The sequence below is a fragment of the Leifsonia sp. KNZ13-11D genome, from assembly GCF_056754895.1.
Window position 1 is genome coordinate 894068 of the sequence record NZ_JBPGWU010000001.1, and the last position, 222992, is coordinate 1117059.

The 222992-nt window shown below is 70.3% G+C and carries 229 protein-coding genes, 2 tRNA genes and 1 riboswitch (2 of these 232 running past the window's edge); of the genes, 155 read left to right on the forward strand and 76 right to left on the reverse strand.

Translation table 11 applies throughout. The annotated features are described in order from the left end of the window. On the forward strand, positions 1 to 507 hold the 3' portion of the coding sequence (locus ACR9Y5_RS04510; RefSeq protein WP_481296851.1) for an ExeM/NucH family extracellular endonuclease. Its footprint begins 4278 nt before the window's first position; 507 of the gene's 4785 nt are visible here — the last part of the coding sequence; the start codon falls outside the window, past its left edge; the stop codon is at positions 505 to 507. An 82-nt stretch (positions 508 to 589) separates the two neighbouring features. On the opposite strand, the gene ACR9Y5_RS04515 is transcribed toward ACR9Y5_RS04510, so the two are convergent. From ACR9Y5_RS04515 to ACR9Y5_RS04530, 4 genes are read right to left on the reverse strand one after another with little or no spacing between them, the layout of a single operon-like run. Then, positions 590 to 913, reverse strand: coding sequence for a CHY zinc finger protein (locus ACR9Y5_RS04515; RefSeq protein ID WP_481296852.1), 324 nt, complete (start codon positions 911 to 913; stop codon positions 590 to 592). After that, entirely contained in the window at positions 910 to 1521 is a 612-nt protein-coding gene (locus ACR9Y5_RS04520; protein ID WP_481296853.1) for a CbiQ family ECF transporter T component, read from the reverse strand. Before ACR9Y5_RS04520 ends, ACR9Y5_RS04515 begins: the two co-directional genes overlap by 4 nt. Next, complete coding sequence (locus ACR9Y5_RS04525) at positions 1515 to 2225, reverse strand: energy-coupling factor ABC transporter ATP-binding protein (protein WP_481296854.1); 711 nt, start codon at positions 2223 to 2225, stop codon at positions 1515 to 1517. The genes ACR9Y5_RS04520 and ACR9Y5_RS04525 overlap by 7 nt, the downstream gene beginning before the upstream one ends. Further along, positions 2222 to 2905, reverse strand: a complete 684-nt coding sequence (locus ACR9Y5_RS04530; RefSeq protein WP_481296855.1) for a biotin transporter BioY — start codon at positions 2903 to 2905, stop codon at positions 2222 to 2224. Before ACR9Y5_RS04530 ends, ACR9Y5_RS04525 begins: the two co-directional genes overlap by 4 nt. A gap of 152 nt (positions 2906 to 3057) precedes the next feature. Here ACR9Y5_RS04530 and ACR9Y5_RS04535 point away from each other — a divergent pair, with 152 nt between their 5' ends. Beyond that, positions 3058 to 3567: a TetR/AcrR family transcriptional regulator C-terminal domain-containing protein gene (locus tag ACR9Y5_RS04535; RefSeq protein WP_481299518.1), complete on the forward strand. Its 510-nt coding sequence runs from the start codon at positions 3058 to 3060 to the stop codon at positions 3565 to 3567. On the opposite strand, the gene ACR9Y5_RS04540 is transcribed toward ACR9Y5_RS04535, so the two are convergent. After that, complete coding sequence (locus tag ACR9Y5_RS04540) at positions 3548 to 3928, reverse strand: DUF3566 domain-containing protein (protein ID WP_481296856.1); 381 nt, start codon at positions 3926 to 3928, stop codon at positions 3548 to 3550. The two genes, ACR9Y5_RS04535 and ACR9Y5_RS04540, sit on opposite strands and share 20 nt — an antisense overlap. Before the next feature lie 249 nt (positions 3929 to 4177). Between ACR9Y5_RS04540 and ACR9Y5_RS04545 the strand changes: the two genes are divergently transcribed. Further along, positions 4178 to 4834, forward strand: a complete 657-nt coding sequence (locus ACR9Y5_RS04545) for a hypothetical protein (RefSeq protein WP_481296857.1) — start codon at positions 4178 to 4180, stop codon at positions 4832 to 4834. 168 nt (positions 4835 to 5002) lie between these two features. Here ACR9Y5_RS04545 and ACR9Y5_RS04550 read toward each other — a convergent pair whose 3' ends face one another. Beyond that, on the reverse strand, positions 5003 to 5632 hold the full coding sequence (locus ACR9Y5_RS04550) for a ScbR family autoregulator-binding transcription factor (protein WP_481296858.1): 630 nt from the start codon (positions 5630 to 5632) through the stop codon (positions 5003 to 5005). A gap of 331 nt (positions 5633 to 5963) precedes the next feature. On the opposite strand from ACR9Y5_RS04550, the gene poxB reads away from it, so the two are divergent. Then, positions 5964 to 7697: a ubiquinone-dependent pyruvate dehydrogenase gene (gene poxB / locus ACR9Y5_RS04555; protein WP_481296859.1), complete on the forward strand. Its 1734-nt coding sequence runs from the start codon at positions 5964 to 5966 to the stop codon at positions 7695 to 7697. A gap of 151 nt (positions 7698 to 7848) precedes the next feature. On the opposite strand, the gene ACR9Y5_RS04560 is transcribed toward poxB, so the two are convergent. The 3 genes from ACR9Y5_RS04560 to ACR9Y5_RS04570 form a co-directional block, all read right to left on the reverse strand. Continuing rightward, complete coding sequence (locus tag ACR9Y5_RS04560) at positions 7849 to 9606, reverse strand: LCP family protein (RefSeq protein ID WP_481296860.1); 1758 nt, start codon at positions 9604 to 9606, stop codon at positions 7849 to 7851. Between the two features lie 130 nt (positions 9607 to 9736). Beyond that, positions 9737 to 10243 (reverse strand): MarR family winged helix-turn-helix transcriptional regulator, encoded by a 507-nt coding sequence (locus ACR9Y5_RS04565; RefSeq protein WP_481296861.1) that lies wholly within the window; start codon positions 10241 to 10243, stop codon positions 9737 to 9739. A gap of 49 nt (positions 10244 to 10292) precedes the next feature. Beyond that, positions 10293 to 10838, reverse strand: coding sequence for a hypothetical protein (locus ACR9Y5_RS04570; protein ID WP_481296862.1), 546 nt, complete (start codon positions 10836 to 10838; stop codon positions 10293 to 10295). A 76-nt stretch (positions 10839 to 10914) separates the two neighbouring features. On the opposite strand from ACR9Y5_RS04570, the gene ACR9Y5_RS04575 reads away from it, so the two are divergent. Next, a complete protein-coding gene (locus ACR9Y5_RS04575) occupies positions 10915 to 11502 on the forward strand; it encodes an NADPH-dependent FMN reductase (RefSeq protein WP_481296863.1) in 588 nt (195 codons plus the stop codon). Positions 11503 to 11533: 31 nt separating this feature from the next. Here ACR9Y5_RS04575 and ACR9Y5_RS04580 read toward each other — a convergent pair whose 3' ends face one another. The 3 genes from ACR9Y5_RS04580 to ACR9Y5_RS04590 form a co-directional block, all read right to left on the reverse strand. After that, positions 11534 to 12310 (reverse strand): DNA-formamidopyrimidine glycosylase family protein, encoded by a 777-nt coding sequence (locus ACR9Y5_RS04580; RefSeq protein ID WP_481296864.1) that lies wholly within the window; start codon positions 12308 to 12310, stop codon positions 11534 to 11536. A gap of 138 nt (positions 12311 to 12448) precedes the next feature. Beyond that, on the reverse strand, positions 12449 to 17227 hold the full coding sequence (locus ACR9Y5_RS04585) for an Lhr family ATP-dependent helicase (protein ID WP_481296865.1): 4779 nt from the start codon (positions 17225 to 17227) through the stop codon (positions 12449 to 12451). Positions 17228 to 17290: 63 nt separating this feature from the next. Continuing rightward, positions 17291 to 17941 carry an alpha/beta hydrolase gene (locus ACR9Y5_RS04590; protein ID WP_481296866.1) on the reverse strand — a complete coding sequence of 217 codons (651 nt, stop codon included), beginning with the start codon at positions 17939 to 17941 and terminating at the stop codon, positions 17291 to 17293. A gap of 115 nt (positions 17942 to 18056) precedes the next feature. Here ACR9Y5_RS04590 and ACR9Y5_RS04595 point away from each other — a divergent pair, with 115 nt between their 5' ends. Continuing rightward, entirely contained in the window at positions 18057 to 18638 is a 582-nt protein-coding gene (locus ACR9Y5_RS04595; RefSeq protein ID WP_481296867.1) for an NUDIX hydrolase family protein, read from the forward strand. Positions 18639 to 18804: 166 nt separating this feature from the next. Here ACR9Y5_RS04595 and ACR9Y5_RS04600 read toward each other — a convergent pair whose 3' ends face one another. After that, the gene (locus tag ACR9Y5_RS04600; protein WP_481296868.1) at positions 18805 to 20433 is read right to left on the reverse strand and encodes a DEAD/DEAH box helicase; all 1629 of its coding nucleotides are present in this window, start codon (positions 20431 to 20433) and stop codon (positions 18805 to 18807) included. A 262-nt stretch (positions 20434 to 20695) separates the two neighbouring features. Between ACR9Y5_RS04600 and ACR9Y5_RS04605 the strand changes: the two genes are divergently transcribed. Beyond that, a complete protein-coding gene (locus ACR9Y5_RS04605) occupies positions 20696 to 22927 on the forward strand; it encodes a HelD family protein (RefSeq protein ID WP_481296869.1) in 2232 nt (743 codons plus the stop codon). 91 nt (positions 22928 to 23018) lie between these two features. Here ACR9Y5_RS04605 and ACR9Y5_RS04610 read toward each other — a convergent pair whose 3' ends face one another. Genes ACR9Y5_RS04610 through ACR9Y5_RS04620 form a run of 3 tightly spaced genes read right to left on the reverse strand, consistent with a single transcriptional unit; the run spans position 23019 to position 25624 of the window. Next, on the reverse strand, positions 23019 to 23699 hold the full coding sequence (locus ACR9Y5_RS04610; RefSeq protein WP_481296870.1) for a DUF1684 domain-containing protein: 681 nt from the start codon (positions 23697 to 23699) through the stop codon (positions 23019 to 23021). Then, a complete protein-coding gene (locus tag ACR9Y5_RS04615; protein WP_481296871.1) occupies positions 23696 to 24292 on the reverse strand; it encodes a hypothetical protein in 597 nt (198 codons plus the stop codon). Before ACR9Y5_RS04615 ends, ACR9Y5_RS04610 begins: the two co-directional genes overlap by 4 nt. Before the next feature lie 51 nt (positions 24293 to 24343). Further along, positions 24344 to 25624, reverse strand: coding sequence for an RNA polymerase sigma factor (locus ACR9Y5_RS04620; protein ID WP_481296872.1), 1281 nt, complete (start codon positions 25622 to 25624; stop codon positions 24344 to 24346). Positions 25625 to 25771: 147 nt separating this feature from the next. Between ACR9Y5_RS04620 and ACR9Y5_RS04625 the strand changes: the two genes are divergently transcribed. From ACR9Y5_RS04625 to ACR9Y5_RS04650, 6 genes are all read left to right on the forward strand, one after another. Further along, positions 25772 to 26287 (forward strand): EVE domain-containing protein, encoded by a 516-nt coding sequence (locus ACR9Y5_RS04625; RefSeq protein WP_481296873.1) that lies wholly within the window; start codon positions 25772 to 25774, stop codon positions 26285 to 26287. After that, positions 26284 to 26889, forward strand: coding sequence for a 2-phosphosulfolactate phosphatase (locus ACR9Y5_RS04630; protein ID WP_481296874.1), 606 nt, complete (start codon positions 26284 to 26286; stop codon positions 26887 to 26889). The genes ACR9Y5_RS04625 and ACR9Y5_RS04630 overlap by 4 nt, the downstream gene beginning before the upstream one ends. A 40-nt stretch (positions 26890 to 26929) precedes the next feature. Continuing rightward, on the forward strand, positions 26930 to 27232 hold the full coding sequence (locus ACR9Y5_RS04635) for a DUF427 domain-containing protein (RefSeq protein WP_481296875.1): 303 nt from the start codon (positions 26930 to 26932) through the stop codon (positions 27230 to 27232). A 15-nt stretch (positions 27233 to 27247) separates the two neighbouring features. Next, complete coding sequence (locus ACR9Y5_RS04640) at positions 27248 to 28417, forward strand: PQQ-dependent sugar dehydrogenase (protein ID WP_481296876.1); 1170 nt, start codon at positions 27248 to 27250, stop codon at positions 28415 to 28417. A 189-nt stretch (positions 28418 to 28606) separates the two neighbouring features. Then, positions 28607 to 29041: a hypothetical protein gene (locus tag ACR9Y5_RS04645; protein WP_481299519.1), complete on the forward strand. Its 435-nt coding sequence runs from the start codon at positions 28607 to 28609 to the stop codon at positions 29039 to 29041. A 48-nt stretch (positions 29042 to 29089) separates the two neighbouring features. After that, positions 29090 to 29587 (forward strand): SprT-like domain-containing protein, encoded by a 498-nt coding sequence (locus tag ACR9Y5_RS04650; RefSeq protein WP_481296877.1) that lies wholly within the window; start codon positions 29090 to 29092, stop codon positions 29585 to 29587. Positions 29588 to 29611: 24 nt separating this feature from the next. Here ACR9Y5_RS04650 and ACR9Y5_RS04655 read toward each other — a convergent pair whose 3' ends face one another. Beyond that, positions 29612 to 30220 (reverse strand): GNAT family N-acetyltransferase, encoded by a 609-nt coding sequence (locus tag ACR9Y5_RS04655; RefSeq protein ID WP_481296878.1) that lies wholly within the window; start codon positions 30218 to 30220, stop codon positions 29612 to 29614. Positions 30221 to 30343: 123 nt separating this feature from the next. On the opposite strand from ACR9Y5_RS04655, the gene ACR9Y5_RS04660 reads away from it, so the two are divergent. Genes ACR9Y5_RS04660 through ACR9Y5_RS04675 form a run of 4 tightly spaced genes read left to right on the forward strand, consistent with a single transcriptional unit; the run spans position 30344 to position 33240 of the window. Beyond that, positions 30344 to 30958: a CGNR zinc finger domain-containing protein gene (locus ACR9Y5_RS04660; RefSeq protein WP_481296879.1), complete on the forward strand. Its 615-nt coding sequence runs from the start codon at positions 30344 to 30346 to the stop codon at positions 30956 to 30958. A 4-nt stretch (positions 30959 to 30962) separates the two neighbouring features. After that, positions 30963 to 31724 carry a LamB/YcsF family protein gene (locus ACR9Y5_RS04665; RefSeq protein WP_481296880.1) on the forward strand — a complete coding sequence of 254 codons (762 nt, stop codon included), beginning with the start codon at positions 30963 to 30965 and terminating at the stop codon, positions 31722 to 31724. Further along, a complete protein-coding gene (locus ACR9Y5_RS04670; protein WP_481296881.1) occupies positions 31721 to 32344 on the forward strand; it encodes a 5-oxoprolinase subunit B family protein in 624 nt (207 codons plus the stop codon). The genes ACR9Y5_RS04665 and ACR9Y5_RS04670 overlap by 4 nt, the downstream gene beginning before the upstream one ends. Further along, the gene (locus ACR9Y5_RS04675) at positions 32341 to 33240 is read left to right on the forward strand and encodes a 5-oxoprolinase subunit C family protein (RefSeq protein WP_481296882.1); all 900 of its coding nucleotides are present in this window, start codon (positions 32341 to 32343) and stop codon (positions 33238 to 33240) included. Before ACR9Y5_RS04670 ends, ACR9Y5_RS04675 begins: the two co-directional genes overlap by 4 nt. Positions 33241 to 33269: 29 nt before the next feature. Here the strand turns inward: ACR9Y5_RS04675 and ACR9Y5_RS04680 are convergent, their stop codons facing one another. Continuing rightward, on the reverse strand, positions 33270 to 34151 hold the full coding sequence (locus tag ACR9Y5_RS04680) for a spermidine synthase (RefSeq protein WP_481296883.1): 882 nt from the start codon (positions 34149 to 34151) through the stop codon (positions 33270 to 33272). Positions 34152 to 34290: 139 nt separating this feature from the next. On the opposite strand from ACR9Y5_RS04680, the gene ACR9Y5_RS04685 reads away from it, so the two are divergent. The 56 genes from ACR9Y5_RS04685 to truA all read left to right on the forward strand — a co-directional run bounded on the left by ACR9Y5_RS04685 (position 34291) and on the right by truA (position 83788). Next, complete coding sequence (locus ACR9Y5_RS04685) at positions 34291 to 34809, forward strand: hypothetical protein (protein WP_481296884.1); 519 nt, start codon at positions 34291 to 34293, stop codon at positions 34807 to 34809. 27 nt (positions 34810 to 34836) lie between these two features. Beyond that, positions 34837 to 35991 (forward strand): sensor histidine kinase, encoded by a 1155-nt coding sequence (locus ACR9Y5_RS04690; RefSeq protein WP_481296885.1) that lies wholly within the window; start codon positions 34837 to 34839, stop codon positions 35989 to 35991. Next, positions 35988 to 36668, forward strand: a complete 681-nt coding sequence (locus ACR9Y5_RS04695) for a response regulator transcription factor (protein WP_481296886.1) — start codon at positions 35988 to 35990, stop codon at positions 36666 to 36668. Before ACR9Y5_RS04690 ends, ACR9Y5_RS04695 begins: the two co-directional genes overlap by 4 nt. A gap of 138 nt (positions 36669 to 36806) precedes the next feature. After that, positions 36807 to 37889, forward strand: coding sequence for an SDR family oxidoreductase (locus ACR9Y5_RS04700; RefSeq protein ID WP_481296887.1), 1083 nt, complete (start codon positions 36807 to 36809; stop codon positions 37887 to 37889). A gap of 299 nt (positions 37890 to 38188) precedes the next feature. Next, positions 38189 to 41686 (forward strand): DNA-directed RNA polymerase subunit beta, encoded by a 3498-nt coding sequence (gene rpoB, locus ACR9Y5_RS04705; protein ID WP_310131019.1) that lies wholly within the window; start codon positions 38189 to 38191, stop codon positions 41684 to 41686. A gap of 50 nt (positions 41687 to 41736) precedes the next feature. After that, complete coding sequence (rpoC, locus tag ACR9Y5_RS04710; protein ID WP_310134997.1) at positions 41737 to 45612, forward strand: DNA-directed RNA polymerase subunit beta'; 3876 nt, start codon at positions 41737 to 41739, stop codon at positions 45610 to 45612. A gap of 237 nt (positions 45613 to 45849) precedes the next feature. Further along, positions 45850 to 46074, forward strand: coding sequence for a hypothetical protein (locus tag ACR9Y5_RS04715; protein ID WP_481296888.1), 225 nt, complete (start codon positions 45850 to 45852; stop codon positions 46072 to 46074). Between the two features lie 184 nt (positions 46075 to 46258). After that, positions 46259 to 47926: a GspE/PulE family protein gene (locus ACR9Y5_RS04720; RefSeq protein ID WP_481296889.1), complete on the forward strand. Its 1668-nt coding sequence runs from the start codon at positions 46259 to 46261 to the stop codon at positions 47924 to 47926. Between the two features lie 8 nt (positions 47927 to 47934). Next, positions 47935 to 49542 (forward strand): type IV pilus twitching motility protein PilT, encoded by a 1608-nt coding sequence (locus ACR9Y5_RS04725; protein ID WP_481296890.1) that lies wholly within the window; start codon positions 47935 to 47937, stop codon positions 49540 to 49542. Continuing rightward, the gene (locus ACR9Y5_RS04730; protein ID WP_481296891.1) at positions 49542 to 50765 is read left to right on the forward strand and encodes a type II secretion system F family protein; all 1224 of its coding nucleotides are present in this window, start codon (positions 49542 to 49544) and stop codon (positions 50763 to 50765) included. Before ACR9Y5_RS04725 ends, ACR9Y5_RS04730 begins: the two co-directional genes overlap by 1 nt. Positions 50766 to 50985: 220 nt before the next feature. Continuing rightward, a complete protein-coding gene (locus ACR9Y5_RS04735; RefSeq protein ID WP_481296892.1) occupies positions 50986 to 51390 on the forward strand; it encodes a type IV pilin protein in 405 nt (134 codons plus the stop codon). A 93-nt stretch (positions 51391 to 51483) separates the two neighbouring features. Beyond that, positions 51484 to 51912 carry a type IV pilus modification PilV family protein gene (locus tag ACR9Y5_RS04740; RefSeq protein ID WP_481296893.1) on the forward strand — a complete coding sequence of 143 codons (429 nt, stop codon included), beginning with the start codon at positions 51484 to 51486 and terminating at the stop codon, positions 51910 to 51912. A 2-nt stretch (positions 51913 to 51914) separates the two neighbouring features. Next, positions 51915 to 52481 (forward strand): PilW family protein, encoded by a 567-nt coding sequence (locus ACR9Y5_RS04745; protein WP_481296894.1) that lies wholly within the window; start codon positions 51915 to 51917, stop codon positions 52479 to 52481. After that, complete coding sequence (locus ACR9Y5_RS04750; protein ID WP_481296895.1) at positions 52472 to 53950, forward strand: hypothetical protein; 1479 nt, start codon at positions 52472 to 52474, stop codon at positions 53948 to 53950. Before ACR9Y5_RS04745 ends, ACR9Y5_RS04750 begins: the two co-directional genes overlap by 10 nt. Position 53951: 1 nt before the next feature. Then, positions 53952 to 54773: a prepilin peptidase gene (locus ACR9Y5_RS04755; RefSeq protein WP_481296896.1), complete on the forward strand. Its 822-nt coding sequence runs from the start codon at positions 53952 to 53954 to the stop codon at positions 54771 to 54773. Positions 54774 to 54803: 30 nt separating this feature from the next. Further along, complete coding sequence (pilM, locus tag ACR9Y5_RS04760; protein ID WP_481296897.1) at positions 54804 to 55853, forward strand: type IV pilus assembly protein PilM; 1050 nt, start codon at positions 54804 to 54806, stop codon at positions 55851 to 55853. Positions 55854 to 56047: 194 nt separating this feature from the next. Then, a complete protein-coding gene (locus ACR9Y5_RS04765; protein ID WP_481296898.1) occupies positions 56048 to 56665 on the forward strand; it encodes a hypothetical protein in 618 nt (205 codons plus the stop codon). A 2-nt stretch (positions 56666 to 56667) separates the two neighbouring features. After that, a complete protein-coding gene (locus ACR9Y5_RS04770; protein ID WP_481296899.1) occupies positions 56668 to 57417 on the forward strand; it encodes a hypothetical protein in 750 nt (249 codons plus the stop codon). 87 nt (positions 57418 to 57504) lie between these two features. Beyond that, complete coding sequence (locus ACR9Y5_RS04775) at positions 57505 to 58644, forward strand: hypothetical protein (RefSeq protein WP_481296900.1); 1140 nt, start codon at positions 57505 to 57507, stop codon at positions 58642 to 58644. Between the two features lie 14 nt (positions 58645 to 58658). Then, the gene (locus ACR9Y5_RS04780; RefSeq protein ID WP_481296901.1) at positions 58659 to 59153 is read left to right on the forward strand and encodes a DUF6121 family protein; all 495 of its coding nucleotides are present in this window, start codon (positions 58659 to 58661) and stop codon (positions 59151 to 59153) included. Between the two features lie 457 nt (positions 59154 to 59610). After that, positions 59611 to 59985, forward strand: coding sequence for a 30S ribosomal protein S12 (gene rpsL, locus ACR9Y5_RS04785; protein WP_011186743.1), 375 nt, complete (start codon positions 59611 to 59613; stop codon positions 59983 to 59985). Beyond that, positions 59985 to 60455 (forward strand): 30S ribosomal protein S7, encoded by a 471-nt coding sequence (gene rpsG / locus ACR9Y5_RS04790; RefSeq protein WP_089908555.1) that lies wholly within the window; start codon positions 59985 to 59987, stop codon positions 60453 to 60455. The genes rpsL and rpsG overlap by 1 nt, the downstream gene beginning before the upstream one ends. An 84-nt stretch (positions 60456 to 60539) precedes the next feature. Further along, positions 60540 to 62654, forward strand: coding sequence for an elongation factor G (gene fusA / locus ACR9Y5_RS04795; RefSeq protein ID WP_481296902.1), 2115 nt, complete (start codon positions 60540 to 60542; stop codon positions 62652 to 62654). 115 nt (positions 62655 to 62769) lie between these two features. Beyond that, entirely contained in the window at positions 62770 to 63963 is a 1194-nt protein-coding gene (gene tuf / locus ACR9Y5_RS04800; protein WP_310130967.1) for an elongation factor Tu, read from the forward strand. 471 nt (positions 63964 to 64434) lie between these two features. Next, entirely contained in the window at positions 64435 to 65433 is a 999-nt protein-coding gene (locus ACR9Y5_RS04805; protein ID WP_481296903.1) for a hypothetical protein, read from the forward strand. 412 nt (positions 65434 to 65845) lie between these two features. Continuing rightward, a complete protein-coding gene (rpsJ, locus tag ACR9Y5_RS04810; RefSeq protein WP_018191969.1) occupies positions 65846 to 66154 on the forward strand; it encodes a 30S ribosomal protein S10 in 309 nt (102 codons plus the stop codon). Between the two features lie 14 nt (positions 66155 to 66168). Beyond that, entirely contained in the window at positions 66169 to 66843 is a 675-nt protein-coding gene (gene rplC / locus ACR9Y5_RS04815; protein ID WP_310130963.1) for a 50S ribosomal protein L3, read from the forward strand. A gap of 4 nt (positions 66844 to 66847) precedes the next feature. Next, positions 66848 to 67510, forward strand: coding sequence for a 50S ribosomal protein L4 (gene rplD / locus ACR9Y5_RS04820; RefSeq protein ID WP_481296904.1), 663 nt, complete (start codon positions 66848 to 66850; stop codon positions 67508 to 67510). Next, complete coding sequence (gene rplW / locus ACR9Y5_RS04825) at positions 67510 to 67806, forward strand: 50S ribosomal protein L23 (RefSeq protein WP_481296905.1); 297 nt, start codon at positions 67510 to 67512, stop codon at positions 67804 to 67806. The genes rplD and rplW overlap by 1 nt, the downstream gene beginning before the upstream one ends. Before the next feature lie 24 nt (positions 67807 to 67830). Further along, positions 67831 to 68670, forward strand: coding sequence for a 50S ribosomal protein L2 (rplB, locus tag ACR9Y5_RS04830; RefSeq protein WP_481296906.1), 840 nt, complete (start codon positions 67831 to 67833; stop codon positions 68668 to 68670). A gap of 12 nt (positions 68671 to 68682) precedes the next feature. Further along, positions 68683 to 68964 carry a 30S ribosomal protein S19 gene (gene rpsS, locus ACR9Y5_RS04835; RefSeq protein ID WP_018191964.1) on the forward strand — a complete coding sequence of 94 codons (282 nt, stop codon included), beginning with the start codon at positions 68683 to 68685 and terminating at the stop codon, positions 68962 to 68964. A gap of 25 nt (positions 68965 to 68989) precedes the next feature. Then, positions 68990 to 69400: a 50S ribosomal protein L22 gene (gene rplV / locus ACR9Y5_RS04840; protein WP_310130956.1), complete on the forward strand. Its 411-nt coding sequence runs from the start codon at positions 68990 to 68992 to the stop codon at positions 69398 to 69400. Then, a complete protein-coding gene (gene rpsC / locus ACR9Y5_RS04845) occupies positions 69400 to 70167 on the forward strand; it encodes a 30S ribosomal protein S3 (RefSeq protein ID WP_310130955.1) in 768 nt (255 codons plus the stop codon). The genes rplV and rpsC overlap by 1 nt, the downstream gene beginning before the upstream one ends. Positions 70168 to 70169: 2 nt before the next feature. Next, positions 70170 to 70589, forward strand: a complete 420-nt coding sequence (rplP, locus tag ACR9Y5_RS04850; RefSeq protein WP_018191961.1) for a 50S ribosomal protein L16 — start codon at positions 70170 to 70172, stop codon at positions 70587 to 70589. Continuing rightward, positions 70589 to 70918, forward strand: coding sequence for a 50S ribosomal protein L29 (gene rpmC / locus ACR9Y5_RS04855; RefSeq protein WP_089908569.1), 330 nt, complete (start codon positions 70589 to 70591; stop codon positions 70916 to 70918). Before rplP ends, rpmC begins: the two co-directional genes overlap by 1 nt. After that, positions 70918 to 71223, forward strand: a complete 306-nt coding sequence (gene rpsQ / locus ACR9Y5_RS04860) for a 30S ribosomal protein S17 (RefSeq protein ID WP_310130954.1) — start codon at positions 70918 to 70920, stop codon at positions 71221 to 71223. The genes rpmC and rpsQ overlap by 1 nt, the downstream gene beginning before the upstream one ends. Beyond that, positions 71220 to 71588 carry a 50S ribosomal protein L14 gene (gene rplN, locus ACR9Y5_RS04865; RefSeq protein ID WP_018191958.1) on the forward strand — a complete coding sequence of 123 codons (369 nt, stop codon included), beginning with the start codon at positions 71220 to 71222 and terminating at the stop codon, positions 71586 to 71588. Before rpsQ ends, rplN begins: the two co-directional genes overlap by 4 nt. A gap of 3 nt (positions 71589 to 71591) precedes the next feature. Then, entirely contained in the window at positions 71592 to 71951 is a 360-nt protein-coding gene (rplX, locus tag ACR9Y5_RS04870; protein WP_090035914.1) for a 50S ribosomal protein L24, read from the forward strand. Further along, on the forward strand, positions 71951 to 72538 hold the full coding sequence (gene rplE, locus ACR9Y5_RS04875; RefSeq protein ID WP_481296907.1) for a 50S ribosomal protein L5: 588 nt from the start codon (positions 71951 to 71953) through the stop codon (positions 72536 to 72538). The genes rplX and rplE overlap by 1 nt, the downstream gene beginning before the upstream one ends. A 100-nt stretch (positions 72539 to 72638) precedes the next feature. Continuing rightward, the gene (gene rpsH / locus ACR9Y5_RS04880; RefSeq protein ID WP_310130950.1) at positions 72639 to 73037 is read left to right on the forward strand and encodes a 30S ribosomal protein S8; all 399 of its coding nucleotides are present in this window, start codon (positions 72639 to 72641) and stop codon (positions 73035 to 73037) included. Between the two features lie 6 nt (positions 73038 to 73043). Further along, a complete protein-coding gene (rplF, locus tag ACR9Y5_RS04885; protein WP_410782601.1) occupies positions 73044 to 73580 on the forward strand; it encodes a 50S ribosomal protein L6 in 537 nt (178 codons plus the stop codon). 2 nt (positions 73581 to 73582) lie between these two features. Then, positions 73583 to 73954 (forward strand): 50S ribosomal protein L18, encoded by a 372-nt coding sequence (rplR, locus tag ACR9Y5_RS04890; RefSeq protein ID WP_481296908.1) that lies wholly within the window; start codon positions 73583 to 73585, stop codon positions 73952 to 73954. After that, the gene (gene rpsE, locus ACR9Y5_RS04895) at positions 73951 to 74664 is read left to right on the forward strand and encodes a 30S ribosomal protein S5 (RefSeq protein WP_310130943.1); all 714 of its coding nucleotides are present in this window, start codon (positions 73951 to 73953) and stop codon (positions 74662 to 74664) included. Before rplR ends, rpsE begins: the two co-directional genes overlap by 4 nt. Next, a complete protein-coding gene (gene rpmD, locus ACR9Y5_RS04900; RefSeq protein WP_018191951.1) occupies positions 74664 to 74849 on the forward strand; it encodes a 50S ribosomal protein L30 in 186 nt (61 codons plus the stop codon). The genes rpsE and rpmD overlap by 1 nt, the downstream gene beginning before the upstream one ends. After that, positions 74849 to 75535: a 50S ribosomal protein L15 gene (gene rplO / locus ACR9Y5_RS04905; protein ID WP_481296909.1), complete on the forward strand. Its 687-nt coding sequence runs from the start codon at positions 74849 to 74851 to the stop codon at positions 75533 to 75535. The genes rpmD and rplO overlap by 1 nt, the downstream gene beginning before the upstream one ends. A 76-nt stretch (positions 75536 to 75611) precedes the next feature. After that, entirely contained in the window at positions 75612 to 76934 is a 1323-nt protein-coding gene (secY, locus tag ACR9Y5_RS04910; protein WP_481296910.1) for a preprotein translocase subunit SecY, read from the forward strand. Then, the gene (locus tag ACR9Y5_RS04915) at positions 76931 to 77545 is read left to right on the forward strand and encodes an adenylate kinase (RefSeq protein ID WP_481296911.1); all 615 of its coding nucleotides are present in this window, start codon (positions 76931 to 76933) and stop codon (positions 77543 to 77545) included. The genes secY and ACR9Y5_RS04915 overlap by 4 nt, the downstream gene beginning before the upstream one ends. 2 nt (positions 77546 to 77547) lie before the next feature. Further along, positions 77548 to 78378 carry a type I methionyl aminopeptidase gene (gene map, locus ACR9Y5_RS04920; protein WP_481296912.1) on the forward strand — a complete coding sequence of 277 codons (831 nt, stop codon included), beginning with the start codon at positions 77548 to 77550 and terminating at the stop codon, positions 78376 to 78378. 179 nt (positions 78379 to 78557) lie between these two features. After that, positions 78558 to 78779 carry a translation initiation factor IF-1 gene (infA, locus tag ACR9Y5_RS04925; RefSeq protein WP_011186713.1) on the forward strand — a complete coding sequence of 74 codons (222 nt, stop codon included), beginning with the start codon at positions 78558 to 78560 and terminating at the stop codon, positions 78777 to 78779. 82 nt (positions 78780 to 78861) lie between these two features. Further along, on the forward strand, positions 78862 to 78975 hold the full coding sequence (rpmJ, locus tag ACR9Y5_RS04930; RefSeq protein ID WP_011186712.1) for a 50S ribosomal protein L36: 114 nt from the start codon (positions 78862 to 78864) through the stop codon (positions 78973 to 78975). Positions 78976 to 79124: 149 nt separating this feature from the next. Beyond that, positions 79125 to 79499: a 30S ribosomal protein S13 gene (gene rpsM / locus ACR9Y5_RS04935; RefSeq protein ID WP_018191945.1), complete on the forward strand. Its 375-nt coding sequence runs from the start codon at positions 79125 to 79127 to the stop codon at positions 79497 to 79499. A 38-nt stretch (positions 79500 to 79537) separates the two neighbouring features. Next, entirely contained in the window at positions 79538 to 79936 is a 399-nt protein-coding gene (gene rpsK, locus ACR9Y5_RS04940) for a 30S ribosomal protein S11 (RefSeq protein WP_018191944.1), read from the forward strand. A 121-nt stretch (positions 79937 to 80057) separates the two neighbouring features. Next, a complete protein-coding gene (locus ACR9Y5_RS04945) occupies positions 80058 to 81056 on the forward strand; it encodes a DNA-directed RNA polymerase subunit alpha (RefSeq protein WP_018191943.1) in 999 nt (332 codons plus the stop codon). A 54-nt stretch (positions 81057 to 81110) separates the two neighbouring features. After that, the gene (gene rplQ, locus ACR9Y5_RS04950; protein WP_481296913.1) at positions 81111 to 81713 is read left to right on the forward strand and encodes a 50S ribosomal protein L17; all 603 of its coding nucleotides are present in this window, start codon (positions 81111 to 81113) and stop codon (positions 81711 to 81713) included. Positions 81714 to 81876: 163 nt separating this feature from the next. Continuing rightward, entirely contained in the window at positions 81877 to 82902 is a 1026-nt protein-coding gene (locus ACR9Y5_RS04955; RefSeq protein WP_481296914.1) for an N-acetyltransferase family protein, read from the forward strand. After that, positions 82892 to 83788 (forward strand): tRNA pseudouridine(38-40) synthase TruA, encoded by an 897-nt coding sequence (gene truA / locus ACR9Y5_RS04960; protein WP_481296915.1) that lies wholly within the window; start codon positions 82892 to 82894, stop codon positions 83786 to 83788. The genes ACR9Y5_RS04955 and truA overlap by 11 nt, the downstream gene beginning before the upstream one ends. Positions 83789 to 83812: 24 nt before the next feature. On the opposite strand, the gene ACR9Y5_RS04965 is transcribed toward truA, so the two are convergent. Further along, positions 83813 to 84652: a helix-turn-helix transcriptional regulator gene (locus ACR9Y5_RS04965; protein WP_481296916.1), complete on the reverse strand. Its 840-nt coding sequence runs from the start codon at positions 84650 to 84652 to the stop codon at positions 83813 to 83815. 105 nt (positions 84653 to 84757) lie between these two features. Between ACR9Y5_RS04965 and ACR9Y5_RS04970 the strand changes: the two genes are divergently transcribed. The 4 genes from ACR9Y5_RS04970 (at position 84758) to glmM (ending at position 88251) form a co-directional block, all read left to right on the forward strand. Beyond that, entirely contained in the window at positions 84758 to 85696 is a 939-nt protein-coding gene (locus ACR9Y5_RS04970; RefSeq protein ID WP_481296917.1) for an SDR family oxidoreductase, read from the forward strand. Positions 85697 to 85866: 170 nt separating this feature from the next. Next, positions 85867 to 86313, forward strand: coding sequence for a 50S ribosomal protein L13 (rplM, locus tag ACR9Y5_RS04975; RefSeq protein WP_481296918.1), 447 nt, complete (start codon positions 85867 to 85869; stop codon positions 86311 to 86313). Between the two features lie 51 nt (positions 86314 to 86364). Continuing rightward, positions 86365 to 86862 (forward strand): 30S ribosomal protein S9, encoded by a 498-nt coding sequence (rpsI, locus tag ACR9Y5_RS04980; RefSeq protein ID WP_481296919.1) that lies wholly within the window; start codon positions 86365 to 86367, stop codon positions 86860 to 86862. Between the two features lie 27 nt (positions 86863 to 86889). Continuing rightward, positions 86890 to 88251 (forward strand): phosphoglucosamine mutase, encoded by a 1362-nt coding sequence (gene glmM, locus ACR9Y5_RS04985; protein ID WP_481296920.1) that lies wholly within the window; start codon positions 86890 to 86892, stop codon positions 88249 to 88251. Between the two features lie 36 nt (positions 88252 to 88287). Here glmM and ACR9Y5_RS04990 read toward each other — a convergent pair whose 3' ends face one another. Together ACR9Y5_RS04990 and coaA are read right to left on the reverse strand one after the other, a co-directional pair. Continuing rightward, the gene (locus ACR9Y5_RS04990; protein WP_481296921.1) at positions 88288 to 88596 is read right to left on the reverse strand and encodes a helix-turn-helix domain-containing protein; all 309 of its coding nucleotides are present in this window, start codon (positions 88594 to 88596) and stop codon (positions 88288 to 88290) included. A 78-nt stretch (positions 88597 to 88674) separates the two neighbouring features. Continuing rightward, positions 88675 to 89613 carry a type I pantothenate kinase gene (gene coaA / locus ACR9Y5_RS04995; RefSeq protein WP_481296922.1) on the reverse strand — a complete coding sequence of 313 codons (939 nt, stop codon included), beginning with the start codon at positions 89611 to 89613 and terminating at the stop codon, positions 88675 to 88677. Between the two features lie 66 nt (positions 89614 to 89679). On the opposite strand from coaA, the gene glmS reads away from it, so the two are divergent. From glmS to ACR9Y5_RS05035, 8 genes are all read left to right on the forward strand, one after another. Beyond that, positions 89680 to 91530 (forward strand): glutamine--fructose-6-phosphate transaminase (isomerizing), encoded by a 1851-nt coding sequence (glmS, locus tag ACR9Y5_RS05000; RefSeq protein ID WP_481296923.1) that lies wholly within the window; start codon positions 89680 to 89682, stop codon positions 91528 to 91530. A 4-nt stretch (positions 91531 to 91534) separates the two neighbouring features. After that, positions 91535 to 91891 (forward strand): holo-ACP synthase, encoded by a 357-nt coding sequence (locus tag ACR9Y5_RS05005; protein ID WP_440741467.1) that lies wholly within the window; start codon positions 91535 to 91537, stop codon positions 91889 to 91891. Beyond that, positions 91879 to 93006, forward strand: coding sequence for an alanine racemase (gene alr, locus ACR9Y5_RS05010; protein ID WP_481296924.1), 1128 nt, complete (start codon positions 91879 to 91881; stop codon positions 93004 to 93006). The genes ACR9Y5_RS05005 and alr overlap by 13 nt, the downstream gene beginning before the upstream one ends. Further along, a complete protein-coding gene (gene tsaE, locus ACR9Y5_RS05015) occupies positions 93003 to 93539 on the forward strand; it encodes a tRNA (adenosine(37)-N6)-threonylcarbamoyltransferase complex ATPase subunit type 1 TsaE (protein ID WP_481296925.1) in 537 nt (178 codons plus the stop codon). Before alr ends, tsaE begins: the two co-directional genes overlap by 4 nt. 9 nt (positions 93540 to 93548) lie before the next feature. Then, on the forward strand, positions 93549 to 94169 hold the full coding sequence (gene tsaB, locus ACR9Y5_RS05020) for a tRNA (adenosine(37)-N6)-threonylcarbamoyltransferase complex dimerization subunit type 1 TsaB (protein ID WP_481296926.1): 621 nt from the start codon (positions 93549 to 93551) through the stop codon (positions 94167 to 94169). Then, positions 94166 to 94678: a ribosomal protein S18-alanine N-acetyltransferase gene (rimI, locus tag ACR9Y5_RS05025; RefSeq protein ID WP_481296927.1), complete on the forward strand. Its 513-nt coding sequence runs from the start codon at positions 94166 to 94168 to the stop codon at positions 94676 to 94678. Before tsaB ends, rimI begins: the two co-directional genes overlap by 4 nt. Continuing rightward, positions 94675 to 95757, forward strand: a complete 1083-nt coding sequence (tsaD, locus tag ACR9Y5_RS05030) for a tRNA (adenosine(37)-N6)-threonylcarbamoyltransferase complex transferase subunit TsaD (protein WP_481296928.1) — start codon at positions 94675 to 94677, stop codon at positions 95755 to 95757. The genes rimI and tsaD overlap by 4 nt, the downstream gene beginning before the upstream one ends. Before the next feature lie 123 nt (positions 95758 to 95880). Further along, positions 95881 to 96486 carry a DUF4190 domain-containing protein gene (locus ACR9Y5_RS05035; protein WP_481296929.1) on the forward strand — a complete coding sequence of 202 codons (606 nt, stop codon included), beginning with the start codon at positions 95881 to 95883 and terminating at the stop codon, positions 96484 to 96486. Here the strand turns inward: ACR9Y5_RS05035 and ACR9Y5_RS05040 are convergent, their stop codons facing one another. Further along, positions 96487 to 97674, reverse strand: a complete 1188-nt coding sequence (locus ACR9Y5_RS05040; RefSeq protein WP_481296930.1) for a THUMP-like domain-containing protein — start codon at positions 97672 to 97674, stop codon at positions 96487 to 96489. A 132-nt stretch (positions 97675 to 97806) separates the two neighbouring features. On the opposite strand from ACR9Y5_RS05040, the gene groES reads away from it, so the two are divergent. From groES to guaB, 3 genes are all read left to right on the forward strand, one after another. After that, a complete protein-coding gene (gene groES, locus ACR9Y5_RS05045) occupies positions 97807 to 98103 on the forward strand; it encodes a co-chaperone GroES (RefSeq protein ID WP_055894868.1) in 297 nt (98 codons plus the stop codon). Positions 98104 to 98555: 452 nt separating this feature from the next. After that, complete coding sequence (rarD, locus tag ACR9Y5_RS05050; protein WP_481296931.1) at positions 98556 to 99497, forward strand: EamA family transporter RarD; 942 nt, start codon at positions 98556 to 98558, stop codon at positions 99495 to 99497. Positions 99498 to 99592: 95 nt separating this feature from the next. After that, a complete protein-coding gene (gene guaB / locus ACR9Y5_RS05055) occupies positions 99593 to 101095 on the forward strand; it encodes an IMP dehydrogenase (RefSeq protein ID WP_481296932.1) in 1503 nt (500 codons plus the stop codon). 87 nt (positions 101096 to 101182) lie between these two features. On the opposite strand, the gene ACR9Y5_RS05060 is transcribed toward guaB, so the two are convergent. Then, on the reverse strand, positions 101183 to 102340 hold the full coding sequence (locus ACR9Y5_RS05060) for a MalY/PatB family protein (protein WP_481299520.1): 1158 nt from the start codon (positions 102338 to 102340) through the stop codon (positions 101183 to 101185). A gap of 111 nt (positions 102341 to 102451) precedes the next feature. On the opposite strand from ACR9Y5_RS05060, the gene ACR9Y5_RS05065 reads away from it, so the two are divergent. The 7 genes from ACR9Y5_RS05065 to guaA all read left to right on the forward strand — a co-directional run bounded on the left by ACR9Y5_RS05065 (position 102452) and on the right by guaA (position 110508). Then, positions 102452 to 103570: a GuaB3 family IMP dehydrogenase-related protein gene (locus ACR9Y5_RS05065; protein ID WP_481299521.1), complete on the forward strand. Its 1119-nt coding sequence runs from the start codon at positions 102452 to 102454 to the stop codon at positions 103568 to 103570. 40 nt (positions 103571 to 103610) lie between these two features. After that, complete coding sequence (locus ACR9Y5_RS05070; RefSeq protein ID WP_481296933.1) at positions 103611 to 105524, forward strand: glycerol-3-phosphate dehydrogenase/oxidase; 1914 nt, start codon at positions 103611 to 103613, stop codon at positions 105522 to 105524. 126 nt (positions 105525 to 105650) lie between these two features. Beyond that, positions 105651 to 106184 (forward strand): cation:proton antiporter regulatory subunit, encoded by a 534-nt coding sequence (locus tag ACR9Y5_RS05075; RefSeq protein ID WP_481296934.1) that lies wholly within the window; start codon positions 105651 to 105653, stop codon positions 106182 to 106184. 6 nt (positions 106185 to 106190) lie between these two features. Then, positions 106191 to 107567, forward strand: a complete 1377-nt coding sequence (locus tag ACR9Y5_RS05080; RefSeq protein WP_481296935.1) for a cation:proton antiporter — start codon at positions 106191 to 106193, stop codon at positions 107565 to 107567. 56 nt (positions 107568 to 107623) lie between these two features. Further along, positions 107624 to 108415 (forward strand): SURF1 family protein, encoded by a 792-nt coding sequence (locus tag ACR9Y5_RS05085; protein WP_481296936.1) that lies wholly within the window; start codon positions 107624 to 107626, stop codon positions 108413 to 108415. A 4-nt stretch (positions 108416 to 108419) separates the two neighbouring features. Further along, entirely contained in the window at positions 108420 to 108869 is a 450-nt protein-coding gene (locus ACR9Y5_RS05090; protein WP_310130874.1) for a DUF3817 domain-containing protein, read from the forward strand. Between the two features lie 25 nt (positions 108870 to 108894). Further along, a complete protein-coding gene (gene guaA / locus ACR9Y5_RS05095; RefSeq protein WP_481296937.1) occupies positions 108895 to 110508 on the forward strand; it encodes a glutamine-hydrolyzing GMP synthase in 1614 nt (537 codons plus the stop codon). Positions 110509 to 110624: 116 nt separating this feature from the next. Here guaA and ACR9Y5_RS05100 read toward each other — a convergent pair whose 3' ends face one another. Continuing rightward, on the reverse strand, positions 110625 to 111416 hold the full coding sequence (locus tag ACR9Y5_RS05100) for a Bax inhibitor-1/YccA family protein (protein ID WP_481296938.1): 792 nt from the start codon (positions 111414 to 111416) through the stop codon (positions 110625 to 110627). A 42-nt stretch (positions 111417 to 111458) separates the two neighbouring features. Beyond that, a complete protein-coding gene (locus tag ACR9Y5_RS05105; protein WP_481296939.1) occupies positions 111459 to 112058 on the reverse strand; it encodes a hypothetical protein in 600 nt (199 codons plus the stop codon). 53 nt (positions 112059 to 112111) lie between these two features. Between ACR9Y5_RS05105 and ACR9Y5_RS05110 the strand changes: the two genes are divergently transcribed. The 3 genes from ACR9Y5_RS05110 (at position 112112) to ACR9Y5_RS05120 (ending at position 116904) form a co-directional block, all read left to right on the forward strand. Next, on the forward strand, positions 112112 to 113233 hold the full coding sequence (locus tag ACR9Y5_RS05110; RefSeq protein ID WP_481296940.1) for a glycerophosphodiester phosphodiesterase family protein: 1122 nt from the start codon (positions 112112 to 112114) through the stop codon (positions 113231 to 113233). A 78-nt stretch (positions 113234 to 113311) separates the two neighbouring features. Next, entirely contained in the window at positions 113312 to 115864 is a 2553-nt protein-coding gene (locus tag ACR9Y5_RS05115) for an ATP-dependent helicase (protein WP_481296941.1), read from the forward strand. After that, complete coding sequence (locus ACR9Y5_RS05120) at positions 115861 to 116904, forward strand: FUSC family protein (protein ID WP_481296942.1); 1044 nt, start codon at positions 115861 to 115863, stop codon at positions 116902 to 116904. Before ACR9Y5_RS05115 ends, ACR9Y5_RS05120 begins: the two co-directional genes overlap by 4 nt. Here ACR9Y5_RS05120 and ACR9Y5_RS05125 read toward each other — a convergent pair. Continuing rightward, positions 116901 to 117701 carry an oxygenase MpaB family protein gene (locus tag ACR9Y5_RS05125; RefSeq protein ID WP_481296943.1) on the reverse strand — a complete coding sequence of 267 codons (801 nt, stop codon included), beginning with the start codon at positions 117699 to 117701 and terminating at the stop codon, positions 116901 to 116903. The two genes, ACR9Y5_RS05120 and ACR9Y5_RS05125, sit on opposite strands and share 4 nt — an antisense overlap. 51 nt (positions 117702 to 117752) lie before the next feature. After that, on the reverse strand, positions 117753 to 119285 hold the full coding sequence (locus ACR9Y5_RS05130) for a hypothetical protein (protein ID WP_481296944.1): 1533 nt from the start codon (positions 119283 to 119285) through the stop codon (positions 117753 to 117755). 233 nt (positions 119286 to 119518) lie between these two features. Between ACR9Y5_RS05130 and sucC the strand changes: the two genes are divergently transcribed. From sucC to ddaH, 8 genes are all read left to right on the forward strand, one after another. Next, entirely contained in the window at positions 119519 to 120682 is a 1164-nt protein-coding gene (gene sucC, locus ACR9Y5_RS05135) for an ADP-forming succinate--CoA ligase subunit beta (protein ID WP_481296945.1), read from the forward strand. A gap of 17 nt (positions 120683 to 120699) precedes the next feature. Then, on the forward strand, positions 120700 to 121587 hold the full coding sequence (gene sucD / locus ACR9Y5_RS05140) for a succinate--CoA ligase subunit alpha (RefSeq protein WP_018191900.1): 888 nt from the start codon (positions 120700 to 120702) through the stop codon (positions 121585 to 121587). A 159-nt stretch (positions 121588 to 121746) separates the two neighbouring features. Further along, complete coding sequence (locus ACR9Y5_RS05145) at positions 121747 to 123135, forward strand: hypothetical protein (protein WP_481296946.1); 1389 nt, start codon at positions 121747 to 121749, stop codon at positions 123133 to 123135. A gap of 55 nt (positions 123136 to 123190) precedes the next feature. Continuing rightward, the gene (locus ACR9Y5_RS05150) at positions 123191 to 124507 is read left to right on the forward strand and encodes a cell division protein PerM (RefSeq protein WP_481296947.1); all 1317 of its coding nucleotides are present in this window, start codon (positions 123191 to 123193) and stop codon (positions 124505 to 124507) included. Positions 124508 to 124554: 47 nt separating this feature from the next. After that, a complete protein-coding gene (gene purN / locus ACR9Y5_RS05155) occupies positions 124555 to 125148 on the forward strand; it encodes a phosphoribosylglycinamide formyltransferase (RefSeq protein WP_481296948.1) in 594 nt (197 codons plus the stop codon). Beyond that, positions 125145 to 126725, forward strand: coding sequence for a bifunctional phosphoribosylaminoimidazolecarboxamide formyltransferase/IMP cyclohydrolase (purH, locus tag ACR9Y5_RS05160; RefSeq protein ID WP_481296949.1), 1581 nt, complete (start codon positions 125145 to 125147; stop codon positions 126723 to 126725). The genes purN and purH overlap by 4 nt, the downstream gene beginning before the upstream one ends. 99 nt (positions 126726 to 126824) lie before the next feature. Continuing rightward, on the forward strand, positions 126825 to 127895 hold the full coding sequence (locus ACR9Y5_RS05165) for a Glu/Leu/Phe/Val dehydrogenase family protein (protein WP_481296950.1): 1071 nt from the start codon (positions 126825 to 126827) through the stop codon (positions 127893 to 127895). A 24-nt stretch (positions 127896 to 127919) separates the two neighbouring features. Next, positions 127920 to 129119, forward strand: a complete 1200-nt coding sequence (gene ddaH / locus ACR9Y5_RS05170) for a dimethylargininase (protein ID WP_481296951.1) — start codon at positions 127920 to 127922, stop codon at positions 129117 to 129119. Here the strand turns inward: ddaH and ACR9Y5_RS05175 are convergent. After that, on the reverse strand, positions 129091 to 130455 hold the full coding sequence (locus ACR9Y5_RS05175) for an MFS transporter (RefSeq protein ID WP_481296952.1): 1365 nt from the start codon (positions 130453 to 130455) through the stop codon (positions 129091 to 129093). The two genes, ddaH and ACR9Y5_RS05175, sit on opposite strands and share 29 nt — an antisense overlap. 367 nt (positions 130456 to 130822) lie before the next feature. Here ACR9Y5_RS05175 and ACR9Y5_RS05180 point away from each other — a divergent pair, with 367 nt between their 5' ends. Further along, positions 130823 to 132655, forward strand: a complete 1833-nt coding sequence (locus tag ACR9Y5_RS05180) for an ABC transporter ATP-binding protein (RefSeq protein WP_481296953.1) — start codon at positions 130823 to 130825, stop codon at positions 132653 to 132655. Further along, a complete protein-coding gene (locus ACR9Y5_RS05185) occupies positions 132652 to 134466 on the forward strand; it encodes an ABC transporter ATP-binding protein (protein WP_481296954.1) in 1815 nt (604 codons plus the stop codon). The genes ACR9Y5_RS05180 and ACR9Y5_RS05185 overlap by 4 nt, the downstream gene beginning before the upstream one ends. Here ACR9Y5_RS05185 and ACR9Y5_RS05190 read toward each other — a convergent pair whose 3' ends face one another. From ACR9Y5_RS05190 to ACR9Y5_RS05210, 5 genes are all read right to left on the reverse strand, one after another. Continuing rightward, positions 134467 to 134802 (reverse strand): hypothetical protein, encoded by a 336-nt coding sequence (locus tag ACR9Y5_RS05190; protein ID WP_481296955.1) that lies wholly within the window; start codon positions 134800 to 134802, stop codon positions 134467 to 134469. Then, positions 134799 to 135164, reverse strand: a complete 366-nt coding sequence (locus ACR9Y5_RS05195) for a hypothetical protein (RefSeq protein WP_481296956.1) — start codon at positions 135162 to 135164, stop codon at positions 134799 to 134801. The genes ACR9Y5_RS05190 and ACR9Y5_RS05195 overlap by 4 nt, the downstream gene beginning before the upstream one ends. A gap of 17 nt (positions 135165 to 135181) precedes the next feature. After that, positions 135182 to 136411 carry a Tle-like phospholipase domain-containing protein gene (locus ACR9Y5_RS05200; protein ID WP_481296957.1) on the reverse strand — a complete coding sequence of 410 codons (1230 nt, stop codon included), beginning with the start codon at positions 136409 to 136411 and terminating at the stop codon, positions 135182 to 135184. Beyond that, on the reverse strand, positions 136408 to 136716 hold the full coding sequence (locus tag ACR9Y5_RS05205; protein ID WP_481296958.1) for a hypothetical protein: 309 nt from the start codon (positions 136714 to 136716) through the stop codon (positions 136408 to 136410). Before ACR9Y5_RS05205 ends, ACR9Y5_RS05200 begins: the two co-directional genes overlap by 4 nt. 367 nt (positions 136717 to 137083) lie before the next feature. Continuing rightward, positions 137084 to 138028, reverse strand: coding sequence for a hypothetical protein (locus tag ACR9Y5_RS05210; protein ID WP_481296959.1), 945 nt, complete (start codon positions 138026 to 138028; stop codon positions 137084 to 137086). Positions 138029 to 138209: 181 nt separating this feature from the next. Here ACR9Y5_RS05210 and ACR9Y5_RS05215 point away from each other — a divergent pair, with 181 nt between their 5' ends. The 3 genes from ACR9Y5_RS05215 to ACR9Y5_RS05225 are packed head-to-tail and all read left to right on the forward strand — an operon-like array spanning position 138210 to position 141075. Then, on the forward strand, positions 138210 to 138557 hold the full coding sequence (locus tag ACR9Y5_RS05215; protein WP_481296960.1) for a response regulator: 348 nt from the start codon (positions 138210 to 138212) through the stop codon (positions 138555 to 138557). A gap of 4 nt (positions 138558 to 138561) precedes the next feature. Beyond that, positions 138562 to 139245, forward strand: a complete 684-nt coding sequence (locus tag ACR9Y5_RS05220) for a response regulator transcription factor (protein ID WP_481296961.1) — start codon at positions 138562 to 138564, stop codon at positions 139243 to 139245. Positions 139246 to 139248: 3 nt separating this feature from the next. Continuing rightward, complete coding sequence (locus ACR9Y5_RS05225) at positions 139249 to 141075, forward strand: sensor histidine kinase (protein WP_481296962.1); 1827 nt, start codon at positions 139249 to 139251, stop codon at positions 141073 to 141075. Positions 141076 to 141111: 36 nt separating this feature from the next. On the opposite strand, the gene ACR9Y5_RS05230 is transcribed toward ACR9Y5_RS05225, so the two are convergent. The 3 genes from ACR9Y5_RS05230 to ACR9Y5_RS05240 form a co-directional block, all read right to left on the reverse strand. Continuing rightward, positions 141112 to 141537: a hypothetical protein gene (locus ACR9Y5_RS05230; protein WP_481296963.1), complete on the reverse strand. Its 426-nt coding sequence runs from the start codon at positions 141535 to 141537 to the stop codon at positions 141112 to 141114. A gap of 65 nt (positions 141538 to 141602) precedes the next feature. Beyond that, complete coding sequence (locus ACR9Y5_RS05235; RefSeq protein WP_481296964.1) at positions 141603 to 141968, reverse strand: MGMT family protein; 366 nt, start codon at positions 141966 to 141968, stop codon at positions 141603 to 141605. Then, complete coding sequence (locus tag ACR9Y5_RS05240; RefSeq protein WP_481296965.1) at positions 141952 to 142404, reverse strand: GNAT family N-acetyltransferase; 453 nt, start codon at positions 142402 to 142404, stop codon at positions 141952 to 141954. The genes ACR9Y5_RS05235 and ACR9Y5_RS05240 overlap by 17 nt, the downstream gene beginning before the upstream one ends. A gap of 144 nt (positions 142405 to 142548) precedes the next feature. Here ACR9Y5_RS05240 and ACR9Y5_RS05245 point away from each other — a divergent pair, with 144 nt between their 5' ends. After that, positions 142549 to 143763 (forward strand): NADP-dependent isocitrate dehydrogenase, encoded by a 1215-nt coding sequence (locus ACR9Y5_RS05245; RefSeq protein ID WP_481296966.1) that lies wholly within the window; start codon positions 142549 to 142551, stop codon positions 143761 to 143763. Between the two features lie 83 nt (positions 143764 to 143846). On the opposite strand, the gene ACR9Y5_RS05250 is transcribed toward ACR9Y5_RS05245, so the two are convergent. Beyond that, positions 143847 to 144641: an SDR family NAD(P)-dependent oxidoreductase gene (locus ACR9Y5_RS05250; protein ID WP_481296967.1), complete on the reverse strand. Its 795-nt coding sequence runs from the start codon at positions 144639 to 144641 to the stop codon at positions 143847 to 143849. 82 nt (positions 144642 to 144723) lie between these two features. On the opposite strand from ACR9Y5_RS05250, the gene ACR9Y5_RS05255 reads away from it, so the two are divergent. The 7 genes from ACR9Y5_RS05255 (at position 144724) to nagB (ending at position 152577) form a co-directional block, all read left to right on the forward strand. After that, on the forward strand, positions 144724 to 145905 hold the full coding sequence (locus ACR9Y5_RS05255) for an ROK family transcriptional regulator (RefSeq protein WP_481296968.1): 1182 nt from the start codon (positions 144724 to 144726) through the stop codon (positions 145903 to 145905). Between the two features lie 87 nt (positions 145906 to 145992). Next, positions 145993 to 147339: an extracellular solute-binding protein gene (locus ACR9Y5_RS05260; protein WP_481296969.1), complete on the forward strand. Its 1347-nt coding sequence runs from the start codon at positions 145993 to 145995 to the stop codon at positions 147337 to 147339. Positions 147340 to 147436: 97 nt separating this feature from the next. Beyond that, positions 147437 to 148393 (forward strand): carbohydrate ABC transporter permease, encoded by a 957-nt coding sequence (locus ACR9Y5_RS05265; RefSeq protein ID WP_481296970.1) that lies wholly within the window; start codon positions 147437 to 147439, stop codon positions 148391 to 148393. Continuing rightward, on the forward strand, positions 148390 to 149289 hold the full coding sequence (locus ACR9Y5_RS05270; RefSeq protein ID WP_481296971.1) for a carbohydrate ABC transporter permease: 900 nt from the start codon (positions 148390 to 148392) through the stop codon (positions 149287 to 149289). Before ACR9Y5_RS05265 ends, ACR9Y5_RS05270 begins: the two co-directional genes overlap by 4 nt. Further along, positions 149286 to 150899 (forward strand): glycoside hydrolase family 3 protein, encoded by a 1614-nt coding sequence (locus ACR9Y5_RS05275; RefSeq protein WP_481296972.1) that lies wholly within the window; start codon positions 149286 to 149288, stop codon positions 150897 to 150899. Before ACR9Y5_RS05270 ends, ACR9Y5_RS05275 begins: the two co-directional genes overlap by 4 nt. Then, positions 150896 to 151792: an ROK family protein gene (locus ACR9Y5_RS05280; protein ID WP_481296973.1), complete on the forward strand. Its 897-nt coding sequence runs from the start codon at positions 150896 to 150898 to the stop codon at positions 151790 to 151792. The genes ACR9Y5_RS05275 and ACR9Y5_RS05280 overlap by 4 nt, the downstream gene beginning before the upstream one ends. Continuing rightward, the gene (gene nagB / locus ACR9Y5_RS05285) at positions 151792 to 152577 is read left to right on the forward strand and encodes a glucosamine-6-phosphate deaminase (protein ID WP_481296974.1); all 786 of its coding nucleotides are present in this window, start codon (positions 151792 to 151794) and stop codon (positions 152575 to 152577) included. Before ACR9Y5_RS05280 ends, nagB begins: the two co-directional genes overlap by 1 nt. Before the next feature lie 22 nt (positions 152578 to 152599). On the opposite strand, the gene nagA (ACR9Y5_RS05290) is transcribed toward nagB, so the two are convergent. From nagA (ACR9Y5_RS05290) to ACR9Y5_RS05310, 5 genes are read right to left on the reverse strand one after another with little or no spacing between them, the layout of a single operon-like run. After that, complete coding sequence (gene nagA, locus ACR9Y5_RS05290; protein ID WP_481296975.1) at positions 152600 to 153760, reverse strand: N-acetylglucosamine-6-phosphate deacetylase; 1161 nt, start codon at positions 153758 to 153760, stop codon at positions 152600 to 152602. Next, positions 153757 to 154119 carry a YrdB family protein gene (locus tag ACR9Y5_RS05295; RefSeq protein ID WP_481296976.1) on the reverse strand — a complete coding sequence of 121 codons (363 nt, stop codon included), beginning with the start codon at positions 154117 to 154119 and terminating at the stop codon, positions 153757 to 153759. The genes nagA (ACR9Y5_RS05290) and ACR9Y5_RS05295 overlap by 4 nt, the downstream gene beginning before the upstream one ends. Positions 154120 to 154142: 23 nt before the next feature. Next, on the reverse strand, positions 154143 to 155006 hold the full coding sequence (gene purU / locus ACR9Y5_RS05300; protein ID WP_481296977.1) for a formyltetrahydrofolate deformylase: 864 nt from the start codon (positions 155004 to 155006) through the stop codon (positions 154143 to 154145). Positions 155007 to 155051: 45 nt separating this feature from the next. After that, entirely contained in the window at positions 155052 to 155714 is a 663-nt protein-coding gene (locus tag ACR9Y5_RS05305) for a hypothetical protein (RefSeq protein ID WP_481296978.1), read from the reverse strand. A 32-nt stretch (positions 155715 to 155746) separates the two neighbouring features. Then, the gene (locus ACR9Y5_RS05310; RefSeq protein WP_481296979.1) at positions 155747 to 157099 is read right to left on the reverse strand and encodes a glycosyltransferase family 2 protein; all 1353 of its coding nucleotides are present in this window, start codon (positions 157097 to 157099) and stop codon (positions 155747 to 155749) included. 213 nt (positions 157100 to 157312) lie between these two features. Between ACR9Y5_RS05310 and ACR9Y5_RS05315 the strand changes: the two genes are divergently transcribed. The 5 genes from ACR9Y5_RS05315 (at position 157313) to ACR9Y5_RS05335 (ending at position 161594) form a co-directional block, all read left to right on the forward strand. Continuing rightward, complete coding sequence (locus ACR9Y5_RS05315) at positions 157313 to 157900, forward strand: exosortase/archaeosortase family protein (RefSeq protein ID WP_481296980.1); 588 nt, start codon at positions 157313 to 157315, stop codon at positions 157898 to 157900. A 38-nt stretch (positions 157901 to 157938) separates the two neighbouring features. Further along, positions 157939 to 158103: an LPXTG cell wall anchor domain-containing protein gene (locus ACR9Y5_RS05320; protein WP_481296981.1), complete on the forward strand. Its 165-nt coding sequence runs from the start codon at positions 157939 to 157941 to the stop codon at positions 158101 to 158103. 116 nt (positions 158104 to 158219) lie between these two features. Then, positions 158220 to 159686: a purine-cytosine permease family protein gene (locus ACR9Y5_RS05325; protein ID WP_481296982.1), complete on the forward strand. Its 1467-nt coding sequence runs from the start codon at positions 158220 to 158222 to the stop codon at positions 159684 to 159686. Continuing rightward, positions 159683 to 160240 carry a cysteine hydrolase family protein gene (locus ACR9Y5_RS05330; protein WP_481296983.1) on the forward strand — a complete coding sequence of 186 codons (558 nt, stop codon included), beginning with the start codon at positions 159683 to 159685 and terminating at the stop codon, positions 160238 to 160240. The genes ACR9Y5_RS05325 and ACR9Y5_RS05330 overlap by 4 nt, the downstream gene beginning before the upstream one ends. 145 nt (positions 160241 to 160385) lie before the next feature. After that, a complete protein-coding gene (locus ACR9Y5_RS05335) occupies positions 160386 to 161594 on the forward strand; it encodes an MFS transporter (RefSeq protein WP_481296984.1) in 1209 nt (402 codons plus the stop codon). 108 nt (positions 161595 to 161702) lie between these two features. Here ACR9Y5_RS05335 and nagA (ACR9Y5_RS05340) read toward each other — a convergent pair whose 3' ends face one another. The 6 genes from nagA (ACR9Y5_RS05340) to ACR9Y5_RS05365 are packed head-to-tail and all read right to left on the reverse strand — an operon-like array spanning position 161703 to position 167316. Beyond that, positions 161703 to 162857 carry an N-acetylglucosamine-6-phosphate deacetylase gene (gene nagA, locus ACR9Y5_RS05340; protein ID WP_481296985.1) on the reverse strand — a complete coding sequence of 385 codons (1155 nt, stop codon included), beginning with the start codon at positions 162855 to 162857 and terminating at the stop codon, positions 161703 to 161705. Then, positions 162854 to 163639 (reverse strand): DeoR/GlpR family DNA-binding transcription regulator, encoded by a 786-nt coding sequence (locus tag ACR9Y5_RS05345; protein WP_481296986.1) that lies wholly within the window; start codon positions 163637 to 163639, stop codon positions 162854 to 162856. Before ACR9Y5_RS05345 ends, nagA (ACR9Y5_RS05340) begins: the two co-directional genes overlap by 4 nt. Beyond that, a complete protein-coding gene (locus ACR9Y5_RS05350; protein WP_481296987.1) occupies positions 163636 to 164511 on the reverse strand; it encodes a class II fructose-bisphosphate aldolase in 876 nt (291 codons plus the stop codon). Before ACR9Y5_RS05350 ends, ACR9Y5_RS05345 begins: the two co-directional genes overlap by 4 nt. Before the next feature lie 32 nt (positions 164512 to 164543). Next, positions 164544 to 165455 carry a 1-phosphofructokinase family hexose kinase gene (locus ACR9Y5_RS05355; RefSeq protein WP_481296988.1) on the reverse strand — a complete coding sequence of 304 codons (912 nt, stop codon included), beginning with the start codon at positions 165453 to 165455 and terminating at the stop codon, positions 164544 to 164546. Further along, the gene (locus ACR9Y5_RS05360) at positions 165452 to 166438 is read right to left on the reverse strand and encodes an ROK family protein (RefSeq protein ID WP_481296989.1); all 987 of its coding nucleotides are present in this window, start codon (positions 166436 to 166438) and stop codon (positions 165452 to 165454) included. Before ACR9Y5_RS05360 ends, ACR9Y5_RS05355 begins: the two co-directional genes overlap by 4 nt. Then, positions 166435 to 167316, reverse strand: a complete 882-nt coding sequence (locus ACR9Y5_RS05365) for an SIS domain-containing protein (RefSeq protein ID WP_481299522.1) — start codon at positions 167314 to 167316, stop codon at positions 166435 to 166437. The genes ACR9Y5_RS05360 and ACR9Y5_RS05365 overlap by 4 nt, the downstream gene beginning before the upstream one ends. A gap of 352 nt (positions 167317 to 167668) precedes the next feature. On the opposite strand from ACR9Y5_RS05365, the gene ACR9Y5_RS05370 reads away from it, so the two are divergent. From ACR9Y5_RS05370 to ACR9Y5_RS05385, 4 genes are all read left to right on the forward strand, one after another. After that, the gene (locus tag ACR9Y5_RS05370) at positions 167669 to 168910 is read left to right on the forward strand and encodes an extracellular solute-binding protein (RefSeq protein ID WP_481296990.1); all 1242 of its coding nucleotides are present in this window, start codon (positions 167669 to 167671) and stop codon (positions 168908 to 168910) included. Positions 168911 to 168916: 6 nt separating this feature from the next. Next, the gene (locus ACR9Y5_RS05375) at positions 168917 to 169873 is read left to right on the forward strand and encodes a carbohydrate ABC transporter permease (protein WP_481296991.1); all 957 of its coding nucleotides are present in this window, start codon (positions 168917 to 168919) and stop codon (positions 169871 to 169873) included. After that, positions 169870 to 170766, forward strand: coding sequence for a carbohydrate ABC transporter permease (locus ACR9Y5_RS05380; protein WP_481296992.1), 897 nt, complete (start codon positions 169870 to 169872; stop codon positions 170764 to 170766). The genes ACR9Y5_RS05375 and ACR9Y5_RS05380 overlap by 4 nt, the downstream gene beginning before the upstream one ends. A 76-nt stretch (positions 170767 to 170842) precedes the next feature. Further along, entirely contained in the window at positions 170843 to 172087 is a 1245-nt protein-coding gene (locus tag ACR9Y5_RS05385; RefSeq protein ID WP_481296993.1) for a hypothetical protein, read from the forward strand. A 118-nt stretch (positions 172088 to 172205) separates the two neighbouring features. Here ACR9Y5_RS05385 and ACR9Y5_RS05390 read toward each other — a convergent pair whose 3' ends face one another. Continuing rightward, positions 172206 to 173720, reverse strand: coding sequence for a family 20 glycosylhydrolase (locus tag ACR9Y5_RS05390; RefSeq protein ID WP_481296994.1), 1515 nt, complete (start codon positions 173718 to 173720; stop codon positions 172206 to 172208). 139 nt (positions 173721 to 173859) lie between these two features. Beyond that, positions 173860 to 173957, forward strand: a riboswitch (ZMP/ZTP riboswitch). 32 nt (positions 173958 to 173989) lie between these two features. On the opposite strand from ACR9Y5_RS05390, the gene glyA reads away from it, so the two are divergent. From glyA to ACR9Y5_RS05405, 3 genes are all read left to right on the forward strand, one after another. After that, positions 173990 to 175315 carry a serine hydroxymethyltransferase gene (gene glyA / locus ACR9Y5_RS05395; protein WP_481296995.1) on the forward strand — a complete coding sequence of 442 codons (1326 nt, stop codon included), beginning with the start codon at positions 173990 to 173992 and terminating at the stop codon, positions 175313 to 175315. A 118-nt stretch (positions 175316 to 175433) separates the two neighbouring features. Beyond that, positions 175434 to 176315 (forward strand): bifunctional methylenetetrahydrofolate dehydrogenase/methenyltetrahydrofolate cyclohydrolase, encoded by an 882-nt coding sequence (locus tag ACR9Y5_RS05400; protein WP_481296996.1) that lies wholly within the window; start codon positions 175434 to 175436, stop codon positions 176313 to 176315. After that, on the forward strand, positions 176312 to 176794 hold the full coding sequence (locus ACR9Y5_RS05405; protein WP_481296997.1) for a YbaK/EbsC family protein: 483 nt from the start codon (positions 176312 to 176314) through the stop codon (positions 176792 to 176794). Before ACR9Y5_RS05400 ends, ACR9Y5_RS05405 begins: the two co-directional genes overlap by 4 nt. Before the next feature lie 92 nt (positions 176795 to 176886). Here the strand turns inward: ACR9Y5_RS05405 and ACR9Y5_RS05410 are convergent, their stop codons facing one another. The 3 genes from ACR9Y5_RS05410 to galT form a co-directional block, all read right to left on the reverse strand. Then, complete coding sequence (locus ACR9Y5_RS05410; RefSeq protein ID WP_481296998.1) at positions 176887 to 177693, reverse strand: MBL fold metallo-hydrolase; 807 nt, start codon at positions 177691 to 177693, stop codon at positions 176887 to 176889. Positions 177694 to 177765: 72 nt separating this feature from the next. Beyond that, the gene (galK, locus tag ACR9Y5_RS05415) at positions 177766 to 178926 is read right to left on the reverse strand and encodes a galactokinase (RefSeq protein ID WP_481296999.1); all 1161 of its coding nucleotides are present in this window, start codon (positions 178924 to 178926) and stop codon (positions 177766 to 177768) included. Then, positions 178923 to 180128, reverse strand: a complete 1206-nt coding sequence (galT, locus tag ACR9Y5_RS05420; protein WP_481297000.1) for a galactose-1-phosphate uridylyltransferase — start codon at positions 180126 to 180128, stop codon at positions 178923 to 178925. Before galT ends, galK begins: the two co-directional genes overlap by 4 nt. An 83-nt stretch (positions 180129 to 180211) precedes the next feature. Here galT and ACR9Y5_RS05425 point away from each other — a divergent pair, with 83 nt between their 5' ends. Further along, a complete protein-coding gene (locus ACR9Y5_RS05425) occupies positions 180212 to 180997 on the forward strand; it encodes a DeoR/GlpR family DNA-binding transcription regulator (RefSeq protein ID WP_481297001.1) in 786 nt (261 codons plus the stop codon). Between the two features lie 16 nt (positions 180998 to 181013). Further along, positions 181014 to 181949, forward strand: a complete 936-nt coding sequence (locus ACR9Y5_RS05430; RefSeq protein ID WP_481297002.1) for an aldose 1-epimerase family protein — start codon at positions 181014 to 181016, stop codon at positions 181947 to 181949. Here the strand turns inward: ACR9Y5_RS05430 and ACR9Y5_RS05435 are convergent. Then, on the reverse strand, positions 181928 to 182632 hold the full coding sequence (locus ACR9Y5_RS05435) for an SDR family oxidoreductase (protein WP_481297003.1): 705 nt from the start codon (positions 182630 to 182632) through the stop codon (positions 181928 to 181930). The genes ACR9Y5_RS05430 and ACR9Y5_RS05435 overlap by 22 nt on opposite strands. A 101-nt stretch (positions 182633 to 182733) precedes the next feature. Between ACR9Y5_RS05435 and ACR9Y5_RS05440 the strand changes: the two genes are divergently transcribed. Further along, the gene (locus tag ACR9Y5_RS05440; RefSeq protein ID WP_481297004.1) at positions 182734 to 183306 is read left to right on the forward strand and encodes a TetR/AcrR family transcriptional regulator; all 573 of its coding nucleotides are present in this window, start codon (positions 182734 to 182736) and stop codon (positions 183304 to 183306) included. 245 nt (positions 183307 to 183551) lie between these two features. Here the strand turns inward: ACR9Y5_RS05440 and ACR9Y5_RS05445 are convergent, their stop codons facing one another. Then, entirely contained in the window at positions 183552 to 184646 is a 1095-nt protein-coding gene (locus ACR9Y5_RS05445; protein WP_481297005.1) for a calcium:cation antiporter, read from the reverse strand. Between the two features lie 84 nt (positions 184647 to 184730). Here ACR9Y5_RS05445 and ACR9Y5_RS05450 point away from each other — a divergent pair, with 84 nt between their 5' ends. After that, positions 184731 to 185342: a DUF4232 domain-containing protein gene (locus tag ACR9Y5_RS05450; RefSeq protein ID WP_481297006.1), complete on the forward strand. Its 612-nt coding sequence runs from the start codon at positions 184731 to 184733 to the stop codon at positions 185340 to 185342. A gap of 31 nt (positions 185343 to 185373) precedes the next feature. On the opposite strand, the gene ACR9Y5_RS05455 is transcribed toward ACR9Y5_RS05450, so the two are convergent. Then, on the reverse strand, positions 185374 to 185940 hold the full coding sequence (locus tag ACR9Y5_RS05455; protein WP_481297007.1) for a transporter: 567 nt from the start codon (positions 185938 to 185940) through the stop codon (positions 185374 to 185376). Between the two features lie 87 nt (positions 185941 to 186027). Here ACR9Y5_RS05455 and ACR9Y5_RS05460 point away from each other — a divergent pair, with 87 nt between their 5' ends. After that, positions 186028 to 187305, forward strand: coding sequence for a chloride channel protein (locus ACR9Y5_RS05460; protein ID WP_481297008.1), 1278 nt, complete (start codon positions 186028 to 186030; stop codon positions 187303 to 187305). Positions 187306 to 188013: 708 nt separating this feature from the next. Here the strand turns inward: ACR9Y5_RS05460 and ACR9Y5_RS05465 are convergent. From ACR9Y5_RS05465 to ACR9Y5_RS05475, 3 genes are read right to left on the reverse strand one after another with little or no spacing between them, the layout of a single operon-like run. Then, positions 188014 to 188280 carry a Txe/YoeB family addiction module toxin gene (locus ACR9Y5_RS05465; RefSeq protein ID WP_481297009.1) on the reverse strand — a complete coding sequence of 89 codons (267 nt, stop codon included), beginning with the start codon at positions 188278 to 188280 and terminating at the stop codon, positions 188014 to 188016. Continuing rightward, positions 188273 to 188521, reverse strand: a complete 249-nt coding sequence (locus tag ACR9Y5_RS05470) for a type II toxin-antitoxin system Phd/YefM family antitoxin (protein WP_481297010.1) — start codon at positions 188519 to 188521, stop codon at positions 188273 to 188275. Before ACR9Y5_RS05470 ends, ACR9Y5_RS05465 begins: the two co-directional genes overlap by 8 nt. A gap of 46 nt (positions 188522 to 188567) precedes the next feature. Continuing rightward, a complete protein-coding gene (locus tag ACR9Y5_RS05475; protein ID WP_481297011.1) occupies positions 188568 to 189923 on the reverse strand; it encodes a hypothetical protein in 1356 nt (451 codons plus the stop codon). A gap of 57 nt (positions 189924 to 189980) precedes the next feature. On the opposite strand from ACR9Y5_RS05475, the gene ACR9Y5_RS05480 reads away from it, so the two are divergent. After that, positions 189981 to 190223 carry a tyrosine-type recombinase/integrase gene (locus tag ACR9Y5_RS05480; RefSeq protein WP_481299523.1) on the forward strand — a complete coding sequence of 81 codons (243 nt, stop codon included), beginning with the start codon at positions 189981 to 189983 and terminating at the stop codon, positions 190221 to 190223. Between the two features lie 93 nt (positions 190224 to 190316). Here the strand turns inward: ACR9Y5_RS05480 and ACR9Y5_RS05485 are convergent. Beyond that, positions 190317 to 190389: transfer RNA gene (locus ACR9Y5_RS05485), tRNA-Lys, on the reverse strand. Positions 190390 to 190445: 56 nt separating this feature from the next. Between ACR9Y5_RS05485 and ACR9Y5_RS05490 the strand changes: the two genes are divergently transcribed. The 3 genes from ACR9Y5_RS05490 (at position 190446) to ACR9Y5_RS05500 (ending at position 192787) form a co-directional block, all read left to right on the forward strand. Then, complete coding sequence (locus ACR9Y5_RS05490; RefSeq protein WP_481297012.1) at positions 190446 to 191075, forward strand: DNA-directed RNA polymerase subunit beta; 630 nt, start codon at positions 190446 to 190448, stop codon at positions 191073 to 191075. Positions 191076 to 191420: 345 nt separating this feature from the next. Continuing rightward, the gene (gene sigK / locus ACR9Y5_RS05495) at positions 191421 to 191981 is read left to right on the forward strand and encodes an ECF RNA polymerase sigma factor SigK (protein WP_481297013.1); all 561 of its coding nucleotides are present in this window, start codon (positions 191421 to 191423) and stop codon (positions 191979 to 191981) included. Further along, positions 191978 to 192787 carry an anti-sigma factor gene (locus ACR9Y5_RS05500; protein WP_481297014.1) on the forward strand — a complete coding sequence of 270 codons (810 nt, stop codon included), beginning with the start codon at positions 191978 to 191980 and terminating at the stop codon, positions 192785 to 192787. The genes sigK and ACR9Y5_RS05500 overlap by 4 nt, the downstream gene beginning before the upstream one ends. Before the next feature lie 63 nt (positions 192788 to 192850). Here the strand turns inward: ACR9Y5_RS05500 and pstB are convergent, their stop codons facing one another. The 9 genes from pstB to ACR9Y5_RS05545 form a co-directional block, all read right to left on the reverse strand. After that, a complete protein-coding gene (pstB, locus tag ACR9Y5_RS05505; protein WP_481297015.1) occupies positions 192851 to 193630 on the reverse strand; it encodes a phosphate ABC transporter ATP-binding protein PstB in 780 nt (259 codons plus the stop codon). A 31-nt stretch (positions 193631 to 193661) separates the two neighbouring features. Further along, a complete protein-coding gene (gene pstA / locus ACR9Y5_RS05510) occupies positions 193662 to 194756 on the reverse strand; it encodes a phosphate ABC transporter permease PstA (RefSeq protein ID WP_481297016.1) in 1095 nt (364 codons plus the stop codon). Then, complete coding sequence (gene pstC / locus ACR9Y5_RS05515) at positions 194756 to 195703, reverse strand: phosphate ABC transporter permease subunit PstC (protein ID WP_481297017.1); 948 nt, start codon at positions 195701 to 195703, stop codon at positions 194756 to 194758. Before pstC ends, pstA begins: the two co-directional genes overlap by 1 nt. Before the next feature lie 94 nt (positions 195704 to 195797). Further along, complete coding sequence (pstS, locus tag ACR9Y5_RS05520; RefSeq protein ID WP_481297018.1) at positions 195798 to 196892, reverse strand: phosphate ABC transporter substrate-binding protein PstS; 1095 nt, start codon at positions 196890 to 196892, stop codon at positions 195798 to 195800. A gap of 157 nt (positions 196893 to 197049) precedes the next feature. After that, the gene (locus ACR9Y5_RS05525) at positions 197050 to 197913 is read right to left on the reverse strand and encodes a L,D-transpeptidase (RefSeq protein ID WP_481297019.1); all 864 of its coding nucleotides are present in this window, start codon (positions 197911 to 197913) and stop codon (positions 197050 to 197052) included. Between the two features lie 110 nt (positions 197914 to 198023). Then, positions 198024 to 198833, reverse strand: coding sequence for a hypothetical protein (locus tag ACR9Y5_RS05530; RefSeq protein WP_481297020.1), 810 nt, complete (start codon positions 198831 to 198833; stop codon positions 198024 to 198026). Positions 198834 to 199010: 177 nt separating this feature from the next. Then, a complete protein-coding gene (locus ACR9Y5_RS05535) occupies positions 199011 to 199952 on the reverse strand; it encodes an NUDIX hydrolase (protein ID WP_481297021.1) in 942 nt (313 codons plus the stop codon). Next, positions 199949 to 202159: an RNA degradosome polyphosphate kinase gene (locus ACR9Y5_RS05540; RefSeq protein ID WP_481297022.1), complete on the reverse strand. Its 2211-nt coding sequence runs from the start codon at positions 202157 to 202159 to the stop codon at positions 199949 to 199951. Before ACR9Y5_RS05540 ends, ACR9Y5_RS05535 begins: the two co-directional genes overlap by 4 nt. Before the next feature lie 146 nt (positions 202160 to 202305). After that, on the reverse strand, positions 202306 to 203073 hold the full coding sequence (locus tag ACR9Y5_RS05545; RefSeq protein WP_481297023.1) for a response regulator transcription factor: 768 nt from the start codon (positions 203071 to 203073) through the stop codon (positions 202306 to 202308). Between the two features lie 96 nt (positions 203074 to 203169). On the opposite strand from ACR9Y5_RS05545, the gene ACR9Y5_RS05550 reads away from it, so the two are divergent. From ACR9Y5_RS05550 to ygfZ, 3 genes are all read left to right on the forward strand, one after another. Next, entirely contained in the window at positions 203170 to 203520 is a 351-nt protein-coding gene (locus ACR9Y5_RS05550; protein WP_481297024.1) for a hypothetical protein, read from the forward strand. 168 nt (positions 203521 to 203688) lie between these two features. After that, entirely contained in the window at positions 203689 to 204285 is a 597-nt protein-coding gene (locus ACR9Y5_RS05555) for a heme-binding beta-barrel domain-containing protein (protein ID WP_481297025.1), read from the forward strand. 4 nt (positions 204286 to 204289) lie between these two features. Next, positions 204290 to 205405, forward strand: coding sequence for a CAF17-like 4Fe-4S cluster assembly/insertion protein YgfZ (ygfZ, locus tag ACR9Y5_RS05560; RefSeq protein ID WP_481297026.1), 1116 nt, complete (start codon positions 204290 to 204292; stop codon positions 205403 to 205405). A 47-nt stretch (positions 205406 to 205452) separates the two neighbouring features. On the opposite strand, the gene ACR9Y5_RS05565 is transcribed toward ygfZ, so the two are convergent. Next, complete coding sequence (locus tag ACR9Y5_RS05565; RefSeq protein ID WP_481297027.1) at positions 205453 to 206283, reverse strand: class I SAM-dependent methyltransferase; 831 nt, start codon at positions 206281 to 206283, stop codon at positions 205453 to 205455. Between the two features lie 101 nt (positions 206284 to 206384). Here ACR9Y5_RS05565 and ACR9Y5_RS05570 point away from each other — a divergent pair, with 101 nt between their 5' ends. After that, a complete protein-coding gene (locus tag ACR9Y5_RS05570; protein WP_481297028.1) occupies positions 206385 to 207134 on the forward strand; it encodes a phosphoglyceromutase in 750 nt (249 codons plus the stop codon). 53 nt (positions 207135 to 207187) lie between these two features. Next, positions 207188 to 207607: a 2'-5' RNA ligase family protein gene (locus ACR9Y5_RS05575; RefSeq protein ID WP_481297029.1), complete on the forward strand. Its 420-nt coding sequence runs from the start codon at positions 207188 to 207190 to the stop codon at positions 207605 to 207607. Between the two features lie 92 nt (positions 207608 to 207699). Here the strand turns inward: ACR9Y5_RS05575 and phoU are convergent, their stop codons facing one another. Continuing rightward, positions 207700 to 208356 carry a phosphate signaling complex protein PhoU gene (phoU, locus tag ACR9Y5_RS05580; protein WP_310130692.1) on the reverse strand — a complete coding sequence of 219 codons (657 nt, stop codon included), beginning with the start codon at positions 208354 to 208356 and terminating at the stop codon, positions 207700 to 207702. A gap of 191 nt (positions 208357 to 208547) precedes the next feature. Between phoU and ACR9Y5_RS05585 the strand changes: the two genes are divergently transcribed. Together ACR9Y5_RS05585 and ACR9Y5_RS05590 are read left to right on the forward strand one after the other, a co-directional pair. Then, entirely contained in the window at positions 208548 to 209699 is a 1152-nt protein-coding gene (locus tag ACR9Y5_RS05585; RefSeq protein ID WP_481297030.1) for a sensor histidine kinase, read from the forward strand. Next, a complete protein-coding gene (locus ACR9Y5_RS05590; protein ID WP_481297031.1) occupies positions 209696 to 210376 on the forward strand; it encodes a response regulator in 681 nt (226 codons plus the stop codon). The genes ACR9Y5_RS05585 and ACR9Y5_RS05590 overlap by 4 nt, the downstream gene beginning before the upstream one ends. Before the next feature lie 77 nt (positions 210377 to 210453). On the opposite strand, the gene ACR9Y5_RS05595 is transcribed toward ACR9Y5_RS05590, so the two are convergent. Continuing rightward, the gene (locus tag ACR9Y5_RS05595) at positions 210454 to 210960 is read right to left on the reverse strand and encodes a hypothetical protein (RefSeq protein WP_481297032.1); all 507 of its coding nucleotides are present in this window, start codon (positions 210958 to 210960) and stop codon (positions 210454 to 210456) included. A gap of 139 nt (positions 210961 to 211099) precedes the next feature. Between ACR9Y5_RS05595 and ACR9Y5_RS05600 the strand changes: the two genes are divergently transcribed. From ACR9Y5_RS05600 to rlmB, 5 genes are all read left to right on the forward strand, one after another. Next, the gene (locus tag ACR9Y5_RS05600; RefSeq protein WP_301211919.1) at positions 211100 to 211582 is read left to right on the forward strand and encodes a CarD family transcriptional regulator; all 483 of its coding nucleotides are present in this window, start codon (positions 211100 to 211102) and stop codon (positions 211580 to 211582) included. A gap of 223 nt (positions 211583 to 211805) precedes the next feature. Continuing rightward, positions 211806 to 212963, forward strand: coding sequence for a 2-C-methyl-D-erythritol 4-phosphate cytidylyltransferase (gene ispD, locus ACR9Y5_RS05605; protein ID WP_481297033.1), 1158 nt, complete (start codon positions 211806 to 211808; stop codon positions 212961 to 212963). Positions 212964 to 213050: 87 nt separating this feature from the next. Then, a complete protein-coding gene (locus ACR9Y5_RS05610; RefSeq protein ID WP_481297034.1) occupies positions 213051 to 213431 on the forward strand; it encodes a nuclear transport factor 2 family protein in 381 nt (126 codons plus the stop codon). Between the two features lie 26 nt (positions 213432 to 213457). Next, positions 213458 to 214891 (forward strand): cysteine--tRNA ligase, encoded by a 1434-nt coding sequence (gene cysS / locus ACR9Y5_RS05615; protein WP_481297035.1) that lies wholly within the window; start codon positions 213458 to 213460, stop codon positions 214889 to 214891. Next, positions 214888 to 215907 carry a 23S rRNA (guanosine(2251)-2'-O)-methyltransferase RlmB gene (gene rlmB, locus ACR9Y5_RS05620; RefSeq protein WP_481297036.1) on the forward strand — a complete coding sequence of 340 codons (1020 nt, stop codon included), beginning with the start codon at positions 214888 to 214890 and terminating at the stop codon, positions 215905 to 215907. The genes cysS and rlmB overlap by 4 nt, the downstream gene beginning before the upstream one ends. A 94-nt stretch (positions 215908 to 216001) precedes the next feature. Here rlmB and ACR9Y5_RS05625 read toward each other — a convergent pair whose 3' ends face one another. Both ACR9Y5_RS05625 and ACR9Y5_RS05630 read right to left on the reverse strand, forming a co-directional pair. Further along, complete coding sequence (locus tag ACR9Y5_RS05625) at positions 216002 to 217303, reverse strand: DUF4032 domain-containing protein (RefSeq protein ID WP_481297037.1); 1302 nt, start codon at positions 217301 to 217303, stop codon at positions 216002 to 216004. A 102-nt stretch (positions 217304 to 217405) separates the two neighbouring features. Next, entirely contained in the window at positions 217406 to 218593 is a 1188-nt protein-coding gene (locus ACR9Y5_RS05630; protein WP_481297038.1) for an ABC transporter ATP-binding protein, read from the reverse strand. A 216-nt stretch (positions 218594 to 218809) separates the two neighbouring features. On the opposite strand from ACR9Y5_RS05630, the gene ACR9Y5_RS05635 reads away from it, so the two are divergent. Both ACR9Y5_RS05635 and ACR9Y5_RS05640 read left to right on the forward strand, forming a co-directional pair. Beyond that, entirely contained in the window at positions 218810 to 219715 is a 906-nt protein-coding gene (locus tag ACR9Y5_RS05635) for a DsbA family protein (RefSeq protein ID WP_481297039.1), read from the forward strand. Positions 219716 to 219741: 26 nt separating this feature from the next. Next, positions 219742 to 219814 (forward strand) — tRNA-Thr (locus ACR9Y5_RS05640). Positions 219815 to 219857: 43 nt separating this feature from the next. Here ACR9Y5_RS05640 and ACR9Y5_RS05645 read toward each other — a convergent pair. Further along, positions 219858 to 220334 (reverse strand): hypothetical protein, encoded by a 477-nt coding sequence (locus ACR9Y5_RS05645; protein WP_481297040.1) that lies wholly within the window; start codon positions 220332 to 220334, stop codon positions 219858 to 219860. Positions 220335 to 220473: 139 nt separating this feature from the next. Here ACR9Y5_RS05645 and ACR9Y5_RS05650 point away from each other — a divergent pair, with 139 nt between their 5' ends. Next, positions 220474 to 221070 (forward strand): alpha/beta hydrolase, encoded by a 597-nt coding sequence (locus ACR9Y5_RS05650; protein WP_481297041.1) that lies wholly within the window; start codon positions 220474 to 220476, stop codon positions 221068 to 221070. Positions 221071 to 221167: 97 nt separating this feature from the next. Here the strand turns inward: ACR9Y5_RS05650 and ACR9Y5_RS05655 are convergent, their stop codons facing one another. Further along, complete coding sequence (locus ACR9Y5_RS05655; RefSeq protein WP_481297042.1) at positions 221168 to 222718, reverse strand: carboxylesterase/lipase family protein; 1551 nt, start codon at positions 222716 to 222718, stop codon at positions 221168 to 221170. Then, positions 222715 to 222992, reverse strand: partial view of a YciI family protein gene (locus ACR9Y5_RS05660; protein WP_481297043.1) — the 3' portion only. It continues 67 nt past the right edge of the window; the window shows 278 of its 345 coding nt (coding positions 68–345); the start codon falls outside the window, past its right edge; it ends in the stop codon at positions 222715 to 222717. The genes ACR9Y5_RS05655 and ACR9Y5_RS05660 overlap by 4 nt, the downstream gene beginning before the upstream one ends.

A 222992-nucleotide genomic window follows, 5' to 3' on the forward strand; every position in this document is an offset into this window, starting at 1 on the left:
GCCTTCACGGTTCCGGCGGACGCCGCGGGCCCCAGCACCCTGGTGCTGACGGCCCCGGACTCGGGCACCACCGTCCGCGTCCCGCTCACCGTCGCGGACGCCCCGACCGACCCCAAGCCTGGGACGGACCCGAAGGCGGCCAAGGAGTCGGCGCTCACCAAGGCCCTGAAGGACGCGGTCACCGTCGACAAGGAGACCTACCGCCCGGGTGAGACCGTGCTCGTCACCGTCGGCGCGAAGCACGCCGGCGAGTGGGTCTCGGTCTGGCTGTACTCGAAGCCGCAGAACATCAGCGGCGGCTGGGTGCAGGTGCCCGCGAGCGGTGTGATCGGCCTGACCCTCCCGAAGGACGCGGGCAGCGGCGAGCACAAGCTGTCGGTGCAGAACGCCTCCGACGGGGTGGTCGGCTGGACGACGCTGAAGGTCAAGGCGGACAGGCCGTCCACCGGGATCCCGGCGATCGACCGGCTGCTCACCGTGCTGGACCGCATCTTCGGCTGGTTCTAGCCCTCACGGTCACGGATGCCGGGCGCGCGCGAGGGTGCCCGGCATCCGTGCGTCCGGCAGCCGCGCTGCCCGCTGCGGTCGCTCAGCTCTCGAAGTAGAGGTGGGTGTGAAGCCGGCAGCCGGGGTTGAAGGGCGCCGCACAGTCCGGGCACGCGTCCACCTCGAGGTACTCCGCGATGGTCAGCTCGTGGCCGCACACCCCGCAGAGCACCGCGCGCTCCCGGCGGCTGCCGACGGGCCACTGGCGGGCGGGATGCCCGGCCGCCTCGGCGTGGCAGAGGTGGCAGGGGTAGTACTCGCCGCAGCAGGCGAACCGGATGGCGATCACATCGAGCGGCGACCGGTAGTGGATGCAGCGCGTCTCGTCATCGACCACGGGGCCGAGCACCCGCGGGCGGTCCGTCATCGCACTCCCCGTGCGGAGAGCGCCTCGCCAAGCTGGTCGGCGTGCTTGAGGGACAGGATGAGGAACGGCACCGCGAAGAAGCGTACGCCGGGCCGGGCGCCCCGCGCGCGCTGCGCCTCCCGCACCTCGCCCGCGAGCCGCGCGAGCACGGGAACGGTCGTGAGGGTGACCGTGAGCAGCACCGCCGCGCGACCCGAGTCGAGGTGCAGCCGTTCGAGCGGGCGGAGGCCGCGCTCGACGGCGTCGAGGAGCGCGGAGACGCGGGTGGTGAGGGCCAGCAGGCCGGCGAGCAGCACGGCGCACGTCACCCGCGCGGTGTTCGCGACGGCGGGTTCGGGCCCGAGGAAGATCAGCTGGGCGCCGAGCGTGACGACGATGAGCCAGCGGAGCGCGACCGTCTGCCGGGCCAGCTCCCGCATCCCGAGCATCCCGTCGCCGAGACCGGCGAGGGCGTAGGCGGCCACGGTCGTCGCTGCCGCCGCACCGGCCGCCCACCAGAGCGACGGCAGCAGCGAGACGGCCAGCACGAGCACGAGCAGGAGCAGCAGCTTCGGCCCGGCGGGCATCCGGTGCAGGATGCCGCTGCCGGGCCGGTAGAGGCTCAGCACGTCAGCGCCGCCTCGTACTCGGCGATGACATCGTCGGGGGGTCCGACCGCCTCCACCCGGCCCGCGGCGAACAGGACCGCCGCGTCGCAGCGCGCGGCGAGCGTCAGGTCGTGCGTCACCAGCACCAGGCGGTGGCCGGCGTCCTCCAGCAGATGGGAGGCCACGAGGCGGGAGTTGCGCGCGTCCAGGTACGTGGTCGGCTCGTCGGCGACGACCAGCCGCGGGCGCCGGACGAACGCTCCGGCGAGGGCGAGCAGCTGCTTCTGACCCCCGGAGAGCTCGTGCGAGGAGCGGTCGCGCAGCGCGGCCAGGCCGAAGCGGTCGAGCGCCTCATCCACCCGCTGTGCGGCCTCGTCGCGGCCCAGACGCCCAGGGCGCTGACGCTCGGGCCGCAGCGAGAACGCGACGTCCTCCGCGACGGTCGGCATGACGATCTGCGCGTCGGGGTTGCTGAAGACGACGGCAACGTCCCGGCGCAGCTCCGCGGACTGCCGGGCGGGGTCGTGGCCGAGGATGCGTACGCTGCCGCCGGTGGCCGTCACCAGCCCGGCGAGCAGGCGCGCGAACGTCGACTTGCCCGAGCCGTTCTCGCCGACGACCGCGATCGTCCGCGCATCGAGCGCGAGGCTCACGTCCCGGAGGGCGTCGACCTCGCCGAGCCGGACGCCGACGTGCTCGAGGACGATCGCGGGGGAGTCCGTCACGGTACCCGCGGCTCGGCGGACTGCGCCGGCTCGGCGGCCTCGGCGGACCCGGGCACGGTCTCCGCGGGACGAACCGCGCTGCGGGGCGCGACCCACGTGCGGCGGAACGCTCGCGGGTAGGCGCGCACCAGCGTCATGACGATGGCCGTCGCGATCACCGCCTTCACGAGGTCGCCGGGCACGAAGACGAGGCTCAGCGCCGCCGTCGTGTCGAGGGGGAGCCGGGTGACCAGGCTCTGCACCGGCACTCCGAAGGCGTAGACGACGAGGATGCCGCCAACGACCATCCCGAGCAGCGTGCGCCACCACACCGGCCGGCGGCCGTCCGCGTGCACGATGAGGCCGATCACCAGCGCGCCGGCGATCCAGCCGAACAGGTAGCCGGCGCTCGGGCCGACGAAGACACCGATCCCGCCGCTCCCGCCGGAGAGCAGCGGCAGTCCGACCGCGACGAGCGCCAGCAGGACCGCCATGGACAACGCGCCGAGCCAGGGGCCGAGGATGGCGCCCGCCAGCATCACGCCGAGGGTCTGCGCGGTGATCGGCACCGAGCCGAAGACGCTGAGGCCGCCGGGCAGGCCGAGCACGGCGACGATGGCGGCGAAGACCGCGACGCGGGCGAGGTCGGTCGCGTCGAGCCGGCGACGCGGGGACGAGGTGGGGGGAGTGGAGGTGGTCACGGGCGCATCCTTACCTGAACGGTGTTCACCTGAACGGTGTTCACTATACTGACGAGGTGGCAGGGAACGAAACCGGACGCCGGCACTCGCGCGACGACGTCGCCGAGGCGGCGCTCCGCATCCTCGACGACCTCGGGCTGGCCGACCTCACCATGCGCCGTCTGGCCGGCGCACTCGACGTGCAGCCGAGCGCCCTGTACTGGCACTTTCCGAACAAGCAGACGCTCCTCGCGGAGCTCGCCGACCGTATCGTCGCCGCGCGCACGCCGGCTCCGCTCGCCGAGGACGCTGCCTGGCAGGATGCTGTCCGCGCCGAGGCGGACGCGTTACGGGATGCGCTGCTCGCGTACCGCGACGGCGCCGAGGTCGTCTCCAGCACGCTCGCGCTCGGCCTCGGCTCGCCCGAGACCGTCGACCGCCTCGCCCGCGCGGTCGCCCGCGGCGGCTTCGACGCCGAGACCTCGCGGCGCTCGGCGACGGCGCTGCTCCACTTCGTACTCGGCCATGTGTCGCATGAGCAGCAGCGCATCCAGTACGACTCGCTGGGCGTGCTCGTCGATCACCCGGAGTCGCCCCTCGACGAGGACGACCCGGCGGCCGCGTTCGCCTTCGGGGTCGGGCTGCTCGTCGGGGGACTGGAACTCAGTCGCTCCCGAACGTGACCTTCCAGCCGCCCACCACGTGCACCGCGAGGTTGAACAGGGCGGCGAAGATCGCACCGAGCGCGGAGACCACGATGACCTCGAGGAGCGCGACCACCAGCGTGAAGGTCATGACGTTCGGGAACGTCAGGCCCGCGACGAGGTTGGCGCCCTGCGCGCCCGCGATGTCCTCGAGGAAGCTGCTCGCGGCCCCCACTACGCCGAACCGGTCCAGCGCGTACCAGAGCAGCAGGCCGATCACCACGGTGATCGCCGCGACGATGATGCTCACCAGGAACGACATCTTCAGCGCCGACCAGAAGTCGACATAGACCAATCGCATCGTCGCCCGGCGCTTCTTCGCCTTGGCCTGTGACGGCATGCGCTTCCTCCCCGACCGACCACGTGCGCCGTCTCCGGCGCTCCCCGTCGGGCAAGTCTACGGGACGGCCTCGCGCATCCCGGGAGGGACGAACCGGCGGTGTTCGCTGCCGTGTTCCGTAGAAATGCATTGAATTCGCGTCATGTTTCGCGTCCGGAGCTCGTCCTTGTGAGGGGACGCATGGCTCAGCTCTCCGTGACCGCGCGCCCGTCCTCACCCACATCGTCGACTTCGAATCGAGAAACAACCATGAAGAAAACCATCCGTACCGGTGTCCTGGCGGCCTCGGCCGTCGCGCTCGGACTCACGTCCGCTCTGGCGCTCGCGCTTCCCGCCGGTGCTGCGACCACCACGACGACCTACACGTTCGTGGGCGGCACCACGACCATCCCCGCAGGGAACTCGGCGCCGGTGTCTCACGCGTTCACCGTCTACACCCCGACGGACATGACGGTGAAATCGCTGACCAACACGGTCACGCTTCCGCAGGGTCTCACCTTCACCGGACCGGTCACGATCGAGGCCAACAACGGCGACGGCTCGGGCACCTGCACCATCGTCACCCCCACACAGCTGACCTGCACCTACACCGGACTCCACACCTTCCGTGCGGACGACGCGGGAGGGTCGAGCGACTGGCTCACGACGCGATACGGCGTGGCTGTGGCAGCCGACGTCGCCCCGGGATCGTACGTGACCACCTACAGCGGCGTGCTCACCCGGGCCGATGACTCCACGTACACGATCGCTGCAGGCACCCGCTCGCACACGATCGTCGTGCCGCAGGTCTTGGACGCGCCCGTCGTGAGCGCTGCCGGCGCGCTGGGGGCCGCAGCCGTCGCCGGAGCGTCCGTCCCGCTGGTTCTGCTCAAGCGCCGTCGGCGCCAGGCCGCAGCTCAGGGCTGAGCGGCCGGGCGGGGCGCCCTCGGGAGGCGCCCCGCCCATTCCGGGCCTCACCAGAAGCGCCCGAGGACCGAGTCCATACCGATCGTCCGGTTCTGGCGTAGAATGCATTGTGCACCTCGGCGCGGCCGTAGCGGATTGGGGGCGCTGCGGCCGGGTCGATGTCGATTCTCACCGGATGAGCTCGGGAAGCGCCGCCCCGGCGGTCGCGCGGTCGGCCGCCACGATGCCCGGGAGGAGCACGGTCCACAGCTCGCGCACCCGCTGCAGCAGGTCGGCCCGGCCCGAGAACGTCTCCGACACGAGCTGCACCCCCGTGTAGGAAGCGACCACCACGCTCGCGAGCATGCCCGGATCCAGACCTCGTCGCAGGTCACCCTCCTCGAGGGCCCGGCCGAACAGCGACTCCGCCAAGCGCAGCCAGTCGCGGTACGGGTCGGTGACCGGCGTCTCGAACGACGCGACGTCGGTGGTCAGCCGGATGCCCGCCTGCACGACGGGGTCGCTGAGCAGCTGACGCGCGAGCACGCCGCTCAGCAGCACCATCGTCTCCAGCCCCGGCCGCTCCTCCTCGAGCACTTCGGCGGCGGCGGCCATGGTGCGGCGATGCTGCTCGGCGATCACCGCGCGCGCCAGCTCGTCCTTCGAGGGGAAGTGGAAATACAGGGCGCCCTTCGTGACGCCCGAGGCCGCGGCGATGTCTGCGATCGACGTGAGCCCGTAGCCGCGACGCCCGAACACCGACGCGGCGCCCTCGACGATCGTGTCGCGGGTCACCTGCGCCCTCACCTGCTTCACCATGATGGGCTCACGTTAACCCACACTTCCTCTGCGAAGGATGAACGATTTCCTGCGTGGGGGCAGCGTCCTACCGGTATTCACGTGGGCTGTCCTGCAGTGCCCGCTTGATCTCCGGCGAAGCGGCTTCGTCGTAGGCCTGCCTGATCTCGGCCGACCATGAGCTCGATGTGGCAGCCGCTGACCTATCGTCCGGCTTCTGGTCCGCCTGGCGGCATTTCCACTCTCCACGGCGCAGGGTGAACGGCCAGCCCAAGAGGCGTAGGTTTGCCCTGCCGGGAGTGCGACGCGGCGCGACCGGCGTATCCGATTCCCCGATCGAGGGAGGAACGCCATGCCCACCGTCGCCGACACCACCGTCGAGATCCTGCAGGATGCGGGGGTGACGCGCGTGTACGGCATCCCGGGCGACTCCCTCAACGGCTTCACCGACGCGATCCGCCGTAACGACACGATCACCTGGGAGCACGTGCGGCACGAGGAGGCGGCGGCGTTCGCCGCGTCGGCCGAGGCGGCACTGACCGGGCGGCTGGCGGTCTGCGCGGGGAGCTGCGGGCCGGGCAACACGCACCTCATCAACGGGCTCTACGACGCCAACCGCAGCCGCGTGCCGGTGCTCGCCATCGCCGCGCAGATCCCCGGAGCCGAGATCGGCAGCGGATACTTCCAGGAGACGCACCCGCAGGAACTGTTCCGCGAGGCGAGCGTCTACACGGAGCTGGTGAGCCAGGCCGACCAGATGCCGCGTATCCTCGAGATCGCGATGCGCACCGCGATCGAGCGCCGCGGGGTCGCCGTGGTCGTCGTGCCCGGCGAGATCTTCCTCGCCGACAGCGCCGGGCGCCGCAAGTCGGCCCCGATCACGTTCTCGCCGCGAGTGACGCGACCGACCGATCCGGAGCTTCAGGCGGCCGCGGACATCCTGAACGACGCCAGGAAGGTGACGATCCTCTCGGGAGCGGGCGCCGAAGGGGCGCACGCGCAGCTGGTCGCCGTCGCGGAGGCGCTCAAGGCGCCGATCGTGCACGCCATGCGGGGCAAGGAGTTCATCGAGTACGACAACCCGTACGACGTCGGGATGACCGGGCTGCTGGGCTTCTCCTCCGGGTACCGGGCGATGGAGTCGTGCGACGCGCTGCTCATGCTCGGAACCGACTTCCCGTACCAGCAGTTCTTCCCGTCGAAGGCGAAGATCATCCAGGTCGACATCCGCGGCGAGAACCTGGGCCGCCGCGTGCCCCTCGACCTCGGGCTCGTCGGGAGCGTGAAGGACACGGTGGACGCGCTGCTCCCGCTGCTCAGCGAGCGGAAGGACCGCAAGCACCTCGACTCCTCGCTCGCGCACTACGCCAAGACACGCAAGAGCCTCGACGACCTGGCGGTGAACGACCGCAACCGCACGCCCATCCACCCCCAGTACGTCGCGCGGCTGGTGAGCGAGCTGGCCTCCGAGGACGCCGTGTTCATTCCGGATGTCGGCTCCCCGGTCGTCTGGGCCGCCCGCTACCTGCGGATGAACGGGCGGCGCCGCCTGATCGGCTCGTTCACCCACGGCAGCATGGCGAACGCGCTCCCGCAGGCGATCGGTGCGCAGACGGCCTTTCCCGGCCGCCAGGTGGTCGCGCTCGCCGGGGATGGCGGACTCGCGATGCTGCTCGGCGAGCTGCTCACCCTGCGCCAGAACAAGCTGCCGGTGAAGATCATCGTCTTCGACAACTCGTCGCTCAACTTCGTCGAGGTGGAGATGAAGGCGGCGGGCTTCGTGAACTTCGGGACCGGCTTGGAGAACCCCGACTTCGCGCAACTCGCGCAGGCAGCAGGGCTGCACGGCCAGCGCGTCGAGAAGCCGGACGAGCTGGAAAGCGCGCTGCGCACCGCGTTCGCGCACGACGGACCGGCGCTGGTGGATGTGGTCACCGCGCGGCAGGAGCTCAGCATCCCGCCGGCGATCACCGCGAAGCAGGTCGGCGGCTTCACGCTCTACGCGCTGCGCACCATCATGAACGGCCGTGGCGACGAGCTCATCGACCTGGCCGACACGAACGTCTTCCGCCGCCTGTTCGACTGACGCCGGCCGCCGGGCGCCGGCCGCCGGCCGCCGGTCCGCCTACCGCTGCCGTCGCTAGGCGACTGCGGTCGTTCGTCACCTCTGCGCCGGGGCGACCGGGCGCAGACGTTACGTACGACCGCAGTCGCGCGGCGCGCGGCGGCCCGGCGCTTCAGTTGATGCAGACCTGGTCGCTGTAGTTGGTGGCCGGGCCCGACGGGGTGGGGGCCGGTGCGGGCGCTGCGGGTGCGCCGCCCGCGGCGGGCGCGGCAGGCGCAGCCGGCATGATGCCGTCGTCGCCGAGGACCACGGTCACGGTGCTGACGGTGTCCGTCTGCTGCACTGCAGCGCCCGGAAGGTAGGCGGCGACCGCCTTCGCCTGCGCCTCCTGGCCCGGCTTGTACTGGATGACCGTCGTCGCGCGGGTGTCCGCGTCGCCCGGTGTCCCGGTCTTGAAGCCGGCCGCGGCCAGGGTCTGCGTCGCCGTCGTCGCAGCGCCGTTCGCGCTGCCGCCGTTGAGCACCGTCACGGTGGTGTCCGCGGGCTTGGCGGCCGTCGCACTGTCATAGGCCGTCGGGGTGCCCATCAGGCTCTGGATGAACGCCGGCATCGCCGCGGTGTCGACCTCCACGATCGAGACGTCGTCGCCGTCGACCGTGATGGTCGGGGTGCCGGAGATCGGGATGGTCGCCGACTGGATCTTCCCGCCGGTCAGCCCCTGCAGCTGGCTCGCCAGCTGCAGGAAGTTGAGGCCGGGGTCCGTCTCCAGCGAGCCGCTCACCGCATCCAGCACCTTCGTCAGCTTGCCCGGGTTGAGCAGGGTCCCGGCGGAGAGGAACTTGTGCGCCTCGACCGACAGGAAGTACTGCTGGCGGACGACACGGTCGAGGTCGCCGCGGGGGAGGCCGTGCCGCTGGCGCACGAACGACAGCGCCTGCTTCGCGTCCAGGGTGGACACGCCGGCCGGGAAGTCCGCGCCCGAGTACGGGTCGTCGACCGCGTTGTTGAGGCACACCTGCACCGGGCCGAGCGCTTGCGCGATCGTGTAGAAGCCGAGCAGCGAGACGCGCACGTAGTGGTCGATGCTCAGCCCGGTCAGGTTCTGCACCGTCTGGATGAGCAGCTTGGCGCCGCTCGTCGGGTCGGATCCCCCGCCGCCGAGCGAGAAGGCGGCGTTGAGCTTGTTCATGCCGTGGCCCGGCACATCCACCCAGGAGTCGCGGGGCAGCGAGATCAGGGTGGCCGACTTCCCGTTGGCAGGGATGTGCAGGATCATCATCGTGTCGGTGTTCGTGCCGCCGCCGTCATCCGTCGTGCTGAGCTGGTCGAGCTCGGCCTGCGTCGCCCCGGTGGGGCGGTGGTCGTCGCCGACGAGCAGGATGTTCTGGTCCTCGCCGTCGACGTCCGACCCGGTCTTCGAGATGACGTCGACGTGCTTCACGCCGCCGACGAAGCGGAAGTAGCTGTACGCGGCGTACCCGCCGACCACCACGAGGATGACGGCGAGCGCGGCCGCCGTCCAGGCGACGATGCGCTTGGCGCGGCGGCGGTTGCGCGGCGTCTTGCCGGGACCGGGCGGGGTGCCGCCCGTGCCGTCGCCACCGGTGCTGTCGCCGCCGTCGCGGCCTCCGCCGTCGCCGAGGCCTCCGCCGTCGCCGCGTCCGCCACCGTTGCCGCGTCCGCCACCGCCGCGTCCGGCGCCGTCGCGTCCGGCGCCCGTGCCGCCGAGCCCCGGGGCGTCGCCGCCGAGGCCGAACGGATCGAAGGGCTTCGCGCCACCGCCGGTGGGCACCCCGGCCGCGGGCCGGGTCGCGCGCACCGGGCGGCGCGGGTCGGCGGGGGGAACGCGGCCGAAGACCTCGGTCGCCGGAGGCTGCTGGTCGCTGCCGTCGGCGCCGGGTCCTGTCGCGGGGAAGTTCGGGCGTCGCACACGGAAACGCTAGGGGGCGACGCCTTGGAACCGGCTGGTTTCCACCGGTGTTCCCGACGAATGGCCAGGAATTCCGCGACGCCCTCCCAGCGGACACGCCGCCGGAGCGGCCGCGGGCCTGCGAGAACGCTCAGTCGTCGCAGTCGTCGGGAGGGGCGCAGCCCTCCGCCGCGATCGCCGCGGTCATGGCGTGCGCGATGCCGAGCAGCTCCTCCTGCTGCTCCGTCGACAACGCGTCGAACAGGATGCGGCGGATCGTCGCCGAGTGCTTCGGCAGGGCGCGTACCACGACGCGGCGGCCCTCACCCGTCAGGTGGATCCAGCTGGCCCGGCGGTCCTCCGCACAGTCCTGCCGCTCGACGAGCCCGCGCGCGGCCATGCGGGTCACCTGGTGCGAGACCCGGCTCTTCTCCCAGCCGGTGACCTCCACGAGGTCGCGGACGCGCAGCCGACGGCCCGGCGAGCGGGTCAGCGCCATGAGCACTTCGAGTTCCGAGATCGAGATGCCGGCGTCGTGCTGCAACTGCGCGTCGAGGGTGCGGTCGAAGCCGCGGCGCATCGTGTGGAACGTCTGGAACAGCTCCAGCTCGTCGTCCGTCAGCTTGCGCGGATCGGGACGTGTGCGCGCGGTGGCCATACGCCATCCTGACACGGCGGCGGGACCGGCGCACCGCGTCGCCGTGCGCTCAGTGGACGAGTGCCTCGAGGAAGACCACCAGCACGCCGAGGGCGACGATCGCCAGCAGTGCCGCGAGCTGGCGCCATCCCGACAGGCCGGTCCGCGAGACCGCGATCCGTGCGATCACCGCCAGGGAGACGATCAGCGCAACGATCGCGATCGTCATGCCGGTGCGGTCCTCGATGACGTCGAAGACGGCCAGCCCGACCGAGAGGAGGGGCACCACCAGGACGCCGAGAGCGCGCGACGACACGGCCACCATGTGGCGGAACTCGAGTGCGGTCGGCAGATTGCTGTGCACGATCATGTGCGACACCAGGTCCGAGGCGAGGCCGGCGAGCAGCACGCCCACCACCGAGATGACGAGGGTCCACAGCACGGTGGGGGAGTCGAGCTCGCCGCCGTGCGCGTTCATCGCCATCAGGATCGCGAGCGCGGTGAAGGTGACGTAGATGCGCTCGCGCAGGCGGTCGCCCGCCTGCCTGCGCTGCTCCTCGGTGGCGTCGGCCGGGAGGTGGATGTCGTCGTTGCGGTCGGCGCGCTCGTCGGACATGCGGCGAGCCTACCGGGAATGCCCGACGGCGGCGCCGGGTTCACAACGGTGACACGTCATCAAAAGGAAGGCTGACATGACGAAGATCGCCATCATCATCGGAAGCACGCGTCCGGGGCGCAACGGCGAGGCCGTGGCCCGCTGGGTGTACGAGAACGCCGCGAAGCGCACGGGCGTCGAGTACGAGCTCGTGGACCTGAAGGACTGGGACCTGCCTCATCTCGACGAGGCCATGCCCGCCGCGATGGGCCAGTACGCCGGGGAGCACACCAAGGCGTGGGCGGCCAAGATCGCCGAGTTCGACGGCTACCTGTTCGTCACCCCCGAGTACAACCACAGCACGTCGGGCGCGCTCAAGAACGCGATCGACTACGTCGGGGCCGAGTGGTACAACAAGGCGGCCGGCTTCGTGAGCTACGGCGTCTTCGGCGGTGCGCGCGCCGTCGAGCACCTGCGACTGGTGCTCTCGCAGCTCCAGATCGCGACGGTCAGCGCCCACGTCGGCCTGAGCCTCGCGCACGACTTCGAGAACTGGCAGCTCAAGCCGACCGAGCAGCAGACGGCCGCGCTGACCCCGCTGTTCGACCAGCTCGAGTCGTGGTCCGCAGCGCTCGCGACGGTTCGCGCCGACGCCGAGCAGGAGCAGGACGAGGCCGCGGCCTAGTCTCCCTGGTTCGTGCTTCTGCCCGGTCCGCCTACGTCTGGCAGGCCGGGCAGAAGTACGTCACGCGCTCTTCGAGCTCGGTGCGCCCGAGCGATCCCGAGCGGATGGGCGTCCCGCAGCGTCGGCACGGCTGGCCCCGACGCCCGTAGACCCAGGTGTTGCGGCCCCGCCGGGTGTCGCCGGTGGTCACGCGCAGCGGCCGGTCCCGGTTGGCGGTGATGAGCCGGTGGCCGAGGGCGACCGCGGCTGCCAGGTCGGTCTCACCCGCGGGGCGCGTCGGCAGCATCCCGCGCAGGAAGCAGAGCTCGTTGGCGTACACGTTCCCGAGCCCGGCGAGGTTGCGCTGGTCGAGCAGGGCGACGGCGACCGGCGTCTCCGGATGCGCGGAGAGCCGGCGCAGCGCCTCCTGCGCGTCCCAGTCGGGACCGAGCAGGTCGGGGCCCAGGTGGCCGACCACCTCGTCCTCCCGGTCGCGCGAGACCACCTCGAGGATGCCCAGCTGGAACCCCACCGCCTGCGCGTCCTCGTTCCGCAGCACAGCCCGGGCCTGGTAGCCGGGATGCCGCCAGCGCCCGTCCGGCGGGTACACCTCCCACGTGCCCTCCATCTTCAGGTGGCTGTGGATGGTCTGGTCGCCCACGCGCATGAGCAGGTGTTTGCCGCGGCTGAGCACGGCATCCATTCGTCTGCCGGACAGGTCGACCGTCGCGTAGGCCGGCACGCGGAAGTCGGTCTCGGTCAGGATGCGCCCGGTGAGCGCCCGGTCGAGGCGCTTGGCTGCCTGGTAGACGGTGTCGCCCTCAGGCACGGCGGTGTCCCGTCATCCGCGCAGTTCCCCTCATCCGCGCTGCCGCCCTCATCCGCGCTGCCGCCCTCATCCGCGCTGCCGCCCTCATCCGCGCTGCCGCCGTCACCCCCGCAGCCTCCGTCATCCGCGCAGCCGCCGTCATCCGCGCAGCCTCAGGCCGCGCGGGGTCGCGAGGAAGCCCGCCTCCGAGAGCGCGTCGCCGAGCGGTGAGCCCAGGACGAAGCCGCCGTTGACCGTCTCGACCGCGAGCTTGTCGACGCGCCGAGTCGTGACGAGCGCGGCGAGGGCCCGGGCGGCGGCGCGGAGGATCAGGGCGGGATCGCCGGCGCTCAGCGGTCGGTCGGTCCCGCCGGTGGCGGCGCTCCCCGGCGGTTTCTCCGCGGTCTCGGAGCCGCCCACGAAGCACAGCAGGCTCTTGCCGCCCCGCTCGACGTACAGCGTCAGCTCGCCGTCGACGAGCACGACCAGCGCCCCCGCCTTCCGCCCCGGACGGTGGCCGGTGCCCGACTCGCCCGGAACCGCCGACCAGGGCAGCGCAGCGCCGTACGGGTTCGCCGGGTCGGTCGCCGCGAGCGCCACCGTCTCGTACGGGCGCTCCTGCGTGTGGTCGCGCGAGAACGACCGCAGCCGGTCGACCGTGGCGCCGCTGGCGAACTGCGCGGCGCCGAGGGTCTCGATGAAGTAGCCGCGGCGCGCACGCCCGGTCTCCTCGAAGCCGCTGAGCACCTTGTAAGCCAGGGCGAAGCCGCCCGGCGTCCCCTCGTTCATGACGGAGCCACGGGTCACCACGCCGTACCGGTCGAGCAGCGTCTCGGCCTGCCCGTGGGCGCGGACCGTGGAGTCGAGGTCGCGCTCGGGCAGCAGCGACCACCGCCCGGCGACGGTGGGCGGGCCCATCCGCGTCACCATGGCGGAGCGGGTGGGCACCCGGCCGCGGTACATCCGCGCGCGCGTCGGCTGGCGGGGGCGCTTGTGCGCGCCCGAGCCGCCCGCGGTCAGGGTGCGCAGGGGTGCGAGGGTGTCGTTGGTGATGCGGCCCGCCCAGACCAGGTCCCAGAGCGCAGTGACCAGCTCGGAGTCGTCGATGGCGGAGCCGCGCTCGGTGCCCAGCGCGTCCGACAGCTGACGGAAGAAGTAGCCGCCGCCTCGCCCCAGCGCGTCCAGGATGCCGCGCTGCAGCTCGTCGGGCTCGTGGTCAGAGCGTGGTGCGAGAGTGAGCGGGGCGGAGTCCGCGAGGTGCAGGCTGATCCATCCGTCGTCGCCGGGCAGGCTGCCGTCGCCGGCCCAGATGACCTCGCCCGTCGCGGTCAGTTCGTCGAGCATGGCCGGGCTGTAGTCGGAGACGCGGCTCGGCAGGATCAGCGACTCCCAGGCGGAGGCCGGGATGCGCGCTCCGGCCAGCTGCTCGATCACCGAGGCCACCGCATCCACGCCGCGCAGGGTGGAGCCGACGTGCTGCCACTCGGGCAGGAAGCGGCCGAAGGTCGCGGTGTCGACGGGCTCGACCTCGTGCCGCAGAGCGGCGAGCGACATGCGCCGCAGCCGGCGGAGCACCTCGGCGTCGCTCCACTCGGTGCCGTGCGCATGCGGGCGGAACTCGCCCTCCACGACGCGCCCGTCGCGGGCGAGCCGGCGCAGCGCGTCGTGCACGATGGCGGGGCCGAGCCCCAGTCGCATGGCGACGTCCGCCGTCTCGAACGGGCCGTGCGTGCGCGCGAAACGGCTCACCAGGTCTCCGAGCGGGTCGTCCACCGGTTCGATGAACGCCAGCGGGACGCCGATGGGCAGCGGGACGCCGAGCGCGTCGCGTAGCCGGCTCGCATCCTCGATCGCGGCGAAGCGCTCGACGCCGGCGATCGTCACCGCGAGGGCGCGGTGCGTGTCGACGAGGGTGGCGAGGTGGGTCGCAGCGGTCGTCGGGTCGGCGTGCGGCGCGACAAGGTCGGCGTCGGCTCCGGCGGCGCCGGCGCTGGCATCGGCGCCCGCGCCGGCATCGGCAGCCTCGTCGCCCGGTGCGGCCAGGGCGTTCTCGCCGGCGCTCTGCTCGCCCTCCAGCCGCTCCGCCACCTCTTCGACCGAGAGCGGACCGAGAAGCCGGAGCAGGTCCGCCACCCCTTCGACGCCGCGCACGCGGCGCTCCGGGGCGAGCCGTTGCAGCTGCAGCTCCACGCGCTCGATGACCTGCGGATCCAGCAGCTCGCGCAGTTCCGCACGGCCGAGCAGCTCGGCGAGCAGGCCCGTGTCGAGCGACAGTGCCGCGGCGCGCCGCTCGGCGAGCGGGCTGTCGCCCTCGTACATGAACGCAGCGACATATCCGAACAGCAGCGAACGGGCGAAGGGGGACGCCGTCTCCGTGGCGGCCTCGACCAGGCGGATGCTGCGCTGCTCGATCTGCTTCGCCACGTCCGTCAGCGCGCCGAGATCGTAGACGTCTTGCAGCACCTCGCGGATGGTCTCGAGGATGATCGGGAAGGTCGGGTACTTGCGCGCCACATCCAGCAGCTGCGCCGCCTTCTGCCGCTGCTGCCAGAGCGGCGACCGCTTGCCGGGATTGTACTTGGGCAGCAGCAGGGCGCGGGCCGCGGACTCCCGGAACCGCGACGCGAAGAGGGCGGACCCGCCCACCTCGGCCGTGACAAGCTCGTCGAGCTCGTCCGGCTCGAACACGAACAGCTCGCCCCCCGGGGGCTGCGCCTCGGTGTCGGGGATGCGCACGACGATCCCGTCGTCGGCCGCCATCGCGCCCGCGTCGATGCCGTACCGCTCGCGGACGCGCGCCTGCACGGCCAGCGCCCAGGGCGAGTGAACCTGCATGCCGAACGGGGAATGCAGCACGACGCGCCAGTCGCCGAGCTCGTCGCGGAAGCGCTCCACGACCAGTGTGCGGTCGGTCGGCACGTGCCCGGTGGCCTCCTTCTGCTCGCGCAGGAAGGACAGCAGATTGTTCGTGGCCCAGGCGTCGAGCCCGGCCTCGACGCAGCGGAGTTCCGCATCGGCCGGCGACGCACCGCTCAGCTCGCGGACGAACGCCCCCACCGCGCGACCCAGCTCCGCGGGACGCCCGATCCCGTCGCCCTTCCAGAACGGCAGGCGCCCGGGCTCGCCGAACGCCGGCGTGACCAGCACGCGGTCGTGCGTGATCTCCTGGATGCGCCAGCTGGTCGAGCCGAGGGCGAACACGTCGCCCACCCGCGACTCGTAGACCATCTCCTCGTCGAGCTCGCCCACGCGGCTCGCCTTCTCTCCGACCATGTACACGCCGAAGAGGCCGCGATCGGGGATGGTGCCCCCGCTCGTGACCGCGAGCCGCTGGGCGCCTGGACGGCCCGTGATCGTGCCGGTGTCGCGGTCCCAGACGATGCGTGGGCGCAGCTCGGCGAACTCGTCGGACGGGTAGCGGCCGGCGAGCAGATCGAGGGTCGCGTCGTACGCGCTCCGCGGCAGCGTCGAGAACGGCGCGCTGCGTCGGACCGCGTCGAACCAGTCGTCCGCGTCGATCGGTTCCAGCGCCGCGGCGGCGACCGTCTGCTGCGCCAGGATGTCGAGCGGGTTGGCCGGGACCTTGAGCGACTCGATGAGCCCGGCGGTCATCCGCTCGGTGGCGACCGCCGAGTGGATGAGGTCGGCCCGGTGCTTGGGGAAGACCACGCCGCGCGAGATCTCGCCCACCTGGTGGCCGGCGCGACCGACCCGCTGCAGGCCGCTCGCCACCGAGGGGGGCGCCTCCACCTGGATCACCAGGTCGACGGCGCCCATGTCGATGCCGAGCTCGAGGCTCGAGGTGGCCACCACGCACCGCAGCCGGCCGGATTTCAGGTCGTCCTCGATGAGCGCCCGCTGCTCCTTGCTCACCGATCCGTGGTGGGCTCGGGCGAGCACGAGCGTGTCTTCGTCGGCGACCGCCTGCGAGCCCCGCGTCTGCCCGGAGCCGCCCATCAGTTCCGCGGGCGCCCGGGACGGCGCCGCGTCGGCGACCCCGCCGAGCAGGCGTTCCTCGTAGATCTCGTTGAGGCGTGCCGTCAGGCGCTCCGCCAGGCGGCGCGAGTTCGAGAACACGATGGTCGACCGGTTCTCGAGCACGCGGTCGACGATCGCCTCCTCGACGTGCGGCCAGATCGACCCGGCCTGCGGCGGCGACCCGTCGCCGGGGTTCTCGCTGGCGAACGTGGAGGTGCCGAGCTCGCTCATGTCCTCGACCGGAACGACGACGCGCAGATCGAAGCGCTTGCCCGCGGGCGGTGCGACCACCTCGACCGCCGCCCGGCCGCCGAGGAAACGCGCGACCTCCTCCGGCGGGCGGACGGTGGCCGACAGGCCGATCCGCTGGGCGGGCCGCTCGAGCAGCTGGTCGAGCCGCTCCAGCGACAGCGCGAGGTGTGCCCCGCGCTTGGTGGACGCGACCGCGTGCACCTCGTCGACGATGACGGTCTCGACCGTCGTCAGCGTCTCGCGCGCCTGCGACGTCAGCATCAGGAAGAGCGACTCGGGCGTCGTGATCAGGATGTCCGGCGGGCTGCTCAGGAGCGCCCGCCGGTCCGACGCCGGGGTGTCGCCGGAGCGGACGCCCACGCTGACGTGCGGCGGCTCGTCCCCGAGGCGCTTGGCCGTCTGCGTGACGCCGACCAGCGGCGCGCGCAGGTTGCGCTCCACATCCACGCCCAGCGCCTTGAGCGGGGAGATGTAGAGCACCCGGGTTCCCGGCTTCGCGCCGGCCGCTCGCGGGGCGGCGGCGAGGCGGTCGATCGCCCACAGGAACGACGCCAGCGTCTTGCCGGATCCGGTGGGGGCGATGACGAGTGCGTGCTTGCCGTGCGAGATCGCGTCCCAGGCGCCCTCCTGCGCCGCGGTGGGTGCGGCGAAGGCCCCGCGGAACCACTCACGGGTCGCGGGGGAGAAGCGATCGAGCACGTCGGCCATCCCTCCATCCTGCACCCGGCCACCGACAGAGTCAGGGGCGTGCAGTGCGCCTGTGGAGAACGCTCAGCGGGGGAGGTGGGTGCGGATGAACGAGGAGATGTCGCCCAGCTCGAGCGGCGAGATCGCATGCCCCATGCCCTCGTAGATGCGCGCATCCAGCGAGGAGTGGTGGGGGAGCCAGGCGCTGGTGCGCTCGAGCGAGACGGCGGGGATGGCGTCGTCCAGCGTCCCTCGTCCCCAGAACACCGGGACCTGCGCGTCGGCCAGCTCCGCATCGCGCGGCTGGTCCCCCTTCACCACGAAGCCGGAGAGCTGGACGGCGTAGTCGAACCTCTCCGGCGCGAGGCGCAGGAGCTGCAGCGCCATCGCGCCGCCCTGGGAGAACCCCAGCAGCCCGGTGGGCACGTCGGGCTGCTCGTCCAGCCAGTCGAGCACGGCGCGGGCGGCCGCGTCGGCGTTCCCGGCCAGCGGGTCGCCCGGAACGTTCGTGAACCGGGAGAACCAGGCGAAGCCCGGCCCCTCCGGGATCGGGGCGCGCAGCGACGCGATGACGGGTTCGAGCGGGAGGTACGCGGAGATACCGAACAGGTCCGCCTCGTCGGACGCGTAGCCGTGCAGGAGGACGAGCAGGGGACGGCCGGCGCGGTCGCGCTCGGACGCCGACCAGAGCACGGCGTCGCGGTCGATGCGGAGGTCGGGAGCGGGAAACGGCACCCTCCATTCTGCGCCCGGATCGGAAACCGTTCACAGCCCCCGTCGGAGTGGCGTCCATCCACAGATCCGCGCCGGCCCCGTAGGTGGCCGGTGCGGCCTTCCGTAGGATTCATGCATGAGCGTTCGCACTCCGGATCCGGACCCGACCCCCGACCCGCTTCCCGGCGACGGTCCGCAGCCCGGCCCCGCCTGGCTGTCCGACATCGAGCTGGAGCAGATCAGGCGACGGCTACCGCTGCTGTACGTGGAGGCGGTGCCCGTCCGCGTGGACGGCCTGGGCCAGGTGACCGAGGTCGGCATCCTGCTGCGCGCGAACGCGGTCGGGCAGATCACCCGCACGCTCGTCTCGGGCCGCGTGATGTACGGCGAGACGCTGCGCGAGGCGCTCTTCCGCCACCTCGAGAAAGACCTGGGGCCGATGGCGTTCCCACAGCTGCCCGCGAGCCCCGTGCCGTTCCAGGTGGCGGAGTACTTCCCGATGCCCGGCGTCTCCCTGTACGTGGATGAGCGGCAGCACGCGGTGTCCCTGGCCTACGTCGTCCCCGTCACCGGCACGTGCGAGCCCCGGCAGGATGCCCTGGAGCTCACCTGGATGACACCGGAGGAGGCGACCTCCCTCACTGTGACGGAGGAGCTGGAGGGCGGCCGCGGCGCCCTCGTCAAGGCCGCCATGGCCTCCCTCGGCCGCATCGCCTGACGCGCCTCGCGCCGCGCCGCCCGCCCCCCGCGCCGCCCTCCCGCGGCGCCGCCCGCCCCCGGCGCCGCCCTCCGTCGAGTACACGAAAAGTGCACGCCCAGAGCCTTCTGAGCGTGCACTTTTCGTGTACTCGACGGTGGGCGCCGAGCCGAGGAGGAGGGGTGGGTCAGCCCTGGGCGCGGCGGGAGCCGTTGCCCCGGCGCACGGAGGCGTCGGAGCGCGCGGCCGACGGGCGCGAGGCGCCGCCGGCACGGGCGCCCGCGTGGTCGCGCTGCGCGGACGACGACGCGTGGCCGGCGCGCGAGGGCGCAGCGCCGCCGCGCGTGGCCGCGCCCTGCTGGGCTGCACCCGGACGCTGTCCGCGCCGGCGCGAGCCGTCGCCTGCGGCGCCCGCGGATGCACCGGCCCCGCGTCCGCCCTCGGCGCCCTGACGGCGTCCGCCGCCCGCGCCCTGTCCTGCCGCCTGGCCGGCGCCGGCCTGACCGCCACGTCCGCCCTGCGAGCCGCCCGCCACGCCGCCGCCGGCGCCGTTGCGCCGCGCGCGCTTCCGCTGCGCGTTCGCGCCCTGCGACGTGCCGCCGCCACCGGAGGTCCGCTGCTGCGGAGCGCTGGGCGCGACACGCGGGGCCACGTCGCCGACGAGCGACGACACGGCGGCCGAGGTCGCGGTCACGCGCTGCGGCGAGACCTGGATGGCGGCCTTGCGCAGCAGGGTCTTCACGTCGGCCGCCTGGGCGGTCAGCATCACGGTGACCACGTCGCCGGCGCTGCCCGCGCGGGCCGTGCGGCCGGAGCGGTGCAGGTAGGCCTTGTGCTCCGCCGGCGGGTCGACGTGGACGACCAGCTCGACGTTGTCCACGTGCACTCCGCGCGCCGCGACGTCGGTCGCCACGAGCACGCGCACGGTGCCCTCGCCGAAGGCGGCGAGGTTGCGGTCGCGGGCGGCCTGCGCGAGGTTGCCGTGGAGGTCGACGGTCGGGATGCCGGAGGCGGTGAGCTGCTTGGCCAGCTTCTTGGCCTGGTGCTTGGTGCGGGTGAAGAGGATGCGGCGGCTGGTGCCCGACGCGAGCGCCTCGACCAGGGCCTTCTTCTCGTCCGGGGTGTCCACCTGCAGGACGTGGTGGGTCATCGCCTCGACCGGGCTGGTCTCGTCATCGACGGAGTGCAGCACGGGGGAGTGCAGGAAGCGGGTGACCAGCTTGTCCACGCCGTTGTCGAGCGTCGCCGAGAACAGCAGGCGCTGCCCGTCGGCGGGCGTCGCCGAGAGGATGCGCGTCACGACGGGCAGGAAGCCGAGGTCGGCCATGTGGTCGGCCTCGTCGAGCACGGTGATCTCGACGGCGTCGAGGTTCACGAAACCCTGTTTCATGAGGTCTTCGAGGCGGCCGGGGCAGGCGACGAGGATGTCGACGCCGGCCTTCAGCTCGGCGACCTGCTTGTTCTGCGAGACGCCGCCGAAGACGGTCGAGACGCGCAGCGAGTAGGCGTCGGCCAGCGGGCGGAACGTCGCGGCGATCTGGGTCGCGAGCTCGCGTGTCGGGGCCAGCACGAGGGCGAGCGGGCGTCCCGGACGGCGGCGGCCGCCGGCGAGCACAGTGCCGAGGCGCGCGACGAGCGGCAGGGCGAAGGCGATGGTCTTGCCGGAGCCGGTCTTGCCGCGGCCCAGCACGTCCTTGCCCGCGAGGGCGTCGGGGAGCGTGTCGGCCTGGATGGGGAAGGCGTCGGTCTTGCCGTCGGCCGCGAGGACGGCGACGAGCGGTGCGGGTACGCCGAGTTCGGCGAAGGTGGAAGTCACGGGGTGTGCCTTTCGGGCATCGGACCCGGGCGGCGTCGTGCCGCAGCGGGTCGGGGTGGCGAGCGCACCGAGCGGCGCGATCGTTCGCCGTATGAAGAGAAGCGTGGCGGGGCATGGCCCGGCGCGACGCGAAGCGTTCTACGACGCCGCGGGCAGTTTCGTCGCCCGCTGCCTCCACCCTACGGCATCGGGCCGTACGCGTGCTGGGAGCGCACTCGCATCCGGAGGTCGTAGACTGTCGGCCCGGAAACGAGAGGTGGCCATGGGCGTGCTGGAGTCTGAGCTCGATCGCGAGCGCGCCGTGGTCTCGCGGCTGTATCGGCGGCTGGACGAACTGCGTGCGGAGACCGAGGAACGCCTCGCCCGCGTGCGCCGCGACAGCGTCGGCAGCAACCATCAGGCGCGCAGCGAACGGGATGCGTTCGCGCGGCTGTACGAGGACCAGCTGACGCAGCTGCGCGACGTGGATGCACGGCTCGTCTTCGGCCGGCTGCTGCTCGACGAGCCCGTCGACGGCTCGGACCACCGCTACATCGGCCGCATCGGCCTGCGTGACGACGACCAGCGCTCGCTGCTCGTCGATTGGCGCGCCCAGCAGGCTGGCGCCTTCTACCAGGCGACTGCGAGCGAGCGGATGGGCGTCCGTGCCCGCCGTCATCTCACCATGTCGGGGCGCCAGGTGACGCGGATCGACGACGAGGTGTTCGACGAGGCGCTGCTCGACGGCGAGCGCTCCGGGGAGCAGGTGCAGGGCGAGGGCGCACTGCTGGCGGCGCTGACCGCGCAGCGCACCGGCCGGATGCACGACATCGTCGCCACGATCCAGGCGGAGCAGGACCGCATCATCCGGTCGGACCTGCGCGGAGCGCTCGTCGTGCAGGGCGGTCCCGGCACCGGGAAGACGGCCGTGGCACTGCATCGCGCCGCCTACCTGCTGTACGCGAACCGGCAGCGGCTGAGCGCTTCCGGTGTCCTGGTCGTCGGCCCGTCGACCGCCTTCCTGCGCTACATCGAGGCGGTGCTGCCGTCGCTGGGCGAGACCGGTGTCGTCATGTCGAGCCTGGGCGAGCTGTTCCCGGGCGTCGAGGCGACCGCCGAGGACGCTCCGGAGGCCGCGGTGCTGAAGGGGTCCGCCCAGATGGCCCGGCTGCTGTCGCGCGCGGTCAAGTCGCGGCAGAAGGCTCCGACCGAGGCGCAGACGATCGTCGTCGACAACGAGCGGCTGGTGGTCGAGCCCGAGCTCGTGCACCGCGCGATCGCGAAGGCGCAGCGCACCGGCAAGCCGCACAACGTCGCACGGGTCACGTTCGTGAAGCACGCGCTCGCCGAGCTGACCGACCAGCTGGCGGCACAGCTGCGCGCGGGCGGCTCCACCATCGACGATGCCGACCTGAAGGTGCTCCGGGAGGACCTGCGCACCTCCTACGACGTCCGGGTGCTGCTCAACACGGCCTGGCTGCCGCTCACCCCGCAGAAGCTCCTGCAGGACCTCTACGCCCGTCCCGCCTGGCTCGCCGAGCTGACGCCGCGGTGGACGGACGCGCAGCGCCGCGCCCTGCAGCGCGACCGCTCCGAGCCGTTCACCGTCTCCGACGTCCCCCTGCTCGACGAGGCGGCCGAGTTGCTGGGCGACTTCCCCGGGCGGCCGGACCCGGCGGACCGCGAGCGCGACCGGCAGCGCAAGCGCGACCTGGAGAACGCGCGTGCCGCTATCCGCAACATGGGCGTGCAGGGGCTGGTGAGCGCCGAGCAGCTGGCCGACGGCTTCGCCGAGCAGGCCGACCGCGGGACGACCGCCGAGCGGGCCGCCTCCGACCGCAGCTGGACCTACGGTCACGTGGTGGTGGACGAGGCCCAGGAGCTGTCGCCGATGCAGTGGCGCGTTCTGGTGCGCCGCTGCCCGATGAAGTCGTTCACGATCGTTGGCGACATCGCCCAGGTCGCGTCGGCCGCTGGGGCGACGAGCTGGCAGGATGCACTGAACCCGGTCTTCAAGGACGCCTGGCGGCTGGAGGAGCTGACCGTCAACTACCGCACCCCCGCCCAGATCACCCGCGAGGCGGAACGGGTGGCGGCGGCGGCGGGACTCCCGGTCACGCCGACGCGGGCGGTCCGCGAGGGCGAGTGGCCCATCCGGCGGGTCGCCGCCACCGCGCCGGACGCGCGGGCGCTCGCCGGGGCCGTCGCCGACGCCGTGGCGCACGACCGCGGCATCGACGGTGCGGGCACGCTGGCCGTCATCACCACGGCCGCCGACCTCCCGGCGGTTGCGGCCGCCGTCGGGGAGCGGTTCGGCGAGCAGTCGGGCCGCGGCGCCGCCGGGCTCAGCCGCCCGATCGCGGTGCTGACCGGCTACGAGGCGAAGGGCCTCGAGTTCGACGCGGTCGTGCTGGCCGACCCGGAGGCGCTGGCCGCGGAGTCACCGCGCGGCGCCGCATCCCTCTACGTCGCGATGACCCGCCCCACGCAGCGCCTCACCCTCGTCTCACGCTAAGCAGCGGAGCCGCCGAGGTGCACGTCGTTGCGCCCGACACGCCGAGCGGGTGCGCAACAAGGTGCACCTCGGCGAAGAGAGCGGCGAAGGATCAGGCGCCGGCGTAGCGCTCGCCCACCGGGATCTCGACAGGGAGGGTGTTGCCCGCCTGGGCGAGCGGGCACGCCCACGCCGGGTCGTACGCGCACGACGGGTTGTAGGCGAAGTTGAAGTCGAGCACGAGCGAGGCCTCGTCGTCGTCGGCGTCGAGCCCCAGGTCGGCGCCCTTGATCGTGTCGATCAGGTAGCGACCGCCGCCGTAGGTGCCGCCGGAGCGGCCGGCCAGCGCATCCTTGACCGGCACGAACAGCCCGCCGCCGTACGACGAGAGCCTCCAGACGTCGAGGGTCCCCGCGAGCGGCACCCGCACCGTGCCGAGCAGCTCGAACGGGACGACGCCGTCCGTCCCGGTCTCCACGTCCATCCGCTTGGCCTCGGTCGCGGGATGGATCGGCAGCTCGAAGCGCCAGTCCGGGTCGTAGGGCACGACGGGCAGCCCGGTGAACCGGTCCCGGTCCTCGCGGAGCAGCGGGGAGGCCGGGTGGGAGGCGAAGAGGTCGTTGCGGCACGAGATCCAGTGCGCGTGCGCTTCGACCGGGTCGTGCCCGGCGAGCCGGCGGACGGAGGCGTACAGCGCGAAGACCCGGCGCCGCCAGTCGGCGGTCTGGACGGCGGTGATCGCCCGCGCGCCGTCGGCGATCGCGCCTGGTGCGGGCTGCTCGGTGTTCGTCATCGCTGCGCTTCTCCCGTCTCGGTCGCGGCGCCCCCGATCGGCGCGCCGGGTGCGGAGCCGACCTCGTCGTCGTCCGCTGCGTGCACTTCCGGATCGTAGGCCCACGTGGGTGCGAGGCGCCGCAGGCGCACGCCGCGCCACTGCCAGAACGCCCAGAACGCGTACCAGGCCAACGGCGTGAGCGCGCCGGCGCGCACGATGAGCTGGTCGCGGTAGAGCGTGCGGATCCGGCCGTTCTCGTCGGGGCCCGCCGGGTCGGGCGCGATGGCCATCCGGTGGTCGAGCCGGGGCACCGCCGCGAGCACGCCCCCTGTGCCGCCGCCGCTGTCGCGCAGGATGCGCGTGCTCCGCTCGCGCGGATCGGTCGAGCGCAGGGCGTCGAGGCGGATCGCCTGGGTGCCGACCGCGAACGCGCCGAGCGCCCGGACGCTCACCCGGTGCTCCGAACCCCACGTGGTCGGGAAGCCGCCGGGCTCGTCCGAGCGGAAGTCGAGCCACGGCAGGGCGACCTCGCGGAACGCCGTCGGGCTCTGCAGGGCGCGCCAGGCGGCGTCGGGGTCGCAGTCGAGGATGAGCTTCAGCAGCACGCGCATGCTCCCAGTGTCGCCCCCGAGGGTTCGGATGCGGTGGCGGGGATGCACGACTCAGAGGCATTCCCCGGCTCGCGCCAGCAACAGCTCCCGTTCCCGCTGGTTGCCGGTCATCGCGGCGGCCCGCTCGAACTCGAGCCGCGCCTCCGCCCGGCGGCCGAGCCGCAGCAGCAGGTCGGCCCGCACCGACGGAAGCAGATGGTACGACGCGAGCGCCCCCTCCACCGCCAGGCGGTCGACGAGTTCGAGCCCCGCCTCCGGCCCGTACGCCATCGACAGCGCCACCGCGCGGTTCAGGTCGACGACCGCGGACGGGCGCAGCTCGGAGAGCGCGCCGTAGAGCGCGACGATCTCCTCCCAGTCGGTCGCCTCGGGCGTCGGGGCGGTCGCATGGCAGGCCGCGATCGCCGCCTGCAGCGCGTACGGCCCGCGGCTCACGGGCGGGCGCCGGCTGAGCCGCAGGCCGTCCGACCGGGCGAGCGCCGCCGTCCCGCGCCCGATCAGGATGCGGTCCCAGCGCGTGCGGTCCTGGTCCTGCAGCAGGATGGGCGAGCCGTCCTGTGCGGTGCGGGCGCCGAGCCGGGAGGCCTGGAACTCCATCAGCGCCACCAGTCCGTGCACCTCCGGCTCCCGCGGCGTCAGCTCGGCGAGCACGCGCCCCAGCCGCAGGGCCTCCCGGCACAGGTCGGGCCGCATCCAGTCGTCGCCGGCGGTCGCCGAGTAGCCCTCGTTGAAGATCAGATAGACCACCTCGAGCACGGAGGCGAGGCGCTCCCCGAACTCGGCCCGCTCGGGGACCTCGAAGGGCACGCCCGCGGCGCTCAGCGTCCGCTTGGCCCGCACGATCCGCTGCGCCATCGTCGCCGGGGGCACCAGGAACGCCCGCGCGATCTGCTCCGTGGAGAGCCCGCCGAGCAGCTTCAGGGTCAGAGCGACCCGCGCCGGCTGGGGGAGCACCGGATGGCAGGCGACGAACACCAGCCGGAGCAGGTCGTCGCCGATAGGCTCCTGCGCAGCCCGGGCGGGATCGTCGTCGCCGAGCTCCTGCTCCAGGTGGTGCGCGATCGCGGCGTAGCGGTCGTCGAGCCGCTCGCGGCGCCGCCAGCCGTCGACGGCCCGCCGTTTCGCCACGGTGGTGAGCCATGCGCCCGGGTTGCGCGGGATGCCGGACTCCGGCCACTGCTCCAGGGCGGCGACCAGCGCATCCTGGGCCAGCTCCTCCGCCAGCCCCACGTCGCCGGTGGAGCGGGCGAGCCCGGCGATGAGCCGGCCGGACTCGATGCGCCACACCGATTCGACGGCGCGCCGCGCCTGTGACGCGCGGTCGTCGCTCATCGGCTGGCCCTCCCCGTCGGCACGGAACGCATGGTCACATCCTCCTCCACGGCCTTCTCCATCACCGTCACGTCGATCCGCACCGGCCCGTTTCGACACGGGTGACCATCCGACCCCGATGACGGCGGTGTGCGCTACAACGGGAGCATGGCGATCCGTTACTGGCTGGGCGTTGTGCAGCTCGATCACGTGCTGCGCGGCGTCGCCGGCGGTTTCGCGCAGGTCAACCACGGAGCACGGGCGCCGCTGGAGCGGATGGGCCCGGCGGACGGCTTCGTCTACTACTCGCCGCGCGTCTCGTACCCCGACGGCGAGCCCCTGAAGCAGTTCACCGCGGTCGGGCGCATCGCGGACGACGCCGTCGTCCAGGTGACCCAGGGGCCGGCGATGGCCGGGCCCGCCTCCGACTTCCGGCCGTGGCGGCGGCGCGTCGAGTGGGACCACGACGCCGTCGCGACACCCATCCGGCCGCTGCTGGGCGCTCTCGACTTCACCCGCGACCGGCCCGACTGGGGCTACCAGCTGCGGCGCGGCCTCATCGAGCTGTCGCGGCACGATTTCGAGCTGATCCGGCGGCAGATGCGGCCATCGCCCGGCGAGCCGAGGCCCGCGCGATCCGCGCGATCGGAGATCTCGGGGCCGCGGATTACGATGTCCCGGTGAGTTCGTCCAGCACCGCCGAGGCCACCGCATCCCTCCCCGCCGCTCATCGCCAGGCCAAGTACCAGGTCCGCTTCGACACCGGTCCCGCGGGGCTCGCAGCGGTCGCGGCCGACGCCGACGTGATCGTGCTGGTGGATGCGCTCCCGCCGATCGACGGCGGGGCGGCGCTTGACGTCCCCGGCGACGCGCCCGTCCTCGCCGCCGGGCTGACCGATGCGGAGGCCGTCGCGCGCTGGATCCTCGCGCAGCAGGTCCGCCTCGGCCGCCGCGCCATGATCGCGCTCGTCGCCGTCGGCGAGAGAGCGCACGACGGGTCACCGCGCTTCGCCGTGGAGGACCTCCTCGCAGCGGGGGCGGTGGTGGATGCGCTCGCCGCGCTCGGTATCGACTACTCCTCCCCGGAGGCCGCAGCCGCCTGCGCCGCGTTCACCGGCCTCCGCGGCGCGGTCGCCCACCTGCTGACCGCCTCCGTGTCGGGCCAGGAGCGGATCGCAGCCGGCGCCTCACCGGCCGAGGTCGCCGACGCCGGGCGGACCGGCTCCCGCGACGCTGTGACGGTGCTGCGAGCCGCCCGGCAGAGCGGTGCGCACCGGGTGGAATGATCGGGCGCCGGCGTACGTTCGGGCAGACAGGAGGTTTTACATGAAAGCCGTGCTGAACGACACCGTCATCGCCGAGGCCCCGCAGGAGGACCTGATCCGCATCGAGGGCAACTGGTACTTCCCGCCCGCGAGCGTGAAGTCCGAGTACCTGCTCGAGAGCGACACGCCGTACACCTGTCCCTGGAAGGGCGAGTGCCAGTACTTCTCCGTGAAGTCGGAGGACAGCGTGCTGCAGGACCGCGCCTGGAGCTACCCGACCCCGTACCCGAGCTCCTTCGACCGGGTGGGCAAGGACTACAGCAACTACGTCGCCTTCTGGAAGGACGTCCGCGTCGTCGACTGACGACCGGAGCCGACGATGTCCCGTCCCGGCCGCCGCTCAGGGCTCACCGCCCTGACGGCGGCCGTGCTCGTCCTGGCGGGATGCTCGGCGCCGCCGACGCCCGATCCGACCGTGACCCGCACCCCGACGTCGACCCCGCGGCCGACGGGCACCTCGGCCGCGGTCGCGGCCATCCCCTGGCAGCCGAGCGGCGCGACCACGGTCCTCGAGACCGGGCTGGAAGCGCCCTGGTCGGTCGTCCGCCTCCCCAGCGGTTCGGCCTTGATCAGCGAGCGGGACTCCGGCGCCGTGCTCGAACGGCTGCCGCAGGGCGGCCTGCGGCACGCGGGCGCCGTGCCGGGAGCCGTCCATCAGGGCGAGGGAGGACTGCTGGGCCTCGCCGTCCAGCCGGAGTCCGCTCCCGCATCCCTCTATGCCTACCTGACGACCGGCGAGGACAACCGGGTGGTGCGGATGCCGTTGAGCGGCGTCCCGGGGAGCTATGCGCTGGGCGCTCCGGAGCCCGTGCTGACCGGTCTGCCGAAGGCGTCGAACCACGACGGCGGCCGCATCGCGTTCGGACCGGACGGCATGCTGTATGTGACAGTCGGCGACGCCTCCGACCCCGGCCGGGCCCAGGACGTCGCATATCTCGGCGGCAAGATCCTGCGGCTGACCCCCGACGGCGGCGTTCCGGCGGACAACCCGTTCCCGGGCTCGCCGGTGTGGAGTTACGGCCACCGCAACCCGCAGGGCCTCGGCTGGGACTCCCGCGGCACGATGTGGGCGGCCGAGTTCGGCCAGAACACCTGGGACGAGCTCAACCTCATCCGCCCGGGGAGCAACTACGGCTGGCCGGTCGTCGAGGGTGTCGGCGGCGATCCCCGGTTCACCGATCCGGTCCACCAGTGGCCGACCGATGAGGCCAGCCCGAGCGGCCTCGCGGTCGTGGGCGACACGATCTTCCTGGCTGCGCTGCGCGGGCAGCGGCTCTGGACGGCGTGGCCGACCGACGGGGGAGCCCCGGTCTCGGTCGCCCCGTTCTTCGTCGGCGCGTTCGGACGGATCCGGGATGCGGTGGCCGCGGGTGACCGCATCTGGCTGCTGACGAACAACACGGATGGCCGCGGATCCCCGCGCTCCGGCGACGACCGGCTCATCGAGGTGATGCTCACTCCCGCGCAGGCTGTCAAGCGCCCGGGCTGAGCGCCCGCTGCGGGTAGTCTTGTCAGCGAGACACCGATCGGGAGCAGAACCCTGAGCATCATCCTCGGATACGATCCGACCACCCTGCGCGAACGCGTCGATCTGCGCGCTGCCGGCGAGCGGCTCGAGGAGCTCGGCAGCCTGCGCAGCCTGAGCGCGCTCAACGAGAAGGCCGTCCTGCTGCGTCTGCTGGGCCGGCTCGACGAGGCGATCGAGATCGCCAACGAAGCCGTGCGCCAGGCGCGGTTCACCGGCGACCGGGAGCAGCTGCTCGGCGCGCGCATCCGTCACGCCCAGGTGCTGCAGTACCAGGGCAAGTCCGACGAGGCGATCATCGAGCTGACCGGATGCGTCGATGAGGCCCGTGGCCGCGACTGGACGGCGCTGGAGGCGTTCGCCATCCAGAACCGCGGCAAGGTCTGGTTCGACGCCGGCGACTACGAGAACGCGCTGGCGGACATGACGGCCGCGGTGTTCCTGCGCGAGAAGCTGGGCGCATCCCCGGCCGAGATCCAGGCGGCCCTCACCGCGGTCGCCGTCGTGCAGTCGGCCCTCGACGCGCAGCGCGGCACGGCCCCCGGGACCGGTTCACCGGACGGCCAGGGCGACACCGATCGCGCGTAGGATGCTCGACATGGAGGAGTGGAGCGCTCCGGGCGGGGACCGTCGCTGATGGCCGAGCTCGACCGTGTGCGGCGCTGGGCCGATGCCCTGATCGCCCTGCACCTGGACCCGTCCGCCTGGAGTTTCGGTTTCGACAACGCCAAGACCCGTGCGGGGCTGTGCAACTACACCACCAAGCGGATCACCGTCTCGCGCTACCTGGCGGCGCGCTACGAGGACGACGAGATCCACCAGATCCTGCTGCACGAGGTCGCGCACGCGCTCGCCGGCTCCCGTGCCGGGCACGGCCCGCGCTGGCGCGCGATCGCGCTCGACCTCGGCTACGAGGGCAAGCGCCTGCACGGCGGTGCGATCGCCGACGACCTGGCCCCGTGGGTGGGCACGTGCCCGAACGGCCATACGCACTACCGGTACCGCAAGCCCGCCCGGGCCCTGGCGTGCGGGGCGTGCAGCCGGCGGTTCGACGCCGCGAACCTGATCGCCTGGCAGCACCGCGAGGTCTCCCCGGCGCAGCGCCGGGTCGCCGCGGCGGCCGCGACGGAGTAGAGCCCGACGCCGAGCCGGCCCGGCTCAGGCGTGGGCGGCGCCGAGCCGCTCATCGAGAGCGTCCCGCACCGCCGGCCACTCGTCGCTCAGGATGGAGTACACGGCCGTGTCGCGCCAGCTGCCGTCCGCGCGTCGCTGGGTGTGCCGCAGCACGCCCTCGAATCTCGCCCCCAGCCGGGCGATCGCGGCACGCGAGCGTTGGTTGAGCACGTCGGCCTGCAGCTTCACGCGCTCGAAGCCGTGGTCGAAGGCCGTGCCGAGCAGCAGGCGCTTCGTCTCCGCGTTCACGCGGCCACCCCACGCCTCGGGCGCGTACGCGGTCCAGCCGATGTGCGCGGAGTCGTTGACCAGGTCGAAGTCGCCGAGGGTCGTGGTGCCGACCATCCGGTCTCCGTCGCGGAGCACCACAGCGGTCACGTTGCTGCGTTCCCAGTCGAGGTAGCGCAGGATGAGCTCCCTCCATTCCTCGTAGGTGTCGCGGAAGGCCGCGGGGCCGCCGCCCCAGCCGCCGGCGAACACCTCGGGGCGGCCGATCGCGTCGAAGAGGTCCGGGAGGTCGTCCAGCGTGAGCGCCCGAAGGCGTACCGTCGCGGCCTCCAGCGTCGCGTTCGGGTCGGGGCGGGTCGCGGTCATCCGCCCAGTATGCCAAAGCGGGGCGCCCGCTCCGGGGCCCGGCGCCGCCGGTCCGGTACAGTATCGGGGGCCTCACGGTCCTGCGTGCAGGTGCCGCATCCACTAACCGACTATGTTGGTTACATGGCGATGGAAGCGATACTCACCCGAGGGACCGGCCAGTGGATGGAGCCCGCCGACGGGCAGCGCTGGTGGTTCGACTCGGGGTCGCTCGCCCTCGACTTCGCCTACACCGGCGGTCTCGACTCCGACGCGGAGCAGGACACGACCGTGCACGACGCGGCAGCGCTCAACGCCTGGCTCGCCGAACGGTTCCCGGAGGTCGCGCCGACCGCGGGGGAGCGTGAGTTCCGCGACGCCGGCGCCCTGCGCGCGGCGATCGGCCGCCTGGCGCGCCAGGCGAGCGTCGGCGAACCGCTCTCGCCGGACGACGTGGACGTGGTGAACCTGTTCGCCGCGACCCCCGACATCCCGCCCGTGCTCGCCGGCGGCGGCCGTCAGGCGGGCCGCTCCAAGGCGCGCCCGCACCAGGCCCTCGGCTCGATCGCGCGCGACGCCGTTCGCCTCTTCGGCCCCGACGTGGACGGCCGGATCCGCGAGTGCTCCGCCGACGACTGCCGTCTCGTCTACCTGGACACGTCGCGCAGCGGCACCCGCCGCTGGTGCTCGATGCAGCGCTGCGGCAACCGTGCGAAGGTCCGGGCGCACCGGGCGAGGGCGGCGCGCGCGCGACAATAGGGACATGGCGCGTCTCATCGACCTCAACAGCGACCTCGGCGAGTCCTTCGGCGCGTGGTCCATGGGTGACGACAGCGCCCTGCTGCGACTGGTGTCGAGCGCCAACGTGGCCTGCGGCTTCCATGCGGGGGACGCCTCCACCATGCTCGCGACCTGCCGGGAGGCGGCGGCGAACGGCGTGACGGTCGGTGCGCACGTCTCCTATCGCGACCTCGCCGGGTTCGGCCGGCGGTCGATGGACGTTCCGGCGGGTGAGCTCCGCGACGAGGTGCTGTACCAGCTGTCGGCACTGCACGGCCTCGCCCGGGTGGCCGGCACGTCCGTCCGCTACGTGAAGCCGCACGGCGCTCTCTACAACCGCATCGTCCGCGATGACGCTCAGGCGCGTGCGGTGGTGGATGCGGTGCTCGCCTTCGACCCGTCGCTCGACCTGCTCGGCCTCGCCGGGTCCGCCGTCGAGCAGGCGGCGCAGGACGCCGGCGTCCGGTTCGTGCGCGAGGCCTTCGTCGATCGCGGCTACCGTGCGGACGGCACGCTCGTGCCGCGCACCGAGCCGGGTGCCCTGCTGACGGACGACACTGCGATCGCCGCTCGCGCCGTGCGCATGGTCGAGGAGGGCCGCGTCGTCGCGGTCGACGGCAGCGACATCCCGGTGGCGGTCGACTCCCTCTGCGTGCACGGGGACACCCCGGGCGCCGTCGCCATGGCCCGCGCCGTGCGCGACGCGCTCGCCGGCGCAGGCATCGGCGTGGAGCCGTTCGCGTGACCGGGCGCATCCTCCCGTACGGGGATCGCGCGCTGCTGGTCGAGCTGGACGGGCTGGATGCCGTGCTCGCGCTGTTCCGCGGCCTCGAGGCCACGCGGCCGGACGGCGTGGTCGACCTCGTCCCCGCCGCGCGCACCATCGCTGTGGAGGTCGAGCCGCGCATCCTGACGCTCAGTGCCGCGGCGGCGTGGGTGGAGCGCACCTCTCCCCTGGAGCCGGAGGAGAGCGAGGAGCGGATCGTCGACGTGGCGGTGACGTACGACGGCGAAGACCTCTCCGATGTCGCCCACCTCACCGGGCTGACCGAGCGCGCGGTCGTCGCCGCGCACACCGGCACGCCGTGGCGGGTCGCGTTCGGCGGCTTCGCCCCCGGGTTCGCCTACCTCGTCGCGGACGCCCCGGCGTCGCCGCTCGAGGTGCCGCGGCGCGCGACGCCGCGCACCTCCGTCCCGGCGGGCTCCGTGGGGCTGGCCGGGGCCTTCAGCGGCGTCTACCCTCGCTCGAGCCCGGGCGGCTGGCAGCTGATCGGCCGTACGGATGCCGTCCTCTGGGACGAGACCGCCGACCCTCCCGCTCTTCTGCGGCCCGGCACCGTCGTGCGCTTCCGGGAGGCGCCGTGAGCCTGCGCATCCTGGACGCCGGTCCGCTGGCCCTGGTCCAGGACCTGGGGCGGCCCGGTCTCGCGGCCGTCGGTGTCGGGCGCTCCGGTGCGCTCGATCGCGGCGCGCTCCGCCTCGCCAACCGGCTGCTCGGCAACGACGAGGGCGACGCCGGGGTGGAGGCGCTGGTCGGCGGCCTCGTGGCGGTGTTCGACCAGGACACCTGGTTCGCGGTGACCGGCGCCACCGGCCCGCTGCTGCTCGACGACCGTCCGGTGGATGCGCACCAGGCGGTGCGCGCCCGGGCCGGGCAGGCGCTGCGCATCGGCACGGCCGTCTCCGGTGCGCGCCGCTACCTCGCCGTCCTCGGCGGCGTCGCCGTGCCTCCCGTGCTCGGCTCCCGGTCGCGCGACACCTTGGCCGGTCTCGGCCCGGCGCCGCTCGCCGCGGGCGATGTGCTTCCCCTCGGTGAGCATCCCGGCACCGATGTCCCGCTGCTGGACTTCGTCCCGGTCGCGGAGCCCACAGCCGACGCGATCGAGGTGCGCGCGTACCGGGGCCCGCGCGCGGACTGGTTCACGGAGGCGGCTCTCGACGCCTTCTTCACGCTCGACTGGCGCGCCGCCGACCGCAGCGACCGCATCGGCGTGCGGCTCGACCCTCCGCCCACCGGCCGCCACACCGCACCGGCCGTTCCGCAGATCCCGGTGCTCGAGCGCGCCGTCGCCGCCGAGCTGCCGAGCGAGCCCATGGTCGCAGGGGCCGTGCAGGTGTCGCCGGACGGGCGGCCCACCGTGCTGCTCGCCGATCACCCGGTGACCGGCGGCTATCCGGTGATCGCGGTCGTCGCCGACGGGTCCCTGGACGCGTTCGGCCAGCTCCGCCCCGGACAGCCGGTGCGGTTCAGGCACGCCTGACGAGCGGGAGGGCGGCGGCCCCGCCGGGGTCAGTCCCGCCGCGTCCCGGTCTGGAAGATGCTGCGGGCCGGCGTCGGCGACGGCACGCTGGTCGCATCCGTCACGATCGGCGCGCCGGCCGCGAACGTGCGCAGCTCCTCGCCCGCGACCGCCTTGGCGGGATGCGGACCGCTCGCGAGCAGCCGCGGCAGCCACTCCAGCGGCAGCGGCGAGTTCGACCCCACCAGCACCACGTTTCCGAAGCGGCGGCCTTTCAGCACCTGGGTCTCCGCGAGCGCGGCGACGTTCTCGACGACCGCGCCCAGCGTCGACACCTGGCTCCGCGCAAAGGTGAGCGGCGGACCGTCGGCGACGTTGACGAGCACGATCCCGTCCGGCTTCAGGAGCGACACCGCCGAACGGTAGAACTCCACGCTGGTCACGTGCGCCGGCGTGCGGGAGCCGCTGAAGATGTCCACCACGAGCAGGTCGACCTGGCCGCGCAGCCCGGCGGGCAGCTTGCCGACGACCTCGCGGGCGTCCCCGTGCCGGATGCGGATCTGCGCGTAGCGGGGGAGCGGCAGGTGCTCGCGCACCAGGTCGACCAGCCGGCTCTCCAGCTCCACGACCTGCTGCCGCGAGCCGGGGCGGGTGTAGGCGATGTACCGCGGGAGCGTGAGTGCCCCAGCGCCGAGGTGCACTGCGGTGATCGGCTCGCCGGGGTCGCCGATGAGGTCGATCACGTTGCCCATCCGCTGCACGTACTCGAAGAACAGCTGGGTCGGGTCGTCGAGGTTCACGTGGGACTGCGGTGTGCCGTCCACCACCAGCTGGTACGCGCCGGGTACGAACCGGTCCGGCTCGACCGTCGCCAGGTATCCGCTCTCAGTGAGCGTGACCGAGGGATGCTGCGGGGCCGGGTTCTGAGGCACACCGGCAGCCTAGTCGCGGCGCCCGGCTGCGATCCTCCACCCGGATCTCCACCCGCATCTCCACCCGACGGCTGTGCCGCCGCCGCCGTCACCGCGGCACTCTGGAGGGGTGCCGGATGCTCCGGCCGGAAAGGCTCCCATGACTGTCCAGACGCTCGGCAACGCGCTCCTCATCCTCCTGCTGATCGGGTGGGTCGGCTACCGGCAGCTCACCTGGCGGCCCGTCGTCGTCTCTCGGATGTGGAGAGGGCCGGCCATCTTCGCGGTGGTCGGCGCGGTGCTGCTCGTCCAGCAGGCGCACCCGGCGACCATCACCCCGCTCGACCTGGCCATCGTCTCTGGCGAGATCGTGCTGTCGCTGGCCATCGGCGCATGGATGGGCGCCATCGCCCGGTTCCGCCGCCTCCCGCAGCCGGTGGTCGCCGGCAGGAACCCGACCGACATCGCGGTCTACGAGTCGCGCACCGGCGTGCTCGGGCTCATGCTGTGGGTGGCCATCATCGTCGTGCGCGTCGTGATCGACGTGCTCGCGACGCAGGCCGGATCGCACCTGGCCGCGTCGACCGGCATGATCCTCCTGGTGTTCGCGGCGAACCGCGCCGCGCGCACGGCGGTCTTCGCCGCGCGGCTCGACCGCCACGCCTCGATCGCGGCGTGACGGACGCCCTCGCTGCATGATGGTCGGGTGAACTCCCTCCGTCCCAGCTGGCTGTCCCTCGCACTGACCGCGGTCGGAGCGGCGGCGGTCGCGTACGGGCTCCTCACCACGCACTCGTCCGCGCGGCCGCCCTGGGCGCTCGCCCTCGGGCTCGTGAGCCTCGCGCTGTGGGTCGTGCGCGGACTCCTCGCCCGGGCGGGTTTCGCCCGCGCGGCGACCGTCTGCTCCGTCGTGGTCGTCCTGATCGCCGCCCCCATCGCCGCCGTGACCGACGGCCTGACGGTCGTGCCGGCCGCCGTCGCCGTGGTCGCCGTGCTCGGCGACCCGCGGGAGCCGATGTGGGAGGGCCTCCTCCTCGGCGGCGTCGGTGCGGCCCTCGTCGCCGCCGGAGCGGTGCCCATCGGCGCGCCCGTGCTGTCTGCCCTGATCATGATGGGTGGGATGCTTCTCGGCGTCTTCGGCGGCCTGAGCCGGCGGCAGTTCCGTGTGGCGGAGGAGCAGGCCGCCCTCCTGCGCGAGCAGGAGGTGGAGCGGCGCGAGGAGGCGTCCCGCGTCGCGATCGCCCGTGATCTGCACGACGTGCTGGCGCACAGCCTGGGCGGGCTCGTGATCCAGCTGGACGCGGTGGATGCGCTGCTCGAAGCGGGCGACGCCGCCTCCGCCCGCTCCCGGGTCGTCGCCGCGCGCGGCCTCGCCGCGGAGGGACTGGGGGAGGCGCGGCGTGCGGTCGCGGCGCTCCGCGACCCGGCCGTCGCCGGGGACAGCCCGGTTCCCGTGGCGCTCGAGGACGCCATCGCCGACGCCATCGCGACACACCGCTCCCTCGGCGGGAGCGCCGACCTCTCCGTGACGGGCGCTCCCCGCGCCGTCACCGCTGCGCAGGGCGCCGCCTTCCAGCGCGCGGCGCAGGAGGCGCTGAGCAACACCAGGAAGCACGCGCCGGGCCAGCCCGTGCGGCTGGACCTCACCTGGCAGGATGACCGGGTGCGCCTCACGATCTCCAACCCCATAGCCGCCGCACCATCCGGGGGCTCCGTGGCGTCCGCGCTCGCCGCGACCGGCGGCGGCCACGGCCTGCAGGGGATGCGCGAGCGCTTCGCGGCGCTCCCCGCGGGCGGCTCCGTCGACGTGGCCGAGGGGGCGGACCGCTTCACCGTCACGGCCGAGGCGGTCCTGTCGTGACCGCGCCGGCCCGCATCCGCGTCGCCGTGGCCGACGACCAGGCGATCATCCGCGACGGCCTGGTCACCGTGCTCGGGCTGCTGCCCGAGATGGAGGTCGTCGGCGAGGCGGCCGACGGCGAGGCCGCGGTGGCGCTCGCCGTGGCCGAGCGGCCCGACGTGCTCCTGATGGACCTGCGCATGCCGGTGCTCGACGGCGCCACCGCGACCGCGCGGGTGCGCGACGAGGCCCCGGGCACCGCGGTGCTCATCCTGACCACCTACGCCGACGACGCGTCCATCCTCGGCGCGCTGCGCGCCGGAGCGCGCGGCTACCTCACCAAGGACGCCGGGCGGTCCGAGCTCGCCGCCGCGGTCCGTGCGGTCGCGAACGGCCAGACCACCCTCGCGCCCGAGGTCGGCGCCCGCGTGATCGGCGCCTTCAGCGCGGGCGCCCCGGCGGCGCCGGCCGACGCGGGCACGCCCACCGACGCGGCCGCCGCGCTCGCGCGCCGCTTCCCCGCCCTCACCCGCCGCGAGGCCGAGGTGCTGGCGCTGGTCGGCGACGGCCTGAGCAACGCCGAGATCGCCGCCACCCTCTTCGTCAGCGTCGCCACGGTCAAGACCCACATCAACGCGATCTTCGCCAAGCTCGCCGTGCGCGACCGCGCCCAGGCCATCGCCCTCGTCCGCTCCTGACCCGTCCTTCCGCCCCTCCGCCCTCCGCCGGCGCGACTGCCGCCTCCCGCAACATCTGCGCCGCGGCGCGCACCCGCACTCGTTCCGGACCACCGCAGTCGCCGGCGGCGCTAGCGCCGTCGCGCAACCGGGAGAAGGATGGGAGCCGTGAGCGATCCGAGCACCACCCCCGACCGCGTCCTCGTCACCGGCGGCTCCGGCTTCCTCGGCGCCCATTGCGTGCTGGCCCTGCTGAACGCCGGCTACCGCGTGCGCACCACCATCCGGACCCCCGCCCGCGCCGCCGATGTGCGCTCCCAGCTCGCGGCCGGCGGGCTCGACGACCCGGGCGACCGCCTGGAGTTCGCGGTGGCCGACCTGACCTCCGACGAGGGCTGGGCGGAGGCGGTGGCCGGCTGCCGCTTCGTGCTTCACGTCGCCTCCCCGTTCCCGTCGACCCAGCCGAAGGATGCGGACGAGCTGATCCGTCCCGCCCGCGACGGCGCCCTCCGGGTGCTCCGCGCCGCGCGCGACGCCGGCGTCGAGCGCGTGGTGCTCACGTCATCCTTCGCGGCCATCGGCTACGGCCACGCGCCGACCGACCGGGCCTTCACCGAGGAGGACTGGACCGAGCTCGACAGCGGCCGCCCGGTGAGCCCTTACGTGCAGTCGAAGACGATCGCCGAGCGCGCGGCGTGGGACTTCGTCGCCGAGCACGGCGCCCGTCCCGACGGTCCGCCGCTGGAGCTCGCCACGGTCAACCCGGTCGGGATCCTCGGCCCGGTGCTCGGCCCCGACATCTCCGCCTCGGTGGAGCTGATCCGCCTGGTCAAGGAGGGACGCCTCCCGCGCCTGCCCGACGTCCGTTTCGGCATCGTCGACGTCCGCGACGTCGCGGAGCTGCACCGGCTCGCGATGACCCGGCCCGAGGCCGCGGGGCAGCGCTTCCTGGCGATCGCGGGCGAGGTGATGAGCGCTCAGGAGGTCGCCCTCCTCATCCGCGGGCACCTGGGGGAGGCCGCCGGCCGGCGGATCGGGACGAAGCTGATGCCGATGTGGATGCTCAAGGCCGCAGCACCGTTCAGCCGCCGCGTCCGCGGCTCGCTCTCCGACCTCGGCTCCGTGCGCCGGGCCACCTCCGCCAAGGCGCAGACGGTGCTGGGCTGGTCGCCGCGCTCCCGTGAGGAGGCCGTCATCGCGACCGTCGACACGCTTCCGACGTACCGCTCGCACCGGTCCTGACCGGTCGCTGACCGGTCCGCAGCAGCCGGGAATATGCGGGCGTTCGCCGGGTTATACCCCAGTACGCGCCTCCGGTCAAGAAAAGACTGGACACGGCGCGCCTGATTGACATATAGTTGTTCTTTGCGCTCCCAGTCAAACTTCTGCCTTCATATTGCGGTCGGCTCTGACTTCTCCGCGTGTGCCTGGGCCCGTCCTTTCGGGTCAGATACGGCAGCGCGACGCGACTGGGAGTTCTCGTCCAGACAACTACACGACCGACAGTAACTGGGCCGACCGGGCCCACGGAGGTTATTTCCTTGGCTGCTGCGCGCAACGCAACCAACACCGACAAGACACCCAAGAACGGACGAGCCGCATCTCGTCTCTCGTTCGCAAAGATCACGGACACCCTCACCGTTCCCGATCTGCTCGCACTGCAGACGGAGAGCTTCGACTGGCTGGTCGGAAACGACGCGTGGAAGGCGCGCGTCGCGGAGGCCGAGGCCCAGGGTCGTCAGGATCTGCCCGCCAACACGGGCCTCGAGGAGATCTTCGAGGAGATCTCTCCCATCGAGGACCTCGGCGAGACCATGCAGCTCTCGTTCACGAACCCCTTCCTCGAAGAGAAGAAGTACTCGATCGACGAGTGCAAGGAGAAGGGCAAGACCTACGCGGCCCCGCTCTACGTCGAGGCCGAGTTCATGAACCACCTCACCGGTGAGATCAAGACGCAGACGGTCTTCATGGGCGACTTCCCGCTCATGACCGAGCGAGGCACGTTCATCATCAACGGCACCGAGCGCGTCGTCGTCTCGCAGCTCGTCCGCTCGCCGGGCGTGTACTTCGAGGCCACCCCCGACAAGACGTCCGACAAGGACATCTTCTCGGCCCGCGTGATCCCGAGCCGTGGAGCGTGGCTCGAGTTCGAGATCGACAAGCGCGACCAGGTCGGCGTCCGCATCGACCGCAAGCGCAAGCAGTCGGTCACCGTGTTCCTCAAGGCCCTCGGTCTCACGAGCGAGGAGATCCTCTCCGAGTTCGCCGGGTACCAGTCGATCGAGCTGACCCTCGAGAAGGACGCCATCCTCACCAAGGAGGAGGCGCTCAAGGACATCTACCGCAAGCTTCGTCCGGGCGAGCAGGTCGCCGCCGAGGCTGCGCGTGCGCTGCTCGACAACTTCTACTTCAACCCGAAGCGCTACGACCTCGCGAAGGTCGGCCGTTACAAGATCAACCGCAAGCTCGGCCTCGAGGCCCCGCTGTCGGACTCGGTGCTGACCGTCCAGGACATCATCGCCACGATCAAGTACCTGGTCGCCCTGCACGACGGCCAGACCACGTTCAAGGGCCTCCGCAACGGCGTCGAGACGGACATCCGCCTCGACATCGACGACATCGACCACTTCGGCAACCGTCGTATCCGCGCCGTCGGCGAGCTCATCCAGAACCAGGTCCGCACCGGTCTCTCCCGCATGGAGCGCGTCGTCCGCGAGCGCATGACCACGCAGGACATCGAGGCGATCACCCCGCAGACCCTGATCAACGTGCGACCCGTCGTCGCTGCGATCAAGGAGTTCTTCGGAACGTCGCAGCTGTCGCAGTTCATGGACCAGAACAACCCGCTCGCGGGTCTGACCCACAAGCGCCGCCTCTCCGCGCTCGGCCCCGGTGGTCTGAGCCGTGAGCGCGCCGGCGTCGAGGTCCGTGACGTCCACCCGTCGCACTACGGCCGCATGTGCCCGATCGAGACGCCGGAAGGCCCGAACATCGGTCTGATCGGCTCGCTCGCATCCTTCGCGCGCATCAACTCCTTCGGCTTCATCGAGACGCCGTACCGCAAGGTCGTCGAGGGCCGGGTCACCGACCAGATCGACTACCTGACCGCTTCGGAGGAGGACGACTTCGTCGTCGCGCAGGCCAACGCCCCGCTCGACGCGAACGGCCACTTCGTCGAGGAGCGCGTGCTCGCCCGTCAGAAGGGCGGCGAGGTCGACCTGATCCCCGCCGACGAGATCGGCTACATGGACGTCTCGCCGCGCCAGATGGTGTCGGTCGGTACGTCGCTGATCCCGTTCCTCGAGCACGACGACGCCAACCGAGCCCTCATGGGTGCGAACATGCAGCGCCAGGCGGTGCCGCTGCTCCGCTCGGAGAGCCCGGTCGTCGGTACCGGTATGGAGGGCTACGCGGCCATCGACGCGGGTGACGTTGTCACTGCGGAGAAGTCCGGTGTCGTCAGCGAGGTCTCGGCCGACGCGGTCACCGTGATGGCCGACGACGGCACGTACCAGACCTACTACCTGCGCAAGTTCGACCGCTCGAACCAGGGCACCTCGTACAACCACCGCGTGGTCGTCGACGAAGGCGACCGCATCGAGCAGGGCGAGGTCGTCGCCGACGGTCCCGCGACCGAGAACGGCGAGCTCGCGCTCGGCAAGAACCTGCTCGTCGCGTTCATGCCCTGGGAGGGTCACAACTTCGAGGACGCGATCATCCTCAGCCAGAACCTGGTGAAGGACGACACCCTCTCCTCGATCCACATCGAGGAGTACGAGGTCGACGCCCGCGACACCAAGCTGGGCAAGGAGGAGATCACCCGCGACCTGCCGAACGTCAGCCCGGACCTCCTGGCCGACCTCGACGAGCGCGGCATCATCCGCATCGGCGCCGAGGTGCGCCCCGGCGACATCCTCGTCGGCAAGGTCACGCCGAAGGGCGAGACCGAGCTGTCGGCCGAGGAGCGCCTGCTCCGCGCGATCTTCAACGAGAAGAGCCGCGAGGTGCGCGACACCTCCCTGAAGGTCCCGCACGGCGAGGAGGGCACCGTCATCGGTGTCAAGGTCTTCGACGCGCAGGACGGCGACGACGAGCTCGGCTCCGGCGTGAACCAGCGAGTGGTGGTCTACATCGCTCAGAAGCGCAAGATCACCGCGGGCGACAAGCTCGCCGGCCGTCACGGCAACAAGGGCGTCATCTCCAAGATCCTCCCGGTCGAGGACATGCCGTTCCTCGCCGACGGGACGCCGGTCGACGTCATCCTGAACCCGCTGGGCGTCCCCGGTCGAATGAACTTCGGTCAGGTCCTGGAGATCCACCTCGGGTGGATCGCCAAGAACGGCTGGGAGATCAAGGGCAAGCCGAAGTGGGCCGCCGAGCTTCCGGAGCAGGCCTTCTCGGCCGCGCCGAACACGAAGGTCGCGACCCCGGTGTTCGACGGTGCGAAGGAGGAGGAGATCGCTGGTCTGCTCGACTCGACGCTCCCGACGCGCGACGGCGACCGCCTGATCGGCTCCTCCGGCAAGACGCAGCTGTTCGACGGCCGCTCCGGCGAGCCGTACCCGGACCCCGTTTCGGTCGGCTACATGTACATCCTGAAGCTGCACCACCTGGTCGACGACAAGATCCACGCCCGTTCGACCGGTCCGTACTCGATGATCACCCAGCAGCCGCTCGGTGGTAAGGCGCAGTTCGGTGGTCAGCGCTTCGGTGAGATGGAGGTGTGGGCCCTCGAGGCCTACGGTGCCGCGTACGCGCTGCAGGAGCTCCTGACCATCAAGTCGGATGACATCCTCGGCCGCGTCAAGGTCTACGAGGCCATCGTCAAGGGTGAGAACATCCAGGAGCCGGGCATCCCGGAGTCCTTCAAGGTGCTCATCAAGGAGATGCAGTCCCTCTGCCTGAACGTGGAGGTGCTCTCGGCCGACGGCCAGGCGGTCAGCCTGCGCGACTCGGACGACGAGGCCTTCCGCGCGGCGGAAGAGCTCGGCATCAACATCTCCTCGCGCTTCGAGTCGTCGTCGATCGACGAGATCTAAGCGGCAGCCAGACCTACTGACGAATCTTTCAACAGGAGAGAGTGAACACATTGCTCGACGCAACAACTTTTGACGAGCTGCGTATCGGCCTGGCCACCGCTGACGACATCCGTCGTTGGAGCTACGGCGAGGTCAAGAAGCCGGAGACCATCAACTACCGGACCCTGAAGCCGGAGAAGGATGGACTCTTCGGCGAGCAGATCTTCGGACCGTCCCGCGACTGGGAGTGCTCGTGCGGCAAGTACAAGCGCGTCCGGTTCAAGGGCATCGTCTGCGAGCGCTGCGGCGTGGAGGTCACCAAGTCCTCCGTCCGTCGTGAGCGCATGGGCCACATCGAACTCGCCGCCCCGGTCACGCACATCTGGTACTTCAAGGGTGTGCCCAGCCGCCTCGGCTACCTGCTCGACATGGCGCCCAAGGACCTCGAGAAGGTCATCTACTTCGCCGCCTACATGGTGATCGAGGTCGACGAGGAGGGTCGCCACGCCGACCTCCCCGGCCTCGAGAACGAGCTCCGCCTCGAGATCAAGACGCTGTCCGACCAGCGCGACGCCCGCGTCGCCGAGCGTCTGCAGCGCCTGGAGACCGACCTCGCGGCGCTCGAGGAGGAGGGCGCTAAGGCCGACCAGAAGCGCCGTGTCAAGGACACGGCCGAGAAGGAGATGGGCCAGCTCCGCAAGTCGTTCGATGAGGACATCGCCCGCCTCGAGCGCGTGTGGGAGTCGTTCCGCACCCTCAAGGTCGGCGACCTCAAGCCGGAGGACGCGGACTTCAACGAGCTCCTCGACCGCTACGGCCTGTACTTCGAGGCCTACATGGGCGCCGAGGCGATCAAGCGCCGCCTGCAGGCCTTCGATCTGAACGCCGAGGCCGAGCTGCTCCGCGAGCAGATCGCCACCGGCAAGGGCCAGAAGAAGATCCGCGCGATCAAGCGTCTGCGCGTGGTGTCGTCGTTCCTGGCGACCGGCAACTCGCCGGCCGCGATGGTCCTCGACGTCGTCCCGGTCATCCCGCCGGAGCTGCGCCCGATGGTCCAGCTCGACGGTGGCCGCTTCGCCACCAGCGACCTGAACGACCTGTACCGCCGCGTGATCAACCGCAACAACCGCCTCCGTCGTCTGCTCGACCTCGGTGCTCCCGAGATCATCGTGAACAACGAGAAGCGCATGCTGCAGGAGGCCGTCGACGCGCTGTTCGACAACGGCCGCCGCGGCCGTCCCGTCACGGGTACCGGCAACCGCGCCCTCAAGTCCCTCAGCGACATGCTGAAGGGCAAGCAGGGTCGTTTCCGCCAGAACCTGCTCGGCAAGCGCGTGGACTACTCGGGCCGTTCGGTCATCATCGTGGGTCCGCAGCTCAAGCTGCACCAGTGCGGTCTGCCCAAGCAGATGGCTCTGGAGCTGTTCAAGCCGTTCGTCATCAAGCGCCTGATCGACCTGAGCCACGCTCAGAACATCAAGGCCGCGAAGCGGATGGTGGAGCGCTCGCGCCCGCAGGTCTGGGACGTGCTCGAGGAGATCATCCGCGAGCGCCCGGTTCTGCTGAACCGTGCACCCACCCTGCACCGTCTGGGCATCCAGGCGTTCGAGCCGCAGCTCGTCGAGGGCAAGGCCATCCAGCTCCACCCGCTCGTCTGCGCCGCGTTCAACGCGGACTTCGACGGCGACCAGATGGCGGTGCACCTGCCGCTGTCGGTGGAGGCCCAGGCCGAGGCCCGCATCCTGATGCTCGCCTCGAACAACATCCTGAAGCCGTCGGACGGCCGCCCGGTCACCCTGCCCTCGCAGGACATGATCATCGGTCTGCACCACCTCACCACCGTCCGCGAGGGCGCCGTGGGCGAGGGTCGCGCGTTCTCCTCGGTCTCCGAGGCGATCCTCGCGAAGGACCAGGGCACGCTGCACCTGAACGCCAAGGTCAAGATCCGTCTCGACAACTACGTGCCGTCGGACGCCGCCGACACCGGGGCCACCCCGATCACCGCGATCGTGGAGACCACCCTGGGCCGCGCTCTCTTCAACGAGACGCTGCCGGCGGACTACCCCTACGTGGAGGATGTCGCCGACAAGGGCACGATCTCGTCGATCGTGAACGCCCTCGCCGAGCGGTACCCGAAGGTGGAGGTCGCCGCGGCGCTCGACCGGATCAAGGACGCCGGCTTCTACTGGGGCACCCGCTCGGGCGTCACGGTGTCGCTGAGCGACATCCTGACCCCGCCGAACAAGGCGCAGATCGTGGCCGGCTACGAGAAGAAGGCCGCCAAGATCACCTCCGAGTTCGAGAAGGGTCTGACGACCGACCTCGAGCGTCGCCAGGAGCTGGTGAAGATCTGGACCGAGGCGACCAACGAGGTGGCCGAGGCCATGCGTGCCAACTTCCCGGCGGACAACACCATCAACCGCATGGTGACGTCCGGTGCCCGTGGTAACTGGCTGCAGGTCCGCAACATCGCCGGTATGCGTGGTCTGGTGAACAACCCGAAGGGTGAGATCATCCCCCGTCCGATCATCTCCTCGTACCGCGAGGGGCTGTCGGTGGCGGAGTACTTCATCGCGACGCACGGTGCCCGCAAGGGTCTGGCCGACACGGCTCTCCGTACGGCGGACTCGGGCTACCTGACCCGTCGTCTGGTGGACGTCTCGCAGGATGTCATCATCCGCGAGGACGACTGCGGCACGACCAAGGGCCTCGACCTGCCGATCGCGACGGTCGGCGCCGATGGCACCCTCACCCGCGACCCGAACGTCGAGAACTCGGTGTTCGCCCGCACGCTGGCCGCTGACGCGGTCGGCACGGACGGCACCGTGGTCGCGAAGGCGGGCGAGGACGTGGGCGACGTACTCATCGACAAGCTGGTCGCCGCCGGCGTCACCGACATCAAGGTCCGCTCCGTGCTGACCTGCGAGTCGGCGGTCGGCGTCTGCGCCGCCTGCTACGGCCGTTCGCTCGCGACCGGCAAGCTGGTGGACATCGGCGAGGCGGTCGGCATCATCGCCGCCCAGTCGATCGGCGAGCCCGGAACGCAGCTCACCATGCGTACGTTCCACACCGGTGGTTCCGCGTCCGCGGACGACATCACCCAGGGTCTGCCGCGCGTCCAGGAGCTGTTCGAGGCGCGTACCCCGAAGGGTGCGTCCCCGATCGCCGAGGCCGCAGGCCGCATCGTCATCGAGGAGACGGACAAGTCCCGCAAGGTCATCCTGACCCCGGACAACGGCGACGAGCCGCACGTCTACCCGGTGCTGAAGCGCTCCACCCTGCTGGTGGAGGACGGGCAGCACGTCGACCTCGGTCAGCAGCTGATCGTCGGCACCGTCGACCCGAAGGAGGTCCTCCGGGTCAAGGGCGTCCGCGAGGTGCAGAAGCACCTGGTGGGCGGCGTCCAGGGCGTCTACCGCTCGCAGGGCGTGCCGATCCACGACAAGCACATCGAGGTCATCGTCCGCCAGATGCTCCGCAAGGTCACCGTCGTCGACCACGGCGACACCGACCTGCTGCCGGGTGAGCTCGTCGACCGTTCGCGGTACAACGAGATCAACCGTGCTGCGCTGCAGGAGGGCAAGAAGACGGCGTCCGCCCGTCAGGAGGTCATGGGTATCACCAAGGCCTCGCTGGCGACCGAGTCGTGGCTGTCGGCCGCGTCCTTCCAGGAGACCACCCGCGTCCTGACGCAGGCGGCCATGGAGGGCAAGTCCGACCCGCTGATCGGTCTCAAGGAGAACGTCATCATCGGTAAGCTCATCCCGGCCGGAACCGGCCTGTCGCGCTACCGGAACGTCTCGGTGGAGGCGACCGAGGAGGCCAAGGCGGAGCGGTACCCCAACCGCATCTTCGCCGACGACTCCGCGTTCAACGAGAGCGACCTGAGCTTCGTCGACTTCGACAGCTTCAGCTCGGACGACTACACCCCCGGCACCTACAACTAAGCAGGTACCGACTCCTCTGACGGGGAGCGGCTCAGGCCCCCGGCTCACGCCGGGGGCCTTCGTCGTTCCCGGGGGTTCCCTCCCTCCCTCCCTCCCTCCCTCCCCGCGCGCGCGGCCGCTCCGCTCCGCTGAGGTGCACGTTGTTGCGCCCCCGACCGGCGTGTCGAGCGCAACGACGTGCACCTCAGCGGAGCGGAGCGGATGGGGGGAGGGGGTGGGGGATGGGAGGATAGGGGTATGTGGCGGCAGCTTCTCGAGTACACGGATGGCGTGGGGCGCGCGATGGTCGGCGTCGCCGGCGTCGCGCTGGTGGTCGCGGTCGTCAGCTTCATCGCGGGGATCATCCAGGCCGCCGGCGGCCACGCCGCGGCCACCCTCCCGTTCTGGCTCACCACGATGGGATGCGCGGTTCTGGCGGTGGCCCTCGTCTTCCTCGCGAGCCGCCGCGGCCGGCTGCACTGACGGACGTCGCGAGCGCCGTTCAGCGCGACCCCCGCACGCGGGGCACCCGGTCGCGGGTCTGTTTCTCAGGGGAGATAGCCGGTTACTGTGGCAAGGCTTCGTCCCGACCGGAGCAGCTCCAGGCCGGGACGTGCCCTGTCGGATTACCCGAACCCGGCAGGACCCCTATCCGAGGAGGTCCCCCGTGGCGTCCATGACCGAGATCCTCATCCTTCACGGCCATCTGCCCATCGAATACCTGGACGCCATCTCGGCGTCGAGGTCGGACGACACCGTCGCGCGCGATCTGCTCGAACGCGGCGTCATCACGTCCACCCAGCTCGCCCACGCGCGGGCGGCCCAGGCGGGCGTGGCTTTCGTCGAGCTGGTCGACTACCCGGTCGACCGCACGGCGGTCGCCAGCGTCAGCGGCGCCATCTGCCGGCGGCATTCCGTCCTGCCCATCGCCGTGGACGCTGGAACGCTGATCCTGGCCATGTCCGACCCGGGCGACGTGTTCGCGATCGACGACGTCCGCGCCGCGGCGCGTATGCCCGTCCAGGTGGTCGTCGCCGAGCCTGCCGACCTCGAGGCCGCCATCGACCGGCACATCCGCGCCGACGACGAACTGAACGACCTCTCCACCACATTCGAGGAGGAGACCGCACCGGCGCAGGACGCCGCCGCTTCGATGGAGGAGTCCCCCGAGGACGAAGCGCCCATCGTCCGCTTCGTCAATCTCATCGTGAGCCAGGCGATCCAGGACCGCGCATCCGACATCCACATCGAGCCCGGCGAAGACAGCCTTCGCGTGCGGTACCGCATCGACGGGGTGCTGCACGAGATGCAGAGCGCTCCGAAGTCGGTGCAGAACGGCGTGATCTCGCGCCTGAAGATCATGAGCGACATCAACATCGCCGAGCGGCGCAAGCCCCAGGACGGGCGCATGTCGGTCGTCCACGGTGGACGGCAGATCGACCTGCGCGTGGCGACGCTCCCCACCGTGTGGGGCGAGAAGGTCGTCATGCGGATCCTCGACAACACCAACACATCGCTGACGCTCACCGACCTGAACCTGCTCGAGCGCAACCTCGAGACGTTCCGAACCGCTTACACCAAGCCGTACGGCATGATCCTGGTCACCGGCCCGACCGGTTCCGGCAAGTCCACGACCCTGTACACGACACTGAACGCCGTATCGAAGCCGGAGATCAACGTCATCACGGTCGAGGACCCGGTCGAGTACCGGATGCCGGGAGTCAACCAGGTGCAGGTCAATCCCAAGGCGGGACTGACCTTCGCCAGTGCGCTGCGCAGCATCCTGCGCAGCGACCCGGACGTCGTGCTGCTCGGCGAGATCCGCGACCACGAGACGGCCCAGATCGCCATCGAGGCGTCGCTGACCGGACACCTCGTGCTTTCGACACTGCACACCAACGACGCACCCAGCGCGGTGACCCGACTCACCGAGATGGAGATCGAGCCGTTCCTGGTCGGCTCGGCGCTCGACTGTGTCGTCGCCCAGCGCCTCGCGCGCCGGTTGTGCGAACGCTGCAAGCGCCCGACGGCGTACGCGGCGGACGACCTGCGCCGCCTTCGGTTCCCCATGACTCCGGAAGGGGAGCCGCCCGTGATCTACGGTCCGGTCGGCTGCACCGCATGCTCGAACACGGGCTACCGCGGGCGTCTCGCGGTCCACGAGGTCATGGCGGTCACCGAGGAGATCGAACGGCTCACGGTGGAGCGCGCATCCAGCGCGGAGATCGGACGAGCGGCTAGGGAGCAGGGCATGCTCACGCTTCGTGAGGACGGCTGGGAGAAGGTCAAGCTCGGCCTGACGTCGGTCGACGAGATCATTCGAGTGGTGGCCTAGGAGGACACATGGCGACGGACGGCAGCAAGGACGGATGGGGTATCCCGGGACCGGGTGACCCGCGGCCGATCTACGAGATCCCCGTGGTGGCTCCGCGAACGGGCGACCTGTGGTCGGCCGTCCCAGCGCCGACCACGCCTCCGGTGACGCTCGCGCCGTCGGAGTGGGCCGGCCGTCACGCGTCCGCGGCTGAGACGGGCGAGGCCGAGTCCGAGCCTGTGTTCGCGCCCGCTCCGACGTCGGCCCCCGTGTCCGGCCCTGCGCCGGACGCCGCGCCGATCGCGGCGTCGTACCCGCCACCGGCGACGCCACCCCTGCCCGCATCGGCGCCGCCTCCTGCGACCACGGCCCTTCCCGTGGCTCCAGCGCCGGTGACGTCGGTTCCGGCCGTCCCGTCGGCGACCATTCCCGCCGACGAGTACGACACCTCCACGCTGACGCCCGCCGAGCGCGAGGCACTCGCTGCCGCGGACCCGGAACTCGTGGCCGCGCTCCGCACCGTTGTCGCGTCCCGCGCCTCCGACCTCCACGTGACCGTCGGCGCGGCGCCGATGATCCGCGTGGACGGCTCGCTGACTCCGGCGGGATCCCACGAGCCGTGGGGCCACGAGCGCACGCGCGCCGCTCTCTTCAGCCTGCTCAACGAGCGGGAGCGCGCCACGTTCGAACGGGAACTCGAACTGGACTTCGCCTTCACGATCTCGGCGAACTCGCGTTTCCGTGTCAACGTCTACCAGCAGAGAGGTGCTGTCGGCGCGGCGTTCCGTCTCATCCCCACCGAGATCAAGGGCCTCGCCGAGCTGGGCGTACCCGAGAGCGTCGGCCGGCTGTCGCAGCTCCCGCGCGGCCTCGTGCTCGTCACAGGACCGACCGGCTCCGGCAAGTCGACAACCCTGGCCGCTCTCATCGACCTGGTGAACTCGACCCGGGCCGATCACATCGTCACGGTCGAGGACCCGATCGAGTTCATGCACGTGCACAAGAAGTCGATCGTGAACCAGCGCGAGGTGGGCCACGACACCCGCAGCTTCGGGAACGCCCTCAAGCACGTCCTCCGTCAGGACCCCGACGTCATCCTCATCGGCGAGCTCCGCGACCTCGAGACCATCTCCGTCGCGCTGACCGCGGCCGAGACGGGCCACCTCGTCTTCGCCACCCTCCACACGCAGGACGCACCGCAGACCATCGACCGTGTGATCGACGTGTTCCCACCGCACCAGCAGCAGCAGGTGCGTGCACAGCTCGCTGCGACGCTCCAGGGCGTCATCTGCCAGACGCTCGTGAAACGCGCGTCGGGCCGCGGTCGAGCCGTCGCCACGGAGGTGCTCATCATGACACCCGCCATCGCCAACCTCATCCGTGAGGGCAAGACCTACCAGATCGGCTCGATGATGCAGGCGGGTCGTGGCTCGGGAATGCACACCATGGACCAGCACCTCGCCGACCTCGTCAACAGCGGCCAGATCACCCACGCAGCTGCTCTGGAGAAGGCCCACGACGTCGAGGGCATCCGACGGCTGATCCAGCGCACAGACTCGCCGACGGACCAGGCTGCGCGCGCGTTCGCCGCGAGCGGTCCGGACTACGGCGACTCGTACTCCCAGGTGGTGCGCTGATGGCCACCGTCCAGGCGTACGCGTACCGCGGTCGCAACGCGGAGGGCCGCATCGTCAAGGGCCGGATCGACGCCGCCAGCGAGGGGGCGGTGGCCGCGCGGCTGCGCGTCATGGGACTCTCTCCCGTCGCCATCGCGGAGGCGGATGCCACCGGCCTCAACCGGGAGATCAACCTCGGCTTCGGTTCCGGGGTCAAGCTCAAAGACCTGGCCATCATGAGCCGGCAGATGAGTACTATGATCGGCGCCGGACTGTCGCTCCTGAAGACCCTCACCGTGCTCTCCGAGCAGACGGAGAACAAGAAGCTCGCGAAGATCCTCGTGGAGGTCACCGAGCAAGTGGAGGCGGGCACATCCCTCTCGGAGGCCTTCCGGAAGTACGACGACGTTTTCCCGCCGCTCATGGTCAACATGGTCCGTGCGGGTGAGACCGGCGGGTTCCTGGACGGTGCCCTCGATTCCGTAGCGACCAACTTCGAGAAGGAGGTCAAGCTCCGAGGAACGATCAAGTCGGCGCTGACCTACCCTGTGATCGTCCTCATCATGTCGCTCCTGTCCGTGATCGGCATGCTGCTGTTCATCGTCCCGGTGTTCGACAACATGTTCAAGAGCCTGGGCGGGCAGCTGCCGCTGCCCACCGAGATCCTGGTCGTGATGTCGCACAACATGGTGTGGCTCGGACCGCTGCTGCTCGTCCTCGTGGTGGGCTTCGCCTGGTGGTGGAGCCGGAACAAGCACGAGGAGCGGGTCAGACGCGTCGTCGACCCGATCAAGCTGAAGACGCCGGTCTTCGGCAAGCTCCTCAAGAAGATCGCCATCGCGCGGTTCAGCCGCAACTTCTCGAACATGATCGGGGCCGGCGTGCCGATCCTCCAGGCGATCCGCATCGTGGGGGAGACCAGCGGCAACTACGTCATAGAACGCGCTCTCGTGGCCGTGGCGGAGTCCGTCCGTCAGGGCGAGTCGATCGCTCGCCCGCTGCAGGACCACCCCGTGTTCCCGTCGATGGTCACGCAGATGATCGCCGTGGGCGAGGACTCCGGCTCCCTGGAGACGATGCTCGACAAGATCGCGGACTTCTACGATCAGGAGGTCCAGGCCTCCACCGAGCAGCTGACCGCCATGATCGAGCCGCTCATGATCGCGTTCCTGGGTGTCGTGATCGGCGGCATGGTGATCGCGCTCTACATGCCGATCTTCCAGATCTCCAGCCTGATCAAATAACAGGCGCGAGCCGTACCACGGTAGGCACCATTTGTCCTCGATTTCGGGGACAACAAAACGTGATTCACCCTCGCTTTGGGGGCATGATCAGGGGTTAAACCCCCACACAAGGGATTCTGGCGGCGATTTGAACGCCCCTAACATCGTCAACGAGCGGGGATGCACCCGCCCACCCCGCATCACTCCCGACCGAATGGACACTGCAATGTACTTCCGACTCATGGGCAAACTGAATCGCCGCCGCCAGGGTCTCCTGGAGGAGAACGAGAAGGGCTTCACCCTCATCGAGCTCCTCGTCGTGGTGATCATCATCGGCATCCTCGCCGCGATCGCCATCCCCGTGTACCTGGGTATCCAGAACAACGCCAAGGACAGCGCGACGAAGTCCGACCTGACAAACGCGAAGACCGCCGTTGTCGCGGCCCAGACCGCCGCGAACGGAACGCTCCCCACTGCGCTGCCGAGCCCCTACGACAATGGGTCTATCGGGGGCACGACCGGGCTCCTCTACAAGCCGGTCACGACTACTAACCCGCCGACGTTCTGCATCCAGGGGACGAGCGGCTCGGGTGACACCTACTCGATCACCGACTCCACGTCGGCGACCAAGGCGGCCTGCCCGTAAGCAGAGCTCCACCGGGTGGGTCGGCACGCTTCCGCCGGCCCACCCGTTCTCTCGTTCTGAATCCATCAGATCCGACCCGAAGGGAGGTGGAACATGAACACCGGAGACAAAGCCCGCCGCACCAGCTTCATTCGAGGCGCCGACGACAACGGCTTCGGCATCGCCGAGGTTCTCATCGCCATGTTCCTCCTCGGCCTGATCGCGGTCGCCCTCATCCCGATCCTCGTCCAGGGCCTCCGGGTCTCGGTCCAGAACGCCTCCCTCGCTACCGCAACCCAGCTCGCCAATCAGCAGATCGAGCAGGTTCGCGGTCTGACTGCCTGCAGTTCCATCACAGCGGCCACCACCACCGCCAGTGCCCAGAACGTTCCACTGAAATCGGTCCGTGCCATCGGCACGACCTGCCCGGCCACGGCGGCGGGCTATCCGACCACCGTCAAGGTCTCGGTCACCGTCACCCGCACCGACACCGGCGCGGTGCTCACCACGGCGAACACGCTCGTCTTCGTGACGGGACCGTGACCATGACCCCCGCAGAAGACTCCAGAAGCGACGACGGGTTCACGCTCGTTGAACTCGTCATTGCTGCGATGATCCTGGTCCTCGTCCTCGCCATCGTCGGTGCGATGATGTCCAGCCTCTCCAGCACCTCCAGGACGGTGAACTCGATGGCCGCGACGACGACCTCCGCTCAACTGGCCGCCGAGTCGGTCGAGCGCGGGATCCGCAACGCCTCGGACTTCATGCTCACCTCGCCGTCCGGCACCGATCAGCTCCTGATCGCACGTACCGCCCAGGGGGGCGCGACTCTGGGCTGGCAGTGTGTCGCCTGGTATTACTCCGCGGCGGACGGAAGCATCCGCTACACGATCTCGCCCTCGGCGATCGCGGTCCCGACCGCGGCGACGCTCCCCACCTGGACCCTGCTGACCAAGAGTGTCACCCCCAACATCGGCACCGGGATCTTCAGCGGAGCCACTCCCACCCTCACGATCGGGTTCACCGGACAGTCCTCCGGCGCTGGACCCGTCGCCATCAATAGCACGGTCGTCAGCCGTGCAGGATCATCAGGGACGCCGGCATGCTACTGATCACGCGATACCTCCGCGCACACCGCCAGCCCGAGCGTGGTTCGGCCCTCATCGCCGTGCTGGGCCTGATGATCTTGGGCATCATCCTCACGACGCTCATCGCCACTTCGGTCGTGTCGGCCTACGGCTTCAGCTCCTCCACCCGCGCCGGCGTGCAGTCGCACGCTGCAGCGGACGCGGGTATCGCCGCGGCCCGAGCCGGGCTGTACACAGCCGGCAACTGCGCTGCCCAACCAACTCCGGGTGTATACACCGCGACGGGCACGCTCGCCTACTCGGCCGTCGTCTCATTCGATGCCGGGTCCGGCTGGCAGGCCGGGTGCCCGACCTCCAGCGCCAGCCGGGTGCGGATCGTCTCCACCGGAAGCCCCCAGGCTCCCGGCATCTCGGGCAACACGTCGGGTAACGCGCGCAAGGTCGAGGCCGTCTTCAACTGGCTCGTCCCGGGCATCACGCCCTCCGGTACGTCCATCGACCTCTACAGCGGAGGCCAAGTGGAGGCCAACTCCGGCTTCGACCTGTCCGAGAGCAGCGGACTGGTCGTGCAGAACGGCAACCTCGTCTGCAACAAGAACAATTCGGTGTTCAACGGCAATCTCTCTGTCGGGGGAGCGTCGCCGAACGGCAACCTCACCTTCGGCGGCACATGCACCGTCAACGGCAATGTGAATGTGCAGAACACCGCGACGCTGGGCAGCGGAAACATCGTCGGCAATCTGACCGCGAGTGCCGTCTCCCCGAATCCCCCGGGCTCGAAGGTCTCCGGGACATACACGCAGTCCGGCTCCGTCCCGACGGCTCCGCCGTGGGTCGATGTGACCTACAAGCCGAGCGACTGGGTGGACTCGACCGGCACACCCTTCCAGGTCCAGGTTGCTCCGACCGACGTGCCGTGCACCTTCTCGACGGGAAACCTGGGCGGCACCCAGCCGGGCAAGCCGGTGATCATCAACATGCTCGGCTGCGTCGGCGGCCCGTCCGCGAACAACAACACGACCGTGTCGTTGACCAGCGACGTGGTCATCTTCGCCAACCAGTTCAACTTCAGCGGTACGAACAAGCTGGCCTTCACCTCGTCGAGCTCGGCCGTCCACCGCCTCTGGTTCATCACCCCGGACAACGTGGCCGACCACCAGCCGACGTGCAATTACGCCCCTGCTGCGACGGACCCGACCCACCAGGACGACTTCGTCGCGAAGAACGACCTGACAGCCTCGGACGTCATCTCGACGGACAACGCTGTGCAGGCGATGCTGTACACACCGTGCGCGCTGGTCTCGAAGAACAACCTGACGTGGAACGGACAGATCTACGCGGGGACTTTCAGCACGGTTATCAACAACCCCATCTACACCTTCGATCAGGTCGGAATCGCCGGCTACGATCTCAACACGGGCGCTGTGCTACCGCCCCTGCCGAATCCGCAACCCGGCTCTCTGATCTCGAACCGCGACCTGGGGGGCAGCTGACATGCCGGTCGTCCTCCTGGGCCTGTTCGGATCGCTCATCGGTTCGTTCCTCAACGTCGTGATCTTCCGCGTCCCTGCGGGCCGCTCGATCGTGACGCCCCCGAGCGCCTGCGGTTCGTGCAGTGCCCGGATCCGGGGGTACGACAACATCCCCGTCGTCTCCTGGCTGATCCTTCGCGGCCGGTGCCGCGACTGCGGCGCGCGCATCTCAGCGCGCTACCCACTGGTCGAACTGGGCACAGGACTCGTCTTCGCCGGCATCACCGTGTGGGCGCTGGAGCGCTGGGGCTTCCCGACCGCGTTCGACGGCCACGCGCTCGGCGCCGTCGTCGCGTCGATCGCGTTCCTGTACCTCGGGGCGATCAGCATAGCGCTGGCGCTGATCGACCTCGACACCCACCGCCTCCCGAACCGTATCGTCCTCCCCGCCTACGCCGCGGGCGCCGTCCTGCTCACCGTGGCGGCGCTCGCTCTCGGCGACCCGGCCGCGCTCGGCCGGGCGGCGATCGGCATGGGCGGGATGCTCGCGCTCTACCTTGCGCTCGCGCTGGCCCGCCCCGGGGGCATGGGACTCGGCGACGTGAAACTCGCGGGCGCGCTCGGTCTCTTCCTGGGCTTCCTCGGCTGGGGCGAACTCGTCGTCGGCGCATTCGCGGGCTTCGTCCTCGGCGGCCTGTTCGGCCTGGCGCTCCTCCTCACCCGCCGCGCTGCTCGAGGCAGCGGCATCCCGTTCGGCCCGTGGATGCTCGCAGGAGCCTGGCTGGGGATCGTCGGCGGGGGCGCGATCGCGCACGGCTATCTCTCGTTGCTCGGGATCGTCTGATCCGGCGGCATGGTCAGAAGGGAAAACGCAATGGTCTCAAGAATCGTCGGTGTGGACGTCGGGAACGACGTGATCCGCGCCGTGGAGGTCGCGGACTTCGACAAGCCCCGGCCCACGCTGCTGCGCTACCACCAGGCGGTGCTTCCGGATGGAGCGGTGCAACGCGGCGAGGTCATCGAGCCGAATACCGTCGCAGAAGCGCTGAAGCACTTGTGGAAGACGGGCGGATTCACCTGCAAGCGGGTGGTCCTCGGAGTGGGCAACCAGCGCGTGTTCGCGCGGGAGCTCACCGTCCCGCGGGCGCCGCTCAAGCACATCCGCGAAGCCCTCCCGTTCCAGGTCCAGGATATGCTTCCCGTTCCGGTGGCCGACGCCCTGCTCGACTTCTATCCCGTCGCCGAGGCCGTGACGGACCATGGGGCGCCGGGTATCCGGGGCCTCCTCGTCGCCGCCGTCAAAGAGGCGGTCGCCAACAAGGTGCTCGCAGCGAAGCTCGCTGGTCTGACGGTGGTCGATGTCGATCTCGTCCCCTTCGCTGTGAGCCGGGTGCTCGTCTCACGGCCCGGCATCGGTGGCGGTGTGGTCCTGATCGACATCGGGGCGAACACCACCAGCGTGGTGATGGCCGCGGACGGCGTGCCGCAGTTCGTGCGCATCATCCCGGCAGGAGGCGAGGATGTCACGCGCGCGCTCGTCTCCGAGCTCGGGATGGATGCGGCGCAGGCCGACGCCGCGAAGCGCAGACTCGGGCTCGCCACCAGCGTCGATCCGGCCGATCATCCGAGTGCGGAGGTCATCCACCGCGTGACAGGAGAGCTGATCAACAGCCTGCGCAACACTGTCTCGTTCTTCGCGAACACGCGACCGGATCAAGCGATCGGCCAGGTCGTCCTGAGCGGCGGTGGATCGTACCTCGGCGGCCTCCCGGACACCCTCAGCCGCGCCACCGGCCTTCCGGTCGCGGTCGGGGACGCGCTCGCTGCGGTCAAGGTGTCGCCCAAGCTGACCGGCGGGGACATCGGACGCGATCGCGTCGCCCTCAGCGCAGCGCTGGGACTCGCAGTAGGGAGCGCGGCATGACTCAGACAGCCGAACGCAAGGACACGGGCCGACGCGCATCGAAGGGCTCAGGTCCCGAGGATTCAACGAGCGGCGCGGAGGTTGCGAAGCCCGGCCGCGGCGGCCGCCGGAAGGTGGCGGGCACGGCGGGAGGGACGCCTCGTTCAGGCGGATCCAACCGGCGGGACGGCGTCGTGGTCGGTGCGGAGCCACGCGTGCATCTGCTCCCGCCTGAGGTCCTCGCGGACCGCAAGGCTGCGGCGATCCGCAGTCGCCTCCTCCTCGGGGTCGTCGCGGTCATCGCCCTGACGGTGCTCGGCATCCTTGGCGTCGGTGCGCTGGCGGCTTCGGCACAGCGTGACCTCGCTTCGGAGCAGGCAAAAACCCAGCAGCTGCTCAAACAGCAGCTGCAATACGTCAAGGTGCGCGCCGTCCAGCAGCAGCTCGACCTCATCAAGACCGCCCAGGAGGTGGGAGGTTCGACGGAGATCGCCTGGACTCCCTACCTCCAGAAGGTGCAGGCCACGCTCCCGCCGAACGTCGCCATCACCGGGGTGGCTGTCGACTCGTCGACCCCGATCGAGCTCTATCCCCAGTCGACCGCATCGCTGCAGGGACCTCGCGTCGCGACCATCGTCTTCACCGCGCAGAGCCCGTCCCTTCCGGAGGTCCCCTCCTGGCTGATCGCTCTGAAGACGCTGCCGGGGTACGCGGATGCCCTCCCCGATTCGGTGAATCTCGATCAGAGCGGCTCCTACACCGTGACGATCACCATGCATGTCGACGAGAAGGCGTTCTCCAACCGCTTCTCGGCGAAGAACCGGGGGAAGTGACCATGGACAAGAACAAGATGTGGATCATCGGCTCAGTACTCGTCATGGCTATCGTCCTGGCGCTCGGCTGGTTCCTGGGGATCTCGCCCCAGCTGGCGAACGCCGCCTCCGCGAGCCTGCAGCGCCTCGACGTGCAGTCGTTGAATGCGACCCAGGAGGCGACGCTCGCGAAGCTCAAGAAGGACTACGCCGACCTGGGCGAGCTGAACGGGCAGCTCGCTGAGCTCTCGCAGTCCGTACCGAGCGATGCCGCTGCCGATGCCTTCGTCGACGAGGTCGACGCCATCGGTGCGACGGCGGGAGTCACCGTCGCAGGAATCACCGTCGCGGATGCGAAGCCGTACGCGCCCGTGTCCGCTCCGGCCCCGGCCGGCGGCGCGGCGACCCCCGCACCGACAGCGACGGCCACGCCGGCCCCGACAGCAACACCGGTTCCGACGCCGACCGCGAACGCGACGCCGGCCCCTGGGATGCCGCCGGTGACGAGCCCGAAGATCACCGCGGCGAACTTCTCGTCCCTGGCGGTCACCCTGACGGTCAAGGGCACCTATGCGCAGACGCTCGCCTTCGTGGACGGTCTTCAGCACGGCAAGCGGCTGTTCCTCGTGGACGGGATCACGACCTCCTCCAACTCCGGTGGGACCAGCTCGACGAGCGCGCCGGCCGCGGAGGGGATGAAGAGCGCGACGATCACCGGTCTGATCTTCGTCGTCACCCCGTCGACCACGGCCACCGCTCCCAGCCAGAAGTAGCGCCCCCGGTCCCGCCTCCCTGGACACCCGCCGCCCCGTTGCTACAGTGGGGCGCAACGGGCCCGCCGGGCCGATGGAGGAGCCAGGATGAGCGACACGCCGGAGTCCGCGCCCAAACGCGCGACCTACGAGCCCGCGCCCGACGCCGACCAGGTCGCTCCCGCGACCGCCCCGGCCGAGTCGGCCGCAGCGCAACCGCAGGACACCGACCCGCAGGTGGTGGAGCCGCCGTCGAACCCGGTCTCCGCCCGCGGCCACATCAACCGCCCGGACGAGGAGGAGGCCGCGGACGCGAGCGCCCCCGCCGCAGCACCATCCGCCGAGCCCGCGCGCCCCGCGATCTCCGAACCGGACCCCGTCGTCTCCACCGACGACGACGTCGCCGCCGCCGTCGCCCGCAACAGCGCCCAGCCGGGTGCGACCGCCGCCGGCGACGCCACCGTCGACACCGCGTCGCCCGCCGAGTCGGCCACCCCGGTCATCGCCGCCGCCGAGGCGGCGAACCTGCGCCAGGCGCAGGACGCCCCGACCACGGCGTACCCCGCCGCAACGCCGAACGGCGACGGGGCCGGGGTCGCGACCGCCGCCGCCGGAACGGCCGCCACGGCCGCCGCGCCGGTGGGCGCCGGCGCGCAGCCCGTCGCCCCGATCTACCTGCAGCGTCCCGAGCCGCCGAAGAAGAAGAGCAACCGCGGTGTCGGCATCCTGATCGCGCTGGTCGGCACTGTCGCGTTCGCCGTGCTGTGGGCGGCGGCCGTGCTCATCGTCGGCTCGCTGCTCACCCCGAGCGACGAGTTCGTGCCTGCGCTGGTCCAGTTCTTCACCGGCGGTATCCGCGGGTGGGCGCCGGTGGTCGCGTTCTTCATCGGGATGGTCGTGCTCATCCAGATCCTGAACCGCGCGCGCTGGTGGGCGTACATCCTCGGCGGCCTGTTCGTCGCCGTCTTCGTCTACCTCGTCTACATCGGGGCCGGGCTGGTCGACGCGCAGTACTGGACGCGCACCTCCAACGAGTTCGCCATCCTGATGCGCAGCGCCTGGGTGAACCCGTTCGCCGTCCTCGCCGGTGTGATCGCCCGCGAGATCTCCATCTGGACGGGCGCCTGGCTGGCCGGTCGGGGCCGCAAGCTGAAGGCACGGAACGCGGAGGCGCAGGCCGACTACGAGCAGCAGGTGGCCGACGCCCAGAACCAGGCGGCGGCGGCCTACGCGCAGCAGGGGTACTGACCCGGAGGTGACGGATGCGTGACGAGCGCGCCTACGCCACCGTCGTCGCGTTCTTCGCGGCAGGACTCTACCTCGCGCTCCTCGTCGCGGCGTTCGGGCTGATCTCGCTCGCCACGGACACGGACGTCATCGGCGATCCGCAGGTGGGCCCGCTGGTCGGCCCCACGATGGTGATCGCGGCGGCTGTCATGCTGCTCGTGTTCCTGATCGTGCTCGGCACCCGCGTTCCCGCCGAACGGCAGCGCGTGTCCCCGGGTGTCGCCCTCGGCGTCGGCGTCGCCTGCTACGCGGTGTTCATCGCGGCGGGCGGAATCGCCGGCGCTTTCGGCGACCCGGGTGACCCGCTGCACTACGTCCTGTTCGCCCTCTCACAGCTGATCCGCTGGCCGTCGATCACGGCCGGAGCGGCGGCGTTCGCGGTGACGTTGCTCTACCAGCTGGTGCTCGTCGGCCGGTTCCGCCAGCGCGGTCGCCCCCGCTGGCCCTGGGAGCGCGACGAGGACGCGTAGGCGAAGCGAAGAGAGCCGTCAGACACACACCCGCACCGGAAGGGACGCATCCACCCGCGGGACCCGCACGAGCGTGAAGCCGCCGTTCTGAATGCGCGCGCCGCGGCCCGGCGGGAACTCCGACCGGTTCGGCGGCCCTTTCGCCCTGCGCGGACAAGGCCTTTAGCACCCCTCGCTCATTTGACCGTGGGGGACCCGCCGGATAGTATTTATCGGGTGTGCGCTCTGCTGCGCGCTTGCTCCATGCCCTCTTTCGGGCGCGGGGAGAGCGGGCTGGCACGTACTCATCCGATGGGCAGGGAGACCGCACGGAATCCCGGCCCCCACGGCATATCGACCCGGAACCTTTTCGATCGGGGCCGATACTCCCACTTCCGAACGACCCGCGGCGCGGGCGGTTCGGGGTGCGGAAAAAAGCGACAACTGTCACCGTGCAGTCCATATAAGGAGAAGTTCAGTGCCAACCATTCAGCAGTTGGTCCGTAAGGGACGGACGCCGAAGGTCACCAAGACCAAGGCCCCCGCCCTGAAGGCCAACCCCCAGCAGCGCGGCGTGTGCACCCGTGTCTACACCACCACCCCCAAGAAGCCGAACTCGGCGCTCCGCAAGGTCGCCCGTGTGAAGCTGTCGAACGGGACCGAGGTCACCGCTTACATCCCCGGTGAGGGCCACAACCTGCAGGAGCACTCCATGGTGCTCGTCCGTGGCGGCCGTGTGAAGGACCTTCCCGGCGTCCGCTACAAGATCGTCCGCGGCGCCCTGGACACCCAGGCCGTGAAGAACCGCAAGCAGGCTCGCAGCCGTTACGGCGCGAAGATGGAGAAGAAGTAATGCCTCGCAAGGGTCCCGCTCCGAAGCGCCCCGTCGTCGCCGACCCGGTCTACGGGTCCCCGGTCGTCAGCCAGCTCGTCAACAAGATCCTCCTCGACGGCAAGAAGGGCCTCGCCGAGCGCATCGTCTACGACGCGCTCGAGGGCGTCGCCACCAAGTCCGGCCAGGATGCGGTCACCACGCTCAAGAAGGCGCTCGACAACATCCGTCCGACCCTCGAGGTCCGCTCCCGCCGCGTCGGTGGCTCGACCTACCAGGTGCCGGTCGAGGTCAAGCCGCACCGCGCCAACACCCTCGCGCTCCGCTGGCTCACCAGCTACGCCAAGGGCCGTCGCGAGAAGACCATGACCGAGCGTCTCACCAACGAGATCCTCGACGCCTCGAACGGCCTCGGCGCCGCCGTGAAGCGCCGCGAGGACACGCACAAGATGGCCGAGTCGAACAAGGCCTTCGCCCACTACCGCTGGTAATAAATCTGGCCGTCCGGGCGTTGCACTGAAGAGTGCCGCGCCCGGATGGCACACCTTCCACTTTCAACTTTTCGGAGGAACCCTGTGGCACAGGACGTGCTCACCGACCTGAACAAGGTCCGCAACATCGGCATCATGGCCCACATCGATGCCGGCAAGACCACCACGACCGAGCGCATCCTGTTCTACACGGGCGTCAACCACAAGATCGGCGAGACGCACGACGGCGCCTCGACCACCGACTGGATGGAGCAGGAGAAGGAGCGCGGCATCACCATCACGTCCGCGGCCGTGACCTGCTTCTGGAACAAGAACCAGATCAACATCATCGACACGCCCGGACACGTGGACTTCACCGTCGAGGTGGAGCGCTCGCTCCGCGTGCTCGACGGCGCGGTCGCCGTCTTCGACGCGAAGGAGGGCGTCGAGCCCCAGTCGGAGACCGTGTGGCGCCAGGCCGACAAGTACAACGTCCCGCGCATCTGCTTCGTCAACAAGATGGACAAGCTGGGCGCCGACTTCTACTTCACGGTCGACACCATCATCTCCCGCCTCGGCGCCAAGCCGCTGGTGATGCAGCTCCCGATCGGTTCCGAGTCCGACTTCGTCGGCGTCGTCGACCTGATCGAGATGCGCGCGCTGGTGTGGCCGGGCGACGCCAAGGGCGATGTGACCATGGGCGCCAAGTACGAGGTCCAGGACATCCCCGCCGACCTCCAGGCCAAGGCCGAGGAGTACCGCGCCAAGCTGATCGAGACCGTCGCCGAGAGCGACGACGTGCTGCTCGAGAAGTTCTTCGGCGGCGAGGAGATCACGGTCCCCGAGATCAAGGCCGCGATCCGCAAGCTCACCGTCAACAACGAGATCTACCCGGTCCTCTGCGGTTCGGCGTTCAAGAACCGCGGCGTCCAGCCGATGCTCGACGCCGTGATCGACTACCTCCCGTCGCCGCTCGACGTGCCCGCCATCGAGGCGCACAACCCGCGCGACGAGGAGCAGGTCATCATGCGTCACGCCGACGCGACCGAGCCCTTCTCCGCGCTGGCCTTCAAGGTCGCCGTGCACCCGTTCTTCGGTCGTCTGACCTACGTCCGCGTGTACTCGGGCCGCATCGACTCCGGCGCCCAGGTCGTCAACTCGACCAAGGGCAAGAAGGAGCGCATCGGCAAGATTTTCCAGATGCACGCCAACAAGGAGAACCCGGTCGACTTCGTCACCGCCGGCAACATCTACGCGGTGATCGGCCTCAAGGACACCACCACCGGTGACACGCTGAGCGACCCGGACAACCAGGTCGTGCTCGAGTCGATGACCTTCCCGGAGCCGGTGATCGAGGTCGCCATCGAGCCGAAGACCAAGGCCGACCAGGAGAAGCTGGGCACCGCGATCCAGAAGCTGGCCGAAGAGGACCCGACGTTCCGCACCGAGCAGAACCAGGAGACCGGCCAGACCGTCATCAAGGGCATGGGCGAGCTCCACCTCGACATCCTCGTCGACCGCATGAAGCGCGAGTTCAACGTCGAGGCGAACGTCGGAAAGCCCCAGGTGGCCTACCGCGAGACCATCCGCCGCACGGTGGAGAAGTACGACTACACCCACAAGAAGCAGACCGGTGGTTCCGGTCAGTTCGCAAAGGTGCAGATCACCCTGGAGCCGCTCGAGGTCACCCCGGAGACCTCGTACGAGTTCGTGAACGCCGTCACCGGCGGTCGCGTGCCGCGCGAGTACATCCCCTCGGTGGATGCGGGCATCCAGGACGCGATGCAGGTCGGCGTTCTCGCCGGCTTCCCGACGGTGGGCGTCAAGGCGACGCTCGTCGACGGTGCCTCGCACGACGTCGACTCCTCGGAGATGGCGTTCAAGATCGCCGGTTCGATGGCCTACAAGGAGGCCGCTCGGAAGGCGAACCCGGTGCTCCTCGAGCCGCTCATGGCGGTCGAGGTGCGTACGCCGGAGGAGTACATGGGCGACGTGATCGGCGACCTGAACTCCCGTCGTGGGCAGATCCAGTCCATGGAGGACGCCAGCGGTGTCAAGGTGGTGCGTGCCAACGTTCCGCTGTCCGAGATGTTCGGATACATCGGCGACCTGCGGTCGAAGACCTCGGGCCGCGCGGTGTACTCGATGCAGTTCGACAGCTACGCGGAGGTCCCGAAGGCTGTGGCCGACGAGATCGTCCAGAAGAGCAAGGGCGAGTGACCTCGGTCGCTCACCCCAGGCAACATCCCGTAACATAAGAAACCAATCCGCAGATCCCACCGGTCGAAATCCGTCGACCGGGGGACCTGCACGAGAGTCCTGAGGAGGACCCACAGTGGCTAAGGCCAAGTTCGAGCGGACTAAGCCGCACGTCAACATCGGAACCATCGGTCACGTCGACCACGGCAAGACGACGCTCACCGCGGCGATCTCCAAGGTGCTTGCTGACAAGTACCCGTCGGCGACCAACGTTCAGCGCGACTTCGCGTCGATCGACTCGGCTCCGGAAGAGCGTCAGCGTGGTATCACGATCAACATCTCGCACGTCGAGTACGAGACGCCGAAGCGCCACTACGCGCACGTTGACGCCCCGGGTCACGCCGACTACATCAAGAACATGATCACCGGTGCCGCTCAGATGGACGGCGCGATCCTCGTGGTCGCCGCCACCGACGGTCCGATGGCTCAGACCCGTGAGCACGTTCTGCTCGCCAAGCAGGTCGGCGTGCCGTACCTGCTCGTCGCGCTGAACAAGTCCGACATGGTCGACGACGAGGAGATCCTGGAGCTCGTCGAGCTCGAGGTCCGCGAGCTGCTCTCCAGCCAGGACTTCGACGGCGACAACGCCCCGGTCGTCCGCGTCTCGGGCCTGAAGGCTCTCGAGGGCGACGAGAAGTGGACCCAGTCCATCCTCGACCTCATGGAGGCCGTCGACGAGTCCATCCCGGACCCGGTGCGCGACAAGGACAAGCCGTTCCTGATGCCGATCGAGGACGTCTTCACGATCACCGGTCGTGGCACGGTCGTCACCGGTCGCGCCGAGCGCGGCACCCTCGCCATCAACTCCGAGGTCGAGATCGTCGGCATCCGCCCGACGCAGAAGACCACGGTCACCGGTATCGAGATGTTCCACAAGCAGCTCGACGAGGCGTGGGCCGGCGAGAACTGTGGTCTGCTCCTCCGCGGCACCAAGCGCGAGGACGTGGAGCGCGGCCAGGTCGTCGCGAAGCCGGGTTCTGTGACCCCTCACACCAACTTCGAGGGCACCGCCTACATCCTGTCCAAGGACGAGGGTGGCCGTCACAACCCCTTCTACACGAACTACCGTCCGCAGTTCTACTTCCGCACCACCGACGTCACCGGCGTCATCTCGCTGCCCGAGGGCACCGAGATGGTCATGCCCGGCGACACCACCGACATGTCGGTCGAGCTGATCCAGCCGATCGCCATGGAGGAGGGCCTCGGCTTCGCCATCCGTGAGGGTGGCCGCACCGTGGGCGCCGGTACCGTCACGAAGATCAACAAGTAAGTCCTCGCGACCTCGCTTGTGAGAGGGTCGGGCCTTCGGGCCCGGCCCTCTTTCGTGTTCACCGGGGCTTTACCCGGAGGCCACTCCGTCGCAGAATTGACGCACCGTATCAACCGAACGGTTCCGTCGATGAGAGGAGTGCCTATGGATACCCACAGCCTCGCAAACCAGCCCACGTCGCTGACAGGTTCTCGCAACGGAAGTTCGGGGGCCGCATAGCGGTCGTGGACACATCAGCTGAGTGGCGGCGCGAGGCGCCACTCGAGCGGGGTCGGCAGAGCCGGCCCCGCTCCCTTATGTCCGGCCGGCACCGCGACTGCTGCGTTTCGTAACGTCTGCGCCCCGTCGCGCCGCCGCAGACGTTACGAATCGCAGCAGACGCCACTGTCCACAGGCCGCGGCGGGGCCACCGGCCTCCACAGATCCGCGGAATGTCCTCGCCCGGTGCGTCATCGCCGGTAGACCGGAGGGATGCGCTCCTCCGACACTCCGCTGCTCCGGCTTCCGCCCACAGTGCTCGTCCGCCACCTCCACGGTCACGGGGAGACGCGGCAGCGGCACGCGCGGGCCGCTCACCGGGGCGACGAGATCCGGGTGGGCCGGGGCGCCTACGTCGACCGCTCCGAGTGGGACGGCCTCGGTCCGCGCGAACGGCACCTCGTGCGTGCGAGCGCGTTCGCCCGGACTCGCGCGACTCCGCCGGTGTTCTCGCACTGGTCCGCGGCGGCACTGCACGACCTGCCGTTCGCCGGAGATCGCGCCGACTTCATCCACATCGCCGTCGGCCGGACGAGCGGCGGGCGATCGGCCCGGGATGTACGGGTTCACTCCGTCGATGTGCCGGAGGACGACATCGTCGATGTGCACGGGATGCGGTGCACCGGCCTCGAGTGCACCGTCGTCGACATCGTAGCAACCTCGTCGCGCGCCGAGGCCGTCGCCGTCGCGGACCGCGTGCTCGCCGGCGCGGACGCCCGCGACCTCGTGAGCGGCGAGGCTCGCCGTGAGGCTCTCCTGGACGCATGGATGCGTGCGCAGCCGTTGCGCGGACATCGCCGGGCACTGGAGGTGATCGGGTTCGCGGATGGACGCGCCGAGTCCCCGCTCGAGTCGATCAGCCGTGTGGCGATGCACGAGGCCGGGCTCCCGCGTCCGCTCTTGCAGGAGCAGTTCGACGACCGGCGTGGCCGGATCGGCTACGTCGACTTCGCCTGGCCGGAGTTCCGCCTGATCGGCGAGGCCGACGGCGACGCGAAGTACCTCGACGCCTCCCTGCGGGGCGGCCGGTCCGCCGAGCGGGTGGTGCTCGACGAGAAGATCCGCGAGGACCGCCTCCGCGCCCTCGGCTGGACCGTCGTGCGCTGGCGCTGGAGCACCGCCCGCGAGGCCGGCGCCCTGGCCCGCCTCCTCTCCGACGCCGGCCTGCCCGCCGACCCGCGTAGCCGCTGGGACGACTGCGCCGTTTCGTAACGTCTGCCGCCCGTCGCGCACGCGCCGACGTTACGGGACGCGGCAGTCGCCGCGTGCGGGTGCGCCACGCCGACGCGACACGCCCGGGTTGCAGCATTGGCCGCGATCTGGCAAACTTGTCTAGTTCAACATTTCGGAACGTGTGCGCAGGTGCGCCCGCCGACCGGATCACTGCCAGGCAGTGCATAACCCGTCGCAGAAGCGATCGATGGTTAGGCCGCAGGCAGCAGGACACGCTCAATCAGACCACCGTAGAGGCCAGGGGTTACCCCTGTGCCACGAACCGGCCGGCTCGGGTGAGTTGACAGAAGAATAGTGGCGTTCCCCACGCGTACGTCGCACCGCGTCCAATGCGAAGAACGACTCGAGAGAGCCGTCTCGTACGACGCCATAACAAGAGAGAGAGTCAGACATGGCGGGACAGAAGATCCGCATTCGGCTTAAGTCGTATGACCACGAGGTCATCGACACCTCGGCGCGCAAGATCGTCGACACGGTGACCCGTGCAGGCGCGACCGTCGTCGGCCCGGTGCCCCTTCCCACCGAGAAGAACGTGGTGGTCGTCATCCGTTCGCCCCACAAGTACAAGGACAGCCGCGAGCACTTCGAGATGCGCACGCACAAGAGGCTGATCGACATCATCGACCCGACGCCGAAGGCCGTCGACTCGCTCATGCGTCTCGACCTGCCCGCCGACGTCAACATCGAGATCAAGCTCTAAGGGGGAGTGTCACCATGCCTAACTCCAACAGCGCAGCGCACGACACCAAGACCTCCAAGGGTCTCCTCGGCAAGAAGCTCGGCATGACCCAGGTCTGGGACGAGAACAACAAGCTCATCCCCGTCACGGTCATCGAGATCACGCCGAACGTCGTGACCCAGGTCCGCACCCCCGAGGCCGACGGCTACAACGCCGTCCAGATCGCCTACGGCCAGATCGACCCGCGCAAGGTCAACAAGCCCTCCGCCGGCCACTTCGACAAGGCGGGCGTCACCCCGCGCCGTCACCTCACCGAGGTCCGCACCGCCGACGCCGCCGAGTACGCGGCCGGCCAGGAGCTCACCGTCGACGGCACCTTCGAGATCGGCCAGCTGGTCGACGTCGTGGGCACCTCGAAGGGCAAGGGCTTCGCCGGTGTCATGAAGCGCCACAACTTCCAGGGTGTCTCCGCTTCGCACGGTGCGCACCGCAACCACCGCAAGCCGGGCTCCATCGGCGCCTCCTCGACCCCGAGCCGTGTCTTCAAGGGCATGCGCATGGCCGGTCGCATGGGTGGCGAGCGCGTCACCGTCCTGAACCTCAAGGTGCAGGGCATCGACGCCGAGAAGGGCCTGCTGCTGGTCAAGGGCGCCGTTCCCGGCGCTCGTGGCCGCATCGTTTTCGTCCGCAACGCAGTGAAGGGGGCCTAAGCAGATGGCTACCTCGATTGACGTCGTCGACCTCAAGGGCAAGAAGGCCGGCTCCATCGAGCTTCCCGAGGCCCTGTTCGACGTTCAGACCAACATCCCGCTGATCCACCAGGTCGTCACGGCGCAGCTCGCCGCAGCACGCCAGGGCACGCACAAGACCAAGGGTCGCGGCGAGGTCTCCGGCGCCGGCCGCAAGCCGTTCAAGCAGAAGGGCACCGGTCGCGCCCGCCAGGGTTCCATCCGCGCCCCGCAGATGACCGGTGGTGGCATCGTCCACGGCCCGACGCCGCGCAGCTACGCGCAGCGCACCCCGAAGAAGATGATCGCCGCTGCTCTGCTCGGCGCTCTCTCGGACCGCGCTCGCGGCGCCCGTCTCCACGCCGTCCAGGCCTTCACCGCCGGTGACGCGCCCTCGACCAAGGCCGTCGTCGACCTGCTGAGCGGCATCGCGACCTCGAAGCACGTCCTCGTCGTGCTGGAGCGCGACGACGAGCTGGCCTTCAAGAGCGTCCGCAACGTCCCCTCGGTGCACGTGCTGACCTACGACCAGCTGAACGCCTACGACGTCCTGGTGAGCGACGACATCGTCTTCTCGCAGGCCGCGCTCGAGGGCTTCATCGCCTCCAAGACGAACACTGCGAGCAACAAGGAAGAGGTGGATGCGTAATGGCCGTCAACAAGAACCCGCGCGACATCATCATCGCCCCGGTGGTCTCCGAGAAGAGCTACGGCCTGATCGACGAGGGCAAGTACACCTTCGTCGTCGACCCCCGCTCGAACAAGACCGAGATCAAGCTCGCGATCGAGTCGATCTTCAAGGTCGAGGTCGCTTCGGTGAACACCCTGAACCGTCAGGGCAAGACCCGCCGCACCCGCTTCGGCATCGGCAAGCGCAAGGACACCAAGCGCGCCATCGTCACGCTGAAGTCCGGTTCCATCGACATCTTCACGGCCGTCGGCTGAGCGAAGGACTAGAGGAAGACAGACATGGCTATTCGTAACTACAAGCCCACGACCCCCGGTCGTCGCGGCTCCTCGGTCGCCGACTTCGCCGAGATCACCCGCTCGACGCCGGAGAAGTCCCTTCTCCGTCCGCTGTCGAAGACCGGTGGCCGCAACAACCAGGGCCGTATCACGACCCGTCACATCGGTGGTGGCCACAAGCGCCAGTACCGTGTGATCGACTTCCGTCGCAACGACAAGGACGGCGTCAACGCCAAGGTCGCTCACATCGAGTACGACCCCAACCGCACCGCTCGCATCGCGCTGCTCCACTTCGTGGACGGCACCAAGCGCTACATCCTCGCGCCGGCCGGCCTCAAGCAGGGCGACGTCGTGGAGTCGGGTGCCGGCGCGGACATCAAGCCGGGCAACAACCTTCCGCTGCGCAACATCCCGACCGGTACCGTCGTGCACGCGATCGAGCTGAAGCCGGGCGGTGGCGCCAAGATCGCCCGTTCGGCCGGTTCGTCGGTGCGCCTCGTCGCGAAGGACGGCCCCTACGCCCAACTGCGCCTCCCCTCGGGCGAGGTCCGCAACGTCGACGCGCGCTGCCGCGCGACGATCGGCGAGGTCGGCAACGCCGAGCAGTCGAACATCAACTGGGGCAAGGCCGGCCGTATGCGGTGGAAGGGCGTCCGCCCGACCGTCCGCGGTGTCGCGATGAACCCGATCGACCACCCGCACGGTGGTGGTGAGGGCAAGACCTCCGGTGGTCGCCACCCGGTCAGCCCGTGGGGTCAGAAGGAAGGCCGTACGCGCCACCCCAACAAGGAAAGCGACAAGCTCATCGTCCGCCGCCGTAACGCCGGCAAGAAGCGCAAGTAGGAGTTCGAGAAGATGCCACGCAGTCTCAAGAAGGGCCCCTTCGTCGACGAGCACCTGTTTCGCAAGGTGGTCGCCGCGAACGAGGCCAACAGCAAGAACGTGATCAAGACCTGGTCGCGCCGCTCGATGATCGTCCCGGCCATGCTGGGTCACACCATCGCGGTGCACGACGGTCGCAAGCACATCCCGGTGTTCGTCACCGAGACCATGGTCGGCCACAAGCTCGGCGAGTTCGCGCCGACCCGTACCTTCCGCGGTCACGTGAAGGACGACAAGAAGGGTCGCCGCCGCTAACGCGGAGGCGAAAAGGAGGAGAGAAATGGTGGAGTCGATCGCCCGCGTGCGACACATCCGCGTCACCCCCATGAAGGCCCGCCGCGTCGTCAACCTGATCCGCGGCAAGCAGGCCCAGGAGGCCCTGGCCATCCTGAAGTTCGCGCCTCAGAGCGCGAGCGAGCCTGTCTACAAGCTCGTCGCCTCGGCCATCGCCAACGCGCGGGTCAAGGCCGACCAGAGCAACACCTACCTGGACGAGCAGGACCTGTACGTGAGCCGCGCCTTCGTGGACGAGGGGACCACCCTCAAGCGGTTCCAGCCGCGTGCACAGGGCCGGGCCTTCCGGATCAACAAGCGCACCAGCCACATCACGATCGTCCTCGCGACGCCGGATGAGGTCGTGGACGCTCAGCCAGCGAAGAAGGCCAGCACCGTGAAGAAGGCGAGCAAGTAATGGGCCAGAAAGTCAATCCCTACGGCTTCCGTCTGGGCATCACCACCGACCACGTGTCGCGCTGGTTCTCGGACAGCACCAAGCCGGGTCAGAAGTACAGCGACTACCTCGCCGAGGACGTCAAGATCCGCCGCCTGCTGCAGACCTCGCTCGACCGCGCGGGTGTCTCGCGCATCGAGATCGAGCGCACCCGTGACCGCGTCCGCGTCGACATCCACACCGCCCGCCCGGGCATCGTGATCGGTCGTCGTGGCGCCGAGGCCGAGCGCATCCGCGCCGACCTCGAGAAGCTCACCGGCAAGCAGATCCAGCTGAACATCCTCGAGGTGAAGAACCCCGAGGCCGACGCCCAGCTCGTCGCGCAGGGCATCGCCGAGCAGCTCTCCGCCCGTGTGGCCTTCCGCCGCGCGATGCGCAAGGGCCTGCAGGGCGCGCAGCGTGCCGGTGCCAAGGGTGTCCGCATCCAGGTGTCCGGCCGTCTCGGCGGCGCCGAGATGAGCCGCTCCGAGTTCTACCGCGAGGGTCGTGTGCCGCTGCACACGCTCCGCGCCAACATCGACTACGGCTTCTACGAGGCCAAGACCACCTTCGGTCGCATCGGTGTGAAGGTGTGGATCTACAAGGGCGATATCACGAACAAGGAACTGGCTCGCGAGCAGGCGAACGTCAAGCCGTCGCGCGAGCGCAACGACCGTCCGCGTCGCGGTGGCCGGGGCAACGCCCCCGAGACCACGGCCGCGCCGGCCGCAGCAGGAGTTGAGGCATAACCATGTTGATCCCACGCAGAGTCAAGCACCGCAAGCAGCACCACCCTGGCCGTAGCGGCCAGGCGACCGGCGGCACGAAGGTCTCCTTCGGCGAGTTCGGCATCCAGGCCCTGACGCCCGCTTACGTGACCAACCGTCAGATCGAGTCCGCTCGTATCGCCATGACGCGTCACATCAAGCGCGGCGGCAAGGTGTGGATCAACATCTACCCCGACCGTCCGCTCACGAAGAAGCCGGCCGAGACCCGAATGGGTTCCGGTAAGGGTTCGCCGGAGTGGTGGGTCGCCAACGTCAAGCCGGGTCGCGTCCTCTTCGAGGTCTCCGGAGTCTCCGAGCAGCTCGCTCGCGAGGCCATGACCCGTGCAATCCACAAGCTGCCCCTCAAGGCACGCATCATCAAGCGCGAGGAGGGCGACGCGTAATGGCGATCGGATCCAAGGAGCTTGCCTCGAGCGAGCTCGACACTTTCGAAGACGAGCGTCTCGTCGACGAGCTGAAGAAGGCCAAGGAAGAGCTGTTCAACCTGCGCTTCCAGTCGGCCACCGGCCAGCTCGAGAGCCACGGCCGCCTGCGCGCCGTGAAGCGTGACATCGCTCGTATCTACACCGTGATCCGCGAGCGCGAGCTCGGGATCCGGGCGACCCCGGCCCCGGCCGAGGCCGCGCCGGCCGAGAAGAAGAAGACCCGTGCCAAGAAGGCGGCCCCGGCCGCCGAGGCCGAGGTCGACACCACGAATGAGGAGGCCAAGTAATGGCTGAGACCACCAAGGCCGCGGCCGCGGAGTCGGCGGCCGGCGAGGCCCTCGTCCGCGGGTACCGCAAGGCCCGCCGCGGTTACGTCGTCAGCGACAAGATGGACAAGACCATCGTCGTCGAGGTCGAGGACCGCGTGAAGCACCCCCTGTACGGCAAGGTCATCCGCCGCACCTCCAAGGTGAAGGCGCACGACGAGAACAACACCGCCGGCATCGGCGACCTCGTTCTCATCAACGAGACCCGTCCCCTGAGCGCCAGCAAGCGCTGGCGCCTGGTTGAGATTCTGGAGAAGGCCAAGTGATCCAGCAGGAATCCCGACTCAAGGTCGCCGACAACACCGGCGCCAAGGAACTCCTCGCGATCCGCGTGCTCGGCGGCTCGAGCCGTCGCTACGCCGGCCTCGGCGACGTCATCGTCGCCACGGTCAAGGACGCGATCCCGGGTGGGAACGTCAAGAAGGGCGACGTCGTCAAGGCGGTCGTCGTGCGTGTTCGCAAGAACACCCGCCGCCCGGACGGCTCCTACATCAAGTTCGACGAGAACGCCGCTGTCATCCTGAAGAACGACGGTGACCCCCGCGGCACGCGCATCTTCGGACCGGTCGGCCGCGAGCTCCGCGACAAGAAGTTCATGAAGATCATCTCGCTCGCACCGGAGGTGCTGTAACCCATGGCGAACATCAAGAAGGGCGACCTGGTCCAGGTCATCTCGGGCCGCTCGCAGGCCCGCGGTGGTGACCGTGGCAAGCAGGGTCGCGTCATCGAGGTTCTCGTCGAGCAGAACCGCGTCATCGTCGAGGGCGTCAACTTCGTGACCAAGCACGTGCGCGTCGGCCAGACGCAGCGTGGCACGAAGACCGGCGGCATCGAGACCCACGAGGCCCCGATCCACGTCTCGAACGTGGCGCTGGTCGACCCCGAGAGCAAGAAGCCGACCCGCGTCGGCTTCCGCGAAGAGAGCGTCACGAAGGACGGCGTCACCAAGACGGTCCGCGTTCGCTACGCCAAGAAGTCTGGTAAGGACCTGTAATGACCGACACTGCAACCGCTGCTGGCAAAATCCAGCCGCGCCTGAAGCAGAAGTACAAGAACGAGATCTCCAAGCAGCTCCAGGGGGACTTCGGCTTCACCAACGTGCACCAGGTGCCCGGTCTGGTGAAGATCGTCGTCAACATGGGTGTCGGCGAGGCGGCTCGTGACGGCAAGGTGATCGACGGTGCGGTCAACGACCTCACCCTGATCACCGGCCAGAAGCCTCAGGTCACCAAGGCCCGCAAGTCCATCGCGCAGTTCAAGCTGCGCGAGGGCCAGCCGATCGGCGCGCACGTCACGCTGCGCGGCGACCGCATGTGGGAGTTCCTCGACCGCCTGCTCACCCTCGCGCTTCCGCGTATCCGCGACTTCCGCGGCCTCAGCGACAAGCAGTTCGACGGGAACGGCAACTACACGTTCGGTCTCACGGAGCAGTCGATGTTCCACGAGATCAACCAGGACCGCATCGACCGCGTCCGCGGCATGGACATCACTGTGGTGACCACTGCCAAGAACGACGACGAGGGCCGCGCGCTGCTCAAGCAGCTCGGCTTCCCGTTCCGTTCGAGCGACGCTGCCAACTAGGCCCACCTGCGGGCCGGCCGCCCTGGCCGGCCCGCTTCCACCACAGGTCGTCAGTCGTGTAACGGCTGAACGAAACCTGGTGACCAAAGGAAACACCGAAATGACCATGACAGATCCGGTCGCAGACATGCTGACCAGACTGCGCAACGCGAACTCGGCTCACCACGACACCGTGTCGATGCCGCACTCGAAGCTCAAGGCCCACATCGCCGAGATCCTCACCAACGAGGGCTACATCTCCGGCTGGGAGGTGACCGACGCCCGCGTCGGCAAGACCCTGACCCTGAACCTCAAGTTCGGTCCGGACCGCGAGCGCTCCATCGCCGGTATCAAGCGCGTGTCGAAGCCCGGCCTCCGCGTCTACGCGAAGTCCACGGAGCTCCCCACGGTGCTCGGCGGCCTCGGCATCGCCATCCTGTCCACCTCCTCCGGTCTGCTCACGGACCGTCAGGCTGAGAAGAAGGGCGTGGGTGGGGAAGTCCTCGCCTACGTGTGGTAATCCGCCATGTCGCGTATTGGAAGACTGCCCATCGACATCCCCACCGGGGTCGATGTGAAGATCGACGGCCAGGCCGTCACCGTCAAGGGTCCGAAGGGTGAGCTGAGCCTCACCGTCGCGAACCCGATCGAGGTCAAGCTCGAGGAGAACCAGGTCCTGGTTACCCGTCCGGACGACGAGCGCGCTTCGCGTTCGCTGCACGGCCTCACCCGCACCCTCATCAACAACCAGATCATCGGCGTCACCCAGGGCTACTCCAAGGGCCTGGAGATCGTCGGCACCGGTTACCGCGTCGTGCAGAAGGGTGCGGCCGTCGAGTTCGCGCTCGGCTTCTCGCACCCGGTGACCGTGGAGCCGCCGGCCGGCATCACGTTCACGGTCGAGGGCAACAACCGCCTCACCGTGGCCGGGATCGACAAGCAGGCCGTCGGCGAGGTCGCCGCGAACATCCGCAAGATCCGCAAGCCCGAGCCGTACAAGGGCAAGGGCGTGCGCTACGCCGGCGAGGTCGTTCGTCGCAAGGCCGGAAAGGCTGGTAAGTAATCATGGCTCTGGGTACCAGAGGAAAGAGCAAGGCGGCCGCTCGCGACCGCCGTCACACCCGCCTTCGCAAGAAGATCGAGGGCACCGCGGTCCGTCCGCGCCTGGTCGTCACCCGTTCGGCCCGCCACGTCTTCGTGCAGGTCGTCGACGACGCGAAGGGCCGCACGCTGGCTTCCGCGTCGACCATGGAGGCCGACCTCCGCACGTTCGACGGTGACAAGACCGCCAAGGCCCGCAAGGTCGGCGAGCTCGTCGCCGAGCGCGCGAAGAGCGCCGGTGTCGACGCGGTCGTGTTCGACCGTGGTGGCAGCAAGTACGCGGGTCGCGTCGCCGCTGTCGCCGAGGGAGCTCGAGAGGGTGGACTGAACCTGTGAGCGACGCAAACAACAAGGAGCAGACCGTGGCCGATCAGGTAACGGACAGCACGCAGCCGGTCGAGACCGCTGCGGGCACCGACAACAACACCCGGAGCGAGCGCGAGCCGCGCCGCGGTGGCCGCGAGCGCAACCCCAACCGCGACCGTGGCAGCCGCGACGCCGACAAGAGCCAGTTCCTGGAGCGCGTCGTCACCATCAACCGCGTCTCGAAGGTCGTGAAGGGTGGTCGTCGCTTCAGCTTCACTGCTCTCGTGGTCGTCGGCGACGGCAACGGTCTGGTGGGCGTCGGCTACGGCAAGGCCCGTGAGGTGCCTCTGGCGATCTCGAAGGGCGTCGAGGAGGCGAAGAAGAACTTCTTCCGCGTCCCGCGCGTCGGCAACACCATCCCGCACCCGGTGCAGGGTGAGGCCGCCGCCGGCGTCGTCCTCCTGCGTCCGGCCGCCGCCGGTACCGGTGTTATCGCCGGTGGTCCGGTGCGCGCCGTGCTGGAGTGCGCGGGCATCCACGACGTCCTGAGCAAGTCGCTCGGCTCGTCGAACACGATCAACATCGTGCACGCGACCGTCGAGGCGCTGAAGCAGCTCGAGGAGCCCCGTGCCGTGGCTGCCCGCCGTGGCCTCGACTACGACCAGGTCGCCCCGGCGCGCCTGCTTCGCACTGAGGCAGCGCTGGCCGAGGCCGCCGCGACCGCGAAGGCAGGTGCCTGATGGCTGCGCGTCTGAAGATCACGCAGATCAAGTCGAAAGTGAGCGAGAAGCAGTACCAGCGCGACACGCTGCGCAGTCTGGGACTGAAGCGCATCGGTGACGTCGTCGTCCGCGAGGACAACCCGCAGAACCGCGGGTACGTCAACACCGTCGCTCACCTGGTGAAGGTTGAGGAGATCGACTAATGGCTGAGGATAAGGCCACCACCGAGGCCGCCGAGAAGCCGGCCACCAAGAAGCCCGCGGCCAAGGCCGCGAGCACGAAGGCTGCCGCCGACAAGCCGGCCGCCGCAAAGACCAGCACCGCGAAGAAGGCTCCGGCCAAGTCGACGGCTTCCGCCGCCGACAAGACCGCCGCCTCGACGAAGGACGACACGGTGGCCGCAAAGCCGACCGCCAAGGCATCGGCCAAGAAGGACGTCGCGGAGCCCCGCGAGCAGGTCCTGAAGGTTCACCACCTCCGTCCCGCCGCCGGCGCCAAGAAGGACAAGACCCGCGTCGGACGCGGTGAGGGTTCGAAGGGTAAGACGGCCGGCCGCGGTACAAAGGGCACCAAGGCGCGTTACCAGGTCCGGCCCGGTTTCCAGGGCGGCCAGCTTCCGCTGCACATGCGTGCGCCGAAGCTGCGCGGCTTCAAGAACCCGTTCCGGGTCGAGTACCAGGTCGTGAACCTGGAGAAGCTCGCCGAGCTGTACCCGTCCGGCGGTGACGTCACCGTCGCGGACCTCGTCGCCAAGGGCGCCGTTCGCAAGAACGAGAAGGTCAAGGTTCTCGGCAACGGGGACATTGCGGTTAAGCTGAACGTTGCGGTCGACAAGGTCTCCGGCTCTGCCGAGCAGAAGATCGTCGCCGCTGGTGGCTCCGTCCAGTAGCCACCCGAACAGCAGTCGAGTCGGGTGGCCGGGAGACCGGCCACCCGACTGACTCTTAGGAAAGCAGGACGCAGGTTTGTTTAGCGCCGTTGCGCGGATCTTCCGCACCCCGGATCTTCGCCGGAAGATCTTCTTCACCCTGGGCATCATCGCCCTCTTCCGGTTGGGCTCCTTCATCCCTGCGCCGTTCGTCGACTTCGGTAACGTCCAGACCTGTCTGAACGCCAACCAGGACACGTCCGGCCTCTACTCGCTGGTGAACCTGTTCTCCGGCGGCGCGCTCCTCAAGCTCTCGATCTTCGCGCTCGGCATCATGCCGTACATCACCGCGTCGATCATCGTGCAGCTGCTGCGCGTCGTCATCCCGCGCTTCGAGACCCTCTACAAAGAGGGCCAGGCGGGCCAGGCCAAGCTGACGCAGTACACGCGCTACCTCACCATCGCGCTGGGCGTCCTGCAGTCCACCACCCTCATCACCGTCGCCCGCAGCGGCGCGCTGTTCGGCACCACCGCCGTCTCGCAGTGCACGCAGCTCATCACGGACGACTCGTGGTACGCCATCATGCTGATGGTCATCACGATGACCGCCGGTACCGGCCTCATCATGTGGATGGGCGAGCTCGTCACCGAGCGCGGCATCGGCAACGGCATGTCGCTCCTGATCTTCACCTCGATCGCAGCGCAGTTCCCGTCGTCTCTCTGGGCGGTCGGCCAGTCGCAGGGCATCGAGATCCTGCTGGTCGTGATCGCGATCGGACTGCTCATCGTCATGGGCGTCGTCTTCGTCGAGCAGTCGCAGCGCCGCATCCCCGTCCAGTACGCGAAACGGATGGTCGGCCGGCGGACCTACGGCGGCAACAACACGTACATCCCGATCAAGGTCAACATGGCCGGCGTCGTGCCCGTCATCTTCGCCTCGTCGCTGCTGTACCTGCCCGCCCTGATCGCGCAGTTCAACCAGCCCGCCGCGGGCAAGGCCCCGGCGGCGTGGGTGACCTGGATCACCAACTACCTGACCAAGGGCGACCACCCGCTCTACATGCTCCTGTACTTCCTCCTGATCGTGGGGTTCACGTACTTCTACGTGGCCATCACCTTCAACCCGGAGGAGGTCGCGGACAACATGAAGAAGTACGGCGGCTTCATCCCCGGCATCCGCGCGGGCCGCCCGACGGCCGAGTACCTGGACTACGTGCTCACCCGCGTGACGCTGCCCGGCTCGTTCTACCTCGGAATCATCGCGCTGATCCCATTGGTTGCCTTCGCCCTGATCGGTGCGAGCCAGAACTTCATGTTCGGCGGTACATCCATCCTGATCATCGTCGGTGTCGGACTGGAGACGGTCAAGCAGATCGACTCCCAGCTCCAGCAGCGGCATTACGAAGGGCTTCTGCGTTGACCCGAATGCTGATCGTCGGTCCCCCCGGAGCGGGCAAAGGCACCCAGGCCTCCCGCATCACCACCGCATACGGGATCCCCGACATCTCCACGGGCGACATCTTCCGGGCCAACATCAAGAACGAGACCGAGCTCGGCAAGCAGGTCAAAGCCATCGTGGATGCGGGCGACTACGTGCCCGACAGCCTCACCAACCAGCTGGTCGCCGACCGGCTGGGCGAAGACGACGCCGCCTCCGGCTTCCTGCTCGACGGCTACCCGCGGACGCTCGCCCAGGTCGAGTACCTCGACGAGCTGCTGGCCGGCCAAGGCGAGAAGCTCGACGCCGTCATCCAGCTGACCGCCGACCAGGACGAGATCGTGGAGCGCCTCAGCAAGCGCGCCCACGAGCAGGGCCGCGCGGACGACTCGGAGGAGGCGATCCGCCACCGCCAGCAGGTGTACCTGCGCGAGACGTCCCCGCTCATCGACGTGTACCGTGAGCGCGGTCTCCTCGTCCCTGTCGACGGCCTCGGCGGGATCGACGAGGTCGCCGAGCGCATCGCCGCTGCGCTGGCCGAGCGGGGGATCCTCCCCGTCGCCGGTGCCTCGACGGGCGAGTCCGTGGCCTGACGGTGGTCTTCAAGAGGTCGATCTACAAGTCGCCAGCCCAGTTGCGCGACATGGTCGCGCCCGGGCTTGCGACGGCCGCCTCCCTCGAGAGCGTCGCCGCGGCCGTGGCGCCGGGCGTCTCGACGCTCGAACTGGACGCGATCGCCGAGCGTGCGATCGTCGACGCCGGGGGAGCGTCCAACTTCAAACTGGAGCCGGGCTACCACCACACGATCTGCGCCTCGGTCAACGACGAGGTCGTGCACGGCATCCCGGGCGCGCGCATCCTCGAACCGGGCGACATCCTCTCGGTGGATAGCGGCGCGATCCTGAACGGCTGGAACGGGGATGCGGCGCGCACCTTCGTTCTGCCCGATCCCGCGCATCCCGAGACCGTGGCCGAGCGGCAGCGTCTCTCGGACGTGACCGAGCAGTCGCTCTGGCGCGGCATCGCCAGGCTCGCTTCCGCGCGCTACCTCAACGAGGTGGGGGAGGCGATCGAGGACTACATCATGTCGCAGGGTGACTACGGAATCCTCACCGACTACATCGGCCACGGCATCGGCCGGCGGATGCACGAGGAGCCTCCGGTGTTCAACTACCGCGTGCGCGCCAAGGGCCCGGAGATCAAGCCCGGGCTGGTCGTCGCGATCGAGCCGATGGTCGTCCTGGGCTCCCAGGAGACGTACGTCAGGGACGACGGCTGGACCGTCGCCACGGAGGACTCGTCGGCCGCGGCGCACTGGGAGCACAGCGTCGCCGTGCACGCCAACGGCATCTGGGTGCTGACCGCGCGCGACGGTGGCGCGGCGGGTCTCGCGCCGTTCGGTGTGACTCCGACCCCCATCGCGTGACCCGCCGGAGCCGTCTCGACGCCGGTTCGCTCAGAGCGCGCGCAGATGATACACGCGGATTGGCGGAATCGCGTCCTTTCCCATAAGATAGATCCTTGGTGTCTTAGGCACGTTTCAGACGAGCCTTCCGCCGATCAACGCACGACCAGCAAACCACTACTTTTAGCGACAGTGAGGCTATGGCCAAAAAAGACGGTGTCATCGAGATCGAAGGATCCGTGATCGAAGCTCTCCCCAACGCGATGTTCCGCGTCGAGCTGACGAACGGTCACAAGGTTCTTGCCCACATCTCCGGCAAGATGCGCCAGCACTACATCCGCATCCTCCCCGAGGACCGCGTGATCGTCGAGCTGAGCCCCTACGATCTGACCCGCGGCCGGATCGTCTACCGCTACAAGTAAAGGTCTGCTGTAAGTAACGGCCTCGCCCAACGGGTCGCCCCGGGCGAGGTACGAGGACAGCGAACAAAGGTAAGAGTCACTCATGAAGGTCAACCCCTCCGTCAAGAAGATCTGCGACAAGTGCAAGGTCATCCGTCGCAACGGCCGGGTCATGGTCATCTGCGAGAACCCGCGTCACAAGCAGCGCCAGGGCTGAGCGAACGCGGCTGAACGCAGTCACAACCGAATAGAAGAACAGGCGATGCCAGAACCCGCACCCGGAGACGGACGCGGGGGACACCCTCGGAGGAGGCCGGGGCACCGGGATCGCTGCAGACCTCCACTCATCACAGGAGAAGCCAACACATGGCACGTCTAGCAGGCGTCGACATCCCGCGCGAGAAGCGTGTGGAGGTCGCACTCACCTACATCTACGGAGTCGGCCGCACCCGCGCCCTCCAGACTCTGCGCGAGACCGAGATCTCGGGCGACATCCGCGTCAAGGACCTGACCGACGAGCAGCTCGTCGCTCTCCGCGACTACATCGAGGGCAACTTCAAGGTGGAGGGCGACCTGCGCCGCGAGGTGGCCGCCGACATCCGCCGCAAGGTCGAGATCGGCAGCTACGAGGGCATCCGCCACCGCAAGGGCCTCCCGGTCCGCGGCCAGCGCACCAAGACCAACGCTCGTACCCGCAAGGGTCCGAAGCGCACCGTGGCCGGCAAGAAGAAGGCGCGCTAAGGCCCGCGGCCCCACGCTCTTAGGATTCAGGAGAAGAAATGGCAGCACCCAAGTCGGCCGCTCGCAAGCCGCGCAAGAAGGAAAAGAAGAACATCGCTGTGGGCCAGGCCCACATCAAGAGCACGTTCAACAACACGATCGTCTCGATCACCGACACCACCGGTGCGGTCATCAGCTGGGCCTCGTCCGGCGGCGTCGGGTTCAAGGGCTCCCGCAAGTCGACCCCGTTCGCGGCGCAGCTCGCCGCCGAGTCGGCTGCGCGCCAGGCGCAGGAGCACGGCATGAAGAAGGTCGACGTCTTCGTCAAGGGCCCCGGTTCGGGTCGCGAGACGGCGATCCGCTCCCTCCAGGCCGCCGGCCTCGAGGTCGGCTCGATCAACGACGTCACCCCGCAGGCGCACAACGGTTGCCGCCCGCCCAAGCGCCGTCGCGTCTAAGCAGTTCTCTTCAGTCCGCCGCAGGCGGCGACTCCACCGGGTCGCCGCCTGACGGCGTGACACCCCCACCTCAGTAGAAGCGAATGTCATATAGCGGACATTCAGCCGAAAGGAATCAATAGTGCTCATTGCACAGCGTCCTACGCTCACCGAAGAGAACATCTCCGAGTTCCGCTCGCGGTTCGTCATCGAGCCCCTGGAGCCCGGCTTCGGCTACACCCTCGGCAACTCCCTGCGCCGCACCCTGCTCTCCTCCATCCCCGGCGCTGCGGTCACCAGCATCCGCATCGACGGCGTGCTGCACGAGTTCAGCACCGTGCCGGGCGTGAAGGAGGACGTGACCGAGATCATCCTGAACATCAAGGGTCTGGTGGTCTCCAGCGAGCACGACGAGCCGATCACCGCGTACCTCCGCAAGACGGGCGCCGGTCAGGTCACCGCCGCCGACATCTCGGCCCCGGCCGGTGTGGAGATCCACAACCCCGAGCTCGTGATCGCGACGCTCAACGACAAGGCGAAGTTCGAGGTCGAGCTGACCATCGAGCGCGGCCGCGGCTACGTCTCGGCGCAGCAGAACCGCAACGAGTACAGCGAGGCGGGCCAGATCCCGATCGACTCGATCTACTCGCCCGTGCTCAAGGTCACCTACCGCGTCGAGGCCACCCGTGCCGGTGAGCGCACCGACTTCGACCGTCTGGTCGTCGACGTGGAGACCAAGCCCGCGATCAGCCCGCGCGACGCCATCGCCTCGGCCGGCCGCACCCTGGTCGAGCTGTTCGGTCTGGCCCGCGAGCTCAACAGCGCGGCCGAGGGCATCGAGATCGGCCCCGCGCCGGTCGACGCCGTCCTCAGCTCCGAGCTGTCGATGCCGATCGAGGACCTCGACCTGTCGGTCCGCTCGTACAACTGCCTCAAGCGCGAGGGCATCAACACCGTGAGCGAGCTCGTCTCGCTGTCGGAGACGCAGCTCATGAACATCCGCAACTTCGGTCAGAAGTCGGTGGATGAGGTCAAGGACAAGCTGACGGAGATGGGCCTGTCGCTGAAGGACTCGGTCCCCGGGTTCGACGGCGCCCACTTCTACAGCGGGTACGACGAGGACGAGTCCACCACCATCTGAGGCTCGTCGTCCGACTCAGCCATCAGACCTTTTCAACACTGGAGATAACCGATCATGCCTAAGCCCACCAAGGGCCCCCGCCTCGGGGGCGGCCCGGCGCACGAGCGCCTGCTGCTCGCGAACCTGGCCGCTGCGCTCTTCACCCACAAGAGCATCAAGACCACCGAGACCAAGGCCAAGCGCCTCCGTCCCGTGGCCGAGCGCCTGATCACCTTCGCGAAGCGCGGCGACCTGCACGCCCGCCGTCGCGTGCTCGCTGTGATCAGCGACAAGTCCGTCGTGCACGAGCTCTTCACGGAGATCGCGCCGCTGGTCGCCGAGCGTGAGGGCGGCTACACCCGCATCACGAAGCTCGGCTTCCGTAAGGGCGACAACGCCCCGATGGCCCAGATCGAGCTCGTCCTCGAGCCGGTCACCCCGAAGGTGAAGTCGACCAAGACCTCCACTGCCCCCAAGGCTGCGCCGGTCGAGGAGACCCCCGCGGAGGAGCCTGCTGCCGAAGAGGCCGCGACCGAAGAGGCCGCGACCGAGGAGACTCCGGTCGACGAGACCAGCACCGAGACCGCGGCCGCCGAGGCCGAGGTCGCGGAGGACGCGACCGCCGACGCCGAGGCCGCCGGTGAGACCGACGCCGAGACCGAGGCGGAGAAGGCGTAACACCCTCCTGCTCTCACGAAGGCCCCGCATCCCCGGATGCGGGGCCTTCGTCGTTGCCGGCGATCGAGGGGTCGCAACGCGCCGTTATGGCCGCGGGATAACGGCGTGTTGCGACCCCTCGATGAGCGGGCGCGGGTGGGAGGCGAGGCTCTAGGGTGAAGGGATGACCGACGACACCCTGCCGCCGCTCCGCGAGCGCGTCACCGCGCCGCCGACCTACCGCCCGCAGCATCCCCTCATCGCCGAGTGGAGGCCCGCGACTGCGGCCGATGTGGATGCGGTGCACGAGGTGTACAGGGCGATCGCCGTCCAGGACCACCCCAACTACGTCGCCACGCGCGAAGAGGTCGAGGAGGAGCTCGGCTACAGCTTCATCGACCTGGAAGCCGACTCGCTCCTGGCCGTCACCGCCGACGGACGCGTCGCCGCTCTCGGCATCGTGATGGAGCCGCCGCGGCAGGAGACGCTGGTGCGCGAGTTCATGAACGGCGGGGTGCATCCCGAGTTCCGGGGCCGGGGGATCGGGCGCGAGCTGCTCGCCTGGCAGCGCGCCCGCGGCGAGCAGAAGCTGGCCGGGTCGGAGAAGACGCTCCCCGGGTGGCTCGTGGGCTACGCGGACCGCCGGGCCCCGGACCGCGAGCGGCTGCTGCTCGCCGGCGGGTTCGAGGTGGCCCGCTACTTCCGCACCATGGAGCGCGACCTGCGTGACCCGATCCCCGAGGTGTCGCCGACGATGGAGGTGCGGATCGCGCCGTACACGAGCGAGCTGGCCGAGGCCGTCCACGCGGCCCGGGACGACGCCTTCCGCGACCACTGGGGCAGCCAGCCGCTGAGCGACGAGCAGTTCGCCGGCCTCGTGTCCGGGCTCTTCGTGCCGGAGCTGTCATACGTGGCCATGGCGGGCGGCGAGGTCGCCGGCGTGCTGCTCACCGATGTGAACGAGGACGACTGGCCCGGCCAGGGCTTCACCGGCGCCTACGTGTCCACCGTCGCGGTGATCCGGCCGTACCGCGGGCGCCGCATCGCGCCGACGCTGCTGCGTGCCGTGCTCGAGGCGTGTGCCGCGCGCGGCTGGGACAAGGTGGTGCTCGACGTCGACGCCGAGAACCCCACCGGCGCGCTCGGCCTCTACACGGGGATGGGCTTCGTCACCACGCAGGCCGAGACGGGGCTCGTCCGTGCCTACTGATCCGGCGCCGGCCGCCCCGGCCGCGGAACGGTCGCGCCGGTACCGGCTCGACATCGCCTACCAGGGGACGGACTTCAACGGCTGGGGACGCCAGCCCGGGCTGCGGACGGTGCAGGGGACGCTGGAGGACGCCCTCGCGACGATCTTCCGCCGGGCGGGGGAGCCGCCGCTCCTGACCGTCGCCGGCCGAACGGATGCCGGGGTGCACGCCGTCGGGCAGGTCGCCCACGTCGACCTGTCCCCGGCGCACGAGGCGGTCCTGCGGAAGCCGCACGGGAAGCGTCCGCCGCTGTCCGCCGAGGGCGCGCTCGGTCGGCGGTTGAACGGCATCCTGGGTCCGGTGTCCGACGTCGTGGTGCTGGCCGCGACGGTCGCGCCCGAAGGGTTCGACGCGCGCTTCTCGGCCCTCTGGCGACGCTACGAATACCGTGTCGCCGACCGCGCGGCCCTCCGTGACCCGCTGCAGCGCCACCGGACCGCCTGGGTGTCGGCGGACCTCGACGTGGATGCGATGGACATGGCCGCCCACGGGCTGCTCGGCCTCCACGACTTCGCCAGCTACTGCAAGGCCCGCGAGGGTGCGACGACCATCCGGACCCTCCAGGCGTTCAGCTGGCGCCGCGACTCGGACGGAGTGCTCGTCGCCGAGCTGACGGCCGACGCCTTCTGCCACAGCATGGTGCGCGCGCTGGTCGGAGCGTGCGTCGAGGTGGGGGAGGGCAAGCTCGGCCCCGGCGACCTGGTGGTGCTGCGCGACGAGAAGCAGCGCACCAGCGCCTTCAGGGTGATGCCCGCGCGCGGCCTCACCCTGATGGAGGTCGGCTACCCCGAGGGAGCGGAGCTGGCCCTCCGTGCGGAGCGCACGCGCGCGATGCGCGAGCTCTAGCGTCCGCTCCGGCGCGGTGGCCTCTCAGTGCAGTGTCTGGGCCCCGATGACCGACAGCAGTCGCAGCTTCTCCGCGGACTCGCTGCCGGGTATCGCGGTGTAGACGAGCAGCGAATGCGCCTGACCCGGGTCGACGAGCTGCTGGCAGTGCAGTTCGAGTTCCCCGACCTCCGGGTGCGCGAAATGCTTGACCTCGTTCGGCCGGAGCCCGACCTCGTGCGCCGCCCAGAGCGTCCGGAATTCGGCGCTGCGGCCGAGGACGTACTCCGCTAGTGCGGCCGCTCGCGAGCCGGGGCCGCGCGCTGTCACGATCTCGCGCAGGCCGGAGGCGAACATCCGGCTCAGGAAGTCGTGGTCGCGAGACGCGTACAGCCGGCGCGACCCGGGGTCGGTGAACCACCGCACCCCGAGGCTGCGCTCCGGTCCGCGGAGCGACGCCGTGTCGCCGGTCAGAGCCACGCCCATCCTGCTCTGCCGCAGCGTCTCTCCCAGCTCGGTCACGATCTCGGCAGGGGTGTCGTCGAGCCGGTCGAGCACGCGCAGCAGGCCGGGACTCACGTGCTCGCTCTCGGGGCCGTGCGCCGGCGGGGTGTGGCCGGCGAGGCGGAACAGGTGATCGCGCTCCGCATGGGAGAGATGCAGCCCCTGTGCGATCGAGGCGAGCATCTGCTCGGACGGCTGGGGCCCCCGTTCCCGCTCCAGCCGGGCGTAGTAGTCGACGGACATGTGGGCCAGTGCCGCCACTTCCTCGCGCCGCAGCCCGGACGTGCGGCGCCGGCTGCCGCGCGGAAGACCCACGTCCTCCGGCTGGAGCAGTTCGCGCCGTGTCCGGAGGAATTCGGCGAGTCCGATGCGGTCGATCACCACTCATGTCTACCGTCTGGCGCGCTCCGTAACCACGGATCGCCGGGCCGTGGCTACGGAGCGCCCGAGCGTCCAGGGTGGAGTCACCGAACGAAGGAGAACACCGTGGCACGCTCGATCGACATCGACATCCCCTCACTCACCGGCAAACGTGCCGTCGTCACCGGGGCCAGCGACGGCATGGGAGCGGTCATCGCGGCGCGGCTTGCACAGGCGGGCGCGGACGTCGTCATGCCGGTGCGCAACCGTGCGAAGGGAGCAGCGGCGGCGGATCGGATCCGTTCGGCCTTCCCGGATGCGCACCTGGTGCTTCGCGACCTCGACCTGGCGTCGCTCGACTCGGTCGCCGCCTTCGGCGAGGGGATGCGAACGGACGGGCGGCCGGTCAACCTCCTCATCAACAACGCCGGGCTGATGACGCCGCCGGAGCGCCGCACCACGGTGGACGGGTTCGAGCTGCAGTGGGGCACCAACCTCCTCGGCCATGTCGCGCTCGTGGGAGCCCTCTTCCCCCTGCTGCAGGACGGGCGCGCGCGGGTCACATCCCAGGTGAGCGTCGCAGCGCGGAGCGGCTCCGTCGACTGGGACGATCTCGCCGGCGAACGGCGGTACCGCGCCCAAGCGGCATACAGCGCCTCGAAGATCGCCCTCGGACTGTTCGGGCTCGAGCTGGATCGCCGCAGCGCGGCGAGCGGCTGGGGGATCACCAGCAACCTCGCGCACCCCGGAGTCGCTCCGACCAACCTGCTCGCTGCGCAGCCCGGGTACGGACGTGCGGCGGACACCGGGGCGGTCCGCCTGATCCGCTGGCTGTCCGCCCGCGGCATCCTGGTCGGCACCCCGGAGACGGCCGCGCTGCCCGCGCTGCTCGCCGCGACAGCTCCGGAGGCGGAAGGTGGCCGGATGTACGGCCCGAGCGGACCGGGTCACCTGGGCGGCGCACCGGCGGAGCAGACCCTGTACCCGCCGCTCCGCGACAGGGCGGAGGCCGCCAGGGTGTGGGATGTCGCCGAGCACCAGACGGGTCTCTCCCTCCCGGTTTGACCGCATGCTCCCGGCTCCCGTAGTATTGCTCTTTGGTGTCCGGGCCCCCTGCGGCCGGACGCACGAACGTGAGCCCTCCACCGGTCCGGTTCTCTCGCCATCGGCGTGCGAACCCCCATAGGAGCGGGATTCACGAACACCTCCGTTCGAGACAGAAAGCAGCCACTACTGTGACGCGCACCTATTCCCCGAAGGCAGACGAGATCCAGCGCGACTGGGTCGTCATCGACGCGACCGATGTCGTGCTCGGCCGTCTCGCCAGCCACACCGCCGCGCTGCTGCGCGGCAAGCACAAGCCGACCTTCGCCCCGCACATGGACATGGGCGACTTCGTCATCATCGTGAACGCCGACAAGGTCGCTCTGACCGGCCAGAAGGCCGCGCAGAAGAAGGCCTACCGCCACTCGGGCTACCCGGGCGGCCTCAAGGCGACCACCTACGCCGAGCTCCTCGAGAAGAACCCGATCCGCGCCGTCGAGAAGGCCGTCCGCGGCATGCTCCCGAAGAACTCCATCGGTCGCGCCCAGCTCCGCAAGCTGAAGGTCTACACCGGAAGCGAGCACCCGCACGCCGCCCAGCAGCCGAAGCACTACACGCTCGGCCAGGTCGCCCAGTAACGCCGGCGACGCAGACCTTCAGACTTCAAGAGACAAAGGATTATCACCACCGTGGCGAAGATCGCAGACAGCATCGACTCGGCCCAGGCCGAGAACGTCGAGTCCTACTCGACCGAGACCCCGGCCTCTGAGGCCCCGGCCGCCCCGCGCGCCGTCCTCTCCGTCCCCGGCGCGGCCGTCGGCCGCCGCAAGGAGGCCATCGCGCGCGTGCGCCTGGTCCCGGGTTCCGGCACCCTCACGGTCAACGGCCGTGAGTTCGCGGACTACTTCCCGAACAAGCTGCACCAGCAGCTCATCACCGACCCGTTCAAGGTGCTCGACCTCATCGGCTCCTACGACGTGGTCGCCCGCATCACCGGCGGCGGCCCCTCCGGCCAGGCGGGCGCCCTGCGCCTCGCCATCGCGCGCGCTCTCAACGAGATCGACCGCGAGAACAACCGCCCGACCCTCAAGAAGGCCGGCTTCCTGACCCGCGACGCTCGCGTCACCGAGCGCAAGAAGGCCGGTCTCAAGAAGGCCCGCAAGGCGTCGCAGTTCTCCAAGCGTTGACGCTCGCGAGCGTCTAGGCTTCGGTTCATGCCCCGCCTTTTCGGAACCGACGGCGTTCGCGGTCTCGCGAACGGCAGTCTCACCGCCGACCTGGCGCTCGGCCTTGCGCAGTCAGCTGCTGCTGTACTGACGCAAGGCCGAAGCGCCGAGGCGCGCCGCGCCGCCGGCAAGCGCCCTTCGGCCATCGTCGCCCGCGACCCCCGCGTCTCGGGCGAGTTCCTCTCCGCCGCCGTGGCGGCCGGGCTGGCCAGCTCCGGCATCGACGTGTACGACGCGGGAGTCATCCCCACGCCCGCTGCGGCGTTCCTCATCGCCGACTTCGACGCGGACTTCGGTGTGATGGTGTCGGCGTCGCACAACCCGGCGCCCGACAACGGGATCAAGATCTTCGCCCGCGGTGGCACCAAGCTCCCGGACATCGTCGAGGACCGCATCGAGCAGCACCTCGACCTCGACAAGCTGACGCCCACAGGCGCGGCCGTCGGCCGCATCCGCCGCTTCGCCGACGCGGAGGACCGTTACGTGGTCCACCTGCTGGCCAGCCTGCCGCACAGGCTCGACGGCATCCACGTCGTGCTCGACTGCGCCCACGGCGCGGCCGCCGGCATCTCGCCGGAGGTGTTCACCGACGCCGGCGCCCGGGTCACCGTGATCGGCGACTCCCCGGACGGCATGAACATCAACGACGGGGTCGGCTCCACCCACCTCGACAAGCTCGCGGAGGCGGTGCTCGCCGCCGGCGCCGATGTCGGCATCGCCCACGACGGCGACGCGGACCGCTGCCTCGCGATCGACGCGAACGGCAACGTCGTCGACGGCGACCAGATCATGGCCATCCTCGCGGTCGGCATGAAGGAGCGCGGCAAGCTGCACGAGGACACGCTGGTCGCCACGGTCATGAGCAACCTCGGCCTGAAGCTGGCCATGCGCGAACACGGCATCCGGGTCGTGGAGACGGCGGTCGGCGACCGCTACGTGCTCGAGGAGATGAACGAGCACGACTTCTCCCTCGGCGGTGAGCAGTCCGGCCACGTCATCATGCGCGAGTTCGCGACCACCGGCGACGGCATCCTCACCGGACTCCACCTCCTCAGCGAGATGGCGCGCCAGAAGAAGTCGCTCGCCGAGCTGGCCAGTGTGATGACCGTGTACCCGCAGGTGATGGTGAACGTGAAGAACGTCGACCACCACGGCGTCCACACCGACGAACTGCTGCGGACGGCCGTTCAGACCGCGGAGAGCGCCCTGGGCGACAGCGGTCGGGTGCTGCTCCGTCCCTCCGGCACCGAGCCGCTGGTGCGCGTGATGGTGGAGGCGGCCGATCAGGAGACCGCGGAGCGCCTGGCCGCCGAGCTGGCCGACGTGGTGCGCGAGCGCCTGTCGCTCTGAGGACCGTCCACATCGCCAGACGGCCGACGCGAGCGCCTAGCGCGACTCCTGCGCCCGGCGCGCGGCGATGAAGTCGGCGACCGAGTAGGCGCGCGAGCGGTCCGGCAGCATGTCGGCGCCGTAGAGACCGCGCATGAGCTCGGCCGGATCCACGTCGAGTGCGGTCGCGAGACGGACGATCGTGTGCAGCTCGGAGTTCGCCTCGCCGCGCTCGACTCGGCCGTAGTTGGTCACGTGCATGTCCGCGAGCCCGGCGATGTCCTCCTGGCTCATGCCCAGGGCGATGCGCGCCTCGCGCACGCGGCGGCCGAACACTTCGGCGGCGCGGGAGCGTGGAGTTGGCATGCCTCATGCCTACGGGATGTGTGCATCCCCGGCCAGAGCTTGACAGCCTCCCGCATCTGGACGTGAGGTCTGAATGCCCTACAGCTTGCGGAGCAGGACCGAGCTGACGGCGTGGTCCTCGTCCTTGCGCAGCACCAGCTTCGCGCGCGAGCGTGTCGGCCGGATGTTCTGCACGAGGTTCGGCTCGTTGATGCTCGACCAGATCGCGGCGGCCCGGGCCCGCGCCTGCTCCTCGGTCAGCGACGCGTAGCGGTGGAAGTACGACTTCGGGTTGGCGAACGCGCCGCGCTGCAGCTTCAGGAAGCGCTCCTCGTACCAGCGGGCGATGTCACGGGTGCGCGCATCCACGTAGACGCTGAAGTCGAAGAGGTCGCTCACGGCGAGCCGGTTGCCGCCGCCCGCGGGCTGCAGCACGTTCAGTCCCTCGACGATGAGAACGTCGGGACGGCGCACCACGATCTCCGCGTCCGGCACGATGTCGTAGCTGAGGTGGGAGTAGAACGGAGCGCGAACCTCGGGGGCTCCGCTCTTGATGGCGGTGACGAAGCGCAGCAGCGCTTTGCGGTCGTACGACTCGGGGAAGCCCTTGCGCTCCATGAGGCCGCGCCGCTCGAGCTCGGCGTTCGGGAGCAGGAAGCCGTCCGTGGTGACGAGCTCGACGCGGGGGGTGTCGTCCCAGCGCGACAGCAGCTCGCGGAGGAGGCGCGCGATGGTGGACTTGCCCACGGCGACGGAACCCGCGACGCCGATCACGAACGGCGTGCTCGCCGCGCGCTCGCCGAGGAAGTCGCTGGTGACCCGGTGCAGCTGCTTGGCGCCGCCGACGTAGAGGTTGAGCAGACGGCTCAACGGCAGGTAGACCTCTTCCACCTCGCGCATGTCGAGCGGATCGCCGAGGCCGCGCAGCTGCACGACCTCGGTCTCCAGCAGCGGGAGGCGCGTGTTCTGCGCCAGCTCGGCCCAGTCGCTCCGGCTCAGCTCGACGAAGGGGGTGGAGGAGTCACCGTTCGGAAGCATAGGGCACCCAGTCTAGGGGCGGCCTCCCAGCAGGGCTTCATCCGGGCCCACGATAGACTCGTGGGCATGTGTGGAATCGTGGGGTACGTCGGTACCGACAAGAGCCTCGAGGTGCTCCTCGGCGGTCTGAAGCGCCTGGAATACCGCGGATACGACTCGGCCGGCATCGCCGTCATCGGCCCGGACGGGGCCCTCGGCACCGCGAAGAAAGCCGGAAAGCTGTCGGTGCTCACCGACGAGCTGAAGCACAACCCCATCCCGAACGGCCAGACCGGCATCGGCCACACCCGCTGGGCGACGCACGGCGGCCCGACCGACGTGAACGCGCACCCGCACCTCGGCGACGAGGGTCGGCTGGCGGTCATCCACAACGGCATCATCGAGAACTTCGCGACCCTCAAAGACGAGCTCCTGGCCGACGGTTTCGCCTTCGAGTCGGAGACCGACACCGAGGTCGCCGCGGTGCTCCTCGGCCGGGAGTACCGCCGCACCGGCGATCTGCCGGAGGCGTTCCAGGCCGTCGTCTCGCGCCTGGAGGGCGCCTTCACCCTGCTGGCGATGCACCAGGACCAGCCGCACGTCGTCGTCGGCGCGCGCCGTAACTCGCCGCTCGTGATCGGGCTCGGCGAGGGCGAGAACTTCCTCGGCTCGGATGTCGCCGCCTTCGTCGAGCACACCCGCCGTGCGATGGCGATCGGCCAGGACCAGATCGTCACCATCACCCCGGACAGCGTGACGGTCACCGACTTCGTCGGCGCGCCGGTCGAGGTCGAGCCGTTCGAGGTCGCGTGGGACGCGTCCGCCGCCGAGAAGGGCGGCTGGTCGTCGTTCATGGCGAAGGAGATCGCGGAAGAGCCGGACGCGGTGGCGAACACGCTGCGCGGCCGACTCGTCGGCGACACGGTGCACATCCCCGAGCTGGATGCGCTGGGCGACGCCTACTTCGCGGGCATCGACCGCATCACGATCATCGCCTGCGGCACGGCCGCGTACGCCGGCCTGGTCGGCAGCTACGCCATCGAGAAGTGGGCCCGCGTGCCCGTGACGGTCGAGTTGAGCCACGAGTTCCGCTACCGCGAGCCGGTCCTCACGGACGGCACGCTGGTCATCTCGATCAGCCAGTCGGGCGAGACGATGGACACGCTGATGGCCGTCAAGTACGCCCGCGAGGCCGGCGCCAAGGCGATCTCCGTCTGCAACACGCAGGGTGCGACCATCCCTCGCGAGTCCGACGCCGCGCTCTACACGCACGCCGGCCCGGAGGTCGCTGTCGCCTCGACGAAGGCGTTCGTCGCGCAGATCACGGCGCTGTACCTCTTCGGCCTGCACCTCGCTCGCGTGCGCGACACCCTGTCCGCCGCGCAGCAGCGCGACGCGATCGCCGAACTGCAGTCGGTGCCAGGGAAGATCGCGACCGTGCTCGAGTCGCACGGCGAAATCGCACAGCTGGCCAAGTGGATGTCGGACACCCGTTCCGTGTTGTTCCTCGGCCGCCACGTCGGCTACCCGATCGCGCTGGAGGGTGCGCTGAAGCTCAAGGAGCTCGCGTACATCCACGCCGAGGGCTTCGCGGCGGGCGAGCTCAAGCACGGGCCGATCGCGCTGATCGAGCCGGGCCAGCCCGTCTTCGTCGTCGTTCCGAGCCCCCGCTGGTCGGACGAGCTGCACAAGAAGGTCGTGTCGAACATCCAGGAGATCCGCGCCCGCGGCGCCCGCGTCATCGCGATCGCCGAGGCCGGCGACGCCGCGGTGCTCCCGTTCGCCGACGAGGTCATCCGCATCCCGCTCGCCGCGCCGCTCTTCGAGCCGCTGCTGGCGGTCGTGCCGCTGCAGATCTTCGCGATGGAGCTCTCCGCGGCCAAGGGCCTCGACGTGGACCAGCCGCGCAACCTGGCCAAGTCCGTCACCGTGGAGTGATGCCGTGATCGCCGGCATCGGGGTCGACGTCGTCGATCTGGCCCGCTTCGAGCGGTCCATCGCGCGCACCCCGAAGCTGCGGGAGCGGCTGTTCACGGAGGCGGAGCGTCCGCTGCCCGTGCACTCCCTCGCCGCGCGCTTCGCGGCGAAGGAGGCGCTGATCAAGGCGCTCGGCGGCTCCGAGGGCGTGCGCTGGCACGACATGGAGATCGTGCCGGACGAGGAGAGGAACCCCGGTTTCGTGCTGCACAACGTGGTCGAGGCGCAGGTGCGCGAGCGCGGCATCACGCGCATCCACGTGTCGATGTCGCATGACGCCGGGATCGCGACGGCGTTCGTCGTGACGGAGTGCGCGCCGTGAGCGCCGCCTTCCGCGAGCGCGTCGTCGACCTGGATGCGGTGACGGACAACGTCGCCCGCCTGCGCGAGCTGGTCGGCACGCCGCACGTGATGGCCGTCGTCAAGGCGGACGCGTACGGTCACGGTGCGGTCGAGTGCGCTCGCGCCGCATTGGCCGGGGGAGCGGACTGGCTGGGGGTCGCCGAGATCGCCGAGGGTCTCGCGCTGCGCGAGGCCGGGATCACCGCGCCCGTGCTCGCGTGGCTGCACGACCCGGACGAGGACTTCGCCACGGCCGCGGCCGCCGGACTGGATCTGGGACTCTCCTCTCTCGGTCAGCTGGAGGCCGCCGCGGCGGCGGGCGACGGGCCGGCGCCGGTCCTCGTTCAGCTGAAGGTCGAGACCGGGCTGAGCCGCAACGGGCTCGCCGAGGAGGATTGGGACGCGGCGTTCGCCCGAGCCCGTGAGCTGGAGACGCAGGGCGCCATCGTCGTGCGCGGGATCTTCTCGCACCTCTCGAACGCCTCGCCCGAGGACGACCGGGCCGCCATCGCGCTCTTCGAGCGGGCGCTCGAGCGCGCCGCCGCGGCCGGCCTTATGCCGGAGCTCCGGCACATCGCCGCGAGCGCCGCGGCCCTCTCGCTGCCCGAGGCGCGCTACGACCTCGTGCGTCTCGGCATCGCCGTCTACGGCCTCTCGCCGTTCGGCGGCTCGGCCGCCGAGCTGGGCCTGCGTCCCGCCATGACGCTGCGCGGCCGGGTGGCCGCGGTGCGCCGCGTGCCCGCAGGCAAGGGCGTGTCGTACGACTACACGTACCGCACCTCCGGGGAGACCACGCTGGCGCTGGTCCCGCTGGGGTACGCCGAGGGCATCCCGCGGCACGCCTCCAACCGGGCGCCCGTGTCGATCGGCGGCCGGACGTTCCGCGTGAGCGGACGCGTCGCCATGGACCAGTTCGTGGTGGATGTGGGCGACCTCGACGTGCAGGTCGGCGACGAGGTCGTGCTGTTCGGCGACCCGGCGGTGGGGGTGCCGAGCGCCGACGACTGGGCGGAGGCCGCCGGCACCATCAACTACGAGATCGTCACGCGGCTCGGCGGGAGGCTGACCCGGACCTTCCTCGGAGGTGAGCGATGACGACCGCATCCCACGTCCCCACTGTGCGTCGCATCGCGACCGCGGAGGAGATGCACGAGCTGGGCCGGGAGCTCGCCCTTCGGCTGCGTGCGGGCGACCTGGTCGTGCTGTCCGGGCCGCTCGGCGCGGGCAAGACCACGCTGACCCGCGGCATCGGGGAGGGGCTCGGCGTGCGGGGGCCGGTGACGAGCCCGACCTTCGTGCTCGCGCGCACGCATCCCAGCCTGTCCGGCGGGGCGCCGCTGGTGCACGTGGATGCGTACCGCCTGTCGAGCGCGCTGGAGCTGGACGACCTCGACATCGACTTCGCCCGCTCCGTCGTCGTGGTGGAGTGGGGCGCCGGGATGCTCGACGGCGTCGCCGAATCGTGGCTGGAGGTCGCGATCGAGCGACCGTCCGGCGCGGATGAGAGCGCCGACGGCTCCGCAGAGGATGAGGCCGACGTCGACGAGGTGGACGAGCCGCGCACCGTGACCATCACTGGCTTCGGTCCGCGGTGGGCTCAGGGGACGGACGTCGCCGATCCCGCATAGGCTGGACGCATGCTTCTCGCCATCGACACGTCGGCCGGCACCAGTGTGGCGGTCGTCGACCGGGACGCCGGGGTGCTCTCCGAGGTGATCGAGACGGACACCATGCGCCATGCCGAGGTGATCGGCACGCTGATCGACGAGGCGCTCACGGTCGCAGGGATCGACCGCCGTGCGCTCTCCGGTGTCGTCGCGGGCATGGGCCCCGGCCCCTTCACCGGGCTGCGCGTCGGGATCGCCGCGGCGAAGGCCTTCGCGATCGGCATCGGCCGCCCGCTCGTCCCCGTGGTCAGCCACGACGCCGTGGCGTACGACCGCTACGCCGCCGGGCACACGGGACCCCTGCTGGTGGTGACGGATGCGCGGCGCCGCGAGCGCTACTGGACCGCCTACTCCGGCACCGGCGATCACAGCCTCCCGGTGCGGCTTGACGGCCCCGGACTCGCGAAGCCGGACGACCTCCCGCATCTCGGTATCGAACGGTTCGACGCGGAGGTGGTGCCGGCCGGGCGCCTCGGCATGCTGGCCGAGCTGCGCTACGCGCACAGGCTCCCGATGGACCCGGACGAGGCGCTGTACCTGCGCTCGCCGGACGTCACCCTCTCTGCCGGCCCGAAGCGGGTGACCGCATGACGGCCGAGGCGTCGGCGAACGCGCACGTCGCGTACGAGCTGCGCCGCGCATCCCGCGACGACGTCCCGGCCATCATGGAGCTGGAACGCTCGGTGTTCCTCACCGACGCCTGGTCGGAGCGCTCGATGCTGTCCGAGGTCACCGGTCAGCACGGCTACTACCTCGTCGCGTTCGAGCCCGGCGCACCCGACCGCATCGACGGCTACGCCGGTCTGTTGGCGCCGCGCGGGGCCGGTGAGGGCGACATCCAGACCATCGCCGTCGCGCCGCACGCCCGGCGCCGCGGCCTCGGGCGCACGCTCATGCTCGCCCTGATCGGGGAGGCCCGGCGCCGCGGAGCGCGCGAGGTCTTCCTCGAGGTGCGCGCCGACAACCCGGGCGCGCAGACGCTCTACCGCACGCTCGGCTTCGAAGAGATCGGCGTGCGACCCCGCTACTACCAGCCGGACGGAGTGGACGCCATCGTGATGCGCCTCACCGTCCCCACCCCGGAGACGACGATCGCATGACCACCGCAGCCACGGACTCCGGACCCCTGGTGCTCGGCATCGAGACCTCGTGCGACGAGACCGGCGTGGGCGTCGTGCGCGGCACGACCCTGTTGGCGAACACGATCGCGTCGTCGATGGAGGAGCACGCCCGCTACGGCGGCGTGGTCCCCGAGGTCGCGGCGCGCGCACACCTCGAGGCGCTCGAGCCGACCATCCGCACCGCGATCGCGGACGCCGGCATCGAGCTGGCCGACGTGGACGCCATCGCAGTCACGAGCGGCCCGGGCCTCTCCGGCGCCCTCATGGTCGGGGTGGGCGCTGCCAAGGCGCTCGCCGTCTCGCTGGGAAAGCCGCTGTACGCGGTCAACCACCTGGTCGGCCATGTCGGCGCGGACCTGCTGGACGCGTCGGGCGGCCCCGGACATCCGGTCGAGCTCCCGACGATCGCCCTGCTGGTCTCCGGAGGCCACACTTCGCTGCTGCTGGTGCGCGACCTGGTGTCGGATGTGGAGCTGCTCGGCGAGACGATCGACGACGCCGCCGGGGAGGCGTTCGACAAGGTCGCGCGAGTGCTCGGCCTGCCGTATCCCGGTGGTCCCCAGATCGACCGGGTCGCCGCGGACGGGGATCCCGCCGCCATCCGGTTCCCGCGGGGGCTCACGCGGCCGAAGGACCTGGAGAACCACCGGTACGACTTCTCGTTCTCAGGGCTCAAGACGGCGGTCGCCCGCTGGGTGGAGCAGCGGCAGGACGCCGGGGAGGAGGTGCCGGTCGCCGACGTGGCCGCCTCGTTCCGCGAGGCGGTCGTGGATGTGCTGATCACGAAGGCGCTGGCCGCCTGCCGCGACCACGGTGTGCCCCGGCTGCTGCTCGGCGGCGGCGTCGTCGCGAATGCGCGCGTCCGGCAGCTCGCCGTGCAGCGCGCGGCCGAGGCGGGCGTCGCGCTGCGCATCCCGGCCCTGTCGCTGTGCACCGACAACGGCGCGATGATCGCAGCGCTCGGCGCGCAGCTCATCCTGGCCGGCCACGGACCCAGCGAGCTGACGTTCTCGGCGGACTCGACCCTCCCGGTGACGGAGATTCAGGTCACCCGCTGACGTCGGTGCGTTGACACCCCTGCGCGCACCCTGTCACGATGGACCTGATACAGCGTTCTCTCAGGAAGCGGAGCTTCCCGGACGGGACGCCGAACGACGACTTCACTGAAGGAGATGGGTCCCATGACCGATCCGAACACCCCCGCCGAGCCCGTGGACCCGAACGCACAGAACGGTTCCGTCCCGCCGGCCGCGCCCGAGCCGCCCGCGGGCGACACCGGAGCCGTTCCGCCGCCTGCGCCGACCCCGGACTATGGCCAGCAGCCGCCGGCCCCGGGATACGGCCAGCAGCCGCCGGCGCCGGGTTACGGTCAGCAGCCGCCGGCGCCGGGCTACCAGCAGCCGTACGGTCAGCAGCCTTACGGTCAGCAGCCGGGTCAGCCGGGTCAGCCGGGCTACGGCCAGCCCGCGTACGGTCAGCCCGCCCCCGGGTACGCGCAGCCTTACGGGCAGCCGGCCGCCAAGTCGCCGATCCTGAGCATCCTCTCACTCGTCGGCGGCATCGTCGGCATCGTGCTCAACCTCGCGTGGGGCATCGGATTCCTGTTCGGCATCGCCGCGGTCGTGCTCGGCTTCATCGGCCGCCGCAAGGAGCCGCAGGCGCGCGGCTTCTGGCTGACCGGCATCATCCTCGGCTTCGTCAGCATCGCGATCGCGATCATCTACTGGATCTTCCTCGCGATCATCTTCGCCAGCCTGGCCACCTACGGGAACAACTACGGAGGCTGATCAGACCCGTTCGGCGAGCAGAGCCGTGTGCCGCCCGGCCACCCTGGTGAGGATCAGGGTGGCCGGGCGGTCGCCGTTGAGGGCGAGCCGGCGGCGGAGCGCCGCAGGGTCCACATCCACCCCGCGCTTCTTGATCTCGAGGGTGCCGATGCCGCGCTGACGCAGCGCCCGCTTCAGATCCTTCTCACCGTACGGCAGGGTCTCGAGGATGCGGAAACCGGCGGCGAACGGTGTCTCCGCGGGGGCGTCGGCGGTGATGTAGGCGATCTGGTCGGAGAGCATCCGCCCGCCGATGCGCCGGGCGAGGTCGCCGATGAGGCGGGCGCGGATGACGGCGCCGTCCGGTTCGTAGAGGTACTCCCCGAGCGGCCCGGTCTCCTCGTCCTCGCTGTCGGCGTCCGCGACCAGCTCGTCGGCCTGATCGCCGCGGAGCACCAGGGCGGCGCGCCGGATGCCCGGCCGAGCCAGCGCCCCGAACCACAGGCCCAGCTCGACCACCTGCCCGTCGGCCGACACCCACTGCGCTTCGGCGTTCGAGGGGATGAGGTCGCGGTCGAATCCGGGGCCGAGCTTCAGGCCGACCGAGCGACCGGTCGCCAGCTCGTACGCGAAGCCCAGCGACGGCGCGTAGTCGTCAGGGTCGACCAGGCGTTCGGTCTGCGTGTGCCCGGCGGTGCGGCGAGCCGGGTCGAGGAACACGCCATCGACGGTCCTCAGGTCCACATCCTCGGCCCGGCCGTGCTCGACCCTGGCCGTCGGGAACGGCGCGAGGTTGAAGGAGGCGATCGCCGCGGTGACCTCGTCGGCCTCGACGGCGGTCACCTCCAGCTCGAGGGCGGCCAGGGCAAGAGCGTCGCCGCCGATCCCGCAGCCGAGGTCGGCGACGCGGTACAGCCCGGCGGCGCGGAACCGCCCGGCGTGGCGCGCGGCGACCGGCAGCCGGGTCGCCTGCTCAAGGCCGACCTCCGTGAAGAGCATGCTCGCGGCGAAGTCGCCGAACTTGGCCTGGGCCTTGCGGCGCAGCTTCGACTGCGTCAGGACTGCCGCGACAAGCGCGGGGGAGTGACCCTGCTTGCGCAGGTCGGAGACGATCCGCAGCACATCGCGCTCGCTGCGGTAGGGCGGGAGCGAGTCGAGCAGCCGCAGGCCCTCGGGGCTCAGCAGTGCGACCAGCTCGGACCGTTCCATGGCGTCCAGGCTACCCTGGCACTCACGTTGCGGGACTGCTAACGCACCCCCTAGACTCGTGTTAGCACTCTCACTGCGAGTTTGCTAATCAGTCTTAGTCGAGACACTGTTCTTCACAGGAAAGGGGTCAACGTGTCGGTCTCCATCAAGCCGCTCGAGGATCGCATCGTCATCAAGCAGGTCGAGGCTGAGCAGACCACTGCTTCCGGTCTGGTCATCCCCGACACCGCCAAGGAGAAGCCGCAGGAGGGCGAGGTCGTCGCCGTGGGCCCGGGCCGCATCGACGACAACGGCAACCGCGTCCCCCTCGACGTCGCCGTGGGCGACAAGGTCATCTACTCCAAGTACGGTGGCACCGAGGTCAAGTTCGGCGGCGAGGACTACCTGGTCCTGTCGGCCCGCGACGTGCTCGCGGTCGTCGTCCGCTGACGCACCCTTCTTCCGACGGCCCGGCTGCCCTGAGCAGCCGGGCCGTCGTCGTGTCTGCGGGCGTGCGCTTCGACGCGCTTCGTCCGAGGAACGATTCGTGCCGAATGACCTCCAGGACGTGACGTGAGCCGCGATTCGTGCCGAATGTCAGGTACCCGAGGGGAGCAGGCGCCCACCCCTGGTCCGCATTTCGTGCCGAATGAAGGCTTAGAGGGGTTGTGAGGCGCGATTCGTGCCGAATGTCGCATCCTCGCAAGCGCAGGAGCCCCACGGGCCCCGACGATTCGTGCCCAATGTCGCGGTGTGCGTAGTGTGAGGCGCGATTCGTGCCGAATGTCGAGATCGAGCGGCGGGGCCGGGGAGCGGCGGGGCCGGCGGGCGGCGGGGCCGCGGAGCGGCGGGGCCGGCGGGCGGCGGAGCCGGCGTCGGCGGGCGGCGGTAGAGTCGGACGAGTGGCACAGCCAGACGACCTCTCCTCGCACCGCACCTCCGGGCTGGTGTACGCGGTCTCCGCGTACGTCCTCTGGGGCATCCTCCCGATCTACTTCCTCGCGCTCGCCCCGGCCGGCGCGTGGGAGATCGTGGCGTGGCGGGTCATCTTCTCGCTGGCCTTCTGCGCCATCGCGCTGACCGTCACGCGCTCGTGGGGCCGGTTCGCGGCCCTGCTGCGCGATGCGCGGGTCCTCCTCACTATGGGCGTGGCCGGCGCGTTCATCTACGTCAACTGGCAGACCTACGTGCTCGCCACGGTCAGCGGTCACGTCGTGGAGGCGGCGCTCGGGTACTTCATCAACCCGATCGTGACGGTGTTCCTGGGTGTGCTCGTCCAGCGCGAGCGGCTGCGGATCGCCCAGTGGGTCGCCGTCGGCGTGAGCGTCGTCGCCGTCATCGTCCTGGCCGTCGGCTACGGCTCGGTACCCTGGATCGCCCTCATCCTCGCCTTCTCGTTCGGTTTCTACGGGCTCATCAAGAAGCGCGTCGGCGGACGGGTGGATGCGCTCTCCGGCCTCACCCTGGAGACGCTGTGGCTGACGCCGGTCGCCATCATCCAGCTGGTGGTCGTGGGCGTCACCGCGGGGCTCACGATCGGCTCCGACGGTCCCTGGCACACGGTGCTGCTCGCCGGAGCGGGAGTGATCACTGCCGTGCCGCTCCTGTTCTTCGCCGCGGCCTCCCGGCGCCTGCCGCTCGTCTACATGGGCTTCATCCAGTACTTCGCGCCGTTCATCCAGTTCGTCGTCGGCGTCGCGGTGCTGCACGAGGCGATGCCGCCCGAGCGCTGGGTCGGTTTCGCGATCGTGTGGCTCGCGCTCATCATCCTCAGCGTCGACATGATCGTGGCCGCCCGTCAGGGCAAGCGCGCCGCCGAGCTCGACCTCGCGCCTGTCGACTGAAACGACGGAAGCCCGGGCCGGAATCGGCGGAATAGCAGCCCAGGTTCTGCCGTTACCATTGAGCATCCACAGTCGCGCATCTTGATAGGGGTGAAATGGACCAGGCGGATCCGTTCGGATTCATCGGTTTGACCTACGACGACGTCATGCTGCTCCCGGGGCACACGGACGTCATCCCGAGTGAGGCGGACACCTCCACTCGCCTGACCAAGCGGATCTCGATGGCGACGCCGTTGCTCTCGAGCGCCATGGACACCGTCACCGAGTCGCGGATGGCCGTCGCCATGGCGCGCCAGGGCGGCATCGGCATCATCCACCGCAACCTCTCCATCGAGGACCAGGCGGCTCACGTCGACAAGGTGAAGCGCTCGGAGTCGGGCATGATCACCAACCCCGTCACCACCACGCCGGACGCGAGCGTCGAAGAGGTCGACGCGCTGTGCGGCCAGTTCCGGGTCAGCGGACTCCCCGTCGTGGAGCCGGACGGCACGCTGGTCGGCATCATCACCAACCGCGACATGCGCTTCGTCTCGCCGTTCGAGCGGTCGACCACCAAGGTCCGCGACGTGATGACCCGTCAGCCCCTCATCACGGCCCCGGTCGGCATCGACCCGGACTCCGCGGTCGCCATCTTCGCCGAGCACAAGATCGAGAAGCTGCCGCTGGTGGACGCCGACGGCAAGCTGCGCGGACTGATCACGGTCAAGGACTTCGACAAGAGCGAGAAGTACCCGGACGCCACGAAGGACGAGGAAGGCCGGCTGCGCGTCGGCGCCGCCATCGGCTTCTTCGGCGACGCCTGGGACCGTGCCATGACGCTGGTCGACGCGGGAGTCGACGTGATCGTCGTGGACACCGCCAACGGCGACAGCGCGGGCGTGCTCGACATCATCCGCCGCCTCAAGGCAGAGCCGCGGGCGTCGCACGTCGACGTCATCGGCGGCAACGTGGCGACCCGCTCGGGCGCTCAGGCGCTCATCGACGCCGGTGCGGACGCGATCAAGGTCGGCGTCGGCCCGGGCTCGATCTGCACCACGCGCGTGGTCGCGGGCGTCGGCGTCCCCCAGGTGACCGCCGTGTACGAGGCGTCCCTCGCGGCGCGGGAGGCGAACGTCCCGCTCATTGCGGACGGCGGCCTGCAGTACTCCGGCGACATCGCCAAGGCGCTGGTCGCTGGCGCAGACAGCGTCATGCTGGGCTCGCTGCTCGCGGGCACCTCCGAGTCGCCGGGTGAGCTGGTGTTCGTCAACGGCAAGCAGTTCAAGAACTACCGCGGCATGGGTTCGCTCGGTGCTCTCCAGACCCGGGGCAAGAAGACCTCCTACTCGCGCGACCGCTACTTCCAGGCGGATGTGCCGAGCGACGAGCAGCTGATCGCCGAGGGCATCGAGGGGCAGGTGCCGTTCCGCGGACCGCTGTCCGCCGTGGCGTACCAGCTCGTGGGCGGCCTCCGGCAGTCGATGTTCTACGTCGGTGCGCGCACCATCCCCGAGCTCAAGCAGAACGGCAAGTTCGTGCGCATCACCGCGGCCGGCCTCAAGGAGTCGCACCCGCACGACGTGCAGATGGTCGTGGAGGCCCCGAACTACCGTCGCTGATCCGCCGACTGCGGTCGTTCGGAACGTCTGCGGCGGGTCGCCCCGGCGCAGACGTTCCGAAACGCAGCAGTCGCGCGATCGAGCGGGTCAGTGCCGCGTCAGCTCGGCGATGCGGTCGATGGCCTCGGTCAGCACCTCCGGCGAGCAGGCGAAGTTCAGCCGGACGAAACCGGCGCCCTGGCGCCCGAAATCGGTGCCCGGGTTGACGGCGACGAGGGCCTCCTTCAGGATGCGGTCGGCCGGGTCGTCGCCCCAGCCCAGCTCGCGCAGGTCGAGCCACGCCAGGTAGCCGGCCAGCGGCTCCCGGTAGCGCACGCGCGGAAGGCGATCGGTGAGCAGCAGCGAGAGCAGTGCGCGATTGGACTCGATCGCCACCAGCGCGCCGTCCAGCCAGCTGCGTGCCGAGCGGTAGGCGGCCTCGGAGGCGATACGGCCGAACTGGCTGGTCCGCACCTCCACCTCGATGGGGAGCGCGTGGACGCGCTCCGACTGCTCGCGCGACGCCGTCACGAACAGCGCGCATTTGAGCCCGGCGAGGTTCCATGCCTTGCTCGCCGCATGCGCGGCGACACCCACCTGCCGTGCCTCCTCCGAGACGGACAGGAACGGCGTGAAGGTCGCGTCGGAGTGCGTCAGCGGTGCGTGCACTTCATCGCTGACGACCCACACGCCGTGGCGCGCGGCCAGCGCAGCCACGGCCTCCAGCTCCTCCCGGGGATGCACCAGCCCGAGCGGATTGTGCGGGTTGCACAGCAGGAACGCCTTCGCGCCCCCGGCGAAGGCGCGCTCCAGCCCGGCGAGGTCGAGCGCCCACCCGCGGCCGTCGGCGCCGCCCTCCAGCAGCGGCACCTCTTCGACCACCCCACCGGCCTCCGGGATGAAGTCGAAGAACGGCGGGTAGACCGGCGGCGTGATGACGACGCGGTCGCCGGGCTCGATGAGCATCCGGAGAGACTCGACGATCACCACTCCGACATCGGCCGTGGTGCGGGTGCGCGCCGCGTCGACCTCCCAGCCCCAGCGGTCACGGGCGAACCGCGCGAACGCGCGCTGCGTGCGGTTGTCGGGACCGATGTACCCGGTGTCGTTGCGGTCGACCGCGGCGTGCAGCGCCTCGGCGATCGCCGGCGCGAGCGGGTAGTCCATCTCGGCGACGAACAGCGGGAGGACGTCGTCGGGGTAGGCGCGCCACTTCTCACTGGTGCGCTGGCGGAGGCGGCTGAGCGGTTCGGCTTCGACGGTCACCACCCCACCATCCCACCGCGGGGACCCTTCGACCTAGAGCCTCGTCGACCCTGGTCGAGGACGTGCGCACTGGCCGGGAGGGACCGGCGGCCTAGACTGAAGCGCGTGAGTATGGAGATCGAGATCGGGCGCGCCAAGCGCGCCCGCCGTGTGTACGCCTTCGACGACGTCGCGGTGGTTCCCAGCCGTCGCACCCGTGACCCGGAGGACGTCTCGGTCTCCTGGACGATCGACGCGTACCAGTTCTCCATCCCGTTCATCGCGGCGCCGATGGACTCCGTCGTCTCGCCGACCACCGCCATCATGATGGGCCAGCTGGGCGGCCTCGGTGTGCTCGACCTCGAAGGGCTGTGGACCCGCTATGAAGACCCGGAGCCGCTGCTCGCCGAGATCCGAGAGCTCCCGGCGGAGCGGGCGACCGCGCGCATGCAGGAGATCTACTCCGAGCCGATCAAGCCGGAGCTCGTCACCCGCCGCCTCGCCGAGATCCGCGAGGGCGGCGTCACGGTCGCCGGCGCGCTCTCGCCGCAGCGCACGCAAGAGCTGTACGAGACCGTGGTCGAAGCGGGGGTCGACCTGTTCGTGATCCGCGGGACCACCGTGTCCGCCGAGCACGTCTCGAAGAACGTCGAACCGCTCAACCTCAAGAAGTTCATCTACGAGCTGGATGTGCCCGTGATCGTCGGCGGCGCGGCCACGTACACCGCGGCGCTGCACCTGATGCGCACCGGTGCGGCCGGCGTGCTCGTCGGCTTCGGCGGGGGAGCCGCATCCACCACCCGTTCGACCCTCGGCATCCACGCGCCCATGGCCACCGCCGTCGCCGACGTCGCCGGGGCCCGCCGCGACTACATGGACGAGTCGGGCGGCCGCTACGTGCACGTGATCGCCGACGGCGGCCTCGGCAGCTCGGGCGACATCGTCAAGGCGATCGCCTGCGGCGCCGACGCGGTCATGCTCGGCACGACCCTCGCCCGCGCGACCGACGCCCCGGGAGGCGGCTGGCACTGGGGTGCCGAGGCGCACCACGCGCAGCTGCCGCGCGGCAACCGCGTCGCTGTGGGCCAGGTCGCGCCGCTCGAGGAGATCCTCTATGGGCCGGCCCCGGTCGCGGAGGGCTCTGCGAATCTGGTGGGAGCCTTGCGCCGGAGCATGGCCACGACGGGATACTCGGACCTGAAGGAGTTCCAGCGCGTCGAGGTCGTGGTCGCGCCCTACCGGACGCAGTAGCACTGACGCCGGCCGACGACGGTCGGGGAGGGAGAGAACGATGACGGATACGCAATCGGCTCCGGGCGGCGACAGGCACGCCACCCCCGCCTCCAATCCGGCGGTGACCTACCCGTCGCGGCTCGGACCGGCCGAACGGGCCGCGGCGATCGCGGCGCTGAAAGACACAGAGCTCGACATCCTCGTGGTCGGCGGCGGCATCGTCGGCGCCGGCTCGGCGGTGGATGCGGCCACGCGCGGCCTCAGCGTCGGACTGGTCGAGGCGCGCGACTTCGCGTCCGGCACCTCCAGCCGGTCATCCAAGCTCGTGCACGGCGGCATCCGGTACCTCGAGCAGCTCGACTTCCGGCTCGTGCGCGAGGCGCTGATCGAGCGCGGACTGCTGCTGCAGCGCATCGCGCCGCACCTGGTCAAGCCGGTGCGATTCCTCTTCCCGCTCCACAAGCGGGTGTGGGAGCGCTTCTACATCGGCGCCGGCATGATGCTCTACGACATCTTCTCGTACACGGGAGGCCGTCCTCCGGGGGTCCCGCACCACAGGCACCTGAGCAAGCGGCAGGTGCTCAACGCCATCCCGTCGATGAACAAGGACGCCCTGGTCGGCGGCATCACCTACTACGACGCCCAGGTGGATGACGCCCGGTACGTCGCGAACCTGGTCCGCACCGCCGCCCACTACGGCGCGCACGTCGCCTCGCGGGTGCGCGTCGAGGGCTTCATCAAGGTGGGGGAGCGCGTCGTCGGCGTGCGGGCGCACGACCTGGAGACGGACGAGCGGTTCGACATCCGCGCGAAGCAGGTCGTCAACGCGACCGGCGTGTGGACGGACGACACCCAGTCGATGGTGGGCGAGCGCGGTCAGTTCAAGGTCCGCGCGTCCAAGGGCATCCACCTCGTGGTGCCGCGCGACCGGTTCCAGTCGAAGATGGGCCTCATTCTGCGCACGGAGAAGAGCGTGCTGTTCGTCATCCCGTGGGGCCGCCACTGGCTGATCGGCACGACGGACACCGACTGGCACCTGGACAAGGCGCACCCCGCGGCGACCGCGGCGGACATCGACTACCTGCTGGCGCACGTCAACGAGGTGCTCAACGTGCCGCTGACGCGCGAGGACGTGGAAGGCGTCTACGCCGGCCTCCGGCCTCTGCTCGCGGGCGAGTCCGAGCAGACGTCGAAGCTGTCGCGCGAGCATCTCGTCGCGCACTCGGTGCCCGGGCTCGTCGTCATCGCGGGCGGCAAGTGGACGACGTACCGCGTGATGGCGAAGGACGCCGTGGACTCGGCCGTGAGCGCGCTCGACGGGAAGATCCCCGCATCCACCACCATGGAGATCGCCCTGGTCGGCGCCGAGGGCTACCAGGCGGCGTGGAACCGCCGCGGGCGCATCGCCAAGGAGTCCGGCCTGCACGTCGCCCGGGTCGAGCACCTGCTCAACCGGTACGGGACGTTCGCCGAGGACATCCTGGCGCTCATCCGGGAGGACCCGTCCCTGGCCGAGCCGCTGCCCGGAGCCGACGACTACGTCGGCGCCGAGGTCGTGTACGCCGCCTCGCACGAGGGCGCCCTGCACCTGGAGGACGTGCTCGCCCGTCGCACACGGATCTCGATCGAGGCCTGGGACCGCGGCGTCTCGGCGGCGCCCGTCGCCGCGTCGCTGATGGCACGGGTGCTCGGCTGGGACACGGACCGCGAGGAGCGCGAGGTGCGCACCTACCTCAAGCGCGTCGAGGCCGAGCGGGCGAGCCAGCTGCAGCCCGACGACGAGTCGGCCGACCGCATCCGGCTCGAGGCGCCGGACATCGTCGACGTGGATGCGGCGGCGGCGAAGGGCGGAGCGGCCACCGCGACGGCGAAGCGTCGCGCCGCCACCCGGTCGACGCCCACGAGCGCAGAACAGGCGCCCAAGGACGTGCACGGCGCCGGCGCGGAGGACGCCCCCTCCACGGACGGCTGACCCGAACGCGAGCCAGAACCATTGCCGAGGGCCCTCCCGGGACGCGCTCCGGGAGGGCCTTCCTGTGCCTTCGATAGACTGGAGGCTCACTCCCTTTATGCCGGCGAACCCGGTGGATGGAGACGGATGATGGTAGACGTTCGGCGGGTCAAGCTCCCCGGGGTCGGGGTGCTGCACACCTTCGTGACCGACGATGGCGGCAAGGTCGGCGTCATCGCGCACCGGTCCGGTCACAGCGACCTCATCACCTTCTCGGACCACGAGGACGGCAGCGACGTGACCAAGGTCTCGCTGCGGCTCAACGAGGACGAAGCGCACACTCTCGCGGAGCTGCTCGGCGGGACGCAGATCACCGAGACGCTCACGGCGCTCGACCAGATCCCTGGCCTGAGCATCGACTGGTTCACCGTCGACTACGACGACCACATCGCGGGGCAGCAGCTCGGCGCCCCCGGCGACCGGGGTTTCGTCGGCCTGACCGTCGTCGCCGTCGTGCGCGGGGACTCCGCGAACCCGGCGCCCGCACCCGACTTCAAGGTCTTCCCCGGCGACACCCTCGTCGTCGCGGGCACCCCGGAGAAGGTCGCGAAGGCCTTCTCCTTCTTCCGCACGGGCGAAGTCCCCTCCCGGGTCGCCGCCGACGCTCCGCCCGGAGGCTGATCGACGATGCATCTCGGCGAAGACCTCATCGTTCTCGGACTGCTCCTGCTCGTCGCGTACGTGCTGGGCCGCCTCGGCAAGCTGGTCGGTCTCCCCGCGATCCCCATCTACATGATCGTCGGTCTGCTGGCGAGCCCGCACACCGGCTGGTTTCCGCTGAACTTCGACAGCGACTACATCGAGCTCATCGCGATCTTCGGGCTCATCCTGCTGCTCTTCAACCTCGGGCTGGAGTTCGATCAGGACGAGTTCTTCGGCAACTTCGGCAAGCTGATCGTCTCCGGCGGGTCGTACATCCTCATCAACATGGGGGTCGGACTGGTCTTCGGCTTCATGGTCGGCTGGGGCACCCGGGAGGCGCTCATCATCGCCGGGATGACGGCCACCTCGTCGTCGGCGATCGTCACCAAGCTGCTCATCGAGCTGCGGCGCCTGGCCAACACCGAGACGCCGATGATCCTGGGCGTCACCGTGGTCGAGGACATCTTCATCGCCATCTACCTCGCCATCGTCTCCGTGGTGCTGAGCGGCGAGACCGACTTCTGGCCGGTGGTCGGCAAGCTGACGATCGCCTTCGTGTTCCTGGTCGTGATGTTCACGCTGGCTCGGTTCGGGGGCCGGTTCGTCTCGCGGCTGTTCCGCACGAAGGACGACGAGCTCTTCACCATCCTGTTCTTCGGGTTCGCGGTGCTGTTCGCGGGCATCGGCGAGCTGCTGGGGGTGACGGATGCGATCGGTGCGTTCCTGATCGGCCTGGTGCTCGGGGCGACGAAGTACCGCAACAAGATCGAGCAGATCGCGATCCCGCTGCGGGACGTCTTCGCGGCCTTCTTCTTCCTCAACTTCGGGCTCGCACTCAACCCGGCGCAGTTCCCGTCGGTGCTCGTCCCGGTGCTGATCGCCGTGGGCCTGACCATCGTGCTGAACATCGCCGCCGGCCAGTTCGTGGCCTGGATCAACGGCTTGGGCGTGCAGGCGGGCATCAACACGACGGCGATCCTGCAGAACCGGGGCGAGTTCGCGCTGATCCTCGCGACCCTGTCGCTCGCCGCCGGGCTGGATGAGCGCATCCAGCCGTTCGCCGGGCTGTACGTACTCATCATGGCGGTGCTGGGGCCGATCCTCGCAGCGAACTCCGAGAAGATCGGTGCGATGATCCTACGGTCCGGGCCGAAGAAGGAGCGCCGGCGGAAGAGGAAGAAGACGCGCGACCCCATGCTCGACGAGGAGATCGCGCTCGTGGAGGCGGCGACCGCCGACCCCGACTCCGACCCCGCCCCTCGGCGCGAGCGCGCGAGCGAGGACGAGACGCGACAGGCGGTCGACCGGATGGTCGAGCGGGCCATGCAGCAGGACATGAGCGGCGAACGGGAACGGGACTGACGATCGACACCACGACGGGAGGGTCCGCGGCCGACCGGCCGACCACCCTCTTCCAGATGATGCTCCGCCCGCGCTGGATCGGGGCGCTGGTCTTCGCCCTGCTCCTCGCCGCGGGATTCGCCTGGCTCGGGCAGTGGCAGCTCGAGCGCGCCGTCGAGTCCGGCAAAGCGGTGGAGGCTCCGACCGAGACAGTCCTACCGCTCGCGAAGGTCGCCGGGCCGGGTGCGCCGCTGCGCGACGTCGCCGTCGGCCAGCTCGTCTCGTTCACCGGCACGTTCGTGCCGGGGGACTACCAGCTCCTGCACGGCCGCCTCAACAAGGGCACGAGCGGCTGGTGGGTCGTCGGGCACGTGAACATCGAGCGGCCGGACGGCAGCCAGGTGGCGCTCGCCGTGGCCCGCGGCTGGGCAGCCGACGAGCCGACCGCGCGCGCGGCGGTCGCACGGCTCGCCGAGGAGCCGGCGACCCCGCAGCCGATCGTCGGGCGCATCCTCCCCGACGAGCAGCCGCAGGTGCCGGACGACAAGCAGAAGGACCCGACAGGGATGACGACCCTCGGCGTCGGGCAGCTCTACAACCTGTGGACCGGTGTCGACGGCATGGACGTCTACGCCGCCTACGTCGTGCAGCGGGGGGCGCCCGAGGGGCTGGTGCAGATCGACTCGCCGCCTCCCATCGCGCAGACGGAGCTCAACTGGCTCAACGTCTTCTACGCCGCCGAGTGGATCATCTTCGCCGGTTTCGCGGTGTTCCTCTGGTACCGCCTGGTGAAGGACGCCAAGCAGAAGGAGGACGAGCTGAGGGAGCTCTCAGCGCGGGAAGCCGCCACCGCGGGGAACGTAGAATAGCCTCATGCCCCTCGCTCCCAAGCTCGAAGACTTCCCGAAGATCCGCGGGGCGCTCCGGTTCTACCAGGTGTTCGCCTACGTCACGGGCATCATGCTGCTCCTGCTGTGCGCAGAGATGGTGGTGAAGTACGGACTCGGCTACGAGCTCTTCGCCTTCAGCAACTACGGGGCGCTGACGTTCGTTCCGGTGAAGACCGCGGTCGCGCCGACCGGGGTTGACCTCAGTACGGGCATCCTGATCCTGCACGGCTGGCTCTACGTCGTGTACCTGTTCTCGGACTTCCGCCTGTGGAGCCTGATGCGCTGGCCGTTCTCGAAGTTCATCATGATCGCCCTCGGCGGTGTGGTGCCCTTCCTGTCCTTCTTCGTGGAGGCACGCATCACCAAGCAGGTGAGGTCCTACTTGGCCGGCCGGGAGGCCGAGGCCACGACCCTCGCGGAGGCGACAAATTAGCGAAGATTCCAGGAGGCCCGATCCGATGAGCACGGACGCCCCGTTCACCGAGCAGCCGGGGGGCGCCGACTCGGCGAATCCCTCCGGGCCCGTGCTCGTCGTCGACTTCGGCGCGCAGTACGCGCAGTTGATCGCGCGCCGTGTGCGCGAGGCCAATGTCTACTCGGAGATCGTGCCGCACACCGTCACGGCGTCCGAGATCGCGGCCAAGCACCCGTCCGGCATCGTGCTGTCCGGCGGCCCGTCGAGCGTGTACGAGGAGGGGGCCCCGCGGCTCGACGAGGGGATCTTCGACCTCGGCGTCCCCGTGCTCGGCATCTGCTACGGCTTCCAGGTGATGGCCACCGCGCTCGGCGGAGAGGTCGCGAAGACCGGCCAGCGCGAATACGGGTCGACCGCGGTGCGCATCTCCGACTCGGGTGTCCTGCTCGACGGCCAGCCGGCGGAGCAGACCGCCTGGATGAGCCACGGCGACTCCGTCTCCCGGGCACCCGAGGGCTTCGAGGTGCTCGCCTCGACCGAGGGCACGCCGGTCGCCGCTTTCGCGAACGACGCGCGCCGCCTCTACGGCGTGCAGTGGCATCCCGAGGTCAAGCACTCGACGTACGGGCAGGCCGTGCTCGAGAACTTCCTCCACCGCGCGGCGGGCATCCCCGCGGACTGGAACAGCGGCAATGTGATCGCCGACCAGGTGGCCGCGATCCAGGCGCAGGTCGGCTCGGGCCGCGTCATCTGCGCGCTGTCCGGCGGCGTCGACTCGGCCGTCGCGGCAGCCCTCGTGCACAAGGCCGTCGGGGACCAGCTCGTGTGCGTCTTCGTCGACCACGGGCTGCTCCGCAAGGACGAGGCGCGCCAGGTCGAAGAGGACTACGTGAAGGCCACGGGCGTGCGGCTCGTCACGGTGAACGCACAGAAGCAGTTCCTGGATGCGCTCACCGGCGTGAGCGACCCGGAGACCAAGCGCAAGATCATCGGCCGTGAGTTCATCCGCGTCTTCGAGAAGGCGCAGGCCGACCTCATCGCCGAGGCGGCGAGCGAGGGCGACCCGATCCGCTTCCTGGTTCAGGGGACGCTGTACCCGGACGTCGTGGAGTCCGGCGGCGGCACCGGCACGGCGAACATCAAGAGCCACCACAACGTGGGCGGCCTGCCGGAGGACCTCCAGTTCGAGCTGGTGGAGCCGCTGCGCACGCTGTTCAAGGACGAGGTCCGCGCGATCGGGCGCGAGCTCGGGCTGCCCGAGGCCATCGTCGGGCGCCAGCCGTTCCCCGGCCCCGGCCTCGGCATCCGCATCGTCGGAGAGGTCACCCAGGAGCGGCTCGACCTGCTCCGGGACGCGGACGCGATCGTGCGCGCGGAGCTGACCGCCGCGGGCCTCGACGCCGAGATCTGGCAGTGCCCCGTCGTGCTGCTGGCGGACGTCCGGTCGGTCGGCGTGCAGGGCGACGGACGCACGTACGGGCACCCGATCGTGCTGCGTCCCGTCTCCAGCGAGGACGCCATGACGGCGGACTGGACCCGCCTGCCGTACGACCTCCTGGCGAAGATCTCGAACCGCATCACCAACGAGGTGGACGGGGTGAACCGCGTGGTGCTCGACGTCACGTCGAAGCCGCCGGGGACCATCGAGTGGGAGTGAGTTCCCGCTGACGTGAGAAAGGCCCGGGATGCGGTGAGCATCCCGGGCCTTCGTCGTTGGGCTGCGGGTCGGTCGCTTCCGTTGCCGCGGCTTGCCGCCGGCCCGCCGCCCGCCGATCAGTCGCGGCTGATGGCGAGCATCCGCAGGATCTCGAGGTACAGCCAGATGACGGTCACCATGATGCCGAAGGCGCCGGACCAGCCGTAGATGCGGGGGGCGCGGTTGGCGACGCCCTGCTTGATCGCGTCGAAGTCGAGGACCAGCGAGTAGGCGCCGAGGATGACGACGAGCAGGCCGACGATCAGGCCGAGCTTGATGCCGGTGTTGCCGAGCTCGACGCTGTTCAGGCCGAAGGCGCCGTTGGTGGCGCCGGTCCACATGAGGACGACGTTGACCAGAGAGTAGGCCAGGTACCCGAACATCGCGATCAGGAAGACCTTGGTCGCCTTGGCGGAGGCGCGGATCTTGCCCGACGCGAACAGCGCGAGCGTCACGCCGACCACGGCGAAGGTCGCGATGACGGCCTGGATGACGATGCCGGACCACTGTGCCTCGAAGAACATCGAGATCGCGCCGAGGAAGATGCCCTGCGCGAACGAGTAGCCGAGGATGAGCGCGGGGACCGGGCGGCGCTTGAAGATGTTGACCAGCGCCAGGACGAAGCCGATGATCGCGGCCGGGATGGCGAGGACGGGGACGAACCAGCCGACGCCGGCGCCGGCGAGCAGGAGGACGAAGCAGATCGCGGTCTTGACGATCGAGTCCTCGACCGTCATGCGGTCGGTGTCGACCGACGTCGCGGACGGCGCCTGGTACATCTGCTCCAGCTTCTCGGCCGAGACCGTGGCGGCCTGGCCGTTGCTGGAGAACGCCGGGTTCGTGGAGAAGGCCGGGTTACTGAGTGCCATGAGCTCCTCGTTCTGTGGGGACCGCAAACGTGTGCGGTCGTGTCAGTCCAATCTATTCGCTTCTTTCCTGAGAGTTCTGACAGATTGCCATGAATCCGACCGGATCGCGATCCATCGAGCGAGCCAGGCCGCCGCCACGATCATCACGCTGCTCGACGCGATCGTGATCCAGCCCTGCTCGTAGTAGCGCACGAACGAGGGCAGGACGATGCTCCACCCGATCGGCAGCACCAGCACGACGAAGGACAGCAGCGGTCGCAGGCGCACCAGCAGCCAGGCCGCGAGGGGGACGGCGTAGCACCAGGCGAAGCCCGCCCCGCCGAGCATGAGCCAGGTGAAGCCGAGCACCGGCAATGCGACGGCGACGCGACGCCCGATCGTCGAGGGCAGGACGGCCCAGCCGGCGGGCTGCATCAGCGATCCGACGAGCAGCAGCGGCAGGCTGTAGGCGGTGGTCGCGAGGACGCATGCGGTGCCCACCACGAGCATGGCCAGGCCGGCGAGCAGGCGCACGCGGTAGGAGCCCCAGCGGAGGGGCAGGCGCGAGGCGGGCTCCGCCCAGGGGGCGGCGGCGGACGTCGAGCGGGGGGCTGGAGGCGTCGCGCCGCGGTCGGCGGATGGTGCGTTCGGGTCGGCGGGCACGGGACGATTCTGGCATCCCCGGGCACCGCGTGGCGCCCGGCTAGGATCGGGCCATGCGAGCTCGAACCGCCCCCGTGGTCATCGGGCACCGGGGCGCCCCGGGGTACCGGCCCGAGCACACCCGTGGCTCCTACGAGCTGGCGTTCCAGCTCGGAGCGGATGCCGTGGAGCCGGACATCGTCGCCACCCGCGACGGCGTCCTGGTGCTCCGGCACGAGAACGAGATCTCCGGGACGACCGATGTGGCGGACCATCCCGAGTTCGCCGTCCGGCGCACGACCAAGGAGGTCGACGGCGCCGAGCTGACGGGCTGGTTCACGGAGGACTTCACGTGGTCGGAGCTCTCCGTCCTGCGTGCGCGCGAGCGCATCCCGAAGCTGCGTCAGGCGAGTTCCACCTTCGACGGGCACTATCCGTTGCTGCGGCTGCGCGACCTCCTCGAGCTGATCGACCGCACGGCCGAAGGGGCCGGGCGCTATGGCGGCGGCCGCGATGGCGGCGGCCGCGACGGCGGCAGGACGACGCCCGGGTCGCCGGGACTCGTCGCCGAGCTCAAGCATGCGACATACTTCGCCGCCGCCGGTCTGCCGCTCGACGAACTCTTCATGGCGGAACTCGCCGATGCGGGATGGAGCGACCGGTCGGGAGTCGTCGTCGAGAGCTTCGAGCGGACCGTGCTCGGTACACTGCACGACCGCGGTTTCCGGGGGCGCCGGGTCTACCTCGTCGAGAGCTCGGGTGCGCCGGCGGACCGGGTGGCCGCGCTGGGCTCGTCCGCTGCCGGCTACGACACCGACCTCAGCCTGCGCGGACTCTACGCCCTCGGGTCGGCGGCGGGTTCGGCGGCCGATCGCGTCGACGGCATCAGCGTGGAGACCAGTCAGGTGCTGTCGTCGGGGTCCGTCGCGGTCGCGCTGTTCGGCGAGGAGGACGCGGCCGACGTCGGAGCGGTGACCTCGGATCTGGTCGACTTGGCGCACTCGGCCGGACTCGCCGTGTTCTGCTGGACGCTCCGCCCTGAGAACGGCATGCTGCCCGTCGAGTTCCGTACTTCGTCGTCGGACACCGACTGGGGCGATTGGCGCCGCTATTACTCGATCCTTCTCCACTCGGGAGTGGACGGGGTCTTCGCCGATCATCCCGACCTCGCCGTGTCGGTACGCGACAACCGCTGAGCACGGCGGTCGCCGCGGCGCTGGGCAGGGGGGACTCCCGGCCGAATGACGGTGGCAGCGACTAAAATCGACGGAGACATGACGAGCCTCCCCGACGCCCCGCAGACCACCCCCTCCTCCGTCCCGATCATCCTGGACGGATGGCAGGCCGACGGCGCGGACCGCACCCCGGCCGAAGGGAGCCGATCTGGCGGGCGCTCGGGAGGCTCCGGAGCGGGTCAGGACGGGTCCGGGCGGTGGCGCGGGCCGAGCGAGCGGCTGTTCGCGGGGCTCAATCCGCAGCAGCGCGAGGCGGCCGAGTACCGCGGGCAGGCGCTGCTCATCGTTGCGGGCGCCGGCTCCGGCAAGACCAGTGTCCTCACCCGCCGCATCGCCGGGCTGATCGAGAGCCGCGAGGCGTGGCCGAGCGAGATCCTGGCCATCACGTTCACGAACAAGGCCGCCAACGAGATGCGCGAGCGCGTCGAACAGCTGCTCGGCGGCAAGGCGCAGGGCATGTGGATCTCGACGTTCCACTCCGCGTGCGTGCGCATCCTGCGCCGAGAGGCCGAGACCATCGGCAAGACCCCGAGCTTCACGATCTACGACTCGGGCGACAGCCGGGCCCTCCTCAAGCGCATCATCAAGGAACTCGACGCCGACACCCTCGGATTCACGGTGGGCGCCGCGGCCAACCGCATCTCGAAGCTGAAGAACGAGCTGACCGACCTCGAGACCCATGCCCGCTCCGCGAACCTCAGCGACCCGCAAGAGGTCATGTTCCTCGAGATCTTCCGTCAGTACACGCGCGAGCTCCGCCGGGCCAACGCGTTCGACTTCGACGACCTGATCGCCGAGACGGTGTACCTGTTCCGCGCGTTCCCGCGGGTCGCCGCGCTCTATCAGAGCCGTTTCCGTCACATCCTCGTCGACGAGTATCAGGACACCAACCACGCGCAGTACTCGCTGATCCGCGAGCTGACGATGCCGGTGGCGCCGGACATCGTCGACGACCTCGAAGCGCACGGACGCAACGTGCGCCCGCTCCGCGACGCCGCCGGTCTCATCCCGAGCGCGTCGCTCACCGTTGTCGGCGACTCCGACCAGTCGATCTACGCGTTCCGCGGGGCGGACATCCGCAACATCGTCGAGTTCGAGCGCGACTTCCCCGGCGCGAAGGTGGTCCTGCTGGAGCAGAACTACCGGTCGACGCAGAACATCCTGAGCGCGGCGAACGCCGTGATCGCGAATAACTTCGACCGCAAGGACAAGAAGCTGTGGACCGCCGTCGGCGACGGCGAGAAGATCATCGGCTACACCGGGTACTCCGGCCACGACGAGGCCCAGTTCGTCGCCGACGAGATCGAGAAGCTGCACTCCGCGGGGATGGACTACAAGGACATCGCCGTCTTCTATAGGACGAACGCCCAGACACGTGCGCTGGAGGAGATCTTCATCCGGTCGGCGCTGCCCTACAAGGTGATGGGCGGCACGAAGTTCTACGAGCGCGCCGAGATCAAGGATGCGATGGCGTACCTGATCACGGTCGCCAACCCGGACGACATTCTCGCGCTCCGTCGCATCCTGAACACGCCGAAGCGTGGAATCGGGCCGGCGACCGAGACCCAGCTGGCGAGCTACGCGGCGGACAACGGGCTGACGTTCCGGGCGGCGATGCGCGACGCGGGATCGCTGGGACTCGGGCCGAAGGTCACCAACGCGATCCTGCAGCTGTCGAACCTGCTGGACGAGGCGGCGGCGAAGATCGACCCGTCGAACCCTGCGGGTGTCTCGCCGGTCGCCGACGTGCTGACCTTCCTGCTCGACGGCAGCGGGTATGTGGAGGTGCTGCGCAACAGCCGCGATCCCCAGGACGAGGCGCGCGCCGAGAACGTCGACGAACTCGTCGCGGTGACGCGCGAGTTCGCGCGCAACAACCCGGACGGCACCCTGGTGGACTTCCTCACCGAGGTCTCGCTCGTGGCGGCCGCCGACGAGATCGACGACTCGAGCGGCTCCGTCTCGCTCATGACGCTGCACACGGCCAAGGGGCTGGAGTATGACGCCGTCTTCCTGACCGGGATCGAGGAGGACCTCCTCCCGCACCGGATGTCGGCGAACGAGCCGGGCGGTCCGGCGGAGGAGCGCCGGTTGTTCTACGTGGGCATCACACGGGCGAAGAAGCGGCTGTTCCTGTCGCTCGCGATGACCCGTGCGCAGTTCGGTGAGACCGCGGTCGCCATGCCGAGCCGTTATCTTCAAGAGATCCCCGCAGACCTGATCGACTGGCGGCAGTCTCCCGGCTCGGCGAACGGTCGCGGAGGGACGCAGTCGCGCGCGCTCAATGCCCGCCGGCCCGGCCTCGGGGCCGGTTCGGGACCCGGTTCGGGCGGCTGGAACGACCCGCTCTCGGCATCGACGTTCCGGCAGGAGCGTCCGAAGGCGGAGTGGCCGAACCGGGTCACCGGCAAGGTCCGCGACAACGGCGACCTGGAGCTCGAGCCGGGCGACCGCATCCGGCACGCCGACTTCGGCGAGGGCCGCGTCACGGCCGTGACCGGGCAGGGCGCCAAGCGCGTCGCGCACGTGCAGTTCGAAAAGGTGGGCGCGAAGAAGCTCCTCATCAAGATCGCTCCGATCGACAAGCTGTGAGGGCCGTCTCCGGTCCCCGGAATGTGGAGGTGGGACTGCGGGCCGCGCTGGCGGTCGCCGTCCCGTTGTCGGTGCTGTTCGCGGTCGGTCGGCTCGACCTGACCGCCTACGCCACCTTCGGTGCCTTCACCGCTCTGTACGGGCGGAACGAGCCGTACCGGTCGCGTGTGCGCACGCTCACCGTCGCCGCGGTCGCGCTGCTGGCGAGCATCGCGGCGGGAATCGGCCTCGCCGTGGCGGGCGAGCCCCTGCCGCTCGTCGCGGCCGCCCTCGTGGTGGTCGTGGGTGGGGGAACGCTGTTCGTCACGGTGTTCCAGATCGTGCCTCCGCAGGCGCTGTTCTTCGTCTTCGCACTGCTGGTCTGCGCCGCCGTGCCCACCGCTCCCGCCGACGTGCTGCCACGCCTCGGGCTCGCCGCGGTGAGCGCGGCCTTCGCCTGGCTGCTGACGATGTCCGGATGGGCGATCCGCCGGATCCCCGGTGTTTCGCGGGGGCTCCTGGCGCGCACCGGGCTGGTCACCGAGCTGCGACGTCGCCCTGGCGTTGACGGAGCCGCCTTGCGCGACCCGCGCGTGTGGCTCACGGTTCTGCAGAACGTGGTCGGCGTCCTCCTCGCGGGCGGCGTCGCGCTGGCGTTCGGCTTCGGGCATGCGTATTGGGCGGTGGTGAGCGTCGTGGCCGTGATTCCGCCTGCGCGAGCGGCCCATTCGATCTCGCGGTCGCTGCACCGCATCGTCGGGACGATCGTGGGTGTCGCGGTCACCGCGGTCCTGCTGAGCTGGTCGCCCCCGGCCGCATTCGTGATCGCGGTGATCGTGGTGTGCCAGTTCTTCGCCGAGATCCTCGTGGCGCGGCACTACGGTGCGGCGCTCGTGTTCATCACGCCCCTGGCCCTCTCGGTGTCGCACCTCGCGAATCCCACGCCGATCGGTGCGCTGGTCGTCGATCGGGTGCTGGAGACCGTGCTCGGCGCAGGGATCGGTATTGTGCTGGTGCTCCTCGCCCGAGGCGTCGAGCGGCGGCGAGGGCTCGCGCCCTAAGACGTGCGGACCGCAGACCGTAGTCTGGCCCGGTACCGCTCGTGGGGGAGCCGACGCACCCTCGAGGGGAGCCGAGGATAGAGAACCGCGGTGAAGCGTAGCAGTCGGTCGAATCGCCGTCGCCTGCCCTCGTTCCAGTCGAGCCGGAACGATGCGCGCACCTCGGGTGGCAGGAGACCGACGTTGAGCAGACGGAGGAGCGGCAGAGCCGGGCGCACCGCCCACGGGACACCGCGCGGATAGAGGATGTGGCGCGATACCGCCAGCACATCCTCGTCCACGGAGAGGGCCGGGATCATATCGTCCCAGTACCGCTGGAAGTCCCGCCTCGAGGCGGGCCACCGCTCCGGCGACAGCTGCAGATTCGACAGGGCGTGCACGACGTCCTCGTACACGGCATCCGCCTGGTCCGGGGTCAGCTCGCCGAAGATCCGACGGTACAGGTCCATCATCGTCTGGTAGAGGGTGGCCGCGACCCACAGCTGCAGTTCCGGATCGTACGCGTTGTACCGCGTCGTCCCCTCCTCGCCACCGCGCACCGGGACGTGCGCCCGATTCACCGCCCGCCGCATCGCGGCGACCTCGTCCGCTGAGCCGAACATTGAGGCGGTCAGGTAGAGCATCGTGGCGTCGAAACGGTCCATCAGCCGGGAGGCGAAGTCGCTGTGCTCCACGACGCCGCGTCCCACCGCCGGATGGGCGATCTGAAGGAGCAGAGCGCGTCCGCCACCGGCGAGCGTCAGCGCTTCCGCCGCGATATCGCGGGCATTCTCCGGTCGGCTGCGGGAGCGAGGCACTCCTCCATGGTGCCCACTCCGGCTGCGAAGTGGCGGAGAGCAGATCGCCGATCACAGCGAGATCCACGTCGCGCGGGCGCGCCGCGGCCGCCCACGCCCGAAACGGGGTGCCCGCACTCTGTGCCGTTTGCGCCACATCCGCGACATGACCAGCATGGCCGCCCCGGATGTGGCCGCACCGACGCTTCCGAGAGCGATCGGCCCGACATCCGCGCCGGTGTCGGCCAGCGCGACCGTCGTCGCCTGGGTGGGCGTCGAGGCCGGCGCAACCACCGCAGGAGCGGAGGACGCTCTGGTGATCTCCGCCGCCACGCCGAAGCGGGACACCCAGGGACGGAGACGACCGCCGCCCTCGGCGGCGGGCACGCGGGACGGGTCGATCCGCTCCGTCCACACGTAGTAACCCTCCGCAGGGAGAACGCACGACGGAGTGGTGTACTCGCCGCTGTCGTGGATCACGGTCTCGACGGTGCACACCGTCGGCGCGTCGGACGGAGGCTCCTGAGCCTCGACGATCGGCTCGGAGAACGGGCCGTGCAGGGTGCTCTCGACGACCGCTTCGACCGGTTCGAAGCCGTCGTCCCCTGTCCGGACGCCCCACGATGGCAGCAGCCCGTCTCCCTCCTCGACCGTGACCGCGAGCCGGTCCGCGATCTCCGCACCCGGGTGGGCCTCCGCGGCGCTGGTCTGCGTCTCGACGCGCGGCTGGAACGGAAGCGGCGACGGTCCGGCCGCCTCGGCCTGCGCCTGGGCGCTGGCGGAGGACGGCTGCGCGATCAGCACGGACTGCGCATCCACCGTCGGAAGGGCGACGGTCAGGCTGTTGCCGTAGGGCAGGCCGGCGGTCGCGGCGACAGCGCTGACCGTGGTGCTCGCGGCTGTCCCCGTTGGCGTGATCGGGATGTCGGTCCCCGACGGCACGGAGCGCTGCGTGGCGCCGTCGTCGAAGACGGCCCCGGTGAGGGTAACGGAGACGGGATGAGCGCCGGGCGGCAGCATCTCCGGGCCGCCGATCCTGTCCACGGTCAGCTCCACGCGCAGCCTGCCCGGGCCGGTCTCCGCCAGCTCGACGACCACGGCGGCCCGGACGCCGGTGGACGCCTGGGCTCGTGCCTCCGCCAGCATCCCCCCGGCGCGTTCGTAGACGGCGTCCGCGTCGGCGCCGGCGCGAGCCGCGTGACCGCGAGCGTCGGCGTCGGACATCCCGGCGTAGATCCAGGTCGCCAGCTGGCCGGAGGCCGCTGTCAGGCGGTCCGAGGCGCCCGCCCACGTGCGCGCAATGTAGGCGAACACGGCCGACTGCTCGGGCGTCCACCAGCCCATCCCGGCCGGATCGGCGTAGGTGTAGGTCAGCCCGGTCGGAGCCACCTTCCCGGGATTGAGGCAGAAGCCGAGCGCTCCGTCGTCGAAGTGGTAGGCGCCGATCCACCAGCCGTCCGCCGACCGGTAACCGGGCCCGGTTCCGTCGCCGGCGAGTGCCCGTGCGGGTGCTGCTCCGGCGACGAGCGCCTGAAGGATGCCGAGGAAGACGGCGAGGCCGGCGAGCGCCACCGTCGTGATGAGGGAGAAGGGTCGATGCGTCATGCACCCACCGTCGCGGCCGCCGGAGACCCATGGGCGGGAGCCACCGTGATCGGTGGATAACCGTGCGACCCGGTCGTCTGTGCGCACATCCCCGGTTTCGGGCCGTTCAGGGGGACGCGCTAAAGTTCTTCCTGGCGAATTTATCTCGGCGTCGAGCTATTCTCGCGTCGGACCGCCCGGAGAAATCAGCCGGCAGCCACGAGCGCACCGGACCACCAGCGGATTGGATAACCGTGGATCTATACGAGTACCAGGCCAGAGACCTGTTCGAGAAGTACGGGGTCCCGGTGCTTCCGGGAATCGTCGCAGACACTCCGGAGGAGGTGCGAGCCGCGGCGGAGAAGCTGGGCGGCGTGACCGTCGTCAAGGCGCAGGTGAAGACCGGCGGCCGCGGCAAGGCGGGCGGCGTCAAGGTCGCGAAGAACCCGGACGAGGCGGAGGAGGCCGCGAAGGCCATCCTGGGTCTCGACATCAAGGGTCACGTCGTGCGCCGGGTGATGGTCGCCGGCGGCGCCCGCATCGCTCGTGAGTTCTACTTCTCGGTGCTGCTCGACAGGGCCAACCGCTCGTACCTGTCGCTGACCAGCGTCGAGGGCGGCATGGAGATCGAGCAGCTCGCCGTCGAGAAGCCCGAGGCGCTCGCCCGCATCGAGGTCGACCCGATCCAGGGCGTCGACACGGCGACGGCCGCTGAGATCGCGAAGGCCGCCGGGTTCCCGGACGAGCTGGTCGAGAAGGTCGCCGACGTCTTCGTGAAGCTGTACGAGGTCTACAAGGGCGAGGACGCGACGCTCGTCGAGGTCAACCCGCTCGTCCTCACCGAGGAGGGCGACATCATCGCCCTCGACGGCAAGGTCAGCCTCGACGAGAACGCCGACTTCCGTCACCCCGGCCACGAGGCCCTCGAAGACAAGGACGCGGCCGACCCGCTGGAGGCCAAGGCCAAGGCTGCGAACCTCAACTACGTCAAGCTCGACGGCCAGGTGGGCATCATCGGCAACGGCGCAGGACTGGTCATGTCGACCCTCGACGTCGTCGCCTACGCGGGCGAGAAGCACCAGGGCGTCAAGCCGGCGAACTTCCTCGACATCGGCGGCGGCGCGTCCGCCGAGGTCATGGCGGCGGGGCTGGACGTCATCCTGAACGACCCGCAGGTCGAGAGCGTGTTCGTGAACGTCTTCGGCGGCATCACCGCCTGTGACGCGGTCGCGAACGGCATCGTGAAGGCGCTGGAGATCCTCGGCGACGAGGCCAACAAGCCGCTGATCGTCCGCCTCGACGGCAACAACGTCGACGAGGGCCGCCGCATCCTCACCGAGGCGAACCACCCGCTGGTGACCCTCGCACTCACCATGGACGAGGGCGCCGACAAGGCCGCCGAGCTGGCCGCGAAGTAAGCGAAGGACGAACGAGAATGTCTATCTTCCTCAACAAGGACTCCAAGGTCATCGTCCAGGGCATCACGGGCGGCGAGGGCACGAAGCACACCGCGCTGATGCTGAAGGCCGGCACCCAGGTCGTCGGCGGTGTCAACGCGCGCAAGGCCGGCACGACCGTGACCCACGGCGACGTCGAGCTCCCCGTGTTCGGCACCGTGGTGGAGGCGATCGAGAAGACCGGCGCCGACGTGTCGATCATCTTCGTGCCGCCCGCGTTCGCCAAGGACGCGATGGTCGAGGCCATCGACGCCGAGATCCCGCTGCTCGTGGTCATCACCGAGGGCATCCCGGTTCAGGACTCCGCCGAGGCGTGGGCCTACGCCAAGGAGAAGGGCAACAAGACCCGGATCATCGGCCCGAACTGCCCCGGCATCATCACGCCCGGCGAGTCGCTCGTCGGCATCACCCCGGCCACCATCACCGGCAAGGGCCCGATCGGACTCGTCTCCAAGTCGGGCACGCTGACCTACCAGATGATGTACGAGCTCCGCGACCTCGGCTTCTCGACCGCGATCGGCATCGGCGGCGACCCGGTCATCGGCACGACGCACATCGACGCGCTGGCCGCGTTCGAGGCCGACCCGGAGACGAAGGCGATCGTCATGATCGGCGAGATCGGCGGCGACGCCGAGGAGCGCGCGGCCGACTTCATCAAGGCGAACGTGACCAAGCCTGTCGTCGGCTACGTCGCGGGCTTCACCGCCCCGGAGGGCAAGACCATGGGCCACGCCGGCGCCATCGTCTCCGGCTCCGCCGGCACCGCCCAGGCGAAGAAGGAGGCCCTCGAGGCCGCCGGTGTGAAGGTCGGCAAGACGCCGTCCGAGACCGCCGAGCTGCTCCGCGAGGTGTACGCCGCGCTGTAAGGCGACTGCGTCGACACCGGCGCAACGCGCATCCGGAAGGCCGGGACCCTCGTGGTCCCGGCCTTCCGCGCGTCCAGCGACCGGCCGCGAATACTGCCTGCCCACATCCGCATGCCCGGCGCTACAGTGAGCGCACCGTGACGGCGGAAGGGGGCCCTGATGGCTCGCCCGACGAATACCACCGACCTGCTGCAGCGCATCGCAGCCCTCGAGGAGGAGAACGCGTCCCTTCGGTCGAGGATGACCGAGGATGCGGCAGACGGCGTGCCCCCAGCGGTCGCCGCCACCCCGACGAAGCACCGGCGCAGCTGGGCGTGGACGCTGCTGGCGACAGTCCTCATCGTGCTCGGCTCCGTCCTGGCTCCGCTCGCCGTGGTGTCCTCGTGGGCGAAGGTCCAGCTGACCGACACCGACACCTTCGTGGCGACCTACGCGCCGCTCGCGCACGATCCGGACGTGCAGGCCTTCGTCACCGACCAGACGGTGAAGGCGGTGCAGCAGCACGTCGACGTCGAGCAGATCACCGGCCAGGTCATCGACGGCATCACGGGTCTCGGCACCGGGCCCGTCGCGACGAAGGCGCTCGAGTCCTTGAAGGCGCCGCTGGCGCAGGGGATCGTGTCGCTGATGCAGTCGACGGTGCAGCGCTTCGTGGCGTCCGACGCCTTCGCGCAGGTGTGGCAGCAGGCGCTGCGGACCAGTCACGACCAACTGATCGCGACGATGCAGAACAATCCGAAGGCGGCGGTCACGGTGGGCGCGGACGGCTCCGTCGGCATCCAGCTCGCGCCGATCGTCGAACGGGTGAAACAGCTGCTGGTGGATCAGGGGCTCACGTTCGCCTCGCGCATCCCGACCGTGGACCGCACCATCACCGTGGCGCAGAACTCGTCCATCCCCACCCTGCAGCTGCTGTACGGCCTGTCGATCGCGGCCGGCGCGTGGCTTCCCTGGGTGGCGATCGGGCTCCTGGCCCTCGGCGTCATCGTCGCGCGGCGACGGGCCCTCGCCCTCGTCTGGGCCTCGATCGCACTGGGACTGGCGATGGCGCTGACGCTCGGCGCGATCGGCGTCGCGAGGCTCGTGTTCGTCGCCAGCGCATCCCCTTCACTGGTGCCTTCGGCGCTCGCTCAGACGCTCTACTCGACGGTGACGGATGCGATGATCGCGACCGCCGTCGCCGTCCTGGTGCTCGCCATCGCGGTCGCCCTCGTCGGCTGGTACGCCGGGCCCTTCGGCGTGCCCCGGCGCCTCCGCGGGTTCTTCGGCGACGGCGTCGCCTGGGTGCGCCGCTCGGCCGAGTCGCACGGGATCACAACCGGTCGCGTCGGCGAGTGGATGTACGCGCAGCGGGTCCTGCTCCGCACAGCTGTGGCGGTGATCGCGGCAGCGGTGGTGCTCTTCGTCCGGCCGCTAACCCCGTCGCTCATCATCTGGACGCTGGTGCTCGCGGCGCTCGTCGTCGCCATCCTCGAGCTGCTGCAGCGTCCCGTGATCACTGTGCCCGAGACGGCCGACGAGGAGACGCCGGTGGTCACAGTCTCCTGAGCGCCGAAGTGTCGGCGGTGCGGGCGCCCGCGCCGCCGGTAGGCTCCGTTCGGTCATGAGTCGCACATCCGTCGCCCTGCTCGCCGCTCTGGAGGCGCTCATCGTGGCCGCCATCGGGCTGGGCATCTGTCTCGTCCCGATCACGGTCCTCTGGGCCGCGCAGTACCAGCTGGGCGCGGACTTCTCGGTGGTGTGGCGCTCGGCGGCGGACATCTGGCTGGTCGGTCACGGGGTGAACCTGACGGTGGCCCTCGACCCGCAGACCGTCGCGCAGCTGGGGCTGCCCGCAGCCGGTGCGCCCTTCCAGGTGACCATCGCGCTGCTCGGCTTCGCCGCGCTCACCGCGGGGCTGGGTGTCCGCACCGGCCTGCGCGCCGCCGAGACGGATGAGCGCCTGATCGGGGCGCTGAGCGCGCTGGCGGCCTTCGCGGTGATCTCGACGCTCGTTGTGCTGTCGTCGGGGTCCGTGATCGTGCAGCCGTCGGTCTGGCAGGGGATCGTGCTGCCGCCGTTCGTGTACGCCCTGGGCATCGCCGCGGGGTTCGGCTTCGCCGCACTGCGCGGCCCGGAGCCGGAGGACGGCGATGCGGGCGTCCACGGCGACTCCGCGTCCCAGGGAGCGTCTCGCGAGGGGACGGCCCCAGCAGCTGGAGGATCCCCCTCGTCCGGCGGCGCGGTCCTCTCCGCGCTGCGCAGCCGGACGGCCACCATCGAGGTGCCCGGCGCGCTCCGTTCCGGGGCTCTTGCAGCGCTGCGGACGGGATCGGCCGCGACCGCGGTCGTCGTCGGCATCGCCGCACTGCTGCTGGCGCTGCTCATTTTCGGCCACTACGGCACCATCATCAGCCTCTACGAGCAACTGCAGACGGGTGTCGCAGGAGGCATCGCACTGACGGTCGGGCAGCTGGCCCTGCTTCCGAACCTGGTCGTGTGGACGGCGTCGTGGCTGATCGGCCCCGGCTTCGCCATCGGCACGGGTTCGTCGGTCGGACCTCTCGGCACCGAGCTCGGGCCCGTTCCGGGGCTCCCGCTGCTCGGGGTCATCCCGACCGGAGGGGTGGCGTTCGGCCTGGTGGGGCTCGTCGTCCCGCTGCTGGCCGGATTCGTCTCGGCCACGCTGCTGCGGTCGCGGATCGGGGCATCGGTGGCCGCGCTGCGCGACCTGCGGGGGCGCATCCTGACGGCCGTCGGCATCGGGGTGGTCGCCGGTGTGCAGCTGGGGCTGCTGGCGTGGTGGTCCTCCGGGTCGTTCGGGCCCGGACGACTGCACGATGTGGGGCCGAACCCGTGGCTCGTCGGGGGGCTCGCCGCCGCCGAGGTGGCGGTCGGCGCCGTCGTCGGGCTGGTCGCGGGAGGCCGCGACCGGCGATGATGCGGACGTCGACATCGGGGCCCGGTGCTCGCCGCTAGGCTGGGGGAGTGCTCACGATTGTGGTCCTGATCTCCGGCGGCGGCTCGAACCTGCGCGCCCTGCTGGAAGCCGCCGAGGACGCCGAGTTCCCCGCGCGCGTGGTCGCCGTCGGCGCCGACCGCGACGCCGACGGCTTCGAGCACGCCGAGCGCTTCGGGATCCCGACCTTCACCGTGCCGTACACCTCGTACCCGAGCCGTGAGGAGTGGGGCGACGCACTGCTGGAGCAGATCCAGCAGTGGGAGCCGGACCTCACCATCCTCTCGGGCTTCATGCGCCTGGTGCCGCCGCGGCTGGTCGACACGCTGTCTCCCAACCTCCTGAACACCCACCCCGCCTATCTGCCCGAGTTCCCCGGGGCGCACGCCGTGCGCGACGCCCTCGCGGCGGGCGTGACGCAGACCGGGGCGAGTCTGATCGTCGTGGACAACGGCGTCGACGCCGGTCCGATCATCAGCCAGGAACGCGTGGAGGTGCTGCCCGGCGACACCGAGACGGCCCTGCACGAACGCATCAAACCCGTGGAGCGACGGCTGCTCATCGACGCCGTGCTCGACATCGCCAACGGACACATCGACCTCGAGGAGCTTGCCCGAGCATGAGCGGACCCCGCCACGACCCCAGCCTGTACCGCGAGCGGGACGTCGTCCCGATCCGCCGCGCCCTCGTCTCGGTCAGCGACAAGAGCGGCCTCCTCGATCTCGCCGCGGCGCTCGCCGGGGCGGGCGTCGAGATCGTCTCCACGGGGTCGACGGCGCAGACCATCCGGGATGCCGGGCACCCGGTCACCGACGTCGCCAGCGTGACCGGCTTCCCCGAGTCGCTCGACGGCCGGGTCAAGACGCTGCACCCGGCCATCCACTCCGGGCTGCTCGCCGACCTGCGCCTCGCCTCGCACGAGGAGCAGCTGAAGGACCTGGGCATCGAGCCCTTCGAGCTCGTGGTCGTCAACCTGTACCCGTTCGTCGAGACGGTCGCCTCCGGAGCGGTCGGCGACGACGTGGTCGAGCAGATCGACATCGGCGGCCCGGCCATGGTCCGCGCATCGGCGAAGAACCACGCCAACGTCGCCATCGTCGTCTCGCCGTCCGACTACGCGGACGTGATCGCCGCCGTCGCCGCGGGCGGCACCACCTTCGACCAGCGCCGCGAACTGGCGTCGAAGGCGTTCGCCCACACCGCCGCCTACGACGGTGCGGTCGCGGCGTGGTTCGCGGGCCAGGCGCCCGCCACCCAGGACTTCCCCGAGCGCTGGGAGGTGCGCGCCGAGCTGAAGCAGACGCTCCGCTACGGCGAGAACTCCCACCAGGCTGCCGCGCTCTACGCGGACCCCACTGGACGCGGCATCGCCCAGGCGACGCAGCTCGGCGGCAAGGAGATGTCGTACAACAACTATGTGGATGCGGACGCGGCACTGCGCAGCGCGTACGACTTCGCGGAGCCGGCCGTCGCCATCATCAAGCACGCCAATCCCTGCGGCATCGCCGTCGCCGACGACATCGCCGTCGCGCACCGCAAGGCCCACGAGTGCGACCCGGTCTCGGCCTACGGCGGTGTGATCGCGGCGAACCGCACGGTCACGCTGGCGATGGCGGAGACGGTGAAGGGTATCTTCACCGAGGTCCTGATCGCCCCCGGGTTCGAGCCCGAGGCGCTGGAGCTGCTCCAGACCAAGAAGAATCTGCGCATCCTGCAGCTGCCCGACGACTACGCGCGGGCGCTGACGGAGTTCCGGCAGATCTCCGGCGGCGTGCTGGTGCAGGACAGCGACCGGTTCGATGAGTTCTCCTCTGCGGGCTGGACGCTGGTCGCGGGCGAGGAGGCGGACGCCGCCACGCGCGCCGACCTGGAGTTCGCCTGGAAGGCCTGCCGCGCCGTGAAGTCGAACGCCATCCTCCTCGCCCACGACGGTGCCTCGGTCGGCGTGGGCATGGGCCAGGTCAACCGCGTGGACTCGTGCCGGCTCGCCGTCAGCCGCGCGGGCGACCGTGCGGCCGGGTCGGTCGCCGCGTCGGACGCGTTCTTCCCCTTCGCGGACGGCGCCCAGATCCTCATCGACGGCGGCGTGCGCGCGATCGTGCAGCCGGGTGGGAGCATCCGAGACGAAGAGGTCATCGAGGCGGCGAAGGCGGCCGGAGTGACCATGTACTTCACCGGGGAGCGGCACTTCTTCCACTGAGGCACGGATGCCGTTGCTTCCGGCCTGGGCGCAGGGGAGAATGGACGGCGGTCCACAAGACCGCCTACATTTTCACCGCGATCCCACGAGGAGACACCGATGTCCGCCCTGCCCGCACTTCCCCTTCCCGGCGACCTGCCCCACGAGACACTCCACGTGGTGAAGGGCAGACGAAGCGGACTCACCATCAGCATCGCGGTGCACTCGACCGTCCTCGGCCCGGCCCTGGGCGGCTGCCGCGTGTGGACGTATGACTCCTGGCAGGACGCGGTGGCCGACTCCCTGCGCCTGGCTGAGGGCATGACGCTCAAGAACTCCGCCGCAGGTCTGAACCGCGGCGGTGGAAAGGCCGTCATCTACCTTCCGCGGGGCACGGTGCTGACCCCGACCGAGCGGTACGAGGCGATGCTCGACCTGGGTGACGCCGTCGAGACGCTCGGCGGCAGCTACATGACAGCGGAGGACGTCGGCACGAGCGCCGAGGACATGTCCGTGGTCGCCACCCGCACCGCTCACGTCTGCGGGCTGCCGCCGTCGGAGGGCGGTGTCGGCGAGCCGAGTGACGCGACCGCCGCCGGCGTCTACGCCGGTCTCCTCGCCACGCTGGAGCGCGCCTTCGGGTCGCGCTCGGTCGCGGGCCGCCGGGTCACCGTCCTCGGGCTCGGACATGTCGGTTCGATCATCGCCATGCGCCTTGCCGGAGAGGGCGCCGTGCTGACCGTCACCGACGTCAACCCCGCCAAGCGCGCGCTGGCCGACGCGCTGGGCGCCCAGTGGGTCGAGCCGGACGAGGCGCACCGCGTGGAGGGCGACCTGTTCGTCCCAGCCGGTGTCGGCGGCGTGCTGACCGATCTGGTCATCGACGAGCTGCGCGTCCGCGCCGTCGTCGGTCCGGCCAACAACCAGCTCGCTCACCGCTCCGGGGCGGAGCGGCTGGCTGCTCGCGGCATCCTCTGGGCGCCGGACTTCGTGGTCAATGCGGGCGGTGTGATCTTCCTCGACATGATGGGGGAGGCCGGTGTCACCGCCGAGGCGACCCAGGCGCGCGTCGAGCGGATCGGCGACACGGTCGCCGAGATCTTCCGCGCGGCGGAGGAGCGCGGGATCACCACGCTGCAGGCCGCCGACGAGCTGGCCCTGGCACGGCTGCGGGAGCCAGCGAACGCATAGCGGCGCTCCGCTAGGTTGGTTCCCATGACGTCTTCCTGGGGCCGCCGGCTCGCCGCATCCATCTCCGCTGCTTTCGCCGTCGCCGCGATCGCGTTCGTCGCTTCGACGTTCGTGATCCTGGTGGCGAGCCAGCTGAACTCGTCGGCGCTCGCCAACACGACGCCGTACGTCGGCTGGCCAGCGGTGGTCGCCCTGGTGCTCGGCTTCGCGGCCGCGCTGCTGGGCGCGATGGACCGGCGGTGGATCGCGGTCGTGACGGGCATCGTGCTCGCTCTGGTGAGCACGGCGCTCGGCACGATCATCCTCTTCACGGTGCTGAAGGTGACGCTCTCCGGCGCTGCGTGGGCTCAGCTGTTCCAGTCGTTCATCGGCATCAACCTGCCGTTCTGGCTCGCGGTCGCGATCGCCTTCCCGACGGCGGGCTACGCCGTCTTCCATGCCATCGACTCGGGCGAGCACGCCGAGCGCCGGATCGCGCTCGTCCGCATCCCGGCAGCGAACCTGGCCGACGGCCTGACCACCCACATCGAGCGCGAGCCCGTCGACACCGAGCTGGCCGACAAGCAATGGGACGCATACGTGGCGGCCCTCGCCGGCGCCGGCTGGCAGACGGTCGAGGTCGCGAGCGCCGACCGCCTCGCCGACTCCGTGTTCGTAGAGGACACCGCCGTGGTGCTCGGCGACACCGCCGTGATCACGCGTCCGGGCGCCGAGTCCCGGCAGGCCGAGCCGGAGGGCACGGAGGCCGCGCTGCGCGCCCAGGGGCTGCGCCTCGAGCGCATCGTCGAGCCCGGCACGCTCGAGGGCGGCGACGTGCTCAAGATCGGCTCCACGGTGTACGTCGGCAACGGCGGGCGCACCAACGCCGAGGGCATCCGTCAGTTGCGGGCGATCGCGTCGCCGCTCGGCTACACGGTCGTCGCGGTGCCCGTCACTAAGGCGCTGCACCTGAAGACGGCCGTCACCGCGCTGCCTGACGGCACGGTCATCGGCTACGAGCCCATCGTGGACGAGCCGCGTCTCTTCGAGCGCTTCCTCCCGGTCCCCGAGGCCCACGGAACCGCAGTCGTGGTGCTGGCCGAGGACACCGTGCTGATGTCGTCGTCGGCACCGCAGTCGGCAGCCCTGGTCGAGAGCCTGGGTTACACCGTCATCCAGGTGGACATCTCCGAGTTCGAGAAGCTCGAGGGCTGCGTCACCTGCCTGTCGATCCGGATCCGCTGAGCGCCGCTCCGTCACGCTTTCTGCTGGGGAGCAGGCACCAGGCGGCCGTCAGGGCGGCGACCACCGCTGCACCCAGCCAGCCGGCCCCGACGCCGCCGAAGGACGCGACCAGGATGAGCACCGAGGTGCCGAGTGCGGTCCCGAGCTGTGCGCCGGTGTTCAGGATGCCGCTGGCGCTTCCGGCCAGCTCCTCCGGGACGCTCGTCCCGATGGTCGTCGCCGCCACCGACGACAGTCCGAGGCCGGCGCCCGCGAGTGCGACACCGGCGAGGACGCCCCACCACGAGCCGATGGTCAGCGCCAGCAGGAGGCAGCCGAGCGCGATCGTTCCTATGCCCATGCCGCTGACGGTGTAGGCGCTCAGACGCCCGAGCAGAGCACGGGTGGAGGTGGAGGTCACGACGACCGCGACGCTGAGGGCCATGAGGGTGAGGCCCGTCGCGACCGGATCGAGGCCGAGGCGATCCTGCAGGTAGAGCGTGGCGAGCACGGCGGTAGAGCTCGTGGTCGCCGTGTTGACGAAGGACAGGGCCGTGCCGTGGCGCAGCCGGGCGGAACGGAAGGCATCCGCCGGGATGAGCGGCGATCGCGCAGTGCGGAGCCGCACCGCGAGCAGCACCGCGAGCACCGCGCCGAGCGCGACGGCGAGGGCGCCGACGGCGCGCGTGGCCGGTCGCTCGATCCACGCGGCTCCGGCGATGACCGCCATGACGGCGAGGATGAGGAGCGCCGCGCCGAGCACGTCGAGTGGACGCCGGTCGACCTTTTCGCGCGTGGACGGCACGGAGACCAGCGCGCCGGCGGCGAGACCGACGGCGAGCGGGAGGTTCACCCAGAACACGGCCGGCCAGCCGAACGCCTGGACGAGCAGGCCGCCGACCAGGAAGCCGGAGGCGCCGGCCGCGGCCCCGGTCGCGCTCCAGGCAGCCAGTGCCGAGTGGCGGCGATCCTCGTTCGGCGTCGCCGAGAGCAGCAGGCGTAGCGCGGAGGGGACGCAGAGGGCGGCGGCAGCGCCCTGCAGCGCACGCGCGATCAGCACGACGGCGAGTCCGGCGCCGCCCCACGCCCCCGCGGTCGCACCGAGGACCGACACCGCGCCGAACAAGCCGATGCCGGTCAGCAGGATCCGCCGGTGGCCGTACCGATCGCCGAGCCGGGCCCCGAGGATGAGGACGCCGCCGAAGAACATCGCGTACACCGTGGCGAGCGGACCGGCCGCCGAAGGAGGCGCACCCAGCCCCGAGAGGATCGCCGGGATGGCCGTCGTCGCGCTCGTCACTCCCAGCACATCCACGAACTGCACCAGGCAGAGCACGACGACAGCCCCTCGACGCATGTGCGTCACGGTACGCGTGAGGTCCGACATCCGATCCGCCGGAGGAGACGTGAGAAAAACTCTTGCGGTCCGGCTCAACCTGGCAATATGCTGTAGGGCTGCCTTGTCGCGGCACACAGGACGCATTCATCGAGGCTGGGAGGACGCCATGACGACGATCGAGACCGCACGAAAGACCACCGTGCCCGGGTCCGTCGCCGCCCTTGCGGCGACCACCCGACCGTCGGGGCGGTAGGTCCCGCCCCAGCAGCGCGCTCGTCGCGCCCGCGTCTTCCACAAGGTCTGCCACCGCCGGCAGCCCTTCGGCGACTCCTCCGCGCAGTCGCCGCCGACTCTCGTCGGACCACTCACAGAAATCGGATCACCCATGTCTGTCGCCCCGGCACAGAAGAAGAACGACTCCCCGCGGACGAGCACCGCGCGCACGCTGCTGCGCATCCTGCCCTTCGCCAAGTCCGCCGCGCCGCGCATCGTGCTCGGTATGGTCGCCGCGCTGCTCGCCAGCCTGGTCGCCCTGAGCATCCCGCAGGTGCTGCGGTGGCTCGTCGACGGCCCGCTATCTGCCGGCGACCCGGCGGCCGTGTGGCCCGCCGCGCTGCTCGTGGTCGGCCTGGGCGCCGCAGAGGCCGTCTTCATCTCCCTGCGGCGCTGGTTCGTGCTCACCCCGGGAACCCACGTGGAGGCCCGGATGCGCAACGCGCTCTACGAGCAGCTGCAGGACCTCCCGGTCGCGTTCCACGACCGCTGGCCGAGCGGGCAGCTGCTGTCGCGTGCGGTCAGCGACCTGAGCATGATCCGCCGCTGGCTGTCGTTCGGCATCGTGCTGCTGGTGGTCAACGTGGTCACGATCATCGTCGGCTTCGCCATCCTGATCGGCTGGAACTGGCTGCTCGGCCTGATCTTCCTGGTCTGCTCCGTGCCGCTCTGGATCTACGGCTTCGTCTTCGAGAAGAAGTACTCGATCGTGGCGCGCCGCAGCCAGGACCAGGCGGGCGACCTGGCGACGGCGGTCGAGGAGTCGGTGCACGGCATCCGCGTGCTCAAGGCGTTCGGGCGCGGGAAGCACGCCCTGAAGAGCTTCGAGTCGCAGGCGGAGCAGTTGCGCGGCACCGAGATCGAGAAGGCGAAGGCGATTGCGGGCATCTGGCTGTGGCTGCTGCTGGTGCCGGATGTCGCGTTCGCGATCTGCCTGGTGGTCGGCGTCTGGTTGTCCGCGCAGGGCCAGCTGTCCGTCGGCGAGCTCGTGGCGTTCTTCGCGACCGCGACGGTGCTCCGGTTCCCGGTCGAGTCGATCGGCTTCCTGCTGTCGATGACGTTCGACACCCGCACGGCCGCCGACCGCTTCTTCGAGGTGATGGACGAGGTCAACACGATCACGGACCCGGCCGAGCCCAAGAAGATCACCGAGCCGCGCGGTGAGCTCGTGTTCGACGACGTGCACTTCCGCTACCAGGACTCGCCCGAGCGCTTCCCGGATCTGCTCGACGGCATCCGCCTGACGGTGCGACCCGGCGAGACGATGGCGTTGGTCGGCCTGACCGGCTCCGGCAAGTCGACGCTCACCGCCCTGACCACCCGCCTGTACGACGTGACCGGCGGTGCGGTGAAGGTGGACGGCGTGGACGTGCGCGACCTCACCCGCTACGACCTGCGGAAGGCGATCGCCATGGCGTTCGAGGACGCGACGCTGTTCTCGGCCTCCGTCCGCGACAACGTCCTGCTCGGCCGCGACGACCTCGACCCGGCCTCGGGCGAGGCGGAGCGCGTGCTGACGGAGGCGCTGGAAGTCGCCCAGGCGGGCTTCGTCTACGACCTGCCGGAGGGCGTCGAGACGAAGGTCGGCGAGGAGGGGCTCAGCCTCTCCGGCGGTCAGCGCCAGCGGCTCGCGCTCGCCCGCGCGGTCGCGGCGAACCCGAGCATCCTGGTGCTCGACGACCCGCTGTCCGCGCTCGACGTCGACACCGAGGCGCTGGTCGAGGCTGCCCTGCGTCGCGTCCTCGCCTCCACCACGGCCCTGATCGTCGCGCACCGCCCCTCCACGGTGATGCTCGCCGACCGGGTGGCCCTGCTGGAGGACGGCCGCGTCACCGCGGTCGGCACCCACCACGAACTGCTCGCCACGAGCGAGCACTACCGCTTCGTCATCTCCAGCCTGGAGGACGACGAGAACGAAGAGATCCTCGAGGAGGTGAACCTGTGAGCACGACGACTGTCCTCGGTGTCGAGGGCGAGGAGCGCAACGACCTGAGCACGGCGGAGAGCCGCCAGGTGCGGCGCCGCTCGCTCCGGCTGCTCGGTTCGCTGCTGCACCCGCTGCGGACGCGGCTGGTGCTGACCGCGATCGTGGTCGTGGTGAGCACGGCCGCGCAGGTCGCGGGTCCGGCGATCATCGCGTACGGCATCGACAGCGGCCTGCCGGCGCTGCTGAAGCAGGACTGGTTCCCGCTGGCCGCCGCCGGCGTCGCGTACCTGATCACCGGCGTGATCGGCGCCGTGCTGATCGCCTGGTACACGGTGCTGAGCGCGCGGATCAGCCAGGCCATCCTGATCGACCTGCGCAAGCGGGTGTTCCTGCACACGCAGAAGCTCTCGCTCGAGTTCCACGAGTCGTACACGTCCGGCCGGATCATCTCGCGCCAGACCAGCGACCTGGACTCGATCCGCGAACTGCTCGACTCCGGCATCAACCAGCTGGTGCAGGGCTTCCTGTACATGCTGTTCATCGCCATCGCACTGTTCACGCTCGACTGGCAGAGCGGACTCGTGCTGCTCGGCTCGCTGGTGCCGCTGTACTTCCTGACCCGGTGGTTCCAGAAGCGGTCTCAGGTGCTGTTCCGTATCTCGCGGGTGGCGTCGGCGAAGGTGATCGTGCACTTCGTGGAGACGATGACGGGGATCCGCGCCGTCAAGGCGTTCCGCAAGGAGAAGCGCAACGAGAAGGAGTTCGGCGGCCTGGTCGAGGAGTACCGCGACGTCAACGCGCGCGTCATCCAGCTGTTCGGGATCTTCGATCCGGGACTGGTGATGATCGGCAACGTCACGGTCGGCGTCGTGCTGCTCGTCGGCGGCTTCCGGGTGGCCGACGGCCAGCTGGCGATCGGTGTCCTGCTCGCGGTGCTGCTGTACACTCGCCGGTTCTTCGACCCGATGGAGGAGATGGCGATGTTCTACAACTCCTACCAGTCGGCCGCCGCGGCGCTGGAGAAGATCTCCGGCGTCCTGGAGGAGGAGCCGAGCGTGCCGGACCCGATGCAGCCGGTCGACCTCTGGTCGGCGCAGGGCCACGTGCGCTTCGACGACGTGACGTTCGCCTACAAGAAGGACCGCGTCATCCTGCCGGAGTTCACGCTCGACATCCCTGCCGGGCAGACCGTCGCCCTCGTCGGTTCCACCGGCGCGGGCAAGTCCACGCTGGCGAAGCTGATCTCACGGTTCTACGACCCGAGCTCCGGAGCGGTCACCATCGACGGCGTCGACCTGCGCGACCTGCACCCGAAGGACCTCCGGCGCGCGATCGTCATGGTCACGCAGGAGGCGTACCTGTTCAGCGGTTCGGTCGCGGACAACATCGCGCTCGGCAAGCCGGATGCGACGCGCGAGGAGATCGCGCGGGCGGCCGAGGCCGTGGGGGCGCACGAGTTCATCGCGGGCCTCCCGAACGGGTACGACACCGACGTGAACAAGCGGGGCGGCCGCGTCTCGGCGGGTCAGCGTCAGCTGATCTCGTTCGCGCGGGCGTTCCTCGCCGACCCGGCGGTGCTCATCCTGGACGAGGCGACCAGTTCGCTGGACATCCCGAGCGAGCGGCTGGTCCAGGAGGCGCTGCAGACCCTGCTCGCGGACCGGACGGCCGTGATCATCGCGCACCGCCTGTCCACGGTGGCGATCGCCGACCGGGTGCTCGTGATGGAGCACGGCCGCGTGGTGGAGGACGGCACGCCGGACGACCTGATCGCCGGCACCGGGCGGTTCGCCCAGCTGCATGCCGCCTGGCGCGACTCGCTGGTCTGATCAGCCGGTCGCACGCTGCTGGGCGATGACCTTCTCGCGCTCGTCCGACTGGCGCCTGATCAGGGCGTCGTAGTCGTCTTCGAGCTCGGCGATCATCCGCCCAGCGGCGTGCAGCTTCTCTCCGGTGTCGTCGGTGACCCGCTGCAGTTCGGCACGGAAGCCCGGGTCGTCGGCGACGCCGTGGTGCGCGGCGACCGCGTAGAAGCTCTCCTGCGCCCGGAACACCTGCGTACGGTAATGGCCCATGGACGCCTCGACGAGCTCGATCCGCCGTCGAGCGGTCGCGGCCTCCCGCTGGTGTTCCTCGTCCAGTCGCCGCAGTGTCGTGTCGTTCACCATGTGATGCTGTTCACCCCTCGCGCGTAGTCGTTCGTCGAGCGGAGACCGTGGATGCCTGCCGCCACCTTCTTGGCGACGGCGCCTGCCAGGACGGTGTTGCTGATGTCGGCGGTGGCCAGCGCGAGCTCGACCGTCGCGGTGGCCGGGAGCAGGGTGGCGGACTCGGTGACTTTGACCGCCGTCATGTTCGCGCGGACGAGTGGTGGCAGCATGCTGTGCAGCATCCCCACGGCCACGCCGTGGACCTGCGCCTCGATCCAGTCCTGGACGCCTTCCACGCCGTCCTGGATGTCGTGGTCGAGTCGTTCTTTCAGCTGCTGAAGGAAATCGTTCGGGTCGGAGGAGCCGAAGGGGGACATGTCGCGGGTGCTCGTCTCTAGTCGGTCGCCATGGTGAGGGCCCACTGGGCGTCTTGCTCGACGGTGTGCAGGACGGAGCGGGTGATGCCGTCGGAGAGGTCCGTGACCCGGGCGATGTGCTCGTCCACGAGCCGGTCGACGTGGTGCACGCCGTCCTCGTCGATGTTCTGGTGTACGTGGAGCCGGTGGACGTCGACGCAGGTGTCGATGTCCTGCGCGGTGATGTAGGGGAGCAGAGTCGCGGCGTTCTGGGCCGCTCGCAACCCCTCATGCAGGCGAGGGATCAGGCGGCTGTTCGCCGCTTTGATCTCGAGAAGCGACGCGGCTGTGCCGCCGATGCTCGCCGCGAGCGCGAGAGCGGACACCGAGTTCACCGTGACGATGAGGCCGGAGGCGGCGGAACCGACTGCCTTCATGGCGGCCGGGTTTCTCAGGTTGGCGACCAGGCCGCTGAGGGCCGGACCGAGCGCCTCCGCCACGCCGGGTGCGATGGTGTCGAGCAGATTCGCCACGATCGCGTCCAGGCGTCGCCCTTTCGCTCCGGCACCCTCGATGGATCCGTCGGGATTGAGCGTGAACGCCTTGTTCTCGCCGATGTCGTGGTAGTCGAGCAGGCTTCGGCCGGGCTCGTCGGCCACGTAGACCGCCGCGCCGGTTCGGTCGGCGTAGAGGTTGCCGATGACATCCCACTCGTTCACGTAGTTGACGAGGGGTTTCCGGCCAGCCGCGATCTCGTTCCGCAGCCGTTCTTTCGCTTCGGGCGACAGCCACTCCCAGGGGTCCGGGCCGTTGAAGGTGACCGCGGGCCAGCCGTTCTCGGCGGCCACGAGCAGGGCCAGGAACGCGCCGAGCGAGTGGCCGTTCGTGGTGATGGTCGCGCCATGGTGCGCCTCCCGCACGCGCTCGGCGAACAGCTTGGCCTCGAACACCTGTGTTCCGGGCCCCTGATGGTCGCCGACGATGGACTGCACATCAGCGAGGACGTCCGCCCGGTGATCCGGGTTGGTGCCCGCGTACGACACGGTGATGCTCGACGTGTCGGCGCGGCCGTTCACGACCGGTGCGACCGCCATGGCCTGGAAGCCGCTCGCGGGGTCGTTCTCGGTGTCGAGCACCTCGTAGAGCTGAGCGTGATCGCCGGCGACGGCGGTGAACCGAGTGCCTGCCGCCAGGGGTGGGTCCTGCCTCAACGGGTCGATCGAATACGCGGCATCAGCAAGCTCGATGAATTCTTCGCCGGTTGTCATGGCAGCACCTCGGAGGTTCCATCACTGTAGGTGAGAGTCAGCGTTACCGGTGGAGAGCCGACGGGCACCTCGTGGGGCATGGCACCCTCGATGAATGCGGCGGACAAGTCTGGGCTGATGATCACTTGGTACTCGACGCTGTCGACGGTGGCGATCGCGTTCACCCGCCACGACGCGCCGAACCCCGCATAGTCGCCTTCTTGCGTGAACCGAATCGCTTCCACGTGAGGCCATTCGCTGCGGAAGCGTAGTGCTGACTCGCGCTGCAGTTTCAGGTTGTTTGGTTGTGCTGCCTGCTGACTCATCCCTCGGTCTCCCCAGATCGCGCATGCTGTCGAGACCGGGAGGAGCGCGGCCGCCACTGCCAGTGCACCGATCAACCGTGTCATCCGCATGTTCCACCTCGACTCGATGTCGGCTATGTCGCCCGAAGCGGCGGCGATGCCCGGACGGCGGATATTGCCGTCACTTGTAAGGACGCCGCATGGACCACATCGTGACGCGGCGCAGTGGAACGACCTGTCCATTGCAGGCATTGACAGCGTCGGAGCGCCCTCGACCGCCGGATTCCCGGCCGACGGGGCGCAACGGCGCCCGACGAATAACGGCGGGGACCACAGGGAAGCCGTCCCGTGGTCCCCGCCGCCTGCGTCCGGTCGGCGAGGGGTTGGATCAGCCGGCCGACGTCCAGGTCGATCGCGTCTTGGCGGGGCGGGGGATGCGGTGGCGGCTTCGGAGCACGACGACCTCCGCACCGGCGTCGATCAGTGCGCTCGCGGTCGCCGGGTCGGCGTACCGCTCCGCTGTGCCGGTGACGACGGTGATGGCGTCCGCCGTGACGCCGGGGCCGGCGGTGGCGACCACCGTGACACGGGAGGTCGCCGGCGCCACGAGCGAGCGGATGCTGCGGCCGAGGGCGGCCAGCCGCTGCGGGTACGCCGTGGGCGGGCCGTCGAGCGCCGCGCCCAGGTCGAGCAGGTCCAGCCGGCGCCCGGTGGAGCGGGCGATGCGCACGCGGGCGGCCGCGGCCGCGTCCACCGCGTCGAGCAGGTCGCCGCTCGATGCGTCGCCCGGCAAGCGCAGCGAGAGCCCGGCGACGCGTACACCCAGGGCATGTGCGCGAGCCTCCGCCTCGTCGGCGAGCACCGGATGGAGCCGCAGCAGCATGCCCACCCCGGCCGGCGCGCCGACGAAGTCGTCGAGGTCGCGCGGGTCGTCGACGACGAACAGCCGGACGCCGGCCTCCCAGGCGGCGCGGCGCTGAGACCCGCGTGCCCACCGGTCCGCGTACAGTACACGGGCAGTGTCCACGCCGGTGCGGCGCAGTACGGGCAGAGCCGAGTCGTGGCTCGCGACGAAGCCCGCGCCGTCGGCGGCGAGGGCGGCGAGCAGGGCGGGATGCGCCAGGGCGCAGGCGTCGAAGCGCACGTCCATCCACGGAAGGGCCGCCCGCAGTTCGCGGAAGCGCTGGGCGACGCGAGCCAGGTCGATGACGACGACGGGCTGAGAGCGCGGGGCGTCGCGCCGGGGGAGGGCGGGGCCCATCGCGACGGCCCCGGCGGTCACCCGGTTGCGGGTGGCGCCGTTCGGGCGGCCGGTTCGGGTCGCGATGGACATCGCCGTCTCCTCGGTGGTTCTCGGCCCGGGTCGCCGGGTCGCCGTCCTCGGCGTTCGGGTCGCTGAGGTTGTCTCACATGTTCGTCTCGTATGCGAATGCCCCGCATCCGGGGGGTCACCTCATTCCGAATGCGTGGAGGCACGGATGATCGACGGGGTCCGCGCAGTGATGATTGGGGGCATGGGCCCCCGTGTAGTCATCGTCGACGACCACGAGCGGTTCCGCGCCCAGGTCGCGGAGCTGCTCCGTCTGGAGCGGTTCACCGTGGTCGGCGACAGCGCGACGGCCGAGGGGGGCATCGAGCTCAGCCGACGCCTGTCGCCCGACATCGTGCTGCTCGACGTGGGGCTCCCCGACGCCAGCGGGTTCGATATCGTCGCGACGATGCACGCCACCGGGGCGGTCGTGGTGCTCACCTCCAGCCGGACAGCGACCGACTACGGACGCCGCGTCGCCGACAGCGGCGCGGAGGGGTTCATCAACAAAGAAGAGCTGACCGGTGAGGCGATCCGCAGCCTGCTAAGGTAAGCGCGTGAGCGGGGGACAGACAGATAGTTCTCGCGCGCTCAGGGTGGCGGTCGCCGACGACGCAGTGCTGCTGCGCGAGGGCATCGGGCAGATCCTGCGCGCCGGCGGGATGGAGGTCGTCGCGTCCGTCGACACCGCGGAGGAGCTCCTCGGCGCCGTGGACGCCGACCGCGACATCGACGCGATCGTGCTCGACATCAAGATGCCGCCGACGCACACCGACGAAGGCCTCCGCGCGCTGGAACGGCTCCGTGCGGACGGCTCGCAGGCCGGCATCCTCCTTCTCTCGATGTACACCACCGCCACGTACGCGATCCGCGCCATGAGCGCCGGCAGCGGAACCGGCTACCTGCTCAAGGACCGGGTGGCGGATGCGGACACGCTCGTCACCGCCGTGCGCACAGTCGCCCGCGGCGGCTCCGTGGTCGACCCCGAGGTCGTGCAGCTCCTGGTGAACGCGCGCTCGTCGCAGGCGGCGGTCGAGGCGCTGTCGTCGCGCGAGCGCGATGTGCTCCGCCTGATGGCGGAGGGCAAGTCGAACGTGGGCATCGCCGGCGACCTGCACCTCAGTCTCCGGACGGTGGAGTCGCACATCGGCCACATCATGGCCAAGCTGGGCGTGGAGGACTCCGCGGAGGGGCATCGCCGGGTCCTGGCGGTGCTGCGCTTCCTCGGCCGGGACGTCTGAGCCGTGGTCGCCGCGCGCGCGGACCTGGGGGCCGCCGAGACGCTGCGGTCCGGGAGCACGCTCCCGAACGCCCCGCGGCTGATACTGCGTGCACTCGCCGTGACGGTGGCCGTCGCCTCCAACGTGCTGGCTCAGGTGGTCAGTGCGATGACGAACGACTACGGTCCGCGGCCGTCGGGAGCGGTCTGGGCCATCGTCTTCGTCAGCGTCGCGCTCGACTACGTCATCTGCGCCGTCGTCGCCTGGCGTCTCGTGCGCAGCTGGGTGCCCGGCTGGTTGATGGTCGGCGCCGCCGTGTTCTGGTCGGCGGGCGCCTGGTACCCGCTGGTGCGGCAGTGGGGGTGGGTCTGGCCGTGGCTGGCCGGGGTCACGGACCTGTGGGCGGTGCTGGTCGGCATCCTGGTGCTCTGCTACCCGACGGGCCGGCTGCGGGCGCGGTTCGACCGCATCGTGGTGCTCGTCGTGACGGTCGCGTTCGCGATCCGGCTCGGCGGCATCCTGCTGTTCTCGTCGCCCGAGCCGTCCGAGTGCGGATGCGCCCCCAATGCCTACGCCGTGCTGCCCAGCGACACGGCGGACTACTGGCTCGGCCTCGGCTGGCGCTTCGTGGGCCTCGCCCTGATGCTGACCGTGGCGGCGCGGCTCATCGCACGGTGGTTCACCAGCTCCCTCCCCGCGCGGCGGGTGGCGTTCGTGATGCCGCTGGCCCTCGTGCTCTGGTGCTACGGCACAGTCCAGGACTCGCTGAGCTTCGCACTCGGCTGGGACGGCGGCTGGCTGCAGTTCATCCCTCCGGTCGCGATCGCGCTCATCCCTCCCGCCTTCGTCGGAGGGGTGCTCTATGCCCGCGGACTGCGCTCCCGGGTCGCCGACCTGGTGATCGTCGCGCGCGACAAGGTCGACCGCACGCTGTGGGAGTCGAGTCTGGCCCGCACCCTGCACGACAGCTCCCTCCGGGTGTTCTGGTGGGATGAGCCGCTGCAGCGCTACCAGACCAGTGACGGCCAGCCCGCACCGGAGGCCGGACCGGCCGCCCGCCCGGGGCGTTCCACCCTCGCCATCGACTCCGATCAGGGGCCGATCGCCCTCATCGAGCACGATGTCGCGCTGACGCAGGACGACCGGCTGCTCGACGCGGTCTCCTCCGCCCTGCTGCTCTCCGTCGACAACGACCGTCTGCGCGCGCGCCTCGAGCGCACCATCCAGGAGCTCCGCGAGTCGAGGCTGCGCATCGTCGAGGAGGGTTACCTCGCTCGCCGGAAGCTCGAGCGCGACCTGCACGACGGCAGTCAGCAGCAGCTGGTCTCCCTCGCGATCGGCCTGCGCATCGCCACATCCAAGGCGGAGGCGCACGGTGACGAGGAACTGGCCGGCGACCTGCAGCGGTCCTCCGAGCAGCTGGCGGATGCGCTGCGCGAACTGCGCGAGCTCGCCCGCGGCATCCACCCGACGGTGCTCAGCGACGGCGACCTCCGCTCGGCGCTCGAGGAGTTGGGGATGCGCAGCCACCTGCCCGTGGAGGTGCGGGTCGACCTCGGCGAACGGCTGCCCGAGGTGGTCGAGGAGACGATCTACTACTGCGTGTCCGAGTGCCTGGCGAACGCCGCCAAGCACTCGCGCGCCCGCACCTGCTCGGTGACGGTGAGCCGTGCGGACGCGACGGTCACGGTCGTCGTCAAGGACGACGGCCAGGGGGGTGCCCGCATCGAGCCGGGTGGCGGCCTGGAGGGCATCCGCGACCGGGTGGAGGCGGTCTCCGGCCGGGCGGACGTGCGCTCGGTCGAGGGTCTCGGCACGATCATCGAGCTGACCATCCCGGTGCACGCCTAGCCGCTCGTCACGGCCGGGGCCGCGATCGTCGTCGCTCTACTTCGCGGTCGGGGCCTTCGCGGCGTAGACCTGGTCGCCGATCGCGAAGCCCGACCAGCCGCCGCCGCAGTCGCCCGCCTTCGCGGGCAGGCCGTCGACGGGCCACCAGCTGTCCTGGATGGTCGGCTTCGGCACCGGGACCTCTGTGGCGCACGTCCCCGGCGCCACGTGGGCCTTCGAGGTGTACGTCATGATCGCCGAGCCGTCCTGCGTGTCGTAGTCGACGCGGATGATCGTCGCGTCGTCGGGCACGAACGTCGGAGAGCCGAAGGTGGAGGTCTTGGACGCTTTCATGTCCTTCGCCGTGTCGAAGATCTCCGACTCGACATGCGGCGAGAACGCGGTCAGCACGGAGCATCCGGACAGGGCCAGGGCGAGGGCGGACATCGTCGCGATGACTCCGGCGGTACGGATGCGGGGCACGGGCAGCTCCAGGTGACAGAAGGACAGGGTTCCGACAACGAGTGAACACTACGGAACTGAGCGAATCATCGGTCGGAGGGATGATCCCGCGCGGCGTCGAAGCGGGCCGCCCGTAAATCTACCCGGTACGCGACGGTTCCGCCGCCGAGGAGCGGCGTCCCCTCCGCCCGGTAGTGCTGCAGCGCGATGTGCTCGTGGTTCGCGGGTGGATGCCCGCCGGCGCGCACCACCCGCCACCACGGCACGTCGGAGCCGTAGTACGCCATGATCTGGCCGACCATCCGGGCGGCGCGGGAGCCGAGCGTCGCCGCGACGTCGCCGTAGGTCATCACGCGGCCGGGCGGGATGGAGTCCACCACGTCGAGGACGCGCTCCACGAACGATCCGGCGGCGTCCGCGTCCCCGGGGTCCCGATCAGAGGTCGAGGGCACCGATCGTCTCGCCGTACTGCGTCTCGCCGACCGGCTGGAAGCCGCTCCGGAGGAAGAACTGCTCGGGTCCGAGCTCGCCCGACTCCCAGATGACGTAGAGGCGCTGGTGTCCGCGCGCGCGGGCCTCGTCGGCGAGGGCGCGCACGGCGAAGGTGCCGATCCCGCGGCCCTGGTCGTCCGCGTCGACGTTGATGCGCCAGAGGATCGCCTTGAACTCCTCGTGCTCGGCGTTCGGGTCGAAGTTGCCCATGATGAAGCCGACCACCTCGTCGCCGTCGAGCACGACGCGCTGCCAGGAGGTGTTGGGGTCGGCGACCGCGGCCGCGGCCGAGTAGGAGACCGGAGCGACGAACTGCTCCTGGCCCGGCTTCAGTGTGAGCGCATTCGCCGCCACGACGGTCCGCGCGCTCAACTCTTCCAGTCTCAACTCAGCCATGACGAAAGGGTAACGTGCGCAGGCGACACCGCATAGTCGCGCCGAAGCCGACCGTTACCCGTGAGGAAATGTCTCGATGTCAAGATAGTTGTCGCGCTCCGGTAAGCTGTCGTCGGCTGAAACGGCAGACACCCCAGGAGAACCATGGACAAGATCAAGGTTGACGGAACGGTCGTCGAACTCGACGGCGACGAGATGACACGCATCATCTGGAAGGCCATCAAAGACTCGCTCATCCACCCGTACCTCGACGTGAACCTCGAGTACTACGACCTCGGCATCCAGAAGCGCGACGAGACCGACGACCAGATCACGATCGACGCGGCCCACGCCATCCAGAAGCATGGCGTCGGCGTCAAGTGCGCCACGATCACGCCGGACGAGGCGCGCGTCGAGGAGTTCGGCCTGAAGAAGATGTGGAAGAGCCCGAACGGCACGATCCGCAACATCCTCGGCGGCGTGGTCTTCCGCGAGCCGATCATCATCTCCAACATCCCGCGGCTCGTCCCCGGCTGGAACAAGCCGATCGTCATCGGCCGTCACGCCTTCGGCGACCAGTACCGCGCCACCGACTTCACCTTCGACGGCCCGGGCACCCTCACCATCAGCTTCCAGCCGAACGACGGCGGCGAGGCGCAGAGCTTCGAGGTCTACCAGGCCCCGGGCGCGGGTGTGGCGCTGGCGATGTACAACCAGGACGAGTCCATCCGCGACTTCGCCCGGGCCTCGTTCAACTACGGCCTCGACCGCCAGTACCCGGTCTACCTGTCGACCAAGAACACCATCCTCAAGGCCTACGACGGCCGCTTCAAGGACCTCTTCCAGGAGGTCTTCGACACGGAGTACAAGGAGAAGTTCGACGCGGCCGGTCTCACCTACGAGCACCGCCTCATCGACGACATGGTCGCCTCCAGCCTCAAGTGGGAGGGCGGCTACGTCTGGGCCTGCAAGAACTACGACGGCGACGTGCAGTCCGACACCGTCGCGCAGGGCTTCGGCTCGCTGGGCCTGATGACCTCCGTGCTGACCACGCCCGACGGCTCGGTCGTCGAGGCGGAGGCCGCGCACGGCACCGTGACGCGCCACTACCGCCAGTACCAGCAGGGCAAGCCGACCTCGACGAACCCGATCGCCTCGATCTTCGCCTGGACGCGCGGCCTCGCGCACCGCGGCAAGCTCGACGGCAACCAGGATCTCATCGACTTCACCCACACCCTCGAGGACGTCGTGGTGAAGACGGTCGAGCAGGGCAAGATGACGAAGGACCTCGCGCTCCTCGTCGGCCCCGAGCAGAAGTTCCTGACCACCGAGGAGTTCCTGGACGCGATCAGCGAGAACCTGAAGGCGCGCCTGGGCTGACCCCTGCTGCAACGATTTGTGCCAATGTTGGTCATCTCCCCGCGAGAACCGACATTTGGCACAGATCGTTACGGGGGAGACGCTCAGCGCGCGGTCCAGCCTCCGTCGATCGCGAGAGTCTGGCCGGTGATGAGGGATGCGGAGGGCGACGCCAGGAAGGCGACCGCGCCCGAGACCTCCCGCGGCTCCCCGATGCGGTGCAGGGCCGCGATGCGATCGACGGTGTCGGCGCGGAACGCGTCGTCCGAGAGGGCCGCCGCGGTGCCGTCGGTCGCGATGAACGTGGGAGCGACGGCGTTGACACGGATGCCGTACTCGCCCCACTCGACGGCCAGGCACCGGGTCAGGTGGACGACGGCCGCCTTCGCCGCGCAGTAGGACGCCTCGCCCGGCAGCGCGACGAGACCCGCCTGCGAGGCGACGTTCACGATCGAGCCGCCCCCGTTCGCCCGCATGGTCTTCGCGAGGTGCTGGGAGACGAAGAACGTCGAGCGCGTGTTGAGCTGCCAGACGTGGTCGAAGTCCTCCTCGGTCACCTCGAGCGCGGGGGAGTCGACGCCGCCGCCCGCATTGTTGACGAGGATGTCGATCGGGCCGAGGTCGGCGGTGACCGCGTCGACGGCCGCGCGGCACGCGGCCAGGTCGAGCACGTCCATCCGGATGGCGGTCGCGGTCACGCCGAAGCCCCGCAGCTCCTCGACGAGGTCCGCGGACCCCTCGGGATTCCGGACGCCGAGGATGACGTCGGCCCCCTGGCCCGCGAGCTCGAGGGCGATCTCCCGCCCGAGCCCACGGCTGGCGGCGGCGACCAGGGCACGGGACCCGGTGAGCGAGAATGGTGTGCGGGGCGCCGGAGCGGCGGCGGATGCGTCGGTCATGCTCGGAGCCTATTCCGCTGCTCAGGTAACGACTTCGTTTCGTCTCTTGCAATTCATTTGTTCGTAAGCTTTACTAACAAACATGACGACGACGGAGGTGCAGGGAAGCGCCGGCGGGCTGGGCCCGGGGCGGGTGCTCCGGCCGCGCGCCAAGGTGCTCCCGGAGCACGCCCGCAGTCACAACCGGTCGCTCGTGCTCCAGACCCTCTACCGTTCGGGGGAGCGCAGCAGGGCCGACCTCGCCAGGGAGACCGGCCTCACGCGCGTCACCGTCTCCGACCTCGTCGCCGAACTGCTCGCCGAAGGGCTGGTCATCGAGCTGGGCCAGCGCGAGTCCGCCCGGCCGGGAAAGCCCGCGGTTCTGCTCGACATCAACCGGAGCGCCCACCAGATCGTCGGCGTCGACCTCAGCGACCACGACCGCTTCCGCGGCGCGGTCATGGACCTCGACGGCGCCATCATCGCCTCCGCAGAGGTGATGCTGGCCGGTGACGGCGGCGCCCCGGCGGTCGGCGAGGCCGCACTCGCCAAGGTGGACGAGCTGGTCGACCGGCTGGTCGCATCCGCCACCGCTCCCATCCTCGGCGTCGGTGTCGGCTCGCCCGGTGTCGTCGACCTCGCGGGCACCGTCCTCACCGCTCCCAATCTCGGCTGGAGCGACCTCGCCCTGCAGCGGCACCTGGCCGCACGCACCGGCCTCGCGGTCGTCGTCGCGAACGACGCGAACGCGGCGGCCCTCGCCGAGCACACGTACGGAGGAGCGGCGGGCGACATGATGCTCATCCGCGTCGGTCACGGCATCGGCGCCGGGCTCCTGGTCGCAGGCGCGCTGGTGTACGGCAGCCACTTCGCCGCCGGGGAGATCGGCCAGGTCATGGTCGGTACGGACCTCGGGCTCGACACCACCTACAACCGCGACCAGGTGCTCGAGCACTGGCTCAGCGTCCCGCAGCTGCAGCGCGGCCTGCGCGCAGCCGAGGCCGCGGGGATGGACGCGACGCCCATCCTGCGCGAAGCGGGCCAGCGCCTGGGCATCGCGCTCGCGCCCGTCGTCGGCGCCCTCAACCTGTCGGAGATCGTGCTCAGCGGCCCGACCGAACTGCTCGACGGCCCCCTCGCGGAGGCGACCGTCCACACGCTCCGGAACCGGACCATGGCGGAGAACCACGCCGACCTGTCCCTCCGGATGACCACGCAGGGGCAGGACATCGTCCTGCGCGGCGCGGCCGTTCTCGTCCTCTCCGGACGACTCGGGGTCTCGTGACACAGCCTGCCCCTTGACCACCTCGAACACCGATCACCTCGAAAGTCCCACACAACCAAAGCCCCACCCCTACGAAAGGACAGTGCTATGAAGAGAAAGCTCGTCGGCCTCGCCGCTGTGGCCACAGCTTCCGCTCTCGTGCTCGCCGGATGCGCGTCGGGAGGCTCCACCGGAGCCAGCACCGACGGCAAGGGCAAGACGATCACCCTCTGGCTCGTCGGCTCGGACACCCCGGACGCCCTGCGCAACTACCTGAAGACAGAGTTCGCAAAGGAGACCGGCGCGACCCTCAAGATCGAGCAGCAGGACTGGGGAGACATCGTCACCAAGCTCACCACCGCGCTCCCCGACGCCAACAACACCCCCGACGTCACCGAGATGGGCAACACGCAGTCGCCGACCTTCACCAACGTCGGCGCGTTCCTCGACATCTCCGACATGTACAAGGACCTCGGCGGGAGCGACCTTCTCCCGTCGTTCGTCGAGGCCGGCAAGGTCGACGGCAAGAATTACACGCTGCCGTACTACTTCGGCTCGCGCTACATGTTCTACCGCAAGGACGTCTACCAGGCGGCCGGCGTCAGCGTCCCGACCACCCTCGACCAGTTCAACACCACCGTGGCCGACATCACGGCCAAGAACCCGAAGAACATCGACAACTTCTCCGGCTTCTTCCTCGGCGGCCAGGACTGGCGCGACGGCATCTCGTGGATCTTCGCCAACGGCGGGGACATCGCGAAGAAGGACGGCTCCACGTGGAAGGCCACCCTCGAGTCGGCCGACTCGCTGAAGGGCCTGCAGCAGCTCCAGGACCTGTACAAGAACGCATCCAAGGCGCCGAACGACGCCAAGGACTCGAACCAGTACATCTACGTGAACGACACCGACCAGACGGTCGACGCGGACGGCAACAAGACGGGTGACACCTCGCTCGCCGCCGCGACGATCATGGCCCCGGGATGGGCGCACTGGTCGATCGGCGACCTGTCGCAGAAGGACGGCAAGCCGGTCCGCACCTGGAACGACGCCACCTTCGGCACCTACGTGCTGCCGGGCAACGACGGCAAGCCCGCACCGGTGTTCGCCGGCGGCTCCAACATCGGCATCTCGGCGAAGACCAAGGAGCCCGGCCTGTCGAAGACGCTCCTGAAGATCATCTTCTCGAAGGAGTACCAGGAGATGCTCGGCAAGAACGGCCTCGGCCCGGCCAACGCGAAGTACACGTCCTCGCTCGGCGACGACCAGTTCGCGAAGGCGCTCATCGAGTCGGCGTCCAACTCCAAGCTCACCCCGGCGGCTCCGGGATGGGCGTCGGTCGAGGCGGGCAACGTGATGGAGGAGTTCTTCTCCAAGATCCGCGACGCGTCCGACCTGAAGGCGCTGGCGCAGGAGTACGACAAGAAGATCGACGCGCTGCTCAACGTCAAGAGCTGACGCCGATCCGTCCCACCGGGGCGAGGGCGCGGAGGCACCCCTTCCGCGCCCTCGCCTCCGCCCTCAGACTCTGAACATCACCGGAAGGAGGACGCCCGTGACCGCAACGGAGGACACCCGCATGGCCGTCGCCGCGCCGCCCCCGCCCTCACCGGACGCCCCGCGCCGTCGCCGGGGGAGGCTGACGCCGTACACGCTGCTGCTGCCGGCCATCGTCATCCTGCTCGTCGCTCTCGGCTACCCGGTGGTCTGGCAGCTGATCACGTCCCTGCAGCACTTCGGGCTGGCCCAGCAGTTCGGCAAGCCCGCCGATTTCGTCTGGTTCGAGAACTACATCACCCTGCTCTCGGACGGCTACACCTGGGTCGTCGTCGCCCGCTCGATCGCCTTCTGCCTGGTGACCGCGGCCGTCACGGTCGTGATCGGTGTCGGCACGGCGCTGCTGATGAACGCCGTCAACCGCGTGGTCCGCATCATCCTGCAGATCGCCCTGCTGCTCGCCTGGGCCATGCCGGTCGTCGCCGCGATGACCGTGTGGAACTGGCTGTTCGACTGGCGCCGCGGCGTCGTCAACTACGTGCTGACGTCGTGGGGCCTCGACTTCCAGGACCACAACTGGCTGCAGAATCCACTGTCGTTCTTCTTCGTGGCGATGGTCATCGTGACGTGGATGAGCGTCCCGTTCGTCGCCTTCTCCATCTACGCCGGGCTGACGCAGGTCTCGACGGAGGTCGTGGAGGCCGCACAGATGGACGGCGCGCGCGGCGGGCAGCGGCTGCGCTACATCATCCTGCCGATCATCCGGCCCGTGCTCGGAATCGTGCTGCTGCTGCAGATCATCTGGGACCTGCGGGTCTTCGCGCAGATCAAGCTGCTGCAGGACAAGGGCTCGATCGCGAGCGAGACCAACCTGCTCGGCACCTACATCTACCAGCTCGGCGTCGGCTCGAGCGACTTCGCGATGGCCAGCGCCGTCAGCGTCTTCGTGTTGGTGCTGACGGTCGCCCTCAGCTGGTTCTACGTGCGCCACCTGCTGAAGGAGGACGAATCGTGACAGCCTCGACGACCGCCCGCACCGCGACCGCAGCGCCCGTGCGCCGCGTGCGCTCCCGCCGCCGCATCCGCGTCTCCCGCGTGCTGCTGGGTGCGCTCGGGATCGTGCTGGCCCTGATCTGGGTCTTCCCCGTGTACTGGATGGTGAACTCGGCACTGCTGCCGAATGTCATCCTGCAGAACAGCACTCCGACCTGGCTGCCGTTCGGCGGCTCGTTCGACAACTTCACCGCCGTCGTGCAGGGCGGCACGTTCTTCCCGGCGCTCGGGATGAGCGTCGCCGTCGCGCTGATCACCGTCGTCTGCTGCCTCGCCTTCGCGTTCCTCGCCGCCCTGGCGATCAGCCGCTTCCGGTTCCGCGGGCGCCGATCGTTCGTGCTGGCGGTGCTGCTGATCCAGATGCTCCCCGCCGAGGGGCTGTTCATCGCGCAGTACAAGCTGATGGGCACGCTGGGCCTGCTGAACACGGTCGTCGGCGTGAGCATCCTGTACATCGCCGCCGTCGTGCCGTTCACCATCTGGATGCTGCGCGGCTTCGTCGCCGGCATCCCCGCCGACCTGGAGGAGGCGGCGATGGTGGATGGTCTCAGCCGCACGCAGGCGTTCCTGCGGATCACCTTCCCGCTGCTCGCGCCCGGCCTCGTCGCCTCCGGCGTCTACGCCTTCCTGCAGGCCTGGAACGAGTTCACGGTGGCCCTCGTCATCCTGCCGCAGTCGAGCAGCGCGACGCTGCCGCTGTGGCTGCGCGGCTTCGTGCAGCAGTCCGCCTCGCGGGCGACCGACTGGGGCCAGGTCATGGCGGCGTCGACGCTCGTCGCGGTGCCGGTGATCATCTTCTTCCTGATCGTGCAGGGCCGCATGACCAGCGGCCTCGTCAGCGGGGCGGTCAAGGGGTGAGCGGCGCCTCCGTCGCCGACACCGCCCTGACCGACCCGGACCTGCGCCGCAGCATCGCGGCGACGCTGCTGCCGGGCTTCGTCGGCACGACGCTGCCCGGCTGGCTGGCGGAACGGCTGCGCGACGGCTTGGGCGGGGTGTGTCTGTTCGGCCAGAACATCGCGTCGGCCGAGCAGCTGCGCGCCCTCACGTCCGCGGTCTACGCCGCCAACCCGCACGCGATCGTCGCGATCGACGAGGAGGGCGGCGACGTCACGCGGCTCTACTACGAGAGCGGCTCGCCCTATCCCGGCAATGCGATCCTGGGCCGGCTGGGCGACCCGGGCTACACCGAGCGGGTCGCGCGCCGGGTCGGCGAGGAGCTGCGCCGGGCGGGCGTGAACCTCGACTTCGCGCCGGACATCGACATCAACTCCAACCCCGACAACCCGGTGATCGGCGTGCGCAGCTTCGGCTCGGACCCCGAAGTCGTCGCCGAGCACGGGGCCGCCTGGACGCGCGGTCTGCAATCGGCCGGCGTCGCGGTGGCGGCGAAGCACTTCCCGGGCCACGGCGACACCGGGACGGACTCGCACCTCGAACTGCCGGTGGTCGACCTCTCGGCAGCGCAGCTGCGCGAACGGGAGCTCGTGCCCTTCCGGGCGGTCGTGGCCGCCGGAGCGCGCGCGGTGATGACCTCGCACATCCTGCTGCCCCAGCTCGACGCCGCCCTGCCCGCGACCCTCAGCCGCGCGATCGTCGAGGGGATGCTGCGCGGCGAGCTCGGCTTCGGCGGCGTCGTGGTCAGCGACGCCCTCGACATGCATGGCGCCAGCGGCGACCGGGGCATCCCGGAGGCGGCGGTGCTGGCGCTCGCCGCCGGGTGCGACCTGCTCTGCATCGGGACGGAGAACACCGACGCGCAGCTCGCTGCGATCGAGGACGCGATCGCCGCGGCCCTCGCCGCCGGGCGCCTCGCGCCGTCGCGCCTCGCCGACGCGTCCGCCCGCGTCCGCGCGCTCGCCGCCTCCGTCGCTCTCGCCGCCTCCGCCTCCGTCGAGTCCACGAAAAGTGCACGCTCCGACGGGGTTTCGCGTGCACTTTTCGCGGACTCGACGGAGGGGGCCGAGGAGGCCGAGCGGGAGGAGCGGGAGGAGCGGGAGGAGCGGGAGGATGCGGAGGCGGCGGAGCGCGCGTTCGACGTGAGCCCGTACGCGCGGGCGTGGCTGCGGCGGCACGGCGGAGGACGGTTCTCCGTCGTGCGCATCGACACGGTCGCGAACATCGCCGTGGGCAGCGCCCCGTGGGGACCGTTCTCCGTGGTGGAGGCCGACCCGGCGGCTCCGGAGGCGGCGGCCTTCGCCGCGAACCCGGCGGTGCTCTTCACCGAGGGCGACCATCCCGACCTTGTGCTGGCGGCGCAGTCGCCGGTGCTCGTCATCGGCAAGGACAACCATCGGCACGCCTTCGCACGCGCCGCCATCGACCGGCTCCGCGCCGAACGCGACGAGGTGCTCGTCGTCGACATGGGCTGGCCCAGCGACGACCGCGCCTACGCCGACATCGCCACGTTCGGCGCGTCGCGCCTGGTCGGGCGCGCCCTGCTCTGCCTGCTCGGACGCGGGTCGTGAGACTCGGGATCGACATCGGCGGCACCAAGACGGACGCTGTCGCCGTCGACGAGTCCGGCGCGCTCGCGGAACGCGTCCGGCTCCCCACCGGCTTCGGGCACGCGGCCGTCGTGGAGACCGCCGTCGCCGCGGTGTCGCGGCTCGGCGAACTGACCGGCCTCGCGCCCGGCGCGTTCCAGTCGATCGGGGTCGGCATCCCCGGGATGGTGGACGTCACGTCCGGTCACGTCGCCCACGCCGTCAACCTGGGGCTCGACCGCTTGGAGCTCGGCGGGATGCTGGCCGGCCGCCTCGGCGTCGGCGTGCACGTCGAGAACGATGTCAAGGCGGCGGCGCTCGGCGCCTCGCATCTCCTCCGCCTCACCGGGACGGTCGCCTTCCTCAACCTGGGCACCGGGATGGCCGCGGGCATCGTCGTCGACGGACGCCTGTGGCGCGGCAGCACCGGCATCGCCGGCGAGATCGGGCACCTGCCCGTCGACCCGGGCGGCCCGCTGTGCGCGTGCGGCCAGCGCGGCTGCCTGGAGACGCTCGCCAGCGGCTCCGGTATCGCCCGGCAGTGGCCGACCGACGACCCGTTCCCGGTGCGCGCGCTGTACGCTGCCGCGGCAGACGGCGACCCCGCCGCGCAGGTCATCGCCGCTAGGCTGGCGGTGGGCATCGCCGCCGCGGTGCGCGTCCTCGTGCTCACCGTCGACCCCGCCACCGTGGTGATCGGGGGCGGACTGAGCCGCCTGGGGGAGCGCCTGCTCGGCGAGGTCCACGAGGTGCTGCACGACTGGGAGCGCACGTCGCCGTTCCTGGCGTCGCTCGACCTGCCCGGGAGGGTGCGCCTCGTTCCCGAAGGTAGCCCCGTCGCCGCGCTCGGTGCGGCACTCGTAGGAGAGAACTGATGGCAGAAATCGTCGTCGTCCCCGACCAGGATGCCGCGGGCGACCTCGCCGCACGCAGCATCTTGGACCTCATCGCCGCCAAGCCCGACACGGTGCTGGGTCTGGCCACCGGATCCACCCCGCTCGCCGTCTACCGGGCGCTGGAGCGCGGCATCAGGGACCGCGGCGTGGATGTGTCCCACGTCCGCGGTTACGCGCTCGACGAGTACGTGGGCCTGCCCGCCGGCCACCCCGAGTCGTACCGGGCGGTCATCACCCGCGAGGTGGTCGAGCCGCTCGGCCTGACGCCGTCGCTCATCCACGTGCCGAACGGCTCGCTCGACGGCATCGAGCACGCAGGCGCCGACTACGAGCGGGCCATCGCGGAGTCCGGCGGGGTGGATGTGCAGCTGCTCGGCATCGGAACGGACGGTCACATCGGCTTCAACGAGCCGGGTTCGTCGTTCGCGTCGATCACCCGGGTGAAGACGCTGACCGAGCAGACCCGCAAGGACAACGCGCGCTTCTTCGCGTCGGAGGACGACGTCCCGATGCACTGCATCACGCAGGGCCTCTCGACCATCCTGAAGGCGCGGCACCTGATGCTGCTCGCGTTCGGCGAGGGCAAGGCGGAGGCGCTCGCGGGCGCGGTGGAGGGGCCGGTGTCCGCGTCCAACCCCGGGTCGGCCATCCAGCTGCACCCGCACGTGACCGTGCTCGTCGACGAGGCCGCCGCCTCCCGCCTGCGCAACGTCGACTACTACCGCTACGCCTACGCGAACAAGCCGTCCTGGCAGACGCTGTAGCGGCGGCGGCCGCCGCCTCGTGTCAGCGCACGAGGACGGCGCCGTCGGCGACGACCGTGCGCACGCGCCAGTCGTGGTCGAGCAGCACCGCGTCCGCGACGTAACCCGTGTGCAGCCGGCCGAGCCGGTGCTCCTCGCCCAGCACGTGCGCCGGGGTGCGCGTGAGAGCTGTGACCGCGGCCACCGGGTCGACGCCGGCGCGGGTGACGGCGTTGCGCAGGGCGACGTCCTGGGTGAGCGTCGAGCCGGCGATCGTGTCGGTGCCGGACAGCACCGCGAGGCCGTCGTGCACCGTCACGTTGAGCCCGCCGAGGTGGTAGTTCCCATCGGTCGCACCGGCGGCAGCCATGGCGTCGGTCACGAGGGCGACGCGGCCGGGCGCCTCCCGGAACAGCAGTCCGGCGACCGAGGGATGCACGTGCAGCCCGTCGAGGATGAGTTCCAGCGTCACGTCCCGGTTCTCGATGGCCGCCATCACGGGACCGGGCGCACGATGGTGGATGCCGGGCATCGCGTTGAACGCGTGGGTCAGCAGGCGGGCGCCCACCTCGAACGCTCGGGCGGCCTGGGCGTAGTCCGCGGTGGTGTGCCCAACGCCGACGACGACGCCGGCCTCGATCAGCACGCCGATCGACTCCAGCGCATTGGGCAGCTCGGGGGCGATGGTCGCTGTCCGCAGGGTTCCGCGGGCGGCGCCGATCAGCTCCTCCACGGCCTCCGGCTCCGGGTCGAGCAGGTACCGCGCGTCGTGCGCGCCGCGCCGCTCGGCGGCGAGGAACGGACCTTCGAGGTGCGAGCCGAGCACCAGCGGGTCGGAGGCGGTGAGATCGGCGACGATCGCGAGGGTCTCGCGGAGCGCCGGCAGCGGATTCGCGACGTGCGAGATGAGGGAGCGGGTGGTGCCGTGAGCGCGGTGCGTCGCCAGCGCAGCGCGCAGGTCGTCGATGCCGTCGTCGTACGGGTGCCCTCCGCCGCCGTGGCAGTGCAGGTCGAGGAACCCCGGGGTGAGCCAGTGGCCGCCGGCGTCGACGACCAGCGCCTGCCCGGAGTCGGAGGCCGCCTCACGCCAGCCGATCCCGGTTCCGGTCGCGGTGATGCGCGCGCCGTCGGCGACGAGCCAGAAGTCATCGACCAGCCCGTCCGCATCCACTTTGCGGGCGCTGTGGACGACGAGGCGGCTCATGCGAACTCGCGCCGGCCGTTGATGACCCCGCTCACGGTCGCGACGACCGCGAAGACGATCGCGACCACCGGCTGGCCGAGATCCCACCACGCGAACGCGGCCGAGGCCATCACGACGACCTCGACGATCGCCTTCACGAACGCGTCGACGTGCAGCACGGCGCGGGGCGAGCGGAACAGCGCCCACAGCAGGATCGCGACGACGGGCGCGCCGATGCCGACCATGATGTTCCACGGCAGCGGCCACACGACGAAGCCCCAGATGGCCAGCGAGACGATCGCGAACAGTTCGAGCAGGAAGCGCACGACGTCGTTGACGCCCAGCTTGAAGGAAGCCGGCTGATCGGGGGCGGAAGTCACCGGACCAGTGTAGCCGCGGGCGGTCAGCGGAAGATGATGGTGCGGGCGCCGTCGAGCAGTACGCGATCCTCCGCGAACCACTTCACGGCCTGTGTCAGCGTGCGGCTCTCCTCGTCCTGCCCGATCGCCACGAGCTCCTGCACCGACTGGGTATGGTCGACCCGCACGACGTTCTGCTCGATGATCGGCCCCTCATCGAGGTCGCTGGTGACGAAGTGCGCGGTGGCGCCGATCAGCTTCACCCCGCGGGCGTGCGCCTGGCGGTACGGGTTCGCCCCCTTGAAGCCGGGGAGGAAGGAGTGGTGGATGTTGATCGCGCGGCCGGCGAGACGCTCGCACAGCTCCGGCGACAGGATCTGCATGTACCGGGCGAGCACGACCAGCTCGATGTCGTGCTCCTCGACCGCCTCCAGGATGCGCGCCTCGAACGCCGCCTTCGACGCCGCATCGTGCACCGCCTGCGCCTCGAACGGCACCCCGTAGAACCCGGCGAGGTCGCTCAGCGTGTCGTGGTTGGACAGCACCAGGGGGATCTCGACCGGCAGCTGGCCGGCCCGCTGGCGGAACAGGAGGTCGTTGAGACAGTGCGCCGCCTTCGAGACGAGCACGAGCGTCCGCAGCGGCCGCCCGACGTTGTCGACGCGGTGCGTCATCCCGAACCGCTCGACGACGGGAGCGAGCGCCTGCTCGAACTCGTCGCGCCCGGCCTCCGACTCCACCTGCAGCCGCATGAAGAACCGGCCGGTGTCGGTGCTCGCGAACTGCTGGCTCTCGGTGATGTTGCCGCGGGCGGCGACGATCGCGCCGCTGACCGCGTGCACGATGCCGGGACGGTCAGCGCAGCTGAAGGTGAGCACCCAGTGGTTGGAGGCGGTGGAGTCGGTCACCAGATCAGGGTAGCGGGGCGCGGAGACGTCGCCGCGCGGGCGCCGTCAGGCGGGGACGTCCTGCATCGCGCTCCGCCGGATCAGGATCGCCCCGACGATGCGCCCGATCAGAACCCCTGCGCCGACGAGCAGGATCAGCCCGTTGACCAGGTCGGCGCGCCACTGGTGGACATCCGCGGTGACCAGCAGGACGGCGATGCCGCACGCCAGCCCGGCGGCCGCCCCGCCGGCGCTGCGTCCGCGCTCCGCCCGGCGACGGACCCGGGCGCCCGGGTTCGGTGCGGCCACAGCGAGCATGAGCCGGAAGAGGGAGTCGATGATCACGACGATGGCCGCGAGCAGTGCGAGCCAGCCGAGGTAGTACACGTTCGACATCGCCCAGGCCGTGCTGAGGCCGGCGAGCGCGAGCAGTTGGATGCCCTGGACGACGATGGACGCCAGCGGCGCGATTCCGCCGCCGAGCGCCTCGATCCGGCCGGCGAAGAGGCGTCGGAGCGTCGTCCAGCACACGATGACGAGGATGCAGCCGACCTGGCCGAACGTGGTGCCGTCGATGACGGTGCTTCCGCCGGTCATCCAGAGGATCCAGCCCGCGGTGACGACCACGGCGGCATCGATGAGGGCAGTGGAACCGGCCCAGGTCGCCGCGAGGCCCGCGACGGTGAGGCGGCCGTTCGAAGCGGTGCGCTGGGGGGATTTCGTGAACATGCGAGTGGCCGTGCCCTTTCTCAGTGTCGTTGTCAGTTCTCGATGGCGATCGTGCCGCCGGCCGGCTGGTCGGCGTTGCGCCGCGTCTTCGCCCATCCGTTCTTGCCGCGGATGACGCGGTAGAAGGCCTTGCCGATCGACGCGATGACGTAGAGCTGGAAGATCCAGTTGCTGAATCCGATGCCGACGGCGGCCGCCCAGGTGGTCGTCGGCTCGCAGCGGAGCTTGTAGATGATGCCCCAGATGAAGAAGGGGCCGATCCCGAAGAAGATCGTGATCAGGACGATGCCCCAGAGGCTCCCCGCCCAGGCTTCGCGGACGACGGGATCGGTGATCACGCCGTACGCCTGGGTTCCGAGCAGGATGCCGAACAACGTCATGCCGAGCACCTGGATGTACGGGAGGACCATGAAGTACACCGCCTCGAGCGCACCCACCGCCGTGAAGTTGGCCGAGCCGAGGACGCGCGGCAGGTACTTGATGCACTGGATGACGCCTTGCGCCCAGCGCGTGCGCTGCGTCACCAGCCGGGGCAGGCTCGGCAGCGCCTCCTGCGAGACGTACGAGTCGTGCACCTGGCGGTTCTCGTATCCGGCGAAGATCACGTGCAGCCCGAGCTCGTAGTCCTCGAGGAGGGAGCCGTGCCACGGGGCGCCGTACTCCGTGTTGATCGCGTCGAGCACGGACAGCCGGGTGAACTGGCCGTTGCCGCCCATGCCGACCGTCCCGGTGTGCGCGCGGAGCGCCTGCATGGCGAGGATGGTCGTGCGGAACTCGACGTCCTGCATCCGGAGCAGCCACCGGCCGAACAGGTTCGCGGGCTTGCTGCGACCGGGCAACGGGTGGCGGTCGTCGCGGTTCTTCATCCGTACGGCGAGCTGGGCCGCACCGACCTTGGGGTTCGCGAACACCTCGCGGGTGGAGACGGCGCCGAGGGCGGTGGGGGCGAGCTCCCCGTCCCCGTCGACGACCGCGACGATCACCGACGCGCGGTCGGTGGATGCGGGAAGCCAGGCGTTGAGTGCGGCGTAGGCTGCGTTGAGTGCCGCCCCTTTGCCGGCCCGCGCGTTCGGGCGCCGGCGCTGCACGAGGTGGACCATCGGGTCCCCGGCGGCGCGCCCCGCCACGATCGCCGACGTGTCGTCGTCGCTGTCGTCGTCCACCACCCACACGTGCATCGTCGGGAAGAGCTCGCGGGTGCGGTCGATGGTGTCGCCGATCACCGAGGCCTCGTCCCGGCAGGGGACGAAGACGTGCCACTCGAAGGCGGTGTGGTCACCGGCGGGCTTCGGCTTGCGCCGCAGGTAGGGGACCAGGATGAACGCGACGTACGTCAGGAAGATGATCGTGAGAACGAAGGAGATCGACTGGAAGATGGAGAGCATGGGGCGTCCGTCCGGTTCGTAGGCCGTGACTCGGGGAGAGCGTCCGCGGTCCGCGTGGGCTCTGTCACCTCTAGAGACGTGGTTGCGTCGCGGGCCATTACGCGAATCCATGTATTTCTTCGATCTGCGTCAGGATCGGCCGCCCATGGTCGTCCCTACAGGTGAACCATCCACTGCCCCCGGATGACGCCCCGATACCCGACAGGAGTTCCCATGACCACGATCGAGCATGCGCAGTCCGCAGTTCGACTCCGGCCGCGCTCCGGCCGCTCGCGCCCTCGACGGCGGCTCCGGCGGATACCCCGCCTGCTGACGGGCGCGGCTCTCCTCGCCGTCGCGACCCTCCTGATCGTCGTGCAGGAGCAGGTCAGGCATGTCGAGGCACTCGTGATGGCCGCTGTCTTCAGCCCGTTCGCGGGCGGCAGGACGACGGCGACCCGTGACATGTTCCTCGTCCTCGGCCCGGACGGCTGGCTCGGCCTGCGCATCACCGTCGAGTGCACCACCGTCGTCCTGCTCGTGCCGGTCCTCGTGCTCTCCGCTCTGCTGGTCATCCTGCCCAAAGGGATCCCGTGGAGGCGCTGGGCGCTCAGCGCGATCCTCGGAGTGACGCTGATGTGCGTCATCAACGGCATCCGCCTCGCGATGATCGCGTCCGCGACCGTGCACTTCGGGATGGTCGGCTACGAGTGGACCCACCTCGTCCTCGGCAGCGTCTTCGCCCTGATCGGCGGCGTGCTCACCCTCATCGTGATGCTTCGCATCGTGAGCACCAAGCGCCGCCGTCGCGGCCGCCACTGAGCCTCTCCTCCCCACCGCACCCAACGAAAGGAATCACCATGTACGCCGGATCGAGCATCCCCCCTATCGCTGCCGGAGGCGTCCTCGCCTCGACCGGCGCGAACACCACCCTCGGCATCACCATCGCCGCGATCGCATTCGCCATCGGCGGCGCGCTCTTCCTGCGCGACCGGCTCGTCCGGCGCGCTGCTGCAACGCGCTGAACCGACGGCCGGCCGTCTCGGACGGCACCGCCCTCCGGCCGGGTCACGCACACGTCGTGGCTCGGCCGGAGGGCTTCGTTGTTGACGGGCGGCCGCGCGTGCACCACGATCGGTGCATGACCAGCACCGGTGAGGATGCGCCCGACACCCGTACGGGCGCGGCATCCGCCTTCGACGTCGAGCTCAACGGGCTCAACACCATCCACGAGGACGAGCGGCACGGACGCCCCCGCGACCTGTTCTGGCCGTGGTTCGGCGCGAACGTCTCCGTCTTCGGCCTGAGCTACGGGTCGTTCCTGCTCGGGTTCGGGATCTCGTTCTGGCAGGCGACGATCGTCGGCGTGATCGGCATCGTGGCTTCCTTCCTGCTGTGCGGCGTCATCGCGCTGGCCGGCAAGCGCGGGTCCGCGCCCACCATGGTGCTCAGCCGAGCCGTGTTCGGCGTGGAGGGCAACCGCGTCCCGTCGTTCCTCTCCTGGCTGCTCACGGTCGGCTGGGAGACGGTGCTCGTGTCGCTGGCGGCGCTCGCCACCGCGACCGTGTTCCAGCAGCTCGGCTGGGAGGGCGGCTGGGTGACCAAGCTGGTCGCCCTGATCGTCGTCGTCGCGCTGGTGATCATCGGCGGCGTGGTCGGTTTCCACCTGATCATGCGGATGCAGATGGTCATCACCATCGTGACCGGCGTGCTCACCGTGGTCTACATCCTGCTGGTCCTGAACCACATCGACGTCGGCGCCGTCGCGGCGCTCCCTGCCGGCGATGCGCCGCACGTCATCGGCGGGTTCGTGTTCATGCTCACCGGGTTCGGCCTGGGCTGGGTCAACGCGGCCGCCGATTACTCCCGCTACCTGCCGCGCAGCGCACGCAGCGGCGGAGTGGTGGGATGGACGACCTTCGGCTCGTCGCTCGCCCCGGTCATCCTGCTGATCTTCGGCATCCTGCTCGCCGGGTCTTCGTCGAAGCTGAGCGAGGCCATCGCCGCAGACCCGATCGGCGCGCTCGCCTCCCTGCTGCCGACCTGGTTCCTGGTGCCGTTCGTGATCGTCGCCGTGCTGGGGCTCGTCGGCGGCGCGGTGCTCGACATCTACTCGTCGGGGCTGGCGCTCCTCAGCGTCGGCGTCCGCGTGCCGCGGTACGTCGCGGCCGGCATCGACGGCGTCATCATGACCGCGGGCGCCATCTACGTCGTCTTCTTCGCGACCGACTTCCTCGGCCCGTTCCAGGGCTTCCTGATCACCCTCGGAGTGCCGATCGCCGCCTGGTGCGGCATCTTCGTCGCCGACATCCAGCTGCGCCGCCGCGACTACGCGGAGGCGGACCTCTACGACCGGCGCGGCCGCTACGGTGCGGTCCGCTGGCTCCCGATCGCGCTCATCGTCATCGGGACCGCCATCGGGTGGGGCCTGGTGACGAACGGCTCCGCGTCGTGGCTGGCGTGGCAGGGCTACCTGCTCGGCCCGATCGGCGGCGCGAAGGGCGACTGGGCGTACGCGAACCTGGGCGTGCTGGTGGCGCTGGTGATCGGCTACCTCGGCACGCTGCTGTTCTCGCGGGCCGCCGTGCGCCGCCAGGAGGAGCGGTGACCGACACCGCCGGACCGACCCTCGTCGTCGTCGACATGCAGCAGGTGTTCGGCGACCCCGCCAGTCCATGGTTCACTCCGCGGTTCTCGGAGGCGGAGGCGGTCATCGCCGGGATGGTGCCGGCGTTCGCCGACCGCGTGGTCTTCACCCGCTTCGTGGCGCCGGAGCGGCCCGAGGGCGCGTGGGTGCCCTACTACGAGCAGTGGCCGTTCTCCCTCGTGCCGGACGACGACCCGATCTACGACCTGGTGCTCGCGTTCCGCGACACCGGGCACGCGGTGGTCACCGAGACCACGTTCGGCAAGTGGGGCGCCGACCTGAGTGCGGCGCTGCGCGGCTCTCGGGATGTGGTGCTCGCCGGCGTCTCCACCGACTGCTGCGTGCTCAGCACGGCTCTCGGCGCTGCCGACGCGGGTGTCCGCATCCGGGTCGCCGCGGACGCGTGCGCCGGGCTGTCCGACGCCGATCACCGGCGGGCACTGGATGCCATGGCGCTGTACGCGCCGCTGATCGAGATCTCGGACAGCAGTCGCATCCTGGACGGCCTCCGGTAGAATCGTCCCTGGTCGGCGGTTCCCGCGCGGCCCTGGGCGCGCACATCGGCGCGTAGTCGACCCGCCATCCCTCCCGGTACCGCAACGGACCGTGGCCCGCGCATCGCGGCGGATGGCCGGGGAACGCCACGTTGGACAGATCCGTATGACTGCCACTTCGACGACTCCGGCGCGCACCGCGCCGAAATTCCCGTGGGTGGGGCTGATCGCCCTCGCCGCGGCCACCTTCCTCTCCGTCACCAGCGAGATGATCCCGACCGGGCTGCTCCCGGACATGAGCGCCTCCCTCGGGGTGAGCGAGGCGCAGGTGGGGCTCCTCGTGACCGTGTTCGCGTTCACGGTCGTGGTCACGAGCGCCCCGCTGACCGCGCTGACACGGCGCTGGCCGCGGCATGGTCTGCTGATCGGCATCCTGGTCGTGCTGGGCGTCTCGAACGCGCTCACCGCGATCGCCCCCGACTACGGCTTCGTCGTCGGGTCGCGCATCCTCGGCGGGGTCGCGCACGGGATGTTCTGGTCGATCGTCGGAGCCTACGCCGGCCACCTGGTGCCGAAGGACCGGATCGGCCGCGCCGTCTCGATCACCCTCGGCGGCGGGACGCTGGCATTCGTCCTGGGCGTCCCGCTCGGGACGTTCGCGGGTCACCTGTTCGGCTGGCGGCTGTCGTTCGCCATCCTCGCCGCCCTGATGATGGTGGGCGCGCTGGTGATCTGGAGGCTGCTGCCGGCGGTGGAGCGCGAGTCGGACGGCGACCGCCGCCCCCGTCGCGACCGGACGGCGCCGCGGCCGCGCGACCGCACGGTCCCCGCCGTGATCATGGTCTGCGCGATCGCCGCCGTGACCATGGTGGGCCATTACGCGTTCTACACGTTCGTCGTGCCGTTCCTGACCGGTCCGATGGGCGTCCCCTCCGGGAACGTGGGCGCGCTGCTGTTCCTCTACGGGATCGCCGGAGCGGGCGGCCTGCTGCTCGCGGGCTCCGTGCTGGGGCCGCGCCCGCAGCTCGGTCTCGTGCTGGCGCTCGCGGTGACCGGCGTGTCGGTGGCCGGTCTGGCGCTGGTGGCGGGACAGATCGTCGCCGCACTGATCGCCTTCCTGCTCTGGGGCCTGGCGTTCGGCGCGCTGCCGCCGCTGCTGCAGACCCGGATGCTGCACACGTCGTCGCCCGCGTTCCGCGACACCGCGAGCGCGCTGTACACGACCTCGTTCAACATCGGCATCGGCGGCGGCGCCCTGGTCGGGGCGCTGATCTTCGACCTCGGCGGGCTGATGGTGCTGCCGTGGTGCTACGTCGGGCTGCTGGTCGTGTCCATCGTGCTGGTCCTGCTCGTCCCGCGCCTGTCGCGCGCGTAGCGCGCGCCGCCCCCGGCCCGGCCATCGAGGGGTCGCAACACGCCGTTACGCGCCACGGATAACGGCATGTTGCGACCCCTCGATGCCCGGGAAGTAAGGGGAAGCGCGTCAGGGGAGGACGGGGTCGCCGGCCGACCAGACCTGGCGCACGTGCAGGTCGGCGTCGAGCAGCACGGCGTCGGCGGCGTAGCCGGCGCGGAGCCGTCCGAGGTCGTGCCCGCGCCCGATCGCCGCGGCGGGCGTCTCGCTGACGGCGCGCACGGCATCCACAAGGGGGATGCCCACCTCCTGCACCGCGCGCCGCAGCGCGTCGTCGAGGGTGAGCGTCGACCCGGCGATGGATCCGCCGCCCGCGAGCCGGGCGATCCCGTCGCGCACCTCGACCTGCAGCGACCCGAGCAGGTAGTCGCCGTCGTCGGAGCAGGCGGCGGCCATGGCGTCGGTGACGAGCGCCATCCGGCCGGGCGCGCTCGCGAACGCCATCCGGACGATCTCGGGATGCACGTGGACGCCGTCGTTCACGATCTCGAGCGTGACGCCCGGCGTGCGTGCGGCGGCGCCGACCGGTCCGGGCGCACGGTGGTGGAGGCCCGGCATCGCGTTGAAGGCGTGGGTGAGGATGCGCGCGCCGGCGTCGAAGGCCGCGAGCGTCCGGTCGTAGCCGGCGTCCGTGTGGCCGACCGCGACGGCGACGCCCGCCGCCGCGAACGCGCGGAGCGCGTCCATCCCTCCGGGAAGCTCGGGCGCCAGCGTGATCTGCCGCAGGGCGCCGCCCGCCGCCTCGAGCAGGGTGTCGATGTCGGCGGCGGTCGCCGGGCGCAGCAGCGCGGGGTCGTGCGCGCCCTTGTGCCCGACGTCGAGGAACGGGCCCTCCAGGTGCGCGCCGAGGATGCGCGGGTCGGCCGCGGTCAGCGCCGCCACCTCGCGCAGCCGCACGGCCAGGTCGGCGACCGGAGCGGTGACCAGTGAGATGACCGAGCGGGTGGTCCCGTGGCGGCGGTGCAGGGCGAGCGCCCGCGCGATGTGCTCGCCGCCGTCGTCGAAGCTCGCGCCGCCTCCGCCGTGCACGTGGATGTCGACGAAACCCGGCGTGAGCCACGCGCCCGCGGCATCCGTCGCCGTCGCTGTCGCAGGCTCCTCGCGCCAGGATGCACCGGTCCCTGTCGCGGCGATCGTGCCGCCTGCGAACCGCACCCAGCCGTCGTCGACGACCGTTCCGCCGTCGACCAGCCTCGCCGAGTGGATGAGGTGGTCGCCGCTCACGCGACGATCACCTCGAAGCCCTGCTCGACGAACGCGGCCCGCTGCTCGTCGGTGATGCCGTCGTCGGTGATCAGGGTGGTCAGCAGCTTCGGGCCGCCGAGGGTGGCGAACGCCTTGCGCCCGATCTTCGAGGAGTCGGCCACCACGACGGCCCGCGTGGCGCGGCGCGCCATCAGGGAGTTGACGCTCGCCTCGCCCTCGTCGTGCACCGTCGCGCCGACCAGCGGGTCGATGCCGTTCACGCCGATGAAGGCGATGTCCATAGTGATCTTCTCGAGTACCACGTCGCTGTAGGGTCCGACGAGCTCGTACGAGCGGGCGTGCACCACGCCGCCGGTCACGACGGTCTTGATCTGCGGTCGCATGACAAGCTGCGCCGCGATGTTGATCGCGTTGGTGACGACGGTGAGGCTGGGATGCGGCGAGGGCTCCATGAGGTCGGGCCGCGAGCCCAGCACGGTCGCGACGGCTGTGCTGGTCGTGCCGCCGCACAGCCCGACGACGGCACCGCGCGGCACCAGCGCGCTCGCCGCCTGCGCGATCCGCAGCTTCTCGGGGGCGTGCTGCTCGCGCTTGTAGCGGATCGGCAGGTCGTAGGCCACCGACTGCCCGATCGCCCCGCCGCGCGTGCGGGTGAGCAGCTGCTGCGACGCCAGCGCGTCCAGGTCGCGGCGTGCCGTGGCCGCCGAGACGTCCAGCTTGGCGACGATATCGTCGACCTCCACCTGGCCGGCCTGGGCCAGCAGGTCGAGCACGGCGTTCAGCCGTTCCGCTCTGTTCATCGGTGCACCGTCTCCGTTCCGCCGGTCCCGCCCGCGCCGCTGACGTCGAACAGGGTCATCAGGCGTGCCGCCTCGGCGGTCACCGCGGCCCGTCCCTCCCGCACATACTTGCGCGGGTCCACCGTCTCGGGATGCGCGCCGAAGTGCGACCGGATCGCATCGGTGAAGAACCGGTTGAGATGGGTGGAGACGTTGACCTTGGTGATCCCTGAGCGGATCGCCTGCTCGATCGTCTCATCCGCCACCCCGCTGGAGCCGTGCAGCACCAGCGGAACGGGTACGGCGTGTCGCAGGCGATCGATGAGCACGAGGTCGAGCGCCGCCGTGCGTTCCGTCATCGCGTGCGAGCTCCCGACCGCCACCGCGAGGGCGTCGACACCGGTCTCCGCGACGAACCGGCGGGCCTCGTCCGGGTCGGTGCGCACGCCGGGGGCGTGTGCGCCGTCCTTCCCGCCGATCTCGCCGAGCTCGGCCTCCACCAGCACGTCGTGCGCGTGAGCGTACTCGACGACGCCCACGGTCGCGGCGACGTTGTGCTCGTAGTCGAGAGCGGAGCCGTCGAACATCACCGAGCCGAAGCCCAGGTCGACCGCGCGGCGGGCGAGCTGCTCGTCCTCCGCGTGGTCGAGGTGCACGGCGACGTGCGCGCTCGACCGGTGCGCCAGGGCGAGGGTCGCCTCCGCGATCGGCTCCAGGGCGCCGTGGTAGGCGACGCAGTTCTGCGAGATCTGCAGGACGACGGGCAGCCCGGTCTCCTCGGCGGCGTCGACGAGCGCCTCGGCGGTCTCCAGCAGCACGACGTTGAACGCCGCGAGTCCGGTGCGGCGCGCGATCGCTGCGTGCAGCAGGTCGGCGGTGGGGACGAGGGGCATGGCGGCTCCAGGACGGTGGGCGGGGGAGGCGGTCAGCCGGTCACGAGGCGCGCCTCGAACTCCGGGTAGGTGGGATGCAGCTCTCCGGCGAGCGGGGCGAGCACGGCGGCGGCCGACCAGGCGGTCGCGCGGCGCAGCAGCCGCTCGGGGTCGTCCGTCCCGGAAGCGAGCAGGGTCGCCACCGCGGCGACGGCGGCGTCGCCGGCTCCGGTGGCGTTGCCGGCGAGCGGCTGGGGGAGGCGCGCGTGCAGCGGCGCTCCCGCGCGCGGCACGGCGAGCATCCCGTCGGCGCCGAGGGAGACGAGGACGAGCCGGGCGCCGGCGTCGAGAAGGATGCGCGCACCGGCCACCGGGTCGTCGTCGCCGGTGGTCTCGGCGAGTTCGCGCCGGTTGGGCTTCACGACATCGGCGCCGGCCTCGGCGGCCAGGATCAGCGCACGGCCGATCGCGTCGATGACGCTCGGCACTCCGCGGTCCGCGGCGACGGCGACCAGGTCGGCGTAGACATCGTCGGGCGCGCCGGGCGGCAGGCTGCCGGAGCCGACGATCGCGCTGGCCGGGACGGCCAGCCGCCGTGTCGCGTCCCGCAGGGCGGTCCACTCGGCGGCGCTGAGCGCGCCGCCGGTCTCGTTGACGACCGTCGTCTCTCCGGCGGACTCGTCCACCAGCGCGATGCTCGTCCGGGTGGGCGACGCGACGGGCACCAGCTCGGACGGCAGTTGCGACGCCTCCAGCTCGTCGGCGAGGCGCACGCCCGGCGCGCCGCCCGCGGTCGTCAGTGCGAACGCGGCGCCACCGGTCTGCGCGATCACGCGCGCCACGTTGAGGCCCTTGCCGCCCGCGCGCACGGCCGGCGGCGCGGCGCGGTGGGTCTCGCCGGGCACCAGCGCACGGAGCCGGTAGGTGAGGTCGAGGGCCGGATTCGGCGTGACGGTCAGGATCACGAGGCCGGCTCCGGGGCCGGCGCCGCCACGAGCAGGTCGCGCGCCCGCAGGGCCGCGCCGATGACGCCCGCGTTCTCGCCGATGCTCGCCGGCAGCAGCACGGGCCGGCGATGGAAGGTGAGGATGCCGTCGAGCTTCGCGACGAGCGGCTCGAACAGGGCAGCGCCGGCCTGCGCCAGTCCGCCGCCGATCACGATGGCCTCCGGCGCCAGCAGGGCGACGGTGTGGGACAGGTCCAGCGCGAGGGCGTCCAGGGCCGACTCCCAGACCCGCTGGGCCACCGCATCCCCGTGCTCCGCGCGCTCGAGCACCTCGCGCGCCCCGGGCACGTCGGCCCCGGCCTCCGCGTTGTACCGCCGCGCGATCGCCGCGGCCGACGCGACCGCCTCGAGGCAGCCGATGCCGCCGCAGGCGCAGACCGGGCCGTCGGCGACGCGCGAGTGGCCCATCTCGCCGGCCATGCCCCCGCCGATATGGAGGTGACCGTCGACGAAGACGGCTCCGGCGATCCCCGTGCCGATCGCCATTACGACGACGTCGCGGTACGGCGCCGCGGCGCCCAACCGGTGCTCCGCCTCGCCGGCGCCGCGCACGTCGTGGCTGAACGAGACGGGCACACCGAGGGCCTGCTCGGCGCGGTCGCGGAACGGGAAGTCGTGCCAGCCCAGATTCTCGGCGAACACCCCCACGCCGGCGGTGTCGTCCACGTGACCGGGGACGAGGAGGCCGGCGGCCTCCGGCACGACGTCGGGGTGCTCGGCGGCGAAACGCTCGGCGAGACCGGCGATCGCGTCGACGACGGCGTCACCAGTGGCCTCCCCGGCGTGCGGGGTGGGGATGCGCAGCACGCGCACCAGGCGGCCGTCGGCATCCACCAGCGCCGCCTTGGTGTCGGTCCCTCCGACATCGAACGCCAGCACCGGCGCGCCGCTCCCGAGCGGGGCGGCGGTCGGTGCCTGCGGGGCGAGGGCGTCGGCGGTCACGAGGACAGGATGACCGATCGTGTGAGGTTGCGGGGGCTGTCGGGATCGAGACCGGCACGACGGGCACGGGCCAGCGCCACCCTCTGGGCGCGCACCAGGTCGGCCATCCCGTCGATGCGGCGGTCCTCGAAGCGGGCTCCGGTGACCCGCAGGTCGTCGGCGAGCCCGGCCGGCGCCTCACCCAGCATCCACGTGACGCGGCCGGGGGCGGCGATCGCGATGGGGCCGTGGCGGTACTCCTTGGCGGGATACGACTCGGTCCACGACTGCGAGGCCTCGCGCATCTTGAGCGCGGCCTCGTGGGCCAGGCCGATCGTCCAGCCCGCGCCAAGGAACGAGTACTGCTCCGCGGCGACGAGTTCGTCGTCCAGCTCCTCCTCGATGGCGGCGGCGGCCTGGTCGATGGCGGGGGCGAGGTCCTCGCCGAGGGATGCGCGCACGAGCGCCAGGGCGGTGGTCGCGAACCGGGTCTGCACGACCGACTGCTCGTCCGCGAACGGCAGGCGCACGGCGGTGTCGACGAGGTCGACCAGCGGAGTCTCCGGGTCGCCGACGATGCCGACGGTGCGCGCGGGGCTCTCGGAGGTGCGCAGCGCGTCGAGCAGTTCGAGCACCTCGGTCGTCGTGCCCGAGCGGGTGATCGCCACGATCGCGTCGTATCCGCGGTCGAGCACCGGCGCTTCGGAGGCGGCGAAGGCATCCGTCACGCCGTGCCCGGCGCGCTCGCGGAGCGCCGCGTACGCCTGCGCCATGAACCAGGACGTCCCGCAGCCGACGACGGCGATGCGCTCGCCCGGCGCGGGGAGCAGGGACTGCTCCTCGCGGAGCCCGGCGGCAGTGGCCCAGGTCTCGGGCTGTGAGCGCAGCTCGGCCTCCATATGGGCTCCTGCGGTGGATGCGTGCGTCACTGATCGCTCCTGTCGGATTCGTCTGCTCGATGTACTGGTCACAATGATCGCTGATGATCGAACGTCCTGTCCAGTGAGCATGTTCAATCGTTTCCGTAGGCTATGAGCCGGGATATGGGCTCCGGTGTAAACGCCGTGTAACGATCTGCCGGCTGGTTCTTGACGGGAGCGAGCCGACACGACATGATTTCGATCATCCATTGAGTGCAAGTGCTTGTTTCGAGCAGAAACAAATCACTAAGCATCAAACAGCTACGCATCGTCGCGCAGGCACCATCGGCAGTGACGGTTCGTGTTTTCCCTTCGAGAAGTGAGGAAGTCAATGAAGAAGTCACTGCGGTGGGGAGCGGCGGTCGCAACCGCGGCGGTCGCCACCATGACGCTCGCCTCGTGCGGCTTCAGCGGCGGGTCCGGAGGCTCGTCCGGCGGCGCGCAATCGCTCGACCTGATGGTGGCGAGCTACTCGGACAACACCAAGGCCGAGTGGCAGCAGATCATCAAGGACTTCGAGGCCAAGAACAGCGGCATCACGGTCAACCTCGACGTCGAGTCCTGGACCGACATCAACAACGTCATCAAGACGCGCATCCAGGCGCAGAAGCAGCCCGACATCCTGAACATCGACGCGTTCGCCGGCTTCGCCGCCGACGACCTGCTCTACCCGGCGAAGGACATCGTCTCGGCGTCCACGCTGAACGACTTCCAGGACGCCTTCAAGAAGAACGCCAGCATCGACGGCACGCAGTACGGCCTCCCGTTCATCGCGTCGGCCCGTGCGCTGTTCTACAACAAGGACGACTTCTCCAAGGCCGGCATCTCGGCCCCGCCCAAGACGTGGGCCGAGTTCGAAGAGGACGCCGCCAAGCTGAAGGCCGCCGGCGTCACCCCGTACGGCATGCCGCTCGGCAGCGAGGAGGCGCAGGCCGAGACCGCGATCTGGTTCTACGGAGCAGGCGGCGGCTACGGCGACGCGAAGAAGCTGACCATCGACAGCCCCGAGAACGTCGAGGGCGCGACGGAGATGCAGAAGATCATCGACCAGGGCTACACCGAGCCGAACCCCGGCTCGACCAACCGGACGCCGCTGCTCAACGTCTTCATCCAGGGCCAGCTCGGCATGCAGGTCGGCCTCCCGCCGACAGTCGGGCAGCTCAAGGACAAGAACCCCTCGCTGCAGTACGGCATCGCGCCGATCCCGACGAAGGACGGCTCGCCGTTCACGCTGGGTGTCGCGGACCACCTGATGGCGTTCAAGAACAAGACCGACAAGACGGCGTCGATCAAGAAGTTCCTCGACTACTTCTACTCGAAGGACGTCTACACGAAGTGGGTCCAGGCGGAGGGCTTCCTGCCGACCACCAAGTCCGGAGCGGACGCGATGGGGTCCGACGAGACCATCAAGCCGTTCCTCGACCTGCTGCCGAACGCGAAGTTCTACCCGTCCACCAACCCGAACTGGTCGGCCGCGCAGGGCGCGATCCAGAGCCAGATCGGCCAGCTGGGTCAGGGCGCCAAGCCCGAAGACCTGCTGAAGTCCATCCAGGCGAAGGCCGACGGCCAGTAGACCCGGATGGCCAGCACTGCTGAAGCGACCCGCGCGGGGGCGGCCACCGGCCGTCCCCGCCGCGGGGCGTCCCCCAAGCCCCCGGCCGGAGCAGCGGACCTCTGGCGCGCCGTGCCGTGGACGCTTCCCGCCCTCATCCTGATCTTCGGCGTCGTGCTGTTCCCGGCCGGCTACATGATCTACAACTCCACCCGGAAGATCTCCATCGCCGGCGTGGACCACGGATCGGTCGGCCTGCAGAACTACGTCACGGTGCTCTCGCGGCCGGAGCTCCCCGGCATCCTGCTCAACTCCCTGGTCTGGGTGGTGTCGGTCGTCGTCATCACCGTGGTGATCTCGCTGGCCCTCGCCCAGTTCCTCGACAAGAACTTCCCCGGCCGCCGCTGGGTGCGGATGGCGATCATCGTGCCGTGGGCGGCGAGCGTCGTGATGACCACGACGGTGTTCGTGTACGGCCTGGACCCCTACTACGGGATCATCAACAAGTTCCTCGTCGACATCCACGTGATCGCGGAGCCCTTCGGGTTCACCAAAGAGCCGCTCCCCGCGTTCATCTCGTCCATCGGCATCGCGGTGTTCGTCTCGCTGCCGTTCACGACGTACACGATCCTGGCCGGGCTCGCCGGCATCCCGGGCGACATGCTCGAGGCCGCGAAGGTGGATGGGGCGAGCGCCCTGCGCTCCTACTTCAGCGTCACACTGCCCAACCTGCGCAACGCCATCGCGCTGGCCACGCTGATCAACATCATCAACGTCTTCAACTCGCTGCCCATCCTGAAGCTGATGACCGGGTCCATCCCCGGTTACAAGGCCGACACGACGACCACGTACGTGTTCAAGCTGCTGCAGAACGAGCAGCGGATCGACCTGTCCAGCGCCCTCAGCGTGATCAACTTCCTGATCGTGCTGGTCGTGGTGGGCCTCTACCTGTGGATCGTCAAGCCGATGAAGGAGGTCTCGTGACCGCACCGGCCCCCGTCGCGCTCGCCGGAGCACCGACGCCCCGCCGCCGCCGTGCGGGCGGGTCCCGTGCATCCTGGCGCACCGTCGTCAAGATGATCGCCGGCACCGTCATCGCGCTCGTCTTCATCGCGCCGTACCTGATCATGCTGGTCGGCTCCTTCAAGAGCCGGAACAACATCCTGGCCGTCCCGCCGACCTACCTGCCCGAGCAGTGGCATCCCGAGAACTACCTCACGATGTGGTCGACCCCCGAGACGCCGCTGCCCTACAACCTGATCTCGACCGTCGTGATCGCGGTGTTCGCGACGGCGCTGGTGCTCGTGGTCTGCGTTCCGGCGGCGTACTACACCGCGCGGTTCCGGTTCCCGGGTCGCGGGATCTTCCTGTTCCTCGTGATCGTGACGCAGATGCTCCAGCCGACCGTGCTCGCGACCGGCCTGTTCAAGGAGATGGTGGCGCTCGGGATCAACGACACGTGGCTGGCGATGATCCTGGTGAACGCCGCCTTCAACCTCGCGTTCGCGATCTGGATCATGCACAGCTTCTTCTCCGGCGTGCCGAAGGAGGTCGACGAGGCCGCGCAGCTCGACGGCGCGGGCAAGTGGACTGTGCTCTTCCGGGTGCAGCTGCCGCTCGTGTGGCCGGGCATCGTGACGGCGATCATCTACACCTTCGTCGCCTCCTGGAACGAGTTCGCGGCGAGCCTGGTGATCCTGTCGACGGACGCCAACCAGCCGCTCTCCGTGGCGCTCACGAAGTTCGTGGGCCAGTACGACGCCGCCTGGCAGTACGTCTTCGCGGTGTCGGTGGTGGCCGTCATCCCGGTCGTCATCCTGTTCATGCTCATCGAGAAGCGCCTGGTGGGAGGGCTCACGGCCGGCAGCGTCAAGTAGCGGCCGGAGTCAACCCGTCCCCGGGGTCGGCGGTGGCGGGTACCATCCAAGAGGCGAAATCTGCAGGGATGGGACGATGACAGCGGGTACGACGAGCACGAGGCGGCAGGTCCTGACGGCCGCTCCGCTCCGCGTCCCCCGCCGCTTGCGGATCGCCGGGCGAGAGGTGCCGTGGTGGGCGGCCGTGCTGGTGCTGTACGCGGTCTCCCGCCTCCTCACCACGACGCTGATGCTCGCGCTGTTCATCACCGCGACGGCGCTGCACTGGGACTTCGCGAGCCCCCGGATGGACCCCAGTTTCTTCACCTTCTCGGGCTCGTGGGACGGCTCGTACTACAGCCAGATCGTGGAGCAGGGGTACCCCACCTCGTTGCCGCTCGACGCGGACGGATCGGTGCAGCAGAACCCGTGGGCGTTCCTGCCGCTCTTCCCGATCGTGGTGCGCGCGCTGATGTTCGTCACCGGACTCAGCTTCTACCCGGCCGGGTTCGTCGTCGCCATCGTCTTCGGTGCGGCCGCGAGCGTCGTGCTGTTCCGCCTGGTGGCCGCCCGCGCCGGTGTGTCCAGCGCGTGCTGGGCGACGGCGTTCTTCTGCTTCAACCCGCTCTCGTTCGTGCTGCAGATCAGCTACGCCGAGAGCATGTTCTTCTTCCTGATGTTCGCGGCGCTGCTCGCCATGATCCAGCGGCGGTACTGGCTGATGCTGCCACTCGGTGTGGCGGCGGCGTTCACACGGCCCGGCGCGCTCGCCCTGCCTCTCGCCCTCGGCATCGTCCTGCTGTTCCGGATGCTGCAGGCGCGGCGAGGCGGCGAGGGATTCCGCCCGCGCGAGCGGATGTCGATGCTCGTCGTGGGCGGCGCGATCGCGATCGCCGGGATGTCATGGCCGATCATCGCGGCGGCGGTCACCGGCACCGGCGACGCGTATGTGAGCACGGAGCTCTCCTGGTGGACGGGCTTCATCGGCAAGGTCGCGTTCATCCCGCTGACGCCGTGGTTCCTGCTCAGCTGGCGCTACCTGAGCATCCTGGGCGCGCTGATCGTCGTCGCCATCGTCGCCGGCTACAGCTGGATCCTCACCCGGCCGTCGGTGCGGGCGCTCGGCACCGATGTCGTCGCCTACGCGGCCAGCTACGGGTTGTACCTGTTCGCCGTCTTCCTGCCGCAGCAGAGCACCTTCCGCCTCCTGCTGCCGCTCGCCCCGCTCGCCGGGGCCCACGGTCTCACCCGCAGCCGCCGCGCGCGCAAGGCGACGCTGATCGCCTGCATCGCGCTGCAGCCGGTGGCGCTGGTGCTGCTCTGGTTCATCGGCTACCCCTGAGCGGTCGGAGCAGGGCCCGAGCCGTCGGAGCAGTGCCAGGTCGGAGCAGGCGCGGAGTCGTCGGAGCAGGCGCGGAGTCGTCGGAGCAGGCGCGGAGTCGTCGGAGCAGGCGCGGAGGTCAGGAGTCGATGGACTGCGGCCACGGCACCTCGGGCACCGGGCGGTAGCGGGTGCCCGCCGCATCCCAGTGCTCGGAGAGCCGGGCGACCCGCTCGACGAAGTCGGTGAGGTCGCGTGCCGCCTCCACCGGTTCGGTGTCGGCGGGGGCCGCCGACCAGCCGATCTCGGCGATCGCCGCGAGGCGGGGAAGCACCATGTCCTCCACCTCCTCGATCGTCGCGACGGTCTCGGTCCACAGCGGCGCCTCGATGCCCAGGATGTGCGCATCGCCCACGCCGGCCACGACGCGTGCCGGATCCCAGCCGAAGGAGCGGGCGAGGGTCGTGGGGGAGCCGGTCCAGTCCTGGCCGATCGGGTCGCCCTCCTCGTAGACGATGTCGAGGTAGGCGACGTCGGACGGCGAGAGGATGAGCGCGCCGCCGTTGCGCACGAAGGCGTGCGCGCGCTCGGCCGCCCGGTCGCGCGGCGTCGTGAAGTCCCAGTACTGGCCGACCGTGCCCACCGGCAGGGCGTCGGCCTTTCCGAGCTCGTGCCAGCCGATCGGCGTCTTCCCGTTCCGGGCCACTTCCGCGGCGGCATGATTCGAGAACGCGACGAAGTCCGCCTCCGGGGTGCTGAGGCACTCGTCGCCGCCGATGTGCAGGTACTGCCCCGGCGTCAGCGCCGCCACCTCGCGGATGACGTCGCTCACGAATCGCTCGGTGGTGGCGTCGCCGGTCCGCAGCGTGCTGAAGCCGACCTCCGAGCCGGTGTAGAGAGCTGGGGCCACGCCGTCCGGGTTGAGCTCGGGATACGACGCGAGCGCGGCGTTGGTGTGGCCCGGCATGTCGATCTCGGGCACCACGGTGATGTGCCGGTCGGCGGCGTACCGGACCAGCTCCCGGTACTCCCGCTGCGTGTAGAAGCCGCCGCGGCTCCCGTCGCTGCCGGTGGAGCCGCCGATGCGGGTGAGCTCGGGCCAGGACTCGATGTGGAGGCGCCAGCCCTGGTCGTCGGTGAGGTGCAGGTGCAGGTGGTTGACCTTGAGCAGGGCGATCGCGTCGATGAAGCGCCGGACCTCGGCCGGCGTGAAGAAGTGGCGCGCCACATCCAGCATCGCGCCGCGGTACGCGTACCGCGGGTGGTCGTGGATGCGCTGGGCGTCGACCGCGATCAGCTCGCCCTCCTGCGCCGCGGGCAGCAGCTGCCGCAGCGTCTGGACGCCCCAGAACGCGCCGGCCGGGGTGGCCGCACCGATGCGGACGCCTTCGGCGGCGACCTCCAGCGTGTAGCCCTCGGCGCTGTCCGAGCCGTCCTCGTGCGGTCCCTCGCCGGGTGCGATGACGATCGCGATGTCGCCGTACGCCGGCGGTTCGTCGACGATGTGGGGTTCGTGGCCGAACCCGGCGGCCAGGGCCGCAGCGAGAAGGCGGGCGACCGCATCCGCCCCGGGACCGGCGACGCTGATCCGTGCGGCGCCGGCGAGCACGAAGGGGGACGCGTCCGACGGGTCGGTGCGGACAGGGCGGGGCACGACCACAGGGCACTCCTCAGGGTCTGATCAGAACGGAGGAGGCCGACGTCGCCCGCCCCGCGAGGGGTCGGCCACAGCGAGTATCGCAGGGCTCCTCACAAACCCGCAAGGGTTCCGCCGGTCGCTCGCTTTGCTATGCTTGGCGCGTCGCGACTGGCGCTCAGATGGTCACCATCGGGGAGCGACACGGTATCTCGAGAACACGGATGGATGCGGCCGCGCGCCTGGGTCGCTACGGATTGGTCCATCCCTGTATGAAGGAGCCGGCAATGACCGATACCCTCCCCTCGACGTTCACCGCCCCTCTGGCGGAGGTCGACCCCGAGATCGCGGAGGTGCTGCAGCTCGAGCTCGGCCGCCAGCGCGACTACCTCGAGATGATCGCCTCCGAGAACTTCGTGCCGCGCGCCGTGCTCGAAGCGGTCGGCTCGGTGCTCACCAACAAGTACGCGGAAGGCTACCCCGGCCGTCGCTACTACGGCGGGTGCGAGTACGTCGATATCGCCGAGCAGCTGGCGATCGACCGGGCGAAGGCGCTGTTCGGCGCCGAGTACGCCAACGTCCAGCCGCACTCCGGTGCGTCCGCCAACGCGGCCGTGCTGTCGGCCATCGCGACGCCGGGTGACACCATCCTGGGCCTGGAGCTCGCCCACGGCGGCCACCTGACCCACGGTATGAAGCTCAACTTCTCGGGCAAGCTCTACAACGCCGTCTCGTACGGCGTCGACCCGGAGACGTTCCTCGTCGACATGGACATCGTGCGCGACAAGGCGCTCGAGCACAAGCCGCAGGTGATCATCGCCGGCTGGTCGGCGTACCCGCGTCAGCTCGACTTCGCGGCGTTCCGCGAGATCGCGGACGAGGTCGGAGCGAAGCTCTGGGTCGACATGGCGCACTTCGCCGGTCTCGTCGCCGCGGGCCTGCACCCGTCGCCCGTGCCCTACGCGGACGTCGTCAGCTCCACCGTGCACAAGACGATCGGCGGACCGCGCTCCGGCTTCATCGTCAGCCGCGACACGGAGCTCGCGAAGAAGCTCAACTCGAACGTCTTCCCCGGCCAGCAGGGCGGACCGCTCATGCACGTGATCGCCGCGAAGGCGACCGCGTTCAAGCTCGCAGCGACCGAGGAGTTCAAGGACCGCCAGGCGCGCACCATCCGCGGCGCGCAGCTCCTCGCCGAGCGCCTGACGGCCGACGACTCCCGCGCCGCCGGCGTGGACGTGCTCACCGGCGGCACCGACGTGCACCTGGTGCTCGCCGACCTCCGCACCTCGGAGCTCGACGGCCAGCAGGCGGAGGACGTGCTGCACGAGGTCGGCATCACGGTGAACCGCAACGCTGTGCCGTTCGACCCGCGCCCGCCGATGGTCACCTCGGGCCTCCGCATCGGCACGCCGGCGCTGGCGACGCGCGGCTTCGGCGACACCGAGTTCACCGAGGTGGCCGACATCATCGCGCTCGCGCTGCGTCCCGGCGCCGATACCCGCGCCCTCCGCGCGCGCGTAGACGCCCTGACCGCCGCCTTCCCTCTCTACCCCGGCCTGACCCCGTCCGGCCAGGAGGGCTTCCCCGTCGAGCTCCCCTCCTCGATCTGACCCCGCCCAAACAATCCCCGCCATCGAGTACACGATTTCTGCACGCTCGCACGGCGATTCGCGTGCAGTTTTCGTGTACTCGGCGGTGGGCAGGCATGTGTAAACGCAAGGAGATTCCGTGACCGCACAGATTCTGGACGGGAAGGCGACGGCCGCCGAGATCAAGGCGGAGCTGAAGGAGCGCGTCAGCGCGCTGCGCGAGAAGGGGATCGTCCCCGGACTCGGAACGGTTCTCGTCGGCGACGACCCGGGCTCGCAGTGGTATGTCGCCGGCAAGCACCGCGACTGCGCGGAGGTGGGCATCGCGTCCATCCGCCGCGACCTGCCCGCCGACATCTCGCAGGCCGAGCTCGAGGCGGTCGTCGAGGAGCTGAACGCGGACCCGGACTGCACCGGCTTCATCGTGCAGCTGCCGCTTCCGGGCCACCTCGACACCGACGCCATCCTCGAGCTCGTCGACCCGGCGAAGGATGCGGACGGGCTGCACCCGACGAATCTCGGCCGGCTCGTGCTGAACGTCAACCGCCCGATCACCTCGCCGCTTCCGTGCACGCCGCGCGGCGTGATCGAGCTGATGCTGCGTCACGGCATCGACATCCGCGGCAAGGATGTGGTGGTCGTCGGCCGCGGCGTCACCGTGGGGCGCGCCATCGGCTCTCTGCTGACGCGGCGCGAGTACAACGCGACCGTGACGTTGACGCACACCGGCACGCGCGACCTCGACGACCACCTGCGCCGCGCGGACATCATCGTCGCCGCGGCGGGCGTCGCGGGCCTCGTGACGGCGGACAACGTGAAGCCGGGCGCCATCGTGCTCGATGTCGGCGTCAGCCGGGTCGAGGACCCGCTGACCGGCAAGAGCGTCGTCGCGGGGGACGTCGCGCCCGAGGTCGCCGAAGTGGCCGCCTGGGTTTCGCCCAACCCCGGGGGCGTCGGCCCGATGACCCGGGCACTGCTGCTGCAGAACGTGGTGGAGTCGGCCGAGCGGGAGCTGGCGTGAGCGACACCGCCCGATCGCATCCCGCGGTCGAGCGCGTGGAGGCGGCCCTGCTCGCCGCGGGCGTCGAGCCGCGCGTCCGCTGGTTCGAGACGGCGACGCCGACGGCCGCCGCCGCCGCGGCGGAGCTCGGCGTCGAGGTCGGCGCGATCGCCAACTCGCTCGTCTTCACCCTCGACGGCGAGCCGCTGCTGGTGATGACCTCGGGCGCGCACCGCGTCGACACCCCGTTCCTCGGCGAGCGGCTCGGCGGCCGCATCCGCCGCGCCGACCCCGAGACCGTGAAGGCCGCGACCGGCCAGACGATCGGGGGCGTGGCCCCGCTCGGCCACCCCGCGCCGCTCCGCACCCTGGTCGACGTCTCCCTCGCCGGCTACCCCGAGATCTGGGCCGCCGCCGGCCACGCCCACACCGTCTTCCCGACCACCTTCGACGACCTCCTCCGTCTCACCCACGGCACCCCCACCCCCGTCACCCCCTGACCCCGCGCCCGGAGCCCCACCGTCGAGTACACGAAAAGTGCACGCGACGCGCCGTGCGGGCGTGCAGTTTTCGTGTACTCGACGGAGGGGCGTCAGCGGTCGAGGACGACGATGAAGCGGCGGCGGACGACGCGCTCGCCGGGCATCCCGCGCAGCTCGTCGAGGGCGGCGAGCACGCGATCCAGGATGCGCGGGCGCAGCGCCAGCTCTGCCTCGTCGGGCTGGTCGACAGTGCCCGCCGGGTAGTCCACGCCGGGGTCTGTCGACATCTCGACGTGCGCGCCGCGCAGCTCCCGCACGGGAGCGGTCGGGTCGTCGCGGAAGCGGATCAGCCGCTCGATGGTGGAGCGGAACTGCGGCAGGTCCCGGACGTACAGCCGCGCCGGCAGCACCGTGTCCCCGGTGAACAGGATGCCCGTCGCCCGATCGAAGAACACCACGGCCGACGGCTCGTGCCCCGGGCCGCCGATCACGTCGACGACGCGTCGGCCGAGATCGAACGGTACCGTCTCATCCGGCCACGAGCGGAAGCCGAAGAAGCCGATCACCTCCGCCGGGCTCGTGCCGACGACCGTCGTTCCGGGCCTGTCGCGCAGCAGCGCATCCCCCGCGATGTGGTCGCCGTGGGCATGCGTGTGCGCGACGACCAGCGGGTACGGCCGGACGAACACCGCAGGATTCCGCCGCAGCCATTCGGCGATCAGTCGCTCCACCGTCCCGCGCAGCGGGAACCGCTGCTCGTCGGTGGTGGCGCCCGTGTCGAGGAGGAGCGCCCGCTCGCGCCCGAACAGCAGGTACAGGAACGGCGCCTCCCAGTGCGACGTCTTGGGCTGCCGCACCTGGACGGTGTCCGGGTCGAGCCAGACCACATCCGGCTCGTTCATCCGTTCTTCGCTCACCTGTCACAGTCTCCACGCGCCGGGTGACCGGCAGGTGAACGGATGGAACGGAGGGAACGGATCGAACGGATCTCAGCTCTCGCGCAGCGCACCCTCCGATGCACGCACGGTGAACATTTCCGGCTGACCGAAGCCGTGCTCGGCGAACGCCCCGTCGAGCGCCACGAGCACGCGGCTGACGGTGTCCGTCGGCACGAGCGCGATCGCCGAGCCGCCGAATCCGCCCCCGGTCATCCGGGCGCCGATCGCGCCGTTCGCCTGCGCGGTCTCGACGGCGAGGTCGAGCTCCGGAATGGAGATCTCGAAGTCGTCGCGCATGGAGACGTGGGAGGCGTCGAGCAGCGGGCCGATCGCCTGCGGTCCCTGCTCCCGCAGCGTGCGGACGGTGTCGAGCACGCGCTGGTCCTCGGTGACGATGTGCCGCACGCGCCGGAAGGTCACGTCGTCCATGAGCTCGCGGGCGCGGTCCAGGTCGGCGACCGCGACGTCGCGCAGCGACTCGACCTGCAGGATGCGGGCGCCCTCCTCGCAGGATGCGCGGCGGTCGGCGTACCCTCCCGTCGCGTGCGCGTGGGTCACGCCGGTGTCGATGATGAGGAGCTCGAGCCCCGCATCCTCGAGTCCGAGCGGGACGATCTGCGACTCCAGCGAGCGGCAGTCGAGGAAGACCGCGGCGTCGCGCTCGCCGAGCAGGGACGCCGACTGGTCCATGATGCCGGTCGGCGCGCCGACGGCGACGTTCTCGGCGCGCTGCCCGACGCGCGCCAGGGTGCGCCGGTCGAGGCCGAGCCGCCACAGGTCGTTGAGCGCGACCGCGACGGCGCTCTCGATGGCCGCGGACGACGACAGGCCGGCGCCGACGGGCACGTTCGAGTCGATGAGGATGTCGACGCCCGGCACCGCGGCCAGGTCGGCGCCGAACTCGCCGAGCGCCCAGGCCACGCCCAGCGGATAGGCGGACCAGCCGCTGAGCGCATCCGGCGTGAGGGCGTCGAGCGGAACCTCGACGAGCTCGTCGGCGAAGGTGCTGCCGACGCGGATCACCCGGTCTTCGCGGGCGCCCACGGCCGCGACCGTCCGGCGGTTGATCGCGAGCGGCAGTACGAAGCCGAGGTTGTAGTCGGTGTGCTCCCCGATCAGGTTCACGCGGCCGGGTGCGGACCACACCCCGTCGGGCTCGCGGCCGAACACCTCGGCGAAGTCGTCGCGGACGCCGGTGCGCAGGTCGGTCATCGGTCAGCCTCTCGGTCGGGGGTGGATGCGCTGGCGAGCGGATCGACCGTCACCAGCCCGGAGACGGTGACGGGCAGCTCGCCGACGGGGTTCTCGCGGTCGGCGCGCTCGATGGCCTCGCGGAGGGCGGCGGCCGCCTGCTCGGGCGGGATGTCGCCGATCCAGGCGCCCATGGCCGACTCCGAGCCGGCCAGGAACTTCAGCCTATCGGCGCCGCGCCGCGGCGACGTGATCTGCAGCATGAGCCGGATCTCGTCGCGGCGCACCCCGACCGGCGCCTGGTGCCAGGCCGCGATGTACGGGGTGGGGGAGTCGTAGAGCGCGTCTACGCCGCGCAGCACGCGGAGGTAGAACGTCGCGAGCTCGTCCCGCTCCTCGGGGCTGGTCTCGGAGAGGTCCGCGACGTGGCGGTGGGGGAGGACGTGGATCTCGATCGGCCAGCGGGCCGCGAACGGTACGAACGCGGTCCAGTGCTCGCCGGACAGCACGACGCGCTCCGACGCCCGCTCGCGCTCCAGGATGTCGGCGAAGAGTGTCGGTCCGTACGCGTCGAGCGAGCGGAGCAGCGCGGTGGTGCGCGGCGTGACGTACGGGTAGGCGTAGATCTGGCCGTGCGGGTGGTGCAGGGTGACGCCGATCGCCTCCCCCCGGTTCTCGAACGGGAACACCTGCTGCACGCCGGGCAGCGCAGAGAGCTGGGCCGTCCGGTCCGCCCACGCCTCGATCACGGTGCGGGCGCGGCTCGGCGTCAGGCTGCCGAATGCGCCGGTGGTCGCCGGGCTGAAGCAGACGACCTCGCAACGGCCGACGGAGGTGCGGGTGCGGCCGAGGCCGACGGCCGCCAGGTCGCCGAGCCCCTCCGGCGCGTCGCCGTCTTCGAGCAGCGGCCCGAAGGACGGCGACTTGTTCTCGAACACCGCGACGTCGTAGAGGTCGGGGATCTCGGACGGGTTGGTCGGGCTGGCGGGGGCGAGCGGGTCGAGCTCCGCGGGCGGCAGCATGACGCGGTTCTGGCGTGCGGCGGCGATCGACACCCACTCGCCGGTGAGCGGGTCCTGCCGCATCGACGCCGTGGCGGGACGCGGCGCCGGCTCGCGGAGGTCGGGCTTGCGCTGCGGGCTCAGCGCGGTGTCCGCGTCGTCGTAGTAGATGAGCTCCCGGCCGTCGGCCAGACGGGTGGGACGCTTGGTGATCGCAGCCATGCCATCCTTTCGTTTCCGAAAGCGAGGATACCGGTTCTGCTTTCGTATTGACAAGGATTCGGAAGCGCTCCAGCATTGGGTGCATGAGCGAACCGCTGCCCGCCGCGCTCCGTCGCGAACGGATGCTCGACGTGATCGGCCGGGCAGGGTTCGCGCGCGTCGCCGATCTGAGCGAAGCCTTCCAGGTGTCCGACGTGACGGTGCGCAGCGACCTCGACGCGCTGGACCGCGAGCAGAGCATCCGCCGCGTGCATGGCGGAGCGGTACTGCGGACCGCGGGGATGCGCGAGCCGAGCTTCGAGGAGGCGCTGGAGTCCTCGGCCGACGAGAAGCGCCGCATCGGCGAGGCGGCCGCGGCGATGGTGGTCCCGGGCAGCAGCATCCTGCTCGACGTCGGCACCACCACCGCGGCGATCGCACGCGCACTCGTCGAGCGCGAGGACCTGGAGGGCGTCACCGTCATCACCAACGGGCTGACGATCGCGCTGGAGCTGGAGCGCGCCATCCCGCGCTTCGACGTGGTCGTGACCGGGGGCACCCTGCGCCCGCTGCAGCATTCGCTGGTGGAGCCGCTCGCCTCCGTGCTGCTCGGCCGGGTGCACGCCGATGTGGCGTTCCTGGGCTGCACGGGCGTGCATCCCACCGGGGGCATCACCAACGTCAACCTCCCGGAGGCCGATCTGAAGCGCGTGATGCTGCAGTCGGCGGAGCGCGCCGTGGTCGTGGCCGACGGCAGCAAGCTGGGCCGCACGCACGTGGGCCGCATCGCTTCGGTGGACGAGGTGGCCGAGCTCGTCACGGGCGGATCGGCGTCGGCGGACGACGTCGGGGCGCTTCGGGACGCCGGTCTCCCGGTGGTCGTGGCCTGAGGCCTAACCTGGTGCCATGCGACCCGCGACCGGTGAACAGTACGAACTCGACTTCGGCGACCTGAGCGCCACCATCGTGCAGGTAGGGGCCGGCATCCGCTCGCTGCGCTTCGCCGAATCCGACCTGACCGAGCCGTATCCCGCAGCGGCCCAGCCGCCGTCCGCGTGCGGGATCGTGCTCGTGCCGTGGCCGAACCGCGTGGCCGACGGACGCTGGGAGCACGAGGGCGAGACGCTCCAGCTCGACCTGACCGAGCCGGCGAAGCGGAACGCCATCCATGGACTGCTGCGCCGCCGGCCCTACGAGCTGGTGGATCGATCCGACTCGACGGTGACGCAGGCCGCGACGATCTACCCGGAGCCCGGGTACCCGTTCCTGCTCGACACCACGGTGATGCACGAGCTGCACACCGAGGGGCTGACCGTCACGCACTCGATCGCCAACGTCGGCGACACTGCCGCCCCGGTCGCGGTGGGCGCGCATCCCTATCTGCGGATCGCCGATGTGCCGCCCGAGCGGCTCACGGTCACGGTCGCGGCCCGCACGCGCTTCGAGGTGGACGACCGGAGCAACATCACCGGCGAGGCGTCGGTCGCCGGCACCGACTACGACCTGTCGGCCGGCCGCCGCGTGAGCGAGCTCGACCTCGACACCGGGTTCGCGGACCTGCCGGAGGGACCGGTGGAGCACACCCTCGCCGCCGACGACGGACGTCGCGTCGTGCTGTGGGGCGACGACGACTTCCGGTACGTGCAGGTCTTCACGCACCGGAAGTTCGCCACGAAGCCCGGCGGGGTCGCCCTCGCGATCGAGCCGATGACCGCCCCGGCCAACGCGCTCAACTCGGGACGCGGGCTCCGCATCCTGCAGCCGGGTGAGACGTGGACGCTGAACTGGGGCATCCGGCCGGAGGGGTTCGGCGGCGAGGCCTACCTGGCCAGCTGGGGGTAGAGCACGCGGACGTCTTCGTGGAGGCGCGACTTCACGTAGCGGGCGGTATCTCCGACCACGGCCTCTGCCTCCTCGTTCTGAACGGCGTCCAGCGCCTCCTCGACGACCTGCTGCGGCGGCACCTTGTCCGCGGTCACGTCGGCCGCCATGTCGGTGTCGACGTAGCCGACGTGGACGCCGACGACCTGTATGCCCGCGGGCGCCAGGTCGACGCGCGCGGAATTGCTCGCCGACCACAGCGCGGCCTTGGTCACGCTGTACGAGCCGACGCCGAGCCAGCTGAGCGCCGAGTGCATGTTCACGATCGCACCGCCGCCGTTCGCCTCCAGGAGCGGCGCGAAGGCGCGGACCACGAGCACCGGCCCCCAGAAGTTGGTGTCGAACTCGCGCCGGATCTCGTCCAGGTCGCCGTCGACGATCGACTGGTTGACCAGGATGCCGGCGTTGTTGACGAGGATGCTGACGTCGGTCGCGACCGAGGCGGCCCGGCGGATGCTCTCCGCGTCCGTGACGTCGAGCTCGAGCGGGACGACGCGCGGGTCGTCCGTTACCACCGATCCGGGGCGCCGGGCGGCGGCGTAGACCTTGGAGGCGCCGCGCTCGAGCAGCTCCGCGACGAAGGCGGCGCCGAGTCCGCGGTTGGCGCCGGTGACGAGGGCGACGCGTCCGGTGATGTCCGTCATGGTGTTCCTTCCCAAAAGTAAACCGATCTGTGTATCGGTGACGTGAGCCCAATGTAAACAGATCGGTTTACATTTCGCAAGCCGTTCCGTAGGATCGGAACGTGACCAGCACCCCTGTCAAGCCCAAGCCGCGCGACCGCGTTCTCGCCGCCGCGGCGCGGCTGTTCATGCGCGACGGTGTCAACGCCGTCGGGGTCGACCGGATCGCGCAGGAGGCCGAGGTCTCCAAGCGCTCGCTGTACCAGCACTTCGACGGCAAGGACGGCGTGGTCGCTGCGATGCTCGACGCGTACGGCCCGCAGGTCGTCGCCGGCTACTTCGCGCCCGAGGACACGGGGACGCCCCGCGAGCGCGTCCTCCACGTGTTCGACGCGCTGCACAGCGCGGCCCAGGCGGACGAGTTCTTCGGCTGCCCGTTCGTCAACGTGGCGACGGAGCTGCGCGACCGCGAGCATCCTGCATCGGTCGTCGCCCGCCGCTACAAGGAGGAGCTGACCGCGTACTTCGAGCGGCAGGCCGCGGCCGCCGGCGCGCACGACCCGCGCACGCTCGCCGTGCAGCTCACGCTGCTCTTCGACGGCGCCTCGGCCAGCGCCGCGATGCGCGGCGGCACGCCGGAGGCGGCGCGGCTGGCCGTCGCCGCCCTCTTCGACGCTGCGACGGCGCGGCGCTGACGCGCGCCCCGCGCCGCCCCCTTACATTCGTGCCGAATGCGGTCTCCGCGCCGCTACATTCGTGCCGAATGCTGTCTCCGCGCCGCTACATTCGTGCCGAATGTCGCTTCTCCCCACGCCAATGGCGGCATTCGTGACGAATGTCACCGCTGCGCCGCCCGCTGCGCCCGGGAACATTCGTGCCGAATGTGGCCTGAGGCGCCACCAAATGCGACATTCGTCACGAATGTCGCCCCGCGCTCTCGCTACGGCGCGATCGACAGGAAGATGAACGCCGCGAAGAGCACGAGGTGGATGCCTCCCTGCAGCCGCACAGCGCGCCCCTGAACGATCGTGAGGATGCTGACCAGCACCGTCAGGATCAGCAGCACGATCTGACTCGCCCCGAGCCCCAGGTGCAGGGCGCCCGGCAGCCAGATCGACGCGACCGCGATGGCGGGGATGGTGAGCCCGATGCTCGCCATCGCCGACCCGAGCGCCAGGTTCAGGCTCGTCTGGGTGCGGTTGCGGCTCGCTGCCTTCGCCGCCGCGATGCCCTCCGGCAGCAGCACCAGCAGCGCGATCACGACGCCGACGAACGACTGCGGCAGGCCGATCGCGGTGACGGCCCGCTCGATCGGCGTCGACTCCAGCTTGGCGAGCCCGACGACCGCGACGAGCGACACGAGCAGAAGCGCGACGCTGGTCCAGGCGGTGCGGTTCGACGGCGCCGCGGCGTGGTCGTCCTCGGTGAGCGGCCGCCCCTTGCTTCCGACGGGCAGGAAGAAGTCGCGGTGCGCGACCGTCTGGGTGAAGACGAACATCCCGTACAGCGCGACGGACGCGATGGCGGCGAACACCAGCTGCGGGCCGGAGAAGACCGGCCCTGGCGCCGACGTGAAACTCGGCAGCACCATCGTCAGCGTCGCGAGCGCCGTCACCGTGGCGAGGGCCGCCCCGCTGCCCTGAGCGTTGAAGGCCGTCGACTCGCGGCGGGATGCGCTGAGCAGCAGCGAGAGTCCGACGATCCCGTTCATCGTGATCATCACCGCCGAGAAAACGGTGTCGCGGGCCAGCTCGGGCGAATCCTTCCCCGTGGTCATAAGGGTGACGATGAGCGCGACCTCGATGATCGTGACCGCGACCGCCAGCACCAAGGAGCCGAAGGGCTCGCCGACCCGATGGGCCACCACCTCCGCGTGCTGCACCGCGGCGAGCACCGTCCCGGCGAGGACCACCGCGATCAGGCCCACCGCGAACCCGTTGAGCTCGACCGCCCAGAACGCCACCAGGACCACGACGCCGATGGCGGGCACCCCGATCGTCCACCACCGAGCGAGCCAGGAGCCGAGCGCCGTCATCCCTCCATCCTGCCAGGCGCCTCCTCCCGCCCTCCCGCGGCGGGTCCGCCGCCTTCGCGCCCTCTGGCGTGATGGGATAGGCGCATGACCGGGAACTGGACCCTCCGCGCCGCCGCCTCCGCCGGCCTCGCCGTCGCTCTCGCCCTCGTCGTCGCCGGGTGCGCGACGCCGAACTCCGCACCGACGACCGGCAGCGCTTCCGCATCCACCTCGACGACCCCGTCGACGTCGCCCCGGCCGACCGCCACGACGACGGCCGTTCCGATCGAGGGCCAGTGCGACACCGCGAACCTGACCGGCACGATCGGCAAGGGCGGCGGGGGAGCGGCCGGGAGCGTCGAGGTCACCATCGTCCTCACCAACAATGGAAGCACCGAGTGCTCGCTCCAGGGCTGGCCCGGGGTCTCGTTCGTCGGTGACGGCAACGGCACACAGCTCGGCAAACCGGCCGACTTCGACCGCAGCACCCCGCATCCCACCGTCGTCCTTCAGCCGGGCGGAACGGCGCAGGCACCGCTGCGGATCACTCAGGCGCTCAACTACCCGGAGGCCGACTGCAAGCCGCAGGCCGCCGACGGCTTCCGCGTCTACCCGCCCGGGTCGACGGAGTCGCTGTTCATCACGTACGCCGGTGCGACCGCGTGCACCACGGACACCGTGTCGCTGCTGCAGGTCGGGGCCCTCGTCGGCAGCTGATCCGCATGGTTGACCGGATGCGGCAGCGCGGTCAGGAGCAGACGCGCGCGATCGCTCCCTGCCAGGCCTGGCGCACCGCGTCGGACGCCTGCTCCACGGTCGTGTCGTCGGCGATGGATGCGGCCGGAGCGGCAGCGTAAGCACTCACGCTGTCGGACAGTGCGCTGAGGCTGCCGCGCACCGGCCCGAGGGCGGTGACCACCGACTCCGTCGCGAGGTCCTGCGTCCTGGCCCGGAACGCGGCGACCGCCGACCGGATGGCCCGGGCCGCTTCCGCATCCGGCGCGCGCATGGGCAGGCGCGCCTGCAGCGTCGCATCGAGGGCGTGCCGTGCGCTGGCGATCGCCGTGCAGTCGCGTCCGCGCTCGGCGGAGGCCTCCGAGAAGAGCGGGAACTCGGTGCCGAGCGCCACGCTCAGCAGCAGGCAGGCTGCGACGCAGCCCGCGACCAGGGCGGCTAGAGGCGGCCACAGCCGGGCGACGGCCCTGCGCGCGGTCCTCCGGGCCGACGGGATCGCGGTCGCCGCGCCCACGGCTGCCGCGGAGTTCGCCGGCGCGGCCGGGTCGAGCTCCCGCGGTTCACGGAGGGAGGAGGTCACCCGTTCACCGTAGCGGGCCACGGTGAACTCTTCGTTGCCGGTTTGATATCACGCGAATGCGGCTGCGCCTCCCGATACGCTGGCCCCGTGTCCTCCGCCCGGCGCATCCCGAGACCCGCCACACCGCAGTGGCTGGCCCGGCTCGTCGTCGTCACCGCGCTCGTCGGCGTCGGGGCGGGGATCGGCGGAGTGCTGGTCTACCTGGGGTTGCACGCCCTGCAGCATCTCGCCTTCGGCTCCTCGGAGGGCGACCTCTACGAGGGCCTCCTCGACGCGCCTCCGGTCAACCGGGTGGTGGCGCTCGCCGTCGCGGGCGTCGTCGGCGCCGTCGGCTGGTGGCTGCTCCGGCGGTGGGGCCGACGCGTCCCGGAACACGCGATCGTCTCCGTCGAAGAGTCGGTGGAGGGTCGCAGGATGCCGCCCTTCGTCACCCTCGCGAACGCCGCACTGCAGGTCGTCATCGTCGGGCTGGGCGCCTCGATCGGCCGGGAGGTGGCCCCGCGCGAGGTCGGTGCGCTGTGGGCCGGGTGGCTGGCCGAACGGGCGGGGGTCTCAGCGCGGGAGCGGCGCATCCTGGTCGCCTGCGGTGCCGGAGCGGGTCTCGCGGCCGTCTACAACGTCCCCTTCGGCGGGGCCGTCTTCGCGGTCGAGATCCTGCTCGCCGAGGTCAGCTTCGCGACCGTGCTGCCCGCTTTCGCCACGTCGGCGATCGCAGCCCTGGTCGCCCGGGTCGTCGTCCCCGCCAACCCCCTGTATGAGCTGCCCGAACTGCACCTGTCGGCCACGATGGTGGTCTGGTCCGTGCTCGCCGGACCCCTGATCGGCTTCGCCGCCGTCGGCTTCGTGCGCGCGGTCCGCTTCGCGCAGGACCACCGGCCGGAGTCGTGGCGCATCCTGATCGTCATGCCGCTGACTTTCACCGCGGTCGGGATCGCGGCGCTCTGGCTCCCCGCGATCCTCGGCAACGGCCGCGCGCTCGGGCAGCTCGCGTTCGCCGCGTCGGTGCCGGTGCTGCTCGTGCTGCTCACCACGATTGTGAAGGCCGGCTCCACCATCGCCACGATCGGCGCAGGCGCGGCCGGCGGCACGCTGACCCCGTCCTTGGCGATCGGAGCCGGCCTCGGCCTCGCCGGCGGCGCCGCCTGGAGCCTGCTCTGGCCGGGCGCCGAGCTCTCCGCCTTCGCCCTCATCGGCGCGGCGGCGTTCCTGGCCGTCACCATGCGCGCCCCACTGACCGCTCTGCTCCTCACGATGGAGTTCACCGGCCAGGGCCCCGAGCTGCTGGTCCCGGTGATGCTGAGCATCGCCGGCGCGGTCGCCGTCGGCTACGTGCTCGAGCGCGCCCGTGTGACCGGCATCGCATAGCAGGCACGTACCGCGCTGCTTCGTGCCTTCCGTCGGAGATCCGCCGTCCACTGTCGGAGATTCCGCCCACCTCGGCCCGAATCTCCATCCCCAACGCCCTGCGTCGGAGATCTGGGGCCCATTCTCCGACGGTGGCATGGGGATGCGGGGCACAGCCGAGCACATCCGCAAGATTCGTGCGTGCTCGTGCCGGGTCGGGCGTCGTCCCAACAGCACTACTCACGCCCGGCCCTCGTGGAAAGCATCGTGCTCACGTTCAGTGGGCGAACGGTCGAGGGTCAGGCTGAACGGTAGAGAGTCACGTTGGCACCACCTGCAGCCGCACCTCAACCTCTGACTCCGGAATTCCCTTGACGAAAGCGATCGCTTCTCGTATCTCATCGACGTCGTCGAGACGGCGGACCTGACTTATCGCGCCCGGCGCCTCAACAGTCTCAGGCACCCACCACTCGCCGCTACGCTCGGTCGGCAGATGCCTCGTGCTCGAACCCCATCGGGCGGCGTAAGCGGTTTTGATCGCGGCGTAACCTATCCGCGCCGGGGTGACAACAGTGGAATCTTGCCGACGGCGAGGTCGCGAGCAGTCTGGCGGGTGTTTCGGAGACACGTGTCGCCCCAGTCGAACGATTGAAATAGTCGGCACCTGCTATCCCGCCGGGACTCCGATGACGGTATGGCCGCGTCGGCCGATGGTTCCGGATCTTCGAGTCAGTAGTGATACCTGGCCTGCAGGATGATCACGGAGGCGTCGTCCACCAGGTATACGAGGCGGTTCGCTTCGTCGATGCGTCGCGACCAGGCGGCGGCCAGCGCATGCTTCAGGGGTTCCGGCTTGCCGACGCCCTCGAAAGGGTCGTCCCGGAGGATGTCCTCGATCAGGAGGTTGATCCGTTTGAGCGGTCGCCGGTCCTGGCCCTGCCAGGAGAGGTAGTCCTCCCACCCGCCGGTCGTCCAGGCGAGCTTGCGGTCACTCACTGGGCAGGTCGTACTCGGTGATGTCTCCCGCGCGTGCGCTCTCGATGGCGTCGATGAGGCGGCGTGCGTTCTTGGGGGAGCGCAGGAGGTAGGTGGTCTCGAGAAGCGAGTCGTACTCGTCCTTCGACATCAGCACGGCCGAGCCGCGCTTGGATGTGATCTCGACTTCGGTCTGGTCGAGGTTGACGCGTTCGATAAGGCCGAACAGGTCGCTGCGGGCCTCGCTTGCCGTGATGGCCATGATTCCTCCCAAGTGGTACAAGATATCGTACCACTGGGGCGTTCCTTCAGTTTTGGGTGAAGGGCCATTCGATGACTCCGCCGTGCTCGGCGGGATGGTGGCCCGTGGCGATGTCCTCCTCCAGGTACACCGTCAGGTACTCGGCATCGATGGGTCGCCCGGTGGGATCGAAGACGTTGTACCGTCGGCGGTACAAAGCATCCGAGTACTCTCGGTGGCGGAATTCGACCATGACAACGGTCCGGGGCCAGTCGCCACTCGCCAGGACTTGCAGGTCCTGATACGGGCTCTCGACAAGGTGCACCTGGTCGTCGCGCCGCGTCCAGATCGCGTGCGGGTTTGCAAGCCACTCGAACTGTTCGACCACGCGATCAACTGCGATCCGGATCTCTTCGGGGCTGAGCCTCGCAAGTGCCCATTCGATCCCGTCGACGCTTGTGAGGTCGACGTGATAGCGGCCGTCATTCTCTGAGACTTCATCAAGGTCGTCGTCCGCCCAGTTCTCATCCCAGTCTTCCGTCGGAAGCGTCGTGGCCTCGTAGTCGTCCACAGAAAGCGCGGAAGGAATGCCAGTGGTGAAGTCGACCACGATCTGGCTCCGAGGGTAGGAGTAGCTGATCGCGCCCGAGACTTCGTCGAGTGTTCCGACCGGGTTAGTCGGGAAGAACGTTATGACCGTTCGGGTACCCACTTGTTCGATCTCTGCCACAGTGCGGTCGAACGAAAAAGTGTCGACGCGTCCATCGCTAGTCAAGCGGACGAGTTCGGCCGGCGCGGATGGGCCGGGCGCGGATGGGGGCGCGAACCTCGTCCCTGACCCCTCGGGGCTCTCGCCAGGTGCAAACGCGAACCACCCGTACGAGGCCGCATCGTCGTCGTTCCCGAATGAGTCGGTCGCGCCGACGGTGATGACGTCGGGAATCCTGCCCTCTCGTCCCTGATGCCAAAGTTCTTCTTGCCTCTGAAACTCGTGCCACGACTCCAGCGGTAGGTCGGCACCGTCGAAAGACGGGGCTTCCTCGAACTCCTCTTCGCCGGGAAGTCGTTCCGGCGCAGGCCACGAACGGTTACTGGCCCAGATCCCGGCCGAGTCGACCCCCACGACAGATAGCGGCCCGATGTCAACGCCGGTGGCTATTCCGTCCGCGCTGATCCGCACAGCCGTGGACCGAGCAAGCTCCCCTGAGTCGGGGGAATCTTCCTCGTAAACGACCCAGACCGCGTTCGGGCTCGTAACGAGGCGTGCAGTGGCAGTACGTCGGGGTAAGGGCGCGTTCGGCCAGGTCACGAACTGGTTCTTACCTCCGCTCTGGAGGAACGCCACCGGGCGGCTCTTATCGACGAGAAAGCGAGTTCCGCCGAGCTCGACAGGCGGAAACGGGTTCAAGTGAGGTGACTCCACGCTCACACTCTAGGGGCCGTTGAGTTCCAACTTTCGCCCACCTCGCGAAGCTGTTCAATCAACTCGTCCCGCTCAAGGAGCGCGGCGTTCTGCGAGTTCACATCCCACGGCTTCCGTAAGACGGTCGCCACTGCGCTCGACAAGGCCGGGATGTCTCCGCGAGCGATCGCAGAGTTCCTGGGCCACAAGAACCCGACGATGACCCAGGACGTCTACATGGATCGCAACACCCAGAGCAAGGAGATGGCGGCCGCCATCGACGACCTCTTCGGCACCGAGTCGGACGCCCTAGCGGCGTAATAGAGGCCCGGATCATTTCGCCGGATTCCCCGTTTCAATCTGCGGGGTTTCTGCGGGGTCCGGGCCTCTTTCGGCTCTACTTCCCAGTGTTTGTGGGCCCGGTGGGGCTCGAACCCACGACCCGCGGATTAAAAGTCCGATGCTCTGCCAACTGAGCTACAGGCCCTCCCCTCCAATCTAGCGTGGATTCAGGCGGCCGGTTCACGGGGGCAGAATGGGGGGATGTCGGATCGGTTCCACAAGCCCGCGCTGTTCACCAGTGGCATGTTCGAGGCGTTCCTCGGGGGAGAGGATCCCGCGCAGATCAGCCGCGTCGCCCACGAGACGGCGCAGGCGCTGCTCGCGCGGGTGCGGCAGGATCCCGACCCGGCGGTGGTGGACAGGCTGGTCGCCTTCACCGACGCTCACGGCATCGACGCCCTCGCCGAGCTGTGGTCGCGGTCGAACGCGAAGAGCCTGCCCGGGGCGCTGTGGCGCATCTACCTGCTGCGGCTGCTCATCCGGCAGGATGCGGAGGGCACCGCGTACCTGTACCAGCGCGGCACCGAGGTGCTCCAGTCGATCGACGTCGCGGTCGCGGGGGCGCCCACCCCGGCCGGCCCGGCGGAGATCACGGAGCTGGCGGACCGCATCCTGCGCGGGCTGTTCGAGGGCGACTTCGCCGTCGCGCTCGACCGCGCGGCCGCGTTCTGCCGCGTGGCAGCGGCCGGTGCCGCCTCCGTCGCCGACGACCGTGACATCCTCGACCCGGAGCGCGCCAGCGAGCTGACGACCCGGGCGCTGCGCTTCACGCGCACCGCGGAGGAGCTGACGGCGTGCGCGCGCCTGTGGCGGTCGGGCTCGCTCGACTGACGCACGCACGCGGAAGATCCCGCGCGTCCGTCAACCCCTGCGCCGCATCCGCCGTTCTCGGGCCGCGAACGCCACGCCGGAGGACGGCCGGAGGGCCTCCTGTACACTGGAGGTCGCCGGGCCGCAGTAACCCCGGGCTCCAAAACTAGCCGCTTCGAGCGGCCTCGCGCCGAGAGGCGTTCTGCGGCCCGGCACTCATCTGTCGGAGGCACCCGCCGGAAGATCGACAGACCGGGTGAGCACCGAAAGACCGGATGAGCACCGACAGACCGGGTGAGCACCGAAAGACCGGATGAGCACCGACAGACCGGATGAGCACCGACAGACCGGATGAGCGGAGACGACGTGGACGACGCCCCTGCGGTCGATCTCGACGCGCTCCTCGTCCGCACCGCCGCCGGCGACCAGGCCGCCTTCTCGACGTTCTACGATGCCACCGCGGCGCGCGTCCTCGGGCTCGTCCGCCGCCTGCTGATCGACCCCGCGCAGTCGGAGGAGGTCGTGCAGGAGATCTACCTCGAGGCGTGGCAATCCGCTTCGCGTTTCGATCCGAATAAGGGTCGAGCGCAGACGTGGATCCTGACCATGGCCCATCGACGCGCCGTGGATCGGATCCGCGCATCCCAGGCGTCGCGGGACCGCGACACCGCCGTGGGCATCCGCGACCTGCCGACCGCCTATGACGAGGTGGCCGAGACGGTGGAGGTCCGGGTCGAGCACGAAAGGGTGGAGGTTGCCATGGGCAAGCTGAGCGAGCCGCAGCGGCGGGCCGTCACCCTGGCCTACTACGGCGGGCTCAGCCAGTCCGAGGTTGCCGCGGAGCTCGGGATCCCGTTGGGCACAGCCAAGACTCGGCTGCGCGATGCGATGATACGGCTGCGACAGGAACTGGGGGTGACGACATGACCGACGACCACGACCGAGGGGACGCCCGTCTCGGCTTCCGGCTGGGAGCCGACGACGACCAGGAGGCCCGCGCCTTCGAGGAGGTCGCCGCCCAGCTCGCCCTCTCGACGGAGCCGGTGGAGCCCCGTCCAGAATTGAAGGCGGCCCTGTTCGCGCAGCTCGCGAGCACACCTCAGTTGCCGGCTCAGGATGCGGCGCCCGCCGTGCCGATGCCCGCGCCCGCCGTGCCGACTCCCGCGCCCGTCCCGGCGGCTCCGGAGGCCGAGGCGACTGCCGCCCCGACGCCCGCGCCGGCTGCCGACCCCCCGCAGCCCGGCCCCGCCGAGCGCGCCGCGCAGCGCCGCTGGTTCCGGCGTCCCGGCCTCATCCTCGCCGCCGCCGCGGCCGCCGTCGTGCTGTTCATCGGCGGAGCGTTCGTCGGTTCGTCGCTGTCCGGGTCCAACTCGTACCAGTCGCAGCAGGCGTCCGCCCTGGCCGAGATCAATGCGGCCCCGGACGTGCAGCGCGCGACGGCACCCGTCTCCGGTGGCGGCACCGCGACGCTGGTCTGGTCGGGCGAGCTGGGCCGGTCCGCGCTGGTGGCGAACGACCTCCCCGAGCTTCCGGCCGACAAGACCTACGAGCTCTGGTACATCCGCGACGGTCAGGCGACCCCGGCCGGCACCATGCAACCGGCGTCGACCGGTTCGACCTGGCGTGTGCTCACCGGTGAGATGGCCGCCGGGGACACCGTCGGCGTCACCGTGGAACCCCGGGGCGGCTCGGACAAGCCGACCACCGCACCCATCGTGGCCATCGCCTCCTGACCGGCGAACGACGAAGACCCCGCGACACGACGTCGCGGGGTCTTCGTCGTCAGCGGGTGCGGATCAACCGAACCGGCCGGACACGTAGTCCTCGGTCGCCTGGACCGTCGGGTTCGAGAAGATCAGGTTCGTGTCGTTGTACTCGATGAGCTTGCCCGGCTTGCCGGTGCCCGCGATGTTGAAGAAGGCCGTGCGGTCCGAGACGCGGGAGGCCTGCTGCATGTTGTGGGTCACGATGACGATCGTGTACTCGTTCTTCAGCTCCTCGATCAGGTCTTCGATCGCCAGTGTCGAGATCGGGTCGAGGGCGGAGCAGGGCTCGTCCATCAGCAGCACGTCGGGGGAGACGGCGATCGCGCGGGCGATGCAGAGGCGCTGCTGCTGGCCGCCGGAGAGGCCGGAGCCCGGGAGGTTGAGGCGGTCCTTGACCTCGTTCCACAGGTTGGCGCCCTGGAGCGACTTCTCGACCAGGTCGTCGGCGTCGCTCTTCGACATCCGCCGGTTGTTCAGCTTCACGCCGGCGAGCACGTTGTCGCGGATGCTCATGGTCGGGAACGGGTTGGGACGCTGGAACACCATGCCCACCTGGCGGCGCACCAGCACGGGGTCGACGCCCGTGCCGTAGAGGTTGTTGCCGTCGATCAGCACCTCGCCCTCGACGTACGCGCCCGGGATGACCTCGTGCATGCGGTTCAGCGTGCGGAGGAAGGTCGACTTGCCGCATCCGGACGGTCCGATGAACGCCGTGACGGTGCGGGGCTCGATCGTGAGCGACACGCCCTCGACGGCGCGGAAGCTGCCGTAGTAGACGTTGAGGTCGTTGACTTCGATGCGCTTGGACACTGTTTTCCTTAGCTTTCGGGTGCGGGCCGGGTCAGCGGCCGTACTTGGGGGCGAAGACCTTGGCGATGATACGACCGACCAGGTTGAGCACCATCACGATGATGATGAGCGCCAGAGCGCCGGTCCAGGCGCGGTCGATCGACGCCTGAGCGTGGAGACCGGCGGCCTGCGTGTACTGCGTGTAGACGAAGACGGGGAGGGTCATCATCCGGTCGTTGAAGAGGTCGTAGTTCATGCTCGTGGTGAAGCCGGCGACGATGAGGAGTGGCGCAGTCTCGCCGATGACGCGGGCGATGGCCAGCATGACGCCGGTCACCAGACCCGCGATCGACGTCGGCAGGACCACCTTGAGCACGGTGAGCCACTTCGGCACGCCGAGGGCGAGCGAGGCCTCCCGCAGCTCGTTCGGGACGATCCGCAGGATCTCCTCGCTGGAGCGCACGACGACGGGGATCATCAGCACCGACAGCGCGACCGACCCCATGAAGCCGTTGCGGATGCCGGGGCCGAAGAACAGCGCGAACAGGGCGTAGGCGAAGAGACCGGCCACGATCGACGGGATGCCGGTCATCACGTCGACGAAGAAGGTGATGCCGCGGGCGAGCATCCCGCGACCGTACTCGACGAGATAGATCGAGGTGAGCAGCCCGATCGGCACCGAGATGAGGGCCGCCATCAGGGTGATCTCGAGCGTTCCGACGATCGCGTGCAGAGCTCCGCCGCCCGCGCCGATGATGTTGCGCATCGACTCCGAGAAGAAGGCGACGTCGAAGCGGGCGAGGCCCTGCGCGATGACCGTCCAGCCCAGCGAGATGAGGGGCAGCAGGGCGATGATGAACGCGGTCGCGACCAGGGAGGTGATCAGCCGGTCCATCGCCTTGCGCGAGCCCTCCACGAGCAGCGACGTGACGTAGATGGCGACGTCGAACAGCACCGTTCCGAAGAAGATGGCCCCGACGATGTTGAAGCCGTCGGTCGCCCGGCTGACGGCCAGGATGGCGAAGATCGCGACGAAGACGGCCCAGGAGGCGACGAGCAGCACCCACGGGGTCCAACGGGGCAGCTTGCCCGCCGTGTACGAGTTGGTGAGCGGGCGCGGGACGGCCGCGGCGGTCGTGGTGGCCATCAGTTCGCTCCAGAGAAGGCCTTGCGGCGGCTGACGATGTAGCGGGCGAGCATGTTGATCAGCAGCGTCACGACGAACAGCACCAGACCGGATGCGACGAGCGCGTTCACGCCGAGGCCGGTCGCCTCGGGGAACTGGAGGGCGATGTTCGCCGCGATGGTGTTCGGGCTCTGTGCCTGCAGCACCGCGAACTTCACGATCAGCGCGGGCGAGAGCACCATGGCGATCGCGAGCGTCTCGCCGAGCGCGCGGCCGAGGCCGAGCATGATGGCCGAGACGATGCCGCTGCGCGCGAAGGGCAGGACGGCCATCTTGACCATCTCCCAGCGGGTCGCGCCGAGGGCGAGAGCGGCCTCCTCGTGGAGGCGCGGTGTCTGCAGGAAGATCTCGCGGCAGATGGCGGTCATGATCGGGATGACCATGACGGCCAGCACCAGGCCGGCGGTGAGGATGGTGCGGCCCGTGCCGGAGACCGGCGGCGCGAAGAGCGGGATCCAGCCCAGGTAGTCGCCGAGCCACACGTAGAACGGCTGGACGAACGATGCCAGTGTCGCGATGCCCCAGAGGCCGAAGACGACGGACGGAACGGCCGCCAGGAGGTCGATGATGTAGCCCAGCACGACGGCCACGCGCCGCGGGGCGTAGTGCGAGATGAAGAGGGCGATGCCGATGGAGAGCGGCGTGGCGATCAGCAGGGCGATCAGCGCGGCCCAGATGGTGCCGAAGACCAGCGGCCAGACCCACGACCAGAAGTTGGTGGCGTTGTTGGGCAGCTCGCCCGCACCGGCGAAGAGGGCGGGGATGCTCTGGATGACGAGGAACGCGGCCACCGCGGCGAGCGTGGCGAGGATCAGGGATCCGGCCACGACGGTGCTGGTCGAGAAGACGCGGTCGCCGAGGCGGACCTTCGCTCTGGGCCTGATGGCTGCTGCGGTTCCGGCGGTCATTCCTGGCTTTCTCTCATCGGGTGCGCCTTGCGGCTGAAAGGGAGCGCCGCTCGGCCCGGGATGCGGGGGGCAGCCCAGGCCGAGCGGTGGAGTGTTACTTGATGCTGGCGGTGGCCTTCGAGACCTTGGCGGCCAGGTCGCTCGACAGCGGGGCCGAGCCGGCCTGCTCGGCGGCGGCCTTCTGGGCGTCGCTCGAGATGATGTAGTCCACGTAGCCCTTCACCAGGTCCGCCTTGGTGGCGTCCTTGTACTCCTGGCAGGCGACCACGTAGGAGACCAGGACGAGCGGCCAGGCGCCCTTCGAGGTGTCCTTGCGGTCGATCTGGATGGCCAGGTCGTTGGCCTCGCGGCCGTCGGCGATCGGGGACGCTGCGACCACGGCGGCAGCACCGTCGGCGCTGATCTTCTCGTAGTTGTCACCGACCTTCAGCTGGGCGATGCTCAGTCCGGCCGAACCCGACTCGTCGATGTAGGTGATCGAGTTCTTCGCGTTCTTGGTGGCGTCCGCGACACCTGAGGTGCCCTTGGCCGCGTCACCGACCTGGAACGGGAAGGTCTGGGAGGCCGGAGCAGTCCACACGTCGGGGGCGTTCGCGGCGAGGTACTCGGTGAAGTTCTGGGTGGTGCCCGAGTCGTCGGAGCGGTGAACCACGGTGATCGGGGCCGACGGGAGCGTGGCGCCCGAGTTCTGGTCCTTGATCTTGGCGTCGTTCCACGTGGTGATCTTGCCCGAGAAGATGCCCGCGATGGTCGCGGCGTCGAGCTTGAGATCCTTCACGCCGTCGACGTTGTACGCGATGGCGATCGGGGAGATGTAGACGGGGAGGTCGATGCCCTTGCTGCCCGCCGCGCAGCCGGCGAACGTGGAGGCGAGCTCCTGCGTGCTGAGCGCCGCGTCGGAGCCGGCGAAGTCGGCAGCACCTGAGATGAAGCTCTTGCGGCCAGCGCCGGAGCCCTGTGGGTCGTAGTTGATGGTGGCCTTCGGGTTGGCCTGCTGGAACCCGGCGGCCCAGACGGTCTGGGCGGCGCCCTGAGCAGACGAGCCGATGCCGTTGAGCGTGCCGGAGAAGTTCGTCGCGGCGGCCGTCGTGGTCGACGGGGTGCTGCCCTCGTTCGCCGCACACGCGGTGAGGCTGATGGCGGCGGCGGCGAGGAGCGCCACGGGAGCGCCGATGCGCTTGAGATTCACAGTTGTCCCTTCGGGGATCAGTAACAACAGGACGGGGTCGGTGCGACCCGCGTGAGACGCTATTCCCGGTGTCTGTCCAGAGTCCCCCGCAGTGGTAAACGGGAGGTTAACGCGGGGTGTTCTCTTGCCTGCGCGGTCCTGTGAATCCGCGGCGGAATCAGCCGGTGATCTGCACCGCCGTCCCCAGCGGCAGGGCGTCGACCGCGGCGATGGCCTCGGCCGACAGCCGCACACAGCCGTGCGAGACGGCGCCGGTCGCGGTGGTCTGGAAGTGGATGCCGATCAACCCGCCGTCCGAGCCCCCGTACGGCTCGTCTGCCGCCGTGGCGTGCAGCGACGTGAGCTGGATGCGGTGCTCGCTCTGGCCCTGAGCGGGGTCGAGGTAGCGCGCCTGGAGGTATCCCGTCCCGGTGGGGGTCGGTGTGGACGGAGTGCCGACGCCCACGGGGAAGCTCTGCAACGTCTTCCCGTCGTCGTCCCGGATGGTGAGCGTCTGCGCGGTCGTGGAGATCACGATCCGCTTGGTCAGACGCCCCGCGTGACCTAGCGATGCTGTGGGAACCCACGCGGCGCTCTGCGCCGACGCCGGAGCGTCGGGGGTCGCCGATGAGGGAAGCGTGCGACGTGCCGGCGTGAGCACGAGCGACCAGGGGCCGCGCGCGGCCACGCGGACGACGACGGACGGTTCGCCGAGGAAGTTCTTCGCCAGGAGACGGGCGACGGGGGTGGTGAAGTCCTCGCCATAGACGGCGGTGTCGAAGGCCAGGGTGTAAGCGTCGGTGATCGTCCCCTCCGCGGGCGCGTCGACGAGGCCAGGGATCACGGCATCGAACTCGGCCGCAGGCAGGGCCCGGAGGGCGGACGTCGAGAGGCCCTCGGGGAGCGCGGGGCCGACGGCGGCGGACGCGGTCGGCGTCGACGTTCTCGTCGCCGTGGGTGAGGGAGCGGAGGGACTGCATGCGGCGAGAGTGCCGACGAGGATCGTCGCGGCGAGGACCGAAGCGAAGCGGGGGAGGGTCATGTTGTTCTTCCGGGGATCGAGGCACAGCGGAGAGCGGAGAGCGGAAAGCGGAAAGCGGATGGCGGCGGCCCTGGTGGGGCCGCCGCCATCCGTCGGTCGTGCGGGGCGTGTCAGCCGCTGACGACGGGGAGGCGAGGAGCCGTCGCGGTCGCCGCGGGCGTCGCCGCCGCCTGGATGCTCGGCGTCTCGGTCTCGGTGTCGATGTCGGTGTCGGTCTCGGTCTCGCCGGTGGTGATGGTCTCGCCGGTGACCGTGAGCGACGTCTCCTGGCTCACCGCGGAGGTCTCGCCCGTCACCGTGATGGTGAGGGTGCCGGCCCCGACGACCCCGATCATCCAGAGGTGGATGTCGTACGAGCCGTCCGCCGCGGCGGTGCCGGTGAGGGTGTCGAACTTCACACCGTCGAACGCCGCGTCGATCTGCAGGGCCTCGCCCGGCGTGTAGCCGGCGGCGTGGAGATCGAAGCCGATGTTCTCGTCCGCGAGGTCTGCCGTGGTGATCGTCGTGACGCTGGTCGAGATGCCCTTCGGGGCAAGGATCGTCAGTGACACGATGTTGGAGATGTCGCCCTTGTCGCTCACCGCGCCCACACCGAGGCGCACGCCGGGGACGGGCAGCATCGGTGCGGTGGCCGGGGTGTACGTCTCGTGGAACGCGCCGGTGCCATCCGCCGTGACGGTGTGCGTGTCGATCACCTTCGCGACGGAGTCGGCGACCGCGATGGTGACGACCGCGTCGGCGGTGAAGCCGCTGCCGGTCACGTCGAGGCCGGCACCCCACGAGCCGGCCTGGTAGGTGGTGTTGGCGAGAGTGATGGTGCTGGTGGCCGCGTTCGCGGGCGCCGCGGCGAAGAGGCCGCCGGCGACGACGGCTGCCGCCGCCGTGAGGGCCCCGAAGCGGATGCGCTTTGTGCTGGTCATACAGTTCCTCTGGTGGTTCGATGCGTGCCGATCGGCACCCGTCGACGCTACCAGCGTGATATCTCACGTAGCCGATCTCAAACGATTGCGGTCAGTCGGCTCGGGCCCAGCTGTGCTCGCGACGCCCGCGCTCACTGCGGTGCAGGCGTATGGTTCGCGCACCCAAAGCGGTCAGGCCTAGCGGTCCTCCACAGGCGCGTACGTCTCGATCGAGACGATGCCCGACGCCGGGTTGGTCGCCGAGAGGTGCACAACGGAGAAGCCGCCCGTGTCGAGGTCGGCTGCATCGTTGAGGTACCCGCCCGGCATGGTGCCGGTGGCGAGTGCGATCTCGCGCATGATCTCCGGCAGCACCGGCCCGTGGCTGCACAGCACCGCGGTCTTGCGCGACCGGATGCGCTTGCCGACGACGCGGCGCACCTCCGGCCGGCCCTCCTCGTAGGCGTCCTGGCTGATGCCGTGCTCGCGGTGCGGCTTGATGCCGGTCGCGGCGGCGAGCGGCGCCACGGTCGTGACGCAGCGGACGGCGTCGCTCGTCACGATCCGCTTGGGCCGCCACGCCTCGAGCGTCGCCACGTCCCCCGCCGCCTGCTTCACGCCGCGCTCGGTGAGCGGACGGGACGCGTCCGAGCCGTTCCAGCGGTCGCGCGGCTCGGCCTTGCCGTGCCGCAGCGCGATCAACGCGAACGTGGAGGTGATGCCCTGGTGCACCAGGGCGTCGAACGCTTCGAGGATCTCGATGTCGCGCTCATACGTCAGGTAGCCGCGCGCTTTCTTGATGGTGACCCATTCGATCGCCGCGATCTCGCTGTTGGGGACGAACGTCGAGCGCTCGATGGCTTTGTCGCTCACCTCCGCCGCCCAGTAGTGGACGATCTTCTCGCGACCGCTGCTCAGCGGGTACGTGGAGACGCCGAGCGGCACGCCGAGTCCGATCCGCAGGCCGGTCTCCTCGTGGATCTCACGGATCGCCGTCTGCGGGAGGGTCTCGCCGGGGTCCACCTTGCCTTTGGGGATGGTCACGTCGCCGTACTTGGTGCGATGCACGACGAGCACGACGATACGGTCGTCGACCACCCGCCAGCAGAGTGCACCCGCGGCGTAGATGGGCGGGCTCACCGCCTCGTTCCCGTGCGGGTGCTGCGCGGACGGTGACTGTACTGCTGGATCAGCTTGCTCTGGAGGTCGACGAGCGGCTTGCCGTCGGCGTCGAGGTGGTGACGGGTCCAGACGCCGTCCTCGTCGAGCCGCCAGGTCGCGGTGCGCTCGTCGAAGGCGAGGTCGAAGAGGGCTTCCAGCTCGCGCAGGTGGTCCGGATCGGACAGGCGCACGAGTGCCTCGACACGGCGGTCGAGATTGCGGTGCATCATGTCCGCGCTGCCGATGAACACCTGCGGCTCGCCGCCGTTCACGAACGAGAACACCCGCGAGTGCTCCAGGTAGCGGCCCAGCACGGACCGCACCCGGATGTTCTCCGAGAGCCCTTCGCGTCCGGGCACGACGCCGCAGATGCCGCGCACCCAGAGGTCGACGGGGACGCCGGCCTGGCTGGCGCGGTAGAGCGCGTCGATGATCGCCTCGTCCACGATCGAGTTGAGCTTGATCCGGATGCCGGAGGGACGCCCGGCCTCCGCATTGATCCGCTCGGTGTCGATGCGCTTGAGCAGACCCTTGCGCAGGTGGAGAGGCGCGACGAGCAGGCGCTTGAACTTCTTCTCGATCGCGTACCCCGAGAGCTCGTTGAAGAGGCGCGTCAGGTCTTTCCCGACCTGGTCGTCGTCGGTGAACAGGCCGAGGTCTTCGTAGATGCGCGACGTCTTCGGGTTGTAGTTGCCCGTGCCGATGTGGCTGTAGCTCTTGAGCACGCCCTTCTCCTCGCGGATGACGAGCGCAAGCTTGCAGTGCGTCTTCAGTCCGACGAGCCCGTAGACGACGTGCACGCCGGCCTTCTCGAGCTTGCGGGCCCACGAGATGTTGTTCTGCTCGTCGAAGCGCGCTTTGATCTCGACCAGGGCGAGCACCTGCTTGCCGGCCTCGGCGGCGTCGATCAGCGCCTCGACGATCGGGCTGTCGCCCGAGGTGCGGTACAGCGTCTGCTTGATGGCCAGCACGTGCGGATCGGCGGCGGCCTGTTCGAGGAAGGCCTGGACGCTCGTCGCGAACGATTCGTACGGGTGGTGCACCAGCACGTCCTGGCGGGTGATCGCGGCGAAGATGTCGGGCTTCGCGTTCGGCTCGCTCGGCATGAGCTGCGCCGGTGTGGTCGGCACGTGGTTGGGGTAGTGGAGGTCGGGACGGTCGATCTTGGCGAGGTCGAACAGTCCGCCGAGGTCGAGCGGCGCGGGAAGGCGGTAGACCTCCTGCTCGGTCACGTCGAGCTCGCGGACCAGCAGGCCGAGAGTCACCGCATCCATGTCGTCGGTCACTTCGAGCCGGATCGGCGGGCCGAACCGGCGGCGCAGCAGCTCGCGCTCCAGCGCCTGGATGAGGTTCTCCGTCTCGTCCTCGTCGATCTCGACGTCTTCGTTGCGCGTCACCCGGAACACGTGGTGATCGAGGATCTCCATGCCGGGGAAGAGGTCGCCGAGGTGATTGGCGATCAGGTCCTCCAGCATGATGAACCGCACCTGCCCGAGCCCCTCGCGCTGGTCGATGCGCACGAACCGCGGCAGCATCTGCGGCACCTTGAGGCGGGCGAACTGCTCCTTGCCGGTGCGCGAGTTGCGTACGCGGACGGAGAGGTTGAGCGAGAGCCCGGAGATGTAGGGGAACGGGTGGGCCGGATCGACGGCGAGCGGCATCAGCACCGGGAAGATCTGCTGCGAGAAGATGTCGCGCATCTGCGACCGGTCGGCCTCGTCGAGCTCGTCCCAGGTGGCGACCGTGATCCCGGCGTCGCGCAGCGCGGGCAGCACGAGGTCGTGATACGCGCGGGCGTGCCGCAGCTGCAGCTCGTGCGCCTTCTCGGAGATGTCGGCGAGCACCTCTTGCGGGGCCCGCCCGACGTTGGTCGGCACGGCCAGCCCGGTGGCGATGCGGCGCTTGAGGCCGGCGACGCGCACCATGAAGAACTCGTCGAGGTTGCTCGCGAAGATCGCCAGGAAGTTGGCGCGCTCGAGCACCGGCAGCAGCGGATCCTCGGCGAGTTCGAGGACGCGCTGGTTGAAGGCGAGCCAGCTCAGCTCGCGATCGAGGTAGCGGTCGTCGGGAAGCGTGGGATCCGGTTCGTAGATGAAAGGGGCGAAGTCGTCGTCGAAGTCGCTGCCCAGGCTCCCGCCCAGCCCCGTGTCAAGAAGGCCGTTCTCCAGAGTCGTCCGCTCGTCCATTGTTCCATCATGGCACCGCGGGCGGGCACCGGGGACGGCCGCTGGAAAACGGTGGACAAACGGATCCTGTGGACGATTTCCCACATCCGGCGATCACGCCTGCGGCCACGTCGCAGGAGGCCGCGCTCCGGGCGGGATCGTCGGGATCAGGGGCGGACGGACGTAGGGAGGCGGTCGTTCTCCTCCTCGTAGACGTTGAACCGGTAGCCGACATTGCGGACTGTCCCGATCAGCGACTCCAGGTCGCCGAGCTTGGCCCGCAGCCGCCGGACGTGCACGTCGACCGTGCGGGTGCCCCCGAAGTAGTCGTACCCCCACACCTCGCTGAGCAGCTGCTCGCGGGTGAAGACGCGGGAGGGGTGGGTCGCGAAGAAGCGGAGGAGCTCGAACTCCTTGAACGTCAGGTCGAGCTGGCGCCCGTGCGCCTTCGCCGAATAACTGGCCTCGTCGATCGTGATGCCGGACGCCTGGATCTTGGACTGCGAGTGCTCCTGGGTCTGGCGGCCGATGGCGAGCCGGATGCGCGCATCCACCTCGGCGGGACCGGCGGAGTCGAGCACGACGTCGCTGACGCCCCAGTCCGCGCTGACCGCGGTGAGGCCGCCTTCGGTCAGGACCAGCAGGAGCGGGACCGTCACGCCGGTGGTGGTGAGGATCTTGCACAGCGACTTCGCGCTCGCGAGGTCGCGGCGCGCATCCACGAAGATGAGGTCGCAGCTGGGGGCGTTGACCAGCGACGCCGGCTCGGCGGGGATCTGGCGAACGCGGTGGCTGAGCAGGGCGAGGGCGGGGAGCACCTCGGCGCCCGGCCCGGCGGAGTCCGCACCCGACGACCCCGGTCCGGCCCCGAGCGACCCGGTGCCGCTGGAAGCGGACGGACCCGGCGCGGACGTGAGGATCAGAAGTTGCGCCACCCATTCCTCCTCATCCGTCTGTCCCGCAATGCTACCGGAAACGGGAGGAGCCACTTCCGGCTGCCCGGTGCCGGCCGGCCGGGGCACAATGGGAGGGTGACCGACGACATCCCGGAGACCCCCGCACCGCACGCGCTCGGCCCTGCCGCTGCGGCCGGCCCGGCCGAGCCGCCGCTGCCGCGCTGGGCGTCCCGGCTCAGCATCGGGTCGGTGTGGGCGGTGGCGCTGCTGCTCGGCATCCTCATCGCCGCCCTCGCGCATCCCGGAGGCTACGCGTCGTGGCTGTCGCTGGCGCTCGCGGTGTGTGCGCTGCTGTCCTTCGTCTCGCAGCTGGCGACCCAGCAGAAGGACGGTTTCATCACCCGCCTCGCGGCGACGCTGACCGGCAGTTTCGTGGTGCTCGGCCTGTTCGGCGCGATCCTCGCCCTCGCATCCGGCATGCGCTGAGCGCCTCCGCTCGACTGTCGGTGGGCGACGGCTAGACTGAGGTCATGCTGGTCGCCCTCGAACTCTTCTTCATCGGCCTTCTCGGCCTCGCAACGCTCGCCATCCTCGGCGTCTCCGGCGTGGTGGTGTACAACCTCTTCCGCGGACAGCGCTGATCCCCGGTCGATCATGATCGAGATCCCGACCGATCTTCCCGCCGAGCTGGTCCCTCTCTCCTGGCTGATCGGCGTGTGGGAGGGGACCGGTGTGCTCGATTACGCGATCGGGGAGGAGCACACCGAGCGGGAGTTCGGCCAGCGGATCAGCTTCAGTCACGACGGTCTCGGCTACCTCAACTACTCGTCCACCTCCTGGGTGCTCGACGAGCAGCACACGCCGCTGGCCGCCGAGACCGGCTACTGGCGGCTGCACCGCACGCTGGTCGAGGGCGACCCGGGGCCGGCGATGCTGCCGGGCAGCGGCGTCCGGCCCTTCAACACGGCGCAGTCGGTGGAGACCCTGCGCAACTCGAACGGGGCGTTCGACATCGATGTGTCGATCATCCACCCCGACGGCGTCAGCGAGATCTACGTCGGGCAGGTGGCCGGTCCGCGGATCGACCTGGCGACCGACGCGGTGATGCGCACGGCCGGGGCGAAGGAGTACGCAGCAGCCACCCGCCTCTACGGTCTCGTCGAGAACCACCTGCTCTGGGCGTGGGACATCGCGGCCCTCGGGCAGGATCTGCGCACGCACGCCTCCGCCCGCCTCGCCAAGGTCGAGTGACGCCGTGACCGATCGCTCTCCGTTCCTCGACCTGCCCGGCGCGGTCGACCTCACCGGCTCCGGCGTGCCGTCGCACTACGGCAGCCCGCTCGCCGAGCAGCGCGCGCTCGCCGAAGGCGGCGCCATCGTCGACCTGTCCGATCGCGCGGTGCTCACCGTGCAGGGTCCGGACCGGCTGAGCTGGCTCAACTCGCTGACCAGCCAGGCGCTCACTGGCCTCGCGCCGGGGGAGTCCTCCGAGACCCTGCTGCTGGATGTGACGGGCCGCGTCGAGCACGCCGCCCGCGTGCTCGACGACGGCGACACGGTCTGGCTGCTGGTCGACCGTCCCGAGGCGGAGGGGCTGCTCGCGTGGCTGACCTCGATGCGCTTCATGCTCCGCGTCGAGCTGGCCGACCGCACCGCCGACCTCGCGACGATCGGCGCGCTGGGCGACCCGCCCCTCCCGATCGCCGCACCGAACGGCGTCCCGCTGATCTGGCACGACCCGTGGCGGGAGGTCGCGCCCGGCGGCCATCAGTACGCCCGCGGTGAGCACCCCGGAGCGGGATGGACGTGGAGCGAGCGCCTGGTGCCCCGCGACGCACTGCCGTCGCTGGTCTCGCGCGTGACGAGCGGCGAGCTCGCGGTGGCCGGTACGGTCGCGGCGGAGGCGCTGCGCATCGCCGCGTGGCGTCCGCGCTTCTCCACAGAGGTGGACGAGCGCACCATCCCGCACGAGCTGGACTGGCTGCGCACCGCCGTGCACCTGAGCAAGGGCTGCTACCGCGGTCAGGAGACCGTGGCGAAGGTGCACAACCTGGGTCACCCGCCGCGCCGCCTGGTCATGCTGCACCTGGACGGTTCGGAGGGAGTCCATCCGGTGACCGGCGCAGCCGTGTCGCTCGACGGTCAGGAGGTCGGCACCGTGACCTCCACTGCGCTGCACTACGAGCTGGGCCCGATCGCGCTCGCCGTCGTGAAGCGGTCGACGGATCCGTCGGCGACGCTGCTGGTGGATGCGGACGGCACGGCGGTCACGGCCGCGCAGGAGATCGTGGTGCCTCCGGAGGCCGGAGCCGAGGCGCACGTCCCGCGGCTGCCGCGGCTCGGCGCGGTCACACGCGCGCCGCGCGTGTAGCGCGTAGCGTGTTGCGCCGCTCGTGTAGCGCGTCGCGTATCGCGCGTTCAGCCCGCGTGGTCCGCCGGGGCGACGGCCTCCCACGCCACGGTCAGTTCGCCCAGCCGCCAGCGTCGCAGGCCGCCGATCACCGGCCAGCCCGCGTCGCGCATCCCGCGCGCCACGGCGATCCACCGCTGGCTGGGCCCGTAGGCTGCGAGCGGCGAGTGGATGCGCCACGCGCGATCCAGGTCGCCGAGAAACGCATGCACCCGCTCGCCGGGGACATTGCGGTGGATGAGCGCCTTCGGCAGCCGCTCGGCGACCACCGACGGCGCATCCAGTCCGCGGAGGCGGAGGGAGACCGTGAGCGAGCGCGGACCGGCCGCGTCCAGGGCGACCCAGCTGGCGATCCGGCCGATCTCGTCGCAGGTGCCCTCGACCAGGAGGCCGTCCGGCTGCAGGCGGGACCGCATCCGCTTCCACGCTCCCGCGACCTCCACCTCGCGGTACTGCCGGAGCACGTTGAAGGCGCGGATCACCGTCGCCTGCCGGCCGCCGGGCAGCGGCACCTCGAAGCCGCCGAGGCCGAAACGGATTCGAGCCTGCGGGTCGAAGGCGGTGCGGCCCTCCCGGACCGCCGCGAGCTGCTCGTTCGCGGTGCGCACCCGTCCCGGTTCGATCTCCAGGCCGACGACCTCGACGTCCGGGCGCACCGACGCCAGCCGCTGGTGCAGTTCGAGCGCCGTCACGCCGCTCGCGCCGTAACCCAGGTCGACGACGAGCGGGTCGGGGGTGCGCCGGAGCTCCGGCTGCGCGGCGATCCAGCGGTCGACACGGCGCAGCCGGTTGGTGTTCGTCGTGCCGCGCGTGACGGTGCCGACGGCGCCGGAAGCCATGCGTCCAGTCTGCCAGCGGTCGGCGAAGGACGTCGCGAGGCCGTGGCCGGCCGGGTGAGCGCGGGCGGCCCGCATCCCCGCAAGGCGATAGATTGGAGCACATGGCCGCTCCCTACACCCTGATCCTCCTGCGCCACGGCAGCAGCGAGTGGAACGAGAAGAACCTGTTCACCGGCTGGGTCGACGTCTGCCTCAGCGAGACCGGCGTCGCCGAGGCCGAGCGGGCGGGCGAACTGCTCCGCGACTCCGGCCTCGCGCCCGACGTGCTGCACACCTCGGTGCTCACCCGCGCCATCCAGACCGCGAACTACGCGCTCGACGTCGCCGACCGGCTGTGGATCCCGGTGCAGCGTTCGTGGCGTCTGAACGAGCGCCACTACGGCGCCCTGCAGGGGCTCGACAAGGCCGAGACCCTCGAGAAGTTCGGGCCGGAGCAGTTCCAGCTCTGGCGCCGGTCGTTCGACGTGCCGCCGCCCCCGCTTCCCGACGACAGCGAGTTCTCGCAGGTGGGCGACCCGCGCTACGCCGGTCTCGGCGACGAGCTGCCGCGCACGGAGTGCCTGAAGGACGTCATCGAGCGGATGCTGCCCTACTGGGAGTCCGACATCACCCGCGACCTCGCCGCAGGCAAGACGGTGCTGGTGACGGCCCACGGCAACTCGCTGCGAGCCCTGGTGAAGCACCTCGACGGCATCTCCGACGAGGACATCGCCGCGCTCAACATCCCCACCGGCATCCCGCTGGTCTACAAGCTCGGCGCGGACTTCACCCCGCTCGAGCCGTCGTACTACCTCGACCCGGAGGCGGCCGCCGCGGGCGCCGCCGCGGTCGCCGCGCAGGGCAAGAAGTAGTCACGGCCAGCACCTTCGTCGTCGTCGCGTTCCTCCCGGGACGCGGCGACGACGTGTTTCCGGAGCGATTCCCGGCCGCTGACTGGCCGTTGCACGTGACGATCGTGCCGCCGTTCGAGACGGAGCTGTCCGCGGACGGAGTCGCCGCCCTGCTGCCCGCCGTCCCGCCGATCCCGGTCACCGGGGGAGCGCGGGAGCGTTTCGGCGCGCACCGCACGGTCCCCGTGACGGTGCTGCGCGCGTCCCCGTCGCTGCACGCCGTGCACACTGCGGCGGTCGACGCCCTCGAAGCCGCCGGCGTCATCCTGCGCGACCAGCGCCACCTGCGCGACGGCTACCGCCCGCACGTGACCGACCAGCGCTCCGGCCGCCTGCACCCCGGCGAGCACGCCCTCCTCACCGCGCTCTGCGTCGTCGCGCGGTCCCCCCACTCCACGCGCTCCGTCGCCGCCCGCGTCCCCCTGCACCCGTGACCCCACCGTCGAGTACACGAAAACTGCACGCGACGCGCCGCGCCAGCGTGCAGTTTTCGTGTACTCGACGGAGGGGGGAGGGGGGAGCCGCGTCAGGAGGCGAGTTCGGGGGCCCAGTCGCCGGTCGCCAGGTACTGGACCTTCTTGGCGATCGAGACGGCGTGGTCCGCGAAGCGCTCGTGGTAGCGGGAGGCGAGAGTCGCGTCGACCGTGTCGACGGCCTGGCCCTTCCACGTCTCGCCGAGCACCTTGTCGAAGACGCTGATGTGCAGCTCGTCGATGTCGTCGTCGTCGTTGCGGATCTCGTCGGCGAGGCGCAGGTCCTGCGTGCGGAGCAGCTCGGAGAGCTTCTCCGCGATTTGCACGTCGAGCCGTCCCATCTCGGAGAACGTGCCGCGCAGGCTCTTCGGGACCACCTTGTCCGGGAAGCGGTAGCGCGCCAGCTGGGCGATGTGCTCGGCCATGTCGCCCATACGCTCCAGCGACGCGCTGATGCGGAGGGCGCTGACCACGATGCGCAGGTCGCGGGCGACCGGCTGCTGGCGGGCGAGGATCTGGATGGACAGCTCGTCGAGCAGGACGGTGAGCTCGTCGATCCGGTGGTCGTTGACGATCACGTCCTCGGCGAGGCTCACATCCGACTCGTTGAACGCCTGCGTGGCGTTCCGGATGGAGAGGACCACGAGTTCGGCGATCTCGACGAGCCGGTCCTGAACCTCCGCCAGCTCCTGCTGGAAGACTTCGCGCATGGGGTGGATCCTTCCTGGCGTGCGCGGGCACGCGGGATGTCGGGACCTTCTGGCCCCGTATGCATGTTCGCGAGAGCAGGTTAACAAACGGTGCCCCCCGGCTGAACACTGTCTAACGTACCCGCGAAAAGACGCGGCCGGTGGTGGGATGCGTCCATGCGGGCGTAACGGCATCACCTACGCTGAGAGCCATGGACTCCACCTGGTTGGTGCTGCTGTCGCTGGGCCTGGGGCTCGCCGTCGGCGCCGGTTTCGTGTGGGTCCTGCACATTGCCGCACGCCGCGGCCACCATGCGGCCGCGGTCGTCAACCCGGCAGTGCCGGACGGGGTCGACCAGGTGCTCGATGCGCTCGAGTCGGCGGGTGTCGTCCTCGACCCCTCGAACAACGTCATCAAGGCGTCCCCGGGCGCGCACGCGATCGGCCTGGTCTGGAACGGCCTCCTGGTCCACCCGCACCTGGTCGAGCTCGTGGACCGCGTCCGGCGCACCGGCGCGTCGATCACCGAGGAGTGCGAGCTGTCGCGCGGCCCGTTCGGCGACGCGGGCATCCATCTGAGCGTTCGGGTGGCGCGTCTCGGCTCCCGCTACATCCTGCTGCTCGCGGAGGACCGCACCGAGTCCTTCCGCCTGGAGGCGGTCCGGCGCGACTTCGTCGCCAACATCAGCCACGAGCTGAAGACGCCGATCGGCGCGGTCGGCCTGCTCGCCGAGGCCCTGGACGACGCCTCCGACGACCCCGACCAGGTGCGCCGGTTCGCACTGCGGCTCTCGGAGGAGGCGCAGCGCCTGGCGCGCATCACCCAGGACATCATCGAGCTGAGCCGGCTGCAGGCGACGGATGCGCTGGGCGACGCCCGCGAGCTCTCGGCCAGCAAGGTCGTCAAGGCGGCGATCGACCAGAACCGCGTGGCCGCGGAGACGCGCAACATCGAGCTGGCGATGCGCGGCGACAAGCAGGCGCAGGTGATCGGCAACGAGGGCCTCCTGGTCACGGCCGTCCACAACCTCATCTCGAACGCCATCCAGTACTCGCCCGACGACTCCCGCATCGGCATCGGCGTGCGCAACACCGGGGGAGTCGTGGAGATCGCCGTCACGGACCAGGGCGAGGGCATCCCGGAGGAGGACCTGGACCGCGTCTTCGAGCGCTTCTTCCGCGTCGACCAGGCGCGGTCACGCAACACGGGCGGCACCGGTCTCGGTCTCGCGATCGTCAAGCACGCCGTGCAGAACCACGGCGGCGAGGTGCGCGTGTGGTCGCAGCCGGGGCGCGGCTCCACGTTCACGATCCGGTTGCCGGAAGCCTCCACCGTCCGACCCCCGATAGGAGACACCCAGTGACATCCATCCTGCTCGTCGAGGATGAGGCCGCGCTCAGCGAGCCGCTCGCGTACCTGCTGAAGCGGGAGGGCTACGAGGTCGAGGTCGCAGAGGACGGTCCGAGCGCGCTCGCGGCGTTCGAGCGTGCCGGCGCGGACCTCGTCCTGCTCGACCTGATGCTGCCGGGCATCCCGGGCACCGAAGTGTGCCGCGAGATCCGGACCCGCTCGAATGTCCCGATCATCATGCTGACCGCCAAGGACTCCGAGGTGGACATCGTGGTCGGGCTGGAGCTCGGCGCGGACGACTACGTCACCAAGCCGTACTCGTCGCGCGAGCTGCTCGCCCGCATCCGGGCGGTGCTGCGCCGCCGGGTCGAGGAGGAGCTTCAGGACGACGGCGTGCTGGAGGCCGGCACCGTGCGCATGGATGTGGACCGCCACACCGTCGCCGTCAACGGCACCGAGATCTCCATGCCGCTGAAGGAATTCGAGCTGCTGGAGCTGCTGCTCCGCAACGCCGGCCGTGTGCTCACCCGGGGACAGCTCATCGACCGGGTGTGGGGGAGCGACTACTTCGGCGACACCAAGACGCTCGACGTGCACATCAAGCGCATCCGCTCACGGATCGAGGAGAGTCCGTCGGAGCCCCGGATGCTCGTCACGGTGCGCGGGCTGGGGTACCGCTTCAACGCCTGACACCCGGTACCCGCCGGAGCGGACGGGGAAGCCGCCCGGTGCGATGCGCCGGGCGGCTTCGTCGTTGCGTCGGGGGGCTACTGGGCGGCCGGCAGGATGGTCGGCGGGACCAGGCTCTTGTACTCGGGCAGCTGGCCGTCGAGCACCGGGACCTCGAGGTTGACGCCGGTCTCGCTGCCGTACTGGAAATAGACGGAGTAGAGCGCGCCGGGCTTGGTGGTGAACTCCGGGATGAGCACGTTGCTCGTGCCGCCGTTCTCCGGGTCCTGACCGAGCTGCTTGACCTGGCCGGGCTCGACGGTGACGTGCGCGGCGGAGGAGCTGCTGTCGCCGGCGCTGATCGCCAGGCGGTGGCTCTTGTCGCCGGTGTTCACGAGGGTGACCACGAGGTTGCCCACCGTGCCGTCCTTCGCGTCGGTGAGGATGATCGCGTTGCGCACGTCGATCGTGCCGACCGCCCCGCTCACTCCGTCGCTCGCGTCGTAATGCTTGGTGGTGGCCTGCGGGGCGACGAGACCGCATCCCGCGGTACCGAACACGACGGCCAGGGCGAGGGCGACGGACGTCGCGACTCGTGCTTTCACGGATGACCCTCCCGGTGGAATTCTCGCTTCGACTCTATCCCATCGGCAGGGGCGCTCCGGGCCTGCGGGAGGCGCGGGGGCGAACCTTAGCACGTGCCTCATGTGGTATCCTATTCATTGCTGAAGGGACAACAAATCTATGCTTTTCGAGGTTGGCGAGACCGTCGTCTATCCGCACCACGGTGCCGCAACGATCACCGAAGTCAAGAAGAGAATCATCAAGGGTGAAGAGAAGCTGTACCTCAAGCTCAATGTGACTCAGGGCGACCTGACCATCGAGGTCCCCGCCGATAATGTCGACCTCGTCGGAGTGCGCGACGTCATCGGCAAGGAGGGCCTCGACCGCGTGTTCGAGGTGCTGCGAGCCCCCTTCACCGAGGAGCCGACCAACTGGTCCCGCCGCTACAAGGCCAATCTTGAGAAGCTCGCCTCTGGCGACGTCATCAAGGTTTCCGAGGTCGTCCGCGACCTGTGGCGCCGCGATCAGGACCGCGGCCTCTCCGCCGGTGAGAAGCGCATGCTCGCCAAGGCGCGCCAGATCCTCATCTCCGAGCTGGCTCTGGCCGAGAAGACCGACGACGAGAAGGCCTCGAGCCTGCTCGACGAGGTCCTGGCCTCCTAGGCGGCCGCACCGCTTATCGTCCGAAGCCCCGCTGCACCGTGCAGCGGGGCTTCGTCGTTCCCGCGGGCGTTTCCCGCGGCGCCGCGTCTGCGTCGCCGCGTCTGCCGTGCCGCGTCTGCCGTGCCGCGTCCGCGGCTGCGGTGCCGCGTCACGTCTGCGGGTGCGCGTGCAGGCGCAGTCGTGACGGGAGGCCGCGGACGCCGTGTCCCGGTACGGTGGTCGGGTGGACAGCTACACCGGGCCGCGCGTCGCGGTCGTGATCGTCGCCGCCGGCTCCGGCGTCCGGCTCGGCGCCGAGCGCCCGAAAGCGTTCGTGACCCTGCACGGACTGACGCTCCTCGAGCGCTCGCTGCATGCCGTCCGAGGTATGCGTCACGTGGCCGACCCGATCGTCGTGGCCCCGGCAGATCTGGTCGCCGAGGCTGCGGAGCTGGCCGAGCGCGCCTCCCGCCGCCCGGTGCAGGTCGTGGCCGGGGGAGCCACCCGCCAGCGCTCTGTGGCAGAGGGCCTCGCGGTGGTCGACCCGTCCGTCGAGGTGGTGCTCGTGCACGACGCCGCCCGGGCGCTCGCACCGTCCGCTCTGTTCGACGCCGTGGTGGATGCGGTCGTCGAGCGCGGCTACGGCGTCATCCCGGGTCTGCCCGTCAGCGACACGGTGAAGCGCGTCGGCGCAGACGGCATCGTGCACGAGACGGTGGACCGGTCCGCGCTCGCGGCCGTGCAGACGCCGCAGGCCTTCCCGCGCGAGCAGTTGCTGACCGCCTACGCCCTGGCCGAGAGCGACGAGACCGACGACGCCGGTCTGGTGGCGGCCGCAGGGTTCCGGGTGGATGTGGTCCCCGGCGACGCGCACGCCTTCAAGGTGACGACCCCCTGGGACCTGCGCCGCGCCGAGGAGCTGCTCGCCGGCTCCCGGCTGCCGCGGATCGGGTCGGGCAGCGACACGCACGCCTACGATCCGGCCGCCGAGCTGTGGCTGGCGGGCCTGCACTGGCCGGGCGAACCGGGTCTCGCCGGGCACAGCGACGGGGATGCGGTGGCTCACGCCATCGTCGACGCGCTGCTGTCCGCCGCAGGCCTCGGTGACATCGGCGGCGTCTTCGGGACCGGGGATCCGCGGTTCTCCGGCGCGCACGGCGACGTGTTCCTCACCGAGGCCCGGCGACGGGTGGAGGAGGCCGGCTTCCGCATCGGCAACGTCGCGGTTCAGGTCGTCGGCAACCGGCCGAAGCTCGCGGGCCGCCGGGCGGAGGCCGAGGAGCGGCTGTCTGCCATCCTCGGCGCCCCGGTCTCGGTCGGCGCGACGACGACCGACGGTCTGGGCTTCACCGGCCGGGGCGAGGGTCTCACCGCGCAGGCCACCGCGCTGCTGCTCGGCTGAGCACCGAGCGGCATCGCGGCCGACGCGGCACCGGGCCTACTCTGACCGATGGAGTGCCGCACCGGCGGCGCCGGGAAGGGGCACGACATGGCATCCACGGACACCGAGACGGTGGCGCGGCGGTACATCCAGGCGGTGGGGGCGCGGGACGAGGATCCCCTGAACGACCTCTTCGACGTGGCCCTGGTGGCGGAGTTCGCCGGTTCGACGCTCGACAAGGAGGGATGGACGGCCGCGCTGCGCCGGCTGATGCCCGCGATCCTCCGCAACGAGATCCGCGAGGTGTTCACGGAGGGCGACCGCGCCTGCATCGTCTACGACTTCGTCACGGACACCGCGGCCGGCGCTGTGCGGTGCGTCGAACTGCTGACCGTGCGCGGCGGGCGCATCGCGCGCATCGAGCTCCTGCTCGACCGTGTCGCCTTCGCCCCGGTGAACGAGGAGCTGGCGAAGCGCGCGGCCTCGTAGGCCGTGCGACCTCTAGGCTGGTGGGCGTGACTCTGCGACTCTTCGACACGAAAGCGGGCGCCCTGCGCGACTTCGTCCCGCTGCGCGACGGCGAGGTCGGCATGTACGTGTGCGGCCCGACCGTCCAGTCGTCCCCGCACATCGGGCACCTCCGCTCGGCACTCGTGTACGACCAGCTGCGCCGCTGGTTCACGTACCGGGGTCTGGACGTCACGCTGGTGCGCAACGTCACCGACATCGACGACAAGATCCTGGTCAACGCCGCGGCGGATCAGGCCGCCGGGGGAAGCGAGGAGTGGTGGGCGCTGGCCTACCGCTTCGAGCTGGAGTTCACCGACTCGTACCGAGCCCTGGGCATCCAGCCGCCGACCTATGAGCCGCGCGCGACCGCGAGCATCCCGCAGATGCAGGACATCATCCAGCGGCTCATCGACCGGGGCCACGCCTACGCGGCATCCGACGGCTCCGGCGACGTCTACTTCGACGTGAAGAGCTGGCCGTCGTACGGCGAGCTGACCCGCCAGAGCATCGACAACATGGAGGCCGCGGCCGACGCGGATCCCCGCGCCAAGCGCGACCCGCGCGACTTCGCGCTCTGGAAGGGCCGCAAGGCCGACGAGCCGGCATCGGCCGGGTTCCCGTCGCCGTGGGGCGACGGCCGCCCGGGCTGGCACATCGAGTGCTCGGCCATGTCGCGCCGGTATCTGGGGCCGCAGTTCGACATCCACGGCGGCGGGCTCGACCTGCGCTTCCCGCACCACGAGAACGAGATCGCTCAGTCGACCGCCGCCGGCGACGCGTTCGCGAACTACTGGGTGCACAACGGGCTCGTGCACGTGAACGGCCAGAAGATGAGCAAGTCGCTCGGCAACTCCGTGTACGCCGCCGACCTGCTCGGCGCCGCCCGCCCGCTGGTGGTCCGGTACTACCTCGGTTCCGCCCACTACCGGTCGACCATCGACTTCCACGACGGCTCGCTCAGCGAGGCGGAGGCCGCCCTCGACCGGATCGCCGGCTTCTTCGAGCGGGTGGACCGGCGCCTCGCGGGCACCCGGTTCGCCGGCCACGGCGCGGAGGTCGTCCCCGACGCGTTCGCGGAGGCGATGGACGATGACCTCGCCGTGCCGCAGGCGCTCGCCGTGCTGCACGACACCATCCGCACAGGAAACGCGGCGCTGGATGCGGAAGACTTGGAGGCGGCCGCCACCGCCCGCGGGCATGCGCTCGCCATGACGGAGGTGCTGGGCATCAACCCGCTCGCCCCGCAGTGGCGCACCGGCGGCTCGACCGCGGCGGAGTCCGCACTCGGCGAGCTGGTCGGCCGGCTGCTGGCGGACCGCCAGGACGCCCGGGCCGCCCGCGACTTCGCGGCGGCCGATCGCATCCGCGACGAGCTGACCGCCGCGGGAATCACCATCGAAGACACCCCGACGGGGTCGCATTGGAGCATCGGATCATGAAGAACTCGGGTGGAAAGCCCCGCGCCGGGGCGGTGCGCAAGAGCAAGAAGGGCGCCCAGGTCGGCACCGGCGGCCACGGCCGCAAGGCGCTCGAGGGTCGCGGACCGACGCCCAAGGCGGAGGACCGCGACTACCACCCCGCCGCCAAGGCGAAGGCCCTGCGCGAGCGGGCGGCTGCCAAGGCCGCGCAACGCGGTGGTCGTGACGCGACGCCGCGTGGGGCGTCCGGCGCCTCGCGCCGCGCCAAGAGCGGGGACGAGAGCGAGATCGTGACCGGCCGCAACTCGGTGCTCGAGGCGCTGCGGGCCGACATCCCGGCTTCGACGCTGTACGTCGCTGCACGCGCCGAGCTCGACGACCGGATGCGGGAGATCCTCTCCATCGCGACCGGCCGTGCCATCCCGATCCTCGAGGTCATGCGGCCGGAGCTCGACCGCCTCGCCGGCCGCGACGCCGTGCACCAGGGCGTCGCGCTGAAGGTGCCGCCGTACGAGTACGCGCACCCGGGTGAGCTGCTCGACCGTACGCTCCGATCCGGCGAGACCCCGCTGTTCGTCGCGCTCGACGGCATCACCGACCCGCGCAACCTGGGTGCGATCATCCGCTCGACGGCCGCTTTCGGCGGTCAGGGCGTCATCGTCCCGCAGCGCCGCTCGGTGGGCATGACGGCCGCCGCATGGAAGACCTCGGCCGGCGCGGCGGCGCGCACGCCGGTCGCCATGGCCGCGAACCTGACGCAGACCCTCAAGGACTTCAAGAAGGCGGGCGTCTTCGTGCTCGGCCTCGACGGGGGAGGGGACACGTCCCTCCCCGGCCTGTCGTTCGCCGACCGCCCGGTGGTCATCGTCGTCGGCAGCGAGGGCAAGGGTCTGTCGCGGCTGGTGACGGAGACCTGCGACGCCGTCGTCTCGATCCCGATCACGGCGACCACCGAGTCGCTCAACGCGGGTATCGCCGCGAGCGTCACCCTCTACGAGATCTCGAAGCTGCGGGCCGAGGCGCGCACCCGCGCCTGACCGCTGCTGCTCGGAACGTCCGCTGCCGTTCGGTACGACTGTGCCTGCGCGAGCGGGCGCAGTCGTACCGGGACGCCGCCGTCGCGGCCGGGCGTCAGACCTTCGAGCGCCAGTCGTCCTCGTCCTCGTCGGCGGACGCCGCGGCGTCGCCGAGCACGGGGATGCTGATGGTCTCCGTCGGCGGGGCGATCACGGTCGCCTCGTCGCGACGGTGGCGCAGGATGTCGTTGATGTACGAGGTGAGGGCTTCCGCCAGGGGCACATCCCGGCCCTCCTTCTGCGACATGAACCAGCGGTGCTCCAGCAGCTGGTGGAACACCTCCGCCGGCTCCAGCTTGCCCTTGAGGTCGGCGGGGATCGAGCGGATGACCGGCTCGAACACGCGCATGAGCCACTCGTGCGCCATCGCCTCCTCGTCCAGCCCCTCCTTGCCGAGGGTGGCGGAGTAGGAGTCGAGGTCGTTGAGCAGGCGGCGCGCCTGGTTCTCGCCGGTGTCGAGGCCGGTGAGCCGCAGCAGCCGGCGCTGGTGGTGGCCCGCATCGACGACTTTCGGCTGGATGCGCACCTTGGTGCCCTCGTCCGAGGTCTTGATCGCCAGCTCCTCGATGTCGAAGCCGAGCTCGTTGAGACGCTCGACGCGCTCGCTGATGCGCCAGCGCTCCGACGACGAGAACGACTCGCTGCCGGTGAGCTCCTTCCAGAGCGACCGGTATGCGGCGACGATGCCGTCGGACAGGCTGATCGGGTCGAGCTCCTCGTCGACGCGGCCGCCGGCCTCCAGGTCCATCAGCTCGCCGGCGATGTTGACGCGTGCGATCTCGAGGTCGTTCTCGCGCTGACCGTTCGAGAGGCCGCCCTCGTAGAGCTGGCCGGTCTCCGCATCCACCAGGTAGGCGGCGAAGGCGCCCGCGTCCCGGCGGAACAGGGTGTTCGACAGCGACACATCGCCCCAGAAGAAGCCGACGATGTGGAGGCGCACCAGCAGCACCGCAAGGGCGTCCACCAGGCGCGTGGCGGTGTCGGGCCGGAGCGTCTGCGAGAACAGCGCGCGGTAGGGGAGGGAGAACTTGAGGTGCCGGGTCACCAGTGCGGCGTTGAGCGGGGTGCCGTCGTCGGAGGTGCGGTTCTTGATCACCGCGACCGGGTCGACGCACGGCACGTCGAGGCGCTGCAGCGTGCGCAGCATGTCGTACTCGCGCTGCGCCATCTCCGCCGTCGTCTCCTTGATGGCGATGACGTAGCCCGACAGGTTGGCGAACCGCACCAGGTGGCGGCTGATGCCCTTCGGCAGCAGCGCGATGTGCTGGTTCGACCAGTCCTCCAGCGGGATGTTCCAGGGAAGGTCGAGCAGCGCGGGGTCGACGGTCGCCGCGGTGATGTTGACGGATCCGGCCACGATGGTCCTCCGGTCGGTTCAGTGGATGCGCGCACCCGTGGAAAGCACTCTGCCGCAGCCCGGCTCCGGACTGCGGCAGAGTGAGGAATCGCTCCTGGAACTTCAGTCGACGACCGCGCCGCCCAGGCGCTCGCCCGTCTCCGCGTGGAAGACGTGGACGTGGCCCGGCTTCGGCGTGATGTAGACCGTGTCGCCCGCGTTCGGGTGGATACGGCCGTCGACGCGGCCGACGATGTCGGTGCGCTTGCCCTCGACCTCGGAGTGGCCGTACAGGTAGCCGTCCGCGCCGAGCTCCTCGACGAGGTCGACCGTGACCTTGAGGCCGGTGCCCTCGGTGTTCGACACGACGACGTCCTCCGGGCGGACACCGATGGTGACGGCCGAACCGGCGTTGGCGATGGTGTCGCGCTCGACCGGCACGACGGCCGACCCGAACTTGACGCCGCCGTCGGTGACGTCGGCCGTGAACAGGTTCATGGCCGGGCTGCCGATGAAGCCGGCGACGAACACGTTGTTCGGCTGCGCGTACAGGTCGCGCGGGGTGCCGACCTGCTGCAGCACGCCGTCCTTGAGCACCGCGATGCGGTCGCCCATGGTCAGCGCCTCGGTCTGGTCGTGCGTGACGTAGACCGTGGTGACGCCGAGGCGGCGGGTCAGCGACGCGATCTGCGTGCGGGTCTGCACGCGGAGCTTGGCGTCGAGGTTCGACAGCGGCTCGTCCATGAGGAACACCTGGGGCGAACGCACGATCGCGCGGCCCATGGCGACGCGCTGACGCTGACCACCGGAGAGCGCCTTCGGCTTGCGGCCGAGGTACGGCTCCAGATCGAGCAGCTTGGCGGCCTCGAGGACGCGCTGGGCACGCTCCTCCTTGCCGACACCGGCGATCTTGAGCGCGAAGCCCATGTTCTCGGCGACGGTCATGTGCGGGTACAGCGCGTAGTTCTGGAACACCATCGCGATGTCGCGGTCCTTCGGCGGAACATCGGTGACGTTGCGCTCACCGATGAAGATGTTTCCGTCGTTGACCTCTTCGAGGCCCGCGAGCATGCGGAGCGAGGTGGACTTGCCGCAGCCCGAGGGGCCGACGAGGACGAGGAACTCGCCGTCGGCGATCTCCAGGTCGAGCGCGTCCACGGCGGGACGGGTGGAACCCGGGTAGAGCCGGGTCGCCTTGTCATAGGTGACTGTCGCCATCTTCTTCTTGTCTCCTTCACCGGCAGGTACGTGCCGGACGATCCGTTGTGAATGGATGAACGTGGCGTAGACGTCCGATGGCGTCTCTGCCACGTGGCCATAATATGGCATCGGCGGACATGCTCTCGACCGGACCCCGTCCGGACCCCCGAGCGGCCGCCGCTGTTCCGCCGAACGCGCGTCCAGCCAGCGTCTGGTCGATTCCCAGACTGCCGGTTTACGCTGTCCCGGTTGTGTGCGCCGGATGCGCGCCCGCCCCACCGCGTCCCCCGCGCGGCCCGTCCGACCCGAGAGCAGTTTCCGGAAGACATGAGCCCTGACACCCAGCCCGACGACAGCCGCCCCGGCGACGTCCGCGCGGCCGCCCGTGAGAAAGCACGGCAGCTCCGCACGTCGCACCAGAAGCAGGAGCGCCGCAGACGCGCCCTCCTGGGCGGCGGCATCACCGTCGCGGTGCTCGCGGTGCTCGCGATCGTCGCCGTGGTGATCGTCAGCGCGATCCGTCCGACCGTCCCCGGTCCGAAGAACATGGCCAGCGACGGCGTCGTCGTGGGCTCCGGCCTCAAGGTGAAGACCACGCTGGCCCTCGCCCCCGATGCGAAGCCCGTCGCCAGCACTCCGGACCCGAAGGCCAGCACGGTCGACATCCGCATCTACGCTGATTACCTCTGCAAGCTGTGCGGCGACTTCCAGCGCACCAACCTGAAGCAGCTGGAGCCGCTGGTCAAGAACGGTGCGGTCACCGTCGAGATGCACCCGGTCGCGATCTACACCAGCCACTCGGCGGGCACCAAGTACTCGCTCCGCGCGGCGAACGCCGCGGCCTGCGTCGCGAACTACGACCCCAACGCGTTCTGGAAGTTCAACGCCTCCCTGTTCGAGAAGCAGCCAGCGGAGGGCGGTCCGGGCCTGAGCGACGATGTGCTGAAGAAGCGCGCCGAGGCGGCGGGTGCGGCGCATACCGGCGACATCGACTCCTGCATCGATGACGGCCGCTTCACGAGCTGGGTGACGAACGCGAGCGATCGCGCGCTGAGCGGCCCCATCCCGAACTCCGACGTCAACAAGATGACGAACGCGCTCCTGGTGCTGGTGAACGGCAAGCCCTACACCGGGTCGCTCACCAACGCGGACGACTTCAAGGCGTTCATCCTGCAGGCGCAGGGTGACGAGTACACGTCCACCGCGACGCCGACCCCGACGCCGACCCCCTAGGATGATGGCGGGCGGGTGACCGCCGTGCCGGCTTAGCTCAGTTGGTAGAGCACTCGCCTTGTAAGCGAGCGGTCGCGGGTTCGAGTCCCGCAGCCGGCTCCGGTGAGGACCGTGACGCCGCAGGACCCGGGTTTCGTGCGCGTCAGCTGTAGTTCGCTGCGGGCGTCGCGACATCGGTCGCCGCGACCAGCAGACGGTCGAGCGCCGATTGCGGAGAGATCGAGTTGCGGACGGCCTCGTCCCAGATCCGCTCGTAGGCCGCCAGGCTCACATCGATGGAGCGCGCCGCACGGCGTCGGTGACGTGTCGCCGGAAAGGGCAGCCGGATCAAGCGCTCTCGCAGCAGGAACGGGATGTTGTCCGCCGGTGCGATCCCGCGGCGTCCGTCGCGTAGTGAGATGACGAGGTCGCCGGTCGTCGTGGCGTGGCGGACCTGGGCGACGGTCATCCCGGCCAACCGGGCGAACTCGTCGACGGCCAGGAGCTCGGGGAGCTTGCCGACGTACTCGTCGACGATGGCCGCGCGCAGGCGGAACCACGATTCTCGTGCGTCTTCGTGTTTCTCGCTCGCATCCCGTGCGGTCCCGGTCGTGTGCGCTTGTGTGCTGTGGTCTGGCATGGTCTCCCCCGATCTCTGGGTCGCGCCGCTCGGCGGTCTCTCCTTTATGACGAGGTGTCCGGGCGGAGCGTGACGCGGCATGGAGGTTACTGTCAGACGCGGGGTGGACGTGTGCGCGGCCCGGGGGGATGAATGAGGGATGCCGATCTCGTCCACCGCTCCTGTCCTGCTGTTCCTGCACGGCCGCTACGGCGTCCGCGACGATCTGGCCTGGATGGCGGAGCGCACGCCCGCGCCGTGGCGGACCGAGGTGCTGCAGGCACAGCTGCCGTTGGGGGACCAGTTCGAGTGGTTCCACGTCGCCGACGACGGGCGGCCGGGCGCGCACTCGAGCGATGTCGCACCGGTCGCCGACCGGTTGCTGGGGTGGGTCGGCGAGCACTTCGGCGACGCGCCCGTTGCAGCGGTCGGATGGTCGCAGGGAGGCGCGACGGCGCTCCAGATGCTCCGCCGGGCGCCCGGGCGGCTCTCCTTCGTGGTGACGCTGGGCGGCTTCACGACGGTCGACGACGAGCGCGGGGATGCCGAGCTCGCTGCCCGCCGTCCTCCGGTGTTCTGGGGGCATGGGGCCCGCGACGACGTGATCAGCACGCACGACATCATCCGGATGCGCGAGTTCCTGCCCGGGCACTCGACGCTCGAGGAGCACGTCTATCCCGCGGCCGGCCACGAGATCACGCCCGGGATGGCGCACGACGCGATCCGCTTCGTGGCCCAGCACACCCCGGAGGGCTAGCCTGCGGCCAGCGGGAGCAGGATCACGACGAACACCCGGGCGAGCGTCGGCAGGTGCTTCACCTGGTCGTCGCGAGCAGGATGATGTCGACGAGCGTTCAGCGGAACGACAGGATCCGCTCGCCCCAGCCGGCGCGGAGCGCCCCGTCCAGATCGGGCACGACCCGGTCCTCGGCGCCGATCAGGAGCGTGGCGCGCTGCTCTGCGTCGTAGGCGGGCCACCCCTCGCCCGGAGCCCCGCCGTGGGCGAAGGACGCCCACCGGGCTCTCATGCGCCAGGAGACGTCGTCGGCGGCGCGGCGTCCGCCGAGCCAGAACGACGGATCGCGGGGGAGGCCGCCGAACTCGCCCCAGACGTACGCGAGGTCCGTGGCGTGTGCTGCGCCGATGCCGCTCAGCCGCAGCAGCGGCGGCGCGAAGTCGAAGCGGTACAGGTAGGTCGGGGCGACCTCCGCGTGGCCCGCCGCGGCCCACACGGCGGGCATCCGGAAGGCGATGTCGGTGGCGATCCGGACGTTCCGCGAGAGCGGGGCGCGGCGGTAGGCGGCGAGCACGCGGTCGGGCGGCGGGAGGCGCGTAGCGTCCGGTCCGCCGGCCCGCTGCTCCTCCTGCATGGCCTGGAACATGCGCTGAAGAGCCGGCCGCCGGATGGGCAGCAGCGGCGACCGCATCAGCCGGAACAAGGTCGCCTCGTCGCGGTTCGTGCCGATGACGAGCGGGACGCGCATCCCTCGCCCTTCGCTGAGCACTCTGAGCGGCGCCTCCGGCAGCACGTCGTCGCCGATCACGGGTGCGAAGGCCAGCATGCCGGGATGCTCGCGCGGGATGTCCGCGTAGACCGCGGCCCCCGCCTCCACGAGCCGCTCGACCGGCAGGTGCTGGAGGGTGTCCACGTCGTCGGGACCGACTCCCAGTCGCTCGAGGAACGCTCGCGCGACGACTTCCGAGCGCTCCGGTCCGTACATGGAGCCGGCGGGCGGACTCTGCGCGATGGCGCGGTGGAAGAGACCGCGCGCGAGCGGCGAGGCGAGCAGAGCGGTGACGAGGCCCGCGCCGGCGCTCTGCCCGAACACGGTGATCCGTCCGGGATCACCGCCGAACGCCGCGATGTTGTCGCGGACCCAGCACAGCGCGAGCAGCACGTCGCGCAGGGCGACATTGCTCTCGGCGCCGGGAACGCCCGCGGCGCCGAGATCGAGGAACCCGAGTGCTCCCAGGCGGTAGTTGAGCGTCACCACCACGACATCGCCGGAGGTCACCAGCTCGTCGCCGTGGTACACCAGCTGGCTGGAGGAGCCCAGCGCGTAGGCGCCCCCGTGCAGCCACACCATGACCGGCCGCAGCCGCCGCGACGGTGGAACGGCGCTCGGCCGGACCACGTTGAGGAACAGGCAGTCCTCGTCCAGGCGGGCGCCGCCCGGCTCGCCGGGCGCGAGCGGGACGGACGGATTCGGCCGCTGCGGAGCAGCCGGGCCGAAACGGACGGCGTCGACGACGCCCTCCCACGGGCGCACGGGGACGGGCGCGCACCAGCGCATCCGTCCGGTCGGCGGTTCGGCGTAGCGGATGCCGCGCCAGGCGCTGACGCGGCCGTCGTCACGTCCGCGGACCGCGCCCGCGGCCGTGACGACGACCGGCTGTCCGCTCACGCCCCGTCGACCTCGTCCCACTGCATGAACGGGCGCAGCTCCAGCTGGCCGTTGCGGGCCATCGGGTGCCGGGACGCGATCTCGATCGCCTCGTCCAGATCGGCGACGTCGAGGATGTCGAACCCGCAGATCCACTCCTTCGTCTCGGCGAACGGGCCGTCGGTGACGTACCGCTTGCCGTCGCGCACGCGCACCACGCGGGACTCGACGGGCGCCTGGAGCACCTCGCCGATCACGCGCTTGCCGCTCGCGTCCAGCTCGTCCACCCAGCCGT

Bases quoted from the DNA above. Each gene is read 5' to 3' on its own strand.
- ACR9Y5_RS05540 (WP_481297022.1), bottom strand. From the start codon at position 202,159: ATGGACGAGCGGACGACTCTGGAGAACGGCCTTCTTGACACGGGGCTG.
- ACR9Y5_RS05445 (WP_481297005.1), bottom strand. From the start codon at position 184,646: ATGACGGCGCTCGGCTCCTGGCTCGCTCGGTGGTGGACGATCGGGGTG.
- rplQ (WP_481296913.1), top strand. From the start codon at position 81,111: ATGCCTAAGCCCACCAAGGGCCCCCGCCTCGGGGGCGGCCCGGCGCAC.
- glmS (WP_481296923.1), top strand. From the start codon at position 89,680: ATGTGTGGAATCGTGGGGTACGTCGGTACCGACAAGAGCCTCGAGGTG.
- ACR9Y5_RS04610 (WP_481296870.1), bottom strand. From the start codon at position 23,699: ATGACGAACACCGAGCAGCCCGCACCAGGCGCGATCGCCGACGGCGCG.
- ACR9Y5_RS05585 (WP_481297030.1), top strand. From the start codon at position 208,548: ATGGACTCCACCTGGTTGGTGCTGCTGTCGCTGGGCCTGGGGCTCGCC.
- ACR9Y5_RS05065 (WP_481299521.1), top strand. From the start codon at position 102,452: ATGGAGATCGAGATCGGGCGCGCCAAGCGCGCCCGCCGTGTGTACGCC.
- ACR9Y5_RS04655 (WP_481296878.1), bottom strand. From the start codon at position 30,220: ATGACCGCGACCCGCCCCGACCCGAACGCGACGCTGGAGGCCGCGACG.
- tsaE (WP_481296925.1), top strand. From the start codon at position 93,003: ATGACGACCGCATCCCACGTCCCCACTGTGCGTCGCATCGCGACCGCG.
- ACR9Y5_RS05175 (WP_481296952.1), bottom strand. From the start codon at position 130,455: ATGCGTCGAGGGGCTGTCGTCGTGCTCTGCCTGGTGCAGTTCGTGGAT.
- rlmB (WP_481297036.1), top strand. From the start codon at position 214,888: ATGAAGAACTCGGGTGGAAAGCCCCGCGCCGGGGCGGTGCGCAAGAGC.
- rpmD (WP_018191951.1), top strand. From the start codon at position 74,664: ATGGCTGCGCGTCTGAAGATCACGCAGATCAAGTCGAAAGTGAGCGAG.
- sucD (WP_018191900.1), top strand. From the start codon at position 120,700: ATGTCTATCTTCCTCAACAAGGACTCCAAGGTCATCGTCCAGGGCATC.
- ACR9Y5_RS05365 (WP_481299522.1), bottom strand. From the start codon at position 167,316: ATGGAGGCCGAGCTGCGCTCACAGCCCGAGACCTGGGCCACTGCCGCC.
- ACR9Y5_RS05145 (WP_481296946.1), top strand. From the start codon at position 121,747: ATGGCTCGCCCGACGAATACCACCGACCTGCTGCAGCGCATCGCAGCC.
- ACR9Y5_RS05115 (WP_481296941.1), top strand. From the start codon at position 113,312: ATGACGAGCCTCCCCGACGCCCCGCAGACCACCCCCTCCTCCGTCCCG.
- ACR9Y5_RS05650 (WP_481297041.1), top strand. From the start codon at position 220,474: ATGCCGATCTCGTCCACCGCTCCTGTCCTGCTGTTCCTGCACGGCCGC.
- rpmC (WP_089908569.1), top strand. From the start codon at position 70,589: ATGGCGATCGGATCCAAGGAGCTTGCCTCGAGCGAGCTCGACACTTTC.
- ACR9Y5_RS04740 (WP_481296893.1), top strand. From the start codon at position 51,484: ATGAACACCGGAGACAAAGCCCGCCGCACCAGCTTCATTCGAGGCGCC.
- infA (WP_011186713.1), top strand. From the start codon at position 78,558: ATGGCCAAAAAAGACGGTGTCATCGAGATCGAAGGATCCGTGATCGAA.
- coaA (WP_481296922.1), bottom strand. From the start codon at position 89,613: ATGCTTCCGAACGGTGACTCCTCCACCCCCTTCGTCGAGCTGAGCCGG.
- ACR9Y5_RS05165 (WP_481296950.1), top strand. From the start codon at position 126,825: ATGTCCGCCCTGCCCGCACTTCCCCTTCCCGGCGACCTGCCCCACGAG.
- ACR9Y5_RS05085 (WP_481296936.1), top strand. From the start codon at position 107,624: ATGATGCTCCGCCCGCGCTGGATCGGGGCGCTGGTCTTCGCCCTGCTC.
- ACR9Y5_RS04725 (WP_481296890.1), top strand. From the start codon at position 47,935: ATGGCGACGGACGGCAGCAAGGACGGATGGGGTATCCCGGGACCGGGT.
- ACR9Y5_RS05385 (WP_481296993.1), top strand. From the start codon at position 170,843: ATGACAGCGGGTACGACGAGCACGAGGCGGCAGGTCCTGACGGCCGCT.
- rpsS (WP_018191964.1), top strand. From the start codon at position 68,683: ATGCCACGCAGTCTCAAGAAGGGCCCCTTCGTCGACGAGCACCTGTTT.
- ACR9Y5_RS05260 (WP_481296969.1), top strand. From the start codon at position 145,993: ATGAAGAGAAAGCTCGTCGGCCTCGCCGCTGTGGCCACAGCTTCCGCT.
- rplB (WP_481296906.1), top strand. From the start codon at position 67,831: ATGGCTATTCGTAACTACAAGCCCACGACCCCCGGTCGTCGCGGCTCC.
- ACR9Y5_RS05325 (WP_481296982.1), top strand. From the start codon at position 158,220: ATGACCAGCACCGGTGAGGATGCGCCCGACACCCGTACGGGCGCGGCA.
- ACR9Y5_RS04665 (WP_481296880.1), top strand. From the start codon at position 30,963: ATGGCGCGTCTCATCGACCTCAACAGCGACCTCGGCGAGTCCTTCGGC.
- ACR9Y5_RS04575 (WP_481296863.1), top strand. From the start codon at position 10,915: ATGACGAAGATCGCCATCATCATCGGAAGCACGCGTCCGGGGCGCAAC.
- ACR9Y5_RS05250 (WP_481296967.1), bottom strand. From the start codon at position 144,641: ATGACCGACGCATCCGCCGCCGCTCCGGCGCCCCGCACACCATTCTCG.
- ACR9Y5_RS05080 (WP_481296935.1), top strand. From the start codon at position 106,191: ATGCATCTCGGCGAAGACCTCATCGTTCTCGGACTGCTCCTGCTCGTC.
- poxB (WP_481296859.1), top strand. From the start codon at position 5,964: ATGCCCACCGTCGCCGACACCACCGTCGAGATCCTGCAGGATGCGGGG.
- ACR9Y5_RS04660 (WP_481296879.1), top strand. From the start codon at position 30,344: ATGGCGATGGAAGCGATACTCACCCGAGGGACCGGCCAGTGGATGGAG.
- ACR9Y5_RS05565 (WP_481297027.1), bottom strand. From the start codon at position 206,283: ATGGCTTCCGGCGCCGTCGGCACCGTCACGCGCGGCACGACGAACACC.
- ACR9Y5_RS04535 (WP_481299518.1), top strand. From the start codon at position 3,058: ATGCGCCGTCTGGCCGGCGCACTCGACGTGCAGCCGAGCGCCCTGTAC.
- ACR9Y5_RS04635 (WP_481296875.1), top strand. From the start codon at position 26,930: ATGAAAGCCGTGCTGAACGACACCGTCATCGCCGAGGCCCCGCAGGAG.
- ACR9Y5_RS05375 (WP_481296991.1), top strand. From the start codon at position 168,917: ATGGCCAGCACTGCTGAAGCGACCCGCGCGGGGGCGGCCACCGGCCGT.
- ACR9Y5_RS05370 (WP_481296990.1), top strand. From the start codon at position 167,669: ATGAAGAAGTCACTGCGGTGGGGAGCGGCGGTCGCAACCGCGGCGGTC.
- ACR9Y5_RS05425 (WP_481297001.1), top strand. From the start codon at position 180,212: ATGAGCGAACCGCTGCCCGCCGCGCTCCGTCGCGAACGGATGCTCGAC.
- ACR9Y5_RS05200 (WP_481296957.1), bottom strand. From the start codon at position 136,411: ATGACAACCGGCGAAGAATTCATCGAGCTTGCTGATGCCGCGTATTCG.
- ACR9Y5_RS05130 (WP_481296944.1), bottom strand. From the start codon at position 119,285: ATGACGCATCGACCCTTCTCCCTCATCACGACGGTGGCGCTCGCCGGC.
- rplX (WP_090035914.1), top strand. From the start codon at position 71,592: ATGGCGAACATCAAGAAGGGCGACCTGGTCCAGGTCATCTCGGGCCGC.
- ACR9Y5_RS04625 (WP_481296873.1), top strand. From the start codon at position 25,772: ATGGCGATCCGTTACTGGCTGGGCGTTGTGCAGCTCGATCACGTGCTG.
- ACR9Y5_RS05315 (WP_481296980.1), top strand. From the start codon at position 157,313: ATGACCACGATCGAGCATGCGCAGTCCGCAGTTCGACTCCGGCCGCGC.
- ACR9Y5_RS05100 (WP_481296938.1), bottom strand. From the start codon at position 111,416: ATGGCACTCAGTAACCCGGCCTTCTCCACGAACCCGGCGTTCTCCAGC.
- ACR9Y5_RS04515 (WP_481296852.1), bottom strand. From the start codon at position 913: ATGACGGACCGCCCGCGGGTGCTCGGCCCCGTGGTCGATGACGAGACG.
- pstA (WP_481297016.1), bottom strand. From the start codon at position 194,756: ATGGCCACCACGACCGCCGCGGCCGTCCCGCGCCCGCTCACCAACTCG.
- ACR9Y5_RS05430 (WP_481297002.1), top strand. From the start codon at position 181,014: ATGCGACCCGCGACCGGTGAACAGTACGAACTCGACTTCGGCGACCTG.
- rpsC (WP_310130955.1), top strand. From the start codon at position 69,400: ATGGGCCAGAAAGTCAATCCCTACGGCTTCCGTCTGGGCATCACCACC.
- ACR9Y5_RS05205 (WP_481296958.1), bottom strand. From the start codon at position 136,716: ATGAGTCAGCAGGCAGCACAACCAAACAACCTGAAACTGCAGCGCGAG.
- ACR9Y5_RS05240 (WP_481296965.1), bottom strand. From the start codon at position 142,404: ATGGCTGAGTTGAGACTGGAAGAGTTGAGCGCGCGGACCGTCGTGGCG.
- ACR9Y5_RS04540 (WP_481296856.1), bottom strand. From the start codon at position 3,928: ATGCCGTCACAGGCCAAGGCGAAGAAGCGCCGGGCGACGATGCGATTG.
- rpsG (WP_089908555.1), top strand. From the start codon at position 59,985: ATGCCTCGCAAGGGTCCCGCTCCGAAGCGCCCCGTCGTCGCCGACCCG.
- ACR9Y5_RS05435 (WP_481297003.1), bottom strand. From the start codon at position 182,632: ATGACGGACATCACCGGACGCGTCGCCCTCGTCACCGGCGCCAACCGC.
- ACR9Y5_RS04585 (WP_481296865.1), bottom strand. From the start codon at position 17,227: ATGGCCGACGTGCTCGATCGCTTCTCCCCCGCGACCCGTGAGTGGTTC.
- tsaD (WP_481296928.1), top strand. From the start codon at position 94,675: ATGACCACCGCAGCCACGGACTCCGGACCCCTGGTGCTCGGCATCGAG.
- ACR9Y5_RS04565 (WP_481296861.1), bottom strand. From the start codon at position 10,243: ATGGCCACCGCGCGCACACGTCCCGATCCGCGCAAGCTGACGGACGAC.
- ddaH (WP_481296951.1), top strand. From the start codon at position 127,920: ATGACGTCTTCCTGGGGCCGCCGGCTCGCCGCATCCATCTCCGCTGCT.
- ACR9Y5_RS05635 (WP_481297039.1), top strand. From the start codon at position 218,810: ATGAGCCCTGACACCCAGCCCGACGACAGCCGCCCCGGCGACGTCCGC.
- ACR9Y5_RS04640 (WP_481296876.1), top strand. From the start codon at position 27,248: ATGTCCCGTCCCGGCCGCCGCTCAGGGCTCACCGCCCTGACGGCGGCC.
- ACR9Y5_RS05075 (WP_481296934.1), top strand. From the start codon at position 105,651: ATGATGGTAGACGTTCGGCGGGTCAAGCTCCCCGGGGTCGGGGTGCTG.
- ACR9Y5_RS05555 (WP_481297025.1), top strand. From the start codon at position 203,689: ATGATCGAGATCCCGACCGATCTTCCCGCCGAGCTGGTCCCTCTCTCC.
- rplP (WP_018191961.1), top strand. From the start codon at position 70,170: ATGTTGATCCCACGCAGAGTCAAGCACCGCAAGCAGCACCACCCTGGC.
- ACR9Y5_RS05070 (WP_481296933.1), top strand. From the start codon at position 103,611: ATGACGGATACGCAATCGGCTCCGGGCGGCGACAGGCACGCCACCCCC.
- ACR9Y5_RS04545 (WP_481296857.1), top strand. From the start codon at position 4,178: ATGAAGAAAACCATCCGTACCGGTGTCCTGGCGGCCTCGGCCGTCGCG.
- glyA (WP_481296995.1), top strand. From the start codon at position 173,990: ATGACCGATACCCTCCCCTCGACGTTCACCGCCCCTCTGGCGGAGGTC.
- rplR (WP_481296908.1), top strand. From the start codon at position 73,583: ATGGCTCTGGGTACCAGAGGAAAGAGCAAGGCGGCCGCTCGCGACCGC.
- guaB (WP_481296932.1), top strand. From the start codon at position 99,593: ATGGACCAGGCGGATCCGTTCGGATTCATCGGTTTGACCTACGACGAC.
- rplE (WP_481296907.1), top strand. From the start codon at position 71,951: ATGACCGACACTGCAACCGCTGCTGGCAAAATCCAGCCGCGCCTGAAG.
- ACR9Y5_RS05335 (WP_481296984.1), top strand. From the start codon at position 160,386: ATGACTGCCACTTCGACGACTCCGGCGCGCACCGCGCCGAAATTCCCG.
- ACR9Y5_RS05530 (WP_481297020.1), bottom strand. From the start codon at position 198,833: ATGACCAGCACAAAGCGCATCCGCTTCGGGGCCCTCACGGCGGCGGCA.
- ACR9Y5_RS04990 (WP_481296921.1), bottom strand. From the start codon at position 88,596: ATGCCAACTCCACGCTCCCGCGCCGCCGAAGTGTTCGGCCGCCGCGTG.
- ACR9Y5_RS04550 (WP_481296858.1), bottom strand. From the start codon at position 5,632: ATGGTGAAGCAGGTGAGGGCGCAGGTGACCCGCGACACGATCGTCGAG.
- rplF (WP_410782601.1), top strand. From the start codon at position 73,044: ATGTCGCGTATTGGAAGACTGCCCATCGACATCCCCACCGGGGTCGAT.
- glmM (WP_481296920.1), top strand. From the start codon at position 86,890: ATGCCCCGCCTTTTCGGAACCGACGGCGTTCGCGGTCTCGCGAACGGC.
- ACR9Y5_RS05450 (WP_481297006.1), top strand. From the start codon at position 184,731: ATGACCGGGAACTGGACCCTCCGCGCCGCCGCCTCCGCCGGCCTCGCC.
- galT (WP_481297000.1), bottom strand. From the start codon at position 180,128: ATGGCTGCGATCACCAAGCGTCCCACCCGTCTGGCCGACGGCCGGGAG.
- rplC (WP_310130963.1), top strand. From the start codon at position 66,169: ATGCCTAACTCCAACAGCGCAGCGCACGACACCAAGACCTCCAAGGGT.
- rpmJ (WP_011186712.1), top strand. From the start codon at position 78,862: ATGAAGGTCAACCCCTCCGTCAAGAAGATCTGCGACAAGTGCAAGGTC.
- ACR9Y5_RS05490 (WP_481297012.1), top strand. From the start codon at position 190,446: ATGTCGGATCGGTTCCACAAGCCCGCGCTGTTCACCAGTGGCATGTTC.
- pilM (WP_481296897.1), top strand. From the start codon at position 54,804: ATGGTCTCAAGAATCGTCGGTGTGGACGTCGGGAACGACGTGATCCGC.
- rimI (WP_481296927.1), top strand. From the start codon at position 94,166: ATGACGGCCGAGGCGTCGGCGAACGCGCACGTCGCGTACGAGCTGCGC.
- ACR9Y5_RS04595 (WP_481296867.1), top strand. From the start codon at position 18,057: ATGAGCGTTCGCACTCCGGATCCGGACCCGACCCCCGACCCGCTTCCC.
- rpsJ (WP_018191969.1), top strand. From the start codon at position 65,846: ATGGCGGGACAGAAGATCCGCATTCGGCTTAAGTCGTATGACCACGAG.
- ACR9Y5_RS05180 (WP_481296953.1), top strand. From the start codon at position 130,823: ATGTCTGTCGCCCCGGCACAGAAGAAGAACGACTCCCCGCGGACGAGC.
- rplD (WP_481296904.1), top strand. From the start codon at position 66,848: ATGGCTACCTCGATTGACGTCGTCGACCTCAAGGGCAAGAAGGCCGGC.
- guaA (WP_481296937.1), top strand. From the start codon at position 108,895: ATGAGCACGGACGCCCCGTTCACCGAGCAGCCGGGGGGCGCCGACTCG.
- ACR9Y5_RS05500 (WP_481297014.1), top strand. From the start codon at position 191,978: ATGACCGACGACCACGACCGAGGGGACGCCCGTCTCGGCTTCCGGCTG.
- ACR9Y5_RS05305 (WP_481296978.1), bottom strand. From the start codon at position 155,714: ATGTTCACGAAATCCCCCCAGCGCACCGCTTCGAACGGCCGCCTCACC.
- pstC (WP_481297017.1), bottom strand. From the start codon at position 195,703: ATGACCGCCGGAACCGCAGCAGCCATCAGGCCCAGAGCGAAGGTCCGC.
- ACR9Y5_RS04605 (WP_481296869.1), top strand. From the start codon at position 20,696: ATGGGCGTGCTGGAGTCTGAGCTCGATCGCGAGCGCGCCGTGGTCTCG.
- galK (WP_481296999.1), bottom strand. From the start codon at position 178,926: ATGACCGACCTGCGCACCGGCGTCCGCGACGACTTCGCCGAGGTGTTC.
- nagA (WP_481296975.1), bottom strand. From the start codon at position 153,760: ATGAGCCGCCTCGTCGTCCACAGCGCCCGCAAAGTGGATGCGGACGGG.
- ACR9Y5_RS04750 (WP_481296895.1), top strand. From the start codon at position 52,472: ATGCTACTGATCACGCGATACCTCCGCGCACACCGCCAGCCCGAGCGT.
- ACR9Y5_RS04730 (WP_481296891.1), top strand. From the start codon at position 49,542: ATGGCCACCGTCCAGGCGTACGCGTACCGCGGTCGCAACGCGGAGGGC.
- tsaB (WP_481296926.1), top strand. From the start codon at position 93,549: ATGCTTCTCGCCATCGACACGTCGGCCGGCACCAGTGTGGCGGTCGTC.
- rpsQ (WP_310130954.1), top strand. From the start codon at position 70,918: ATGGCTGAGACCACCAAGGCCGCGGCCGCGGAGTCGGCGGCCGGCGAG.
- ACR9Y5_RS05610 (WP_481297034.1), top strand. From the start codon at position 213,051: ATGGCATCCACGGACACCGAGACGGTGGCGCGGCGGTACATCCAGGCG.
- ACR9Y5_RS05245 (WP_481296966.1), top strand. From the start codon at position 142,549: ATGGACAAGATCAAGGTTGACGGAACGGTCGTCGAACTCGACGGCGAC.
- ACR9Y5_RS04775 (WP_481296900.1), top strand. From the start codon at position 57,505: ATGAGCGACACGCCGGAGTCCGCGCCCAAACGCGCGACCTACGAGCCC.
- ACR9Y5_RS05090 (WP_310130874.1), top strand. From the start codon at position 108,420: ATGCCCCTCGCTCCCAAGCTCGAAGACTTCCCGAAGATCCGCGGGGCG.
- ACR9Y5_RS05320 (WP_481296981.1), top strand. From the start codon at position 157,939: ATGTACGCCGGATCGAGCATCCCCCCTATCGCTGCCGGAGGCGTCCTC.
- ACR9Y5_RS04955 (WP_481296914.1), top strand. From the start codon at position 81,877: ATGACCGACGACACCCTGCCGCCGCTCCGCGAGCGCGTCACCGCGCCG.
- ACR9Y5_RS04615 (WP_481296871.1), bottom strand. From the start codon at position 24,292: ATGCGCGTGCTGCTGAAGCTCATCCTCGACTGCGACCCCGACGCCGCC.
- ACR9Y5_RS04805 (WP_481296903.1), top strand. From the start codon at position 64,435: ATGCGCTCCTCCGACACTCCGCTGCTCCGGCTTCCGCCCACAGTGCTC.
- ACR9Y5_RS05470 (WP_481297010.1), bottom strand. From the start codon at position 188,521: ATGGCCATCACGGCAAGCGAGGCCCGCAGCGACCTGTTCGGCCTTATC.
- rpsH (WP_310130950.1), top strand. From the start codon at position 72,639: ATGACCATGACAGATCCGGTCGCAGACATGCTGACCAGACTGCGCAAC.
- ACR9Y5_RS05215 (WP_481296960.1), top strand. From the start codon at position 138,210: ATGGGCCCCCGTGTAGTCATCGTCGACGACCACGAGCGGTTCCGCGCC.
- ACR9Y5_RS05040 (WP_481296930.1), bottom strand. From the start codon at position 97,674: ATGGAACGGTCCGAGCTGGTCGCACTGCTGAGCCCCGAGGGCCTGCGG.
- ACR9Y5_RS05210 (WP_481296959.1), bottom strand. From the start codon at position 138,028: ATGTCCATCGCGACCCGAACCGGCCGCCCGAACGGCGCCACCCGCAAC.
- ACR9Y5_RS04620 (WP_481296872.1), bottom strand. From the start codon at position 25,624: ATGAGCGACGACCGCGCGTCACAGGCGCGGCGCGCCGTCGAATCGGTG.
- ACR9Y5_RS04715 (WP_481296888.1), top strand. From the start codon at position 45,850: ATGTGGCGGCAGCTTCTCGAGTACACGGATGGCGTGGGGCGCGCGATG.
- ACR9Y5_RS05110 (WP_481296940.1), top strand. From the start codon at position 112,112: ATGCGAGCTCGAACCGCCCCCGTGGTCATCGGGCACCGGGGCGCCCCG.
- ACR9Y5_RS05195 (WP_481296956.1), bottom strand. From the start codon at position 135,164: ATGTCCCCCTTCGGCTCCTCCGACCCGAACGATTTCCTTCAGCAGCTG.
- ACR9Y5_RS04650 (WP_481296877.1), top strand. From the start codon at position 29,090: ATGGCCGAGCTCGACCGTGTGCGGCGCTGGGCCGATGCCCTGATCGCC.
- ACR9Y5_RS05645 (WP_481297040.1), bottom strand. From the start codon at position 220,334: ATGCCAGACCACAGCACACAAGCGCACACGACCGGGACCGCACGGGAT.
- ACR9Y5_RS04755 (WP_481296896.1), top strand. From the start codon at position 53,952: ATGCCGGTCGTCCTCCTGGGCCTGTTCGGATCGCTCATCGGTTCGTTC.
- rplO (WP_481296909.1), top strand. From the start codon at position 74,849: ATGGCTGAGGATAAGGCCACCACCGAGGCCGCCGAGAAGCCGGCCACC.
- ACR9Y5_RS04685 (WP_481296884.1), top strand. From the start codon at position 34,291: ATGACTGTCCAGACGCTCGGCAACGCGCTCCTCATCCTCCTGCTGATC.
- ACR9Y5_RS05345 (WP_481296986.1), bottom strand. From the start codon at position 163,639: ATGAACAGAGCGGAACGGCTGAACGCCGTGCTCGACCTGCTGGCCCAG.
- ACR9Y5_RS04780 (WP_481296901.1), top strand. From the start codon at position 58,659: ATGCGTGACGAGCGCGCCTACGCCACCGTCGTCGCGTTCTTCGCGGCA.
- rplW (WP_481296905.1), top strand. From the start codon at position 67,510: ATGGCCGTCAACAAGAACCCGCGCGACATCATCATCGCCCCGGTGGTC.
- rpsM (WP_018191945.1), top strand. From the start codon at position 79,125: ATGGCACGTCTAGCAGGCGTCGACATCCCGCGCGAGAAGCGTGTGGAG.
- purH (WP_481296949.1), top strand. From the start codon at position 125,145: ATGAGCGGACCCCGCCACGACCCCAGCCTGTACCGCGAGCGGGACGTC.
- ACR9Y5_RS04700 (WP_481296887.1), top strand. From the start codon at position 36,807: ATGGGAGCCGTGAGCGATCCGAGCACCACCCCCGACCGCGTCCTCGTC.
- ACR9Y5_RS04735 (WP_481296892.1), top strand. From the start codon at position 50,986: ATGGGCAAACTGAATCGCCGCCGCCAGGGTCTCCTGGAGGAGAACGAG.
- ACR9Y5_RS05570 (WP_481297028.1), top strand. From the start codon at position 206,385: ATGGCCGCTCCCTACACCCTGATCCTCCTGCGCCACGGCAGCAGCGAG.
- ACR9Y5_RS05150 (WP_481296947.1), top strand. From the start codon at position 123,191: ATGAGTCGCACATCCGTCGCCCTGCTCGCCGCTCTGGAGGCGCTCATC.
- ACR9Y5_RS05255 (WP_481296968.1), top strand. From the start codon at position 144,724: ATGACGACGACGGAGGTGCAGGGAAGCGCCGGCGGGCTGGGCCCGGGG.
- rpsK (WP_018191944.1), top strand. From the start codon at position 79,538: ATGGCAGCACCCAAGTCGGCCGCTCGCAAGCCGCGCAAGAAGGAAAAG.
- ACR9Y5_RS05350 (WP_481296987.1), bottom strand. From the start codon at position 164,511: ATGCCCCTCGTCCCCACCGCCGACCTGCTGCACGCAGCGATCGCGCGC.
- ACR9Y5_RS04745 (WP_481296894.1), top strand. From the start codon at position 51,915: ATGACCCCCGCAGAAGACTCCAGAAGCGACGACGGGTTCACGCTCGTT.
- nagB (WP_481296974.1), top strand. From the start codon at position 151,792: ATGGCAGAAATCGTCGTCGTCCCCGACCAGGATGCCGCGGGCGACCTC.
- ACR9Y5_RS04570 (WP_481296862.1), bottom strand. From the start codon at position 10,838: ATGTCCGACGAGCGCGCCGACCGCAACGACGACATCCACCTCCCGGCC.
- phoU (WP_310130692.1), bottom strand. From the start codon at position 208,356: ATGCGCGAAGTCTTCCAGCAGGAGCTGGCGGAGGTTCAGGACCGGCTC.
- ACR9Y5_RS05600 (WP_301211919.1), top strand. From the start codon at position 211,100: ATGCTTTTCGAGGTTGGCGAGACCGTCGTCTATCCGCACCACGGTGCC.
- rplV (WP_310130956.1), top strand. From the start codon at position 68,990: ATGGTGGAGTCGATCGCCCGCGTGCGACACATCCGCGTCACCCCCATG.
- ACR9Y5_RS04770 (WP_481296899.1), top strand. From the start codon at position 56,668: ATGGACAAGAACAAGATGTGGATCATCGGCTCAGTACTCGTCATGGCT.
- ACR9Y5_RS05310 (WP_481296979.1), bottom strand. From the start codon at position 157,099: ATGCTCTCCATCTTCCAGTCGATCTCCTTCGTTCTCACGATCATCTTC.
- ACR9Y5_RS05035 (WP_481296929.1), top strand. From the start codon at position 95,881: ATGACCGATCCGAACACCCCCGCCGAGCCCGTGGACCCGAACGCACAG.
- ACR9Y5_RS05525 (WP_481297019.1), bottom strand. From the start codon at position 197,913: ATGACCCTCCCCCGCTTCGCTTCGGTCCTCGCCGCGACGATCCTCGTC.